This window comes from Moraxella sp. DOX410 (assembly GCF_032248735.1).
Classification (GTDB): domain Bacteria; phylum Pseudomonadota; class Gammaproteobacteria; order Pseudomonadales; family Moraxellaceae; genus Faucicola; species Faucicola tetraodonis.
Genome location: NZ_CP135138.1, coordinates 286,785 through 517,470 on the forward strand (window position 1 = coordinate 286,785; position 230,686 = coordinate 517,470).

General features: G+C 44.0%; 197 protein-coding genes, 6 tRNA genes, 3 rRNA genes, 2 pseudogenes and 1 CRISPR repeat array (2 of these 209 only partly in view). Of the genes and pseudogenes, 132 read left to right on the forward strand and 76 right to left on the reverse strand.

Translation table 11 applies throughout. From position 1 onward, the window contains the following. From RNZ41_RS01320 to RNZ41_RS01330, 3 genes are all read left to right on the forward strand, one after another. Positions 1-283, forward strand: partial view of a potassium channel family protein gene (locus RNZ41_RS01320; RefSeq protein ID WP_312384782.1) — the end only. The gene continues 377 nt to the left of window position 1, outside the view; only the last 283 of its 660 coding nucleotides appear in the window; the start codon falls outside the window, past its left edge; it ends in the stop codon at positions 281-283. A 37-nt stretch (positions 284-320) separates the two neighbouring features. Then, complete coding sequence (locus tag RNZ41_RS01325) at positions 321-1,718, forward strand: TrkH family potassium uptake protein (RefSeq protein ID WP_314027383.1); 1,398 nt, start codon at positions 321-323, stop codon at positions 1,716-1,718. Between the two features lie 199 nt (positions 1,719-1,917). Next, positions 1,918-2,628: an exonuclease domain-containing protein gene (locus RNZ41_RS01330; RefSeq protein ID WP_314027384.1), complete on the forward strand. Its 711-nt coding sequence runs from the start codon at positions 1,918-1,920 to the stop codon at positions 2,626-2,628. Between the two features lie 44 nt (positions 2,629-2,672). Here the strand turns inward: RNZ41_RS01330 and hemJ are convergent, their stop codons facing one another. From hemJ to aciT, 5 genes are all read right to left on the reverse strand, one after another. After that, a complete protein-coding gene (gene hemJ, locus RNZ41_RS01335; protein ID WP_314027385.1) occupies positions 2,673-3,116 on the reverse strand; it encodes a protoporphyrinogen oxidase HemJ in 444 nt (147 codons plus the stop codon). A gap of 91 nt (positions 3,117-3,207) precedes the next feature. Next, positions 3,208-4,359 carry an aminotransferase class I/II-fold pyridoxal phosphate-dependent enzyme gene (locus tag RNZ41_RS01340; protein ID WP_314027386.1) on the reverse strand — a complete coding sequence of 384 codons (1,152 nt, stop codon included), beginning with the start codon at positions 4,357-4,359 and terminating at the stop codon, positions 3,208-3,210. 72 nt (positions 4,360-4,431) lie between these two features. Continuing rightward, on the reverse strand, positions 4,432-5,502 hold the full coding sequence (gene bioB, locus RNZ41_RS01345) for a biotin synthase BioB (protein WP_065253771.1): 1,071 nt from the start codon (positions 5,500-5,502) through the stop codon (positions 4,432-4,434). Between the two features lie 112 nt (positions 5,503-5,614). Continuing rightward, entirely contained in the window at positions 5,615-7,033 is a 1,419-nt protein-coding gene (locus tag RNZ41_RS01350; RefSeq protein WP_314027387.1) for a hypothetical protein, read from the reverse strand. Between the two features lie 343 nt (positions 7,034-7,376). Next, positions 7,377-7,823 carry an AciT family ciprofloxacin tolerance protein gene (aciT, locus tag RNZ41_RS01355; RefSeq protein ID WP_314027388.1) on the reverse strand — a complete coding sequence of 149 codons (447 nt, stop codon included), beginning with the start codon at positions 7,821-7,823 and terminating at the stop codon, positions 7,377-7,379. 571 nt (positions 7,824-8,394) lie between these two features. Here aciT and glyQ point away from each other — a divergent pair. The 5 genes from glyQ (at position 8,395) to RNZ41_RS01380 (ending at position 16,030) form a co-directional block, all read left to right on the forward strand. Continuing rightward, a complete protein-coding gene (gene glyQ / locus RNZ41_RS01360; protein WP_314027800.1) occupies positions 8,395-9,360 on the forward strand; it encodes a glycine--tRNA ligase subunit alpha in 966 nt (321 codons plus the stop codon). A gap of 234 nt (positions 9,361-9,594) precedes the next feature. Further along, positions 9,595-10,464, forward strand: a complete 870-nt coding sequence (locus tag RNZ41_RS01365; protein ID WP_314027389.1) for a sulfite exporter TauE/SafE family protein — start codon at positions 9,595-9,597, stop codon at positions 10,462-10,464. A 122-nt stretch (positions 10,465-10,586) separates the two neighbouring features. Further along, on the forward strand, positions 10,587-12,689 hold the full coding sequence (gene glyS / locus RNZ41_RS01370) for a glycine--tRNA ligase subunit beta (RefSeq protein ID WP_314027390.1): 2,103 nt from the start codon (positions 10,587-10,589) through the stop codon (positions 12,687-12,689). 377 nt (positions 12,690-13,066) lie between these two features. Continuing rightward, positions 13,067-14,512, forward strand: coding sequence for a hypothetical protein (locus RNZ41_RS01375; protein WP_314027391.1), 1,446 nt, complete (start codon positions 13,067-13,069; stop codon positions 14,510-14,512). Positions 14,513-14,743: 231 nt separating this feature from the next. Next, positions 14,744-16,030: an O-acetylhomoserine aminocarboxypropyltransferase/cysteine synthase family protein gene (locus tag RNZ41_RS01380; protein ID WP_314027392.1), complete on the forward strand. Its 1,287-nt coding sequence runs from the start codon at positions 14,744-14,746 to the stop codon at positions 16,028-16,030. 143 nt (positions 16,031-16,173) lie between these two features. On the opposite strand, the gene tsf is transcribed toward RNZ41_RS01380, so the two are convergent. The 3 genes from tsf to msrB all read right to left on the reverse strand — a co-directional run bounded on the left by tsf (position 16,174) and on the right by msrB (position 18,796). Then, entirely contained in the window at positions 16,174-17,052 is an 879-nt protein-coding gene (gene tsf / locus RNZ41_RS01385; RefSeq protein ID WP_050324910.1) for a translation elongation factor Ts, read from the reverse strand. A 228-nt stretch (positions 17,053-17,280) separates the two neighbouring features. Then, entirely contained in the window at positions 17,281-18,054 is a 774-nt protein-coding gene (rpsB, locus tag RNZ41_RS01390; RefSeq protein WP_050324911.1) for a 30S ribosomal protein S2, read from the reverse strand. A 271-nt stretch (positions 18,055-18,325) separates the two neighbouring features. After that, on the reverse strand, positions 18,326-18,796 hold the full coding sequence (msrB, locus tag RNZ41_RS01395; protein ID WP_065253765.1) for a peptide-methionine (R)-S-oxide reductase MsrB: 471 nt from the start codon (positions 18,794-18,796) through the stop codon (positions 18,326-18,328). A gap of 160 nt (positions 18,797-18,956) precedes the next feature. Here msrB and map point away from each other — a divergent pair, with 160 nt between their 5' ends. From map to rrf, 6 genes are all read left to right on the forward strand, one after another. After that, positions 18,957-19,742 carry a type I methionyl aminopeptidase gene (map, locus tag RNZ41_RS01400; RefSeq protein ID WP_062332270.1) on the forward strand — a complete coding sequence of 262 codons (786 nt, stop codon included), beginning with the start codon at positions 18,957-18,959 and terminating at the stop codon, positions 19,740-19,742. A gap of 429 nt (positions 19,743-20,171) precedes the next feature. Continuing rightward, positions 20,172-21,703: ribosomal RNA gene (locus RNZ41_RS01405) — 16S ribosomal RNA — on the forward strand. 136 nt (positions 21,704-21,839) lie between these two features. Then, positions 21,840-21,916, forward strand: a tRNA-Ile gene (locus tag RNZ41_RS01410). A gap of 85 nt (positions 21,917-22,001) precedes the next feature. Then, positions 22,002-22,077: transfer RNA gene (locus tag RNZ41_RS01415), tRNA-Ala, on the forward strand. A gap of 298 nt (positions 22,078-22,375) precedes the next feature. Further along, a 23S ribosomal RNA gene (locus RNZ41_RS01420) occupies positions 22,376-25,234 on the forward strand. A 98-nt stretch (positions 25,235-25,332) separates the two neighbouring features. Then, a 5S ribosomal RNA gene (rrf, locus tag RNZ41_RS01425) occupies positions 25,333-25,446 on the forward strand. Together the 16S, 23S and 5S rRNA genes with 2 tRNA genes alongside form the textbook arrangement of a ribosomal RNA operon. A 151-nt stretch (positions 25,447-25,597) precedes the next feature. On the opposite strand, the gene RNZ41_RS01430 is transcribed toward rrf, so the two are convergent. Then, the gene (locus RNZ41_RS01430; RefSeq protein WP_216635158.1) at positions 25,598-26,383 is read right to left on the reverse strand and encodes a transglutaminase-like domain-containing protein; all 786 of its coding nucleotides are present in this window, start codon (positions 26,381-26,383) and stop codon (positions 25,598-25,600) included. A gap of 262 nt (positions 26,384-26,645) precedes the next feature. On the opposite strand from RNZ41_RS01430, the gene RNZ41_RS01435 reads away from it, so the two are divergent. The 3 genes from RNZ41_RS01435 (at position 26,646) to rapA (ending at position 30,907) form a co-directional block, all read left to right on the forward strand. After that, entirely contained in the window at positions 26,646-27,089 is a 444-nt protein-coding gene (locus tag RNZ41_RS01435) for a diacylglycerol kinase (protein WP_257619734.1), read from the forward strand. 43 nt (positions 27,090-27,132) lie between these two features. Continuing rightward, on the forward strand, positions 27,133-27,945 hold the full coding sequence (locus tag RNZ41_RS01440; protein WP_100285164.1) for a DUF72 domain-containing protein: 813 nt from the start codon (positions 27,133-27,135) through the stop codon (positions 27,943-27,945). A gap of 112 nt (positions 27,946-28,057) precedes the next feature. Then, positions 28,058-30,907, forward strand: coding sequence for an RNA polymerase-associated protein RapA (rapA, locus tag RNZ41_RS01445; protein WP_312176619.1), 2,850 nt, complete (start codon positions 28,058-28,060; stop codon positions 30,905-30,907). 142 nt (positions 30,908-31,049) lie between these two features. Here the strand turns inward: rapA and RNZ41_RS01450 are convergent, their stop codons facing one another. Continuing rightward, positions 31,050-31,256: a hypothetical protein gene (locus tag RNZ41_RS01450; RefSeq protein ID WP_076776500.1), complete on the reverse strand. Its 207-nt coding sequence runs from the start codon at positions 31,254-31,256 to the stop codon at positions 31,050-31,052. A gap of 170 nt (positions 31,257-31,426) precedes the next feature. On the opposite strand from RNZ41_RS01450, the gene RNZ41_RS01455 reads away from it, so the two are divergent. Together RNZ41_RS01455 and RNZ41_RS01460 are read left to right on the forward strand one after the other, a co-directional pair. Then, entirely contained in the window at positions 31,427-33,319 is a 1,893-nt protein-coding gene (locus RNZ41_RS01455) for a putative nucleotidyltransferase substrate binding domain-containing protein (protein WP_314027394.1), read from the forward strand. A 71-nt stretch (positions 33,320-33,390) separates the two neighbouring features. Further along, positions 33,391-34,038, forward strand: a complete 648-nt coding sequence (locus RNZ41_RS01460) for a 3'-5' exonuclease (protein ID WP_314027395.1) — start codon at positions 33,391-33,393, stop codon at positions 34,036-34,038. 75 nt (positions 34,039-34,113) lie between these two features. On the opposite strand, the gene RNZ41_RS01465 is transcribed toward RNZ41_RS01460, so the two are convergent. Continuing rightward, on the reverse strand, positions 34,114-34,872 hold the full coding sequence (locus RNZ41_RS01465; RefSeq protein WP_060994502.1) for a hypothetical protein: 759 nt from the start codon (positions 34,870-34,872) through the stop codon (positions 34,114-34,116). Between the two features lie 400 nt (positions 34,873-35,272). On the opposite strand from RNZ41_RS01465, the gene RNZ41_RS01470 reads away from it, so the two are divergent. Further along, entirely contained in the window at positions 35,273-37,087 is a 1,815-nt protein-coding gene (locus RNZ41_RS01470; protein ID WP_314027396.1) for a D-alanyl-D-alanine carboxypeptidase/D-alanyl-D-alanine-endopeptidase, read from the forward strand. A 19-nt stretch (positions 37,088-37,106) separates the two neighbouring features. Here the strand turns inward: RNZ41_RS01470 and RNZ41_RS01475 are convergent, their stop codons facing one another. Both RNZ41_RS01475 and RNZ41_RS01480 read right to left on the reverse strand, forming a co-directional pair. Next, on the reverse strand, positions 37,107-37,706 hold the full coding sequence (locus RNZ41_RS01475; RefSeq protein WP_314027397.1) for an NUDIX hydrolase: 600 nt from the start codon (positions 37,704-37,706) through the stop codon (positions 37,107-37,109). Between the two features lie 20 nt (positions 37,707-37,726). Continuing rightward, positions 37,727-37,897, reverse strand: coding sequence for a hypothetical protein (locus RNZ41_RS01480; protein ID WP_156652190.1), 171 nt, complete (start codon positions 37,895-37,897; stop codon positions 37,727-37,729). Between the two features lie 168 nt (positions 37,898-38,065). On the opposite strand from RNZ41_RS01480, the gene RNZ41_RS01485 reads away from it, so the two are divergent. Further along, positions 38,066-38,626: an NUDIX hydrolase gene (locus tag RNZ41_RS01485; protein WP_060994505.1), complete on the forward strand. Its 561-nt coding sequence runs from the start codon at positions 38,066-38,068 to the stop codon at positions 38,624-38,626. Between the two features lie 397 nt (positions 38,627-39,023). Next, complete coding sequence (locus RNZ41_RS01490; protein WP_314027398.1) at positions 39,024-40,415, forward strand: patatin-like phospholipase family protein; 1,392 nt, start codon at positions 39,024-39,026, stop codon at positions 40,413-40,415. 90 nt (positions 40,416-40,505) lie between these two features. Here the strand turns inward: RNZ41_RS01490 and dapC are convergent, their stop codons facing one another. The 3 genes from dapC to parC all read right to left on the reverse strand — a co-directional run bounded on the left by dapC (position 40,506) and on the right by parC (position 44,709). Beyond that, positions 40,506-41,714 (reverse strand): succinyldiaminopimelate transaminase, encoded by a 1,209-nt coding sequence (gene dapC, locus RNZ41_RS01495; RefSeq protein WP_314027399.1) that lies wholly within the window; start codon positions 41,712-41,714, stop codon positions 40,506-40,508. A gap of 178 nt (positions 41,715-41,892) precedes the next feature. Beyond that, positions 41,893-42,258, reverse strand: a complete 366-nt coding sequence (locus tag RNZ41_RS01500) for a hypothetical protein (protein ID WP_312385911.1) — start codon at positions 42,256-42,258, stop codon at positions 41,893-41,895. 198 nt (positions 42,259-42,456) lie between these two features. Then, positions 42,457-44,709 carry a DNA topoisomerase IV subunit A gene (parC, locus tag RNZ41_RS01505; RefSeq protein WP_314027400.1) on the reverse strand — a complete coding sequence of 751 codons (2,253 nt, stop codon included), beginning with the start codon at positions 44,707-44,709 and terminating at the stop codon, positions 42,457-42,459. Between the two features lie 507 nt (positions 44,710-45,216). Between parC and RNZ41_RS01510 the strand changes: the two genes are divergently transcribed. The 5 genes from RNZ41_RS01510 (at position 45,217) to RNZ41_RS01530 (ending at position 50,947) form a co-directional block, all read left to right on the forward strand. After that, positions 45,217-46,938 carry an AMP-binding protein gene (locus tag RNZ41_RS01510; RefSeq protein WP_219300027.1) on the forward strand — a complete coding sequence of 574 codons (1,722 nt, stop codon included), beginning with the start codon at positions 45,217-45,219 and terminating at the stop codon, positions 46,936-46,938. Positions 46,939-47,063: 125 nt separating this feature from the next. Further along, positions 47,064-48,800 (forward strand): AMP-binding protein, encoded by a 1,737-nt coding sequence (locus RNZ41_RS01515; protein ID WP_314027401.1) that lies wholly within the window; start codon positions 47,064-47,066, stop codon positions 48,798-48,800. Positions 48,801-48,932: 132 nt separating this feature from the next. Then, on the forward strand, positions 48,933-49,649 hold the full coding sequence (rph, locus tag RNZ41_RS01520; RefSeq protein WP_076776475.1) for a ribonuclease PH: 717 nt from the start codon (positions 48,933-48,935) through the stop codon (positions 49,647-49,649). A 73-nt stretch (positions 49,650-49,722) separates the two neighbouring features. Next, on the forward strand, positions 49,723-50,205 hold the full coding sequence (locus RNZ41_RS01525; RefSeq protein ID WP_309596496.1) for a hypothetical protein: 483 nt from the start codon (positions 49,723-49,725) through the stop codon (positions 50,203-50,205). A 178-nt stretch (positions 50,206-50,383) separates the two neighbouring features. After that, a complete protein-coding gene (locus RNZ41_RS01530; protein ID WP_309596495.1) occupies positions 50,384-50,947 on the forward strand; it encodes a c-type cytochrome in 564 nt (187 codons plus the stop codon). Positions 50,948-51,000: 53 nt separating this feature from the next. Here the strand turns inward: RNZ41_RS01530 and RNZ41_RS01535 are convergent, their stop codons facing one another. Continuing rightward, entirely contained in the window at positions 51,001-51,789 is a 789-nt protein-coding gene (locus RNZ41_RS01535; protein ID WP_314027402.1) for an elongation factor P hydroxylase, read from the reverse strand. A 144-nt stretch (positions 51,790-51,933) separates the two neighbouring features. On the opposite strand from RNZ41_RS01535, the gene RNZ41_RS01540 reads away from it, so the two are divergent. From RNZ41_RS01540 to acpP, 5 genes are all read left to right on the forward strand, one after another. Next, a complete protein-coding gene (locus tag RNZ41_RS01540) occupies positions 51,934-52,566 on the forward strand; it encodes a YceD family protein (RefSeq protein ID WP_314027403.1) in 633 nt (210 codons plus the stop codon). A 246-nt stretch (positions 52,567-52,812) separates the two neighbouring features. Then, the gene (gene rpmF, locus RNZ41_RS01545; protein ID WP_007115626.1) at positions 52,813-52,998 is read left to right on the forward strand and encodes a 50S ribosomal protein L32; all 186 of its coding nucleotides are present in this window, start codon (positions 52,813-52,815) and stop codon (positions 52,996-52,998) included. A gap of 496 nt (positions 52,999-53,494) precedes the next feature. Then, positions 53,495-54,442, forward strand: coding sequence for an ACP S-malonyltransferase (gene fabD / locus RNZ41_RS01550; RefSeq protein WP_062334799.1), 948 nt, complete (start codon positions 53,495-53,497; stop codon positions 54,440-54,442). A gap of 17 nt (positions 54,443-54,459) precedes the next feature. After that, positions 54,460-55,188: a 3-oxoacyl-ACP reductase FabG gene (gene fabG / locus RNZ41_RS01555; protein ID WP_062332205.1), complete on the forward strand. Its 729-nt coding sequence runs from the start codon at positions 54,460-54,462 to the stop codon at positions 55,186-55,188. 183 nt (positions 55,189-55,371) lie between these two features. After that, on the forward strand, positions 55,372-55,614 hold the full coding sequence (gene acpP / locus RNZ41_RS01560; protein ID WP_007115622.1) for an acyl carrier protein: 243 nt from the start codon (positions 55,372-55,374) through the stop codon (positions 55,612-55,614). A gap of 83 nt (positions 55,615-55,697) precedes the next feature. Here the strand turns inward: acpP and RNZ41_RS01565 are convergent, their stop codons facing one another. Further along, entirely contained in the window at positions 55,698-56,495 is a 798-nt protein-coding gene (locus RNZ41_RS01565) for a cytochrome C assembly family protein (protein ID WP_312524125.1), read from the reverse strand. Between the two features lie 165 nt (positions 56,496-56,660). Between RNZ41_RS01565 and ffh the strand changes: the two genes are divergently transcribed. Together ffh and RNZ41_RS01575 are read left to right on the forward strand one after the other, a co-directional pair. Continuing rightward, entirely contained in the window at positions 56,661-58,133 is a 1,473-nt protein-coding gene (gene ffh / locus RNZ41_RS01570; protein WP_314027404.1) for a signal recognition particle protein, read from the forward strand. Positions 58,134-58,313: 180 nt separating this feature from the next. Next, complete coding sequence (locus RNZ41_RS01575; protein ID WP_076776468.1) at positions 58,314-59,402, forward strand: sulfate ABC transporter substrate-binding protein; 1,089 nt, start codon at positions 58,314-58,316, stop codon at positions 59,400-59,402. Between the two features lie 8 nt (positions 59,403-59,410). Here RNZ41_RS01575 and RNZ41_RS01580 read toward each other — a convergent pair whose 3' ends face one another. From RNZ41_RS01580 to RNZ41_RS01595, 4 genes and pseudogenes are all read right to left on the reverse strand, one after another. After that, on the reverse strand, positions 59,411-60,043 hold the full coding sequence (locus RNZ41_RS01580; protein WP_076776466.1) for a regulatory protein RecX: 633 nt from the start codon (positions 60,041-60,043) through the stop codon (positions 59,411-59,413). 105 nt (positions 60,044-60,148) lie between these two features. Then, complete coding sequence (recA, locus tag RNZ41_RS01585; RefSeq protein ID WP_007115617.1) at positions 60,149-61,204, reverse strand: recombinase RecA; 1,056 nt, start codon at positions 61,202-61,204, stop codon at positions 60,149-60,151. Positions 61,205-61,652: 448 nt separating this feature from the next. Further along, positions 61,653-63,284 (reverse strand): annotated as a pseudogene (locus tag RNZ41_RS01590) (acyl-CoA synthetase); the annotation flags it as partial. 157 nt (positions 63,285-63,441) lie between these two features. Beyond that, positions 63,442-64,272 carry a DegV family protein gene (locus RNZ41_RS01595; protein WP_157797033.1) on the reverse strand — a complete coding sequence of 277 codons (831 nt, stop codon included), beginning with the start codon at positions 64,270-64,272 and terminating at the stop codon, positions 63,442-63,444. A gap of 327 nt (positions 64,273-64,599) precedes the next feature. Here RNZ41_RS01595 and RNZ41_RS01600 point away from each other — a divergent pair, with 327 nt between their 5' ends. Then, positions 64,600-66,705, forward strand: a complete 2,106-nt coding sequence (locus tag RNZ41_RS01600; protein WP_100274085.1) for an NADPH-dependent 2,4-dienoyl-CoA reductase — start codon at positions 64,600-64,602, stop codon at positions 66,703-66,705. A 68-nt stretch (positions 66,706-66,773) separates the two neighbouring features. Here the strand turns inward: RNZ41_RS01600 and RNZ41_RS01605 are convergent, their stop codons facing one another. Next, the gene (locus RNZ41_RS01605) at positions 66,774-67,559 is read right to left on the reverse strand and encodes a YbjN domain-containing protein (protein ID WP_314027405.1); all 786 of its coding nucleotides are present in this window, start codon (positions 67,557-67,559) and stop codon (positions 66,774-66,776) included. A gap of 284 nt (positions 67,560-67,843) precedes the next feature. On the opposite strand from RNZ41_RS01605, the gene ccmA reads away from it, so the two are divergent. The 5 genes from ccmA (at position 67,844) to ccmE (ending at position 70,964) form a co-directional block, all read left to right on the forward strand. After that, positions 67,844-68,506 carry a heme ABC exporter ATP-binding protein CcmA gene (ccmA, locus tag RNZ41_RS01610; RefSeq protein WP_096489381.1) on the forward strand — a complete coding sequence of 221 codons (663 nt, stop codon included), beginning with the start codon at positions 67,844-67,846 and terminating at the stop codon, positions 68,504-68,506. Positions 68,507-68,517: 11 nt separating this feature from the next. Continuing rightward, positions 68,518-69,186: a heme exporter protein CcmB gene (locus tag RNZ41_RS01615; RefSeq protein ID WP_100270540.1), complete on the forward strand. Its 669-nt coding sequence runs from the start codon at positions 68,518-68,520 to the stop codon at positions 69,184-69,186. Between the two features lie 105 nt (positions 69,187-69,291). Further along, the gene (locus RNZ41_RS01620) at positions 69,292-70,083 is read left to right on the forward strand and encodes a heme ABC transporter permease (protein WP_007117160.1); all 792 of its coding nucleotides are present in this window, start codon (positions 69,292-69,294) and stop codon (positions 70,081-70,083) included. A gap of 102 nt (positions 70,084-70,185) precedes the next feature. Further along, a complete protein-coding gene (ccmD, locus tag RNZ41_RS01625; protein WP_314027406.1) occupies positions 70,186-70,395 on the forward strand; it encodes a heme exporter protein CcmD in 210 nt (69 codons plus the stop codon). Positions 70,396-70,478: 83 nt separating this feature from the next. Continuing rightward, the gene (gene ccmE / locus RNZ41_RS01630; RefSeq protein ID WP_040404183.1) at positions 70,479-70,964 is read left to right on the forward strand and encodes a cytochrome c maturation protein CcmE; all 486 of its coding nucleotides are present in this window, start codon (positions 70,479-70,481) and stop codon (positions 70,962-70,964) included. A gap of 220 nt (positions 70,965-71,184) precedes the next feature. Here the strand turns inward: ccmE and RNZ41_RS01635 are convergent, their stop codons facing one another. Then, positions 71,185-71,505, reverse strand: a complete 321-nt coding sequence (locus RNZ41_RS01635; RefSeq protein WP_314027407.1) for a hypothetical protein — start codon at positions 71,503-71,505, stop codon at positions 71,185-71,187. A gap of 567 nt (positions 71,506-72,072) precedes the next feature. Here RNZ41_RS01635 and ypfJ point away from each other — a divergent pair. Next, the gene (gene ypfJ / locus RNZ41_RS01640; protein ID WP_060994527.1) at positions 72,073-72,957 is read left to right on the forward strand and encodes a KPN_02809 family neutral zinc metallopeptidase; all 885 of its coding nucleotides are present in this window, start codon (positions 72,073-72,075) and stop codon (positions 72,955-72,957) included. 123 nt (positions 72,958-73,080) lie between these two features. Here ypfJ and rho read toward each other — a convergent pair whose 3' ends face one another. Continuing rightward, complete coding sequence (gene rho / locus RNZ41_RS01645; RefSeq protein ID WP_060994528.1) at positions 73,081-74,349, reverse strand: transcription termination factor Rho; 1,269 nt, start codon at positions 74,347-74,349, stop codon at positions 73,081-73,083. 406 nt (positions 74,350-74,755) lie between these two features. Beyond that, positions 74,756-75,079, reverse strand: coding sequence for a thioredoxin (gene trxA / locus RNZ41_RS01650; RefSeq protein ID WP_036589854.1), 324 nt, complete (start codon positions 75,077-75,079; stop codon positions 74,756-74,758). A gap of 494 nt (positions 75,080-75,573) precedes the next feature. Between trxA and RNZ41_RS01655 the strand changes: the two genes are divergently transcribed. The 5 genes from RNZ41_RS01655 to RNZ41_RS01675 all read left to right on the forward strand — a co-directional run bounded on the left by RNZ41_RS01655 (position 75,574) and on the right by RNZ41_RS01675 (position 81,481). Continuing rightward, positions 75,574-77,097, forward strand: a complete 1,524-nt coding sequence (locus RNZ41_RS01655) for a Ppx/GppA phosphatase family protein (protein ID WP_314027408.1) — start codon at positions 75,574-75,576, stop codon at positions 77,095-77,097. 142 nt (positions 77,098-77,239) lie between these two features. Beyond that, positions 77,240-78,049, forward strand: coding sequence for an acetyl-CoA carboxylase carboxyltransferase subunit alpha (locus RNZ41_RS01660; protein WP_314027409.1), 810 nt, complete (start codon positions 77,240-77,242; stop codon positions 78,047-78,049). A gap of 143 nt (positions 78,050-78,192) precedes the next feature. Beyond that, entirely contained in the window at positions 78,193-79,671 is a 1,479-nt protein-coding gene (gene tilS, locus RNZ41_RS01665; protein ID WP_314027410.1) for a tRNA lysidine(34) synthetase TilS, read from the forward strand. Positions 79,672-79,903: 232 nt separating this feature from the next. After that, positions 79,904-80,743 carry a pyrroline-5-carboxylate reductase gene (proC, locus tag RNZ41_RS01670; protein WP_314027411.1) on the forward strand — a complete coding sequence of 280 codons (840 nt, stop codon included), beginning with the start codon at positions 79,904-79,906 and terminating at the stop codon, positions 80,741-80,743. 105 nt (positions 80,744-80,848) lie between these two features. Next, a complete protein-coding gene (locus RNZ41_RS01675; protein ID WP_100285136.1) occupies positions 80,849-81,481 on the forward strand; it encodes a YggT family protein in 633 nt (210 codons plus the stop codon). Positions 81,482-81,513: 32 nt separating this feature from the next. On the opposite strand, the gene RNZ41_RS01680 is transcribed toward RNZ41_RS01675, so the two are convergent. Both RNZ41_RS01680 and RNZ41_RS01685 read right to left on the reverse strand, forming a co-directional pair. Further along, positions 81,514-83,166 (reverse strand): phospholipase D-like domain-containing protein, encoded by a 1,653-nt coding sequence (locus tag RNZ41_RS01680; protein WP_314027412.1) that lies wholly within the window; start codon positions 83,164-83,166, stop codon positions 81,514-81,516. Position 83,167: 1 nt separating this feature from the next. Beyond that, entirely contained in the window at positions 83,168-83,986 is an 819-nt protein-coding gene (locus RNZ41_RS01685; protein ID WP_314027801.1) for a hydroxymethylpyrimidine/phosphomethylpyrimidine kinase, read from the reverse strand. Between the two features lie 335 nt (positions 83,987-84,321). Between RNZ41_RS01685 and RNZ41_RS01690 the strand changes: the two genes are divergently transcribed. From RNZ41_RS01690 to RNZ41_RS01700, 3 genes are all read left to right on the forward strand, one after another. After that, positions 84,322-84,411 (forward strand) — tRNA-Ser (locus tag RNZ41_RS01690). Between the two features lie 103 nt (positions 84,412-84,514). After that, a tRNA-Arg gene (locus tag RNZ41_RS01695) sits at positions 84,515-84,591 on the forward strand. 321 nt (positions 84,592-84,912) lie between these two features. After that, entirely contained in the window at positions 84,913-85,539 is a 627-nt protein-coding gene (locus RNZ41_RS01700) for an RDD family protein (RefSeq protein WP_314027413.1), read from the forward strand. Here RNZ41_RS01700 and RNZ41_RS01705 read toward each other — a convergent pair whose 3' ends face one another. Next, positions 85,540-86,445, reverse strand: a complete 906-nt coding sequence (locus tag RNZ41_RS01705; protein ID WP_314027414.1) for a polyprenyl synthetase family protein — start codon at positions 86,443-86,445, stop codon at positions 85,540-85,542. It abuts the gene before it with no gap. 101 nt (positions 86,446-86,546) lie between these two features. Next, positions 86,547-88,367, reverse strand: a complete 1,821-nt coding sequence (locus RNZ41_RS01710) for an acyl-CoA dehydrogenase C-terminal domain-containing protein (RefSeq protein ID WP_314027415.1) — start codon at positions 88,365-88,367, stop codon at positions 86,547-86,549. Positions 88,368-88,772: 405 nt separating this feature from the next. Between RNZ41_RS01710 and RNZ41_RS01715 the strand changes: the two genes are divergently transcribed. From RNZ41_RS01715 to RNZ41_RS01730, 4 genes are all read left to right on the forward strand, one after another. Next, on the forward strand, positions 88,773-90,551 hold the full coding sequence (locus tag RNZ41_RS01715; protein ID WP_314027802.1) for an ABC transporter ATP-binding protein: 1,779 nt from the start codon (positions 88,773-88,775) through the stop codon (positions 90,549-90,551). Between the two features lie 142 nt (positions 90,552-90,693). Then, complete coding sequence (locus tag RNZ41_RS01720) at positions 90,694-91,332, forward strand: MarC family protein (RefSeq protein ID WP_314027416.1); 639 nt, start codon at positions 90,694-90,696, stop codon at positions 91,330-91,332. Between the two features lie 338 nt (positions 91,333-91,670). Continuing rightward, positions 91,671-91,976, forward strand: coding sequence for a hypothetical protein (locus tag RNZ41_RS01725; RefSeq protein ID WP_203172351.1), 306 nt, complete (start codon positions 91,671-91,673; stop codon positions 91,974-91,976). A gap of 155 nt (positions 91,977-92,131) precedes the next feature. After that, the gene (locus RNZ41_RS01730; protein WP_201666348.1) at positions 92,132-93,289 is read left to right on the forward strand and encodes a 5-(carboxyamino)imidazole ribonucleotide synthase; all 1,158 of its coding nucleotides are present in this window, start codon (positions 92,132-92,134) and stop codon (positions 93,287-93,289) included. Between the two features lie 79 nt (positions 93,290-93,368). On the opposite strand, the gene RNZ41_RS01735 is transcribed toward RNZ41_RS01730, so the two are convergent. Then, on the reverse strand, positions 93,369-94,598 hold the full coding sequence (locus RNZ41_RS01735) for a toxic anion resistance protein (protein ID WP_314027417.1): 1,230 nt from the start codon (positions 94,596-94,598) through the stop codon (positions 93,369-93,371). A gap of 291 nt (positions 94,599-94,889) precedes the next feature. Further along, entirely contained in the window at positions 94,890-95,462 is a 573-nt protein-coding gene (gene efp, locus RNZ41_RS01740; protein WP_007117135.1) for an elongation factor P, read from the reverse strand. A gap of 155 nt (positions 95,463-95,617) precedes the next feature. Between efp and epmB the strand changes: the two genes are divergently transcribed. The 9 genes from epmB to RNZ41_RS01785 all read left to right on the forward strand — a co-directional run bounded on the left by epmB (position 95,618) and on the right by RNZ41_RS01785 (position 107,411). After that, a complete protein-coding gene (gene epmB, locus RNZ41_RS01745; RefSeq protein ID WP_314027418.1) occupies positions 95,618-96,619 on the forward strand; it encodes an EF-P beta-lysylation protein EpmB in 1,002 nt (333 codons plus the stop codon). 154 nt (positions 96,620-96,773) lie between these two features. Next, positions 96,774-98,537 carry a hypothetical protein gene (locus tag RNZ41_RS01750; RefSeq protein WP_040404136.1) on the forward strand — a complete coding sequence of 588 codons (1,764 nt, stop codon included), beginning with the start codon at positions 96,774-96,776 and terminating at the stop codon, positions 98,535-98,537. Positions 98,538-98,762: 225 nt separating this feature from the next. Then, positions 98,763-100,952 carry an EAL domain-containing response regulator gene (locus tag RNZ41_RS01755; protein ID WP_314027419.1) on the forward strand — a complete coding sequence of 730 codons (2,190 nt, stop codon included), beginning with the start codon at positions 98,763-98,765 and terminating at the stop codon, positions 100,950-100,952. Between the two features lie 42 nt (positions 100,953-100,994). Then, on the forward strand, positions 100,995-101,435 hold the full coding sequence (locus RNZ41_RS01760; protein WP_314027420.1) for a c-type cytochrome: 441 nt from the start codon (positions 100,995-100,997) through the stop codon (positions 101,433-101,435). Positions 101,436-101,519: 84 nt separating this feature from the next. Further along, complete coding sequence (locus tag RNZ41_RS01765) at positions 101,520-102,479, forward strand: AAA family ATPase (RefSeq protein WP_314027421.1); 960 nt, start codon at positions 101,520-101,522, stop codon at positions 102,477-102,479. 95 nt (positions 102,480-102,574) lie between these two features. Further along, positions 102,575-103,591: a DUF58 domain-containing protein gene (locus RNZ41_RS01770; RefSeq protein WP_314027422.1), complete on the forward strand. Its 1,017-nt coding sequence runs from the start codon at positions 102,575-102,577 to the stop codon at positions 103,589-103,591. Beyond that, positions 103,561-105,657, forward strand: a complete 2,097-nt coding sequence (locus RNZ41_RS01775) for a transglutaminase TgpA family protein (protein WP_314027424.1) — start codon at positions 103,561-103,563, stop codon at positions 105,655-105,657. The genes RNZ41_RS01770 and RNZ41_RS01775 overlap by 31 nt, the downstream gene beginning before the upstream one ends. 45 nt (positions 105,658-105,702) lie before the next feature. Further along, entirely contained in the window at positions 105,703-106,212 is a 510-nt protein-coding gene (locus RNZ41_RS01780) for an SIMPL domain-containing protein (RefSeq protein WP_256999112.1), read from the forward strand. A gap of 227 nt (positions 106,213-106,439) precedes the next feature. Next, entirely contained in the window at positions 106,440-107,411 is a 972-nt protein-coding gene (locus RNZ41_RS01785; RefSeq protein ID WP_007117126.1) for an Abi family protein, read from the forward strand. A gap of 133 nt (positions 107,412-107,544) precedes the next feature. Here RNZ41_RS01785 and metH read toward each other — a convergent pair whose 3' ends face one another. Continuing rightward, positions 107,545-111,312 carry a methionine synthase gene (metH, locus tag RNZ41_RS01790; protein ID WP_314027425.1) on the reverse strand — a complete coding sequence of 1,256 codons (3,768 nt, stop codon included), beginning with the start codon at positions 111,310-111,312 and terminating at the stop codon, positions 107,545-107,547. Between the two features lie 270 nt (positions 111,313-111,582). Between metH and RNZ41_RS01795 the strand changes: the two genes are divergently transcribed. Then, positions 111,583-112,824, forward strand: coding sequence for an NnrS family protein (locus RNZ41_RS01795; RefSeq protein ID WP_060994308.1), 1,242 nt, complete (start codon positions 111,583-111,585; stop codon positions 112,822-112,824). Between the two features lies 1 nt (position 112,825). On the opposite strand, the gene RNZ41_RS01800 is transcribed toward RNZ41_RS01795, so the two are convergent. Next, positions 112,826-113,329 carry a hypothetical protein gene (locus RNZ41_RS01800; RefSeq protein ID WP_156652181.1) on the reverse strand — a complete coding sequence of 168 codons (504 nt, stop codon included), beginning with the start codon at positions 113,327-113,329 and terminating at the stop codon, positions 112,826-112,828. A gap of 57 nt (positions 113,330-113,386) precedes the next feature. On the opposite strand from RNZ41_RS01800, the gene ppk2 reads away from it, so the two are divergent. Beyond that, entirely contained in the window at positions 113,387-114,400 is a 1,014-nt protein-coding gene (gene ppk2, locus RNZ41_RS01805) for a polyphosphate kinase 2 (RefSeq protein ID WP_314027426.1), read from the forward strand. A gap of 70 nt (positions 114,401-114,470) precedes the next feature. Here the strand turns inward: ppk2 and RNZ41_RS01810 are convergent, their stop codons facing one another. The 4 genes from RNZ41_RS01810 to RNZ41_RS01825 form a co-directional block, all read right to left on the reverse strand. After that, the gene (locus tag RNZ41_RS01810; protein WP_314027427.1) at positions 114,471-115,913 is read right to left on the reverse strand and encodes an ATP-binding protein; all 1,443 of its coding nucleotides are present in this window, start codon (positions 115,911-115,913) and stop codon (positions 114,471-114,473) included. A gap of 34 nt (positions 115,914-115,947) precedes the next feature. After that, on the reverse strand, positions 115,948-116,625 hold the full coding sequence (locus RNZ41_RS01815) for a response regulator (protein ID WP_312176519.1): 678 nt from the start codon (positions 116,623-116,625) through the stop codon (positions 115,948-115,950). Positions 116,626-116,648: 23 nt separating this feature from the next. Next, positions 116,649-117,209: a cytochrome b/b6 domain-containing protein gene (locus tag RNZ41_RS01820; RefSeq protein ID WP_314027428.1), complete on the reverse strand. Its 561-nt coding sequence runs from the start codon at positions 117,207-117,209 to the stop codon at positions 116,649-116,651. A 112-nt stretch (positions 117,210-117,321) separates the two neighbouring features. Next, entirely contained in the window at positions 117,322-117,597 is a 276-nt protein-coding gene (locus RNZ41_RS01825) for a PepSY domain-containing protein (protein ID WP_076776395.1), read from the reverse strand. A gap of 223 nt (positions 117,598-117,820) precedes the next feature. On the opposite strand from RNZ41_RS01825, the gene RNZ41_RS01830 reads away from it, so the two are divergent. Beyond that, a tRNA-Val gene (locus RNZ41_RS01830) sits at positions 117,821-117,897 on the forward strand. A gap of 251 nt (positions 117,898-118,148) precedes the next feature. After that, positions 118,149-120,758: direct repeats of the CRISPR family, unit length 28 nt; unit sequence TTTCTAAGCCGCCTATGTGGCGGTGAAT. Positions 120,759-120,923: 165 nt separating this feature from the next. Here RNZ41_RS01830 and cas6f read toward each other — a convergent pair. From cas6f to cas1f, 5 genes are all read right to left on the reverse strand, one after another. After that, a complete protein-coding gene (cas6f, locus tag RNZ41_RS01835; protein WP_314027429.1) occupies positions 120,924-121,520 on the reverse strand; it encodes a type I-F CRISPR-associated endoribonuclease Cas6/Csy4 in 597 nt (198 codons plus the stop codon). A gap of 9 nt (positions 121,521-121,529) precedes the next feature. After that, positions 121,530-122,567: a type I-Fv CRISPR-associated protein Cas5fv gene (gene cas5fv, locus RNZ41_RS01840; protein ID WP_314027430.1), complete on the reverse strand. Its 1,038-nt coding sequence runs from the start codon at positions 122,565-122,567 to the stop codon at positions 121,530-121,532. An 11-nt stretch (positions 122,568-122,578) separates the two neighbouring features. Beyond that, entirely contained in the window at positions 122,579-123,574 is a 996-nt protein-coding gene (cas7fv, locus tag RNZ41_RS01845) for a type I-Fv CRISPR-associated protein Cas7fv (RefSeq protein ID WP_314027431.1), read from the reverse strand. 82 nt (positions 123,575-123,656) lie between these two features. Next, positions 123,657-126,731, reverse strand: coding sequence for a CRISPR-associated endonuclease Cas3'' (locus RNZ41_RS01850; protein WP_314027432.1), 3,075 nt, complete (start codon positions 126,729-126,731; stop codon positions 123,657-123,659). Between the two features lie 44 nt (positions 126,732-126,775). Beyond that, the gene (cas1f, locus tag RNZ41_RS01855; RefSeq protein WP_065253433.1) at positions 126,776-127,750 is read right to left on the reverse strand and encodes a type I-F CRISPR-associated endonuclease Cas1f; all 975 of its coding nucleotides are present in this window, start codon (positions 127,748-127,750) and stop codon (positions 126,776-126,778) included. Between the two features lie 275 nt (positions 127,751-128,025). On the opposite strand from cas1f, the pseudogene RNZ41_RS01860 reads away from it, so the two are divergent. Next, positions 128,026-128,319, forward strand: a pseudogene (locus RNZ41_RS01860) (integrase core domain-containing protein); the annotation flags it as partial. Here RNZ41_RS01860 and RNZ41_RS01865 read toward each other — a convergent pair. Beyond that, entirely contained in the window at positions 128,320-128,586 is a 267-nt protein-coding gene (locus tag RNZ41_RS01865) for an ArsR/SmtB family transcription factor (protein ID WP_096489355.1), read from the reverse strand. A 67-nt stretch (positions 128,587-128,653) separates the two neighbouring features. On the opposite strand from RNZ41_RS01865, the gene RNZ41_RS01870 reads away from it, so the two are divergent. Together RNZ41_RS01870 and arsC are read left to right on the forward strand one after the other, a co-directional pair. Then, positions 128,654-129,946: an arsenic transporter gene (locus RNZ41_RS01870; protein WP_096489354.1), complete on the forward strand. Its 1,293-nt coding sequence runs from the start codon at positions 128,654-128,656 to the stop codon at positions 129,944-129,946. Positions 129,947-129,971: 25 nt separating this feature from the next. Then, entirely contained in the window at positions 129,972-130,382 is a 411-nt protein-coding gene (arsC, locus tag RNZ41_RS01875; RefSeq protein WP_314027433.1) for an arsenate reductase (glutaredoxin), read from the forward strand. 351 nt (positions 130,383-130,733) lie between these two features. Here the strand turns inward: arsC and RNZ41_RS01880 are convergent, their stop codons facing one another. From RNZ41_RS01880 to RNZ41_RS01900, 5 genes are all read right to left on the reverse strand, one after another. After that, positions 130,734-132,419 carry an AMP-binding protein gene (locus RNZ41_RS01880; protein ID WP_096489352.1) on the reverse strand — a complete coding sequence of 562 codons (1,686 nt, stop codon included), beginning with the start codon at positions 132,417-132,419 and terminating at the stop codon, positions 130,734-130,736. A gap of 148 nt (positions 132,420-132,567) precedes the next feature. Then, positions 132,568-133,629 (reverse strand): CaiB/BaiF CoA transferase family protein, encoded by a 1,062-nt coding sequence (locus RNZ41_RS01885; protein WP_314027434.1) that lies wholly within the window; start codon positions 133,627-133,629, stop codon positions 132,568-132,570. Further along, a complete protein-coding gene (locus RNZ41_RS01890; RefSeq protein ID WP_314027435.1) occupies positions 133,622-135,790 on the reverse strand; it encodes a 3-hydroxyacyl-CoA dehydrogenase NAD-binding domain-containing protein in 2,169 nt (722 codons plus the stop codon). The genes RNZ41_RS01885 and RNZ41_RS01890 overlap by 8 nt, the downstream gene beginning before the upstream one ends. A gap of 48 nt (positions 135,791-135,838) precedes the next feature. Next, positions 135,839-137,047, reverse strand: a complete 1,209-nt coding sequence (locus tag RNZ41_RS01895; protein ID WP_314027436.1) for an acetyl-CoA C-acetyltransferase — start codon at positions 137,045-137,047, stop codon at positions 135,839-135,841. Positions 137,048-137,159: 112 nt separating this feature from the next. Continuing rightward, positions 137,160-138,308 carry an acyl-CoA dehydrogenase family protein gene (locus RNZ41_RS01900; protein ID WP_314027437.1) on the reverse strand — a complete coding sequence of 383 codons (1,149 nt, stop codon included), beginning with the start codon at positions 138,306-138,308 and terminating at the stop codon, positions 137,160-137,162. 282 nt (positions 138,309-138,590) lie between these two features. Between RNZ41_RS01900 and RNZ41_RS01905 the strand changes: the two genes are divergently transcribed. The 19 genes from RNZ41_RS01905 to RNZ41_RS01995 all read left to right on the forward strand — a co-directional run bounded on the left by RNZ41_RS01905 (position 138,591) and on the right by RNZ41_RS01995 (position 161,081). Continuing rightward, positions 138,591-139,253, forward strand: coding sequence for a TetR/AcrR family transcriptional regulator (locus tag RNZ41_RS01905; protein ID WP_314027438.1), 663 nt, complete (start codon positions 138,591-138,593; stop codon positions 139,251-139,253). Positions 139,254-139,614: 361 nt separating this feature from the next. Beyond that, complete coding sequence (locus RNZ41_RS01910; protein ID WP_314027439.1) at positions 139,615-140,631, forward strand: aliphatic sulfonate ABC transporter substrate-binding protein; 1,017 nt, start codon at positions 139,615-139,617, stop codon at positions 140,629-140,631. A 152-nt stretch (positions 140,632-140,783) separates the two neighbouring features. Beyond that, positions 140,784-141,680: an ABC transporter permease subunit gene (locus tag RNZ41_RS01915; protein WP_253852206.1), complete on the forward strand. Its 897-nt coding sequence runs from the start codon at positions 140,784-140,786 to the stop codon at positions 141,678-141,680. Further along, positions 141,680-142,471 (forward strand): ATP-binding cassette domain-containing protein, encoded by a 792-nt coding sequence (locus RNZ41_RS01920; protein ID WP_198001260.1) that lies wholly within the window; start codon positions 141,680-141,682, stop codon positions 142,469-142,471. Before RNZ41_RS01915 ends, RNZ41_RS01920 begins: the two co-directional genes overlap by 1 nt. A 346-nt stretch (positions 142,472-142,817) precedes the next feature. After that, on the forward strand, positions 142,818-144,116 hold the full coding sequence (locus RNZ41_RS01925) for a YeiH family protein (RefSeq protein WP_314027440.1): 1,299 nt from the start codon (positions 142,818-142,820) through the stop codon (positions 144,114-144,116). Continuing rightward, positions 144,113-144,310: a hypothetical protein gene (locus RNZ41_RS01930; protein ID WP_007117079.1), complete on the forward strand. Its 198-nt coding sequence runs from the start codon at positions 144,113-144,115 to the stop codon at positions 144,308-144,310. Before RNZ41_RS01925 ends, RNZ41_RS01930 begins: the two co-directional genes overlap by 4 nt. Positions 144,311-144,566: 256 nt before the next feature. After that, positions 144,567-145,784 carry an SfnB family sulfur acquisition oxidoreductase gene (locus tag RNZ41_RS01935; protein ID WP_099834429.1) on the forward strand — a complete coding sequence of 406 codons (1,218 nt, stop codon included), beginning with the start codon at positions 144,567-144,569 and terminating at the stop codon, positions 145,782-145,784. A gap of 17 nt (positions 145,785-145,801) precedes the next feature. Then, a complete protein-coding gene (locus tag RNZ41_RS01940) occupies positions 145,802-147,040 on the forward strand; it encodes an SfnB family sulfur acquisition oxidoreductase (RefSeq protein WP_314027441.1) in 1,239 nt (412 codons plus the stop codon). Continuing rightward, positions 147,040-148,419 (forward strand): LLM class flavin-dependent oxidoreductase, encoded by a 1,380-nt coding sequence (locus RNZ41_RS01945; RefSeq protein ID WP_314027442.1) that lies wholly within the window; start codon positions 147,040-147,042, stop codon positions 148,417-148,419. The genes RNZ41_RS01940 and RNZ41_RS01945 overlap by 1 nt, the downstream gene beginning before the upstream one ends. 101 nt (positions 148,420-148,520) lie before the next feature. Beyond that, a complete protein-coding gene (locus RNZ41_RS01950) occupies positions 148,521-149,387 on the forward strand; it encodes a MetQ/NlpA family ABC transporter substrate-binding protein (RefSeq protein ID WP_314027443.1) in 867 nt (288 codons plus the stop codon). A gap of 44 nt (positions 149,388-149,431) precedes the next feature. Beyond that, positions 149,432-150,505, forward strand: a complete 1,074-nt coding sequence (locus RNZ41_RS01955; protein WP_314027444.1) for a methionine ABC transporter ATP-binding protein — start codon at positions 149,432-149,434, stop codon at positions 150,503-150,505. Continuing rightward, positions 150,498-151,145 (forward strand): methionine ABC transporter permease, encoded by a 648-nt coding sequence (locus tag RNZ41_RS01960; protein ID WP_314027445.1) that lies wholly within the window; start codon positions 150,498-150,500, stop codon positions 151,143-151,145. The genes RNZ41_RS01955 and RNZ41_RS01960 overlap by 8 nt, the downstream gene beginning before the upstream one ends. Positions 151,146-151,345: 200 nt before the next feature. Continuing rightward, positions 151,346-152,074, forward strand: coding sequence for an FMN reductase (msuE, locus tag RNZ41_RS01965; RefSeq protein WP_314027803.1), 729 nt, complete (start codon positions 151,346-151,348; stop codon positions 152,072-152,074). 218 nt (positions 152,075-152,292) lie between these two features. Next, positions 152,293-153,219 carry a CysB family HTH-type transcriptional regulator gene (locus RNZ41_RS01970; protein ID WP_314027447.1) on the forward strand — a complete coding sequence of 309 codons (927 nt, stop codon included), beginning with the start codon at positions 152,293-152,295 and terminating at the stop codon, positions 153,217-153,219. 376 nt (positions 153,220-153,595) lie between these two features. Further along, a complete protein-coding gene (gene ssuD, locus RNZ41_RS01975; protein ID WP_314027448.1) occupies positions 153,596-154,804 on the forward strand; it encodes an FMNH2-dependent alkanesulfonate monooxygenase in 1,209 nt (402 codons plus the stop codon). Positions 154,805-155,383: 579 nt separating this feature from the next. Next, the gene (locus RNZ41_RS01980; protein ID WP_309593098.1) at positions 155,384-155,953 is read left to right on the forward strand and encodes a hypothetical protein; all 570 of its coding nucleotides are present in this window, start codon (positions 155,384-155,386) and stop codon (positions 155,951-155,953) included. A 214-nt stretch (positions 155,954-156,167) separates the two neighbouring features. Further along, the gene (locus RNZ41_RS01985) at positions 156,168-157,757 is read left to right on the forward strand and encodes a Dyp-type peroxidase (protein ID WP_314027449.1); all 1,590 of its coding nucleotides are present in this window, start codon (positions 156,168-156,170) and stop codon (positions 157,755-157,757) included. Between the two features lie 82 nt (positions 157,758-157,839). Then, complete coding sequence (locus RNZ41_RS01990) at positions 157,840-158,994, forward strand: catalase family protein (protein WP_314027450.1); 1,155 nt, start codon at positions 157,840-157,842, stop codon at positions 158,992-158,994. 251 nt (positions 158,995-159,245) lie between these two features. Beyond that, entirely contained in the window at positions 159,246-161,081 is a 1,836-nt protein-coding gene (locus RNZ41_RS01995; RefSeq protein ID WP_314027451.1) for a 3-hydroxyacyl-CoA dehydrogenase, read from the forward strand. Between the two features lie 39 nt (positions 161,082-161,120). Here the strand turns inward: RNZ41_RS01995 and RNZ41_RS02000 are convergent, their stop codons facing one another. Together RNZ41_RS02000 and RNZ41_RS02005 are read right to left on the reverse strand one after the other, a co-directional pair. Then, positions 161,121-162,233: an HlyD family secretion protein gene (locus RNZ41_RS02000; protein WP_144918009.1), complete on the reverse strand. Its 1,113-nt coding sequence runs from the start codon at positions 162,231-162,233 to the stop codon at positions 161,121-161,123. Between the two features lie 145 nt (positions 162,234-162,378). Further along, complete coding sequence (locus RNZ41_RS02005) at positions 162,379-164,031, reverse strand: MFS transporter (RefSeq protein WP_201665716.1); 1,653 nt, start codon at positions 164,029-164,031, stop codon at positions 162,379-162,381. Positions 164,032-164,386: 355 nt separating this feature from the next. Here RNZ41_RS02005 and RNZ41_RS02010 point away from each other — a divergent pair, with 355 nt between their 5' ends. Further along, complete coding sequence (locus RNZ41_RS02010; RefSeq protein WP_314027452.1) at positions 164,387-165,631, forward strand: oxygenase MpaB family protein; 1,245 nt, start codon at positions 164,387-164,389, stop codon at positions 165,629-165,631. 111 nt (positions 165,632-165,742) lie between these two features. On the opposite strand, the gene RNZ41_RS02015 is transcribed toward RNZ41_RS02010, so the two are convergent. After that, positions 165,743-167,185 (reverse strand): coniferyl aldehyde dehydrogenase, encoded by a 1,443-nt coding sequence (locus tag RNZ41_RS02015; RefSeq protein WP_314027453.1) that lies wholly within the window; start codon positions 167,183-167,185, stop codon positions 165,743-165,745. Between the two features lie 44 nt (positions 167,186-167,229). Next, complete coding sequence (locus RNZ41_RS02020) at positions 167,230-168,957, reverse strand: GMC oxidoreductase (protein ID WP_314027454.1); 1,728 nt, start codon at positions 168,955-168,957, stop codon at positions 167,230-167,232. A 252-nt stretch (positions 168,958-169,209) separates the two neighbouring features. Between RNZ41_RS02020 and RNZ41_RS02025 the strand changes: the two genes are divergently transcribed. Continuing rightward, entirely contained in the window at positions 169,210-169,869 is a 660-nt protein-coding gene (locus RNZ41_RS02025) for a TetR/AcrR family transcriptional regulator (protein ID WP_099808491.1), read from the forward strand. Here RNZ41_RS02025 and RNZ41_RS02030 read toward each other — a convergent pair. Together RNZ41_RS02030 and RNZ41_RS02035 are read right to left on the reverse strand one after the other, a co-directional pair. Beyond that, complete coding sequence (locus tag RNZ41_RS02030; RefSeq protein ID WP_099808490.1) at positions 169,866-170,294, reverse strand: DUF6691 family protein; 429 nt, start codon at positions 170,292-170,294, stop codon at positions 169,866-169,868. The two genes, RNZ41_RS02025 and RNZ41_RS02030, sit on opposite strands and share 4 nt — an antisense overlap. A gap of 23 nt (positions 170,295-170,317) precedes the next feature. Continuing rightward, positions 170,318-170,752 carry a YeeE/YedE family protein gene (locus RNZ41_RS02035; protein WP_314027455.1) on the reverse strand — a complete coding sequence of 145 codons (435 nt, stop codon included), beginning with the start codon at positions 170,750-170,752 and terminating at the stop codon, positions 170,318-170,320. 211 nt (positions 170,753-170,963) lie between these two features. Here RNZ41_RS02035 and RNZ41_RS02040 point away from each other — a divergent pair, with 211 nt between their 5' ends. The 4 genes from RNZ41_RS02040 (at position 170,964) to RNZ41_RS02055 (ending at position 175,055) form a co-directional block, all read left to right on the forward strand. Further along, positions 170,964-171,275, forward strand: coding sequence for a YqfO family protein (locus tag RNZ41_RS02040; protein WP_099808488.1), 312 nt, complete (start codon positions 170,964-170,966; stop codon positions 171,273-171,275). Positions 171,276-171,383: 108 nt separating this feature from the next. Continuing rightward, a complete protein-coding gene (locus RNZ41_RS02045) occupies positions 171,384-172,490 on the forward strand; it encodes an RNA-guided endonuclease InsQ/TnpB family protein (RefSeq protein WP_138018522.1) in 1,107 nt (368 codons plus the stop codon). Between the two features lie 369 nt (positions 172,491-172,859). After that, positions 172,860-174,176 (forward strand): glutamate-1-semialdehyde 2,1-aminomutase, encoded by a 1,317-nt coding sequence (gene hemL / locus RNZ41_RS02050; RefSeq protein ID WP_314027456.1) that lies wholly within the window; start codon positions 172,860-172,862, stop codon positions 174,174-174,176. 147 nt (positions 174,177-174,323) lie between these two features. Beyond that, positions 174,324-175,055: an RluA family pseudouridine synthase gene (locus RNZ41_RS02055; protein WP_314027457.1), complete on the forward strand. Its 732-nt coding sequence runs from the start codon at positions 174,324-174,326 to the stop codon at positions 175,053-175,055. A gap of 110 nt (positions 175,056-175,165) precedes the next feature. On the opposite strand, the gene RNZ41_RS02060 is transcribed toward RNZ41_RS02055, so the two are convergent. The 4 genes from RNZ41_RS02060 to RNZ41_RS02075 form a co-directional block, all read right to left on the reverse strand. Continuing rightward, positions 175,166-176,065: an alpha/beta hydrolase family protein gene (locus tag RNZ41_RS02060; protein WP_082168260.1), complete on the reverse strand. Its 900-nt coding sequence runs from the start codon at positions 176,063-176,065 to the stop codon at positions 175,166-175,168. Between the two features lie 217 nt (positions 176,066-176,282). Then, positions 176,283-176,693, reverse strand: coding sequence for a hypothetical protein (locus RNZ41_RS02065; protein ID WP_314027458.1), 411 nt, complete (start codon positions 176,691-176,693; stop codon positions 176,283-176,285). Positions 176,694-176,927: 234 nt separating this feature from the next. Beyond that, a complete protein-coding gene (gene mutM, locus RNZ41_RS02070) occupies positions 176,928-177,818 on the reverse strand; it encodes a bifunctional DNA-formamidopyrimidine glycosylase/DNA-(apurinic or apyrimidinic site) lyase (RefSeq protein WP_314027459.1) in 891 nt (296 codons plus the stop codon). 26 nt (positions 177,819-177,844) lie between these two features. Further along, positions 177,845-180,262: a RelA/SpoT family protein gene (locus RNZ41_RS02075; RefSeq protein ID WP_314027460.1), complete on the reverse strand. Its 2,418-nt coding sequence runs from the start codon at positions 180,260-180,262 to the stop codon at positions 177,845-177,847. Between the two features lie 566 nt (positions 180,263-180,828). Between RNZ41_RS02075 and RNZ41_RS02080 the strand changes: the two genes are divergently transcribed. Further along, on the forward strand, positions 180,829-182,013 hold the full coding sequence (locus tag RNZ41_RS02080; protein WP_314027804.1) for a DUF1615 family protein: 1,185 nt from the start codon (positions 180,829-180,831) through the stop codon (positions 182,011-182,013). Here RNZ41_RS02080 and rlmD read toward each other — a convergent pair. After that, entirely contained in the window at positions 182,010-183,521 is a 1,512-nt protein-coding gene (gene rlmD, locus RNZ41_RS02085) for a 23S rRNA (uracil(1939)-C(5))-methyltransferase RlmD (RefSeq protein WP_314027461.1), read from the reverse strand. The genes RNZ41_RS02080 and rlmD overlap by 4 nt on opposite strands. A 144-nt stretch (positions 183,522-183,665) precedes the next feature. Here rlmD and RNZ41_RS02090 point away from each other — a divergent pair, with 144 nt between their 5' ends. From RNZ41_RS02090 to RNZ41_RS02100, 3 genes are all read left to right on the forward strand, one after another. Next, the gene (locus RNZ41_RS02090; RefSeq protein ID WP_314027462.1) at positions 183,666-184,301 is read left to right on the forward strand and encodes a glutathione S-transferase family protein; all 636 of its coding nucleotides are present in this window, start codon (positions 183,666-183,668) and stop codon (positions 184,299-184,301) included. Positions 184,302-184,444: 143 nt separating this feature from the next. Next, complete coding sequence (locus RNZ41_RS02095) at positions 184,445-185,995, forward strand: CYTH and CHAD domain-containing protein (RefSeq protein WP_314027463.1); 1,551 nt, start codon at positions 184,445-184,447, stop codon at positions 185,993-185,995. 128 nt (positions 185,996-186,123) lie between these two features. Then, positions 186,124-186,912: a hypothetical protein gene (locus tag RNZ41_RS02100; RefSeq protein WP_314027464.1), complete on the forward strand. Its 789-nt coding sequence runs from the start codon at positions 186,124-186,126 to the stop codon at positions 186,910-186,912. 107 nt (positions 186,913-187,019) lie between these two features. On the opposite strand, the gene RNZ41_RS02105 is transcribed toward RNZ41_RS02100, so the two are convergent. From RNZ41_RS02105 to gatC, 7 genes are all read right to left on the reverse strand, one after another. Then, positions 187,020-187,628: a nitroreductase family protein gene (locus tag RNZ41_RS02105; protein WP_050324646.1), complete on the reverse strand. Its 609-nt coding sequence runs from the start codon at positions 187,626-187,628 to the stop codon at positions 187,020-187,022. Between the two features lie 189 nt (positions 187,629-187,817). Next, complete coding sequence (locus RNZ41_RS02110) at positions 187,818-188,315, reverse strand: L,D-transpeptidase family protein (RefSeq protein ID WP_314027465.1); 498 nt, start codon at positions 188,313-188,315, stop codon at positions 187,818-187,820. Positions 188,316-188,413: 98 nt separating this feature from the next. Next, positions 188,414-188,689, reverse strand: coding sequence for a hypothetical protein (locus RNZ41_RS02115; protein WP_314027466.1), 276 nt, complete (start codon positions 188,687-188,689; stop codon positions 188,414-188,416). A gap of 176 nt (positions 188,690-188,865) precedes the next feature. After that, positions 188,866-188,942: transfer RNA gene (locus RNZ41_RS02120), tRNA-Pro, on the reverse strand. A 46-nt stretch (positions 188,943-188,988) separates the two neighbouring features. Then, the gene (gene gatB, locus RNZ41_RS02125; RefSeq protein ID WP_312522415.1) at positions 188,989-190,485 is read right to left on the reverse strand and encodes an Asp-tRNA(Asn)/Glu-tRNA(Gln) amidotransferase subunit GatB; all 1,497 of its coding nucleotides are present in this window, start codon (positions 190,483-190,485) and stop codon (positions 188,989-188,991) included. A gap of 11 nt (positions 190,486-190,496) precedes the next feature. Then, positions 190,497-191,993 (reverse strand): Asp-tRNA(Asn)/Glu-tRNA(Gln) amidotransferase subunit GatA, encoded by a 1,497-nt coding sequence (gene gatA / locus RNZ41_RS02130; RefSeq protein WP_314027467.1) that lies wholly within the window; start codon positions 191,991-191,993, stop codon positions 190,497-190,499. A 57-nt stretch (positions 191,994-192,050) separates the two neighbouring features. Continuing rightward, positions 192,051-192,353, reverse strand: coding sequence for an Asp-tRNA(Asn)/Glu-tRNA(Gln) amidotransferase subunit GatC (gene gatC / locus RNZ41_RS02135; protein WP_099834394.1), 303 nt, complete (start codon positions 192,351-192,353; stop codon positions 192,051-192,053). A 622-nt stretch (positions 192,354-192,975) separates the two neighbouring features. Here gatC and RNZ41_RS02140 point away from each other — a divergent pair. The 4 genes from RNZ41_RS02140 (at position 192,976) to RNZ41_RS02155 (ending at position 196,144) form a co-directional block, all read left to right on the forward strand. After that, positions 192,976-194,007 carry a rod shape-determining protein gene (locus tag RNZ41_RS02140; protein WP_065253383.1) on the forward strand — a complete coding sequence of 344 codons (1,032 nt, stop codon included), beginning with the start codon at positions 192,976-192,978 and terminating at the stop codon, positions 194,005-194,007. 164 nt (positions 194,008-194,171) lie between these two features. Beyond that, positions 194,172-194,999: a rod shape-determining protein MreC gene (gene mreC, locus RNZ41_RS02145; RefSeq protein WP_036598406.1), complete on the forward strand. Its 828-nt coding sequence runs from the start codon at positions 194,172-194,174 to the stop codon at positions 194,997-194,999. An 11-nt stretch (positions 195,000-195,010) separates the two neighbouring features. Further along, positions 195,011-195,496 carry a rod shape-determining protein MreD gene (gene mreD / locus RNZ41_RS02150; RefSeq protein ID WP_159676651.1) on the forward strand — a complete coding sequence of 162 codons (486 nt, stop codon included), beginning with the start codon at positions 195,011-195,013 and terminating at the stop codon, positions 195,494-195,496. Positions 195,497-195,514: 18 nt separating this feature from the next. Next, complete coding sequence (locus tag RNZ41_RS02155; RefSeq protein WP_096489319.1) at positions 195,515-196,144, forward strand: Maf family protein; 630 nt, start codon at positions 195,515-195,517, stop codon at positions 196,142-196,144. Between the two features lie 64 nt (positions 196,145-196,208). Here RNZ41_RS02155 and RNZ41_RS02160 read toward each other — a convergent pair whose 3' ends face one another. Both RNZ41_RS02160 and rpsU read right to left on the reverse strand, forming a co-directional pair. After that, positions 196,209-196,655 carry a GatB/YqeY domain-containing protein gene (locus tag RNZ41_RS02160; protein ID WP_065253380.1) on the reverse strand — a complete coding sequence of 149 codons (447 nt, stop codon included), beginning with the start codon at positions 196,653-196,655 and terminating at the stop codon, positions 196,209-196,211. A gap of 131 nt (positions 196,656-196,786) precedes the next feature. Then, positions 196,787-197,002 carry a 30S ribosomal protein S21 gene (gene rpsU, locus RNZ41_RS02165; RefSeq protein WP_007115522.1) on the reverse strand — a complete coding sequence of 72 codons (216 nt, stop codon included), beginning with the start codon at positions 197,000-197,002 and terminating at the stop codon, positions 196,787-196,789. A gap of 538 nt (positions 197,003-197,540) precedes the next feature. Here rpsU and RNZ41_RS02170 point away from each other — a divergent pair. From RNZ41_RS02170 to RNZ41_RS02180, 3 genes are all read left to right on the forward strand, one after another. Beyond that, complete coding sequence (locus RNZ41_RS02170) at positions 197,541-198,041, forward strand: c-type cytochrome (RefSeq protein ID WP_065253379.1); 501 nt, start codon at positions 197,541-197,543, stop codon at positions 198,039-198,041. A gap of 207 nt (positions 198,042-198,248) precedes the next feature. Further along, the gene (gene ybaK, locus RNZ41_RS02175) at positions 198,249-198,719 is read left to right on the forward strand and encodes a Cys-tRNA(Pro) deacylase (RefSeq protein WP_007115525.1); all 471 of its coding nucleotides are present in this window, start codon (positions 198,249-198,251) and stop codon (positions 198,717-198,719) included. A gap of 11 nt (positions 198,720-198,730) precedes the next feature. Further along, a complete protein-coding gene (locus RNZ41_RS02180; RefSeq protein WP_203172258.1) occupies positions 198,731-199,111 on the forward strand; it encodes a 5-carboxymethyl-2-hydroxymuconate Delta-isomerase in 381 nt (126 codons plus the stop codon). Positions 199,112-199,138: 27 nt separating this feature from the next. Here the strand turns inward: RNZ41_RS02180 and RNZ41_RS02185 are convergent, their stop codons facing one another. Continuing rightward, positions 199,139-199,579 carry a hypothetical protein gene (locus RNZ41_RS02185; protein ID WP_144918032.1) on the reverse strand — a complete coding sequence of 147 codons (441 nt, stop codon included), beginning with the start codon at positions 199,577-199,579 and terminating at the stop codon, positions 199,139-199,141. Positions 199,580-199,858: 279 nt separating this feature from the next. On the opposite strand from RNZ41_RS02185, the gene fadB reads away from it, so the two are divergent. The 4 genes from fadB (at position 199,859) to RNZ41_RS02205 (ending at position 205,827) form a co-directional block, all read left to right on the forward strand. Further along, positions 199,859-202,015: a fatty acid oxidation complex subunit alpha FadB gene (gene fadB / locus RNZ41_RS02190; protein WP_314027469.1), complete on the forward strand. Its 2,157-nt coding sequence runs from the start codon at positions 199,859-199,861 to the stop codon at positions 202,013-202,015. Positions 202,016-202,045: 30 nt separating this feature from the next. Next, entirely contained in the window at positions 202,046-203,218 is a 1,173-nt protein-coding gene (fadA, locus tag RNZ41_RS02195; RefSeq protein ID WP_007115528.1) for an acetyl-CoA C-acyltransferase FadA, read from the forward strand. 232 nt (positions 203,219-203,450) lie between these two features. Beyond that, complete coding sequence (paeA, locus tag RNZ41_RS02200; protein ID WP_314027472.1) at positions 203,451-204,773, forward strand: polyamine export protein PaeA; 1,323 nt, start codon at positions 203,451-203,453, stop codon at positions 204,771-204,773. Positions 204,774-204,909: 136 nt separating this feature from the next. Then, entirely contained in the window at positions 204,910-205,827 is a 918-nt protein-coding gene (locus RNZ41_RS02205) for a LysR family transcriptional regulator (RefSeq protein ID WP_007115530.1), read from the forward strand. A 152-nt stretch (positions 205,828-205,979) separates the two neighbouring features. Here RNZ41_RS02205 and RNZ41_RS02210 read toward each other — a convergent pair whose 3' ends face one another. Then, a complete protein-coding gene (locus RNZ41_RS02210; RefSeq protein ID WP_314027474.1) occupies positions 205,980-206,543 on the reverse strand; it encodes a DUF2382 domain-containing protein in 564 nt (187 codons plus the stop codon). Between the two features lie 172 nt (positions 206,544-206,715). Then, on the reverse strand, positions 206,716-207,549 hold the full coding sequence (locus RNZ41_RS02215; protein WP_007115532.1) for a DUF2382 domain-containing protein: 834 nt from the start codon (positions 207,547-207,549) through the stop codon (positions 206,716-206,718). A gap of 497 nt (positions 207,550-208,046) precedes the next feature. Here RNZ41_RS02215 and RNZ41_RS02220 point away from each other — a divergent pair, with 497 nt between their 5' ends. Continuing rightward, positions 208,047-208,688, forward strand: coding sequence for a DUF1294 domain-containing protein (locus tag RNZ41_RS02220; protein ID WP_314027476.1), 642 nt, complete (start codon positions 208,047-208,049; stop codon positions 208,686-208,688). A 69-nt stretch (positions 208,689-208,757) separates the two neighbouring features. Here the strand turns inward: RNZ41_RS02220 and RNZ41_RS02225 are convergent, their stop codons facing one another. The 3 genes from RNZ41_RS02225 to RNZ41_RS02235 all read right to left on the reverse strand — a co-directional run bounded on the left by RNZ41_RS02225 (position 208,758) and on the right by RNZ41_RS02235 (position 212,504). Continuing rightward, entirely contained in the window at positions 208,758-209,936 is a 1,179-nt protein-coding gene (locus tag RNZ41_RS02225) for a thiolase family protein (protein WP_050324664.1), read from the reverse strand. Between the two features lie 214 nt (positions 209,937-210,150). After that, on the reverse strand, positions 210,151-211,488 hold the full coding sequence (locus RNZ41_RS02230; RefSeq protein ID WP_188874912.1) for a homoserine dehydrogenase: 1,338 nt from the start codon (positions 211,486-211,488) through the stop codon (positions 210,151-210,153). Between the two features lie 173 nt (positions 211,489-211,661). Next, positions 211,662-212,504, reverse strand: coding sequence for a DsbC family protein (locus RNZ41_RS02235; protein WP_007115537.1), 843 nt, complete (start codon positions 212,502-212,504; stop codon positions 211,662-211,664). A 416-nt stretch (positions 212,505-212,920) separates the two neighbouring features. On the opposite strand from RNZ41_RS02235, the gene RNZ41_RS02240 reads away from it, so the two are divergent. Then, a complete protein-coding gene (locus RNZ41_RS02240; protein ID WP_284034720.1) occupies positions 212,921-213,838 on the forward strand; it encodes a DUF808 domain-containing protein in 918 nt (305 codons plus the stop codon). Between the two features lie 132 nt (positions 213,839-213,970). Here RNZ41_RS02240 and RNZ41_RS02245 read toward each other — a convergent pair whose 3' ends face one another. Then, positions 213,971-217,762, reverse strand: a complete 3,792-nt coding sequence (locus RNZ41_RS02245; RefSeq protein ID WP_314027479.1) for an Rne/Rng family ribonuclease — start codon at positions 217,760-217,762, stop codon at positions 213,971-213,973. A gap of 839 nt (positions 217,763-218,601) precedes the next feature. On the opposite strand from RNZ41_RS02245, the gene RNZ41_RS02250 reads away from it, so the two are divergent. The 22 genes from RNZ41_RS02250 to rplR form a co-directional block, all read left to right on the forward strand. After that, on the forward strand, positions 218,602-219,699 hold the full coding sequence (locus RNZ41_RS02250; RefSeq protein WP_314027480.1) for an RluA family pseudouridine synthase: 1,098 nt from the start codon (positions 218,602-218,604) through the stop codon (positions 219,697-219,699). Beyond that, positions 219,692-220,102, forward strand: coding sequence for an Imm7 family immunity protein (locus RNZ41_RS02255; protein WP_157797666.1), 411 nt, complete (start codon positions 219,692-219,694; stop codon positions 220,100-220,102). Before RNZ41_RS02250 ends, RNZ41_RS02255 begins: the two co-directional genes overlap by 8 nt. Further along, positions 220,099-220,752: an HAD family hydrolase gene (locus RNZ41_RS02260; RefSeq protein WP_314027482.1), complete on the forward strand. Its 654-nt coding sequence runs from the start codon at positions 220,099-220,101 to the stop codon at positions 220,750-220,752. The genes RNZ41_RS02255 and RNZ41_RS02260 overlap by 4 nt, the downstream gene beginning before the upstream one ends. A 70-nt stretch (positions 220,753-220,822) precedes the next feature. Then, entirely contained in the window at positions 220,823-222,388 is a 1,566-nt protein-coding gene (locus tag RNZ41_RS02265; RefSeq protein WP_050324672.1) for an Rne/Rng family ribonuclease, read from the forward strand. A 334-nt stretch (positions 222,389-222,722) separates the two neighbouring features. Beyond that, positions 222,723-223,034, forward strand: coding sequence for a 30S ribosomal protein S10 (rpsJ, locus tag RNZ41_RS02270; RefSeq protein WP_007115544.1), 312 nt, complete (start codon positions 222,723-222,725; stop codon positions 223,032-223,034). A 68-nt stretch (positions 223,035-223,102) separates the two neighbouring features. Then, on the forward strand, positions 223,103-223,741 hold the full coding sequence (gene rplC, locus RNZ41_RS02275) for a 50S ribosomal protein L3 (RefSeq protein WP_007115545.1): 639 nt from the start codon (positions 223,103-223,105) through the stop codon (positions 223,739-223,741). 14 nt (positions 223,742-223,755) lie between these two features. Beyond that, complete coding sequence (gene rplD / locus RNZ41_RS02280) at positions 223,756-224,358, forward strand: 50S ribosomal protein L4 (RefSeq protein WP_007115546.1); 603 nt, start codon at positions 223,756-223,758, stop codon at positions 224,356-224,358. Then, positions 224,355-224,678, forward strand: coding sequence for a 50S ribosomal protein L23 (rplW, locus tag RNZ41_RS02285; RefSeq protein WP_007115547.1), 324 nt, complete (start codon positions 224,355-224,357; stop codon positions 224,676-224,678). The genes rplD and rplW overlap by 4 nt, the downstream gene beginning before the upstream one ends. A 10-nt stretch (positions 224,679-224,688) precedes the next feature. Then, positions 224,689-225,519, forward strand: coding sequence for a 50S ribosomal protein L2 (gene rplB / locus RNZ41_RS02290; RefSeq protein WP_007115548.1), 831 nt, complete (start codon positions 224,689-224,691; stop codon positions 225,517-225,519). Positions 225,520-225,530: 11 nt separating this feature from the next. Then, positions 225,531-225,806, forward strand: coding sequence for a 30S ribosomal protein S19 (gene rpsS, locus RNZ41_RS02295; RefSeq protein WP_007115549.1), 276 nt, complete (start codon positions 225,531-225,533; stop codon positions 225,804-225,806). 10 nt (positions 225,807-225,816) lie between these two features. Further along, positions 225,817-226,146 carry a 50S ribosomal protein L22 gene (rplV, locus tag RNZ41_RS02300; RefSeq protein ID WP_007115550.1) on the forward strand — a complete coding sequence of 110 codons (330 nt, stop codon included), beginning with the start codon at positions 225,817-225,819 and terminating at the stop codon, positions 226,144-226,146. 1 nt (position 226,147) lies between these two features. Further along, positions 226,148-226,900 (forward strand): 30S ribosomal protein S3, encoded by a 753-nt coding sequence (gene rpsC / locus RNZ41_RS02305; RefSeq protein WP_007115551.1) that lies wholly within the window; start codon positions 226,148-226,150, stop codon positions 226,898-226,900. A 5-nt stretch (positions 226,901-226,905) separates the two neighbouring features. Further along, complete coding sequence (gene rplP, locus RNZ41_RS02310) at positions 226,906-227,319, forward strand: 50S ribosomal protein L16 (protein ID WP_007115552.1); 414 nt, start codon at positions 226,906-226,908, stop codon at positions 227,317-227,319. Continuing rightward, positions 227,319-227,525, forward strand: a complete 207-nt coding sequence (gene rpmC / locus RNZ41_RS02315; RefSeq protein WP_007115553.1) for a 50S ribosomal protein L29 — start codon at positions 227,319-227,321, stop codon at positions 227,523-227,525. Before rplP ends, rpmC begins: the two co-directional genes overlap by 1 nt. A 2-nt stretch (positions 227,526-227,527) precedes the next feature. Further along, the gene (rpsQ, locus tag RNZ41_RS02320) at positions 227,528-227,812 is read left to right on the forward strand and encodes a 30S ribosomal protein S17 (RefSeq protein ID WP_007115554.1); all 285 of its coding nucleotides are present in this window, start codon (positions 227,528-227,530) and stop codon (positions 227,810-227,812) included. Positions 227,813-227,928: 116 nt separating this feature from the next. After that, positions 227,929-228,297, forward strand: a complete 369-nt coding sequence (rplN, locus tag RNZ41_RS02325; RefSeq protein ID WP_007115555.1) for a 50S ribosomal protein L14 — start codon at positions 227,929-227,931, stop codon at positions 228,295-228,297. A gap of 7 nt (positions 228,298-228,304) precedes the next feature. Beyond that, positions 228,305-228,622, forward strand: a complete 318-nt coding sequence (gene rplX, locus RNZ41_RS02330) for a 50S ribosomal protein L24 (protein WP_036593426.1) — start codon at positions 228,305-228,307, stop codon at positions 228,620-228,622. Positions 228,623-228,641: 19 nt separating this feature from the next. Continuing rightward, entirely contained in the window at positions 228,642-229,181 is a 540-nt protein-coding gene (gene rplE, locus RNZ41_RS02335) for a 50S ribosomal protein L5 (RefSeq protein ID WP_007115557.1), read from the forward strand. Positions 229,182-229,199: 18 nt separating this feature from the next. Beyond that, positions 229,200-229,505, forward strand: coding sequence for a 30S ribosomal protein S14 (rpsN, locus tag RNZ41_RS02340; protein ID WP_007115558.1), 306 nt, complete (start codon positions 229,200-229,202; stop codon positions 229,503-229,505). Positions 229,506-229,516: 11 nt separating this feature from the next. Next, on the forward strand, positions 229,517-229,915 hold the full coding sequence (gene rpsH / locus RNZ41_RS02345) for a 30S ribosomal protein S8 (protein WP_282841374.1): 399 nt from the start codon (positions 229,517-229,519) through the stop codon (positions 229,913-229,915). A gap of 73 nt (positions 229,916-229,988) precedes the next feature. Continuing rightward, complete coding sequence (gene rplF / locus RNZ41_RS02350; protein WP_036593421.1) at positions 229,989-230,522, forward strand: 50S ribosomal protein L6; 534 nt, start codon at positions 229,989-229,991, stop codon at positions 230,520-230,522. An 11-nt stretch (positions 230,523-230,533) separates the two neighbouring features. Next, positions 230,534-230,686, forward strand: partial view of a 50S ribosomal protein L18 gene (gene rplR, locus RNZ41_RS02355; RefSeq protein WP_007115561.1) — the 5' portion only. 198 nt of this gene lie beyond the right edge of the window; only the first 153 of its 351 coding nucleotides appear in the window; its start codon is at positions 230,534-230,536; its stop codon lies off the right edge, out of view.

The following is a 230,686-nucleotide window of genomic DNA, read 5'->3' on the forward strand; positions in this document are numbered from 1 at the left end:
TGCCCAAAAAATGAACTATCCGATGGTCAAACAATACATGGCATTGGGTGACGAGCAGTTTTTGGTTCGTCTAGACCCGCCTGAGCAGTGGCGAGGGCACCCGTGGTCGGATGTACAACACAACCATCCTGATATTACTTTTATCATGCTAAAACGCAACCAGCAAATCTTTAACCAATTACCCGATGGCTTTTTCTTTCAAGGTGGGGATAAATTGGTGGTGGGTGGTGATACCCAAGCGCTGCGTCGCCTTGCCAAAGTCATTCGGCAAACGGCTATTTAACCCACCACTCACGCAAAAAAAGTAATTAGGTGTAGATATGCCGTTTCGTGAAGTCAAAAAAGGCGACAAACCAAAGATTATTGATAAATCAAAACCCAGTACTCACGATCTAGAGCCGCCTACCAAACAGGGATTGCAGTTGTCCTCGCCTGCGATTCTGTCCTTGGGGTTTTTAGCGTTAATTGTGATGGGGACGGTTTTACTGTCATTGCCAATCGCAACAATTCAACCGATTAGTCTGTTAGCAGCAGCCTTTACCGCGACGTCTGCGGTGACCGTCACGGGGCTAAATGTCGTAGATACCGCTAACTATACCACGTTTGGACAACTGGTGATTGCCGCGCTGATTCAATTTGGCGGTCTAGGCTTTATGACCTTTGCGATTTTGGTATTGACCAGTCTGCAAGGTAAAATGGGATTATCCGGCTCAATCACGGCGCAAGAAGCGTTGGGTACTCATAGCAACCAAATTGGCAGTACCGCCAAAGCGGTAATCAAAATTGCCTTTATCACCGAGAGCTTGGGTTTTTTAGGGTTAACGCTATTGTTAGCACCGCTAAAAGGGCTAAAAGATGCGATGTATGAAGCATTTTTTCTGTGTATCTCAGCGTTTAACAATGCAGGTTTTGCGCTAAATGGCAACAATATGACTGCCTATGTGCACCAGCCGATGATTAGTTTTATCATAAGTTTGCTTATTATCACGGGTGGTATCGGATTTTTGGTGATTTTAGATATCATCAAACACAAGCGCTGGCAAAAATTTACCCTGCACACCAAGGTCATGGTTTTGGGCACACTGGCACTCAATATCATTGGTTGTATGGGGTATTGGTTACTTGAGCGTCATAACGCCAAAACGATTGGCGGATTGAGCGAAGCTGGGCAGTGGTTTGCGTCTTGGTTTATGGCGGTGACGTCACGTACTGCAGGCTTTAATAATATTGATTATAGCCAAGTGACAGATGCCAGTACGTTATTGACTTTTATATTGATGTTTATTGGCGCAGGCTCAATGTCCACAGGTGGCGGTATCAAAATCGGCACGTTTGTGGTTATCCTAGCATCGACTAGGGCATATTTGCGTCAGCACCCGCAAGTGACGATTTTCCATCGTGCTATCTCTGATCACTTGGTAAAAAAATCGTTTGCGGTGATGAGCACCTCGATTTTGATGATTGCTTTAGCGGCGTTTATTTTAACGATATTTGAGCCAGAAGGGCATTTGACTGATATTTTATTTGAAGTGATATCGGCATCGGCAACGGTCGGTTTATCGCGAAATTTCACCCCGACATTGAGTGAACCTGGGCAATGGGTGATTATGTTTATGATGTATATGGGGCGTCTTGGACCATTAACCTTGGCGTATTTTATCGCCACCCCTAAACCGACCCGTATTCGTTATCCTGAGACCCATACCCTTATTGGTTGAGTTGGCGCCCTTATTGGCTAAGTTGGCTAATTTAACAGGGTTAGCGAAGTGGCAAATACCAAGCAAAACCTTTAGGCAGCGATTGATGTACCCAAGATACTGAGAATAAGATACTTAAAACCTAACGAAGCTATCGCCAAATCGTGTATGATGATTCTCTACAACTGGTGAATTGAGCGATTTAGTAAGTTTTAAGTTTATGAGTAGTTATATTTTAGATACAGAAGCGCATGGATTAGTTGAGCCACATGCGACCGAAATCGCCTACATTGGCGTGGTGTTTAGTCCAGCAGACGAGCTGATACTACAGACCCACAATGCCTTTGAGCAGCGCTTTAACCCACACAAAAAAATTACTTTGGGCAGCCAAGCTATCACAGGGATTTTTGACGACGATGTGGCAGACAAGCCGCCGCATACTGATTTTCAGTTACCAAAAGACTGCGAGTATCTGATTGGGCACAATATCGACTTTGATGCTGACGTGCTGACCAATGCTGACTGTGATTTATCAAACATTAAGCGTATTTGCACTTTGGCACTGGCGCGGCATTTTTTCCCGCAGTTAGATAGCCATAGTTTAGGCGCGCTACTGTGTTTTTTTGAGCCGCAGGTTGCCAAAAAAAATATCAAATTCGCGCATGGTGCCAAATACGATATTTGGTTTACCTTTTTGGTATTAAAAGCTATCTGCTATCAGCATCGCATCACCGATATGGCACAGCTGTATCAAGCCAGTGAACATGCCCGAAAACCCACGGTAATGCGCTTTGGTAAACATAAAGGGGTTGCCATTAAAGACTTGCCGGCTGATTATGTCGATTGGCTGCTCAAACAAGCTGACCTTGACCCGTATTTACACCTTGCGCTCACCGAACATAGCGCAGGCAATCATGGCAACCTTCTATGATTGAACCCTTGCGCTATGATTTGATCCCTGAAGTGCTAAAATGATTACGCGCCAAATTGCGGTTTAACAATCACCAAAATCACCACAGCGACTAAAATAAACACAGGCACCTCATTAAACCACCGCCAAAAAACATGGGTTTTATAACTAGGGTTATCAATCAGTTTTAAGCGAAATCGACCACAAGCTATATGATATACCGTCAACGCAATGACGCAGGCTAGCTTGATATGTAGCCAAACTTGGGTTTTATAACTGTCCCAATTGGGTAGCAGCATACACAAACCAAAAATCCAAGTGGCAATCATCGCAGGTGTCATGATGCCGCGATACAGTTTACGCTCCATCAATGCAAATCGATCTTGACTGATTTTATCGGTACTCATGGCATGATACACAAACAAGCGTGGTAGATAAAAAATCGCGGCAAACCAACACACCAATGAAATCACATGCCAGGCTTTAAACCATAAAAAATATTCTGTCATTGCTTACCCCGATGATGATGCAACTAAATAAGCTTACCCTAAATCAGCTTATTCTAAATAAACTTGCCCTAAAAAAGTCTGCAAATAGCTGTTATTTTAAAGTCTGCATGACAGCAAGTAAATCCGAGATTTGTTGTTCACTATGACGAGCGCTTACGCAAAAGCGTAGCCGTGCTGTGCCTACCGGCACCGTAGGTGGGCGGATTGCCGAGACCCAAAAACCGCGAGATTTTAACGCATTGGCAAGCTGCAGGGTTCTGTCATTATTGCCAATGACCACAGGAATAATGGCGGTGGTCGGTATTTGATTATCAATACCTACTTGCCAATTTCGCTGTAATAGCCCTTGACTGAGCTGTTTGATATTGGCAAGTAATTGATTGCTGCGCAAAGTATCGGTGTGCGACATGGCTATGCTAGTTTTAGTCACGCTGGCAAGCACAGGGGGCATCGCCGTGGTATAAATAAATGAACGGGCAAAATTGGTCACATAGTCGATCAGCTGACTCGAACCTGCGACAAATGCGCCACTGGTACCTATCGCTTTACCAAAGGTACCGATATAGATATCCGCTTGCGGTTGGGCTTTTTTATAAGCCTGATAGGGCAAACCAAAACCGTGGGCATCATCGACCATCAAGGCGCATTCATAGCGAACCGCTAATGCATGCAGCGCAGCCAAATCCGCAAGGGTACCATCCATACTAAAAATATGATCGGTGACAATCAGTTTTTGCTTAGCGCTACTTTGCGAAAGCAGCTGTTCTAATTGGCTATAATTGCGATGCCCAAAACGCATGACTTTGGCACGGCTAAGGATTGCCCCATCGACAATGGAGGCATGATTGAGCTTATCACTGAAAATCACGCTGTCTTTACCACACAACGCTTGAATCACACCGACATTTGCCATATACCCTGTACTAAAAGTTAATGCCCGTTCATAGCCTGTCACTTGGGCAAGGGTGGTATCCAATTGTTCATGCCAAAGCGTATGCCCCGTAATCAAGTGCGCCGCGCCACTACCCACTTGCTGGATGGTTTTTGCAGCGTGGCTAAATGCTTGTATGAGTTGTGGGTCGGTGGCAAGTCCCAAATAATCATTGCTGGCAAAGTTGACGTAGGTTTTGCCATCTATGTCAATGGTGGGCGTGACGCCATGACGAATGGGCGTCAGTTGACGATACAGGTCTTTTTGGCGCTGTTCATCAAGGGCTGATTGAAGGGCAAAATTGGCTAACATACTGTTGAACTCTGTTAAAGCATCGTTAAAGCATCTAAGAAAAAACCGCCACTTCGGCGGTTTCTTGGCATATCAAACGACAGCCAAACTCCCGATGCGACCATTCATCGCATTGGTCACCGGGATTTGTCTAGGCTCGGCTTTTTCAACCGTCAACCCTAAATCGGCAATCAACTGATCATCATGGTTGGTGGTAGCATTATCGGTAGTCAATAAACGATTCCCATAAAAGAAAGAATTGGCACCTGCCATAAACAACATGGCTTGCTCTGCATCGGTTAGGCCTTCACGACCTGCGGCAATACGCACATAGCTGGTTGGGCAAGCAAGGCGCGTAACAGCAATGGTACGAATCCACTCAAGCACAGGCAAGCGCGTGCCTTGCAGCTGATCTGCAATCGGCGTGCCTTCAATGGGTACTAGCATATTGATTGGGACTGATTCAGGGGGTTTTGGCAAATTAGCCAGTTCTGTCAGCAGGTTGATGCGGTCATCACGACTTTCACCCATACCGATGATACCACCTGAGCAAATATTAATGCCTGCTTGACGCACATGGTCAAGGGTAGTTAAACGGTCATCATAACTACGGGTGGAGACGATATGGTTGTAGTACTCGCGTGAGGTATCAAGGTTATGGTTATAGTAATCTAATCCCGCTTCAGCAAGTACTTGCGCTTGGTTACCGGATAACATGCCAAGCGTCATGCAGGTTTCTAAGCCTAATGCTTTGACTTCTTTAATCAGCTCAACCACATAGGGGATATCTTTATCGTTTGGGTGCTTCCATGCTGCACCCATACAAAAACGGCTAGAGCCAGCGGCTTTGGCTTTTTTGGCCTCGATAATCGCTTTTTGTACTTCGATTTTCTTTTCAGGTTGTAAGTCGGTGCTATGGTGTCCTGACTGTGAGCAATAGCCGCAATCTTCAGGACAATTGCCTGTTTTTATTGATAGCAGGGTACTGACTTGTACCGCATTGGGTGGAAAGTGTTCGCGAAGTTTGTTTTGCGCGAGCAACAGTAAATCCATCAAAGGTAGTTCAAACCAAGCTTGGATTTGCTCGCGAGTTGGGCGGCTTTGGGGGGTCAGTGTGGTGCCAATCGGTTGCTCTGATTGTTGAATTGCTAATAAGTCTGCCATGACAGCTATAATCCTAATTAAAACAAAGCTTAAAATAATAAAAGGTGTCTCATCATACCAAAAAAAAACAACCACCTAAAGTGATTGTTTTTTATTATTTAATAACAATGGCTTATTTATCTTGTGAGCTATCACCACGGGTAATGGAAATATTGGTGATAGGTGATTTATCATCACTGACTGCGCTAGTTTTGACATTGTCGGCAATGACCTCATCAGACGCATGCTTTGCCTCAATCTCAGCAGATTTACGCAGCGCAGGCGTTAAGTTGTCATTATCCGCTGATTTGGCAAACACGTTGTCAGGACGGATACTATCATTATCTGCTGTACTATCTTTAGCTGTACTATCTTGAGCGTTAGTAGTATCTTTAGCCGCTTCATACTTCTCTTCGATGGCTTTATTATCAGATACGTCAGAATCACTGGCTGTTTCGTCGGTCAGCGTTTGCTTAGCTTGTTCGACTTTATCTTTTGCCTCACTGATTTTTTCTTTGGCTTCTTCATTTAGCGCATCTAGTTTGTCATCGGCTTGGGTTTTTAACGCGTCAACCTTTGATTTAGCATCGTCTAGTTTTTCACCGGCCAAGCTCTTAACATCGGCTAATTTTTCAGCTGCTTGGTCTTTGACGTCTTCAAGCTTGGTTTTAGCATCCGCAAGTTTATCATCTTTGGCTGCTTTTGCTTCATCAAGCTTTTCAGTGGCAGTTTCTTTAGCGTCATCAATTTTATCAGCCGCTTGCGCTTTAACCTCATCCAACTTTTCTTTGGTTTCGCCAAGTTTTTCGTTAGCGGTGTCTTTAATATCCGCTAATTTTCCGCTCGCATCTTCTTTGAGTGCATCGATTTTTTCTTTGGCTTCGGTTTTTAGCTCATCAAATTTTTCCACCGCATCATCTTTAATTTCAGCCGCTTTCGCCTTAAGGGTGTCTAATTTGCTCGTAGCTTCAGAATCACTGTCAGCATTGACATCTTTGGTGTTGGCTTCATTAAAGTATTTGCTGCTACCAGATGCTTTACCCGCGCTCGCGCCCCCAATCATTGCTAGGGCTTTACTGCAAAGTTCTTTAGCAAAAGGTGTGGCTTTTTCAATTAATGGTTTTGCTTGTTCAACCACAGGTTTAAGTGGCTCAGGTACTTTTGGCACAATAAATTTTGCAACTTGGTTAAACCACATCAGCAGTGAATAATCACCCGACATTTTTAAATCGCCATTTTGGATGCCCGTCATAAATGCTGTCGCTTCACCTTTAGTGAGCAATTTTACACCCGTCATTGAGTCTTTAAAGGTAATCGTCAACGTTGGCTCTTTGGCTGGACCTGCATGTTGGCTAAAAGTACCGTTATTGATTTGGTAGTAACGTGACGTTTGTTCCGCGTCGCTGCCGAGTTGAATAGTAAAATTACGGTTTTCTAATAAGCCTTTAAATTTGTCATCGCCTGTTTTGGCAAGTTGGGTTAAACGCAAACCAACGGCAAACAATAATACGTCAAGGGGATCTGATTTGATTTGGGTTAATTGAGATAACATACGTGTCCTCCAAAATTATAGATTTTATAGATATTGCAATGCGCAAGGTCTTTAAATAAATGACGATACTTAAGTCACTCATTTCAAAGAAATTATAATTCGCTACTACAAACGATTTAATAGCTTTGTTATACAATATATTATAAGGTCATCGATGCCAAGTTACAGTAATGTTTAACATATCAGTATCATTTTTTGTAATCAAAGCGTTTGATTTGTGTATTTAAAGAGCGTTACACAGCGAGTCTTTTAGCTTTTATCAAGCTGAACCCCATAAAAAACCCATCAACATGATGGGTCAAATAACCTGCTACTAATTGGCAATAAGGGGATAGGGTTGTTATTAGTGTTTTGATTCAAACACCGAAGCATGACGAACAAAGTTTTGATGAAAATCGGTATCTTTTTCTAACACCACAGGACGATGACCGGCGCTCATTTGAACACTACTTTTTAACATAGCTTGGTTGGTAGTAGCTTGACTCACTGCTTTGTTAAACTTAGGTTTTGCATTTAACGCTATCACAATCGGAATCATCGATAGACCAATTGCCGCCACATACGCATCTGTACCAGTCAACGATGACAGCGTGACGACTGCCCAATGCAGCCCTTCCACCGAAATCCAGTACACCATACCCAACATAAAATAGCCCAATACGAAACGATAAGGGGTAAACGCAATCGCTAGCATACCGACAGTCACTAGAGCGATTAAAAACAACCAGTTAGAAGTTAACGACGTAGCAGCTAATAATAGACTTGCCGAAATAAGCATGGTTGACCTCATGAAAAGTTATTAAAAACAAATACTTAAGATAAATTAAGTAAAAGCTTGTGTAGGTTATTATGGCGCTAAAAGATGAAAATTAAAAGTCAAAACCCAACTAAAACGACAATGGATGACGTATCAAATTTGGCTGATTTATCTTAAAACAAGCGATTAAAAAGGCTAAAACCGGCTGAAAAAAGGCAATAATCAATCATCGAAATCACTTGTTCAAGGGTAGCAGGAATTTTCGTAAATCTAGTAAAAAAGTGCTAGAATGCGGTAACTGATTTGTCGCGAAATGTATATTGTTTTAATACTTTGTAGTTTTGTTCATCCCTTAGTTTGCGCAATAACCATGGCTATATATCTAGCTAAAAAATTGGATAAGTTTGCTATTTTGGGCGTTTTAAGTAAAAATATCGTTCGGCAATTGTACCGCCTATTTTAAGTGCTATTTGCGACGCAAAAAAATTTAAATTTTTAATGTGACTAATTAAAAAAACTGACGCTTTATCAAAATCACGTGGACAACTATTTTGATAAATACAGTTTGCCTAATCACCGACTATATAGTGGTAATTCTCGTATGATGACGTTTCAACAATTGATTTTAACTTTGCAAAATTATTGGGCAGAAAAAGGCTGTGTGGTGTTACAGCCTTACGATATGGAAATGGGTGCAGGTACGTTTCATACCGCCACTTTCTTACGAGCATTGGGTCCAGAGCGTTGGCATGCCGCCTATGTGCAGCCATCACGCCGTCCCACGGATGGTCGCTATGGCGACAACCCAAATCGTTTACAACATTATTATCAGTTCCAAGTGGTACTTAAACCCAATCCACCGGATATTCAAGAATTGTACTTGGGGTCACTCAAAGCGATTGGCATCGATACCTTAACGCATGATGTCCGCTTTGTAGAAGACAACTGGGAATCACCAACGCTTGGCGCATGGGGGCTTGGTTGGGAAGTTTGGCTCAATGGCATGGAAGTTACCCAGTTTACTTACTTCCAGCAGGTCGGTGGTATTGAGTGTTTCCCAGTGACAGGAGAAATCACCTACGGTCTTGAGCGCCTTGCCATGTATATCCAAGGCGTGGACAGTGTGTATGACTTGGTATGGACGGATGGCGAATTTGGTCGTGTCACTTATGGTGATGTGTTCCACCAAAACGAAGTAGAGCAATCGACCTACAACTTTGAACATGCCGATGTGGCCAAAATGTTTGAATTATTTGATTTTTATGAAAGCCAAGCTGACAAATTGGTCAGTCTTAATCTGCCGCTGCCTGCGTATGAAATGGTGCTCAAAGCGTCACATACCTTTAACTTGTTGGATGCACGTGGGGCAATTTCGGTGACAGAGCGTCAGCGCTTTATCTTGCGTGTGCGTACATTGGCGCGTAAAGTAGCACAAAGCTATGTAGAAACGCGCGCCAAATTGGGCTTCCCATTGGCGGATGACGCACATAAAGCGGATGCGTTAGAAAAATATCTACCGAAAGAAGCTATTTCAAACCAACAGATGAAAGAAGCGGATAAATCACAATAGTTTCATCACATCGACGAAAAAATTTTCTTTGAACGGTCAAATTAAAAAGGGCAATAGATAGATAGTTTCTATTGCCTTTTTTTTGCCTTATTTTATTGTCAACGTTAATAAAAAATATCAAATGATCAGAATATTCTAATCTCGCATATTTATATCAAAAATCGCCACAGGGCAACGACGCGCTATTCTACTACAATAGCCGCAGCAAGTAAGCCATGTAACAAGGGGCGGTGAGTGGAACTTTATTTTATTTTAGCGGGTATTTTTGTCGGATTCTGCGTAGGGGTGACGGGCGTGGGCGGTGGGTCACTGATGACGCCGATTCTGATTTTACTGCTAAAAGTAGAGCCGCATATTGCTGTCGGCACCGATTTGCTATACGCCGCTATTTCCAAGTTTTTTGGTGGTGTGGTACATTTTAAAAAATCAAATGTCGTTTGGCCAATCGTGCTATGGCTAGCGATTGGTAGTATTCCAGCCTCTATTGTCACCAATTATCTCGTCGCTACTTACTTGGGTAATATTAACGCCATCAAACTAATCATGACCTTGATATTGGGCGTGATGTTGACCATTACCGGGATTTCGCTGATTTTTCGCAACCGTATCGAAGCGTTTTTTGACAAATACCGTAAAAATGACCAAACTGACAGTCTCACCTCCCAAATCCCAAAATATAAATTGGTGCTGATGGGTATATTGCTCGGGGTAGTAGTGACCTTATCGTCGGTTGGGGCAGGGGCATTTGGCGTCATGGCGCTGGTGCTAATTTTTCCCCAATTGCCGCTCATTCGTATCATCGGCTCGGATGTGGTACATGCGGTGCTGTTAACCTTGGTCGCAGGTCTCGGACATTTGCTGTCAGGCAGTGTGGATTTTCACATGCTGACCTTTTTGCTCATTGGCGCGATTCCTGCCATTATTGTAGGCACATTATTGAGCAGTAAATTACCTGAGAAAAAATTGCGCCCGATTTTAGGGGTGACGCTGTTGTTGTTAGGCATTAACTTTGTGGTCAATCCTGCCAAAGCCAAACCAAAAGCGGCGGTCAATACGCCAGTCACCACAACCGCTGTAACAACTTCGGCAAGCGCCAGCCGATAAGTTTAATTTTCGTTTTGCGCTGACGGTTTTCTTGATTTGCCCCGCTGATGGGGCATTTTTATGGCTTAAATTTCTGCTATAATCGCCTATATTTACCCTATTTGAATCAACAAGGCTTTAGCATGTCTACTATTTTATTTGAACTTGGCACCGAAGAATTGCCCCCAAAAAATCTAAAAACATTGCGCGATGCACTTAACAACCATGTCACCCAATCGCTAACAGATGCCAATATTCGCTTTGATACCATTAAAAGCTTTGCCGCCCCGCGTCGCCTTGCCTTACAGATTCAAGGAATTAGTGAAAAACAGCCCGATAAAATCGAACAAAAACGCGGTCCTGCAGTCAAAGCTGCCTATGATAAGGACGGTAATCCAACCAAAGCGGCACAAGGGTTTGCCCAAGGCTTGGGTATTGACGTCAAGGATTTGATTACCATCAAAGGTGATAAAGGCGATTATATCGGCTATGAAATGAATGTTATCGGTCAGCCTGTGGCTGAGTTACTGCCGAGTATTTTTCAAAAAGCCTTAGATGAGTTACCGATTGCCAAACGCATGCGCAGTGGCGCAGAGCGTTCTGAGTTTGTTCGCCCTGTCAAATGGTTGGTGCTACTAAAAGACGACCAAGTGCTGCCAGCAACGATTCAAGGGTTAACGTCGGGTGAGACAGGATCGCAGGGCGTTGAACTCGGTCGTTATAGTCTCGGACATCGTTTCCATCATCCTGATAAGGTTAGAATTGACACGGCGGACAGCTATGAGCAAAACCTTGCCGAGGCGCACGTCATCGCTGATTTTGACAAACGCCAGCAGCTTATCAAAGAACAAGTGCAACAGCTTGCCGATGAAGTAGGTGCGACTGCTATCGTACCGCAAGATTTGCTTGATGAAGTCACTGCGCTGGTCGATTATCCAGTAGCACTACGCGCAAGCTTTGAGCCACGATTCTTACAAGTGCCGCAAGAGGCCTTGATTAGCACCATGCAGGCGGATCAAAAATATTTTTGTTTGACTGACAGCCAAGGTAAATTACAGCCTTATTTTATCTTTATCAGTAACATCGACAGTAAAGATAAAGCGCAAGTGATTGCCGGTAACGAAAAAGTGGTACGTCCACGCCTTGCCGATGCTGAATTTTTCTTTTTACAAGACCAAAAACAGCCATTGTTTGCGCTGACTGAAAATCTCAAAACCCGCTTATTCCAAGATAAGTTAGGGACAATTTGGGAAAAATCTGAGCGTATTGCCAAGCTAGCTGCCTTTATTGCTACCCAAATTGGCGAAGACGTTGAGCAAACGGCACGGGCAGGCTTGCTGTCAAAAGCAGACCTTGCCAGTACCTTGGTGGGTGAGTTTCCAGAATTACAAGGCGTGGCAGGGACTTACTATGCGCGTTTAAACCAAGAGCCAGAAGCGGTGGCGGCGGCAATCGAAGAGCAATATCTGCCAAAATTTAGCGGTGATAAATTACCGGCGACCAACATTGGAACGGCACTGGCATTAGCAGACCGTTTGGATACGCTGGTCGGTATTTTTGGCATTGACCAAGCGCCAACGGGTTCAAAAGACCCGTTTAGTCTGCGCCGCGCGGCGATTGGGGTACTGCGTATTTTGATTGAGAAACAACTGCCACTAAATCTAGTAGTATTGCTTGAGCAAGCTTTATTGGGTTATGTAGGCAAAATTGATGACTTACCAAAAACTTTTAAACAAGTGATGGAGTTTATCAATTCACGCTACCGTGCCATGTATGAAGACCAAGGCGTGAGCGTGGATACAATTATGGCGGTACAGGCGCTACAACCGCAAGTGCCAATGGATTTTGACCATCGTATCAAAGCCGTCCAAGCTTTCCGTGATTTGCCACCCGCCAAACAACTTGCCGAGGCCAATAAACGTGTTGCCAATATTTTAGCCAAGGCTGAGGGTGAGATTGCAAGCCAAATACAAACGGCTTATTTACAAGAACCTGCCGAAAAAGCATTGTACCAAGCGGTGCAAACTGCAGCGCAAAGTATTGAGCCGCATCAACACACTGACAACGCCAACTACACCCAGATTTTACAATCGCTAGCCACGCTGCAGCAACCATTGGATGACTTCTTTGAGCAGGTAATGGTGAATAGTGAAGATGCTAACCTCAAAGCCAATCGGTTGGCGCTACTAAAAAAAGTGCGTGGGTTGTTTTTAACGGTTGCAGATATCAGTGAGTTACAGTTATAAGCTAATTTAGATACGAGTCAACGCTTTAATCATATGGCTTTAATCATATGGCTTCGATACTATGGCTTTAATACCCCTGCTTTAATATCATTGGTTAAACCCATACTGACAACGGTCATTATGGGTTTTTTTACAAGCTAAAGATACTTTTACGCTTGTTTTTGCTAAATTAGCAGGCTAGTTTACGCGTATTTGATACTATTGTAAGGATGTTTTTGTCTGAATTGCTCTCTAGGGTTTAGGATGGTATAAACAGTATAACCAATATAACCAAGTTCAAAGCTTTTGGTAAATTGTGTATTTAACGGTGGGGTTTTAGCTATTATTTATTTTTTTTAATTTATCTTTTCTAATTTATCTTGGTCTAGGGTAATTACGTGAAAGTCAGCAATAACGATAGCTTGTTTCGATATATGGTGCATACCAAAAGGTATCGGCTTCTTTTACAAAGCTTAGTGGTGCTGTGTTTGTCTGTGCTAGCGTTTGTGGCTATCAATGTATATATTGCGCGCTTCTTGACCCAGTCTACCCAGCATATGGATATCATCGGCAACATCAGTGATTTGACGCTTCAGATAGCAACCGGTGCGCAGTATCTAACGATAACGCCACACAACGATAGACAACAGATCATTGAAACCTTACAAAAACAGGCGGCTGAGTTAGACGGCTATATGGCACAGTTGTCCCGCTATCCAAAGCAAGAAACGGCGATGGATGAATTTGCCATTATTTGGCAAGACTATCGCCAAAGAATCGCGCAAATCTCTGAGCAAGATGAAAAAGGCAACGTTGAATTGGCTGAGTTCGCTTATCATAACCAAGGCAAAATTTGGTCATTGATGAATATTGGCTACGACACTTATCTCAATGACACCTACCGTACCGCAGATTATTCGCGCTATTTGACCTACTGCAGTTTTTTTGCCTTGATAGCCTATATCATCTTTTTTATCCATTACACCATCAGACAGATGTATCACGAGGATGTGGCGATTGATAAAGCGCAGACCGATATGCGCGATATCATGAACACAGTCAAAAAAGGCTTGTTTCTCATCGATGATAAAATGGTCATTGGTGAGCATTATTCAAAAAAACTAGAGCAGTTATTGGGGCGCAAGCAGTTAGCTGGGCTGACATTACCCCAGCTGTTACAAAATATGGTCAGCGAAAAAGACATCACAGCGACACAGCATTTTATCAATTACCTGTACCAATCCAACGTGGATGAAGAGTTGATTCAAGATATCAACCCACTTAAAACAGTCGAGTTGATTTTTTTAGATGAAACAGGCGTTACCAATAAAAAATACCTGCATTTTGAATTTTTACGGGTGGTTAAGAGCGAGAATAAAAAATCCATTCATCTATTTGTCAGCGTGGTAGATATTACCGAAACGGTGCTTTTAACAAAGCAAATCGATAAGGTAAAAGATGAATACCATAAATTTATCAGCCGTGCCGTCTATCTATTAAGTTTAGATACGCAAACAGTTGATGATTTTATTGCCACCAAAAGAGCCACTGTCGCGGCTATAACCGATATCTTATATGGGCAGGTATTGGACAAAGAACAGTTAGTGACAAAAGCCAAGACCTTGCTAACAATAACACAAACACTAGCAGATGATACCCAAGTTTTACGTCTCAAACAATATGATGATATTGTCAATAGTTTGGTGTATGAGCTAAAATGTTTAACGCGGTTATCCCATATTCAAACCAATGATTTTACTAGCTTTATCCTTAAACTTGATTCCTATCAAGAAATGTTAAATTTAACTGAATATTTAATCAATGAACAAGCCGAGCAAGCCTGATTGGTTACCTAAAAAAAATTAAAACTTTCATTAGTTATATTTTACGACGTACTATCTTATATCTGTGTTAAACACTGGCTTTTAAACGCCAATTCACCACAAATAGATATTCCAAAACACAGCATTAATGTTCCAATAATGCTCTATTGTGAATTTGCAAAACTGATTAATAACTCGTTACAATGCAAAAGAGATTTTTTTTGCTAATTAAACTAAATTAAAGGAATATATATGAGCCCACCGCATCGCCCAGAAACGCTCGCCATTCATGCAGGGTACGAACCAGAACCGACCACCAAAGCTGTCGCTGTCCCTATCTACCACACCAGTTCGTATGCCTTTGATAACACCCAACACGGTGCTGACCTTTTTGATCTTAAAGTTGCCGGCAATATCTACACCCGTATCATGAACCCAACCAATGCGGTGCTTGAAGCGCGTATGGCAGCGTTAGAAGGCGGCATCGGTGCATTGACGGTGGCATCCGGGATGGCGGCGATTACTTATACCATCCAAACCCTATGTGAGGCAGGCGATAACATCGTCTCAGTATCAACTTTGTATGGCGGTACTTACAACTTATTTGCCCATGCGTTGCCACGTCAAGGTATCGAAGTGCGTTTCTTTGATTATACCAAACCTGAGACTTTGGTTGATTTGATTGATGAGCGTACCAAACTGATATTTGGTGAAAGTATTGGTAATCCATTGGGTAACGTGCTGGATATCGCAAAAATTAGCGAACTTGCTCATAGCAAAGGCGTACCTGTAGTGATTGATAACACCGTCGCCACGCCAACATTGTGTCGTCCATTTGAGCATGGGGCTGACATTGTGATTCATTCATTGACCAAATATGTGAGTGGTTCGGGCACTTCGGTGGGTGGTGTGATTATCGATAGTGGTAAATTTGATTGGGGCGCTCACAAAGAACGTTTCGCGATTTTAAATACCCCAGATGCCAGCTATCATGGTGTCAATTTTGTCGAAGCCATGGGTGCTGCGGCGTTTATTGCACGTGCACGCGTTGCGCCCTTACGTAATACCGGTGCGGCACTAAGCCCAATGAATGCTTGGCAAATTATGCTTGGGCTAGAGACGTTAGCCTTGCGTATGGAGCGACATTGCCAAAATGCCCAAGCCGTGGCAGAATTTTTAAACCATCATCCACAAGTGGCTTGGGTCAAGTACGCAGGATTAACCGACCATCCAGAGCATAAGCTTGCGCAAACATACTTTGGTGGTAAGCCATCAGCGATTCTAACCTTTGGGTTAAAAGGCGGCCGTGAAGCAGGGGCGAAATTCATTGATGCGCTACAATTAATTACCCGTCTGGTCAATATTGGTGATGCCAAGTCACTTGCTTGCCATCCCGCCACTACCACGCACCGCCAGTTAAATGCTGAAGAGTTGCAAAAAGCAGGTGTCAGCGAAGACATGATTCGTTTATCCATTGGTATTGAGCATATTGAGGACATCAAAGCTGACCTTGAGCAAGCGTTAGCCGCAGCCAATTAATCGCTTCATCTACAAATAATCGCTTCACATAAAAAAGCGAGCCTTCAACTCGCTTTTTTGAATTTAAAAAAAAATTAGACAAAAAAATACCCCAAATTTATGGGGTATTTTTAATAAGTCTACAACCTAGCGGTTGTCGCTTATTATTTAGCTGCTGCTGCTTGAGCCGCCGCCACTTCTTCAGCGAAGTTTTCTTGTTTTTTCTCGATGCCTTCACCCACTTCTAAGCGTTTGAATGCTTTAACCGTCATACCTTCAGATTTTAATATATCGCCAACTTTTTTCTCGTTGTCGATAACGTAAGGTTGGTTCAACAAAGTCACTTCGTTCAAGTATTTTTGTAGACCACCGGTGATCATTTTTTCAATCACGGCGTCTGGTTTGCCAGATTCTTTTGCTTTCGCTTCGATGATGTCTTTTTCACGCGCTAGCGTATCAGCAGGTACATTCGCTTCATCAACCGCGATTGGGTTGAAGGCCGCAACTTGCATCGCTACGTGTTTTGCGGTGTCTGCATTACCGCCTTCAACAGAAACCACTACACCAATACGAATACCGTGACGGTAAGAGGCTAGGTTGTCACCTTCAATCACTTCTGCACGACGTACTTGGATGTTTTCGCCGATTTTTTGTACGAGCTCAACACGGGCTTCTTCAACCGTTTGACCATCGCCATACGGCAATGCAGAGATAGCCGCTACATCAGTGGTATCGTTAGCAAGCGCCAGTTCAGCTACTTTGTTTGCAAATGCGGTGAAGTTAGCATCTTTTGCCACGAAGTCAGTTTGACAGTTTACTTCAAGTAGTAAGGCTTTGTTACCTTCTTGAGCGATAATGATAGCACCATCAGCAGCAATGTTACCTGCTTTTTTAGCAGCTTTTGCTTGACCTGATTTACGCAGGTTATCGATTGCGGTTTCGATGTCGCCGTCTGCTTCTTGCAGGGCTTTTTTACATTCCATCATACCAAGACCTGTACGGTCACGTAATTCTTTTACCAGTTTTGCACTAATTTCTGCCATGAGATACCTCAATTGATTATCATTATAGATGAGAATTGGGTTGTTTATTGTCTAAACATTTGAAGATTAAAGGACAAAAATGGGTGATTTTTGCCCTTTAATATTACGCTACAAATTCGAATTTTTAGAAGCTAATTTTGTGTTTACTCATCAAAGTTAGTTTATAAAATTTTGATGACAGTATCATAACAACCCAAGCAATGCGCTGCTATGATACTACGGTAACCCTTATTCTGCCGCAGCTTCTGCGGGTGCTTCAGTTACTGCTTCTTCTTGATTTGCTGCTTTGCCGCCTTGAGTTTTAGCGTATTCTTTACCAGCGATAATTGCATCTGCAACCGCTGATACGTATAGCGTTACCGCACGAATCGCATCGTCATTGGCAGGAATGACATAATCTACGTCATCTGGGTTTGAGTTTGTATCAACGATACCAATAACAGGGATACCTAAGTTTTTTGCTTCTTTGATTGCAATCGCTTCATGGTCAACGTCAACCACAAAAATTGCATCAGGTAAACCGTTCATGTTTTTGATACCGCCTAAGGCACGCTCAAGTTTTTCCATTTCACGAGTACGCTCTAACGCTTCACGTTTGGTTAACTTAGCAAACGTACCGTCTTCAGCTTGTTTTTCGTATTCTTTCAAACGCGTAATTGACTGACGGATGGTTTTCCAGTTGGTTAACATACCACCTAACCAGCGATGGTCAACATACGGCATACCAGCGCGAGCGGCTTGTTCGCTAATAACATTGCTTGCTGCACGTTTAGTACCAACAAATAGTACTTTGTTGCCACGTGCTGCTTCACGGTTAACGAAGTTTAGTGCTTCGTTCATCGCTTTAACTGTATGCTCAAGGTTGATGATGTGGATTTTGTTACGTGCACCAAAAATAAATTTGCCCATTTTTGGATTCCAAAAACGAGTTTGGTGACCAAAGTGTGCACCGGCTTCTAAAAGATCACGCATTGAAACTTGGGTAGGATTAGCTGACGCCATGAGATTTCCTTAAGTAAAGTTGGGTTATGCCTCCACATTACCGATTAAGCCGATTTGCAAACACGCATCAAAATCTACAGGATTTTAATTAATCAAATTTGCAAACACCCAGCTTAACTCTTATCAAGCTTGTCAGCTTGAAAATAGCAATGTGTGTGTCATGTTAGTAAATAAAAAAAGCAATTTGCCATTTCAAGATAAAATGACAAACTGCTATTTTAACATATTTTTATATGGTTAAGCTATATGTTTTAGCAAAATCACATGGCGATTATTCAACCAATCCGATTAAGTCACCATAACCTTCTTGTTCCATTTCATTCACAGGAATGAAACGTAGCGACGCGCCATTGATGCAATAGCGCATGCCGCCAAGCTCAGGAAGACCGTCATTAAACACATGGCCTAAATGCGAATCAGCAACACGGCTACGCACTTCAGTACGTCGCATACCGTGACTATCATCAAACAATTCATTGATTACCGCTGTATCAATCGGTTTGCTAAAGGCGGGCCAACCACAACCTGAGTCATACTTATCCGATGAGCTAAAAAGCGGCTCACCGCTGACAATATCCACATAGATACCACGTTCAAATTGGTGATCATATTCATGACTAAAAGGGCGTTCAGTGCCGTTTTGCTGTGTCACATAATATTGCTCATCATTCAAATTTGCCTTGATTTCAGCTTCAGACGGTCTTACATACTTCTGTGTATCGATATTAATTGAATTAGCCATAGACGTTCCTAACCCTTGTTGTCATTGTAGAACATCACAATAGTTACAACCCGTCCAAAATTCAAGTAACAACTGTTTAAACAAATAGTAGTTTTGTGAAAAAGGCGAAAAGGGCTATAATACGTGTTCTTAAATTTTTGCAAAATCAGATAATTATTGTATGAAAACACTATTAAATAACCCTGAAGCCGTTGAAAAAATGCGCGTCGCTGGTAAATTAGCCGCCGACGTTTTAGTGATGTTAGATGAATATGTCAAAGAAGGTGTAACGACAGGGGCATTAGACAAGCTTGCCCATGACTATATTGTCGATGTCCAAAAAGCCATTCCTGCCAATGTCGGCTATCATGGCTACCAGCATACGCTTTGTACTTCAATCAACCATGTAGTTTGTCATGGTATTCCCGATGATAGCCGTATCCTAAAAGATGGCGATATCGTCAATATTGATGTCACAGTGATAAAAGATGGCTATCATGGCGATACTTCAAAAATGTGGATTATTGGTGAAGGCTCAATCATGGCGCAGCGTATCTGCAAAATTGCCCAAGACGCACTATATGCAGGGATGAAAGCCGTTCGCAATGGCGCCTATGTAGGCGATATTGGCGCAGCGATTCAAGCGGTGGCAGAGCCAGAGCGTTTTAGCGTAGTAAGAGAATATTGCGGACATGGGATTAGTGACGTATACCATGATGAACCACAAATTCTGCACTATGGTAAAAAAAATACCGGTCTACAACTGACGACAGGCATGACATTTACCATTGAACCAATGATTAACCAAGGTGTATGGCAAACCAAAACTTTACCCGATAAATGGACGGTAATTACTAAAGACCGTAAATTGTCAGCCCAATGGGAACACACACTGATGGTTACAGAAAACGGCTGTGAAGTGTTTACCAAGCGTCCAGAAGAAGATTTGAGTTTTTTAAACAGTTAAAATACGAATAAAATCATGGGTATAAAAGAAAGTTAGTAATTATTTTAAAATTATTTATATTTTTCTGTTGACACCCATTACAATTCACGTATAATACGCCACCACTGAGCGACGAAGAGTTTACAAATAAGTAAAACAAGTTACGAAGCTTAGAAAGAATTAAAATAAAGCTTGACAGCGTAAAACAAAACGTATTACAATATCAAGCTCACCAGATGATAGACGATATCTTTGGTACATTAAATAACAACGAACACAAGAACAACTTGTGTGGATTTTCACTTAGGGCGATAAAATTAAGACTTTAATTAATTGTATTGTCAGAGTGAAGATACTCGTAAGTTTATTTGAGCAAAGACAGTATAAATAATTGAGTCAACAAATTAAATCTATTGACATCGCATAGCGACGACAATAGATAGAAAGATTAAACTGAAGAGTTTGATCATGGCTCAGATTGAACGCTGGCGGCAGGCTTAACACATGCAAGTCGAACGATGATTATCTAGCTTGCTAGATATGATTAGTGGCGGACGGGTGAGTAACATTTAGGAATCTGCCTAGTAGTGGGGGATAGCTCGGGGAAACTCGAATTAATACCGCATACGACCTACGGGTGAAAGGGGGCGCAAGCTCTTGCTATTAGATGAGCCTAAATCAGATTAGCTAGTTGGTGGGGTAAAGGCCCACCAAGGCGACGATCTGTAACTGGTCTGAGAGGATGATCAGTCACACCGGAACTGAGACACGGTCCGGACTCCTACGGGAGGCAGCAGTGGGGAATATTGGACAATGGGGGCAACCCTGATCCAGCCATGCCGCGTGTGTGAAGAAGGCCTTTTGGTTGTAAAGCACTTTAAGCAGGGAGGAGAGGCTAATGGTTAATACCCATTAGATTAGACGTTACCTGCAGAATAAGCACCGGCTAACTCTGTGCCAGCAGCCGCGGTAATACAGAGGGTGCGAGCGTTAATCGGAATTACTGGGCGTAAAGCGAGTGTAGGTGGCTCATTAAGTCACATGTGAAATCCCCGGGCTTAACCTGGGAACTGCATGTGATACTGGTGGTGCTAGAATATGTGAGAGGGAAGTAGAATTCCAGGTGTAGCGGTGAAATGCGTAGAGATCTGGAGGAATACCGATGGCGAAGGCAGCTTCCTGGCATAATATTGACACTGAGATTCGAAAGCGTGGGTAGCAAACAGGATTAGATACCCTGGTAGTCCACGCCGTAAACGATGTCTACTAGCCGTTGGGGTCCTTGAGACTTTAGTGGCGCAGTTAACGCGATAAGTAGACCGCCTGGGGAGTACGGCCGCAAGGTTAAAACTCAAATGAATTGACGGGGGCCCGCACAAGCGGTGGAGCATGTGGTTTAATTCGATGCAACGCGAAGAACCTTACCTGGTCTTGACATAGTGAGAATCCTGCAGAGATGCGGGAGTGCCTTCGGGAATTCACATACAGGTGCTGCATGGCTGTCGTCAGCTCGTGTCGTGAGATGTTGGGTTAAGTCCCGCAACGAGCGCAACCCTTTTCCTTATTTGCCAGCGGGTTAAGCCGGGAACTTTAAGGATACTGCCAGTGACAAACTGGAGGAAGGCGGGGACGACGTCAAGTCATCATGGCCCTTACGACCAGGGCTACACACGTGCTACAATGGTAGGTACAGAGGGTTGCTACACAGCGATGTGATGCTAATCTCAAAAAGCCTATCGTAGTCCGGATTGGAGTCTGCAACTCGACTCCATGAAGTCGGAATCGCTAGTAATCGCAGATCAGAATGCTGCGGTGAATACGTTCCCGGGCCTTGTACACACCGCCCGTCACACCATGGGAGTCTATTGCACCAGAAGTAGGTAGCCTAACGCAAGAGGGCGCTTACCACGGTGTGGTCGATGACTGGGGTGAAGTCGTAACAAGGTAGCCGTAGGGGAACCTGCGGCTGGATCACCTCCTTAACTAAAGCACTAAGTGAGAATTCACAGCAAGTTGTTCTTGTGTATAAATAAGCTAATTCGAGGGTTACGGCTTCAGAATTTACTTCGTAAATTCTCTTGCACTCGGGCAAAGCGATGCTTTGCTAATCCTCGTTCAGGGTCTATAGCTCAGTTGGTTAGAGCACTGCCTTGATAAGGCAGGGGTCATAAGTTCAAGTCTTATTAGACCCACCATTTAACCAGAGGTTAAATGCTTTAGAATTTACTTCGTAAATTCTCTTGCGCTCGGGCAAAGCGATGCTTTGCTGATCCTTGCTCAGGGGCCATAGCTCAGTTGGTAGAGCGCCTGCCTTGCACGCAGGAGGTCAGGAGTTCGACTCTCCTTGGCTCCACCATAATTAGCTTAACGTTATAAAGCAGACAGAGTAATTTAGTAAGTATTAAGAGATTACTTCAATCTGTTTTATCAGAAATCACGACCTGACGAGGGTCTGATAATTCAATAACAACATAGAGAAATGAGTCTGGGTTAATTATCAAGTTCCAACGAAGATAATTAACCTTAGTAATCAGCCAATCAGACCCAAAGAAATGATTGGAATAACTGATTACTTAAAAGTAAAGAGAACTGAATCAAGCGTAAACATAGGTGAAGATCGTTACCATTACCTATACGACCCTTTAGGGTTGTATAGTCAAGTAATGAAGTGCACATGGTGGATGCCTTGGCAGTCAGAGGCGATGAAAGACGTGACAGCCTGCGAAAAGCGTCGGGGAGGCGGCAATATCCTGTGATCCGGCGATATCTGAATGGGGAAACCCACTTGTCATAAGACAGGTATCGTAAATTTATTTACGAGGCAAACCGGGAGAAGTGAAACATCTCAGTAACCCGAGGAAAAGACATCAATAGAGATTCCCCTAGTAGCGGCGAGCGAACGGGGAGGAGCCGACTGATTATAATTTAGAGGAATGACTTGGAAAGGTCAATCGTAGAGGGTGATAATCCCGTACTCGAAAGGTTATAAGAAGCATATTAAGTAGGGCGGAACACGAGAAATTCTGTCTGAAGATGGGGGGACCATCCTCCAAGGCTAAATACTCCTGACTGACCGATAGTGAACCAGTACCGTGAGGGAAAGGCGAAAAGAACCCCTGTGAGGGGAGTGAAATAGAACCTGAAACCGTGTGCATACAAGCAGTCGGAGCGGACATGTTCCGTGACGGCGTACCTTTTGTATAATGGGTCAGCGACTTATATTCTGTAGCAAGGTTAACCGAATAGGGGAGCCGTAGGGAAACCGAGTCTTAATAGGGCGTCTAGTTGCAGGGTATAGACCCGAAACCGAGTGATCTATCCATGAGCAGGTTGAAAGTGACGTAACAGTTACCGGAGGACCGAACCCACTGTCGTTGAAAAGCCAGGGGATGACTTGTGGATAGGGGTGAAAGGCTAATCAAACTCGGTGATAGCTGGTTCTCCCCGAAAGCTATTTAGGTAGCGCCTCGGACGAACACCATTGGGGGTAGAGCACTGTTTCGGCTAGGGGGTCATCCCGACTTACCAAACCGATGCAAACTCCGAATACCGATGAGTGATATCCGGGAGACAGACGGCGGGTGCTAACGTCCGTCGTCAAGAGGGAAACAACCCAGACCGCCAGCTAAGGCCCCAAATTCCTAGTTAAGTGGGAAACGATGTGGGAAGGCACAGACAGCTAGGAGGTTGGCTTAGAAGCAGCCACCCTTTAAAGAAAGCGTAATAGCTCACTAGTCGAGTCGGCCTGCGCGGAAGATGTAACGGGGCTCAAACTAGGAGCCGAAGCTGCGGATTTAATTGTTTCAATTAAGTGGTAGGGGAGCATTGTGTAAGCCTGTGAAGGTGTGTTGTAAAGCATGCTGGAGGTATCACAAGAGCGAATGCTGACGTGAGTAACGACAAAACGGGTGAAAAGCCCGTTCGCCGGAAGACCAAGGGTTCCAGTCCAACGTTAATCGGGGCTGGGTGAGTCGACCCCTAAGGCGAGGCCGAAAGGCGTAGTCGATGGGAAATCGGTTAATATTCCGATACTTGTTTATGATGCGATGGAGGGACGGAGAAGGTTATGCCAGCTTGGCGATGGTTGTCCAAGTGGAAGGATGTAGTTAGGTTTAGTAGGCAAATCCGCTAGACTATTAATGAGATCTGATAGCAAGCTGTACTTGTACAGCGAAGTGGCAAATACCCTGCTTCCAGGAAAAGCTTCTAAGCGATAGTCATAAAGAAATCGTACCCGAAACCGACACAGGTGGTCAGGTAGAGAATACCAAGGCGCTTGAGAGAACTCTGCTGAAGGAACTAGGCAAAATGGTACCGTAACTTCGGGAGAAGGTACGCTGCCGATGGTGAGTAGACATGCTCTACAAAGCTATTGGCAGTCGCAGATACCAGGCCGCTGCAACTGTTTATTAAAAACACAGCACTCTGCAAACACGAAAGTGGACGTATAGGGTGTGATGCCTGCCCGGTGCTGGAAGGTTAATTGATGGGGTTAGCGTAAGCGAAGCTCTTGATCGAAGCCCCAGTAAACGGCGGCCGTAACTATAACGGTCCTAAGGTAGCGAAATTCCTTGTCGGGTAAGTTCCGACCTGCACGAATGGCATAATGATGGCGGCGCTGTCTCCAGCAGAGACTCAGTGAAATCGAAATCGCAGTGAAGATGCTGTGTACCCGCGGCTAGACGGAAAGACCCCGTGAACCTTTACTACAGCTTTACATTGAACTTTGACCTTACCTGTGTAGGATAGGTGGGAGGCTTTGAAGCAGGCACGCCAGTGTCTGTGGAGCCATCCTTGAAATACCACCCTGGTAATGTTGGGGTTCTAACTCAAGCTTAACAGAGCTGAGGACAATGTATGGTGGGTAGTTTGACTGGGGCGGTCTCCTCCTAAAGAGTAACGGAGGAGTACGAAGGTGCGCTCAGAACGGTCGGAAATCGTTCGAAGAGTATAAAGGCAAAAGCGCGCTTAACTGCGAGACCCACAAGTCGAGCAGATACGAAAGTAGGTCTTAGTGATCCGGTGGTTCTGTATGGAAGGGCCATCGCTCAACGGATAAAAGGTACTCTGGGGATAACAGGCTGATACCGCCCAAGAGTTCATATCGACGGCGGTGTTTGGCACCTCGATGTCGGCTCATCTCATCCTGGGGCTGAAGCAGGTCCCAAGGGTATGGCTGTTCGCCATTTAAAGAGGTACGCGAGCTGGGTTTAGAACGTCGTGAGACAGTTCGGTCCCTATCTACCGTGGGCGTTGGAAATTTGAGAGGATCTGCTCCTAGTACGAGAGGACCAGAGTGGACGAACCTCTGGTGTTTCGGTTGTGACGCCAGTCGCATTGCCGAGTAGCTATGTTCGGATGGGATAACCGCTGAAAGCATCTAAGCGGGAAGCCCACCTTAAGATTAGATTTCCCTAAAGAGCCGTTGTAGACTACGACGTTGATAGGTTGGGTGTGGAAGCATAGTGATATGTGTAGCTAACCAATACTAATTGCTCGTTTGGCTTGACTATACAACGCCTAAATGGCTTTGTAGGTAATAACGATATTCACCTCGCTTGATATAGCTCATACTTTACTTCTAAAACAACTCATTTCTCTATCCCCCTTTGCTGACGATAATAGCTTGGAGGTCCCACCTGATCCCTTCCCGAACTCAGAAGTGAAACTCCAATGCGCCAATGGTAGTGTGGTTCGCCCATGTGAGAGTAGGTCATCGTCAGCTCCCTATTCCAAACCACCCTCTTTATTCGTTTAAAGGGGGTGTTTTTTTGCTTTGTGGGTTTGCAACAATCTAAGTTATGAATATTGGTAATTAAAAAATTGGGATGAAAGCCTTCTAATAAAGGCTTCCATTTCAAACATCTATGCCAAAATTAATCGATTTTTTCTACATTAACTTTCATATCTTTTAATTCAAATGGCGCGAAGAAAGTCGCAAAAGCAACATCCGCAGCATCCCTTCCATAACCTAAAATCACACGACCGCCTTTTGGCGCAGATTGCGTGGCGTCAAATGTGTACCATCGATCGCCAATAAAAACCTCATACCATGCATGTAAGTCCATTGGGTCAAGTTGATATAAGTAGCCAACCACCATGCGAGCGGGCATATCTAATGCCCGTGACAGGCTAATACCCAAATGGGCAAAATCACGACAGACGCCTTTTTTATGTTGCCAAGTGTCTAGTGCTGTGGTCTCTGCTGTACTACTCCCATATTGGTAAGTAAAGTTTTGGTGAATATAGGCGCAAATTGCCGCCGCTTTGTCATAACCTTCGGCAAAATCTTGGGTTATCATTTGGACTTCTTGAAGTAGAAATTCTGGCAGACAATAGCGACTGGGTAACAAATATACCATTGTATCTGAAGGCAGCTGCTCAATCGGTGTTTTTGGCATACCGGGTGCGACATCTATCCATTCGCTAGTATATAGTTCAACTGTTAGGCTAACTTGGTAATCCCCCATCGGAAATAAAACCCTGTCACATAAGTTACCAAAATTGTCGTTATAGCTTGTAACTGGTAAGGGTGGCGTTACTTGCCATTCTTCTTGAGTGATCTGCTGTGCTAAACCTGATTGCGGTCTTAGCAGAAACACTGCAGGGGTTGGCTGGGAAAAGTGATAATCGAGTTGGCAAGTGGCGCGTAATTTCATCATAGATTTTTCATCAAATAAGGTGACAACACTAACTAAAAATTGCAAGGTGGCGTGGTTGCTGCAAAAAATAGCAGAAGTCTTAGAATTTATGCCATTATCAGTAAAATGGCAATCAATATTTATAGATTTTATTTGCCCTTAAATTCGCATGATTCAAAGCTTGTTTATCAAGGGCTATCAATGCTCGCGGCAGTATAGATTGTGAAAATTCTAGGATTAATCTATGGTAGAATGAGGAAATTTTTTAAAACCCATTACCACCATGACATCACCTAGTTCAAATCAGCGCTCTGATAAATTTGCTAGCCATTTAGAAGGGTATGCCGCGCAGACCAAGGGAAAAACGGGTCTCAAACGCATCATTAATGCCGCAGGTTACTCAAAAGATGGTTTAGTTGCGGCATATCAAAATGAAGCGGCTTTTCGACAGGTTGCATGGCTCAATAGCATTTTATTAATTGCGCTGATTTTTTTACCTTTTATGATGCCGATTAAAATGATATTGGTGTTTTCATCGTTTTTTTCTCTGATCGTTGAGTTGTTTAATACCGGTATTGAAGCGTCGATTGACCATACATCGACAGAACGTCATCCGTTGGCAAAGATTGGTAAAGATGTAGGTTCTGCCGCGCAGCTATTAGCCTTGACGATGCTGTTTTTGTTATGGATGATGGCGCTATATACGACTTTTATTAATTTCTATTAATCAATGCTGGGCTAATTTTGCAATTAAGTAGAACCAATTTTCTATGAGCATCTATATCGGAACAGGGGGATACAGTGATACGGATTTTTTGGGAATCCTATATCCCGCTGACACCAAAAAAACCGAATTTTTAACCGAGTATAGTCGTCATTATGCCACTGTTGAAATCAATAGTAGCTTCTATGCGCCTTTAGGTCGAAAAGCGTATGAAGGTATGCTCAAAAAATCCAATGGGCAGCTAAAATTTTCGATTAAGATTCACCAAGATTTTACCCACCGATTAACCGCCACTGCAGAGACCGCGCAAGCTTTTTTGCAGGCGATTGAACCTATCTTGACGGCAGATTGCTTGGCTGCGTTATTGATTCAATTTCCGCATGGTTTTGATAGAACGGTGGCACATCGTCAGTATTTGGCAACCTTGACCAGTTGGTTTGATGGGTTACCATTGGCGATAGAGTTTCGCCACCAAAGCTGGCATATCCCGCAAGTTTACGCCAGTTTTCAGCAGCAAAATTTGATTTGGTGTAGTGTGGACTACCCAAATATTCATGGTTTACCGCCCAGTCGGCTGTTGTTTACTAGCCGCATCGGTTATTTACGCATGCATGGGCAAAACTTAGACTGGTGGGATGCCCATTCGGCGGCCGAGCGGCATGATTATCGCTACAGTAATGTAGAAATGCAAGCTTGGGCAAAGACCATTGCCAATCAACAAGCCAATTTTGATACCTTGTATATTTACTTTGAAAATACGGTAAAAGGTCACGCGGTGTATAATATTGAGATGCTCACACAAGCGCTCATAACCGAAGGTATCACAGTCGTCAGTCCGTTGATAGCGAATGATGAATAACTAAACAGCAGCTATCAACAAAATCATTCACTTGAAAATGTAATTTTTGCTATCATAAACAGTTTTACTTTTCATCATTTAAATTTCTAATTTGGAAGCATGGTTAAGCGGTATGACTGATTTTGCGATTGGACAACGTTATCTGTCGGATACAGAGAATGAATTGGGGCTGGGCGTCGTCGTGCTCGTTGATGAACGCTGCGTGCATATTTTGTTCCCGCAAAGTGAAGAAACGCGTGTGTATGCCAAGACATCGGCGCCTTTGTCGCGTGTGACTTTCAAAGTCGGGGATACCATACATGACCAAGATGGCGCATCGTATGTGGTCAGCGATTTTGAAGAGACCAATGGCGTCTATAAATACTCGGTTGAAGGTCATGACCGTGCGATTATGGAAACGCGCCTTGCGGCTAATATTAATTTGGCAAAACCACTTGAGCGCTTGCTTGCCAGTCGTATCCACCAAAATGATTGGTACGAACTGCGCCAAGAGCTACTGCGTACCCAAGCCTATTTGGCGTCTCATCCACTAAGAGGCTTGATGGGTGCACGTGTCGATATTATTGAGCATCAGCTGTATATCGCCCATGAAGTAGGTAAACGTATCGCGCCGCGCGTGCTGCTTGCCGATGAGGTAGGGCTTGGCAAGACGATTGAAGCGGGTCTCATTATTCACCAGCAACTCATCACCGGCAAATCTGAGCGTATTTTGATTTTGGTACCTGATAGTTTGCAGTACCAATGGATGATTGAAATGCGTCGTCGTTTTAATCTTGAATTTGCTATTTTTGATTTGGTCAGAACCGCAGCGATTGCAGAGCATGACCCTGAGCAAAATCCTTTTACGACTGAGCAGTTGATTATTGCCAGTATCGATTTGCTACTCGACCATGAAGATTTGCATGAAAAAGCCTTGGAAGCGGGGTTTGATTTGCTGGTTGTGGATGAAGCGCACCATCTGCATTGGGACAGTGAGCAAGGGGGCAATGACAAATACGATTTGGTTGAAGATTTGGCTGAACAAACCGCAGGTGTTTTGTTACTCACAGCAACCCCTGAGCAGTTAGGTTTAGAAAGCCATTTTGCGCGGTTACGATTGTTAGATCCCAATCGTTTTAATGATTTAGACGACTTTATCGATGCAGAAGAAAATTTTGCGCAAACCGCAGCAATTGCTGAGGTGTTATTGAGTGACCAATCGCTATCAGATAACCAAAAATCAGCGTTAGCTCAGTTGTTAGGTCACGACATCAGTGATGACGAGCAAGGTCGTGCGCGCGCCATCAATGAATTGTTAGATCGTCATGGTACTGGTCGTGTGCTATTTCGCAACACCCGTGAGAGCGTGTCTGAGCTTATTTCTGGCTTCAAAGGTCGGCGCTCAATGGCGTATCCGCTGCCGCTACCGATAAGTTGGCAAGACAGTTATCACACCCAAGGTAAATTGCGCGAACAATTATGGCCAGAAGAGTTACAGCCCGATGGCAGTTGGCTGGAACAAGACCCGCGAGTGCCTTGGTTGGTTGATTTGCTTAAAAACACCTTAAAACATCAAAAGGTGCTACTGATTGCGCGCAGTGGGGCAACGGTTGAGAGTTTAGAGGCAGTATTACGATTGCATGCGGGCATTAAAACCGCGATTTTTACTGAGCAGATGACCCTACTGGAGCGCGACCAAGCGGCTGCGTATTTTGCCGATATTGAAGGCGCGCAAGTATTGTTGGCGTCTGAAATTGGCTCTGAGGGGCGTAATTTTCAGTTTGCCAGTGATTTGGTGTTGTTTGATTTGCCCGCCAATCCTGATACATTAGAGCAGCGGATTGGCCGCCTTGACCGTATCGGTCAGCAAAACGAGATCACCATTCATGTGCCTTTTGTCGAAGGCACGGCAACTGAGCGTATGTACCGCTGGTATAACGAAGCGCTAAATATTTTTAACCAAATCTCACCCACGGCGCAAACCGTTCAAGAGCAGTTTATTGTGGATTTAAAACCGCTACTTGAAGGGCAAAAAGTCGAAGATGAGGGTCAAGAAATTACTTTAGATCAGTTGATTGAAGAAGGCAACGCCCAGCGCATCGCACTAGAAGCAGCCATGCAAGCAGGGCGTGACAGACTGCTTGAATACAATTCTTGTCGCCCGCGTGTGGCCAGTAAAATCGCTTACACCATGCGTGATTTTGATGATACCCACATGTTGCCACGTTTGTTTGAACGCTTTATGTCGTCCATCAATATGGAATATAGTGGACAGCGTGATGGCTCATTGATGCTGCATCCGAGCGATGAAGTGCAAGTGCAAGGACTGGCCGTACCTGAAGATGGTATGACCTTGACCTTTGAGCGTGACCAAGCGTTACTACGCGAAGACATGGAATTTATGACTTATGAGCATCCTTTGATGCAAAGTATCTTTGAAACGGTCAACGCAGGCACGTTTGGTAATACCACGGTTGCAACTTTGCAAAGTAATGCTATGCCTGAAGGACTGGTATTGGTCGAAGTCAATTTTCGTGTTGAAGCGATTGCGCCAAAGCTACTTAATTTACCCGCATTTTTGCCAAAGCCGCTCATTCGGGTGTTTTTAAGCCAGCAAGGGACTGATTTTAGCGATAAAATTGCGCCTGATATGATTGTGTCGCATATTCATCGTTTGGATAAAACCCGAGCGCGTCAAGTCATCAAAGCGCGTAAAGACATCATCGAAGTGCGCTATGAGCAAGCAGTAACATTGGCAAACCAGCAATTACCTGCGATAAGTGAGCAAGCCAAAGAGGTATTTAATCAGCGCTATGAGCGTGAAGTGGAGCGCCTGCAATATTTGCAATCCATCAATCCGAATGTACGAGACGCAGAAATCAATCAATTAAAACGTTTGCAAGAACAAGGCTTACATGCACTAGGTCATTTATCCTTAATTCCTGATAGTATCCGTGTGCTAGTCGCTGTCAAGCCCGCTTAATTGTTGTTTTGAATTTAGGTTAATTTAGGTTAAAGGTCAGCTTATATTAGGCTGACCTTTGTTATATGTTTGCATTTTTCATTTTGTGGTTAAGACTAGTTGTTAGGTTTAGTTATCATGTCTAGTTAGCAAAGCTAGTTATTTACACCTCAGGATTCACCACACTCATACTAAATTTAAGTCCGATACTAAGCAGTACAATCGCCAGTGGCAACAGCACCATCGCAATGCGTTGGGTTTTATACCTAACAGGCGGCTCCTTACTGACTTTAGATAATAAAAAACATAGCATACCCGCGACCAATGTCAAAATCCCTAGACCTAAACAAAGAAAACCTAAATAATTCATCTGTTTACTCACTACCCATACATATATGTTTGACGGCTGTAAATTACATACCACCACGACCCATCTATATTTGTTGAAACAAGATTGTTGCCTCAGACAACTTTGATTATAATCTAACAAGACTCATAGGACATGGGATTTATTTTTAGCCGCAATACAAGGATGGTGATATGAGTGGCTCAACGCTACAGACTTTGGACATACAACATCTACACCAGCCCCCGTTTGATACACTAAGCGCTCAGCAGCGAACCCATCTGCAGCAGCACAGTAAAATCGTCTATTTGGACAAATTGCAGCCTATACCCACTGGATGGCAAGGGGATTTTTTTATTATCCTTAAAGGCTTTGTTCATCAGTTACAAGGCGATGCGTTGATTTCTACCTTAAATGCAGGCGATTGGTTTGATACCAAGGTCAGGCAAAACAGCGTGTTCAACTTTATCACCCAGCAGCAAAGTCTGATGTACCGTATCGATGGACAAGTACTAAGTGCTATCACTGAGCAAAATCCCACCTTAAAAAACGCCTTGTTTGCCGATGTCGCTGCCCGTCTCAACCATCACCAAGCCCGCCTTGCCCAAAGTGAAAGTCAAAAACTGCTATATCAACCGATTGCCAATTTGGGGCAGCATATCAAACCGCCGCATTTTGTCGATGATACGGCAACGTTATACGATGCCACCATGGCGATGAACCAATTTGACATCAAGCATATTTTGGTTAAGTCACAAGCGCGAATGACCGAAGCAGAGCGTGACAAACTCATCGCACAAGGCGTCGAAAAATCCACCATCGCAGCGTATGTCGAGCGCATCGGTATTTTTACCCAAACCGATGTGTGCCGAGCGATTGGGCAAAAAGTTGATTTTGCCACTACGTCTGTGCTGGACTTTACCAATTTTAAAATCCATACCGTGCATCAATCGCAAGATGTGAGTGAAGCCTTGCTGACCATGTTACAAACTCGTACGCACCGTTTACCCATTATTGATAGTCAAGGTCAAATCATTGGGATTTTGGGACAAACCGAATTACTGAGTTTTTTAACCAACCATTCCAATCTTATTGTTGCTCGTATTGAGCAAGCGCAGAGCCTAGAGGATGTTGCGGTGGCGGTGGAATTGATTGGTAAATTTATCCGTGAGCAGCACGCGAGCGGCATCAAAATCCATGTTATCAGCCGTATGGTGCAAAGCTTGAATTTACAAGTGTTCGCCAAGGTATGGCAGCTGATTGTGCCTGCTATCACCTTCTACAATACCTGTCTGTTTGTGATGGGCTCAGAAGGGCGTGGTGAACAAATCTTGCGTACTGACCAAGACAACGCGCTAATTATCCGCAATGGTTTTAAAGATGACAATCTGCCCAGCTATGCGGCGCAGTTCAATGAGGCATTGGCGAATATGGGTTATCCCTATTGTGATGGCAAGATTATGCTTAGCAACGAGCGTTGGCGAAAAACTTCAACCGCCTTTGAAAAACAAATCACCGCATGGTACGTGAGTGGCAGTAGTGAAGATATGATGTGGATTGCGACCTTAGTCGATGCGCATTTTGTTTGCGGCGATATTAAGCTCTTTGAGCAGCTGCAAAAACATTGGCAAGTCAGCGCGAAAAATGTGGCGACTAGCAACTTTATCAACCGTTTTGCCAAACCAATTTTGCAATTTGGCGATAGCAGTGGTTGGTGGCAAAAATTTGTCGGTGGCAGTGAGACTGATATTGACCTAAAAAAAGCAGGGATATTCCCGATTGTCCATGGCGTGCGAGCATTGTCATTGGAATATCATATCACTGAGACCAATACCAGAAGCCGACTGCAGCAGCTAGCACAGCAAAACGTGCTAGATGACACCATGGCGCAAAATCTGGCAGAAGCACTGGATTTTTTTATGGCAAAACGACTGGATGTGGCATTGACCACCCAGGATAGAACAGCGCGAGCGGTAAATCCCAATCACTTATCAGCACTGGAAAAAGATTTGTTAAAAGAATGTTTGGCGATGGTCAAAGATTTTAAAACCTTTATTACCCATCATTATCGTCTAGATATTTTTTAACTAAATAGATATTTTTTAATTGAAGATATTTTTTGACTAAATAGATAGTGTTAATTGCTTAGAGAAAAGCCATGTTTCATCGCATCAAAAATCTGTTCGACGGTCAAAAACTTGAGCGACAAAAACAGCGGCTCAGCAAGCCGGAGTACGCTTATCTGTTTGATACCCAGCTATCTAAAGTCCCCAATGAGTGGGTGAGCCTAGACCTAGAAATGACCGGGCTTAATGCCAAACAAGATTATATTTTAAGTGTCGGTGCAGTACAGGTACGCAAAGAAAGTAACGGGTTTGTGATTGATACCGGTAGCGCGCTGTCCTTGGTATGCCGTCCGCCTGTGATGCCAACCCATGACACCATTGTGATTCACGGATTAAGACCGATAGATGTCGACAATGGCTTATCGTATGACGAGATGCTCAGCCAATTATTGCCAATGCTTAAAAACCGTCCGATAATTGGGTTTTGTGTGGACATGGACATGGCGTTTTTAAATGCCATTGCCAAACCGTTTTTGGGGGTGGAACTGGCTAATAAACTTGTCGATGTCAGTCGCTTGTATCAACAAAATCAGCATCGACATGACCCCAGCCAAGTTGGGCAGTTACCACACCTCAATCAACTGCTAGAAGAATACCAAATCCCGCGATTACCTGCCCATAATGCCCTCAATGATGCCATCATGACTGCCATGTTATTTACCCATCTAATGAAGTCATAGCAGGCTTATGAAGTCATAAAAGCTAACCGACATAAAAAAACTCTCATCATGAGAGTTTTTTATTTAAAGATGACTTTATTTTTTACTGGGAGCGGCGTCTGCGCCTTTTGGCTTGATGCCTGCTTCTTGGGTTAATTGCATCAACATGGTACGGGCTTCTTCAGCAGATTTTTGCGCTTTTTCCATTGACTTAGCAATTTCTGGATTGGTCTCTGGGGTTGCCGTTGGTTTTTTGATTAAAGCCGCCGTACCGGCACGGCTATTGGTAATACTTTCAACCATTTTATCGCGGGTTTGTGCGACACGGGGGTCATTAAATTTTAATTTGTTAAGCGTGGCTTTTTGCAAATCTAACTGTGCCACCACTTCTTTAAAGAAAGCTTGTTGGTCAGCAGGCGTTTTGGCGTTTTGCATTTTTTTTGCCATTTCTGCTTGTTTGGCTTGGGTATTGCGGTCAAGCTCGTTTAAGGTTTTAAATAGCTGAGTCAAATCTGCTTTTAGGGCAAGATTAGGGGCCGCAGCCGCGGCATTATTGGCGGCAACTGTAGGCGCGCTGCTAACGTTGGCGGTTTTTTCTGCAGTCGCTGGCGTGGTGACAGTTGTCGTGGCTGACGAAGCAGCGGTGGTAACGGCAGCACTAGCAGGCGCGCTAGAGGTGGCTTGGGATGCTACCACAGGTGCGGTAGTCGTAGAGGTTGATGTGGTGGTGGTCGTCGTTGCAGAAGCAGTGGTGGTTGCGGCTTTATCATCTTTTTTTGAGCATGCAGATAACGCTAGCACAAGACTCATAGCGCCTATAGTCATGGCAGAGGTGGCGATAGATTTGTTTAACATAGAGTTTTTTTAACCTAAATAATTTTTTAATCTAAATAGCTTTAATCTAAATAACTTTAATATAAATCACTTGTTAACCTAAATGATTTTAATCTAAATAATTTTTTCACCCAAATCAATGGGGTAAGAATCCTCAACTGAAGTTTGAGTCGGCAATAGCAGTGACTGCAATGTGGCAATTAGGCGACAGTTTAGCAAATATCTAAAAATTGAAATGTAGAGAATTGCAACAGAAGGCTACGGCAGTTTGTCTAAATGCCTTAATTTTAGCCGATTTGCTATGAAATCCAGTGGATTTTTATGGCAAAAAGCGATAAGGTGGCAGCTTATTTTGCCTAATTTATTTTTGCCTAATAAGATTCGATACCTAGTATAGATTCGTCACATTGTTGCTGTTGTTATGAAAAATTCGCGCCAATCCGTGGGTCTGCAAACCTGCGCTACTCAATTATTGTCTTTAAAAACAGGTTTATTGCTATGGATGGCTTGTCTGTCCTTGGTGGGTCATACGTCAGATACCACACAAGTCCAGCCGCCAATACCCACTGACCCAGTGACCGAGCAAAGCCATGCAGTCATGGGGCAGCGCGATCCAGTCAACAAGCTACCTGAAACGATTCAGGCCAAACTTGCCCAAGCCAATATTCCGACCGATAGCCTGAGCATGGTGGTACAACCGCTAACGGACAATGCACAAAATGTAGCATCGACTGCGCCCCAAAAGCCTTTGTTTAGTTATAACGCTGATGTGCCACGTACCCCTGCATCTACGCAAAAACTGATTCCCACTTATGTGGCGCTCGATAGTTTGGGTAAAGATTTTGTTTGGCAAACCAAATTGTATCAGCATGGTTTTGTGTGGAAAGGCACGCTTTATGGTGATGTGATTGTGCAGGGTAGTGGCGACCCAAAACTGGAAAACGAGCGCTTGTACCAACTGCTTGCCATGATCAAAGCACAGGGTATTAAGCAGGTGCAAGGCAATTTAATCATCGATAATCAGCAGTTTGACGGGGTGGATTTTGATGTTAATGCGTTTGATGGTAAAGGGTTACGCCCTTATAATGCCCAGCCCAATGCTTTGTTAACCAATTTTGGTACGGTGGAAGTGGATTTGGTGCCAATAGCAAAACCTAATGCAATAGCAGCTATCAAACCTGCTAAGGCATCCGCTAGTGGTAGCAGTGCTACTACTTCGAACACATCTGACCTTTATAACGAAGCGGCAAATCTTGAGCAAATCCAAAGCAAACCTTCGATTAATCCCAAAGACGTCGCGGCGTATCAGGTCATCCTAAAGCCTGCGCTGGCAAACTTTACTATGCCTACAACACTGCAAGCCAGTCAAGAGCCTTGCAATAGCAGCCAAGATGATTGGATTGGGACATTGACGTCTACAGGATTGAGCTTTCACCAAACCGCGTCCGCCTTTTGTGGTGAGCAAAAGCGCTATCTGACGTTTCCTGATGGGGATGTACTGGTCAAACAACAAATCATCGCTGACTGGCAAAAAATCTTGCCAAACTTTACAGGGAATATTGAATTTGCCAACCCTGCAGTGCCCTATATGCAGCAAGCCAAGGCGATACCGCAAGCACTACCTTGGTATATTCGCTTATACCTAAAATACTTTGGCAAACCCTTGACCCCAAAATTGGTGGGCTATGTCGCCTCCAATCCATTGCACGAACAAATCAAAGACATCAATCAGCACTCCAACAATGTGATGACGGAACAAATCGCCTTGTCGCTACCGCTGTATGCCGACAAGCAGCGTATCAGCACTTATCCAAAAACCTTTGCCTACATCCACCAGTGGTGGCAACAAAAGCTGCCCCAAGCTCAGCCCCCTGTGATGACTAGAGCCTCAGGCTTATGCCGTGATTGCCGCGTGGCGCCCAATAGTATGTTAGCGCTGCTAACTCTCGCCTATCATTCACCCAATTTTACGGTTTATCGTGATTCGTTGGGCGTGGCAGGCGAGTCGGGTACCATCAAAGCGCTCAAACTGCGCCAGCCAAATAACCCTGCCATTGGGCATGCTTGGATCAAAACAGGCACGCTCGATAATGTCACCAGTATGGCAGGGTATGTTCAAGGCAAATCGGGAAAATGGTATGCAGTGGTTGGGATGATTAATGCCGACAATGTCAAAAATAATAGCAATGCCAAAGCCGTGCTCGATGAAATGCTAGCGTGGACAGCGCTGCAGTAATTGGTTTGTGGTTGATTGGCTATTTATCGTGAACATTAAAATACCAATCAATCTGGCGGTCAAATCCCATTTCCAGTAGGCTTGCGGTGATGCGTCCAGTCAAGCCCCATACGGTCTCGCCATCAATGATAAAGCTGGGTGATACCATTACTTGACTCCCCAAATCATATGCATAATCGATAGTCGGCTGGCGAATAAGCGTGGCTAAATCTGCCCAAAATAGCCTTGCAATTTCGCACATCTCGGGCACAAGGTTGACACCGGGTGGTATTACCCCCACAATCGGTTTGACAGGTCTGCCGCTTTTGGCAAATTGTAGTGGCAATTCGCCCAACACAGTCACTTGACTGGGATGAATACCGGTTTCCTCATGCGTTTCTCGTAACGCGGTAGCTTGGTTGCTATCGTCTGTGTCTTCGCGTCTGCCACCTGCAAATGATACTTCGCCGGCATGTTCTCGCATATCTGAAGCGCGCAATGAGTACAAAATTTTTGGCTCAGCCTCATTGGTAATGGCGATGAGTACCGAATACGGCTGCGGCGTGGGGTCGAATGGCAGTTTTGCGATTCGCTCTGCCAGTTGGGTCAGTAAGGGACTTTGAAATCTAGTTGTGGACATATTTTTTAATTCATCAAAATTTAAGGGGCAATTTCGCAATGTTTATAGGGCGCTTTGAGTTGACCGAATTTATCTAAAACTAATTGTCTATTGTCGATATCACTACCAAGCGGTAAAGCTGGCATAGCTGAGACAGGTTTTTGCATATTAGGCTGGGTATGCGGCGCGCTACAACCTGCTAATAATCCCAAACTTAATACCTAGCTAAACATCAAGCTAGATACCAAGTTAAATACTAAGCTAAACTTTCTCATAATCAGCTGCTCAAATCATTTTTATCATGTAAAAACCTGCAATCAATGCTACCATACTTAAAACGACTTTCATCTCACAAAACATAAAAATAATAGGAAAATACCATGCCTTACTGCCTGCAATGCGGTCATCTAGCCGAAACCAAAATCCCGCCGATGGACAGTCTGCCGCGCATTGTATGCCCGTCTTGTGGCTACATCCATTACGAAAACCCCAAAGTCATCAATGGCTGTTTACTCATCCATGAAGATAAAGTTTTGCTCTGTCGCCGCGCGATTGAACCGCGGCACGGTTATTGGACGTTGCCCGCAGGCTTTATGGAGCTTGGCGAGACCATGAAAGATGGGGGCAATCGTGAGTGTTTTGAAGAAGCCGAAGCCATCGGCAGTGGATTAGAGTTATATTGTCTATACGACATACCCGATATCGGACAGATTCATGTGATGTTTATCGGCTCGCTCAAAGATGGCAAATTTGGGGTGGGCATCGAGAGTCTAGAATGCGCGCTGTTTGCCGAAGAAGACATTCCTTGGGAAGACTTGGCGTTCCAAAATGTCATTGAAACACTGCAACATTATTTTGCTGACCGCAAAGCAGGGGCGACGCTCGGTAATTTCCCCATCCATCAGCAAGTGATTGTCAAAGACGTGCATTTGGGCGATTAACTGTCCATTTGAACGGTAAATTTTAAACGGCAAATTGTTAGCTAAAAAGATACGGGCGTAGCGCATAGGCTCTAAATATCTAGGCTCCAGAATTTAGGCTCCAGATATTTAGGCTTCAAATATCTCCGCTCTAAATACCTACGTTCTAAATACAACAATGATTGAGCCGCTTTTTTTACTAGAAGTCAGTTTTTTAAAATTGCACGTATTCACCTTGATACAACATAGATATTTAAGAAACAATGTAGATGTTTAATCGAAGGCTCATGAATGACAAAATCATCAAAAAAGTCACGCATATATCATTTTGTCGCTATAAAATCTTGCTACAATACTTGAGTGATATATCTTCTATACTAGATAAAAAAACAATATATTTATGGATGATGAGATTACTATGTCAACTAGAAAAACTATTTCCACACCTGCGCAACCACCCCAGCCGGTAACTGATACTTCATCACCAATCACGGCGATAGAACCGCCAAACCCAAACCCCAATCAGCCCACACCACAAGGCACGCCACCACTCAAAGAATTGGTCAAACAATACGATAGCGTGTCGTTGCTGCTGCAAGGTGGCGGTGCGCTTGGTGCCTACCAAGCAGGGATTTATGAAGGGCTGCATAAACAAGGCATCAAAATTGACCGTATCTCAGGTATTTCAATTGGGGCGCTCAATACCGCCATTATCGCAGGTAACCGTCCAGAGAACCGCTTAGCGGCGCTACAAGGGTTTTGGAACACCATCACCCATCGTAACTACACCCCTGCAGGGCTGAACATCTACCGTCAAACGGCCAATGAGCTAGATAAACTCAGCAAGATTGACATGGTAAGCCATTTTATGCCTTGGATATTTGAAAATGGCTTTTTAAAGCAGCAGTTGCGGGTGATGGAATCTACCGCTGAGGCTTGGCAAACCATGATTGAAGGACAGCGTGGCTTTTTTAAACCGCGTTATTTTGTGCCGTATGACACCACCCCCAATCACTTAAGCTATTATACCACCGACAAGCTGCGCGAAACCCTGGAGCGTTATTGTGATTTAAAACTGGTCAATGACGTCAATCGGATGAAAGTATCGGTGTCTGCGGTCAATGTGCGTAACGGTAACTTTGCCATTTTTAGCAATGAAAATGAAGAACTGCACTACGATCACTTTATTGCATCGGGTGCACTACCGCCAGGTTTTCCAGCGGTTGAGATTGATGGGGAGTATTATTGGGATGGCGGATTGGTGTCCAACACGCCGCTCAATGAAATCTTAAGCCATGAAGAGCACCTCAAGCAATTGATTTTCCAAGTGGATTTGTGGAATGCCAAGGGCACGGTGCCAGAAAATATGATGGAGATTGACGAGCGCATCAAAGACATTCAATACTCTAGCAAAACCCGCATGGTTACTGACTTTATGGCGCAAAAGCTGCGTTATACGCGCCTTATCAAAGAGTTACTCAAAATCATCGATGACGATGCCAAAATTGATAAAGTTGAAGAACTGTGCGTCAACAAAGCCCGCGAAATGACGGAAGTCGGTGTCAAAAACGTGATTCATCTGATTTATCACAAAAAGACTTATGAGCGCGGCTATAAAGACTACGAGTTTAGTGGCTCAACCATGCAAGAGCACTGGGAAAGTGGCTTACAAGATATTGAGAACACTTTTCGCCACCCAGATTGGTTTATGCTACCTGAAACCGATGACATCTTTGTCAGTCATGATATCCACCAAAAACGCAAACGCTTGGCACAGGTCAGTACCTTGCTAAAAAATCTTGAAGACTAGCAGTCGTTGCAGGCTGAATCTTTACAAGCTGAAGGCTTACAAAAGTCAAAAAAAGTGATGGTAGCTAGCCATCACTTTTTTTATGAAAAATCACACCAAATTTGATAAGTCTAAAGTCAGCAATCGGTCAATCGCCTCGCTGCTTTGTGCGATATCTGCGACCAATGCCATGCGCACATGGTTTTTGCCAGCGTTACCGCTGTTCTTTTGGTATGGGGGCGTATCGCGAGACAGGTAACGCCCTGCGAGCGCATGGATATTTAGCTGTTCATAAATCACTTTGACAAACTGCTCATCATCTTGTACCGGTAACCAAAAATAAAAACCGGCATCAGGACGGCGTAGCGGTAATTTGTCTGACAGCTTGTCCATCCACAAATCAAACTTTTGGCGATATAGTTTGCGGTTTTCATCCACATGGGCTTCATCTTGCCACGCGGTAATCGAAGCGAGCTGATGATGAATCGGCATCGCACAGCCTTGATAAGTGCGGTACTGGGCGTATGGCGCTAGTAGCTTGGCATCACCTGCCACAAATCCTGAGCGCATGCCAGGTAGATTGGAGCGTTTTGACAGCGAATGAAACACAACGCAATTGGCAAAATCATCGCGTCCGAGTTTGGCGCAGACTTCTAGCAGTCCAATCGGCGGTACCTCAAAATATAGCTCACTGTAGCACTCGTCACTGGCTAGGATAAAGCCGTATTTATCCGATAGCTCAACCAGACGTTGCCACTGCGCCATATCCATCACCGAGCCAGTTGGGTTGTTTGGACTACACACAAAGACCAGTTGGGTTTTTTCCCAAACATCGCTTGGCACGCTGTCATAGTCCCCGACAAAGTTATTGTCGGCGGTACAATTGACAAAATACGGCTGTCCACCAGCGAGCAGCGTCGCCCCTTCATAAATCTGATAAAACGGATTTGGCATCACCACGTAAGGTCGTTTGCTATCCTCACGGTCAAACGCTGCCTGCACAAAGCTAAATAGCGCCTCACGTGTACCCATCACAGGTAACACTTGGGTGTCGGCATTTAATTGTTTGACCTGAAAACGGCGCTGTACCCAATCGGCAATCGCTTGGCGCAGCTCGGGCAAACCGTTGGTGGTGGGGTAATTTTGGATTTTAGCCAGATTGTCTTTGATGACGTCTAACACAAACTGTGGCGGCGTGTGCTGCGGCTCACCGATACCCAGTTTAATCGGGGCATAGTCTGGGTTTGGGGTAATGCCTTGTAGCAAGGTTGCCATCTTGGCAAACGGATAAGGGTGCAAAAGCTGTAATTGCGGATTCATAAGGGGTTGGCTGTCCATATATGCGAGAGAGCTAATTTTAAAATACTGTGATTTTAAAAGTACCGGGATTTTAAAAATATTGGGATGTTAAAAATACTGTGAAAAATTAGATTACTTTACCCCGAATCGCTGAGTTTGCCAAGATTGAACCAAAAGTTTGCTAAAAGTTGATAGCCAATTAACGTTTTGAACCATGAGCTTGGGCACTATTTCGCTCAAAGTTTCGCTCAAAAAAATGGGTAAAGGTGAGTATCAAGGTAAAAAGGGTCGGGAAAAAGCAGGTGTTCACTATATCATGCACACTGCCTTGCCAGTACCAGTGCTTGTCGATTATAAGCTGGTCATGTCTGTCTAGCACTTCACCCATGCTGGCAGCAGCAATCACCGTGAATAAGGCAATAAACCAACGGTAGCGGTGATTTTTAAAAAGTAGGCTTATTATAAGAAATACCGCAATACCGACATAAATATGTAGAGCATCTCGCTCTAAGCCTGTGAAGCTAACGATATGGGTTTTGATGTCTTGGAATACGGAGTCGTACATAGGAAGATTAATTTTGATGAGAGGGTTGGCAGAGCATAGCGATTTTCTGCCAACGGTTAAAGGCGGTTTTTGTGTTGAATTATTACGGGACTTTAAGCATAAAAGGTAAGGACAAAAAATGCCTTTAACAAAAGGCATTGATTCAACAACGAAGGAGCTAAAAATAAACTCACTAGAAATAAATCAGCTATAACTCAATTAACTGGCTTTGCTGATAGCACTCACTTTTTGAAACCCTTTTGGCAAGAGGGCGCCGCGTCGACCGCGTGTACCCATAAAATTGGCAATATCCATCGGTTTGAGCGTCAAGGTGCGTTTACCACTATCCAATGCCAAACTATCCCCTTCGCTAAACGTCGTGATGGCGACCACGCTGTCACCGTCTTTTAAATCAATCAGCTTGTTGCCTTTGCCTTTTTTCATCATCGGTAACTCAGTCAATGGGTATACCAGCAAATGCCCTGCCGAGCTGACCACGCCAACTAGCGTATCTTGCTCAGCAATTTGGTGGGTTATTAAACTAAAGGCGTCATCAAAATTAATCACATTTTTGCCCGCTTTTTGGTTGGTATCAAGATCCGCAAAAGTGTTGATAAAGCCATAGCCTTGTGAGCTTGCCATGATAAGCTTACTGTCATCTTGTCCCATCAGCACATTGACAAAACTTGCTCCGCCCGTGGGTTTTAGCAGGCTGGTAAGCGGCTCGCCTTGCCCCCGCGCAGAGGGTAAGGTATGGGCATCGAGGCGATAGCTGCGACCGGTGTTATCCATGAGATAGACTTTTTCATTGGACTTGCCTTGCGCATGGGCAAGGTAGGCATCGCCCGAACGGTAATTCATATTGGCGGCATCGACATCGTGCCCTTTGGCGGAGCGAATCCAGCCTGATTTTGACACGATGACTGTCACAGGCTCGCTTGGGGCTAGGTCAGTTTCTTTAAGCGCGGTGGCTTCCGTACGTTCTACAATCGGCGATTGGCGTTTGTCGCCATGCTCTTTCATATCGGCAGTGAGCTCTTCAATCATTAAGCCAGTCAATTTGTCTGGGTTGTTCAAGTATGCTTCGATTTGGGCTTTTTCTGCTTCTAGGTCACTTTGTTCACGTTTGAGCTCAATTTCTTCAAGGCGTGCCAATTGACGCAGACGAATATCTAAAATCGCATTGGCTTGGCTTTCGGTCAAATCATAGCGCGTCATCAATTCTGCTTTTGGGTCTTCTTCCTCACGGATGATACGGATGACTTCATCAATATGAAGATAGGCAATCAGCAAACCTGCCAAGATATGTAGGCGCTGCTCGATTTTATCCAAGCGGTATTGCAAACGGCGCGTGACGGTATCTCGGCGCACAGAGAGCCATTCGGTGAGAATGGTAAGCAGTGATTTGACTTGGGGTTTGCCATTGGTGCCAATCATGTTGAGATTAACGCGGTAATTACTCTCAAGGTCGGTACTGGCAAACAAATGGCTCATCATCGGCTCGATATCAACACGGTTAGAGCGCAGCTCAAGCACGATACGGCAAGCGTTTTGGTGGTCGGATTCGTCATGGATGTCAGTTACCCAAGGCAGTTTTTTGGCATTGATTAAATTGGCAATTTGCTCAATGATTTTATTACCGGAGATTTGATAGGGTAGCGCATCGATGATGACTAAGTTTTTTTCTTTGTCATCGACATGATAAGTAGCACGCATTTTGTAGCTACCACGACCCGTTTTATATAGCTGTAGCAAATCCTCAGGCGAGGTGATGATTTCTGCTTTGGTCGGCAAATCGGGTGCAGGGATGTACTTTGCCAGCTCTTTTTCTGTCATTGTGGGTTTTTTAAGTAGCGCAATGCAGCCTTTGACCACTTCAGATAAGTTATGTGGCGGGATATCGGTTGCCATACCGACCGCAATGCCCGTTGTGCCGTTGAGCACGATGTTCGGCAGGCGAGCAGGCAAGGTGACGGGTTCTTGCAAGGTGCCGTCAAAGTTGTCTTGCCAATCGACAGTGCCTTGACCCAGCTCGTTTAGCAAGGTATTGGCATAAGCCGATAGCTTGGCTTCGGTGTAGCGCATCGCAGCGAAGGATTTTGGGTCATCAGGCGAGCCGAAATTGCCTTGACCGCTAATGAGTGGATAACGGTAGCTAAACGGCTGACTCATCAACACCATGGCTTCATAACAGGCTGAGTCGCCATGCGGATGGTATTTACCAATGACGTCGCCGATAGTGCGCGCTGATTTTTTGGGTTTGGCAGTATTTTTGAGCCCAAGCTCGCTCATCGCATACACGATACGGCGTTGCACAGGTTTTAACCCGTCGGCGACGTGTGGCAATGCCCGGTCCATGATGACGTACATCGCGTAGTTCAGATACGCGTTTTCGGTAAATTCCGCGACTGAGCGAGTGGGGTTGTTCAAATCGTTTGGTTTGGTAATTTTTGCTACAAGGGTATCAGACATAATGGTTACTTAATCAATGACAAAAAATAAAAGAATAAAAAAAAGTTCAAAAGAGAGATAAGAAGTATGAGGAAATATCATAAAGCTTGAGAGTAGAAAAACAAGTGTTAATCCATGACATGGCAAATTTGCCCAGTTTTACACGTCAAACTGTGTCGCAAAAACGCCTTTTAAAGATAATTGGACACTGTAGCCGCTTTAACGGTTAAATAATGGACAACTATTTCGATGCGAAATCATTTTTATCATCCCATAAGTACAGAGAATAGGCTTGAGAATTGAGTAAATATTTAGTATGTTAATAACACATTTGGCCGCGATTTTTAATATAATTTTTAGTAGTGGGATGGACCTTTTTATAAAAATTCTTTTAATTATCAATATGCTATCCGCTGATAGACCGCATACCTAAGGAAAACATTTCTCATGAATGAATCAACCACCTCAGCTCAAACCCCTGACAACAATACCCAATACAATGCGCCCATCGATACTCCCATCGATACTATGGAAGCGCAGCCACATGCGCCAAAGCTTACCGATCATCATGAGAAACCTTGGTTAAAGACTTACCAGCATTACGGCATGAACTATAACATGCAAATGCCCGGTGACGAAGTTAACCTAATGAATGTTTTTGAAAAGAATTTCGAACAATTCAATGGTAGTGATGCCTTTGTGTGTATGGGTAGTAGCATGACCTATCGTCAGCTAGATACTTATAGCCGCCAAATCGCGGCGTATTTGCAGGGTTTGGGTCTAAAAAAAGGCGATACCGTTGCGGTGATGATGCCAAATATCTTGCAATACCCAGTGTGTATGATTGGTATCATCCGCGCAGGTTTTATCTTGGTCAATGTCAACCCACTATACACCGCTCATGAATTAGCCCATCAGTTAGAAGACTCGCAAGCCAAAGCGTTATTTATCGTTGAAAACTTTGCCAAAACCTATCAAGATATCGGCAAAAAAATGGTTGATCACGTTATCGTCTGTTCAATCGGTGATTTGATGGGTACCTTCAAAGGTATGCTCGTCAATACCGTGGTCAAATATGTCAAAAAAGCCATTCCAGCTTGGCAAATTGACGGGCATGTGACCTTTAAGAGTGTTATTAAGCAAGCGTCTGCCAGTCGCTATCAGCGCCCAGAGGGTATCAAGGGCAGTGATATTGCGGTACTACAGTACACTGGCGGCACCACAGGGGTTGCTAAAGGTGCGATGCTTACCCACAGTAACTTGGTATCCAATATGCTACAGTGCCAAGAGTTCGCCAGACAAGTGTTCCCCAATCAAATGGTGGGTGAGTACGTCGTCATTGCCTTACCGCTCTATCATATTTTCTCATTTACCGCCTGTGCGCTACTATGTATGAACATGGGCTTTACCGGTGTATTGATTCCAAACCCCCGCGACCTGGACAGTTTTGTCAAAGAATTAGCAAAATATAAGCCAGTGTTCTTCCCTGCGGTGAACACATTATTTAATGGCTTGGCGCACCACGCCGGTTTTCGCGCATTAGACCACAGCAAATTGCGTTTGTCGCTAGGCGGTGGTATGTCGGTATTGCCTTCAACCGCTGAAGAGTGGAAACGTATTACAGGTACCAATATCCTAGAAGGCTATGGTTTGTCCGAAACTTCACCCGTTGCCACCCTAAACCCCTTGGCACAAGAGCAATTTAGTGCCAAAATTGGTATCCCGATGCCCAACACCGATATCAAACTGCTCGATGACAACGGCAATGAAGTCGCAGCAGGTGAGCGTGGTGAGATTGCAGTTAAAGGTCCACAAGTGATGAAAGGCTACTGGCAGCGTCCTGAAGCCACTACAGAAGTAATGACAGCAGACGGTTATTTCAAAACCGGTGACATCGCTGTCATTGATGAGCAAGGCTACTTCAAAATCGTTGACCGTAAAAAAGACATGATTTTGGTATCAGGATTTAATGTTTATCCAAACGAAGTTGAAGAGGTGCTAGCGGCGCATCCTAAAGTATTAGAAGTCGGGGTAATTGGGGTGCCGAGCGAAAAAAGCGGTGAAGTACCAAAAGCGTTTGTGGTACGTAAAGACCCAAGCCTCACCGAGGAAGAGTTGCTGCAATATGCACGAAGCGAGTTAACGGGTTATAAGCGTCCGCGTAAAGTTGAATTTGTGGATGAATTGCCAAAATCAAACGTTGGCAAAATCCTGCGTAAAGAACTGCGTAAACTTGAAGAAAAAAAGTAAGCTAACACTTGTTGCCAAAACCCAGCTTTTCTATATCAGATTAGTTGGGTTTTTTATTGCATCGCGCCCAATTAACCTTATAAAATTGGGAATATCAATAGGCTGTTACGAGTAATACTGAGTTTATGGATGACGCTATTTTACCAATCAATGGGCGCCCGATGCATGAGATGTATGAATGGGAAGAAAATCAGCAACCGTGGCTGATTAGCTACGAGCGTTATAACATTTGTAGTACCATCGATATGCCAGATGAACAAACGTCGCTGATTGACATGTTAGAAGCGGGGTTTGCTAAACATGCGCGGCAAGTGGCGTATTATTGCGATGATCAGCAGATTACTTACGAGCAGCTAGATAAACTGAGTCTAAAAGTTGCCACTTATTTACAGCAGTTAGGGCTCAAGGTCGGCGATGCTATTGGCGTGATGTTGCCCAATATTTTGCAATATCCTGTGATTACTCTTGGCGTCATCCGTGCTGGCATGGTGCTGGTGAGTATGAACCCTTCCTACACCAGTCGCGAGCTTGAGCACCAAATGGATGATGCCGATATCAAGGCGTTGTTTATATTAGATAAATTTATTTATACCTATAAAGACATTGCCGATAACCTTAACCGCGATTTACATCATTTAATCATCTGTCGTTTGGGTGATTTAAAAAGTAAGCTCAAAGGTGCATTAATTAATTTGGTCTCAGCGACCACCGATTTGCCGCCCAAAGGTAATTGGATTTATTTTAGTCAGTTATTAGCGGGCGCTAGCAAGGCTTATGAGCGCCCAAATCTCACGTTATCGAATATCGTATTAATTCAATATACCGGTGGTACCACAGGGACAGCAAAAGGCGCGATGCTCAGTCATGGCAATGTGATTGCCAATTTGCTGCAAATCGATGCTTTGATTCGCAGCGCGTATGATGAAGAAGGGCAGGAAGATATTATTTTGGCGTCGTTGCCACTGTATCATGTATTTTCATTCACCATTTGCTGTGTTTTTATTTTATATCGTGGTTTTGCATCAAGGCTGGTGCCCAATCCACGTGATATCAATGAACTGGTCAATACGCTAAGGCGTACACCGCCGCATTTTATTTTGGGGGTCAATACGCTATTTAGCGCCTTGATACAGCATCCTGAATTTCGAAGGCTCGATTTTTCCCAACTCAAAGCCACCATTGGCGGCGGCATGGCAATCCAACCTAGCGTTGCCAAAAAATGGCATACCATCACAGGGTTGCCGATTATCGAAGGGTATGGGCTCTCAGAAACTGCGCCTGTGATTACCTTTAATCCATTAACTATCGCAGAATTTACCAACAAAGTCGGGCTACCAACCCCTGATACTGACATCATCTTATTGGACAACAACGACCAACCTGTGCGCATTGGCGAACGCGGGGAAATCGCCGTCAAAGGCCCGCAAGTGATGGTGGGGTATCGCAATCTACCTGTCGAGACTGCTAATGCGTTTACCGCGACAGGCTATTTACGCACAGGCGATATTGGCATCATTGATGAGCGCGGTTTTATCAAAATCGTTGACCGTAAAAAAGACATGATTGTGGTGTCAGGGTTTAATGTCTACCCAAATGAGATTGAGTCGGTGATGCTCGAGCATGCCGATGTGCTCGAGTGCGTGGCGATTGGGGTGCCGAGCGCGACGCGCGGGGAAGAGCCCAAAATATTTGTGGTCAGAAAACACAACCGCGTCACTGCTGAGCAGCTACTGGCGTTTGGTAAACAGCACTTAAGTGGCTACAAACGCCCACGCTATGTCGAGTTTGTCGATAGTCTGCCCAAGTCCAATGTTGGTAAGATTTTACGTAAAGAGCTACGTAAGCGCGAAGGGCTTGAATAGCAACCTGCGATGTTGCCGACGGAATTGTCTTGCTAAAACTGGGTTGGCAAGGTAGCATAAAACCACTGTAATTTTTGCCCATTGCTTAAAAACTATCTACCAAACCGTCAAGGCGGTCTTTTAGGGAATCTTATGCGTATCGATAATCGTGAAAACAACCAACTTCGCCCAATTAGTTTTGTGCGTAACTTTACCAAACATGCCGAAGGCTCCGTGCTGGTCAGCTATGGCGATACCAAAGTGCTATGTACCGCCAGTATCGAAACCCAAGTACCGCGCTGGCTCAAAGGCACAGGTAAAGGCTGGATTACCGCTGAATACGGTATGTTGCCACGTGCGACCCACGAGCGTACCCAACGCGAAGCCGCTAAAGGTAAACAATCAGGTCGTACCCAAGAGATTCAGCGGTTGATTGGCCGTAGCTTACGAGCGATGGTAGATCTTGAAAAGCTTGGGGAAAATACCATCCATATCGACTGTGACGTGCTGCAAGCCGATGGCGGTACTCGTACTGCCAGTATCACCGGTGCGGCTGTGGCATTGGTCGATGCGTTAGAAAAACTGCAAGCCGCCAAAAAACTCAAAGCCGATCCTTTGGTTGGCTTGGTAGCAGCGGTCTCTGTGGGCATCAAAAATGGTGAAGTACTCTTGGATTTGAACTATAGCGAAGACTCAAGCTGTGACACAGATCTTAACGTCGTGATGACGCAAAAAGGCGAGTTTATTGAGATTCAAGGCACTGCCGAAGAAAAACCTTTTACCCGTGCGCAAGTGGACGAAATGCTAGCGATTGCTGAAGAAGGTATCAAACAGCTGATTGCCGAACAACAAGCAGTGCTAGGTTGGTAAAATAGCCTAACAAAACAAGCTGGGCTAGTAAGGGCGTAGGCGCTACGCCCTTGAAATCGTTATAGAGATGATTATGTTAAAAGTCACCGAGACAGGCGTTACCATTGGTTTGCAAAGTCAAGCGGTGACACCAAACAAGCTGACCCAAATACTCTGGATGGGTATCGCCATTGCCGGGGTAGGGCTATTGATGGCATTTAAAATGCTCTCAGTCGCCATCGGCTCGCTGATGATTTTACTAGCCATCATCGCAGGTGTTGCGTGGCAATCATTCAACCGAAAAAAAGAGGTGGCCACTTTGACAGGGGGTGAACTGCGACTGACCCAACAAGGTTTTAGCCATCACCAAGGTGCTAAAGTCACAAGTTATCAATTATTGCCTAGCGATAGCATTGAGCACACAATCGATGGCATGATCATCTACAATGCTGACGGTCTAACCTTGTATCACATCACAGGTTTTCATGACCCTAAACATATCAAAATCGCCCAAGCCGTCCTACAAGGTAAGCCCATCAAAGCCCAAGGCAAAGCAATCAAACTACAAAGCACTTAATCAAAAAACCACACCCTATCTCACATAGTGGTTAGGCACAGTGGTTAGGCTTAGTTACCAAATCATAATAATTTTTTTGCCAATAATTGTTAAAATCCTTAGAGATGATTAATCCACACTCTGATAATAACATTCATTATTAAACCAATATAAACCAAAAACATGGAAGGAAAGGACGATGTCGACTGCATTAAAATTTGCCACCCCATTTATCGTTGCGATGGCGCTGGTAGGCTGTAATAAAAAAACAGAAACCACCACCACCACTACTGCTTCAGCGCCAGCTACCACAGTTACCGCTAGCGCCAATGGTGCAACGGCAACCGCTACGGTAAGTACCACAACGACGTCGACCACGGCAGTTGACCCTAACATGACGCCAGAAGACCACAAAAAAGCGCGTGAAAGAATCATGAAAGATTGGAAAAAAACCAACCAGACCATTGGTGCGATGGTTAAAGATCCAAGCAAATTTGATGCCGCGCAAGTCAAAGCCGCCGCCGAGAAACTTAACCAAAATCCTTGGGTGCATTATCCAGAGACAGCCAAAGGCGGTGAAGCAAAAGATGAAATTTGGCGCGATGCTGCAGGGTTCCAACAGCAGATTGATAAATTTAAAACCGCTGCCAGTGCCCTTAATGCCGCCGCTGCAACTGCAACCAGTGTCGATGGCATTAAAACCCAATTTGGCGATTTGGGCGCTAGCTGTAAATCCTGTCATGACAAATATAAAGAAGACTAATTTTTTATCCCTAATAAAAAAGGCAGCGTTCAATGACTGCCTTTTTTATTGATTTAATTCGCTTTGATAAAATTGTGAGAGATATCAAACGAGGTCAATGGTAGCGGGCGCAGTTTGATTAACTGGCTTAGCAACACTTTGGCATCGGTTGACAGTTTTTGCCCCGTTTGCCAAAACTTCACCGCTTGGGCTTGTACATCGGCTTCAAAAGTGCTCTGACTGGTATCAAAATCAGCAAACAAATTATCTTTAGACACGCTAAAGGGTTTGTTGCAGGCCAGCGTTAATAAACATTCAATCGCCTGCGGCAGGATTTCCACTTGTTCAAACTGTTGCTGCTGCTGCTGATTACGTCCATCGGGCGCATACCAATAGCCAAAGTCATTGAGCAATCGGCGTTTTTGACCTGCCATACACCAATGGCTAATTTCATGCAAGGCACTGGCAAAAAATCCATGCGCAAACACAATTTTGGCAGGCTCGGTATCAGTCGCGGCAAAATACTCAGGCTCATGCTCGCCTTTGACCAAAATCGTATCACGATGGCAAAACCACCGTTTGAACCAACCTATCAGCCATTGCACTTGTAATGCTTCCACCGATACCCATTGAAAGTCAGTCAAAGGGCGATTTTTTGTCTTTGATATACTGGCGAGTACGGGCAAAAAATTAACCCTTAATGCTAAATTCGCACTTTGTTGGTCAATCACAGTTGTGTCAATATCATTGGCTAACACAGGCGCCACCGCGAATTGACTGACAAAAGGCAGCGTCATAAAGGGAAAAATAGCAAGGGTTGGTGGTGATATTTGTGCGGATAGTGGCGATAGGTGTGTGGACATAGCAAAAGTAGGGTTGATAAAAATTGCTATTATACAATTTAACCGCCCGCATCGACTAGGAAATCACGCCTACAACATGCTACCATGCAATGGACGTCAGTATGCTTTATACTACAACGCAACATAATTAAAAGGAGCGGTGAAATGACGCTACATTCTTTATCAAACGTGCCATCACAATCATCGCAAGATGTACCGACAACTGCCCCATCCAAAACCGCCAATAACACCACCAGTGAGATTGGCGCCAGTGCCAGCTTGGTTAAGTTTATTGACTTGGCACGTTGGGAGCATAACAACGATAACCATTATCACTGGGAAGGCAAGGTGAGTCTCAAGGATTTGCCACGTATCTATGCCTTGGGTGATGAACATCATGACAACGATCAGCCACTGGATGTGATATTAGATATCCAGAAAAAAGGGGACGTGGTATTTTGGCAATTACATACCACGGGCGCGCTTTGGCAAACCTGCCAGCGCTGCCTAGACCCCGTTGCAGTGAGTCTGGATGTCGATAGTGAGCTTGCACTGCTTGAAGATGAAAATCACGTCGCATTGCTTGATGAAGGCACAGAAATCATCCTGATTGATGAGCTAACGGATGACAATAAACTGTGGCTATTACCAATGATTGAAGATGAGTTATTGGTTGATTTGCCATTAGCGCCCAAGCATGATGACTGCGAAATGGCAGTCACTGAGGTAGGCGAGTTGCCAGAGGCAGTGGCAGAAAAAGAAAATCCGTTTGCGGTACTGGCAAGCCTAAAAAGTTAATAACAACCACGCCATTATATACGCCGTCATACATGTAGTAACAAAAACTTGCCACTAAATGTCGGTTAAGGCTTTGCTAAATGGGTTTTTTTACGTATAATATGGCGTTTATAAATTTATCTGATTGTCTGTTCCAATAGTTTGCCTTATATCCATGCCAAATATCGATACCAAGTTGTTTGCATGATGATGTAATGAGGTTAAGGGAACGATGTTTTAATAGCGAGAAGCACAGGAGCTAACCTCATGGCTGTTCAACAAAACCGTAAAAGCCGTTCACGCCGTGATATGCGTCGTTCACACGACCGCATCACAATCAATGCTGTTGCTGTAGATGCAACCACTGGTGAAAAACACATCCGTCACCATGCGACCAAAGACGGTTTTTACCGTGGTCGTCAATTATTCAAAGTAGCAGCCGTTGCTGAATAATTAACGCAAAATGTAGGGCTTTGACATAGCTTAGTATGCATTGGCTAAGCACCAAAAAGGCTGATGATAATTCATCAGCCTTTTTTTATTTGTTTTTGATGTAAAAATACCCGAAAGAAAAAACTAGAATTTTTTTTTCAATATGCCATAATAATCAGAGTACAATTGTACACATAAATTTACTGGCTTACTTTGCCTACTGGCTTGATAGTAAGTTATATTATTGCCAGTTAAGTTTGATAAGCTTATAACGTCAATCTAAGCTACTGACGCCATTTTGATTTTGCTGATAACTTTTGGTAAAGTAATCGACCAAAAAATCGCCTAAGCAAATTTTTTTGACCATGTTTTTTAGCGGTCTAGTAGACGCAATACAACATAAGCGGTACAACATAAGCAGTACAATATAATAAGTTAGGACATTATGGATAACCCAATGCAAAGCCAAACCAGCGCAAATCAACCAGCCACTTCATCCCAAGACAATGCTGCCTCTATGAAATATGCTGTGATTTTCCCAGGACAAGGCTCGCAGAGTGTGGGCATGCTAAACGATTGGGCAGCCCAGTATCCTACTGTCAAAGCAACGTTTGATGAAGCCTCAAAAGCGCTTGGGTTTGACTTGTGGGCGATATGCCAAGGGGCGTCAGGTGCCGCGTCTTTAGATGATACTGCGTATACCCAACCTGCACTATTGACCGCTAGTATGGCAATTTGGCGGGTGCTGCGCGATGAGCTTGATTTACAGCCGGCATATGTTGCCGGGCATTCACTGGGTGAATACAGTGCGCTGTGTGCCGCTGGGGTGTTGAGTTTGGCAGATGCGGTAAAGCTGGTGCATCATCGTGGCCAGTATATGAGCGCCGCCATGCAATCACAAACAGGCAAAATGGCGGCGATTTTAGGTCTCCCTGATGAAGATGTACAACAAATATGTGATGCTGTGGTAGCGGAGCATACGCAGGCAGTGGTCAGTCCAGCCAATTTTAACGCGCCAGGGCAAGTGGTAATTGCAGGCAATGTGGCAGGCGTGGATTTAGCGTCAGAGAAAATTGCTTCACTCGGTAAAAAAAGCATGCCGCTAAAAGTTAGTGTACCATCACATTGCCAGCTGATGACACCTGCCACCGATAAGCTTGCCGCAGAATTGGAAAACGTGACATTTAACCCACCCAGCATTCCGGTGATACAAAATCGCCATGCACGGGTAGAAACCGATGTCACTGCAATCAAACAAGCCTTGATTGAGCAACTCAATATGCCCGTGTTATGGTCGACTATTGAGAATAATTTAGCAGACGCGCAAGTCAGCTTACAAATCGAATGTGGCAGTGGTAGCGTGCTGACAGGACTAGCCAAACGTCAAGCGCAGAAAATTAACACTCTAGCGACCGATACAGTGGCTAAACTAGATAATATAAAACAACAATTATCAGCCCAATAAAAAAACCAAGGAAGTATATGACTCAACGTATTGCATTAGTGACAGGCGCTAGCCGTGGGATTGGTCAAGCAATCGCCAAACGTCTGGCAAATGAAGGCTATCTTGTCATCGGCACTGCTACCAGTGAAGAAGGCGCAGCGGCAGTCAATGATTACCTACAGGAATTGGGTGGTGCAGGTCGCGTGCTCAATGTGCAAGATGCCGAGCAAATCAACCAGTTATTTGATAGCATTGAAAAAGAATTTGGCAATGTACAGGTACTAGTCAACAATGCCGGTATTACCCAAGATGGTCTGCTCATGCGGATGGATGACAATGCCTGGGAGCGCGTGCTCGACGTGAATTTGACCTCGGTGTTTCGCACCAGTAAACGCGCCATAAAAGGCATGATGAAAGCGCGGCAGGGTCGCATTATTAATATCACTTCCGTAGTCGCTGCGATGGGCAATGCCGGACAAACCAACTATACGGCAAGCAAAGCAGGTATTGAAGGGTTTACCCGCTCACTGGCTCGGGAGATTGGATCACGCCAAATCACCGTCAACTGCGTGGCACCAGGCTTTATCGACACCGACATGACTAGCGAGCTTGATGAAGCATTGATTCAATCCATGCTTAATGCCGTTCCGCTAGTCAGACTGGGCAAACCTGAAGACATCGCCGCTGCGGTAAATTTCTTGGCAAGTGAAGAAGCAGGTTATATTACCGGCACTGTGCTTGACGTCAATGGCGGCATGTACATGTAAATGGTTTAGCCTGCCAAACACCAACCTAACGAGCGTTAAAATGCAGTTTTTGAACTTAAAATACAGTTTTTGAAATAGTAACAGGTTGCATTATTTTATTTTGAAATAGGCAATGAGCATGATAATATGCTCTAATATGTAGTTTACTCGATATATCATATACCCCAATGCAAGGAGAGAAGCATGAGTAACGAAATCGAACAAAAAGTAAAAGCCGCAGTAGCTGAGCAATTAGGCGTGAATGCAGAAGACATCAAAAATGAATCTTCATTTATGGATGACCTCGGTGCAGATTCACTTGACCTTGTTGAATTGGTGATGTCTTTTGAAAACGAATTTGGTATTACCATTCCTGACGAAGACAGCGCACAATTGACCACGGTGCAAAGTGCTATCAGCTACGTACAATCAAAATTGGCTAACTAATTGCTAGTTATTTAATTTAGCCGCTTACTTATCACTTAGTTAAGCGGCATTTTACCCCAGTTTTAGCGATAAAATTGGGGTTTTTATTTGTTTAAAATCAGCTCCAACACAAACTTCGTCCCGATAAACGCCAAGCCAAGCAAAATCACACCATATAGCGTCATATTAGCCGCGCGTTGACCTCGCCAGCCAAAGCGCCAATGTCCAACCAATAACGCCCCAAATACCAGCCAAGACAACAGACTAAACACAGTCTTGTGTACCAAATGCTGCGCCAGTAAATTGGTAGTATCGATAAAGCCCAACAACAGCGAAATCGACAATAGGCCAAAACCGACAGTAATCATATCAAACAGCAAGGCTTCCATGCTTTGGAGTGAAGGTAGTTTATCGACCCAGACACGGTGAAAGGTTTGACGTTTGAGTTCGCTGATTTGTAGCCGTAGCATAATCGCGGCAATCGCTGCCATAAATAGTACCGAATAGGCAGCCAAAGACATGATGATATGGGCTTGTAAGATAGGACTGATGGTTGATAGCGGGTGATAGGGTGCATCGCCAAAAAAACCAATCATCATGCCCAAAAATGCCAACGGCGTTGCCAAAATCCCAAGCGGCAAAATTTGGCGGTAAAGACAAAACCCCCAATAAAATAACAGCATAAACAATGTCGTCAACGACACGACATTAAAAATATTAAAGTTTAGCCCGCCTTGGGTAATGATATCAGGATATAACACCACCGCATGACCCAATAACCCAATCAGCAATTGCCCAAGCACCATGCCTTTACGGATGGGCTTTTGTTGCGTAACTGCCCACATCAAATAGACGGTAGTTAAGCCATAACAGACTAACGCAAGTACAAAGATTACAAACACCCTAGCCTCATTAAAAATCATCAAATACGTGCAAAATGCGATGGTTATACTAGCATGACCCATGCAACAAATCGCGATTTTATCGGTATTATATTAGCAGTTTTAGCTAATTTAGCATAAAATAGTAAGATTATAAAATTGATAGCAATAGATTAGAGAAATTATATGTTTGAAACCTTAACCGAACGCCTGTCGACGAGTTTACGTAGTATCTCTGGTACAGGGCAGCTAACTGAAGACAACATCAAAGACACCTTGCGTGAAGTGCGTATGGCACTACTAGAAGCTGATGTCGCCTTGCCAGTGACGCGCGATTTTGTGTCACGGGTAAAAGACAAAGCCCTAGGTCAAGAAGTCCTTAAAGAACTCGCCCCGGGTCAAGCCTTTGTTAAAATCGTCTATGACGAACTGACCGAGATGATGGGCAGTGCTAACCAATCACTTGAAATGACAGGCAAACCACCCGTTGTATATTTGCTAGCGGGCTTGCAAGGAGCGGGCAAAACCACCACAGCCGGTAAACTTGCCAAATATCTGCAAGAGCGCCATAAGAAAAAAGTCATGCTAGTCTCTGCGGACGTCTATCGCCCCGCGGCAATCAAGCAGCTTGAGCAAGTCGCTGAGCAAGTCAAAGCCAGTTTTGTGCCATCAAGTGCTGACCAAAACCCGATTGATATCGCCAAACGCGCCATCGAACAAGCCAAAGTACAGTTTCAAGATATTTTGATTATCGATACCGCAGGTCGTCTGCACATCGACGAAGCCATGATGGACGAAATCAAAGCCTTAACCGCAGCCGTCACTCCGTCAGAAACCTTGTTTGTGGTTGACTCAATGACCGGTCAAGATGCGGCAAATACGGCAAAAGCCTTTAATGATGCGCTACCTTTGACTGGCGTGATTTTGACCAAGACTGACGGTGATGCGCGCGGTGGTGCGGCGTTATCGGTACGTGCCATCACTGGCAAACCGATCAAATTCTTGGGTCGTGGTGAAAAACTTGACGCGCTTGAGCCCTTCCACCCTGAGCGTGTCGCACAGCGTATCTTGGGCATGGGTGACGTGCTGTCACTGGTCGAAGAAGTCGAGCAAAAAATTGACCGCGAAAAAGCCGAAAAAATGGCGAAAAAAATCCAAAAAGGCGGCGAGTTTGACCTTGAGGATTTGCTAACCCAATTCCAACAAATGAAGAATTTGGGCGGCATGGCGGGCTTCTTGGATAAGATGCCAGGCATGAGCGGTGCGGATGTTCAAAAAGCGGTATCAGATGCCAAACCAGAAGAAAAGGTCAAAGAAATGGAAGCACTCATTCATTCCATGACCCCATTTGAACGTAAAAACCCCGATAAAATCAACCCAAGCCGTAAACGCCGTATCGCGGCAGGCGCGGGTAAAGACGTACAGCACGTCAATCAGCTGTTAAAGCAGCACAAGCAAATGGCAAAAATGATGAAAATGTTATCTGACCCATCGGGCATCAGCAAAATGATGAAAGCGGTGCAAGGGTTGACCAAAGGCATGGGCGGTGGCGGTGGCGGTGGTCCATTATTCGGACAAAACAACCAAGCAGGTGCAAATACTACGACAGTTAACGGCCAAGCCAATCCAGTTGCGCCAAAATTCAAAACCCGTTTTTAAAATTTTAATCGCAGAATTGTGCTTTCAAAGCCCGTATGCATTACGGGCTTTTTTATTCATCTAAGGAATAATGAAAGTATTAAATATTCCAAGACAGTATAATTAAAAATCCTTACTATATTTTCAATCATTAAGCCATTGGATGTTTAGCTTGGCACTTTGAAAACTTATGAGGAAAACATGACAAACGCGACCCAAACTCACCCATTCACCACCCGTACTTACTCTAAAGGTAAAATATTTACATTAGCCGGTATTTCAGTGATGGCAGTGGCAAGCTTAACTGCCTGCCAAAAAGCCCCACCTAAAAACGAGAGTGCAGCCAGCGCTTCAGCCGCTAACGGCAATGGTGTATCTTTGCTAAACGTATCTTACGACGTGTCCCGCGAGTTGTATAAAGAATACAACCCGATTTTTACGGGGCAGCAAAAACAAGCCGTCACTATCCAGCAATCGCATGGCGGCTCAAGTAAACAAGCCTTGAGCGTGGCGAATGGGCTTAAAGCGGATGTGGTGACCATGAACCAAACCTCAGATGTAGAACTGCTGGTGAAAAAAGGCTTGGTGGATAAAAACTGGCAACAAGCGTTTCCCAATAACGCGGTACCTTATACCAGCACCATGGTACTATTAGTTCGCAACAACAACCCCAAGCAAATCAAAGACTGGGATGACTTGGCAAAACCCGGTGTCAGTATCGTGATTGCCAATCCAAAAACCAGTGGTACAGCGCGATATGGTTTCTTGGGTGCGTATGGATATGGCTTGCATCACTTCAATAATGACGAAGCCAAAACCAAAACGCTGGTGAAGCAAATTTTGAGCAATGTGGCAGTGTATGACAGTGGCGCAAGGGCAGCGACAACAAGCTTTTTACAACGAGAAATCGGTGATGTGCTGATTACCACAGAGAATGAGGCACAAATCACCAAAAAAGAATTTGCCGATAAAAACTTACAGATTATTTATCCCAGCTATTCGGTCAAGATTAGTAACCCTGTCGCTGTGGTGAATGCCGTTACCGAGCAAAAAGGTACCACTGAATTGGCAAAAGCCTATTTAAAAGGTTTGTGGGATACGCCTGCCCAAGAGATTATGGCGAAGAATTATTTGCGCCCTGTGGATGCGGCGACTTTGGCAAAATACCAAAGCCAATTTCCTGCAATTGCCACGTTTGAGCCAAATCAAGTTTTTGGTAGCTGGGATGAGATTATGAGCAAGTTTTTTAAAGATGGCGCAATTTTTGACCAATTGGCGGTAAAAAAATAACCGTGGCTCTAGCGATTGGCGAGGGTAGTTAAGTCATACTTTAAGGCATCAAAACACACATCGGCAGCAAAGCCCCGATATTGCAAAAATCGCAGTTGACGGGCTTTTTCTTTAGGCTCCGTCGGGATGGCATCACCGTATTTTCGTACCCGTGCTGCCACTGCTTGGGCAAGCCAATCCACTTCATAGGCCTCATCTGGGTCGTCATCCGCCGTGTCTGATTCAATATCATTGAGTAATAAATCTTCAAAAAAATCATTGTGCATCTCAATCCATGCATTAATCGCACTGACCGAACGGACGGTGGTTAAGCCGTGTTTTTTTAACGTTTGAAAAATCCGCTGGGTACCATGCTGCTTGCCGATACCTTCTTTGATTAATGCAGATGTCATACGCTCATCGCTTTGATAGCCTTCTGCTTCAAATTCGGTCAAAAGCGTTTCGATAGCCGCCGCATCACATCCTTTAGCCAGTAGTTTGTCCCGCAGCTCTTTTTTAGATTGCTCACGCCGCCCAAGATAATAAAACGCCAGCCAACGCATGTAGCTCTCAGCTTTAAGCTTGTCATGGTAAGCTTGGCGTTGTTCATCAGTCATTAACTGATTTTCGATATTTTTTAACAAGGATTTAGGATCTGGCATAGCGGTTTTAACCGTGACTAAAAAAAGCTAACAGGCGGGGGAACAAGTTGAGCAGTATAAAAACAAAAACCCCAGTAAAAACTAGGGTTTTGGTTAGCTAGGCAATTATTGCATACCTTCGACAAACTCAGGGGGTTCAACATCATGCGCTTCTTCTGGCACAGGTTCGACATTACCAAGCTTAGCAGCGCGCACTTTGGCTTCAATCTCTTGGGCGATTTGTGGGTTTTCTTCCAAAAATCTAATAGCGTTGGCTTTACCTTGACCAATTTTACTGTCGTTGTAGCTGTACCAAGCGCCCGATTTTTTGACCGCATCAATATCGACGCCCAAGTCCACCACTTCACCTAAATGATTGGTACCTGTCCCATACATAATGTCAAATTCTGCTTGGCGAAACGGCGGCGCCAGTTTATTTTTGATGACTTTAACGCGGGTCTCAGAACCGACGATGTTTTCACCGTCTTTAACCGCACCAATACGACGAATATCCAAGCGCACCGACGCATAGAATTTAAGGGCGTTACCACCGGTTGTGGTTTCTGGCGAGCCAAACATGACACCGATTTTCATACGAATTTGGTTAATGAATACCACCATACAGTTAGAGCGTTTGGCGTTACCGGTGATTTTACGTAGCGCTTGGCTCATCAAGCGCGCTTGCAGACCCATGTGGCTGTCGCCCATCTCGCCTTCAATCTCTGCGCGTGGGGTAAGGGCAGCGACCGAGTCAACAACAATCATATCCACCGCACCTGAGCGCACTAGCATATCAGTGATTTCAAGCGCTTGTTCACCGTTGTCAGGCTGCGTGACAAGTAAAGCGTCGACATCAACGCCCAATTTTTTGGCATAAATAGGGTCTAGTGCATGTTCAGCATCGATAAAAGCACAGGTACCGCCTTGTTTTTGACATTGGGCGATTGCTTGCAAGGTTAAAGTGGTTTTACCCGAACTTTCAGGACCATAAATTTCGACGATACGACCCTTTGGCAAACCACCAATGCCCAGTGCGATATCCAAACCCAATGAGCCTGTGGAGACTACATCCACGTTGATTTTTGCTGACTCATCACCCAAGCGCATGATGGTATTTTTACCAAATTGTTTTTCAATTTGTGATAAAGCGGCAGTTAAAGCTTTGGCTTTATTGTCGTCCATAAGGACTCCTTATTAATAAAAAAGGTTCATGAAAAAGGGAAAAATTTAAAAGCAGAGATAAGTTAAAAAAGAAGTGAATTGATAAGGCTATAATAACAAAATATACGGAAAATTATAGGGTTAAATCACTGATATACGACATATATTGTCGCTTATTATTGTTAAAAATTAATTAAAAATAACATGAGAAAATCTCTAAATAAATGGGTGTTTTTTGGGTGTTTTCAAGGCATATTTTGCAACAAAAATCCCCACTGACCTAGTGAGGATATGCAATGCGAGGCGCTAATATTGAGTACTAGGGCGCTGCATCTTCTGGTGAATCATTGGGTAGTTTTTGGGTGTTGCTAGGTATGGCAGAGCTAGGCATGGCAGTGCTCGGATTTGAATCGGCTGTCGCTGCCAAATAGCTTTGCGGATGATGGTGAGTGATTTTTGCTTCTTCATGCGCCAGTGAGCGTGCCGCTTGACGTAGCTCAAATTTCTGCACTTTACCTGTCGAGGTTTTTGGGATTTGCGCAAAAATAATATGTTTGGGCACTTGGAAACCTGCTAAATATTTACGGCAATGGGCAATGATGTCTTCCCGATCTAGGGTTGAGCCTTCGCGGATTTCGATAAAGGCTACCGGTACTTCACCCCATTTTTCATGGGGAGCAGCAACCACCCCACAGCTTTCCACTTCGGGCATACGATACAGCACGTTTTCTACTTCGATACTTGAGATATTCTCACCGCCCGAGATGATGATGTCTTTGAGCCGATCCATAATTTTGATGTAACCATCTGGGTATTTGACGCCCAAGTCACCGGTCTTAAACCAGCCACCGTTAAAGGCTTCTGCGGTGGCTTTGCGGTTTTTTAGATAGCCTTTCATCACCATATTACCGCGGATAGCAAGCTCACCAATTTCGCTACCATCGGCTGCAACCGGGGTAGTGGTGCCTTGTTTGAATACATCAAACCCCGCTAGCAAATGTGAGTTCATGCCTTGGCGGGATTTTTTTTGCGCGCGTTCACTGACAGTCAAATCGTCCCATTCTGGGCGCTCAACACACAGGGTGACGGGACCATATACTTCTGTCAAACCGTATACATGGGTGATTTTAAAACCCATTTCTTCCATTTTGGCGAGCAAAGACTCAGGCGGTGGTGCACCTGCGACATTACAACGTACTTCATGTTTGATGGCTTTTTTCAGCGCTTCATTACCATTGGCAATCATGTTGTGCACGATAGGCGCTGCGCTATAGTGGGTGACCTTTTCATCGGCAATCAACCGTAAAATCAAATCAGCATCAATTTTGCGCAAGCAGACATTGGTACCCGCGCGCTCGCCAATGCTCCAAGGAAAGCTCCAGCCATTACAGTGAAACAAGGGTAGCGTCCATAAATACACAGGGTGCTTTGGCATATCCCAATCTAAAATATTAGAGACAGCATTTAAGGTCGCACCACGATGGTGATACACCACGCCTTTTGGGATGCCTGTGGTACCTGAGGTGTAGTTGAGCGCGATGGCATCCCATTCATCAGTTGGTTTTTCCCAGTTGTCTAAGTCGGTTCCTGAGGCAATCAATTCTTCATACGTCATATTGCCAAACTGTTCAGTGGGCGTGACGGCAGGGTCGGTGGCATGAATGATAATTAAATTAGGAAATGACTCTTGAACCAGCGCAATATGCTGTTCAAACTCAGTATCGACAATCAATACTTTCGCTTCACTGTGCTGTAGGCAAAACACCAAGGCATTGATGTCCAAACGGGTATTTAAGGTACATAGCACACCACCAGACATCGGTACGCCAAATGCGACTTCAACCATGGGTGGGGTATTGGGCAGTAGCACTGCAACAGTATCGTCTTTATCGATGCCCAGTTTTTTTAGGGCATCCGACATTTTGCGGCAGCGATTATAGGTTTCGCCCCAACTTTGCCGTAGGTCATTGTGCTCATAATCTTTATACACAATCGCCGTTTGATCGGGATAGATGCTAGCAGTACGCTCAATAAAATCAATGGGCGTAAGCGGGGTATAGTTGGCAGGATTTTTTTCCAGCCCTGTATGGAAGTTTGGCATAACGACATCCCTGTAGTTAATAAATAAACGCCTTTATCATAACAAGGATTTTGACCAAATCCTATATATCAGTGTGCTTTTTGATAAAATATAAAAAAATGACCAAAATAGATAAGCCTTGACTGTGTTTTACAAGCTAGCACAACACAGTCAGGGTTTAGTCTTCGACAAATACGCAGCCAAGTGTGAATACACCGATATTTGCTATAGAGACACTGGCGGCAGGAAGAACTTCGGTTTTAGCATAACCGCGTAACGATAAATAGTTGAGTAGGGACTTGGTATGAGGGTTTAAATTGCCGCTAAGCACATACATTGTACCTTTTTTGCCATTGGCGGCGGTGATGATAGCATCGGCGAGTCGCTCAATACATTTTTCAAAACTACGCACCTTTTCAAAGGCGACTATTTGACCTGAGTATTCGACTTTTACAATCGGTTTAATACCGAATAAATTGGCAAAAAAGCCGACTGGGGCTGAAATACGCTTGGTACGAATCATGCCTTTAAGGTTATCAACTGCCAAATAGATATGGATTTTATCGCGCAGGCGGTTGATTTCGGTGATGATTTGAGGGATTTCTGTGCCTTGTTTGAGTAAGCGTGAGGCTTCTTGTACAAGAATCGCTTCGCCATGTGAAATCGTGCGTGAATCATAGATATAAATTTTCATGCGATGACTAAACATGGAGCTGATATTGAGCAAGTTTTTGTAGGTCTGGCTTAAAGAAGAGGACAAACAGATGAATAAAACTTCTTGCACGTCTTCTTTGATGAGCTGATAAAAGAATTCAATGAGCTGATTTTCAGTGGGGGCAGAGGTACTGATGTCGATATTGGGGGTATCGAGTAGAATACGCGATAAACTGTCTAAGCTTAGGTTTTGTCCATCTAGATAATTGGCACCGCCCATATGGATATTCATTGGCAACATTTTGACATTTTCTGGAATGCCAAGGTCGTCAAGACAAGACGTAGACGTGCTCACAATCATTTTCTTCACAGTAATTTCCCTTCGGTTGTACTTTTATCCTAGCTTGATATTAGCATTATCACAAAAATAAGCATGATTTTTTTGTAGACTCATCGGGACAAAATTTGCCTTATGCTTTCAAAGATGACTATTTATAATAGGTTGACCTATTTTTGGTTTGATGTATGCTTAAGGTATGTTGATACAGCTACATCGCGTGACCAAATTGACGAATTCCCACATTAACGAATTGATTATAATAACGAGCTCTTTGACAAAGTGACAAGATTAATTCCTTAATGTGACCAAATAGTGAAAGGAAATTACTGCCAAGGATTATTTATGTCAAATAACAGCCGGATATCTACTCATAACACCCATTATCCGCATATTTTTGAGCCCCTAGATTTAGGATTTACCACGTTAAAAAATCGTATTGTGATGGGCTCGATGCACACAGGGCTTGAAGATCGGTTTTTTAACTATCCAAAGCTAGCCGCTTATTTTGCCGAGCGCGCCAAAGGGGGTGTTGCCATGATGATTACGGGCGGTATCTCGCCCAATCATGAAGGTTGGTTAGTGCCGGCAGGCGGGACGCTCAATCACAAAGGCGATGTGATAAACCATCGTAAAGTCACCAAAGCTGTGCACCAATATGACTGCAAAATCATCTTGCAAATTCTGCACAGCGGTCGCTATGGTTATCATCCATTGGCGGTATCAGCCAGTCCCATCAAGTCGCCTATTTCACCCTTCAAGCCCCGTCAAATGAGTGAAAAAAATATTTTGGCGACTATCAAAGACTATGCCAAAACTGCCAAACTTGCACAAATGGCGGGCTATGATGGTGTTGAAATCATGGGTTCAGAAGGCTATTTACTCAATCAGTTTTTAAGCAATCACGTCAATCAGCGCACCGACCAATGGGGCGGTAGTTTAGAGAACCGTATGCGTTTTGCGCTTGAAGTCATCAAAGCGGTACGCGAGGCGGTGGGAGAAGCGTTTATTATCACCTTCCGTTTGTCGATGATTGACTTGGTGCCCGATGGCAACACCATGGATGAAGTCATTACTATCGCCAAAGCCATCGAAAAAGCCGGTGTGACCATAATAAATACGGGGATTGGCTGGCATGAAGCGCGTGTTCCCACTATCGTCACGTCGGTGCCACGCGCAGCATTTGCCGATGTGATTGCTGAAGTCAAACGCCACGTGACTATCCCTGTGATTGCTGCCAACCGTGTCAATATGCCAGAGACTGCCGAGCAGCTGCTAGCAGATAACCAAGCTGACTTGGTACAAATGGCGCGTCCGTTCTTGGCAGACCCAGATTGGGTAACAAAAGCCAGTTTAGGACAAACTGACTTAATTAATACTTGTATCGGCTGTAACCAAGCGTGTCTAGATCATACATTTGAGAACCAACGCTCAACCTGTCTGGTCAATCCCCAAGCCTGTTATGAAACTGAACTGGTGTATAAACCTGCCAAAAAAGCCAAAAAAATTGCCGTAGTGGGCGCAGGCATGGCAGGCTTATCAGCGGCGACGGTCGCCGCCAAACGCGGTCATCAGGTCACCTTGTTTGAAGCACAGGATAAAATCGGCGGCCAGTTTAACTATGCCAAAGTGATTCCCGGTAAAGAAGAGTTCTTTGAGACCATCCGTTACTTTACCAATTTGGTGGACAGCTTAGGCATTGAGCTTAAGCTCAATCACAAAGTCAGCAAAGAGGAACTAGAGTCGGGTCAGTTTGATGATGTGATTATTGCGACAGGCGTTGTGCCACGGGCGCTTGACTTTGAAGGGGTGGAGTTACCGCAAGTGATGAGCTATGCCGAATTGCTATCGGGTCAAAAAGTTGCAGGTAAGCGAGTCGCGGTGATCGGTGCAGGCGGAATTGGCTTTGATGTCAGCGAATATTTGACCTCCACCCATGTTAAACCGTTTGAAAAAGATGCCCAAGGTAACGTGATTTATCAACCCCATCCGCAAAGCGTAGACTCATGGAAACGTGAGTGGGGGGTGGACACCAACCCACACTATGACAGCGAAGGTGGACTGGTAAAACCAGAGCCCATTACCCCGACCCGTGAAGTGTATTTGATGCAGCGTAAAAAAGGTCGCTTGGGGGCAGGTCTCAATAAAACCTCAGGCTGGGTGCACCGTGCTCATATCAACAAGCATGGCGTCAAACAGGTGAGCGGCATTGGCTATGAGAAAATTACCAATGAAGGGATTTGGATTACTAACCCAGACGGTCATAGCCAATTATTGCGCGTTGATAGTATCGTTATCTGCGCGGGGCAAGAATCGGTCAATGACTTAATGCCGGCCGTGGGTGATGACTTGACAGCCCAATATCACTTGATTGGTGGGGCAAAATTGGCAGGCGAATTGGACGCCAAACGTGCCATTCGCGAAGGCGCGGAAGTCGCTGCCATGTTGTAGCAGCTTTTACTATGTCATAAAAAAGGCGATGAATGAATGTCACCGCCTTTGTTTATATCGACCGCGTGTTATTGAATGGCATCAGATGCTAAGAAAAAATTGCGCGCTTGCTGAGAGTCAATCAGTTTGTCTACAGCACCTTGCAAATCGTGCGTAGTATGCGGCTGCTCAATCATCTCGCGAATGGTGTCATACAGCCGTGAAAACAACGAGAAATTACTCTGTAGCAAATAACTCATAATTAGCTCGCTCACCCCCGTCACCTCTAAATCAAGCGACGTCTTAAAGCGCAGCTCGCCATCCATCACATCCATTTCCAAATTGCCAATCATCAAATCATAATTCAGATAAGCGAGCATGGCGAGCATCTCTGGGCGATTGGCTTCAGCAATCGCAGTAGGATAAACACTGTATACCGCAATCAATTGCTGCTCACTAAAAAAACGAATCATACAACCCCAATGCCGCTCTTTATCCGACACTTGCATCGTATAATGATGAATACTTTGCTCATCTTGTTCGCTGGCAGGGTGATACATAAATTGATAACCCATACTGGCTAAGATATGCTCTATGTCATCGGGGGTAATCGGTTGTATCTCTAATTCGTCATCTGCATCAAGCGACTCACTGGCTAAAATCGGTTCATCTTGTGAATGGCTATGTTCATCAAACGCCGCATTGACCGGGTTTTTAGCAAAAGGCTGATAGCCAGTAGCATCGGTATGCTCGTTTGTCTCAGCACACTGAACAGAAGAGTCAGTTGTCTTATCGGCTACAGGGAGTGACGCTGATTTTTCAGCAGTAAAGAACAGTTTTAGGCGTTGCCATAAACGCTTCGGATTTTTGGACATTGATTTCACTTACCCAAGAAAAAATAGCTAAAAATAGAAAGAAAAACGAAAAGCAGAACAGTTAAAAAACAAAAAATTTAACAAACAGGTTGGCAAAACTTTGATGCTATCACCAAGCTTTATATGGATACTTTATATGGATAATAACAAAGACCTGTCGCAAGTTAGTATATAATAAGCTTTCTACACAACTTTAGCCAATTATCTATACAATGGGTATAGGGCTATAGTTTATCAATTTAATCTGTTATCTATTTAATGACTTGCAAATTTTAACCAATGCTATGCCAAATCCAACACCCACTGCTATACCTATCTCGGCGACCAGTTCGCTGCTAAACTGTCAAAATGTCACCATACAACGTGGCGAATTTCCGCTGTGTGAAGCGGTGAATTTGGTGCTAAACCGTGGCGATATTTGTCATTTGGTGGGTGAAAATGGCACCGGCAAAACCACATTTTTGATGCAGCTTGCAGGGTTGATTCCTGTGTTGACCGGTGATATCAGCTGGCAGGGCAAGGCAGGGTTACCTGTGCAGCCATTTTATGTGGCGCACCAATTGGGTATTCATTTGCAACTCACCGTTGAGCAAAATTTGCGATTTTTGTTAGCCTTGTATGGCATCAAACCAAGCGCAGAGGCGCTTGAGCAAGCACTCGATTGGGTTGGGTTAGCAGGTTATGAGAAAATCAACTGCTATCAACTCTCGGCAGGGCAGACGCGCCGCGTGGGTCTGGCACGTTTGCTGTTTGCGCTGGAGTATGTAGCGCAATTTCCTTGCTGGCTACTTGATGAGCCGCTGACCGCGCTTGATGTCAATATGATTGCCAAAATTGAACACTTGATGCAAACATTCGTTCAGCGCGGTGGGGCAGTGCTCATGACCAGTCACCAAACTGTCGCCGTCGCCAACAAGCAATTAGATTTAACCTTGTACATGGTTTAGGGGCAACTGCAATGATTGATTTTTCTGCCCTGTGGCAACGTGAATGGCAAATCAAGCAGCAAAATAAAGTGCAGTGGTTATATCCACTGGTGTTGTTTTTAATTATCATCACCTTATTTCCACTGGCGATGGGGACGGAGCCAAAATTATTGCAGCAACTAGGCGTGCCTGCGGTATGGATTGCAGCGTTATTGTCGCTGATTATGGGTATGGAAAACTTATTTCGCCCAGCACTTGATAACGGTACACTGGCACAATTGGTTGTCGCTCGTGCCTCGATTCCCACTTGGGTGCTAGTACGGCTCATGGTGCATTGGCTGACCAGTGCGGGAATGGTGTGTCTGCTCGCATTTTTGGCGATGCCGCTTTTTGGCTTGACCAGCCAAGCAGCCATTGCCCTGAGTGCGTCGATTTTGGTGGGCAGTCCGATTTTGTTGTGCTTATCAGCGATTGCCAGCAGCTTGACATTATCGCTAAAAAACGGCGCGGTGTTAGTGCCATTGATTTCGTTACCGATGCAGCTCCCTGTGCTGATTTTTGCCACAGGGGCAGTGGGGCAATTTGCCATGGGGCTTAACGGTTATCCGATTTTAGCCCTATTACTGGCGGGCAGTATTTTGGCAGTCATCGTCACGCCTTTTGTGATTGCATTTTCATTAAAACTGGCTTGGTTAAGCTGATGATTTTTAGATGAAAAAATCCCCAAATACCAGTAAAATAAGCGAACAATTATCTTATTGTTGATGGCTTACATTCATTTTAGAAAAAAAAGCAAGGCGCATTCCATGGCAGAAATTACCCCAAACGTTGGCAAAACTGGCTTTTTTTCTCGCCTTTGGCAAGGGTTTCTTAAAACTGTTGGCACCAAAGAGTTTTATCGTATTTTTGCCCCTTGGGTGAAATATTTAGCTGTCATTGCTGCGCTGCTATTAGCGGTGGGTGCCGTTTGGGGATTAGCGTTTGCACCTCCTGACTATTTGCAAGGCAATAGCTATCGCATTATCTTTATCCATGTCCCCACTGCCAGTCTAGCCATGTCAATTTATCTGGGCATGGCAATCTTGGGGGTGATTTTTTTGGTCTGGAAAATTAAAACCGCCAATTTGGTTGCCCAAGCGATTGCGCCGATTGGCTTTATGCTTTGTGTGTTAAGTTTACTCACAGGCTCGATTTGGGCAAAGCCTACTTGGGGCACATACTGGGTATGGGATGCCCGTCTGACATCCATGCTGATTTTGGCGTTTTTGTACGCAGGCGTGATGGCGCTGTTTGCTGCATTTGAACATACCGCCAGTCGTGGCAAAGCAGCGGCGATTTTATCGATTGTCGGTGCGGTTAATTTGCCGATTATCAAATATTCTGTCAACTGGTGGAATACCCTACACCAAGGCTCGACATTTACCGTAACTGAGCGTCCAAAAATGCCGCCCGATATGTATATTCCGTTGTTACTGATGATGTTAGGCAGCTATTTCTTGGTGGCTGCGCTGACAATCTATCGTACCAATACCTTGATTTTGCAACGTGAAAGCAGCAAACAGTGGGTGATTGATGAATGCAAACGGCTATATCGTTAAATTATTGCTAAGCTTGTCCTAGCTAAAATGTCGCCTTTTAAATCTATAGCCTTTAGCTTTAATCCTATAACTTCAATCTATTAGCCAAACTTGAGGTCGCCAATGAGCCCGTATTTTCATAATTTTGCCGAGTTTATCGCCATGGGTGGGCATGGTAGTTATGTGTGGTCAACTTGGCTACTGACTTTACTAGGCATTGTCGCGCTTGTCTTTTTTAGTCGTAGTCAGCGTAAAGCGACCTACCGAGATATCACTACCCAGCAGGCGCGCCAACAACAGCGTCATCAGCGTACAGCTAAGGGCAGGGGATAATAGTATCTATCGGCCTAATCGGTGTTATAATAGAAAAGTAGCCCCATAGGGTGTGGTTCATCAAAAGTGAGATGAAAAAAGCGATGAATAAAGTACGACAAAAAAAATTAATGTGGGTGATGGCAACCTTATTTGGCGCAATCATTGCCGTCGTTCTTGTGATTTATGCGGTCGGACAACAAACCGACTATTATTTTGACCCCACAGCCATTAGTCAAGGCAAGGCACCTGAAGATACCCGTATCCGAGCAGGGGGCATGGTCGTGCGTGGTAGTGTCGAGCGAGATAGCACAGACCCGCTCAATGTCAAATTTAAAATCACCGATTTTAAATCCACCGTACCGGTATCTTATAAAGGCATCTTGCCAGATTTATTCGCCGAAGGTTCGGGCGTGGTAGCCACAGGTTCACTTGAAGGCAATACCTTTGTAGCAAGCGAGGTACTAGCAAAGCATGATGAGAATTACATGCCGCCAGAAGTAGCAAAATCACTAAAAACCCAGCATCAAGCCAATGGCACGGATGTCAACCAAGCCCAGTTTATGCCAGCTACCCCTGTTAAACAATAAATTCACTTAGCTAAAAAGCCACTTAGGTAAAAAATTAATTAGCTAAAAAATCAGCGGGCTAAGAAAGCCATGTAGCTAAAAAAGTGGGCATTGACCCACTTTTTTAATATCTAAATAATGTGAAAAATTTTATGCCATACAAAATCTTTAACCATAAAATTTTTAAGCATAAAAAAAGGAAACCGCTTGGGTTTCCTTTTTGTTCAGTTTAAAAAACTGATTATTTTGCAGCAGATGCAGAAGCATCAGCAACATTTGCAGCAGCAGCATCAGCAACTTGGTTAGCAGCGTCAGCAACAGCAGAAGCTGGTGCGGCAGCAGATGCAGTGTCTACAACAACAGTAGAAGCGTTAACAGTTGCAGCAGATGCAGTTACTGCAGGTGCAGAAGCTTCAACAGTGGTAGTAGTTGTTGATGAAGCAACTGTAGTTGAGGCAGTTGTAGAGGCAGCAGCTGGTGCAGCTTCTTCTTTTTTGCTACATGCAGTCATAGCTAAAGATGCAGCAACTAAACTTGATACAGCGATTAATTTAACGTTCATTACGTGTTCTCCTAAAGAAAATAACCCCGTATTCACTCGACGATACTCTAAATAAAGCGTTTATTTAGAATTAAAGACACACGGGACATGAAACTGGCAATATTGTAGCGGAAACTTAGTCAAGATAGAATAACTTTCGCATAAAAAAATATAATAAATCTGATAAAAGGTTGTAACAAAATAACACCGCAATCACAAATACAACTTTTTAGATTTATTGATATCGCACGAAAAAGATATCTTTTTTAGCTTTTCGCAGAAAATGACGTATTATACGCATAAAAATATGGCAAAGATATCTTTATTTTTGTAAATTTACAATTTTTTTGTTTTAGCGGTCTATTGGATATAGTTAAAAAATAATTTTTTATGGTGATAATTGCTTAATCTTAATGAGATTTCTAAGGCTTTGATGGGTAGATAAGTTACATTAGTTGCATATTATTAGGGTTTATTTTCAAAAATCTGTATAAAACTACGATTTCACACAGTAATTTTTAGGCAAAATGCTACAATGCCAAAATAAGCATATTATAAAAGCAAGACGAGATTTGAGGAGGTAGTGGTATGAAGTGGGAAGATCGTGGCGGTAGTTCAAATGTACTGGTCAGCGGCGGTAAAGCTGTGGGCGGCGGTATTGGTAGTATTATCATTGGGTTGATTCTGTGGCTAGTGTTTGGTATGAATCCTATGACTGCTATGCAAACAGGTTCTGCAATCACAGGTGGAAATAGTAGCGGTCAACAAACCCTCGACCAGCAAACCGCTGACCGTGACCAAAAATTTGCCTCAGTGGTGTTAAAAGACACGGAAGAAGTTTGGGGTCAAATTTTTAGTGAAAACAATATGCAATACCAACAGCCTAAGTTGGTGTTATTTAATGGCATGGTGCGTTCAGGTTGTGGTAATGCGTCTTCAGCGACAGGGCCTTTTTATTGTCCTGCTGACCAACGCGTCTATCTTGATACCAGTTTTTTCCAAGAAATGCGCCAAAAATTGGGTATTACAGGTGACCAAAATGGCTCAGGTGATGCACAAAACCAAGGTAAAGCAGGTGACTTTGCACAGGCTTATGTGATTGCTCACGAGGTGGGTCATCATGTACAAAATCAGTTAGGTATTAGCCAAAAAGTAGATGAAGCCAGTCGCCGTGCCACTGAAGCACAAGCCAACAACTTATCAGTGCGACAAGAACTACAAGCGGACTGTTTTGCGGGTGTTTGGGCAAACCGTAACCAACAACGTGTTCAATTCTTAGAGCAAGGCGATATTGAAGAAGCGATTAATGCGGCGGAGCAAATCGGTGATGACCGTTTGGCCCAAGCCAGTGGTCGTGCCGCTGTCCCTGATAGCTTTACCCATGGTACCAGTCAACAACGTATGACGTGGTTTTCACGCGGTCTAAAATCGGGTGATATCAACCAATGCGATACTTTTAGTGGTGCAATTTAAGTAGCGTTGCGATTTAAGCCCAAAGGACGCCAATAAAAAAGACACCAACAAAAAGCTCAACACCAGGTTGAGCTTTTTCATTTCTATGAGTCAGCTAATTAACAGGATTAAGCGATAACACGATTAAGATTTATCTTTACGCGTCATTTGCTCAAAGAATTCATCATTGGTTTTTGAGTCTTTAAGTTTTTCTAGCAAAAATTCGGTAGCTTGTAGTTCATCCATTGGGTGTAACAGTTTGCGCAGAATCCATACTTTGCGTAGCATCGCCTCATCCATCAACCGCTCTTCACGGCGAGTGCCCGATTTTTTGATATTGATGGCAGGGAATACCCGTTTTTCGGCAATGTCTCGCTCAAGGGTAATTTCTTGGTTACCTGTCCCCTTAAACTCCTCATAAATCACCTTATCCATGGTACTGCCTGTGTCAATCAAAGCGGTTGAAATAATGGTCAAGCTACCGCCTTCTTCGACATTACGCGCGGCACCAAAAAAGCGTTTTGGGCGTTCTAGTGCATTGGCATCCACCCCACCAGTCAAGACTTTACCCGATGAAGGCAATACAGTATTGTAAGCGCGGGCAAGGCGTGTGATGGAGTCAAGTAAAATCACCACGTCTTGTTTGTGCTCAACCAAGCGTTTGGCTTTTTCAATCACCATTTCGGCGACTTGTACATGACGGGTTGGCGGCTCATCAAAGGTCGATGCGACCACTTCACCACGCACCGTACGCTGCATCTCGGTCACTTCTTCAGGACGCTCGTCAATGAGCAGCACGATGAGATAACATTCTGGGTTGTTTTTGGTGATGGATTGCGCGATAGATTGTAGCAGTACAGTTTTACCCGCTTTTGGTGGGGCGACAATAATTGAGCGTTGACCTTTACCAATCGGGGCAATCAAGTCAATGATACGGCCGGTTAAGTCTTCTGTGGTACCGTTACCCAGTTCTAAGCGAAGCTGCTGGGTGGGGAAAAGTGGGGTTAAATTTTCAAAAATCAGTTTGTGGCGAGAGCGGTCTGGGGTGTCGAAGTTGATTTCGTTAACTTTTAATAGGGCAAAATAACGCTCAGAATCCTTGGGTGGGCGAATCGTCCCTGCGATTGAGTCACCCGTCTTGAGATTGAAACGGCGAATTTGGCTCGGACTCACATAGATATCATCGGGACCCGCTAGGTAAGAGCCTTCCGACGATCGTAAAAAACCAAAGCCATCGGGCAAAATCTCAAGCACGCCATCCCCATAGATAGCTTCACCGTTTCGGGCGTGGGTTTTTAAAATCGCAAAAATGATATCTTGTTTGCGACTACGGGCCATGTTTTCTAGACCCATTTGCTCGCTAATCAACAACAATTCAGCAATCGATTTTTTCTTGAGTTCAGTCAAATTCATAGGTAAATCATCAATAACTAATTTTGAACCACCTCAAAACGTGAGTTGAGCAAAGGCGCTGCATCGTTTTAAGACAGTAGGGTGTGAAGAGAATATAAAGAGAAAAAACTAGAAACGTTTGAAATGATTAACTGAGCGTTGCAAACAGACAATACCAAGTACTAAACCAAATAATAGTAAATGCCTGCTAACGTAACGTTAAGCATATCGATAAGATAGTTATTTTGTGAGACACACTATACGACTTGACATATTCATTTGTCAATGTATGGGCATAAAAAACCGCGATTTTTTTACTCACAAGTATCAAAATCGCGGCGAATCTCACTGGTAATTATCAAAAAAATATACCGTTACCAATATAAAAATTCAATTTAACCTACGCTAGTGATTCTTACCCTAGCGATTATAAGTGTTTGTTGATAAGAGCAGTCAATTGGGCTTTTGGTTGCATACCCATAGTAGCATCCACTTTTTCACCGTTTTTGAACATAAATAAGGTAGGGATACTACGGATACCATATTGTGCAGCTAGGTTTGGATTTTGGTCAACGTCGATTTTAACAATTCGCGCTTTACCCTCATATTCTGAAGAAAGCTCGTCTAATACAGGGGCAATGGCTTTACATGGACCACACCAAGTTGCCCAAAAATCAACCAATACTGGGGTATCTGATTGTAGTACTGCTTTTTCAAAAGTACCTTCATCGGCATGAATAACTGAAGACATAGTAACTCCTACGTGTTGATGTTGTTAACTGTTAGGTTTTGGATTACGGTTAAGTAATGACCCAAACCCTTGTTTTTGCCCAGTGCTTGTTTTTGCCTAATAAAAAAATCTTAATATTGGATACAATCAAACAGTGATAGAAACAATGATAGGATAATGAAATCTATTAAACAGACACCCAAAGGCAAATTAATTTATAGTGATTATTATGATAGGGTCATCTTAGCATAACACAACCCCAAAACAGGGTATGGCTATGGTTAATTGTTTTGATAGTTATGATAAGAAACATTAATGGCATCTAACTAATCGTATCTAAATGATTGTAACGATAGAATTTTTTAGAAAATATTACAGTCAATTCTTTTTACCGATGGACAGGCATGGGAGGAGGCAAAAATGGCAGTTGCAATAAAATGGCTTTTACTCAAGGGTGAAAATGCGTAAAATGGTGTCTAATCGAATTATTGACTTTAACCGACACTAAGTGACATATGCCTGACTTACTTGCTAATAACGAACTTATGGCCGCCATTGATATTGGCTCAAATAGCTTTCATCTTGCCATCGCGCGGTTAGACCATGGGGAAGTACGAAAATTAGCATCAATGTCAGAAAAAGTGCAGCTTGCCGCTGGACTTGATGAAAACAACTATTTGTCGCTTGAGGCACAAAAACGCGGGCTGGATTGTTTGACCCGTTTTGTTGGAAGACTAGACGCTGTTTCCCCACAGCGGTTACGGATTGTGGCTACCAATGCCCTGCGCCAAGCCAAGAATGCGGATGAATTTATTCGACAAGCCAATTTAATTTTACCCAAACCCTTAGAAGTCATTGCTGGGCGAGAAGAAGCGCGTCTAATTTATTTGGGAGTTTCTCATACCAATGCCAGTACCGACAAACGCTTGGTGATTGATATTGGGGGTGGTTCGACGGAGTTTATTATTGGCAAAGGCTTTGACCCGATTTTGACCGAAAGCCTACAGATGGGCTGTGTTGCCTTTACCAAATCCTATTTTACTGACGGCGCTATCACCGAAAAAGCGTTTGAAAAAGCGATTGCTGCGGCGAGAAAAGAAGTGCTTGGTATTAGCCGTTTATACCAAAAAACGGGTTGGGACAGTGTCACGGGCTCAAGCGGCACGATTAAAGCGGTCAATCAAATTTTGCTGCAACTTGGGCTTGCCGATGAAAATGCTCGGGTGACCTACAGCGGTGTCAAAGAAATTCAAAAATTACTGATTAAAGCAAAACATATCGACAATATTGATTTTGCCGATATTAAAGACACTCGTAAAGCAGTGTTGCCGGCTGGTGTCGCCGTGCTGCTCGCAGCGATGAATGTTTTGGGCATTGATACCATCTCTTATTCAGATGGTGCGCTGCGTGAAGGTGTCATGTACGACATGCTCGGGCGTTTTGCCAGTGAAGATGTACGCGATCGCAGTGTACAAGCCTTGATGACGCGTTATTCGGTGGATAGAAAACAAGCAAAACGTGTGGTAGGTACCGCGCAGCAGCTGTTTGACCAAGTGAAAAACCGCTTGGGGCTTGATGAAGAAGACGCGGATTTACTTCGCCGTGGTGCCTATTTATACGAAATTGGTCTTGCCATCAGCCATAGTAGCTATCACAGGCACAGTGCCTATTTGCTGGAAAATTCGGATATTGATGGGTTCTCACAAGTCGATAAAACACGCTTGTCGCAGCTCGTGATGCACCATCGCCGTAAATTAAAACCGGATAGTTATGATGAAGTCAAAATGGTCGGCGGTGACAATCTGGTGTATTTAACCCTGATTTTACGCCTAGCGGTACTGGTGCATCACAGCCGTAGCAAACATGATACGCTACCGATTCAGCTAGCGGCTAAAGATAACCATACTTGGGAAGTTTCGGTAAATTTAGCGGATGATAACGCAAGTCTTGTGCTGTCAGATTTGCAAGATGAAATTGATATTTGGCAAAAGTGGGGCATGAGCTTATCCGTTACTACTTATGAGCCAGCTATTGCGTAAGCAAATGGCTAAGTAAATAGTTAAACAAACAGCTAAGTAAATAGCTAAGCAAATTTTTAAATTTTAAATAAAGTTAAGCGTTTAGATCTGTCATACGATATTGAGATGACAACAGTTGCAGTAAAACAAGGGAATAACGACAATGAGTGTTTGGGAAAAAGTACAGCTTGCACGTCATGTAAAACGACCACTATTTTTGGATTATGCCAATCAGCTGTTCACGGAATTTGATGTGCTGCAAGGGGATCGCGCGTATGCCGATGACAAAGCGATTTTGGGCGGGATGGCGATGTTTAACGACCAGCCTGTCATGCTGATTGGTCAACATCGCGGTCGCAGCACCCGTGAGCGTATTGAATACAATTTTGGTATGGCAAACCCAGAAGGCTACCGCAAAGTGGTTAGACTGGTGCAAATGGCAGAACGGTTTAAATTGCCGGTGTTTACTTTTATTGATACCCAAGGCGCATATCCTGGCGTAGGTGCAGAAGAGCGTGGTCAAGCCCAAGCGATTGCCCAAAGTATTGCGGTATTTTCATCATTGAATGTGCCTGTGATTGCCACGGTAATCGGTGAAGGGGGGTCAGGTGGTGCATTGGCGATCGGCGTCGCTGATCGTATCAATATGCTAGAAAACAGCATTTATTCCGTGATTTCGCCTGAAGGTTGTGCGTCGATTCTATGGAAAACGGCTGAAAAAGCGCCCCAAGCCAGTGAGGCGTTGAAACTCAGTGCGGTAAATTTAAAATCCCTTGGCTTGATTGATGAAGTCATCGCAGAAGGCGAGGGCGCACATATCAACAGCGATGTGGCTATGACCAACCTTAAAGCCACGCTGGAGCAACAGCTAGCGGCGCTTATAAAGCTGGATGAGCAAACGCGTCTGCAACAACGCTATGAAAAACTGATGAGCTTTAATTCTACGCTGTCCTTACCAAAAGCCTCTGCTTAATTGTCAGTGATTTAACCTATTTTAATGACCCATGGGCGTTTATTGAGGCGCCCATTATTTTATCTCATTTGTTTTATCTCACTTGTTTTATTTCCTGGTTTTTCTCTTGCCGCATGAGCTTGAGCACTATGCCGTCTATCCCTATGTCGTCTACCCTTATGTCACCTGTCCCCATGTCACCTGTTATTGAAGCGATTAAACAAAGTTATCAAACTCATATCAACCCGCACCCCAAGTCTACCACTAAAATTTATATTGCGTGCAGTGGCGGGCGAGACTCGATGGCATTACTGTTCGCCTGTCAGCAGCTACAACTACCGATTCATGTGATTCATATCAATCATAAATTGCAAAAAATCAGTGATGACTGGCAACAATTCGTAGAAGCCTATTGCCACAAGCACCACATCGACTATGACAGCGTTTGTATCGATTGGCAATCGCAGCAAGTTTATGCCGCCGATAGTACAATCAGCCAAGAACAACAAGCCAACGAACAACAAATCGGCACACAACAAGCAAATGAACAACAAGCCAGAACCGCCCGCTATCATGCCATCATACAGATTGCAGGCGAAAACGCCATTGTTGCCTTGGCGCATCACGCCAACGATCAGGTGGAAACCTTGTTGATGAACCTATGCCAAGGGACAGGGTTGGCAGGGCTTACAGGTATGACGGCATTTGGGGTGCAACACGAATTTGGCAAACCTATTTGGTTATGGCGTCCGTTGCTTGGGGTAACGCGTGATGAGATTAGCGACTTTATAGCAGCGCACCATCTCCCTCATGTCGATGATCCTACCAATTTTGGCGTAACTAATCAGCGCGCTTTTTTACGTAATCAGATTTTGCCACTCCTTGATGAGCGCTTTCATAAGGTAGTGCAAAATATCACCCGCACCCAGCAAAACCTAACCGAAGCGCATCACATAGTTGATGACCAATATCAACAAGATTTGGCGCTATGTCAGCGCTCAAATGGCTGGACAAGTCATCAGCAATGTTTGCATACCCCCAATCTAAAAGCATTGAGCCAAGCAAGACGCTTTAACCTATTGCATCATTGGGTCAAAGGCTCAGAAAAATTTGCCCCCACTCGGCAATTGATTGTACAAATTGAGCAGTTACTACAATCAGCGCAAACAGACCAGCAAGCGATTTTGCAGTGGCAGGGGATTGAGATTAGAAAATACCGCGATACGTTATACCGTCTTGATGCCGATTATGTGAAGGCGATTTATGGCAAGTCAGATAACAAGGTATTAGCCAATTTGGCTGACGATGTGGAAATATCGGTGGGGCTATCTCTAGAATTGGCGCTTGCTAGCAGAGCCGTGTTGCCCAATGAGTCTTTTCAATTATTGTCACAATCGTTTCACCAATCGTTTAAAAAACTTTGTCAACGATTTGATATTCCTAGCTGGGAGCGACAATTTGCCAAAGTGGTCATCATGAATGACGACGAAGAAAAGGTGCTCACGGCATCTCAAATACCAAAACAGTTCGCTTTATTATTTCCGAATATCAGTGTTTGGCTGGCAGATGCCCGTGAGCTGAATTTGGCTACCCAAGCAGCTTGTCCGTGGCACTTGGTTTGGATAGACAGTCTTGATAGTTAATGTCATTGATTTAAGACTATCATGGACTGAGACTATCATGGATTAAGGTTATCAAACCGCCATGAATCGCTTGAATTTGCGCTATATACACCAATTTACGCTGTAAATTTGTCATCAAAATTTGCAGTAGGTATGATAGACTTATTAGCGAATAATAGCGAGGGCGAACCCTTTAACTGCTTTCTTCTAACTGCTTTCGTCACCCCACAAAAAATGACTAAAAAGGACATCTATGGCAACCACAACTTCTCTTAACATCGCCTTTATTGGTGGCGGTAATATGGCATCGGCACTTATCGCAGGGCTATTAGCAAAAGGTCAGCCAAGTAGCCTACTGCATGTGGTTGAAACCGATGCCGAGAAGTTAGCGGATTTTCAAGCCAAAGGGTTGAATACCTACGATGCGAGCAATGTCGACAACACCAAACACGCCATCGAAAAAGCTGATGTGGTCGTGCTAGCCGTCAAACCGCAGGTCATTAAAGATGTACTACTGCCAGTCAAAGACAGCTGGGGCGAGCAAGTGGTTATTTCAATTGCCGCAGGGATTGCTACCGACAGCTTAGCCCAATGGTTGGGGCCGCAAGTCAAACTAGTGCGAGCGATGCCAAATACCCCTGCGATGATTCAAATGGGTGCCACAGGCCTGTACGCGAAAGCCGGGGTGAGCGAGGCGGAGCAGCAACTCGCGCAGCAAGTGATGTCCGCGGCAGGACTGGTGTTATGGGTAGATGACGAAGAGCTACTGCACGCCGTGACTGCTATCTCAGGGTCAGCGCCTGCGTATTTCTTTTATATGTTAGAAAACATGATTGCCACGGGTGAAAAATTGGGACTGACTCAAACCCAAGCCACGGCTTTGGCAATGCAAACGGCACTAGGCTCAGCGCAAATGGCATTGACCAGTCATGATACGCCAGCTGAGCTGCGTCGCAAAGTGACCTCGCCCAATGGGACTACCCAAGCAGCAATTGAAGTGATGGATGCAAAAAAAATGCATCAAATTATTGCCGATGCCATGCTAGCATGTGAGCAGCGCTCCCGTGAGCTCAGCCAAGCGTTTGGCAAATAACTCGATTTGGCTATAACATTGGCTACAACAGCAAATTTTAATTGACTATCTTAACGGCTTATCGTTAACAAGTGTGTAAGCAGCAAATAAGGATAAAAACAGGGCATGACTAATCTTTTGGCAGGGTTGTTTGATATCGTCGTCGCGGCGGCGATGATACTGGTTTTCTTTCGATTTATGCTGCAGTTTGCTGGCATTACTGCAAAGGATGCGTTTGCCAAACCCATTTATCGTATGACACGCATTGTCGATGTGTTTGGACGTATTTTCCCAACCCTTGGCGATGGCAGAATCAATACCGCAAGTTTGGTGTTGCTGTTTTTGCTGCGGATGATTTTTATTTGGGGCGTGCTTGGCATGATGCGCGTTGATAGCCAAAATATTGGGCTGTTTTATATGCCAGAGGTGAACTTAGCCATGGTTGATTATCTATCGCGGCATTTTTCACCTGTCATGATGTTTTTTGTGGCGGCCGTGACCTTGCTGATTGATTTTTTAAGAATGTGTCAGTACATCATTATTGGCTCGTTTATCGGGGGTTGGGTGATGCTTTTTACCCAAAAAATGCCAGCAATTTTTGGCCTGCTCACCCTGCTTAGTGAGCCAATTATTCAGCCATTTCGCAAAGTCTTACCTGCCACAGGTATGCTTGATTTAGCCCCTATGCTGGGTTTTTTCTTGATTATTTTGCTAGAAACCTTGGTGCAAACTGTAGGTGTTTATTTATTAACCCTATAGTCTTTTCCAAACGACGATTAAATAGTTAAGCTTTAAAGCAGTGGGCTAAACAGGCGAATAGCGTTGTCCAAGAATTTTGCCCCAAAGCTACGCTGCTGCCATCCATCGCGCTGTAATGGCTCACTTTGTTGCAGGTATTCATGCTGGCAAGTGAGCATTTGCTGGGTCATGGTACGATTATAAATCGCCATACTCACCTCCATATTCAGATAAAAACTGCGCATATCCATATTGACGGTACCAAATAAGCAATAATCGTCATCCACGCACAAAATCTTGGCATGTAGCAAGCCTGCATTGAACAAATAAATCTGCACCCCTGCTGACAACAGTGGCTCAAAATAAGCCTGTGAAGCAAACCGCACCAATAGCGAATCTACTTTTTTGGGTACATTTAAAATCACCTTGACCCCACGCTTGGCAGCGGTAGTGATAGCGAGCAGCAGCGCATCATCGGGCACAAAATAAGGCGTGGTAATAACCACTTGTTTTTTGGCGGCAAAAATCGCACACACCAAGGTTTCATAGATGACATGCCCTGTTAATTCTGGCGCCGATGGAATCAGCTGCAAACTGACTTGACTCACCGATGGGTAAGCTTGTAGGTTGCTTTGCAGCGGCAAAATGTTTAACAAGGGCGGCTGAGCGACACGCGTGTTAGCGTTTTGACCTACCCCGCGAGAATTAGTCACGTGTTGTAATTTGCGATGATGCAGCTTTGATGTGCCAATATACAGCGACTCGGTATAGAACGACTTGGTAAAGCGATTAACGATTTTTTTAAGGCCGGAAAAATTGGCGTTGGTTTCTGCGCTGATATCCGTGGTCGTGACAAGTGCCATGGCTTTCACCGAATTGACGTTATCATGACCTTCCACCCGTATCATGACATCAATCCATTTGCCCACATGCTCGTTTTGTTTGAAAAAATCGGGGTCGATTAAATTAAAACTTCCCGTATAGCCATAGCAGTTGTCAAAAATAGCCAGCTTACGATGATTGCGGATATCAATGCGTTTGACAATAGTTTTGAACAAACCCACGGGCAGCGACTCATGCACAAAAACATCAGCGTCTTTGAGTTTTTGCACCCACGAACTGCGAAAAAACGCATGACTGCCAACGCTATCAGCGAGCAAATGCACGGATACGCCGCGCTGGCTAGCCGCCATCAAAGCTTCTAATAACTCAATCACCCGGCCTTGTGGCGACACAATATAAAACTCTAGCAAAATCATCGTGTTTGCCGCACGGATATCGGCTAATAAACTGGCAAAAATATGGTCAGCGTCTGTCATCAGCGTCAGCGTATGATGGTCATACACGCCAAGCCCAGTTTTTAGTAGGGCGATATTGCTCAGTTGCCGTGCTTCGGTGTCTAAATTTTTGGAAATTTCATTAAAATCAATATGCTGAGCGTTGGCAAAGTCACGCAGTAATTTTTGCGCCATCAAACTGCGCTTACGATACTGATGCCCAATATTGATTTCACCAAATAACATATAACCGATGATGCCAACAACAGGTAGGGCAAACAACACCGCAATCCAAGCAATGGCCACGCTTTGGTGGCGCTGCTGTTGAATAACCCGCACCACTAGCCAAAGCGTAATGAGAAAATGGGCAATAACACCTAGCTGCCATAGCAACGTCTTGACAATCGACCACTCCAATAATAACCCCATACTAGCTTGCCTGACCTAGTATTGAGTTGTAATGAAAGCGCTTGGGAATTCTTTGACCATGAGGGTGGACAATGTCAGCGACTTTGAGCACGTGTTGTGTCCAAATATCTGCGCATTGTACCGCTGTCACAAGCTTATCACCTAGTGCCAAGCGACCTGCGATATAACTTGCCAGACTACAGCCCGAGCCATGATATTCACCCGCCAGTCTTGGCAAAATCGCTTGGTATGCCAGTCGGCAGGTTTGGTTGTCATTAATGTATAAATATTGCTCGATACCAGAGGCTTGGCTATCGTGAGACGTCTTGACTAGCACTGCTTTGGCACCTTGCTGGCACAAATCTTTGGCGGCGGCGTGTAGATTGTCGATGCCTGTCAAATCACGCAGTTCAATGCTGTTGGGGGTCATCAGGGTCGCAAAAGGGGTCAACTGGGCAAAGGCAGTCACCAAGGTGTCTTTGTCGCCTAACGCACCGCCACTGTTGGCCACCAGTACTGGGTCAAGCACATACGGCGTACCTGTTGCAATACTGCCATCGGTGAAAAGCTGCGCGAGCATCGCAATATTGTCAGTGGTGCCAAGCATCCCTGACTTGATGGCTTTGACAGGCAAATCATTGAGCACCGCCAGTGCTTGCGCCCTTACCAGCTCACTTGCGCATGCCTCAAATCCAAAAACTTGCTGTGAACTTTGAACGGTCACTGCGGTACACGCACTCGCTGCGTGACTCCCTGCTTGCCCAATCGACTCAATATCCGCTTGCAAGCCTGCACCACCTGAGGGATCTAACCCCGAAAAACACAATACAGTGGGGCGCAGTGTCATGCTGGGTACTAGAATAGGGGCAAGAGTAGCAGGGGTTGACATAAGATTCTCACAGGCTGGTTATCAATCCTTATAAGGATTAGTTAAATGGTTTTTTTAATCATTAATTTCAAACAGATTATCACATAACGACTGAGCCATAAACAGCCACTAGGTCATAGGCAGGCAGGGTGCCACTGCCAAGGTGCTGCAATTATTCTCACATAATTTTTTTAAAAAGTCTTGCAAATTTGGATTGGTTTGTTATAATGCCCACCCACAATACTTGAGGTTAATGGCGACATTGACTAAAATTATTGTGCGGTGTTATAGATAAGTAAGACCAATTCGGTGACGTGGGTGAGTGGCTGAAACCACAGCCCTGCTAAGGCTGCATACGGGAAACTGTATCGAGGGTTCGAATCCCTCCGTCACCGCCATTTATTGAATCAAAATTAGTTTTAAAATTATTTAAAATAAAGTTTGACAAAATAAATATTCTAACTTATAATAGCGCCCACTTCAAACGAAGACATTAGTTAAGCGCTTGTAGCTCAGTTGGATAGAGCATCAGGCTACGAACTTGAGGGTCGGGGGTTCGACTCCCTCCAAGCGCACCACTAATTACTCTGTTAAAATTAATCGCCACTCTTTGAGTTTAGGCGATTTTTTTTATGTCTTATTTTTTTATGCCTCATATTACTCGGCGGGTTATTTTGCCGTTCCGTTTTTTTCACCACTGCCTCACTATTGCCTAAGGCATTTTCATCCCATTTATGTTGATCTGAGTTATGTTTATCCCAGTTATGTTTATCTAAGCCATGCGCTGATGGGTCTCGAGTGTGCGTTTGAGTCATAGCCTTTTGGTTGTATTTAGGCTACAATTTCGCTACCACTACCATCATTAGCTTGCCATACCTATGCCTAAGACCAAAACCCCAATGTTAAAAACAGCTGAGACCAACAACCAGCCGCAATCCTTACCATCAGCGCCATTGCCAGAACAACAACCCGTGATGGCAAGAGCGGCTACTCGGCTGATTGCTATGCTATATGATGGTATGTTGATTTTGGCGATGCTATTTTTTGTGCAGATGCTGCTGATTGTATTGGGGACTAAACTGCTAGGTTTGGCAGGGACGGATATGAAGCAAGCGGCGACATTACCGCTATGGTATCGAAATATTGTGCAAATCCCTGCGTTCGTGATTATCTTGGTCGGGTTTTATGGGGTATTTTGGCGTAAGGCAGGGCAGACGCTTGGCATGCAGACTTGGCGGCTTAAAACCATGAACCGTGATGGCTCATTGCTGAGTTGGCGGCAATCGATGATGCGGATATTAGCCGCGTGTTTATTACCCGTGGTCTGCGGGATGATAGGCTATCTCATCCACCAGTCGGTGGGTGCGCTGTATTTTAGTATGTTTATCGGGCTATTGTTTAATTATTGGTTTGCATGGGTCAATAAGCAAGGCTTGGCGCTGCATGATTTGCTATCAAACACCGTGACCATGAAAATGCCAAAAATTAACCACGAAGGCTTGTTTGCTGGGTTTAGAAAGAAATAATTACTTGTCTCTCGCCCACAACCAGTCCGCTAAATCGAGCAAATAGTTATCATCGCCAAATTCAGCAATCACCGCATTTTTAGCGGCATCAAATAAGCTTTGCGCGTAGGTTTTGGCAGCTTCCACGCCCAGTAGTTTGACATAAGTGGATTTATCCAATTTCTCATCACTACCCGCGGGTTTGCCAAGCTGCTCGGTGTCGGCAGTCACATCCAAAATATCATCTTGTACTTGAAAAGCCAACCCAATCTGCTCGGCAAAGCTACTGAGTGCTTGCCGCTCGCTGTCAGTTGCGTTGGCACAGATGGCACCCATCAATACTGACGCTTCAATGAGCGCGCCTGTTTTGTCACGGTGGATAGCTTCAAGCTCAGTTTGGCTAAGCTGTTGGTGTTCGCCATTTAAATCCAGCATTTGCCCCATGACCATCCGCCGGGCTCGCGGCGCAAACGTGGCAGAAAGCGGAGTAGCAAACTCACTGTTTTCACCAAAATATGTATGGGTCAGGGCTTCAAATGCCAAGGTCTGTAGCACGTCACCGGCAAGCATGGCAGCGGCTTCACCATAGGCGATATGGGTAGTAGGACGACCTCGGCGCAGCGCATCATCATCCATACAAGGCAAGTCATCATGCACTAGCGAATAGCCGTGTAGACACTCCACCGCCATCATGGCACGGCGCACGTCATTAGACAATGGATGGGATGGGTGGGCAAGACTGTTGTTGGTTCTTACTGTGGCAAAAGTTGCTGCAACCAGTAAAGGACGTACCCGTTTGCCGCCATTGGTCATCGCGTATAGGCTTGCTTCATGCAGCGGTGAGGGTAACTTGCAGACTTGGAGGTAGGCTGTGATATCCGATTCTAGTTGGTCAATGACTTGGCGCGAAAAAGCAGTAAATTCCATAATCAATTCTTTTGTATGTGTTAAAATTTTGAGCAATAAAAAAGCTGCCCCCATTAAGGTTGAGCAGCCTTTTTGTAAAATGGCGCAACAAGTTTAACCCATTAGTCTAGGAAATTAAAGCTATCTAAATCCATCGCCATTAACTCGCTTGGTGCCAACATGCTCTCTGAGTGACCTGAGGCGCGTGGCAATAGTTTTTCAAAATAGAACTCAGCGGTTTTGATTTTGGCTTCATAGAATTCTTTGGTTTCGCTGCCGCCATTTTTGAGTTTGTCGTACGCTACTGCTGCCATACGTGCCCAGTGATAGCCCATGATGACATAGCCTGAGTACATTAAGTAATCATCGGATGCCGCTGAGACGATTTCACGGTCTTTACGAGCCGTGAGCATAATACGTGTGGTGAGGGTATTCCACTCTGCACAGTATTTGGTCAATTCCCAAACGAATTTACGCATCCCTTTATCTAATGCATATTCACTACACCATTTCATGATATTGGCGGTGTAATCAAGTAGCACCTTGCCTTTGGATTGGATTAACACTTTACGACCTAGTAGGTCAAGCGCTTGTACGCCTGTGGTGCCTTCATACAAGGTTGAGATACGTGCATCACGGGCGATTTGTTCCATGCCCCATTCTTTGATATAGCCATGACCACCGTAGATTTGCATACCATGTTTGGCACATTCAATGCTTAGTTCAGTTAAGAAGCCTTTGAGTATTGGGGTATAAAAGCCCAATTTATCATCCCATTTGTGGAACTCAGCATCGTCACCGAGCATCGCGCCTTCAAACATTTTATCAGCATAGCGTGATGCGTGATAAATCATTGAGCGCGCCCCTTCTGAGAAGGCTTTTTGGGTGAGTAGCATGCGCGCAACATCGGCATGATGGATAATCGCATCAGCCACTTGGTTTGGCTCTTTGGTACCTGATAGGGTACGCATTGAGCGGCGTTCTTTGGCGTAAGGCAATGAGTTTTGGAAAGCCAATTCCATATGCGCTAAGCCTTCCATGCCTGTGCCTAGGCGAGCAGTATTCATAAAGGTAAACATGGCTTTTAAGCCTTTATTTGGCTCACCGATTAGATAGCCTGTGGCATTATCAAAGTTGAGTACTGCAGTTGCTGAAGCTTTGATACCCATTTTGTGCTCAATTGAGCCACAGTTAACGGGATTGCGCTCACCAATGTCGCCGTTTTCTGTGACCAAGAATTTTGGCACGATAAATAACGAAATACCCTTGGTACCTTCAGGCGCATCGGGTAGGCGTGCTAAAACGATATGCACGATATTTTCTGTCAGGTCATGTTCACCGGATGAAATAAAGATTTTGGTACCACTAATCTTATAAGTACCATCGTCTTGTGGGATGGCTTTGGTTTTAACTTGACCCAAGTCGGTACCACATTGTGGCTCAGTCAAACACATGGTGCCCGACCAACGACCTTCTACCAAGCCTGGCATATAAGTGGCTTTTTGCTCAGGGGTGCCGTATTGCATGATGGTATTCATACAGCCTACCGACAGTCCTGGATACATGGAAAATGCCCAGTTTGCTGTGCCCATCATTTCACTTTTGATGAGGTTGACTGACATTGGCATATTCAAGCCACCAAATTCTTCAGGAAACGGTATGGCTTGGTACCCAGCTTCAACGAACATATCATAAGCTTCTTTAAAGCCTTTTGGCGTGGTGACAACACCCTTGTCAAAATGGCAGCCTTCAGCATCGCCTGATTGGTATAGTGGCATCAACACATTGCTACAATAATCCGCAAAACTGTCAAGCATCATATCCACGGTTTCCGGATCGGCATTTTCACCAGATTTTAAGGTTTTGTAGTGTTCGGGGTAATTAAATACTTCATTGGTTAAAAAGCGAATATCACGCAGGGGGGCTTTATATGATAATGGCATACGCTGAAATCCTTTTAATAGGCTATTAACTAAGATAGAAAATGAAAGGTAAAAATAAGTCTGCTCAGTATAAAGGTATTTGCCACTAAAAGCTTCAAATCATAATAAATATTCATAAATAATACCAATTATCATAAAATTATTTTATGATTTTGTAGTGCAAAGCTTCGCATGGACAAGAATGCAACAATTACCAACTACCTTAAACTTACTCGTTTTATTTAAACTTTACCAAAGATATTAAACCACCAAACGTATTGAAAAATCATTTGTGAGCCACTCTTGCCAAATATTCCCAACCCATCTCCCAACCAATCTCCTAGTCCATCGCTAGCTGATACGTCGACACTGCCAGCCAATCAACCTGCACCGACATCACTCAACAAACGCGAGCGCGGCGCCGTACTGTGGTCAATTATCAAAAAATTATCCGTTTTTGCAAAACCTTATCATTCATTAATCATGGCGACGTTGCTGCTCACGGTGGTTGGTTCATTTGCCGCGCAGGTCAATGCTTTTGTACTGCGTTACACGGTCGATCATTTGACCGAGATTCTCAAACTCAGCGAGCCGTGGCAGGAAGGTGCAAAACTGCTCACGACTATCAGCATCGTGCTACTGCTCAAAGAACTGTTGTACGCGGCAATCAGCTTTGGACAGCGCTATTTTGGTGAAAAAATCCGTATTAATTTGTCCCGGGATTTATCGCAAAAAGTCGTGGCGCGTATTTTAAGTTACCGCATGGGGTTTTATACCCACCCTGATAACGACAGTGGTAAGCTGCAGACGCGCATTGATTTGGGTGTCAGTAGTCTGACCCGCTTGGTGCAAAACTTTTTTATTGATATGTTGCCGTTATTTGCCAATGCGATTGTAGCGCTGGTAGTGATGTTTAGTGCCAATGTGTGGGTGGGGCTGGTAGGGCTGGTGATTGTGCCGATTTATTTTTATATCAGTCAAAAACAAGCCACGCGCTTGCAAGGCTTTCGTCGGCAGATGCGCCACTATCGGGAGAGCAAAAGCGAGCAAATCATTTCGCTCATTAACGCTATTACCGTGATCAAATCCTTTGTCCGCGAACCGATTGAAGCGCAAAAACATTTTGCCATTCAAAAAGAGATGACCGATAACCAACTCAAAACGCGCGGTATTGGCTTTGGCTATGATGCACTCAAAAGCTTTATCGAGCAGATTGGTGTGGTGGCGATTATTATTTTAACCGCGTATTTTGTGCTTGATGGGCAGATGACCATTGGCATGATTATGTTTCATGTGCTGTTATTTCAAAACGTGGCATCGCCGATTCGCCAGTTGCATCGTATCTATGATGAGGTCAATGATGCGCTGACTTATGCCGAAGGGTTTTTTGATATCTTAGAAGATGATAGCCAAATCGAAGTGGTAGGCGGTGTCAATCCTGCGACGGTGCAGGGTGATATCGAACTTCAGCAGGTGGATTTTGTCTATCCCAACGGCAACCAAGCCCTGCAGGATGTCAGCTTTCGCATTCGGCGCAACCGAATTACTGCATTGGTCGGGTTGAGTGGCGCAGGTAAAAGCACCATTATCAATCTGTTGGTAAAATTTTATCAGCCCACGCAGGGGCGAATTTTGCTCGATGGCAAGGATTTGCAAGACTATGATACCCATGAACTACGCCAACAAATCGGTTTGGTGTTGCAAAAAAACCATATTTTTGGCGGGACTATTGAAGAAAATATTCGTTATGGCGATTTAACTGCCAGCCAAGCCCAGATTGAGCAAGCAGCAATACAAGCCTCTATTCATGAACAAATCACCCAGCTGCCCAAAGGCTACCAAAGCGAAGCCAAATCCTTGTCAGGTGGACAGCAGCAGCGTATTGCACTGGCACGTATGTTTCTCAAAAATCCGCCAATTGTCTTTTTGGACGAGCCGACCGCAAGTCTAGATGCCATTGCCAGCCAGCAAATCAAGCGCAGTTTGGATTTAATCAAACAAAACCGCACGGTGATTATCGTGTCGCACAATATCGCGCAGATTATTGACGCTGATGATTTGGTGGTCATCGAGCAAGGGCGCGTGGTGGAGACAGGCACGCATGATGAACTCTATCGCAAGCAAGGCAAATACTATGAGATTTTTAATGCCATGTCCGATAGTTTAAATCTTGATAAAATCACCCAAACGTTAGAGAGCCATTAATTTAGGGCTCATCATGCAGGCTTAGCCTGCGTACTGGTAGTTCTAAGCGGATTAACGCCGTAACCCTGCTGACTTAAATTTATGCTACCATAACTGTTTTGTCATATTTACCCAACTTCACCCAACAAGTTAGTCAATACTCATGGAATCTCAAGTCTTAAAAATATTTTTGGCACTGGTGGTACTGGTCAATCCATTTGCCGCGTTATCGTTATTTATTGATATCACCAAAGACGCCAATCGACAACAAACTCGCAAAGTTGCACTGATTTCAGCCATTACCGTGTTTGTGACCATTGCGATATTTTCGTTGGCAGGCGAGCCTATTTTAAAGTTGCTGGGGATTTCGCTTGGGTCATTTCGTATCGCAGGCGGTATCTTGGTATTGATTATTGCCATTGGCATGATGAATGGTGCTGGCAATGTTGCCAAACCGCATGTCGGCAAATCAGGGGATTTAAATGGCGTGGCGTTTCAAGGGGCGGCATCTGCCGTAGTGCCGTTGACGATTCCGATGGTGATTGGTCCGGGTGGGATTTCTACCGTGATTATTTATGCCGCGAGCGGGCATAGTTATTTTAATATGCTAGCGATTATCACCGCAGGTTTGATTATTAGTATTATTACTTATCTAAGCTTTATGGCAGCGGGGCAGGTGAGTCGTTTTTTAGGTGATACCGGGCTTAATGTGCTCAATCGTATCATGGGGATGCTACTTGCAGCCGTTGCGGTAGAGATTTTTGTTGGCGGCTTAAAAAGTATATTTCCGCAATTGTTGTAAGTTCAATGTTTCAAGCTACATGGTTCGCTAAATAATTTATCACAGCAACCCTCAAGCATTAAGCATTGTAGTGGCTGTGTTAATATCATAAATTATGCTTGATTTTTACCGTGAAAGTCGCCATTTTAATAATCATGCAATATGCCAAAACCTGTTAATAAGCTATCAACAAGCTTTTAAAAAAATGCAAGCGTTAAACCATGCTTACGTTGATTAAAGCGATAAGACAGGTTGACTAACAAGTTGCTTAGCCTAGTTCATAAGCTTAGTTCATAAGATAGCTACTAAGGTAGTAACCAAAGTAGTCACTGGGGCGGATAAAAGATTGAGGAGCGACAATGCAAAAAGATATAAAATCAGATTACCAAAGCCTAATGCAAGCGGCAAAGGATACCAAAGCAGAAGCGATGATGCTAGAGTTTGTCGAGCAAGATGATGGCAAGATGGTACTACGTACCTCGAATGACGAGTCAGAAGACTTGGTAAGCATTGAATTTTCTGACAAAGTGAAAGAGCTGTTGGGGGATGATACCCAGTTGATTGGTCAAAGCATGATTCATGCTGCCATTCAAACCTTAATGCAAAAGCAGCTCTCGCAGTGGCATGCCAATGTGTATGACGAAGAACCCGTGCATTATAGCTAACGCTTAAAACCTATTTATTGATTTGTTGAACCCATAAGACTAAAGACTTATGGGTTTTTTTATGCTTAGATTTTTTATTTGTGGGCAAATCCTTTATAATTAGCCATAATTTTTCTTCTGTGTTTCACTTATCAAAAAGAGCCGCCACCATGCCTATGCAAACCGCCAATTTTTATACCATCAATCATTCTAATTATCCTGTCAAAACCATTGGGGTTTTAGGTGGCGGACAGCTGGGTATGATGTTGGCGCAAGCGGCGTTGCCACTGGGCATTCGCTGCGTGTTTTTGGAAGATAGTGCCAATTGCCCCGCACGCTTACTGGGCAAAGTGTTTAGTAGCGAGCAATTTGAAGATTTTGCCCAAAGCTGCGATATTTTTACCTTAGAATTTGAAAACACCCCGCTCAAACCTGCCCAGTTTTTGGAATCCACCAAAACCTTGTACCCATCGTCATTTGCGCTATCAGTGGCACAAGATCGGTTAAATGAAAAAAACTTGTTTAATCAATTAGATATCGCCACCGTGCCTTTTATGGCAGTGCATAGCAAAGCCGATATCCAAGCCGCTGCCGCCAAATTGGGGCTACCCTTGGTGCTCAAAACCACACGCGGGGGCTATGATGGCAAAGGGCAGTTTGTGGTCAAATCCGCTGACCAAATCGACACCGCGTGGGCAGAGCTTGGTGACGCAACCAAAACAGCGCCGCTCATTGCCGAAGGCTTTATTCACTTTGAGCGCGAAGTATCTATTATTGCAGTGCGCGCCCAAAACGGTGAAATCCGCTATTATCCGCTCGTGCAAAATGAACATAGCAATGGTATTTTAGCCAAATCAACCGCACCTGCGCCCAATGTTGATAACCTCACGGAGCAAGCCCAAAGTAATATCAAAAAATTGCTCGAGCACCTAAACTATGTGGGCGTGTTGACGTTAGAATTATTTGTGACTTCTGAAGGCGGCGCTGAAAAATTGCTAGCCAATGAAATTGCACCTCGCGTGCACAACTCAGGGCACTGGAGTATTGAAGGCGCGGTAACCAGTCAATTTGAGAATCACATGCGTGCGGTGGCAGGGTTGCCATTGGGAGACACAGCCATCGTCAAACCCTCTGTCATGCTGAACGTCATCGGAGAGTACCCAAAACTGGACGAAGTCCTAGCCATCGCTGGCGTGCATGTGCACAATTATGATAAAGAAGAACGCGAAGGTCGAAAAATCGCTCATATCACTGTCATGCCGAGCGATAGCAGTCAACTGGATAACACGGTCGCGCAAGTGGTTGCAAAATTACCCAATAAATTGTCTGACTAAAGCCATGTAACTAAAGCTATGTGTCAGCAAACACACCGCAATCATCCGTGAGGTTGCGCATAGTCAAATCAAACGGGGGTTAAAGTTTGATATTACCCAATTTCTCCTCATCAATTTGCAGCTCGTTGGCAACTTCACTCACCGTTTGGCGATTGGCGCGGTCAAGATAAGTTTGGGCTTTATCGACTTCTTGGGTTAGTACGTTGACTGTTTGTTGCATATTACCCAATGCTTTGACTTTGAAGTCGTCAATCGCGTCCATAGTTTCATAGATATGGTTAAAGGCTTTTTGCAGTTTTTCCATATCTACTGAGCTACTACTGGCTTGCTCGTGTACCTGTGCGGTTTGGCGTTTTAATAGCACTGAGGTTGATTCAATCAAACTACTTGTGGTCGAATTTAACGCATTGATTTGGTCGAGCACCAGTTTTTGACTACTCAGCGCTTGTGACACCATCACCGCAGTACGCAGCGCAGCAACCGTTGTCGTCGTGGCACGGTCAACACCTTTGATAAGCTCTAAGTTGTTTTTGCGAATCATATCAAGCGCCAAATACCCTTGGATGTTCACCGCCAGTTGGGTCAAAAAATCCATGTTTTTTTGGCGGAGATAAAACAGCAATTCTTCTTTGACTACGCGTGCTTTTTCAGGGTCAGTGGCTTCAAGCTCACCGATTTTTTGCTCTAGACGTTCATCAATTTTTTGACCGACATAAATATATTGACGGAGCGACTGCATCAGTGCCCACATATTGACCTTTTCTTGCTCAATGCTGGCATTGTCTTTCATCAGTTCATCTTTGCCGTGATACAGGCTTTCGATGATGGCATTGATATGGTTTTGCGAAGATTGGTATTTACGAAAATAATCTTGTACGGATTTGCCCATTGGGATGATGCCCAAAAATTTGCGTGGACTTGACAGCGAACCTTGTCGGCTTGGATCTAGGTCTTCGACCACGCTGCGTAGCTCAGTCAAGGATTTGGCAATCGGGGAGTTGTCAAATAAGGCTTTATCCATGCTTTTGGCAGGACGATCAAGCATGCGATTTGCAATCTGCGCGGAAGCGCGAATTTCGGCACTACCTAGCTGATGAATGGCTTTGACTTTCTCATCGAATACAGACGTGTTGACAGGGGTTTGTAATACATGCATCACAAAATCGTTCACTTTGGCATCAAGTTCAGGCACTTTGGTTAGGTCAAGTTTGACCAGTTGGTCGGCTTCGTCTTGTGGCACAACGGCAACGGGTTGCGGCGCTTCAAGGGTGATGACAGGGCTGGTTTCTGGCGGGGTGAGTTCTGGCATGATATATCCTTGAGTTGTCTATATTGGTATTTGTATATTAACTTGCCTTTTAGTTTGTCTTGGTATTTTAGCGGTTTGAGCTAACGCTAGTTTGATTATCTTGGTGAATTATTTCATTTGTTGTTCTATTTGGGTAATCATTTTTTCCATGCGCGTTTGACGAATGATTTTTTTATGATGCTACGTCAGTGTGACAGCGTAACAAAAAATTTTTCAATCACATGTTAAAAAATAAAAGCCCAACAGTTAGTTGGGCTTTTATTTTTTCAAAATTCTTGGTAATAGAATATATTATTGTACCCGTGATAGGTATTCGCCAGTGCGGGTATCGACTTTGATTTTTTCGCCTTGTTGGACAAATAATGGCACACGTACTACCGCGCCTGTTTCAAGAGTTGCAGGTTTACCGCCGCCACCTGATGTATCGCCTTTTAGACCTGGGTCAGTTTCGGTAATCACTAACTCAACAAAGTTTGGCGCAGCAACGCTTAAAGGCACGCCATTGAATAGGGTAATGGTACATTCTTCGTTGCTATTTTCTTTTAACCATTTCGCCGCATCGCCCATCGCGTTTTTGTCGGCTTGTAGCTGCTCAAAGCTTTCTGGGTGCATAAAGTGCCAGAATTCACCATCGTTGTATAGGTAGTTCATTTCAGTATCAACAACGTCAGCGCCTTCAAGACTATCGCCAGATTTAAAGGTGTTTTCTAATACTTTACCCGTTTTTAGGTTACGCATTTTGACGCGGTTGAATGCTTGACCTTTACCTGGTTTAACATATTCATTTTCTAAAATTGCAAATGGATTGCCTTCATGCATGACTTTTAAGCCAGCTTTAAATTCATTGGTTGAGTAAGTTGCCATAAAATTTCCTAATAAGGTGTTGCGACTAAAAAATAACCGAGGTAAATCAAATCTTTGTATAATAGCCAATTTGCTAAAAACGCGCTGCCTACGGGGTAACCCTATCAGCGACAGGCGTTATCAGCAAGCGGCATTGACAATTGGATAAACAGTATATGATAAACTATTTGGCGACACAAAAAAACTGGCAAAATGCGTTTTCTGATACCATCACGAGCTTTGCTGAATTGGCGCAAGCGTTAGATTTGCCGATAGATAGTTTTGACAGTCAGGTCGGTCAATTTCCCCTAAGAGTGCCACGTCGCTTTGTGCAAAAAATGGGGAAAGGCGATATCCATGACCCATTGCTTAAGCAAGTGTTGCCGACGTTTCAAGAAACGGTACAAGTCACCGGCTTTGTCACCGACCCACTCGATGAACAACACGCCAATCCGGTCAAAGGCATCATTCATAAATACGCATCACGTGTGCTGATTCCTGTCACCGGGGCTTGCGTGGTCAATTGTCGCTATTGTTTTCGCCAGCACTTTGACTACCACGAGAATCTACCGACCCACAATGATTGGCAAGCCATCAGTGCCTACATCACAGCGCACCCCGCGGTTAATGAGGTGATTTTAAGCGGCGGCGACCCGTTATCGCTGAGCAACCGTCGTTTATTGGAGATTTTCACCACCCTTGAAGCACTACCCCAAGTGCAGACCATTCGTATCCATACCCGCGTACCTGTGATGATTCCTGAACGCTTAGATGAGCCGTTACTTGCGCGATTTTCCAACAGCCGCTGTCACATCGTCATGGTCATTCATGCCAATCACCCCAATGAAATCGACCAAGAAACGCAAATATTTTTGGGTAAGGCAAAAAAAGCGGGTGTTACGTTACTTAACCAAACCGTGCTACTCAAGTCGATTAATGACGATGCAAATACGCTTGCAAGCTTGAATGAAAAATTATGGCAAGCGGGCGTATTACCCTATTATTTACATGTGCTTGATAAAGTTGCCGGGGCGAGCCACTTCTATATTTCAGATGAGCAAGCAGTCGCTCTGTACTGGGAATTACTCGCCAAATGTGCCGGCTACTTGGTGCCAAAGTTGGTACGAGAGTTGCCTAATAAGCCATTTAAAACGCCCGTTGACTTGTATAACCACTAACATATTTTGAAACACAACAACTAAAATAAAAGATTATCTGTTACTTATCTGATAAATAGTACAATTATCTTAAATATCTAGCTAAAACCTGGCTTTTGTGTTACTTATTGTTGTTAAATAAGTCGAAAAATGTTGTGCATTTTGGTGCAAAAAAATGGTTACGGATCTCACACTAGACGATTTCTTACAGCGCATAAACGATATACCGACCAGTCCTATTGAACTCAAAGTTACCCAGGATTCGTTGCAGGATACGACCGATTGGCAGATACAATTTAATCGTATGTCGGCGTGTGAGATGTATGACGAATATAAATTCGTGATAAACCAGTTGATGTTTGCCGATATTGACGATGTCAAACGCTTTGCATTATTTGATGAGGTTAATAAAGCCGTCAGCGTATTACTTGGCAAATTGCGGGTGAATTACCAAACCCAGCCGGGGATTTTGGATGAAGAAAAACAGCAAGGCTTAGATACCGTGCTATCAGTGCTTTATCTAGGCATCATGTTTTACCATGTCATCTGGCAACGGGCAGCGGCTCGACCTGAAGTGGCTGAGAAAAAAGGCATCATTAGCCTATTTCGCCAAACACCTCAATCACTTACCTCCACTCAAGTCATTCAGCGCTCCCTCTACAGTACCATGCTATTACTGCGCCAATCGCTGTTTGAAAAATATATCGGCTATCGTAAAGATACACAGGTGATTTGGCAATATCTGAATGCCTGCTATCGATTTGCGGTCACTAATGATTGGCAGTCTATCTCCTTGCCAATCAAACTGCATTCTGCCAATGAGTATAACAAACAAGGTGCACCGCTATCGATTGAGGAAATATATTTTCATTGCTTGACGGTAGCGGTTACCAATCCGTATGCTTGTCGGCGTGCGGATATTGTAGCCATACAAAAAGTAAGTACCCAGTGGATTGAAGCGCTAATAATTAGCAAAGACTTGCTAGAAAAACCTTACCTGTATATTGATTTAGAAGGTAAGCAGCCGCCCAAACTGCTAGAAATCGATGGTACATTCAATCCCTTTGCAGCAGCCAGCAATTGCCTGTTTGTCATGTTTAGCCGGTTGTTTAAACACTTACATCAAACCATCAGCCAAGGTCAAAACAGTAGCGATGCTGAGATAAAAAACAGCGCGCGTCAGGCCAAATTGGTATTGAATAATATCCAAGATGGGTTAAAACCAGCGGCACACTATCATCAGAACCATTCAAAATGTGAAGTGGTACTTGGATTTAATAATATCCATTACATGCTTGCGAATAAAACCAGTTTGGGCAATCTCATTCATGCCAATGAGTTGCCTGAGCGGTTAAAACCCAAAACTCAACATACTGAGTATCTTAAAAAATCTACCGTTGTGGAGCTGAACAAAGAAAATCCCCAATCCATGTGCCTGTCGCATGTGTTTAGCTATGCCAATCAACTCGTTGACCCATATCCAAGCAGCAGCCGTGGCGATAGCTATCATCCGCTGAGGCAATTGCAAGTCAATTGCTTAATTGCGCTGCGAAAGGTTAATGGCGCAAAAACTTGGCAGCTCGGCTACATCAAAGACAACCGTCAAGGTTTTATCGATACGCCAACCGGTCAACCCACCAACAAGACCTACTTAGAAATTGAGGCACAAGTACAAGTGCATTGTCAAAATGCCATTCCCTGTGGCGTGCGCTTTCAAAATGCGGGTGGCCGTCAGCCACATTTTGTTGCGGCATTTATTATCCCTAGCGATCCAAACAACGCTGATACCCAGCCCCGTTTGCTGATGGCACGCTTTGGCTACCAAGTGGCAGACAAGCTAGTGGTGCGTATTGAGAGCAAGGAAATTAACGTGCGTCTGACTGAGCTACTTGATATGACTGATGATATCGAAGAATACGCTTTTGTAAGAATTCCGTAAACTTCTAACCGCTAAGAAATGGTAACAAAATCTGCCATTTTAACTCTAACCTATTAAAAATAAAAGATTTTCATATCCTTGTAGCCGTTTTGAAAGATTAATCATATAATAAGAAATTGAATCTAATATTATAAATAATTTATCAAACAGTTCGCTTATAATAGCTTGCACATGGCTCTATAAACCAAGCGTTAATGGGCAAGCGTTTAATGGGATAGTGAATCGATGCAAAAACACAACCAACTCAATCTGTTAATCATTGATGATAACCAGCTGTATGCCGAGCAGTTGGTTGGGTTATTAGAAAAACATTATTATAGACAGGTTAATTTAGGATTTTTGGATGCCAAAGATGAGCTGATTAAGTTATTGCGCCAGTCTTGGGACATTGTTTTGGTGGGAAATGCGTATGATTTATCGTTTAAAGACGTCAAAGAGATCTTAAAAGCCCACCATGCTCACATCCCCGTCATTGCGGTGTTGCCTGATGACGCGACTGCTTACCCAGACGCATTAACTGCCAATGAGCAAGCCCAGACGCAGCTTGTTAGCGACAATGATAAAACCCATGTTTTATTACCTTTATATACCTATTGGGGCGCAGCGGATGCTTTGCCCAAAAGTAGGTTATTGCGCATGGCTATTCGTATCTGCCATGAACACGAGCATCATAAACTCGTCCGCGAGCTTGAGCGGCTAAAAATGGTGTTGAGTGATGCCGAACAGCGTGCCAATATTCTTATCACCAACTCCAAGAGTGCAGTGGCTTATATTGAAGATGGTTTACATATTTATGCCAATGAGCCCTATCTTGAAATGTTTGGGTTTAAAACGCTCGATGAACTGATGGGGGTGCCGGTCGTTGACTTGATTGCGAGCAATAATATCCAAGATTTCAAAACGTTTTTAAAAGACTTTGAAAAAGGCAACCGTACAAACGTCGAATTTGAATTTGAAAGTGTTAGAAAAGATAATACCACCTTCGCCGCTAAGCTGCAGTTAGCGGCTGCTACCTATGACGGTCAGCCGTGTCTACAAGTCATTATCCAGCCCAATGAACAAGCCAATAGTGCTGAGCTTGCCAAAAAACTTGAGGCGATGGAACGCATTGACTCAATCACCGGGCTATTTAATCGTCATGGTTTTGAAAGCCTGTTTCACCGACTGCGTGACGCGATTGTTGAGAAAAACCTATCGGTGGGTTTGATGGCGTTACGCGTCGATAATATTGGTAAAATCCATGCCAGTGTGGGGATTGAAGGAATTGATGGGGTGGTGGTGGCCGTTGCCAATATTCTTGAGCAACATCTCACTGAGATTATTGGGGAAAAGCGAGTGAAAAATGGCTATTTGAGCCGCTTTAATGATAGCATGTTTATGCTAATTATCCCTAATATGCGACAACAAGATTTGACAGCATTGGGACAAAAATTGGTTGCCGATATAAATAGCACCATTATTGAAATTGGTCATCGTACGGTTAAGACCACAGTAACCATTGGTGCAACATTAGTCAACGCCAGTGCACCTGACACCAATAGTATTATTAACCGTGTCATCCAAGCCGTCGGCATGGCAGCCAAAGCCAATAAGGAAAGCAACGACGATAAAGATTTATTCTATTTATATGACCCAAGTAGTTTTGCCAGCAGTGATGACAGCGCGCTGTACGAATCGCTGCGTGATGCGCTAGAACACAGCAAATTTAAATTATTATATCAGCCGATTTATGACGTTGAAAACGATGTCAGTAATATGTTTGAGGTATTTTTACGCCTGCCGCTAGCAGATGGCAGCTTAATGGCACCTGATAAATTCTTAGAAGTGGCCACCCGACATCAGTTGATGGATAAAATCGACCGTTGGATGTTGATTCAAGCCTGTAAAGACTTAAAACGTTACCGTCATGAGGTCGATGCCAGTGCCAGATTATTAGTGCATTTAAGCCCGACATCACTAGCCGATGCCACCTTGCCAAGCTTTATGAGTCGATTGATGCAAGCGTTAGAGACCAGCGAGCCGGGGGTGTTGACGTTGCAGTTTAATGAAACCATGGTAATTGATTATCTAGCGGTAGCAGCCAAACAAAGTAATGAGCTTAACCAAATGGGTTGTCACCTAGGTATCTATAATTTTGGCTCGGCGGTCAATGCAATGGAAGTCTTGGAATTTGTCAAACCACAGCTGGTACGACTCGATCGCAGCTATATCAAAGATTTGAGCAATAATGACAATGTCAATACCGTGGCAACGGTAGTGCGCGAAATCACTGAGCGTGGTTCTAGTTGTTTGATGCCCTTTATTGAAGACCCTGCCGCTATGTCAGCGGCGTGGACAGTCGGTGCGCGTTATTTGCAAGGGGCCTATTTGCAAAAAGCGAGTGACACCATGCACATCGAGAATGAAACCAGCTAAATCCAAGCGCTGAATTTATAAAGTAAAAAAGAGTTCGCCAACATGCACCAAACAATCATTCATAAATCAAACCGATTGCCTATGCTAGGATTGGGTCTTTGTATCGTCATTGCGACAGGTTGTCAACATCAGCCACCCGCTCAGCGCCCAGCAGTTACCTTGCCCGTTTATAGCCAAGGGGATGCCGATAACGGTAAAAAGCAATACGAAGAAGCCTGCCTCAAATGCCACAAGCTGCAGCCAGGAAATAACGAGAAAGGCCCACAATTACTGCGTATTTATGGGGCAAAATCCGCCTTATTAACCGATTATCAATATACAGACGCACTAAAAAACAGCAATATGACGTGGACAGCGGAAAATTTGGATAAATATATCGCCCATCCAAAACAAACCATCGCAGGAACGCGTATGCGTTCTGACCCGATCGCTGATGCCAAAGTCCGCCAAGATATTATTGCCTATATTTCGACGCTTCGTTAAATCGCTTTGTGGCTATGCCTTTTAGCGATATTTTTAGCGAACATGATTGATAAACAAAATTTAAACCTTTAAAGGATAGACCACATGGTGATGGGTAACTTAGACAATCAGCCGTTACAACAACGATTGCAAGCCATGCTGGTGAGTATTAATGAGATCGTCTTGGATAAACCTGAGGTGGTGAAGCTGGCGGTCGCTTGTTTGTTAGCCAATGGTCATTTATTGCTTCAAGATTTACCAGGAATGGGTAAAACCACGCTGGCGCACGCAATTGCCAACCATTTGGGGTTATCGTTTAATCGGGTGCAATTTACCAGTGATATGCTACCTGCCGATATTTTAGGAATTTCGCTGTATAAAACTGATACTGGCACGTTTGAATTTAAGCCAGGCCCGATATTTTGCCAGCTGTTACTTGCCGATGAAATTAATCGATCAAGCCCAAAAACCCAATCTGCGCTGTTAGAGGCGATGGAAGAGCGGCAAGTGTCGCAAGATGGGGTAACACGAAAACTCCCTGAACCTTTTTTTGTGATTGCCACCCAAAACCCGACGCAGCAATCGGGTGTGTTTATTTTACCTGAGTCACAGCTGGATCGATTTTTGATGTGTTTATCGCTGGGTTATCCCTCGATTAATGCAGAGCGAGAGTTGCTACTGGGTAAAGATAGACGTCAAATGCTCAGCAAAATTACCCCGATGTTAGATACCCAATCATTGCAGCAGGCACAAGCGCAAGCCAAAGACGTATATATGGCAGATGTTGTGATTGACTACTTGCAGCGATTGGTAGCGAAAACGCGTGAGAGCCGAGACTATCATGGTCTATCTACCCGTGGTGTGCTAGCGCTCAAGCAAGCGGCACAAGCCTTTGCTTATTTGGGTGGCTACCATGAAGTGACGCCAGAAGATATCCAAGCGGTATTTGCTGCCGTCGTCGATCATCGCTTGGGGCAAGCTTTTATCCCATTTAATCATTTGGGCGGTGAGCAGCCCCAATCGATTGCGACCCAGTTGTTACGCCAAGTGCCGGTACTGGTGTAAACCATGATGTATAACGTGTTTTAGCGTTAAAAACTTTCTCATTGCTGTATTTTTATTATCCGATTAAATTATCCAATTAAGAGCCCGCGCCTATCATGTTTGCCATTCGCCAGCGACTTGAAAACTACTTGCAAACATGGTTTAAGCGTCGAGCGCCAATCAGCCGCGACATCACCCTCAACCTGCGCAACGTATATATTTTTTTGAGTAAAGAAGGATTGCTGTACGCTTTTTTACTCATCATTACCTTTGTCGCAGGGATTAATTACGCCAATAATTTGGTGTTGGGTTTGTGCTTTTTGTTGGGTAGTCTACTCGTGGTGACTATCCATTATACCTTTGCACACTTGGCAGGGTTGCAAATCAAACTGGTGGATATCAGCGACACGCAAGTGGGTGACAAAGTGCAAGTGCGACTGCAAATTAGCAGTGAGTCAAGTCAGCCGCATCGGCAAATTCGGTTAAGTTTTGCCAACAACGCCTTTGACTTTAAACAGCCGATACGCCGCAAACCCAATGCACAGTCCGAACCAAATGATTGGCTGTTGCTCAGTCAAATACAAGCGCCGCAACAGGTGAGCTTATGGTTAACAGCCGATAAACGTGGCAAATTTGTGTTACCCAGGCTCACGGTGAGTACCCTATATCCCTTAGGGATTTTGCAAGCTTGGTCGTACGTATTTTTTGAAGGACACGCGTGGGTGTATCCTGCGCCACTGAGCTATGAGATGAAAGCCAGTCAGTTTGTACCATCTGATGATGAGCAAACCGCTGCCTTACACACCCAAGCAGGGCAGGAAGATTTTGACCAGCTGGATAATTATGTCCCAGGGGAATCATTGGCGCGTATTTCGTGGGCGCATGTCGCGCGCGGGCAAGGACTCATGTCAAAACGTTTTGTGGAGAGTGTGGGGCAGCAGCAATTGCTTGATTACTATCAAATGCCTGCGGTGACGCACGAAGAAAAACTCAGCCAGCTGCGCTATGGTGTGGATAGTTTGACCCAAAGCCAAATCGCTTTTCAATTGCGACTGCCTGATGGTGAAGGCGCAATAGGTGAAGGACAAGCATTTCGTCAGCAATGTTTGCTAAGATTGGCAAAAACGCCATGAGTCGCCCCAACCCAAATCCCCCTAGCTTAACCTTATCTCAGCGCCTAAACCAAATCTCGGCGACTCAGTGGATATTGCTATCTCAACTGTTGATTGTGGCTTTTCACGTCAAAAATTTACCCATTTGGCTATCGGTGTATGCCTTTTTTATTATCCTCTTTCAATTGCAACCGCTGCGACGTTGGTTGCCCAACGCTTTGTATCGTCCGCGCTCATTACAGTTGATACAGTACACAGGATTTATTGCAAGCTTGGTGGGGCTGTATTTGACCTATCGTACTGCCTTTGGATTGGATGTCGGTATCGCGTTTTTGCTATTGTGTGCCGTCAGTAAGCTACTAGAATTGCATACCAGGCGTGATGGCTATGTGGTGCTGAGTTTATCACTGTTTGTATTGGCAGGGCTGTTCTTAATCAACCAAGATTTGATTACAACGCTACAAGTGGCGATTGGCACGATGGTCGTGCTGTTTGCCATGATTGCGCAAAATGATGATGGTACAGGACGCTACCGTACGCTTGGCTTATTGGTCGGTCAAGCGATTCCTCTGACCATTATTCTATTTTTATTTTTTCCCCGATTGCCGCCGCTATGGTCGGTGCATTTGAGCGGCGTGCAAGCAAAGACAGGCATGTCAGATAGTATGTCACCGGGCGATTTTGCCAACCTCAGTCAATCGACTGAATTGGCGTTTCGGGTAGAATTTTTAGGCAATCAGCCAAGCCAACAAAATTTATATTGGCGCGGTTTGGTATTTTCTGATTTTGATGGCACCACCTGGCGCGCCAATCCTCGCACCTCGCTTTGGACGCCCAATCAGCCGTTTGCTGATTGGTTGTTGCCGACGTTGAAGCTGAGTAAACGCTTTACCTTAGCCGTTATCCCTGACTATCGGGTGATTTTGGAGCAGACGGGACAAAATTGGTTATTTGGGCTTGATTATCCGATAACCAACCAAAAAGGCATTGGGCTGACGTCGGATTTTACCCTACGGTATTGGGATACTGTCAATCAGCGTTTCACTTATCAAGTGCATTGGTTAGATGATGCGCCTATCAATTTAGCCTTATCCACCCAGCAGCGTCAGGTCAATTTAGCATTGCCAGCAGGCGGTAATCCGCAAAGTCGCCAATTTGCCCAGCGACTCTACCACCAAGCAGGCGATGACCCGATTACCTATACCAACGCCATCGCCCAGTGGATGCGTAGCCAGCAGTTTCGCTACACTTTATCACCCCCTACCTTGGGCAACAATCACATCGATGATTTTTTATTTGCTACCCGTGCAGGGTTTTGTGAGCATTATGCGTCAAGTTTTACTTATCTTATGCGAGCGGCAGGTGTGCCTGCTCGTGTGGTAGCCGGGTATCAAGGTGGGCAGTTAGGGCGTGATGGCAAAAGTTGGGAAGTGCGCCAAATGGATGCCCATGCATGGAGCGAGATTTGGGTGCAAGGGCGTGGCTGGGTGCGTGTAGATCCTACGGGCTTTGTCGCACCCAATCGGGTCGAGCAGGGTATGGACACTGTCACCCAAGACGCTGGGGCAAAAATGTTTGGTGAGGGCGTGGCAGGGCAAATTAGCTATCAGCAGTTTCAAATGCTGCAGCAAGCGCGCCGCTTGTTTGACCAAGCTAGCTACTATTGGCAACGCGATGTGGTCGGCTATGACCAAGACCGCCAGCGGTCATCGCTGTTTAAATGGCTGAATATCCAATCTGTCTATCAGCAAGTGATGGTGATGTTTGTCACCCTTGTGAGCGTCCTTGCGCTATTTGGATTGTGGCTGTGGTGGCGTCGTCGCCGGGTGTGGGATAGACATGATTGGATTATGATACAGTTATCCAATCGCTTGGCAAAAAAAGACAAAACGCTTGCCAGGCAGGATAGTGAAGGGGTGCTGGCTTGGCTTACTCGACTTGAGCCAAAAGTCACCGATAAGGCAGCCATTCAAGCACTTGCCGCGCTATATCGACAAATCCGCTATCAGCAGCCCACGGATAACAAACAACCCATACGGCAATTAGACAATTTGGCGAAAACCATCGCGCTAAAAAAATCCCATTAATATTCAATATTTGTTTGCTATACTCTATAGGATATAAATAAAGCGCTGCAGCAATTTGTGGCAAGTAAAGGTTTTAGCGTATCTAGTCAAAATGTCACGCCCATAAGCGTTGAGCCGTATAATGAAGATTATGTGGATGAGCAGGGACAAACCCGCACCCGCCAAAATGGCTATAAAGCCACGCAAACGCTGTCAATTAGCAGTCAAGAACTCAATAAAATCACCAATATGCTCGCTCAAGTGCAAAATTATCGTATCAGCCATGAATCCGTGACGTTTGAAAAACCGCAATATCTCCTCAATGACCTTGAGAAAATCAAGCATGATTTGATTGCTAAAGCCACCGATGATGCCAACAAACGCGCCGAAGAATTTGCCAAAACCGGTCATGCCAAAGTGGGGGTGATGCGCTCAGCGTCGCAAGGGTCGTTTAATATTTTGGATGCGCATAACCCTGATACCGATGATTCGGATTATGGTGGGACGTATGATAAAGATGGCGTGGATAAATTGGTGCGGCTCGTTGTCACCATTGATTACGCGATTGAGCAGTAATTCAAATTTCCATAAAAGCTTATAACCTGCAATCTTGCAGGTTTTTTTAGGTTAATATTATTTTTAATCTTTGGCGCTTTCAAAGCTACTATTTTATCAAATATGTTAAAATCTTGTAACACACGATATTATCGCCAAAATGATGGATTTGAGGGTGATTAGGATTGCACTATTTTAAGAGATTCAAAATACAACCTCATAACCCCGAAAATCCTGTCGAATTGGCGATGCAGCAAGCAAGTAAACACAAGCAAGAGCGTGGTATCAAAAACAATATGACGAATAACCCACTAAAACCCTGCAAACCTTGGAAATCATATCAACAACAAATCCAACTACTCGAAAGTCGTGGTATGTGCTTTGAAGATAAAAAATCAGCGGAGCACATCATTTCCCAAATCAATTATTATCGACTTAGTGGGTATTGGTATCCATTTCGTCAAACAGACAATGCTGGACAAAGACAAGATAAATTTATTAGAGATACAAATTTTCAAGACGTACTAAACCTATATAATTTTGATAAACACTTACGTCTGCTAGTCTTACAAGCATTAGAAAGCATAGAAATGTCTGTTAGAACACAGATTGCTCATCTCATGGGAAGAACTAGCCCCATTGCTCACCTAGACCCAAAGAGCTTTGATAAAAGCTTTACTCAATACAAAGATAAAAAAGGTAAAACTAGTTATGATAGGTGGAAAGAGAAATTTGACCAACAGATTGAAAGAGCAAAAAAGAATCCTGCTATCATACACCATGCCACAAACTATCAAGCCATTCCTATTTGGGTAGCGATTGATCACTTGGACTTTGGAGCAGTGTCGGTACTTTATACAGGATTACCTAATAAGCAAAGAACCCTAATTGCCCAAAGTTATCAAGTGAGAAATGCCGATGTGTTCGCCAGCTGGCTACGTTCACTCAATTACATTCGTAATATCTGTGCCCATCATAGTCGTCTGTGGAATGTAAATATTGATGTTATTGGAAAAAAAGACCATCAAATTAAGGGATTAAACAATCTTGATAATAAAAGACTATTTTTTTATTTGATTGTTATTGACCATCTATTGAATATAATTAGCAAGGATACATTTTGGCGAGAAAATATCAAAGACTTGCTCTTAAGCTTTCCTAAACCAAAGAATAATGCCGTTAAATTTGAAAATATGGGGTTTATTCAAGGATTTTTTTGATAGGCAATAGAAAACCACTACATATTCTAAACCAATGTTTCCAGAGAGAATAGATAGCGGTAGTGGTGCTGTTACACAGTAGTTTACACAAAATGTTTATATCACTGCAAGCATTTTTACAAAAAGGTAAACATTATAAATTCGGATTTAGCCACTTTTCTGCGGTAGCTTTATCCCAGCCTTTACGCGCTGCATAATCGAGCAGTTGGTCTTCGCTGATTTTGCCCACATTAAAATACTCACTCTCTGGGTGCGAGTAGTAAAATCCACTCACACTAGAGGCAGGGTACATGGCATAGCTTTCCGTTAAATACGTCCCAATAGCATTGGTGGTATCAAGCCAGTCAAACAGCTTGCCTTTTTCGGTGTGGTCAGGGCAGGCAGGATACCCAGGCGCAGGGCGAATACCGACATATTTTTCTTTAATCAGCTCTTCATTGGTGAGATTTTCATCGGATTGGTAGCCCCAATATTGTTTACGAATCAACTCATGCAAATGTTCGGCAAATGCCTCAGCAAAGCGGTCGCAAAGCGCCTGTACCATGATGGCACTATAATCATCGCCTTTGGCTTTATAGTCATTGGCAAGTGCTTCTGCGCCAAACAATGACACCGTAAAACCACCGAGATAATCGGTTTTTTCAGGACTGATAAAATCCGCTAGGCTGTAATTAGGTTTACCACTGGCTTTATCAGACTGCTGGCGTAAATGCTCAAAGGTATGCGTGACATTGCCTTGCTCATCGAGTACCTGCACCGTGTCTGAGCTTGGGCGTTGGGCAGGGCGCAGTCTAAACACCGCTTTAGCTGTGACCAATTTTTCCTTGATTAATTTATCAATCATGGCTTGAGCATTGGCAAATAAGTCTTTGGCTTCCTCCCCGACGATGTTATCATCAAAGATTTTGGGATATTTGCCGACCAATCCCCAAGAGATAAAGAAAGGCGTCCAGTCGATATAGGGCAATAAATTTTGTAACGGATAATCGTCCAAAATGACTTGTCCTAATTGGTTGGGCTTAGGCGGCGTGTAGTTCGCCCAGTCGTATTGGAAACCTTGCTCAATCGATTCCGCATATGATAGCTTGGCCGCTTTGGGTTGGCGATTGGCAAGACGTTCACGGACTTCGCCATATTCTTGACGCAGCTCACTGATAAAATCGACGCGTTTTTCTTTGGATAGTAAAGTCGTCGCTACGCCCACTGCGCGACTGGCATCAGCGACATAGACAACCGCATCGTTTTGATAGTTAGGCTCGATTTTTACCGCGGTATGGGCTTTTGAAGTCGTCGCACCGCCAATCAGTAGGGGCAGATTAAAGCCTTGCTCCTGCATTTGTTTGGCGACATACACCATTTCATCAAGGCTTGGGGTAATCAAGCCTGACAAGCCGATGATATCGACGTTTTCATCTTTGGCGACTTGTAGGATTTTTTCACAAGGCACCATCACGCCTAAGTCGATGATGTCATAGCCATTACAGCCGAGCACCACGCCGACGATGTTTTTGCCGATGTCATGCACATCGCCTTTCACCGTTGCCATGAGCACTTTGCCTTTGGTTTCGCCTGCAACTTTTTCTTTTTCGATATACGGATTAAGCCATGCCACCGCTTGCTTCATCACCCGGGCGGATTTTACCACTTGCGGTAGGAACATTTTGCCTGCCCCAAACAAGTCACCGACCACGTTCATACCGTCCATCAAAGGTCCTTCGATGACGTCTAAGGGACGCGAGAATTTTAGCCGTGCTTCTTCAGTGTCTTCATTGATATAAGTGGTTACCCCTTTAACTAACGCATGTTCAATGCGTTTTTCGACGGGCAATTCACGCCATGACAAATCGACGGTGCTGTCTTTTTTCTTACCGCTCAAATAGTTTTCTGCCACTTGCATCAAATGGTCGGTGGCGTCTTGACCTGACTCGCCTTGGTTGCGGTTCAAAATCACGTCTTCAATAGCATTTCTAGCGTCTGGCTCGATATCGTCATACAGCTCTAGCATGGCGGGGTTGACAATCCCCATGGTCATGCCGTTTTTGATAGCGTGGTACAAGAACACGGCGTGAATGGCTTCACGAATGGGATTGCCACGAAATGAGAACGACACATTCGACACACCGCCTGAGACCATGGCGTTGGGCAAATTATCGGTAATCCATCGGGTGGCATTAATAAAGTCTAAGCCGTAATTGTTATGCTCTTCAATCCCCGTGGCGACGGCAAAAATATTGGGGTCAAAGATGATGTCTTCACTCGGAAAACCGATTTCATCAACCAAAATATCGTATGAGCGTTTGCAGATTTGGATTTTACGCTCAAAGCTGTCTGCCTGTCCGTCTTCATCAAACGCCATGACGATAATCGCTGCCCCATAACGCTGACATAGCTTGGCTTTTTGCACAAACTCTATCTTGCCTTCTTTTAACGAGATCGAATTGACCACAGATTTGCCTTGAGTGCATTTAAGACCCGCTTCGATGATGTCCCATTTTGACGAATCAATCATCAGCGGTACACGGCTGATATCTGGCTCACTGGCAACCAAATTGACAAAGTGAATCATCGCCGCCTTGCTATCTAGCATGGCTTCATCCATGTTGATATCAACGACTTGGGCGCCACCTTCGACTTGGTCACGAGCCACGTCCAGCGCTTCGGTGTATTCTTCGTTTTTGATGAGACGCAAAAATTTCTTTGAGCCTGTGACATTGGTACGTTCACCGACATTGACAAACAGGCTATCACGGGTGATGTTGAATGCTTCGAGTCCCGACAATCGGCAAGCTGGCTTGTAGTCTGGCAGCTGGCGCGGGGCAAAGGGTGACGTCATCTCGACAATTTTGGCGATATGTTTGGGCGTGGTACCACAGCAGCCGCCCACGATATTGACCAAGCCAGATTTGGCATAGTCGGCAACCATGGTGGCAGTTTGCTCAGGCGTTTCGTCATATTCGCCAAACTCGTTGGGCAAGCCTGCATTGGGGTGAGCGGACACAAAAGTTTCGCACACATCCGACAAGGTTTTGATATGCGGCTTTAACGCATCTGCCCCCAGAGCACAGTTAAACCCAATCGAAATCGGCTTGGCGTGGCGGATTGAGTTATAAAACGCTTCGGCAGTTTGCCCCGACAACGTACGTCCCGACGCATCGGTAATGGTGCCCGAAATCATAATCGGCAATTCAAACCCAATGGTCTCGAACACGCCCGTCACCGCAAAAATCGCTGCTTTAGCGTTTAGGGTATCAAACACGGTTTCTATCAAGATGATATCCGCACCGCCTTCAATCAAAGCATAAGTCGCCTCGGTATAGTTATCAACCAGTTCATCAAAGGTGACGTTACGAAACGCTGGGTCATTGACATCGGGTGAAATCGAGCAAGTGCGAGAGGTGGGACCAATCACCCCTGCGACAAACCGAGGTTTGTCTGGGGTTGTCGCAGTGACTTCATCACACACTTGGCGGGCAAGGGCGGCGGCGGATTTGTTAATCTCATAGACGAGATTTTCCATGCCGTAGTCTGCCATCGAAATTTGCGTGCCATTAAAACTGTTGGTTTCAATGATATCTGCGCCTGCCTCAAGATACGAGCGGTGAATATCACGGATAATATGCGGCTGGGTCAGTACCAATAAGTCATTGTTGCCTTTGACGTCACGTCCAAAGCCTGCAAATCGCTCACCACGGTAGTCTGCCTCGATGAGTTTATAGTTTTGGATTTCTGTCCCCATCGCGCCGTCAAGGAACAAAATCCGCTGCTTTAACAGGTCAGCTAAACGCGCTTTATTCGTGGCTTGACGGTCTTGATACGGAAAGCTGGCAGGGGGCGTGAGTTGAAAATTGGCTGGGTCGTGGGGTTTGTGACTGGTAGGTGCGTTACTGGTGCTAATGCTCATCGAAGTGCCTGTCCTAATTCAATTATCAAATTTTTAAATAATGCGATTATAGCATTTTGTAGGCAGTCAATCGTGCAATTTGTGGAATAACCTATTGAATGAAAATTTTAGCTAAAACCTAATTTGTGTATAAAAGCATGAGGCAGAGAGAATGAAAATAGCGTTAATCTTTAATATGTAAGTTAACGGCTATTCTCATTTACACTTTGCTATAATATATATTTTAAATACATGTTAAAACGATGGTTGCCCTAATAAGTGAGCATAGCCATGCAACAAATCAGATTACCTAACAAACCCCCTTATTCTCCCCATCCTGTACTCAATTTAGGCTTTCGCATTTTCTTTTTAGGTGCAGCAGTGTTTGCGATTTTGACGATGCTGAAATGGGCATACATAACGTTTGCCACGCGGTTTGAGTTTGATGGTACGCATCAGATGATGCCGTTTTACTGGCACGGTCATGAGATGTTGTATGGTTACGCACTGGCAGTGATTGCAGGGTTTTTGTTGACCGCCGTGAAAGCTTGGACTCAGCAGTCTATGCCTTATGGTTATAAGTTGTTGGTAATTTTTGTACCTTGGGCGTTGGCTCGAGTGTTATTTTTGGCCAACGGCATAAATATCAACACCGGCACGCTGATAGCGGCTGCGAGTGATACCATATTTTGGTTATTAACCGCCTCTTTTCTTATCTTACCGATTTATCGCGTTCGGCAAAAACGCCAAATCGGTATCGTGGCTAAGTTGCTTTTATTATTCATCGGACAGGTTTGGTTTTATGTTGCGCTATTTACCCAAAACAATAATGGCATGCATATGAGCCTGTTATTTGGGTTGTATTTGATTGTTGGCGTGGTGCTTACCATGGGTAGACGCATGATGCCAATGTTTATTGAACGTGGGATAGCTACGGGTGGGGAAGTACGACAGAAAGTTAAAAATTCTGATTTGCTGGATCGGCTCAGTCTGTTAGGATTTTTTGCCTTTATGCTGAGTGATGTGTTTCTAACGGGCTATCGTTGGGCAGTGTGTGCCAGCGGTACGGCAGCGCTAGTCATTGCGATCAGCAATTTAATACGACTTAAAAACTGGTATTTGCCAGAAATTTGGTCAAAACCACTACTGTGGTCACTTTGGCTAAGCTTTTTTGGTATGGTGATTGGGTTTTTCCTATTTGTATTAGTCCCTTTTGGTATCATTAATCACAGCTTAGCGATGCATGCCGTTGTGATATCAGGTATTGGGCTAATGACACTGGCAATGATGTCGCGGGTATCTTTGGGTCATACCGGACGTAATATCCATCAGCCGCCCAAAACCGTTACTGTCATTTTTATTAGCATGACGATGGCTTGGTTGGCGAGGGTGGTATTGGGTTGGATACTGCCTGATTATTACTTTGCTACGCTGGCAATGGCTCAAGCGTTTTGGATTGTCGCCTTCTTGGTATTTGTAGCGAGTTATGCGCCTATCTTAACTTTGCCAAGAACAGATAAATTATTTGGTTAGTTTATTTAACGGTAAACTGCTCATCAGCTATGCCAACTTTGGGTGGCTCGATATAAGGTAACACAGCGCCACGGCAACTTTCTTTACTATTTTTAGTGGCAGCAAGCGGCTTTAAGCGCGCCAAATACTGGGTTTTTAACGCATTAAAGCTTTGTTTATCCACGCCCGACGTATTTAAGGCAGTTAACTCAGCCGTAGCGACCCAGCGGTCAACAGTATTATAGTGCTCGCGAGAATGGCGCCAACCAAACTCACAAAATTCTGCTTCTGCCCAAATAAGTTTGACTTCACTATCGGCTACCGTTTTGACGAGCGGGGTGAATGCAGGCGTTTGTTTAATGGTCAACAGGCTTGCCCAAAGATCGGGACGCTGTAAACCTGATGTAGGCGGAATGTCTGCTGTCAAAGGCAGTTTGTCAACTTGGTTGGTTTTTAACGCCTCAACAATACTTAATGCTTCAGCCAGCGCAGATAAGCTGATGTTTTTAACCTTTTGTATCATCATACCTTCATAATTTTGTCATATTATCAGCATTTTTAATGCTCATTAGAGAACGTCAATATGCCAAATAATCAGCCCACTGCACATAGCAACCTCACTATCAGCGATCATATTACCGATATGCTTGATGACTTACCCCAATCACATTTTTTAAATGATGAAACCCTCAAAAATAATGACAAACTGCGCCAACAAATGCATGAAGACTTGATTGACAGCTATGATGAAGAGATTGAGTCCGAAATGGACGACTACATCCAAGATTTACGGTATAACGGGCAGCCGTTAACCGACAGCCAAAAAATCGCTCGTCATATTTATTTTAATGAATTGATTCGTCTGCAAAAAGAATTGATCAAATTGCAAGATTGGGTAGTAGCAACCGGTGAGCGCATCGTTGTCATCTTTGAAGGTCGCGACTCAGCGGGTAAAGGCGGCGCTATCAAACGTATCACCCAACGGCTCAATCCGCGCGTCTGCCGTGTGGCAGCGCTGCCTGCACCCAATGACCGAGAAAAGACCCAATGGTATTTTCAGCGCTATGTCGCGCACCTGCCAGCCGCGGGCGAGATTGTGCTATTTGACCGCAGTTGGTACAACCGTGCTGGGGTTGAGCGAGTGATGGGATTTTGTACTGACGCGCAATACGAAGAGTTTTTTGAGTCAGTGCCAGAATTTGAGCGTATGTTGGTGCGCTCGGGGATTCGCTTAATCAAATATTGGTTTTCTATTTCAGATGACGAGCAAGAGTCACGCTTTATGAGCCGTATTTATGACCCGCTCAAACAGTGGAAACTCTCACCGATGGATTTAGAATCGCGTCGCCGCTGGGAAGATTATACCAAAGCCAAGGAAGTGATGTTTGAACGCACCCATATCCCAGAAGCCCGTTGGTGGGTAGTCGAGGGTGATGATAAGAAAAAAGCGCGGCTAAACTGCATCAACCATCTGCTCTCACAAATTCCCTACCAAGAAATACAACGGGATAATGTGGTATTGCCAGAACGCGAGCATCACGACAATTACCAACGTGAGCCAATCGCTGAAGATATGTATGTGCCTAACGTGTATTAATATCAAATTTTCTATTAAAAAAGGATACATATGGACGTATCCTTTTTTATAAATTAAGTATTGAATAAAATTAGCGTTTAAAGATACTTACTTGAAAGCCGCAAATTTGACCATTGTGTTCTAGGTTCTGCATGGTAATTTGCAAACCATGCAGCTCAGCGATACGGCGCACAATCGACAGACCCAAGCCACTACCAATCTCAGCTTGACCTGCAGGGCGAAAAAACCGCTCTGATAGCCGAGCAAGGTCGATAGGTGCAACCCCATTACCATTGTCGATGACTGAAATCACATCGCTATCTAACACTAACCGAATCGTGGTATGGTCAGGGCTATAGCGAATGGCATTGTCCAGTAGGTTACGCAGCAAAATGCCGATTAAAGTGGCGTTACCTGTCAAAGGTAAGATAGCTTTGGCATCCACTAACACGTCACGGCGCAATTGGCTGTTTTTTTCGCGGGCACGACGGTTGACTTCTGAGAGAATGTCATTGGATAGGGCTATCCAATCAATCGGTGCAAAGGTCTGCGGGTCTAGCCCTTGCTGCGGTGCCAGTTTTGCCAAAATCAGCAACTGTTCAACCAGTCGATTGGCGCGCTCATTACTGTGACTGATTCGTCGGCAGTGACTCAGTAATGCATCGGTTTGGCTATCGGTTAAATTGGCTTGCAAGATGGTTTGTTGTAGTACATCGGTCTGTAGCTTGATGGCGGTGAGCGGGCTGCGCAATTCATGAGAGGCATCTGCGGTAAAGCGTTTTTCACGCTCAAGGGTATCCGCGACTTTATCAAATAATCCATTGAGCGCGTTTAGCAAGGGTTGAATTTCTAACGGTGTATCGACCGATAAAGGGGTTTTATCTTCAGGGCTGCGAGTGCTCAACAAGTCACTAATCCGTTTAAGTGGAACAAACCCTCGTCGCACTGACAGCCATGTCAGCATAATCAATAGCAGCACCCCAATCAGCGAGGGAACGAGTTGAATGGTTAATGATTTATAGATAATCTCTTGACGCGAATTAAGGTTTTGCCCGATAGCGATGAGATGGTTGGTAGCGTCGTCATGCGCATAAAACAGGCGCCACGAGTGACTAAAGGGATTGAGCTCTTGATAGGCACTGTTGTTTTCCAAAAAACCGTGTTGTTTGGGCAAAAAAGTAAAATGCTGACCGTCTTTATCAGCCATCAGTAATTTACCGTTTTGATCCCAAATCGCAAAACCCATGTAATCTTCTTCGGCATCCCCTAAATCGCCTGATAGCAAGCCATTTTCAAGATTTAAAATTTTAGGCTCATTGGCAGGGTTGGCGAGATGAAGTTTACCGTCTTGAGAAATACCAATCAGATAGCGGGCTAATTGGGTGATTTGGGTGTCATTGATTTCGTTGATTTCGTGCGAAAGCCGCCATACCGATATGAGGGTAATCGATAGCCAAATAATCGGTAGTCCGATGAGCAGGGAATTGAGCAGCTGCCTTTGGATACTATAGGCTTTTTGGGTGGAAGGCGTCATAAAGGTAACAGCTTAAAGCAGGATAGCGGGGGAATCATTCAGGGCGCTGCAAGGCTGGATTGAGATAATAGCCAATACCACGCCGAGTGAGGATAAAATCATTGCCGAGTTTTTTTCGCAGGTTATGAATATGTACTTCAATCGCATTGCTTTCGATATCTTGCTGCCAACCGTATAGCTTATCCTCAAGGCTGGCACGGCTATGCACCAAATTGGGATAGCTGATAAACTGCTCAAGAACGGTGATTTCTTTGGCAGTCAAATCCACCCATTTGCCTTGATAAAAAACTTGCTGCTGCTGTGGCAAATAGCTGACATCCCCATAGCGGATTTCAGTCTGACTGCGACCTTGGCTACGGCGAATCAAAGCCTGCAAACGGGCAACCACTTCATCTAAAGCAAACGGTTTGACCAAATAATCGTCTGCGCCAGCATTGAGACCTGCCACGCGGTTGGCAATGGCATCGCGCGCCGTAATAATCAAGACAGGCGTGTCAATCTTTTGTTGTCGCCAATTGGCTAAAATGGTCATCCCATCACCACGCGGCAAGGTCAAATCCAATAATACAGCATCAAACACCCCTTCATGAATTGCTATTTCACCGAGTTTGGCATCAGCAAACCAATCCACCATCATGTTTTGTTGGCTCAAGCCTTTGACAATACCATCGGCAATGGTGGCATCATCTTCAATCAGTAAAATTCGGGTCATGAGGGTCTTCCGTGGGTTTTATCTTATTTTTTAGCAAAGGTATTTATTAAACAGTTTTTTTCACCCGTTATCATCGATTTTACCAAGTTTTGCTGTTGTAGTCTTCCCATTATAATCGCGGCTGCCACATGTAAAGGGACTAGCCCCCAAAGACTGTTGGCTAAAAATTCGTGAATCGCTTGGATGGTATCATCCCCCCAAAATTGGTCGGTGGTTTGCAGATAGCCTGTGATACCCAGCGCGATAATAACGCCCCACAGCGCAAACATCATCAGCGCACCCAACGGATTGTGACCCAGATGACCGTGAAACTTATGCTGCTTGATGTCGGTCATATGCTCGCGAATGCGGTTTGGGGTAGGGAAAAAATTACTAAATCTGGCGTATTGGCTACCCACCAATCCCCAAAGCAAACGAGACACTACGAGCGCTACGACGGCATAGCCTATGTACTCATGCACATTACTACCGCCTTCAGTGACGATAAGATTGGCAAAAATACCCGCAGCAACTGCCCAATGAGTGATGCGCACCCAAATATCCCAGACTTTGACGGTTTGTGCAGATTGTGGTTGTGGTAACATTGCTATTTTCCATTGTCTAAAATATCAACACGGCTAAGTTAGCCGTGTCAAGGCATAACATTGGCAAACCTACCTCAAATTACGTTGGTTGGACGGTTTGCTTATCCTATCATTAGTCGATTTCTGATTTAACGATTTTGCCGTCTTTGGTATCAAAGTACATTTCGACTTTTTTGCCACCTTTGCTTTTGCCATACATTTCATAGCAGTTGCCATCAGTTTTGAATTTCTTGATAGTAAAGCCATGTTTTTCTAACGCTTTTTGAAAATCGGCTTGCGGGATTTGTTCGTTTTTTGGGTGCGCTTGGCAGTTGGCTTCGGCAAATGCGCTGCTGGCTGATAACATAGCGAGTGCCAATAAGCCTGAGGTGATTAATGATTTTTTCATAATGCCATCCTAAGTTTTTGATAAAGTTGTCAGGTCACGGGATAAGGTTGATGCTGAGGTACATCCGAGTGGCTGAGTCTATTAAAACAACCTAACCTTAACGAAAACTTAGCTGAAGATGGCGCAATAAAAATTGAAGCGAAGAATTAAAACCACTTGCAAAAGCAAAATTTTTTGGTAAAATGGCACTCCTACTTACGCAAGTAGATTGTTAGACCCTTTTAGGCATATAGCTCAGTTGGTTAGAGCACCACCTTGACATGGTGGGGGTCGTCTGTTCGAGTCAGATTATGCCTACCATATTCCAAAAGCCCCAATCGATTGATTGGGGCTTTTTTATTGCAGTGATATCAAGGGTTTACGTGTTTTTCCGAGGATTGAAATTTTGACCACTTTTGTGATTTTGGGCACCTTTTTTACTACAGGAATTGAATGGTGACCAAAAGGTGACCATTTGGTGACCACGCATTTTTTTAAGAATTTTAATTTCACACCCACTTGTTTTTGGTCACTTTAGTAAAAATAAATAAACTTCACTGTTTTACTAATTAAGACTCAGCCGCCTGTGTGGCGGTGAATTGTTTAATTGTTTCATGTTGTGTTTTCCTATTTTTCTAAGCCGCCTATGTGGCGGTGAATAATTGCTCGGCATACACGGTCGCAACGTCACGTTTCTAAGCCGCCTATGTGGCGGTGAATTTTGTTGATTTTATTGGGGTATACCCCCTATGTTTCTAAGCCGCCTATGTGGCGGTGAATTCGAGTGGATTGGACAAACCTAGAAAGTTATCTTTCTAAGCCGCCTATGTGGCGGTGAATCAGAGACTTTATATTTAATTGCGTTATTCGCATTTCTAAGCCGCCTATGTGGCGGTGAATTCTTTCTGTTTCTTTAGAGATTTTTAAAGACTTTTCTAAGCCGCCTATGTGGCGGTGAATGGTGAAAAAGTAGGTACTAAAGTTGATGCAGTTTTTCTAAGCCGCCTATGTGGCGGTGAATGTGCCATTTGCGTTGTTGGGTCTTGGATAACTTTTCTAAGCCGCCTATGTGGCGGTGAATCTTAGCAGCGCAATCTATTATCAACGTCAGATTTTCTAAGCCGCCTATGTGGCGGTGAATGAAGCAAAACGCCTTGCAAAACTAGCAAAAAATTTCTAAGCCGCCTATGTGGCGGTGAATGTGGTATCGGGATGTATAGCACAGCACTATACTTTCTAAGCCGCCTATGTGGCGGTGAATAAGCGGCTTCTGCAAAAATTACTTCATTAGCATTTCTAAGCCGCCTATGTGGCGGTGAATAGTTGAGTTCGGATAACTCTTTTATCTCAAGCTTTCTAAGCCGCCTATGTGGCGGTGAATCCATCAGTGTATTTATTGGCAAGCTCGCGCAATTTCTAAGCCGCCTATGTGGCGGTGAATTGCCCGATATCGTCAAAGATACCAAAGAGCGCTTTCTAAGCCGCCTATGTGGCGGTGAATGCGAGCAGCTTATCACTGTGGCAAGCAATATTTTTCTAAGCCGCCTATGTGGCGGTGAATCCCATATCGTCGGCACGCGCTTTGATTTCTTTTTTCTAAGCCGCCTATGTGGCGGTGAATCCTTTGTCACAAAGGCGCGCGATGTGCATATTTTTCTAAGCCGCCTATGTGGCGGTGAATAAGGTTGGGTAACGGCCGATAACTATTTGTCTTTTCTAAGCCGCCTATGTGGCGGTGAATTTGCGAAAAATTGGTCATTATCCGCTGTGATTTTTCTAAGCCGCCTATGTGGCGGTGAATGTTGTCGTAGCTAAAAATACTATCAATTAATTTTTCTAAGCCGCCTATGTGGCGGTGAATAACACATAGCTTGAATTATCAGGTGTTTTAATTTTCTAAGCCGCCTATGTGGCGGTGAATAAGCAGCACAGCTGCAACCGCTGGCAGCATTGTTTCTAAGCCGCCTATGTGGCGGTGAATGTCAAACAAAAAAACCAACACCGCAAAGTGTTTTTCTAAGCCGCCTATGTGGCGGTGAATGCTCAAAGATGACAGCAAGTCAAAAGACCATTTTTCTAAGCCGCCTATGTGGCGGTGAATAACAGGCAAATGCTAAAGAGATAGCGGAAACATTTCTAAGCCGCCTATGTGGCGGTGAATAGCAAGTGGCTTTTAAGACCGCAAGCAGAAAATTTCTAAGCCGCCTATGTGGCGGTGAATCTTAAGACAGGCATTTATCTAGGAGTAATCATTTTCTAAGCCGCCTATGTGGCGGTGAATATTGACCGCCAATGTCGCTGAATAACTAGAGTTTTCTAAGCCGCCTATGTGGCGGTGAATCCTAAGCATTATCTAGCAAATCATGACATTGATTTCTAAGCCGCCTATGTGGCGGTGAATAACAAAAATCTATATCGAAGATGCGCGAAAGTTTTCTAAGCCGCCTATGTGGCGGTGAATTGGTCTTTATATCTTGCCATTAGCGTTGTATATTTCTAAGCCGCCTATGTGGCGGTGAATCAAGATTGCGAATAGTACCGTGAACAAATCTATTTCTAAGCCGCCTATGTGGCGGTGAATTGTCGTTGCGGACGGACTGGTTACCGTAAACATTTCTAAGCCGCCTATGTGGCGGTGAATTAACAACTGCGGTTGCTGACTTAACAAAAGAATTTCTAAGCCGCCTATGTGGCGGTGAATCGTACAAGAAGGTAATAAACCAAAGGCGGTAATTTCTAAGCCGCCTATGTGGCGGTGAATTTGAGAGTGACCGAAAACAGAAAAATTAATTTTTTCTAAGCCGCCTATGTGGCGGTGAATTGCTGGCACCAAAGGCAAAAGACAGCTAATGTTTTCTAAGCCGCCTATGTGGCGGTGAATTTACTGCGTTAGAAATAACGCATGGCGCTAATTTTCTAAGCCGCCTATGTGGCGGTGAATCGTTGTTGATAGATAGACAGATTGTCGTAACTTTTCTAAGCCGCCTATGTGGCGGTGAATTGGGTAGAACTCAATGGAAGTAAAAAGTTTCTTTTCTAAGCCGCCTATGTGGCGGTGAATGTGGCGTGGACGTTGGCAAAAATGTTTTAGTCGTTTCTAAGCCGCCTATGTGGCGGTGAATGCATTGGCAGCCGCCTGCTCGGTTGGGGCTAATTTCTAAGCCGCCTATGTGGCGGTGAATTAGGAATTTTATCCCAAAAAAAGCAGTTATAGCAAGGCTTACCAAGTAAAAATACCCTTTTTACCCTACATTTTTTGCCTGGATATAACTGATTGAAATTTATACCTATTTTTATTGAGTCAAAAATAAGGGTTATTCACCCTTATAGTCTGTCGGCAAGGTTGATTACCAGTGGGGAACGGTTACCGCATCTGATTGATTATTCATCCCATAGGTATTCAAGCTGCCACTTTTTTCATCCTTCGCCACTTCTTGCCAAATTGACAGTTTATAGTCATTTTGGGTGGTTTGACTTTTTAGGGTGATAAAAGGGTAGTGTTTGATAGCGCGCTTATGGGCAAGGCAATGCGCCAACGCTTCTTGGTCACTGATGCCCTTAAAGTTGGCAAACTCCGCCACTTTTTTGTCAAAATTCTTGTAGCGGTAACGTCTCACCACTACATGCCCATGCACTTCGGGTACAGGCTGGATACGTTTGATATGTACATAATCTATCAAACGCGCTAGCCATTTATCCAAATTCAGCGTTTGCAACGCCTGCTCACTTGGGGCAAAAATGCGTAATTTGTGTCCTAAAGTGGCGAAGGTTTTCCCCTGTTTTTCGGTATATTGATAATTGGGAAAATTGACCCCAATGGTGTCAATACCGTGACTGTTTTTGACATCGGCAAGTGCGATGTGGAGCTGGGTGAAAATCTTACTCCATAGTTCAAAAAAAGGCATATCATCAGCGATTAGCGTGATTTCTTGATAGTACTTCATGAAATTTCCTTAGCGTAAACGAATATCAGATACATAAGCTAAGCCTTTTTTGCCTAAATAAAAACTAGAAACGCCTGCGTTATCAATCATCTGCTTTAGTTCTTTGGCTTGTTCATCATTAATGTCTAATCGAATTTCTAACTGACCATTGGCTTTGGTTAAAAATTTTCTTACTCTTTCTTGCTTATCCTCAAAAATATAAGGACTACCATATGATTGTTTTTTCCCTTCAGTCACATAAGCATTCATAAAATCTTTAGGTGTAAAACCATTATGCGAAATACCACTAATTCCACCACGCTGTGCTTTTGGCATACTAATATGAAGTTTAGTTTCAATTCTTTGCATTTGTAAATATAAAGCACAACAATATAAAGGCAAAACACCAAATGTTCCATTAGCATTTACTTTAGGTTCGTAGCCAGATTTATCTGTGGGCTTTTTACCAAATAATACTGTCAAAACCTTAGATACTTCTTGAATTTTGTCATCGTAGTCAATAGGCTTGCGACTATTAATATCTTCAAGTTGCCCAAGAATAGAGAGCGGGTCAAGTGGTAATGTTTTTTCTAGTTCAAAATCTTTAATTAACTTATCTCGTAAAATAAACTCACAAAGCTGTTCAATATTTAAAGACAGTACATTCCAAAATTCAAAAGAATACTCAGATTTAAATATGGGATGATTAGCATTAATCATACCCATATAACCTTTTTTGTCATCACTTCCTTCAATATTACGCAGATAAACCACTTCATTTGATTGTATTTTTGGAATATCTTGGAAATGAATTAGATTTTCCATATCCGCAAAGTAGTAATCTTCAGATTGCCTTGATTGATAGAGTTTTCGTTGGTCACCAATCAGTCTATTTAAAATTCCCATCACGGTATTTTGCGTGATTTCTCTCTGATGAAAATTTGTGCTATCTTTTAATTTTGCACTAGATGCCACAAAATTACGTCCTTGTTTTGGTAATTGCTCATCATTACTACCATCTAAAAAAGAATTTCGCCATGATGATTCATATTCAATAATTATTTTCATATCATCACCAATTATTCAGCTTGAAAATACACAGCATAAGGCTCTTGTTTAGTAGGAACGACATCATTTGGGCTTCTTGTTGGCTTAATTCTCATCATTTTACTACTACTGTTATAATCTCTTGAAACTGAATCAACATACATATAACCTTTGGCTTGACGAATAGCCAAGTTCTCAATCATATTTAATGTCGTCTCTACCAAAATATCTATTGCAGTATCATCAAGCAAAATGCCAGCTTCGCCTTGCTTATAAATTGTACCCTTACGCACAAAGTTTGTATGAAAAGTAGCTTTTGGCTCACGGCTTGGGTCTAGGGATTGGATAAACTCTTGAATTTGCTTTGCAAATTTTTCACCATCAGTATCTGTAATAGGCATTGCACAGCGGTCAAAATTAGGGCTTAATGAAATAAATTGGAGTTGTTCAATACTAATTGAGCCGTAAGCTATATATTTTGTATCACCAAAAGTAGTTTTCGTAAAAAATGAATCACTTTTCATTTGACCTTTTTTATTTTCTTCTTTTTCCTTTGAGCCAGCTCGAGACATGACTTCAAAATTACCATTCCCCCATTGTTCCACAAAGTCTTCAATCAATAAGGCACTGGTGCGTTTTGGTTGTACTGGACTTCCTTTAATAGTAACGACATAGCCACGAACTAAGCCTGTCACAGAAGCTAATAACTCTTTAACATCTTCTACCGTTTTAGCAAAATGTAAATCATAGGCTTGTTCACGAAACAAATGATGACGAATACAGTTTTGACTGATATAAAGTGGTGTTTCTTTAAAATCTATATCGGTGGCTTCCTTTTTAAATTTATGACCTTTTTCACTTTCTTCGCCTGTCAAATTAGAATAACCTCTTAACTTGGGCATAGAGTGATTATTGATATCCAAACCATCACTACCTCTTACTGTGGTCGAACCATTCCAATTTACGACACCGTGACCATATGCCACTACTTCAAAATCAACGCTTTTAATACCAGTAATTTTTTCCATGAGATTTTCCTTAAGTAAATTTGTGGAAATTGGATTTTTTGAAGTGTAATCCATTTAACACTATAAAAATCTAAATCTTTGATTAAACTTCTTCATCGGCTAAATCGTTTTCAATACTCTGTGGCTGTTTTAACTTATCAATCGACATCATGCCCACAGGTTGTTTAGATATTTTTACATAATACATAGCATACTTATGACCATCTCGCAAAACAGCTTTCAAATCACTTGGAGTATAACTTAGATAAATTGGAAATTCGGGCGAACGTGCCAATCCCAAAAGCTGTTTTTCATTTCTGATTTTCTGTATTTCAAAGCCTTTGTGTCTCATTATACTTTCATGAATTGACCCCATAAAAACTGTTAAATCTTTATCTTTGTTTCGAGCCATTTCTTTTCCACCTTGAATACGGCTCACTCTTTCGGTCAAGCCTACCGTGATTTTGCTATGGTCGGTATCTTCGGGGTAGGCATACTCATCCACAAAAGTCGGTGTTAATTGGTTATCCACTTTACACACCGCCATTTGCACAAATCGGTTATCGCCACGCAACGACACATTGGCAATTTTGGCGACCCCGTTTTTTTGTTTTTGACGGCTTGGCATACTGATAGGATCAATAATTTTGTCATTAATCAATTTGACACTTTCTTTGAGTGATTTATTCAAGTCTTCTCTAACTTTTTCTTGGCATTTTTCATCGGCATAAAAGGCTTGATAAATTTGGTATAAATCATTAATTTTGACGGTATCGCCCTTGTCTGCAATATAATCTTTGACAAAATTAAGCCATGCCACGCTACTGTGCCAAACATTCATATTTGCCAAGAATTTGGCTTTACTACTCGATTGTTTGCCTGTTTCAGCTGATTTTGGTAATACAGTGGTATAAATATTTAAAGAATTATTGCTGTCAAAACGGTCAAGTCGCCCCAGACGTTGTAGCCAGTTCTCGGGACTGGTCATATCGGTAAACATTCGCTCACAGCTAATATTGAGCGATGCTTGCACAATCGGTCCGCTGCGTAATATTTGGAAGTTGCCGCTGCCATTTTGCTTAAAGCACTTATACACCCTATCAAACCATTCAGCTTTGTCCTGTTTGGTGTATTTTGAATGCAACAAAATAGCATGCTCATCATTTTGATTGAGTAAAAAGCCAAGTTGGGCTTCTTGGGCGGTATTGGTAATGACGAAGGTTACTTTATTATCAGTCACTTTATCGATAATTAAAGGACTGACTTCACCATTTTGATCATCATAATTTTTAAACTCGATTTGATAATCTGCGTTATTGAAACTATCCACTCGGACAATATCGCTCTCATCAAGTTGTAGCACATTTTTGACGTAAAAATCATGGGGTGTTGCTGAGACAAGCAGGGTATTAGCTTGGTGTTTTCTCATTTTTTTGGCTTCGATAAGTTCAGCAAAAAGCAAATTAAATGCAGCCATTGGAATTAATTCATGAAATTCATCGAAAACCACATGAGCCTGCATAAATCTCATCATGCCGTCAATTTTTTGATGGGAAATAATGTTATTCACTACTTGGTCAATCGTGGTAATCACAATATCGCCACTAAAATAATCATCAACAGCCGTTTCTTCGATATCTTCAAAACGCTGTCCATTCGTCAAAATTTTCTTGTATTCGCCTGTGAAAATTTCGATTTTGCTGTTTGGTAAATAGTCTGCTTGGGTTAAATCTTGCAAAATACCCAAACATACTTGCACGCGTGGGCATACCCACACGATTTTTTGGACATTGGTTTTGGCTGCCCATTGAAGGGCGATTTTGGTTTTACCGCAGCCAGCAGGACCTTGTAATACGGCAACATTATCGCGACCATCAAATTCAGCAATTTCTGTCAGTTCAGCCAATTGACTTGAAGCAGTATCTTGGCTTTGATTCCGTTCACTATTGGGATAACTTTGATTAAAGCCTTGAATACAACGGTCAATTTCTATTTTTAAGTTGGTATCTTCTTGCAGAATATTGTTTAAGGCATGCACCAGTGAACCCTCTGCCAGATATTCGGCTAAATCTTCGCTCGGCATTTTTGACACGATTCGGTCAGCATTAATCACTGCCATTCGTACCAAATTGTGTAATGCATTGGGTTTGACATCTTTGACAAATTCCGCCACTTCATCGGATAAGTCATTATAATTCTTATACAATGGCAAATCATTTTTGGTTAATTGGTAAGGATATGACAAGGTTGGCAATAAATTGGCAAAATCAAAATCTTCTGACTGAAAATTTTTAGCAATGACTTTAAAATCTTTGAGAACGGCTACGAGTTGGTTAATTACTTTATCAATATGCGTATTAGTTAATGACTTGATAAAGAGCTTATCAATACCTTCTGCTTTACTGAAGTATTTGTCTTCTTTACGATAAGGGCGCGTGTGATGCCAGTAGATACCGTGATAGATTTGGGCTAGCTGAGTGGTGTTTAAATTTTTTTCATCTTTTAGCAAGGAAGCAGCCAATAACCAAGACAATTCATGATGCCTTGGATGGGTTTCAAAGGTAAATTTTCCCAAGCCTTTTACCGTGCTATCAATATGCACCCCATCATCGGGCAATTTGATATCTTCTGGTTCATCTTCGTTGGCGACTTTAAATTTTGGACTGGCAGATTTTTTGGTTATCCATTGTTGAAATTGTGGGTCAATTTTGCCCAAATCGTGCAAAATGCCAGCGATAAAAGCTGATTTTGCCAAATTTGGACTGTCTATTTTTAGTTTGTTTATAATTTGGTATGCCAAATAACCTACCGCAAATAAATGGTGACTTAGTGGCTGACCATGCGTGTTGGCTAGAATGTTTTTTGTTTCGATTGGCAAATCCATAAATACTTCCTTTGTTGTCCAGTTGACAGGCACAAAGCCTAAGTTGTTGAATGCGTCTTTACGCCCCACCACCCACACCAGTTCACTGCGTTGCCGTGTCCTTACCCGATGGCAACTCACGGCGGTAGATTTGGTTGCCGATTGACGTAGTAACTTTTTGACAGTGTCTAGCCCATCTTCGGTAATGGCGGTTTGCCATACGTTATCGCCAATACGATTGGCAAACGCATCCAAAATACGGCGAGTACGGTTTAACGCCTTTTTTTCACATTGCGAAATAAACGTCACTAGCATAAATTAATTTTTCCAATCCATTGATTTTCATAAGTTTATAATTTTTAAAAGTCCTTTTTTAATGCCAAATCTTTCACCGTATCGAACATCACATCCAACGCTTTATAAGTGGTAAAATAATTCAGACATTCTTGGCGGAATTCCTGCTCACTGGTATTTTCTTTAGCACAAATAAAGGCAAGCGGTAGCACAATTGCATCTTTGACAATATCGGCAATATCAAACACCAATGCCCCGCGCCGTGTCTTACCGTGCATGACCGCAAAACCATGCGGAATGCCAAGCACCCAAGCAGTGGTTGCCCCGAGTCCGTAGGCTAAATAATTGCCGTGATTCAAGAAACCATTGGCTTTATCCATCCCGTCATGCTCACGGCTAAAGCCTGCATGATCGGTATGAATTGACGCTAACTTATACAATTCTTTAGTCATACGGGCTTCAAGCTGTAATAAGTGCATAACTTCAGTTTGCTTAGGAATATCAGCGCGATAGCGTTCAATTAAGTTCGTCACAGCGTCACTTCTACTGTCAAAACCCATTTGCCGAAAATCTTGATCGCGACTCCAAATGTTTTGCAAAAATGCCAATCGCGCAAATTGAATGTGTTTGGCGGCTTGCAAGCGTTTGCCATCCTCCCACCACCACGATAGCCAGCCTTGTACATATTCAGTCGGGCGATATTCTGACTGCGGCGTCATCCATTCGATTTCGGTTCCCATAAACAAAGGCGTACCACCGCCGCCGCAAAACCCGACCAATACCCCCGCTTGCGACAGCATCCGCATGGCAGCTTGGGTAATTGATGTCCCTGTGCCCAATAATATACAAGTGGTGTTGGCAATCGGGATGTTGTAATAAAGATTCTCTTTTTCGGCTTCAGTAAGATACAACACACGCCCGTCTTTTTGCATGACGCGGCAGTATTGTAGGTAGTAGATATTGGCACGTTTGGAGTGCAGGATGGTCTTTAAGTCAGAAGACGTAAAGCTATTGTCGGTATAGGGATTGGCGTTTGACATGATAGAGATGACATAAGTTGATTTTTCTTTAGTCTGTCAAACCATGTTCATGAATGCAATAGGGTATTTATAGTAAAACGACAAATAGTGACGTTTAGAAAAATTTAATCTCATAACTTATATTGAGGTGTTTATTTAGTCAATTGTTAAAATTTGGTTGTTATGGATTTTAATTATCAAAAAAATCTTGATTTAAGAGTTATCAATATTATAAGAGTTATAGATAATTCACTTGTAACTCTCCCTAAAATAAAACAGCTCAGACATAGCCTTATTTAGAAACCGATCGTGGACTTGAATTCTTTGCTGAAAAGGTTCAGAAGAAAATGATTGAGTATGGCATCAAATTTAGACCCAATAAACCAGGGTCGCCACATCTCAATGGTAAAGTTGAGCCTTCTCAAAAGACTGATACAACTGAATTCTATGCAAGCGTAGATATCACGTCCGAAAACCTTCAGGACCAATTGGCTGAATGGCAGCATTACTATAATTGGCTAAGACCACATTCAGCTTTGAAGGGAAAAACACCCATGGAGAGGTATTTTGAATTAAGCGAGGAAACGCCTTTAATTTAATTCCAATGCACCAATTACCGCTTTGCCCCAACTTGGTAACTCTTGACTAATCGAATACCAAATCCAAGTGCCTTTACGCTCACTTTCTAAAATACCGATTTGCTTTAATTGGTTTAAATGCCGTGAGATAGTTGGCTGTGGTTGGTCTAACTCGCTGATGATATCACACACGCATAACGCTTGCTTCTGATTAAGTAGTCGCACAATTTTTAATCTGGTGGGGTCGCTTAACGCCTTGAGAAAGTCTGTTTTATTCATATATTTACATATCCAAATATATAGATTATAGTATAGCTCAATTTTAACAGGTTTCTATAGGCAGTCAATGATTACCGCATTACTCATTTTTCTAGTGACTTTGATATTTGTAATATGGCAACCTAAAGGCTTGAGTATCGGTTGGACGGCCAGTATCGGGGCTGGAATAGCTTTGCTATTAGGGGTAATAACGGTTGCCGATATTCCTGTAGTGTGGAATATTGTTTGGAACGCTACCTTTGCCTTTATTGCCATTATCATTATTAGTCTGTTACTTGATGAAGCAGGCTTTTTCCGCTATATCGCCTTGCACGTTGCAAGATTAGCAAAAGGTAGCGGTAATCGGTTGTTTGCGTTTATTGTGCTACTTGGGGCGGTGGTATCGGCATTGTTTGCCAATGATGGTGTGGCTTTGATATTAACACCCATTGTGATTGTGATTTTAACCACGTTACGCTTTTCCCCTGCGACTACCCTTGCTTTTATTATGACAGCAGGGTTTATCGCTGATACCGCCAGTATTCCGCTCGTGGTGTCTAATTTGGTAAATATTGTGTCGGCTGACTTTTTTAAAATCCCTTTTACCGATTATGCCAAAGTGATGATACCAGTAAACGTGGTAGCGGTTGTCACCTCATTATTGGTATTGTATGGGTTTTATCATAAAGATATTCCTACGGTTTATGCGTTGGATTTAATCGAAAACCCACAATCGGCTATCGTGGATAAAAATACCTTTATCATGGGTTGGGTGGTGTTGGCGTTACTTTTGTTGGGTTTTTTTGTGCTTGAGCCTATAGGTGTACCCATTAGCTTCATTGCAGGGGTTGGAGCGTTGGTGTTGCTTGTGGTAGCGAAAATGGGTAAAAAAATAACGGTGTTGCCGATTGTCAAAAATGCCCCGTGGCAAGTGGTGATATTTTCATTGGGTATGTATTTGGTGGTGTATGGCTTAAAAAATGCAGGGCTGACCGATTATTTAGCTCATGAGTTAAGCCAACTCGCTAATCATGGCATGATGACAGCTACAGTAGGAACAGGGTTATTATCGGCAGGGCTTTCATCTGTAATGAATAATATGCCAACGGTGCTAATTCAAGCTTTAGCGATTGATGAGGCGATTATCCATGACCCCATGATAAAGCAAGCCATGATTTATGCCAATGTAATAGGCTGTGATTTAGGCACGAAAATTACCCCGATTGGCTCACTCGCTACCTTATTATGGTTGCACGTTTTAGCCAGTAAAAATATTACGGTGAGTTGGGGCTATTATATTAGAGTCGGTATTATTTTAACCTTGCCTGTATTGGTGGCTACATTAGTTGCATTGGCAATTTGGTTGCCAATAATTCAATAATTTTAAAACTTAAAAAGGAACAAGTATGCAAAATATCACAATTTACCACAACCCTAACTGTGGCACATCACGTAACACGCTTGCTCTTATCAAACATCAAGGCATTGAGCCTTCAGTTATTCAGTATTTGGATAACCCACCTGATGAAACAACCCTGCGTGATTTAATTACCAAAATGGGTATTACCCCAAGACAATTACTGCGTGTAAATGTGCCGCCTTACGCTGAACATAAACTAGATAACCTTAGTTTGACTGATGATGACCTTATTGAAGCTATGTTAGCTGACCCACTTCTAATCAATCGTCCAATCGTTGTGAGTGATAAAGGCGTTAAGCTGTGCCGTCCTTCCGAAGTTGTACTAGATTTGATTGATACGCCCTTAACCAAAACCTTTATCAAAGAAGATGGGGAAAAGATTGAGCCGACAATTTAGTCAAAACATCTGTTTTTATTGAACTTGTAAGCCGTTACTGGGACTCCCCATTAACGGCTTTCTCATTTCAGCAATAAACTATCGTATTGATTTAAACCATAACTTGTATATTAGGACTTACGCAAAAAATTTTGCTTTTGCGTAAGTCCTATATCTAATGGATTTTGCTAACATACAATTTAAGGTAATTTAACTTAAAGGTTTTCGTCTGTTCGAGTCAGATTATGCCTACCATATTCCAAAAGCCCCAGTCGACTGATTGAGGCTTTTTTATTGTAGTGATATCAAGGGGTTACGTGGTTTTTCGAGGGTTGAAAGGTAAACATCCGACCATTCTTTGGGCTGACACCATTACTTACTATTTTTCTCAAGTAATCGCAGTTCAGTTTTTTGAATTTTGCCAACCGCGGTTTTGGGTAATTGCTCAATAAACGTATATTGACGTGGCCGTTTATACCCGGTTAATTGCTCATGACTAAAGGCTTTAAGCTCATCTATCGTCAAACTGTCATCTGATTTGACAATATAGGCTTTAACCGATTGCCCTTGAAGCGCATCCTCAACGCCAATCACGGCACATTCTTGGACTTTCGGGTGATTTAACAGCACCGCTTCAATTTCGGTTGGATAGACATTAAAGCCACTGACAATCAGCATATCTTTTTTGCGATCCATTAATTTGATATGCCCGTTTTGCATCATCATCCCAATGTCGCCTGTCTTTAAATGGCCTTCAGGTAAGAAATAATCGGTGTTGTCAATGTTATGATAACCTATAGTCACATTATCACCTTTGATACAGATTTCACCCACTTCGCCTAACGCCACTTCATTGCCCACATCATCACAGATTTTGATATCGATACTCGGTAAAGGTAGGCCAATATCGCCAGTGTACTCATGATTGGTGAGGGGGTTACACGTGCCTGCACCGATAGTTTCGGACATGCCCCATCCTTCTATTAAGGGGCAGCCTGTAAGCTCAAGCCAAGCCTTGGCCGTGGCGGGGGTGGCTGCCATACCGCCCGCGATTGATAATTTTAGTTGACGGGTATCGACACTTTTAAAATCGGGGTGGTTAACTAATGCCTGAAACAAGGTATTAACCCCAGGAAGAATGTGAAACGGCTTAGCAGATAATATTTTGATAAAACTGGCAATGTCTTTAGGGTTGGTCACCAAGGTCATGCGCATGCCAGATTTCATGCCTAACATGGAAAAGATAAACGCAAAGATATGATATAGCGGCAACGCTAGGATACTATGGAATACTTGTTCGACATTTTTTTGTTGGTTGAGTACCGGCAAAAACCACTGATAGTATTGTTCAACTGCTGTCAAAATATTTCGATGGGTCAGCAAGATGCCTTTGGGTCTGCCAGTGGTGCCGCCGGTGTATTGGATAAAGGCAACATCATCAAGTGATTTGGATGGCTGTTGGTAAGGCATGGATTTAGCGATTTTCATCACTTGACCCAATCGTAATGGCTGATACTTTTGGTCAATTTGGTAAGGCTCTACCATTTTCTTGACATATTTTACAGCGATATCGACTATTTTACCCTTTAATCCTAACAAGTCCCCTAAACGGATAATCACGACTTTTTTCACTGGGGTTTTATCAATGATTTTTTGTAAAGTGTGAGCAAAATTTTCTAAAATAAAAATAACTTCGGTATTGGCATCAATCAACTGAAACTCTAATTCACGAGCTGTATGTAGCGGATTAATCGGCGTCAAAACATACCCTGAGCGAATCGCACCTATCATGACCGGTAAATACGCTTGTACGTTAGGCAGCATGATAGCGACACTGGCATTTGGGCCCAAGGATTGGGATTGTAGCCAGCGGCTGACAAGGCGTGCGACGTTATCCACTTCTTTGTAGCTGATCGCTCGCTCTATATTGCTGGTGAATTCTCGTGAGGCAAAGGCCGTTAAACGATCATCAAAAAATTCTATTAACGATTGATCTGTTAAAGCGGGAATGTGTGCGGCGGTGGCAGGGTCATAAAATTTTGTCCAAAAATTTTCCATGTTGTTATCCTTTTTCTGTCCTTAGAAAATAGGCTAATAGGCCCTTGAAAGGTTTTTTTCATGGGCCTATTAGGGTGCGCGTATTGCCGCGCTTTTTGATTGCTATCAATTACTGTGCCTTGAGTTGATAGTGACGCAAATGAATAGCCTAGTTGCAATCATTATCACACCAAGGCTTAACATTACCATACTCATCTTGATTAGCAAATAGTTCATGACAGGCGGCTTCTGCCAAGGTTAAAATAGGCGTCACGCACACATCAAATTGGGTAAAGTAGTGCTGCCAGTGGCTAAGTGGCTGCGAGGCAAATTTTTGGGCAATCGCTTGGGCAGCGGCTTGGCTCTGCGGATGAGTAGGCAGTACGCCCATTTGCCAATGGCTAGCCGCATGTTCATTAACATCTAACGCTTGACACAAGCCTTGCCAAAACTTTAGCTCAAGCGAGCCGACTGCCATATAACGACCGTCTTGTGTCTGATATAGCCGGTAACATGGCAGCACGCCGCCTAAAAAATCCTGCTCAGGCGTCGGTGTTACCTGTGTTAATGCTTTGACAAATTTCCCCGTCGCTTTTGGCATCACCAAATGGTTGTATAAACTATGGGTCATGCTGATGATGATATGGCGACCTTTGCCAGTTAGCTTGGCATTGACAACGGCCGCTAATAAAGCGATAACCGCCGTGTCACTCCCGCCAGCCAAGTCGGCAAATTGCACATTGGGCATGGCTTGTTCACCCGATGCGGTTTTGAGTTGGTCAAGTACGCCACTCATTGCCATAAAGTTGATATCGTGCCCGGCTTTATCCGCCCAGTTGGGCGTCGTGCCGTAACCGGTGATGGAAACAATCACCAGCTTTGGGTTGTCCGCAAGCAGTGCCTGTGGCGAAAGTCCCATGCCTTCTAATACGTTGGGGCGGAAACTATCAATCATCACATCAGCAGTGGCAATGTCGCTTTTAAGCTTAGCAATATCATCGGGGTTTTTAAAGTCCATTTTGTGACAAGCTTTGCCATGATTTAAAGCATCAAATAAATTGCCTAACGCCCGGGCAGGGTCACCTGACTTGGGTTCATACTTGATCACATCTGCCCCCAAATCAGCGAGCAGTCGTGTGGCAAATGGACCCGGCAAGTTGCGTGATAAGTCAATAACTTTTAGCCCTGTTAAGCAGTCAGCTATACCCAGTGCGGCTATGGCGTCATTCATTAACAAACTCCTTATGCGCTTTTGCCATAGCTACTAAAACTTGGGCAGGGGCAAAGCGCTCACCATAACGCTCGGCAAGTTGTTGACTGCGTGCGACAAAATTATCAACGCCATAGGCATTAATAAACTGCAAGGTACCCCCATGATGCGGGGCAAATCCCCAGCCAAAGATAGAGCCGATATTGGCATCTGCGATTGAATTAATCACGTTTTCTTCATAACAACGGGCGGTTTCATTGGCTTGGATAAACATAAAACGGTCAATAAGCTCTTGCTGAGTAGGCTGCTTGTCTGCGACAGGGAATAAGTTTGATAGCCCGGGCCACAGTTGTTTTTCACCTCCCTCTGGGTAGTCATAAAACCCTTTGCCGAATTTTTTACCCAAACGCCCGTGGGTTTTGCCCATCAGCTCGACCACGCTATCGGCGGGGTGATGCGGCATTTCTTTGCCTTCTTTTTGTAAGTCTTTTTTGGTTTGCTCATTAATATGCAGCATCAGACCTAAAGACACCTCGTCTTGCAGTGCCAACGGTCCGACAGGCATACCTGATTTGATACCAGCTACCTCAATCAGACGGGGATGGACGCCCTCAGAGAGCATAGCAGAGCCTTCGGTGATATAGGTGGCAAACACACGAGACGTATAAAAACCACGGCTATCATTGACCACAATCGGCGTTTTGCCAATTTGTAATACATAGTCAAAGGCTTTGGCTAACGTAGTTTCATCGGTTTGCTCGCCCATAATGATTTCCACAAGCGGCATTTTATCGACAGGTGAGAAAAAGTGTAAGCCGATAAATTGCTTAGGACGGCCACTCGCTTTGGCTAAACCGGTAATTGGCAAGGTTGAGGTATTTGACGCAAAAATCGCATCGCTAGCGGTGACTGCTTCTGTTTGCTGGGTACACTTGGCTTTAATATCACGGTCTTCAAACACCGCTTCAATCACCAAGTCACAATCCGCTAAATCTGCATAATCCGTGGTGGTTTGAATTTTGTCCAGCAAGGATTGTTTTTTGCTATCATTGCTTCTGCCTTTGGCAATCGCTTTATCCAGCAAATTTTCTGAATACATTTTGCCTTTATCCGCATTTTCCATCGTGGTATCGAGCAATACCACGTCAATGCCTGCCTTAGCAGAGACATAGGCAATACCTGCACCCATCATCCCTGCACCCAACACACCGACTTTTTTGGTTTGGTATGGCGGGATAGATTTTGGACGAGATTGGCCCTTGTTGATGCTGTTGAGTTGGTGCCAAAGCGTGCCAATCATATTTTTTGACACTTGTGACATGGCACAGGCGACAAAATAGCGGGACTCAAGCGCCAGACCAGTATCGATGTCCACTAAGCTACCTTCAAACACACAGGATAAAATGTGGGTAATGGCAGGGTAGTTGCCATGCGATTTTTGATTTGCCATCGCAGGGGCAATGCTCAGCATTTGGGCATTTTGCGGGGTTAAGGCGTTACCTTGAGGGATTTTAAAGCCTTTGGCATCCCAAGGCTGCTGAGCGGTTGGATGCTCATGAATCCACTGTTTGGCTTGTTCAATCAGTGATGTTTTATCAGTAACTACCGCATCGATAATGCCAAGCTGATGAGCGGCTTGGGTGGTAAGCTTAGTGCCTTGGGTCATCAACTCTAACGCTTTTTGCATACCGACAAGACGCATTAAACGCTGCGTACCACCGCCCCCAGGTAATAAGCCCAATTTGACTTCAGGCAGGCCATATTTGGCATTCGGTTGGTCAACGGCAATGCGATAATGACAGCCCAACGCTACTTCAAGCCCGCCACCTAAGGCAGTGCCGGTTAATGCAGCGACGACAGGTTTACCGCAGGTTTCAAGGCTGCGTAACACCTTTTTGAAATGTTCCACAAAATCAAAAGCTTGCTTGGGGGATTGGATATTGGCAAATTGGTCGATATCGGCACCCACGATAAAGCTATCTTTATCGCTGGTGATGATAAGCCCTTTGCTGTCTTTGTCTTGAATAAAACTTTGAGCGATTTTTTCTAAATCATTGCTAAAATGCTCATCAAGCACATTCATTTTGCGAGATTGTTGAATGGTCAAAATGACAATATTATCGTCGTCAGTGGCAGAAAAATTGGCCAATTGATTCGCCGCTTGGCTGGTAAGACTGGTCATAGAAACATCCTTTTTTCTTCAGTTTTTTAATTCAATTAAATAGGCGACTTAAACACGTTCAATAATCGTGGCAATACCCATACCGCCACCGACACATAAGGTCGCAAGTCCAGTGGTCAAATCTCGGCGCTCCAATTCATCTAACAAGGTGTTAATCAAAATTGCCCCTGTTGCGCCTAATGGATGTCCCATAGCAATCGCACCACCGTTGACATTCACGATATCCATATTAAGCCCTAGGTCTTTTGCCGTTTTCATTGGCACCGCTGCAAACGCTTCGTTAATTTCCCATAGGTCAATATCAGACACCTGCATATTCGCCCGGGCTAAGGCTTTTCTTGCGGCCAGTGTCGGACCTGTTAGCATTATCGTCGGTTCTGACCCCACCACTGCCGCCATCGTGACTTTGGCACGGGGTTTTAAATTCGCCGCTTGTCCCGCTGATTGACTACCAAGCAGACATAACGCGGCCCCGTCAACGATACCTGATGAGTTACCGGCATGGTGCACATGGTTAATTTTTTCAATCGTGGCATATTTATCTAAGACCACTTTATCAAAGCCCATTTTTCCTGGCATGGCAAACGAGGGCTTTAATTCTGCCAAGCGTTCAACGCTGGTATCAGCGCGAATGGTTTCGTCATGGTCTAAAATCATCAGACCATTGATATCTTTAACAGGAATAATCGATTTAGCAAAATACCCTTGCTCAGAAGCCTGCTGGGCTCTGCGATGAGACTCGGTGGCATAGGCATCAACATCACTGCGACTAAACCCTTCTAATGTCGCAATCGTATCAGCGCCGATGCCTTGTGGGGCAAAGCCGGTGGCGGTATTGACGCGTGGGTCCATGTACCAAGCACCGCCGTCTAACCCCATTTTGACACGGCTCATAGACTCCACGCCACCTGCCACCACCATATCTTCCATGCCCGACATGATTTTGCTTGCGGCTAAATTAATCGACTCTAACCCTGATGCACAAAACCGTGATAGGGTAACGCCTGCCACTGATTTTGCCCAACCGGCATCAATTACCGCAATTCGGGCGATATCAGAGCCTTGCTCACCAACAGGGGTGACACAACCTAGTACCACATCATCCACCAACTGCGTGTCCAACTGATTGCGCGACTGTAAATTTGTCAGCAGTTCTCTGATTAACCAAATTGGAGCGACTTGGTGCAAGCTGCCATCGGATTTGCCTTTGCCACGCGGGGTGCGGATAGCATCATAAATATAAGCGGTATTACTCATTTGATTTTCCTTAATCATGATTAAAATTTGTCAATTGCTAATGGCTAATCCTAATATCTGATACTAATATCTAGGCTAGCTAAAAAGTGGCGCAGCCATATAAAACGATGAGTTACATAAAACGAGACGCCAACTCTTTCATGATTTCATTGGTACCGCCATAGATTTTTTGCACTCGGGCATCAGCATATAATCGGGCAATCGGATACTCCAGCATATAACCATAGCCACCAAATAGCTGTAAGCATTCATCCGTGACTTTGGCTTGTTTATCCGTGGTAAAGGCTTTTAATAGAGCGGCATGTTGTACGGTCAGTTTTTTGTTAAGATGGGCCTCGAGTGCCGCATCACACATCGCCCTGACGGCAAGGTAGTCCGCATTACATTCGGCAAGTTTAAATCGGGTATTTTGAAATGACCACACAGGCTTGTTAAAGGCGTGGCGTTCTTTGGTATATTCGATGGTAAGTTCAATTGATTTCTTAATCGCCCCCGCCGCCGCCAAAGCAATGATTAAGCGTTCTTGTGGCAACTCTTGCATCAACTGAATAAAACCCATGCCCTCCACACTGCCCAATAAGTTTTTTTGTGGGACACGCACATTATTGAAGAACAACTCTGAGGTATCTTGTGATGACAGACCGATTTTCTCTAAGTTGCGACCCCGCTCAAAGCCTGCTAAACCATCGGTTTCTAACACCAAGAGAGATACCCCTTGAGCCCCTTTTTCACGGTCGGTTTTACAAGCGACGATAATTAGGTTGGCTAACTGGCCATTGGTGATAAAGGTTTTGGAACCATTTAAAATGTAGTCATCACCGTCTTTAATGGCATAGGTTTTGATAGCTTGTAAATCTGACCCTGTACCTGGCTCGGTCATCGCAATCGCACCAACCAATTCGCCCGTTGCCATTTTTGGTAACCAACGCTGTTTTTGCTGTTCACTGCCATGATGCAAGATATAAGGTGCCACAATACCTGAATGCAAAAAGCCACCAAATCCGCTCAAGGCCGCATCGGCTTGGGCATAAATCAAAGCCGCTTCATGACGAAAGTCGCCACCGGCACCGCCATACTCTTCAGGCATCGACGCACATAAAAAGCCCATCGAGCCTGCTTCAAGCCATGCTTCTTTATCCATCATGCCGTTTTTTCGCCACTCGATGTCTTCGTCAATCCAAGTTTGAAAAAACTTCTTGGCAGTATCTTCTAGCATGGCGACTTCTTCGTTCATCCAGCTTGATTCAAAATGGTTGATCATCCTTGATTCCTCGTTCGTTATTGAGAGATTAATTAAACCGTTATAATAGTAATATTAATTACTACCTTAAAAAATTGCTCGGCTATTTATAGTTATTTATCCTTAAATTATATTATGAAGGTAATTTATATTACCAATGTAATACTAAATAAAAATCCTAAGATTATGATTAAATAGCCAAATAATGCCGCCATCATAACAAAGATAAAAAATGAGAACAATATTGTCTGTGGATATAGTAATATATATTACTATTTTTTAAATATCTAAATAGAGAATATTATGACTGCGTTGAAAAAGCCAATGACGCTTGGACGTCCTAGTAATGCAATGGGTGATTTAACCTTACTTGCGCAGATACGACCTGCAACCTTAGATAAAATCGAAAAAAGTGTGATTACGCTGTATGCCAGTGATGAGAGTGAGGTCGCTGCGGATAGTGTGACTATGCAGTCAATTGCAAAACACGCGAACGTGTCACTGCAGACCTTGTATAAATATTTTGGCGATAAAAACACGCTGATTTATGTGATTTTAGATCGAGTGCTTAGTCGCCTAGCCGCTCGAATGATTGACCATTTGAGCGGTATTGATAGTGTCAAAGACCGGCTGCGTAAGACGCTATGGGTGATGTTTGATTTTGTTGACCACAATCCTGATGCGGTATTGTTTTTTTCTACAGCGATTCCTGTCTCCCACTATCAACATATTGCCATTTATGAAAACAAGGATTTGATGGAAGCTTTTTTGCAAGTGTTGTCGGATGGGCAGCAGCGTGGGGAGCTTAATCAAAATGTCTCGCTTAAAACCTTATTAGATGTGTTTATGGGGTTTATCACCCGATTGGGGCTGATGCACGTGTTAAGACACGCTGCCAAACCGATGACGGCTGACTTTGATCCTTTGTTTGATATCCTATGGCAAGCTATTTCACGGCATGACTAAGAGAATAACGCATTTTACAAATACACGAACAACAATCTAGGAATGTTTGTCCGCTATTATTACCCTGAATAAATGAATGGTCCAGCACTGGCTGTAGCGATTGCGCCCTATGTTTTTCTCTACGCAGAATAGCATTTATCTGTCCACACACCCTTCCGCTATCAATAAACAATAAATTAAAGCGGTTAGCAAATTCTTCTATATTCTTATCAATTATAATTATTAAGCTTTGTTATTATTCTGTGGAATAATAGCGCCATTCGATGATGTTTGATAGCGCTTTATAGCATTTCATCTCGAAAAAAATGAAAAATTTTGAGGATAAGGACAAATTGTCCTAAATATTGCATAAGGTATTGTAATGAAAAAAGTTTCTGCTCTACTTATTTCGGGGTTTAGTATTAGCTTGCTATTAGCAGGTTGCCAGCAAAATACCACCAAATCTGCCAATGCGGCAACCACCAATGAAGCACAGACCAATGACAGTAAGAGCGGTGATTCAAAACCACTTGAAGAAGTGCGTATCGGATTACAAAGTTCAGGGGCGTTGGTGTATTTGCGTGAAAGTAAGCTGCTTGAAAAGTCGCTCGAAAAATCGGGCATCAAAGTCAATTGGGTGCAGTTTCAATCGGGACCGCCGCTGCTAGAAGCGCTAAATACCAACAATATTGACTTTGGCACCGCAGGGGACACGCCACCTATTTTTGCCCAAGCCGCGGGTAGTAATCTGGTGTATGTTGCCTATGAAAAACCTTCACCACAATCTGAAGCCGTCATTGTCCCCGCCAATTCAACCTTAAAGTCAGTGGCTGAATTAAAAGGTAAATCTGTGGCGGTGACTAAAGGCTCTAGTGCTAATTATACGTTACTAAAAGCATTGGAACGTGACAAATTGAGTTTTGCTGACATAGATGTCAAGTATTTACAGCCATCTGATGCCCGTGCTGCCTTTGAATCGGGGAAATTGGATGCTTGGACCGTTTGGGAGCCTTATCTATCGAGTGCCAAAATTGAGCTAAAAGCGCGAGTTTTGACCGACGCTACAGGTCTTAAGCCCAATAATACATCGTTTTATTTGGCATCAACGGATTTTGCTCAAAAACACCCCAATGTGATTAAAGACATTGTCAAAGCCATTGATGAAGCGGATAAAGCGATTACCGCTGACCCGGTAACTTTTAGCAAAATGATCCAAAAAGTCACCAATCTAAAACCTGACGTGGCGTTAGCCTCGGTGAAATCAAGAAATTACGGTGTCAACTATATCACCGATGACATCATTCAAGCCCAGCAGCAAGAAGCGGATACTTTTTATAAAAATAAATTGCTGCCAAAACAAATACAGGTAAAAGATATTGTCTGGTATCCACCCAAGTAAAACTATGGCTAGTAAAAAGCTAGTAAAAAAAGAATAGGTAATCTTTATGACGCTAGCTTGCGCTTACTACTTTGAAGCGATACAGCCGACAGTTAAGCTTTTAACAGTCATTAATAAAGTTGCATTGATAAATTTGCAGTGAGAGGTTGTTTATGAAAACGTCAAGTTTTGTTGCGGATAATTCAGTGGTAGCGGCATCAAAGCCGCTACCGACGAAACCGATAAGGGTGAATGCGCCAGTCAAGACATTGTCAACCCGCAAGGTTGTTAAAACCCTATTTGGGCGTACAGGGGGTTGGTGGTTGCCGTTACTCATGTTGGCGGGTTGGCAACTGGTAGCAAGTTTTCAATTACTGCCTGAGGCTTACCTTAAAAATATTTCGTCACCCAATGCCGTTGTTCAAGCGGGCTATGAACTCATAAAAAGTGGTGAGCTTTGGCAGCATCTCGGTATTAGTGCGCTGCGAGCGTTTGCGGGGTTGTTGATTGGCGGGTTGTTTGGGTTAGGGTTTGGGCTGTTGACCAGCACTTTGCCTGTATTTCGCACGTTATTGGATACCACCTTTCAAATGCTGAGAAACATCCCACATTTGGCATTAATTCCCTTGGTCATCGTGTGGTTTGGGATTGATGAAGCGGCAAAGGTTTTTTTGGTGGCAGTTGGCACATTTTTTCCGATTTATTTGAATACCTATCATGGTGTGCGTAATGTGGATAAACATCTGGTCGAGATGGCAAAAAGCTATGATTTAACAGGTTGGGCATTGTTTAAAGAAGTGATTTTACCTGGGGCATTACCGAGTATTTTGGTGGGGGTGCGTTTTTCATTGGGCATTATGTGGCTGACGCTGATTGTGGCGGAAACCATTTCGGCCACCACAGGCATTGGGTATTTAGCCATGCACGCTCGCGAGTTTTTTCAGATTGATATCATTATGTTTTCAATCTTGGTTTATGCATTATTAGGGTTTTTAGCCGATTTTATTGCCAAAAAGCTTGAATTTGTTTGGCTCAAATGGCACCCCGCTTACCAACAAGGAGCACACTAATGTCAACGCCATTGTCAGCACCATTGTCAGCGTCATCCAGAACGCCATTAAAAACCTCAGCAGGATTGGCTTTAAGCTTAACAAATGTGGTCAAAAAATTTGACAATCGAGAAGTCATTAAAAACCTAGATTTGCACATTCAAAGTGGGGATTTTATTGCTATTGTCGGGCACAGTGGCTGTGGTAAATCAACATTGCTGCGTTTACTTGCGCAGTTAGAAACAGCGAGTAGCGGGGAGTTGACAGCCATGTCAATTGCCAACCAAGCCATGTCACCTCAGGCATGGCGACAATCTACGCGGCTGATGTTCCAAGATGACCGATTGTTGCCTTGGAAAACGGTACTGGAAAATGTGGGGCTTGGGCTAAAAACGCCAGACTGGAAAGCGCAAGCGTTGAAAGCGTTAGCGGAAGTCGGCTTGGCAGAGCGGGCTGATGATTGGCCATCGGCATTGTCAGGGGGACAAAAGCAGCGAGTGGCTTTGGCTAGAGCGATTATTCATCGTCCGCAGCTGTTGCTACTTGATGAGCCATTGGGGGCACTCGATGCATTAACCCGTCTTGATATGCAGCAACTATTGGTCAAATTATGGCAAGAACATCGATTTACGGTCATTTTAGTGACCCATGATGTCAGTGAAGCGGTCATCACGGCTGATAGGGTGATTTTAATTGAACAAGGCAAAATTGGACTGGATTTGCCAATCTTATTGCCACATCCCCGTAATAACATGACTAAAACTGCGCCATTTGAGCAAATTGTACTTGATAAGATTTTAGCGGTGCATTGAGTCTGTCAATCGTTCAATGACAAGCAACTGACACCTTTTGGCACTCTTTGCCACCCTTTATTGAGCAAAAGCCCATTAAAAAATTAATGGGCTTTTTTAATGATAAAATTAATCGATTTGATTTTTCTGTCTGGGCTAGCCGAAGCTTTGCTCAGTGCTTTTATTGGTGCTAAGTCAGTAAGTAAAATCCACCTAAACATTATGCGCTCACAGTACCGCCTGTTAGCAGAATTTATTATATTCATATCAGTTATGGTTACTAAGTGTAATCAATAATTTATGGAATAATGCCTTTTTCATTTGATACAAGTGCTATATCAATACTGGGAGAAAGGAGCGTGAGGTCATGAAATTTTTAAAAAATGAGGATAATTGGTCGGTTGTACTGGGACTATTTATTGTGGTAGTGATTTGCACCTTGTATATATCGCAAATACCTATCGCCAACTTAAATGTCAAAATAAAACCTTGGTCAGACTTTAGTGAGTTATTTAACCTAGTTAGCCATTCAATCCTAGGACTGCTAAGCTTAGGAATTGGTTTCGGGTTATTGCTATTTTTGGGTGCCAAATCCGCGCAACCTGAAATAAAGTTACCCCCATTTTTAGCCAAATTTGTCCTATTGTTTTTGATGGCGGCGGGCATTTTGATTTTAAGCAGTAATAAGACTGTCAAAGCATGGCAACTAGAAAGTCCTTTGGTAGCCTTGTTCATAGGTCTGTTAATTGGCAATTTTACCTCAATTGCTGATAAATTAAAGGAAGTGCTGAGAACCGAATACTATGTCAAAATTGGTATTGTTTTAATGGGGGCAACCTTACCCTTCACTACGATTTTAAAAGCGGGTCCGGCGGCCATCGTACAAGCCTTAATTGTTTCGGTTGTGACTTTTTCTACCATTTATTTCGTAGCAACAAAAGTGTTTAAGCTTGATAACCGATTTGCAGCGACCCTTGGGGCAGGTGGCTCGGTGTGTGGGGTGTCAGCGTCGATTGCCATTGGCGGTGCCTGTAGAGCCAAGCATGAGCATGTGGCGGCGTCAATTTCGTTGGTGATTGTGTGGGCAGTAATTATGATTTTTGCGCTGCCATTTGCTTGTAAGTTGTTGGATTTGCCACCTGCGATTGCCGGTGCCTGGATTGGAACGTCTGAATTTGCAGATGCTGCTGGTTTTGCAGCGGTTGAAGCGATTGGTAATGAGTCTGCTACCCAAGCCTTTACATTAATGAAAGTGGTAGGCCGAGATATGTTTGTTGGATTATGGGCATTTTTGGCAGCTTATTTATCGGTCACTGTCTGGGAGCGTGCTTCAACGAACGAGCGAATTGATAAATCAGAGATTTGGCGTCGATTTCCTAAGTTTATTATCGGTTTTTTTATTGCCTCAATCATCACTACCTTATTTGTACTCATTGCACCCAACGCTGAAGCTTTTAATAAACAAGCATTAGGTCTTATCAAAGACTATCGCGGTTGGTTTTTTACCTTAACGTTTTTATTCATTGGTATGACAACGCGATTTAAAGCATTGGCAAGCGTGGGCATTAAACCTGTACTTGCGTTTACAGCGGGTGTTTTGGTCAATCTGCCGCTGGGCTATTGGCTCTCTAACCATGTGTTTGCAAACTATTGGATAAATTTATGATTACCCAATCAACCACTATCAAAAGTCAAATCCCATTACCAAAGACGGTGTTAGCACAATTTGGCTTTAGCAATCATTGCTCCCAAGCCGTCTTTGATACGTGGGAGTTAAAAAAAGCCCTCAAAGCAGCGGGTATTGATGAAAATCAATATCAGCTGACAGTAAATTATCACCGACAGTGGGGATATTTTTGATGGTTTGAAAAAACCTATCCCTACAAATTAGCTTTGTTATTGGTTAGAAATTTATCCAAAAATTTACCTGTTGGTCTAAGCCCTGATATAAGCCCATTAAAAAATTAATGGGCTTTTTTTATGTTCACCCAATCAATCAAATGACATGCTGTTCATCACATTTCTTGCTATAGATAGCAAAATATCTTGGTTATCTTTGCGAAAAAAAATCTTTACCATGATGCCTTATTCAAGCATTTAGCGGTAAGGAATTAGCATGACGGATTTTAATCAGCCACTTGATAAATATGCCAAAGCGCAACGCATTGTCACTGATGAGCAAGCCATTCAAGCTGCCAAGCAAGTGGCGGCTTTTGCCCTCATCAAGCGCGACGAGCGCGACCAACAGCGACAATTGCCTTTTGCAGTGATGGATCTATTTAGCCAAACCGGGCTTGGCGGCATACGTATTCCCAAACAATATGGCGGCGCCGAAGTGTCAAATCGCACCTTGGCAGAGGTCTTTCGTATTTTGAGCAAAGCCGATGCCAATATTGGATTGATTCCACAAAATCAAATCAGCCTACTCAATATCATCAATATCATCGGCAATGACAGTCAAAAACGTTTTATTTTTGGCGAGATTTTGTCAGGCAGTCGCTTAGCCAATGGCGGGCCAGAACGTGACACCAAAGACAGCAAAACCTTGGCAACGACATTGACCATTGCCAACAATGGTTACTATCTTAACGGGGAAAAATTCTATTCAACAGGCAGCAGTTTTGCCGATTACTTGGCGATTAAAGCCTTACACCCTGAGGGTCATGTGGTACTCACCCTTATTGATAAAACCGCAACGGGCGTTGAGGTAGTAGATGATTGGGATGGTTTTGGACTGCGTACCACCTCAAGCGGCACGGTCAAACTCAACCAAGTCAAAGTCCTACCTGAGCTAATTTTTGATGAGCGCTTGCTTAGCGATGCACCGACGTATCGTGGGGCTTATTCTCAGCTGATACAAGCGGCGATTGATGTCGGAATTGCAGAAGGGGCGTTTGAAGATACCTTAGCTGTGGCAAAAAAAGCCCGTCCCATTGTCGATGCCAAAGTCGAAGCTGCGCGCTTTGAGCCGTATTTGCTACAAGTAGTGGGAAAGTTAAAAGTACGCTTGGATGCGGCTACCCTATTACTGCAAGAAGCGGCTGATTATTTGGATGCGCTGGATAGATTGGATTTTGTCACCGCAGAAGAGGCAGCACTCGCGTCTATCAAAGTGGCAGAAGCCAAAGTATATGCCAATGACGCCGCTCTCACGATTTCTGAAAAACTGTTTGAAATTGGCGGTAGTCGTTCATCACTTAGTGAGCATGGCTTGGATCAGCATTGGCGAAATGCTCGCGTGCATACTTTGCATGACCCAGTGCGCTGGAAGTTACACGCATTGGGCGATTATTACTTAAATCACAAATTGCCCAACCGTCATGCTTGGATTTAGAAAGTAAGGAAAACACCATGTCAGATACCATCACCCGTCCAGTAACGGACGCTCAAGCCTCGTTAATCAAACCTACGCCCGTCGCCCATATCATCAAGTCGGACAACGAAGCATTAGAAATCGCCTATCAGCTTGCCCAATCGTTTAAACAAGCGCGTATAAAACGAGACCGCGAACGGCTATTACCCTTTGCAGAAATTGAAAGCTTGAGCCAATCAGGGTTATGGGCAATCACCGTGCCAAAACGCTTTGGCGGCGCTGATGTATCAAGTTGGACCGTCGCTCAAATCATTGCGCTGTTGAGTGGTGCAGATGGGGCGATTGGGCAAATTCCGCAAAATCATTACTATGCGTTAGAAGTATTAAAAAACACGGGGACAGAAGCCCAGCAGCAACGCATTTTTGCTGAAGTATTACAAGGGGCGCGGCTAGGCAATGCGCTGGCTGAGTTTAAGCCCAAAAATGCCGTTGATAAAACCACCAAACTCACCTCAACGCCAGGCGGTTATCTAATCAATGGCGAAAAATTTTACTGCACAGGCAGTCTGTTTGCACACCGTATTCCGACTTTGGTAAAAGATGACAACGACCGCGAATTTTTGGCATTTGTGCAGCGAGACGCCAAAGGTCTCACGCTGATTGATGATTGGCAAAGTTTTGGTCAACGTACCACAGGCTCAGGCACGGTCTTATTTGACCAAGTTTTTGTAGATAAAGACGATGTCATTGCTTTGGATACAGCCTATCAAATTCCCACGGTTTGCGGGCCATTCGCCCAGCTGTTGCACGCCGCCATTGAGACAGGTATTGCACGTGGGGCGTTTGATGAAACCTTGGTACAAGTGCGGCAAGCTCGTCCTTGGATTGATTCGGGCGTGGATAAAGCCACCGATGACCCACTCACGCTATTGCAAATTGGGCGCAGTGCGGCAGATGTGCGAGCGGTGGAGGTGTTACTCAAACACGCTGCCCAAACCATCGATGCCGCTCGTCCAACGCCCAATGAGCAAAATATTGCCCAAGCGTCATTGGCGGTCGCGGCAGTGCGCGCATTAAGCACCGAAGTGGCACTAAAAACCTCCTCACAGCTCATTGAGCTGGCAGGCAGTCGCGGTAGCCAACGTGACAAAGGGCTAGACCTGTATTGGCGAAACGCACGGGTGCATACCTTGCACGATGCGGCACGGTGGAAATACTACTTTATTGCCAACTATGCACTCAATGGGGTATTGCCGCCACGGCGAGGGACGTTGTGATGGGTGAGACGGTGAAACAAGAAAATAACCTGCCAAAGCCGATTATTCTTAACGCCTTTGATATGAATTGCGCTGGGCATATCAATCATGGTTTGTGGACGCACCCAAGGGATGAATCTTATCGATTCAATGAGCTTAGCTATTGGACAGGCTTGGCAAAAACCTTGGAGCAAGGGTTATTTGATGGGTTGTTTTTGGCGGATATCACAGGCTGTTATGACGTTTATCAACATAACATTGATGTGACCCTTAAAGAGTCGGTGCAATTGCCAAGCCATGACCCGACCACCTTGGTGTCTGCCATGGCGTCTGTCACCGAGCATTTGGGCTTTGGTATCACTGTGAATCTAAGTTATGAAACGCCTTATCAATTTGCTAGACGTATGGCGAGTCTAGATCACTTAACCCAAGGTCGTTTGGGATGGAATATCGTGACAGGGTATTTGGACAGCGCTGAGCGGTTGATTGGTAATCAAGGGCTTAAGGCGCATGATTTACGCTATGAGCAAGCGGACGAGTTTTTACAGTTGTGCTACCAGTTTTGGGAAGGCTCATGGCAAAACGATGCAGTCAAAATAGACAAACAGGCGCGCATTTTCACTGATCCTGCCAAGGTAAAAGCGATTCACCATCAAGGGCGTTTTTACCAAAGTGACGGCGTTTTTCAAGTGATGCCGTCTATTCAGCGCACGCCGGTGTTATTTCAAGCAGGGGCATCAGCCAAAGGTTTGGCATTTGCTACCCAGCACGCGGAGGCGATTTTTATTGGGGGTGGTGAAAAATCAGCGATTAAACGGCAGGTGGAGACGATTCGCCAGTTGGCAAAAGCACAGGGTCGCAATCCCAATGACATCAAAATACTGATGGGAATCACAGTAGTGACTGACAAGCATCACGACCTTGCCCAAGCAAAACTGGCAGAATATGAAGGCTATGCCAGTAGCGAGGCAGGATTGGCACATTACTCAAGTTCGGTGGGGATTGATTTATCACAGTATGCCGATGATGAGGTGATTGCCTACCAACAAACCAATAGCATTGCGTCGGTAAACCAGCGCTTTCAGCAGCAGCAGGTTACCAAAGCGCAGCTGATAGCAGAGCATCGGTTAGGGGGACGCTATCCGCTAATCGTGGGCGATGGGCGCGAGGTGGCTGAGGCGTTGATAACCTGGGTGGACGAGACAGGAATTGACGGTTTTAACGTTACTCGCACGGTCACGCCTGAGTCTTACGAGGACTTTATCCAGTATGTCATTCCTGAGCTACAACGTCGTGGACGCTTTAAAACCGAATACAAACAAGGCAGTCTACGCCATAAGCTCATTGGCAAAGGTGAGCGATTACCCAGTTCACACCCAGTGCAAAGCTTTCGATGTTAAGGGCTTGTTTAGAGGACATTTTTTAGTGCTATCAGTTTTTTATGTTTTAAGCAGCTATTTCTAAGCAGCTATTTTTAAACCATCATTTTTAAGGAGCTATTATGGCAATCGCAGCAAAACATCGTGCTACTGTTTTAGGGGTAACTATCATTGCTGTCTTGGTGTTACTGAGCGGCTGGGCATTTTACAATAAAAGCCAAGCATCAAACGTCACCAAAGACAATCCGTTAACCATCGGTATTAGCCCGCCTTTTGCCAATCCACTTAAAGAAGCAGTCGCGGCGGCAAAACAGCAAGGTATCAACGTCAAATTAGTCGAGTTTACGGATTGGAATACCCCAAATGTAACACTTAACAGTGGCGACATCGATGCCAATTATTTTCAACATCAGCCGTTTTTAACCAATGCACTCAAACAGCATCCAGAGTATAAGCTATCGGCTTTGGGGAAAGGGGTTGCCACCCATGTCGGTTTGTATTCTAAAAAATACCAAAGCCTAGCAGCATTGCCGACGCGTGCCCGTGTGGTGGTGCCAAACAACCCTGTTAATCAAGGGCGAGCGCTACTACTGCTGCAACAGGCAAAATTAATTGGGCTAAAAGACCCAAATAATTTTCTGTCTAACTTAAACGATATCAGCAGCAATCCAAAACAATTGCAGTTTATTGAAGTCGAAGGCCCGCAGACCGCACGAGCGGTTGATGATGCTGATTTGGTGTTTAGCTACCCGCATTATTTGCGCTTAGCCAAAACCATTGACCCCAATCAAGCTTTAGTCTTTGATGATACCACCAATAACCGCTATGCGATTTTATTTGTCACTCGGGATGATTTTGCCCAAAAAAATCCTGAGCGCGCCGAACAGCTGAAAAAATTTATTCACATTTATCAAACTTCCCCTAACGTAAAACAAGTGCTAAATAAAGAAATCGGGGGGAAACTTTGGTTTCCAGGTTGGACCTCGTAATGCGTTAACAAGTTTTAGCCATAACAATTACAAAGGATCATGCTATGCAGTCGTTTACTCATATTACCCAAGATGACAGTCATTCATCACCTCCCTATATCCGAATCGATAAGGTCAATAAGTTTTATCAAGGACAAGCGCAAGCGATTCATGCACTAAAAGATATCTCACTTGAGGTGCCAACAGGCAAAATTCTGGGTATTATCGGTAAAAGCGGGGCGGGCAAATCATCGTTGTTACGCATTATCAACGGCTTGGAGTCGATTAGTGATGGTCATGTTTATATCGATGATAACAATGTGGCAGCACTGAGCCAAGCACAGCTGCGACAGCTGCGACAAGGCATTGGTATGATTTTTCAGCATTTTAATCTGCTGTCGAGTAAAACGGTACAAGACAACGTCGCCTTGCCCCTAAAAGTCGCCAAAGTAAGTCAGGCTGATATCAATAAACGTGTGGCGCAAGTGCTAGAGATGGTGGGTCTCAGTGATAAAGCATTGATGTATCCTTCCCAGCTATCAGGCGGTCAAAAACAGCGGGTGGGCATTGCGCGGGCGCTCGTGAATGAACCCAAAATTTTATTGTGTGATGAAGCCACATCAGCACTAGACCCAGAAAGTACCCAGTTAATTTTGCAGTTACTCAAGCAAATTAATAAAAAACTTGGCATTACCATTGTGCTCATTACCCATGAAATGCAAGTCATTCGAGATATTTGCGACCAAGTGATTGTCATTAACCAAGGGCAAATCGTTGAAACAGGACCAGTGTGGAAAGTATTTGCCTCACCCATGCACACCATGACCCAAGAATTACTAGGCTATAATCAGTCATCCATTGATTTGGGTGAGGATAAACTCACCGACAAACACAGTGCCACTCATACTTTGCTCAACCTAAGATACGTTACCCCAAGAAAATCTGCCCCTGATTTAAAGGCAATTTTTGCGCAATTTGAAGCGCCCGTCTCTTTGTATCAAAGTCAAGTGGATACCATTCAAGGCTACTTGGTAGGCAATATCGTCGTTGGCGTCGCAACCACGGGTTTAGATGTCGCGCAATTGACCCAGCGCTTGGGACATCAAGTTTTGCATGTGGAGGTAATTGGTTATGCTTGAATTATTACTGACGGGGTTGATTGATACCCTGATTATGGTTGGCGTATCAGCGATTTTAGCATTTTTATTGGGGTTACCGATCGCATTGGTATTGGTCAATTCAAGCGAGCAAGGTATTGCCCCATCATTTTTGACCAATCTAAGTTTGGGTTGGTCTGTGAACATTGTGCGTGCCATTCCTTTTTTGATATTGATGGTGGCTATTATTCCAGCCACTCGAATGATTGTCGGTACAAGCTATGGTGTGTGGGCAGCCGTGGTACCGTTAACCTTAGCAGCGACGCCTTTTTTTGCCCGAATTGCCGAAGTGAGTCTGCGTGAAGTTGACCCAGGGCTCATAGAAGCGGCACAAGCGATTGGCTGTAACCGTACACAGATTATTCAGCATGTGTTATTGCCCGAAGCATTGCCTGGCATTATTGCCGGGTTTACTGTGACGCTTGTTACCATGATTAATTCGTCTGCGATTGCTGGCGCGATTGGGGCGGGGGGCTTGGGCGATATTGCCTATCGTTATGGCTATCAGCGCTTTGATGTGCAAATGATGGTATCAGTCATTGTGGTTTTGGTGACATTGGTGATGTTGGTGCAAGCCACAGGCGATAGTTTGGCTCAATGGGTCGATAAACGCCAATTGTAGCTCTGCAGATTTACCACTTTGATATGGCAAATTTGATATAGCAAAAAATCAGCTAAATAATGCAGATATTGTTGTTTCACAAGCGGCTTAATTTTTTGTTTAATGAGGTTATCGACATGTCATCGATTCATCTGATTACACTAAATTAAGGAACAAAGATGTCTATCACTCAAAATTTCACAAATCAACCAAATCCAGCCATGCCACTCAATATCGTTGCGGTATCGGGTGGGCTCAACACACCATCAAAAACCGAAAGTCTGGTGCAAAATATTGTAGATGAGTTGGCACAAGCCACGCCCATCAACGTGCATTTTATCAAGCTGAGTGAAATCGGGCCTTTACTCAGTGGGGCGATTTATCGTAACCAACTGCCAGAGCGAGTACAAAACGACTTGGCAGCGATTGAGGCGGCGGACGCCTTGATTGTAGGAACGCCGGTGTATCGCGCGTCTTTTACCGGATTGTTTAAACACTTATTTGACTTTGTAGAGCAAACCGCGCTCGTGGATGTGCCGGTATTATTGGCAGCGTCGGGCGGTAGCGAGCGTCATGCACTGGTACTAGAGCACCAACTTCGCCCATTGTTTAGTTTTTTCCAAGCCCAGACATTGCCAATTGGCGTGTACGCGACGGATAAAGACTTTACCCTAGAATACACCGTCTCAAGCCAACAGTTGCGTGACCGTATTGTGTTAGCGGTGGCGCGCGCGTTGCCGATACTTGAGTGGGCACCTGCCAAAGGCCGACGCGCCCAAGCCATTAAAGAAAAATCAGCGCAAGCCAATCAGCAGCTAGGCATTAATAAACAAGTCGAACAAGCCGAAATATTACCCTCTGTGGCAGTGCCAGATTTATCGAGCGCCGAAGCCAGATTACACCCGCAAACTGTTCAATCACAGCCTAAAACCCATCCATTCGTTGCTTGATGGGAGAGTGCCTTAGTGATTATTAGCTGAGCTGACAAGGGCAGTTATCGTCAATATCACCTGAGCAATCAAAAGCTTAGTTTTATTCGAAATATTTTATTTTTAACATTGTTATATGTAATTTTGGAATATTAATTTGTTTGATGGGTGTTTGTTGTCCTAGTCTACTCGGCTTACACTAATTTGATTGATTATCGGATTATTTGGGCCAACAGACTATGAATTTTCAACAACTTCGTATTATTCGAGAAACGGTACGCTGTGACTATAACTTGACCGAAGTGGGCAACGCATTATTTACCTCGCAATCGGGTGTGTCCAAACATATCAAAGACTTAGAAGATGAGCTTGGGGTAGGGCTGTTTGTGCGTAAGGGCAAACGGCTATTAGGTTTGACCGAGCCGGGTAAAGATTTGTTGGTGATTGTAGAGCGGATGCTACATGATGCCAACAATATCAAAACCTTGGCTGAACAATATACCAGCCAAGATAAAGGCGAATTGACCATCGCAGCCACCCATACCCAGTCTCGTTATATTTTGCCGCCCGTTGTGCAAGCGTTTAAACAGCTTTTTCCTAAAGTGCATTTGCGATTGCTACAAGCCGCACCGCCAGAAATTGCGGCAATGCTACTTGATGGACGAGCGGATATTGGCATTGCTACCGAAGCCTTGTCAAGCTATAGCGAGCTTGTGACTTTTTCTTATTATCACTGGTATCATGCGATTGTGGTGCCGCCAAACCATCCGCTAACCCAGCTTGAACAGGTAACGCTTGCCGACATAGCCCATTATCCGATTATCACTTACATTAGTGGTCATACCGGGCGAACGATGATTGATGAAGCGTTCGCCAAAGCAGAATTACAGCCTGATATCGTGATGACCGCATTGGATTCTGATGTGATAAAAACCTATGTGGAATTTGGTATGGGCATTGGTATCATCGCTGATATGGCGTTCAATCCCAATAAAGACACACAGTTAACATTACTCAGTTGTGAGCCACTATTTCATCAAAATACCACCTTGCTCGCAGTGCGACAAGGGCATTTTTTACGAGGATTTGGCTACCAGTTTTTAGCCTTGTGTAACCCCACATTAACCCAAACAACAATGCATGATGCCATACAACCTAGCAGCTAACGCAAAATCCTGATAAGCAAGTTGGCAAAACTTAGCGTCTGTTACATCCGATGTAATACGCGTCAAATTCGCTTGCTATCTCGCTTGTTGTGCTATTTTTAAGATTTGGGTTTGTTTATCTGCTGTTAATATGACTTCATTTGACGATAAAACGCTTTATGGTGAAAACTGTAAAGCTTTTTTTATGTCACTGCTTTAGCGATTAAATTGATAGGGTTAGCAGCAAAATTATTAAGTATTTTTTGTGCTAACCAAAGCAGTTTTTGTTATTTTTTATTGCGCGATATTTGCTTTAAGCTTATGGCTACCGATAAACCGCCCATGACAAAAGGCGAGTTATCTTAATCAATTTTTGAGCTTACAAGCAGGGGTTACGATGAAAATTTTTTGGTTTATACCGACACATGGCGACAGTCGTTATTTAGGTACAAGTAAAGGGGCAAGAACCGTTGACCATACTTATATGAAGCAAATTGCAGTGGCAGCCGATAACCTTGGCTATGAAGGCGTGTTGATTCCGACAGGTCGCTCATGTGAAGACCCTTGGTTGGTCGCTGCTAGTCTCATTGATGCGACCACTCGCTTAAAGTTTTTGGTGGCATTACGCCCTGGGGTGACGACACCCGCGCTTGCCGCTCGTATGACAGGCACCTTTGATCGATTATCAAATGGTCGATTACTGCTTAATCTGGTGACAGGCGGTGATGAACAAGAGCTTAAAGGCGATGGCATCTTTGAAGACCACGCGACGCGTTATCAGACAGCCAGTGAATACACCACGATTTGGCGAGAGATTTTGACTCGCTCGCACACAGGCGAATCCTTTACTTTTAACGGTGAACGCTTGCAAGTCGAGGATGCCAAATTGCTATATCCCCCTTTACAACAGCCGTATCCGCCCTTGTGGTTTGGCGGTTCATCTGAGGCGGCGCAAACACTGGCTGCCGAACAAGTTGACAGTTATTTGACTTGGGGTGAGCCGCCTGCCGCTGTCAAAGAGAAGATTGAGCAGCTTAAAACCAAAGCCGCTGCCAAAGGTCGCACATTAAGCTATGGGATTCGTCTGCACGTGATTGTGCGTGAAACCAATGAAGCCGCTTGGCAAGCCGCTGATGAATTATTAAGTCATGTCACTGACGACACTATTGCCGCCGCCCAAGCCAAATTTGCCCAAATGGACTCGGTGGGACAACAACGTATGGCAGCCTTGCATGGCGGTCGCCGTGATAACTTAGAAATTTCGCCCAACTTATGGGCAGGAATTGGACTGGTGCGTGGCGGCGCAGGCACGGCACTGGTGGGCGACCCACAAACCGTTGCTGCGCGTATTCAAGAGTATGCGGATTTGGGCATTGATAACTTTATTTTTTCAGGCTATCCACACTTAGAAGAGGCGTATCGGTTTGCTGAATTGGTTTTCCCATTATTACCGATAGACACCCAAAACACCTTGGTCAAGCCAAATTTGACAGGACCGTTTGGTGAGATTGTCGCTAATAACTATGCACCACCGCAACAAACCAGCGACACTGCAACCCCAAAAACACCCGCTACTGCCATACCCAAACACGCTATTGCCTCTTAAATTTATTTTAAAGACATATTAAAGGCGTCTTAAATGCTTGTGATAAAACGTGCTAACTAAGGCACGTTTTGCGTCTCGTCTATACCTATCTATATCTATTATCCGACAGAGTACGCGGAATCCACCCTAGCCATGATAAGCATCTTTTAACTGATAGACCTTTTAACTGATAAACACTTTTTTTAAAAGTGGTAGCCAGTTATAGGGTGAGATTAGACCAGCAAGCTACTTTGCTAAAGTTAATCATCAAAGTCCAAGGTCCCAAATTTTTTGAGGTCCCACATAGCAGGAAAAGTGATTTTTCTACACAGATTTTATATTTAAAAGTTAAATAATCTATTGATTGTAATGAGAATTTTTTAAATTAATGCTTCGGTTTTATGGTTTCTAGTATGTCATTTTTTAATCAATAGTTTAGTTTTGTAATTTTATGGGTGATAAAAGTTAATTTAGCGCTTTTTACTTTTTACGGCTTATATAATGAAAAAGATTTAAATCTTAAATAATAAAACAATGGGATAAATAAATTTAAATCAAGCACTTTACTTAATGATCAACTAACTATAAGGGCAATAAAACATGACAACTGAAAACAACGAAAAACTTTCTTTATTAGACGATGTGGCATTGAAAGCACAAATGCTCATGGCAAACTTCAAAGAGGGCGGTGATGATGGCTATGACCATTCTGTCACCAGTGCCGGTGAAAAGGGCTTAAAATCAGGCAAAGTGTCTGAACTCACCGCCATCGCTCCCTTAACCAAAGATGGGGCAGCTCGTATCAAGCGAATTTTAGAAATCACCAAAGGCAATCTTGCAGGGGCGACCAATGTAGGCACCTTGCATGATTTGCGGTTGGTGTTTTTAGACAATGACACCAAGCTACTGTTTTGTACCGCCTATGATGGCGATTGGGATGCTTACATTAATGACTTTGCTACCAAAATTCCAGAACTCATGGACTTGATTTTTGGCAATGTAGAGGGTTGGCCTGGGATTAAAAGCCCGACGGTTAAGCAATTCATCCTTGACCATCAGATTACCGCTACCGGTTGGTATGTGGGTGTGCCTCATCTGACGGTTCGTGATATTGCGCGTAATGACAAAATCGTGCGTGGCATCAATAAAGCCATTGAACAAGCCCAATAAGCTGACTTAGAACTTGTATTCACCATATCACGTTTGTCAGCGTACTATTATAAGGGTACTATTCTAAGCATACTCTGAATGGGCAAGCTTTAGGTTAAAATTTCGATACAAAAGCCATTTGTTGCGTGATTTTTACCATAAACGATATTTAGCGTGGTGTATGGTGAGCAGGTTCTTAGCATCAAATTTTTGAAATTCTCTGCTAGGAACGACCATGAATAACGACAACCCAGCGAATGAAAGCCTACTTGGCAAATTAAAAACCCATCTACAAGATGGTATCGAGCATGGCATAGAGGCCATTAAAGACAAATTTGAACACAGCGATACACCCGCTGAAGAAGGCAGTGTCAAAGAACGGGTACATGAAGCGAAACAAAAAATCAGCACGCAGCTGCACAGCGTCACCACACGGGCAACGAACGCTATCTATCCTAATATCGCCACGATGGAACTTGACGATATTCAAGCCATCATTTTGCATGACCGCCCTGCGCCTTACTATGGCACGCTTGTCGCGCTAAAAGTCAATGACAGCAACGCAGGTCGTGAATTACTAAAAGCGGTATTACCAAACGTCACAGGCTCAAAAAATTTCCGAAAAGATATGGATGCCAATTTGACCATTGTGATGACGTATGAGGGGCTAAAAGCTTTAGGCTTACCGCAAAGCTCGCTTGATTCTTTCCCAGAAAATTTCAAAACAGGGATGGCAGGTCGCTCCGATATCTTGGGTGACAAAGGCGATAATGACCCTAGTAACTGGCTTGCGCCATTTGGTGATAAAGGCGATATTCATATTTGCGGCGCGGTGATTGCCGATAGCCAAGAAAAATGGCAAGCCAAACTTGCCGAACTTAAACAGGCGTTTGCCCCTTATCTAGATACTAACCGTAACGCTATCGAAATCTTGGTGGAACATGATTTTGGCGTAAAAGGTGAGGTCAAAAACGTGTTTGGTTATCGCGATGGGATCAGTAACCCAGAAGTTGATGGCAGTGGTATCAGCCTTGAAAATAACACCGAACGCCCAATTGCGGCGGGTGAATTTGTGTTAGGTTATAAAGGTGAAGCGGGCGTGGTACCCCCCATGCCACAGCCTGAAGTATTGGGAAAAAATGGCTCGTTTATGGTACTGCGAAAATACCGCAGTAATGTGGCTGACTTTCACCGCTATTGTCTTGAACAAAGCGACGATGACCCAGCTAAAGCCGATAAACTGGGTGCAAAAATGTTCGGTCGCTGGCGTTCGGGTGCCCCTATTACCCTAAGCCCAGATCACGATGATGAAGCCCTCGGTAAAGATAATGTAGCAAACAATAAATTTGACTACACGGATGATCCCTATGGCAAAGGCTGCCCATTTGGTGCCCATGCTCGCCGTATGAACCCACGCAATACCAAAGACTTTATTCTAAGCGATGTGCGTCTTCACCGTATCATCCGCCGTAGCGTTTCGTATGGCGATATCGTGCCGCCCAACGTGACCCAAGACGATGGTCAAGAGCGGGGGTTATTTTTTATTGGTATCAACGCGCATGCCATGGACACGCTGGAGTTTTTGCAAAGCCAATGGATTAATGACGGTAACTTTATGAACCTTGGGGAAGAACGTGACCCACTGCTAGGCGTACACGCAGGTAGTGACGCTGATAGCGATGTGTTTACCGTACCCGATGAGCCAATTCGTAAGCGTCATACCAATATTTTGCAATTTAATACCCTACAAGGCGGTGAATATCTTTTTGTACCGAGCTTGTCGGCACTTAAATGGATTAGTGAGCTTAACGAAAATTCATATTAGCGTAAAACTAAATAAAAAAAGGTTAGGCTGTTGTAGTCCACCTAACCTTATAAAATAATGAAAATAACAAAGGACAATCATCATGTTAAATAAATTATTCGGTCGTCGTTATGCCAAGTTTGACCCAGCCATCGACCAGCTTACGAGTGACGATGAAAAAGCCATCGACCAAATCACCGCAGATATTCGTGACTATATCGGTAAATCAGACACCGTTAGCAAAATCAACTATCACACCCGAGATGCCCATGCCAAAGGCTACTGTGCGTTAAAAGCCAACTTTGAGATTTTACCAAAACTGCCCAAAGAATATGCCCAAGGTATCTATGCCAAACCCGCTCGCCATGAAGCGGTGATTCGTTTTTCTAACGGCTCATCTCGTGTGGCTGCCGACAACAAGCTGGGGCTTTCTCAAGGGTTGGCGATTAAAGTCTTTGGTGTCAAAGGCGACAAATTACTGCCAGATGAGCCAGATAGCCCAAACTTTGACTATAATCTGATTAATTTTCCTATTTTCTTTTGTAATACTATCCAAGACTATAGTTATATTTCACGGCTATTTTTACAATTAAATGATTATTTTGCCAAAGGCGCAAAAGGTCAAGCCAAATTTGCCTTTGACTGGATTACCCAATATGGCAAAAAACTGCCATCCAAAGAATCCCTCAAGACTTTTAGGGCTTTTAGTAAATTTAAAACCATCAAACCGCAAAATACTTTGTTATACAGTTTTTATTCACAAGGGGCGGTGCGTCATGGCGACTATATGGCAAAAATCCGTGTCGCCCCGACCAAAGCGTCACAAGCCAAAATCAAACGCCGTGACCTAGATGTCAATGCCACCAGCGAGGCGATTCGTCCTTTGATTTTACAAGAAATCCGTGAGCATGATTATGAGTTTGATGTGCAAATCCAGCTGTGCCGTAACTTAAAAGACCAACCCATCAATGATTTGACCAAAGAATGGGATGAAAAAGATGCGCCTTTTGTGACAGTGGCAAAACTCACCATCCCTTGCCAAGATGTGCCGGATGACGGCAACTTTGACATTATGGAACATTTGTCATTTACCCCGTTTCGCTGTATTGAAGCCAACCGTCCGATTGGTAACTTACAACACGCGCGACTGCGTGCCTATCAAACCGCCTCGACCACGCGCCATCGTTTAAATCATAAAAAACGTGCCGAACCAACCAATTTAAAACAGGCATTTGATAAAGATTTTTATAACCTTTAAATTTGGCAAAAAACCAGTAGCGGGGCGGTTATGGGGGCATTGTTTGGGGTAAAATTTCACCCATTGAGTGAAAAACTACATCGCCCTCAATCATTCAACAACCGTTAACCTGTGACTGGGCTAACGGTTTTTTACCTTTTTACGCCATTAAACTTATTTCATTAAACTTAAGCTATTAAACATAGTGATTAGCAAATACGATAATACCAAAAATAAAGTTGCGTATTTGCCAATCAATCTAGGAGTATTGTATGTCAGAGTCGAATCCTCTTGTTAATTTTACCCATATCACAGTCGCAGGCAGTGGTGTTTTGGGCTATCAAATCGCGGTACAAGCGGCGTTTCATGGTTTTAAAGTCGTTGTGTATGATATCAATGACGAGGTGCTCAATAAAGCCAAAACCAAATTTGCCGATATCGCCAAACGTCATCAGGATGATTTGGGCGAAACAAGCGAACAGGCCAAACAGGCTGAGCAAAACTTGCGTTATAGCTCAGACTTAAGCGCCGCCTTAAAAGACGCAGATTTGTTGATTGAGGCGGTGCCCGAAGATGTCGCCATCAAAAAAGATTTTTATAGCAAAGCCTCAGCAGCCGCACCCGAGAAAACCGTATTTGTCAGTAACTCATCTACCATGTTGCCCAGTGATTTGGTCAAATTTACCGACCGTCCTGCTAAGTTTTTAATGATGCACTTTGCCAATGAGATTTGGAAGCGCAATCTTGCCGAAATTATGTCGCATGCCGATACTGACCCTAATGTATTTGATGCGGTGACTGCGTTTGCCAAACAAATCGGTATGTTGCCTATTATCGTCAACAAAGAAACCTCGGGCTATGTACTAAATTCACTACTCAATCCTTGGTTAAATGCAGGGATGCAGCTGTATATCCAAGGTATTGCTGACATTCAAACCATCGACAAAACTTGGATGCTTGGCACAGGCTCGCCGATGGGACCATTTGCTTTTTATGATATGCTGGGGCTGACTACCCCTTACAATATTTACAAGCTTGCTGTAGCTAAGGGCAAACAACAGGACCAAGCGGTCGTCGATATGCTTAAAAAAGAGTATATCGAGCAACATAAACTGGGTGTGCCAACGGGCGAAGGATTTTATCAATACCCCAATCCCGCCTTTAAAAATCCTGACTTTTTAAAACCACCTAAAGCGGATTTATCCAAAGTACCCTATAAAAATATTACCGTGGCAGGTAGTGGCGTATTGGGCAACCAAATTGCGGTGCAATGTGCGTTTCATGGGTTTAACGTGACTATTTATGACATTAACGATGACGCGATTGCTAAGGCGAAAGCTCGCTTTACCGACCTTGCCAATCAGCATCAGCATGACCTAGGTGAAACCGATGCCCAAGTGACAGCAGCTAGCAAAAATTTGGCTTACACCACGGACTTGCATGAGGCGTTAAAAGATGCAGACCTATTGATTGAAGCGGTGCCAGAAAGCTTAGACATCAAACAAGATTTTTATAGCAAAGCCTCAGCCGCCGCCCCTGCCAAAACCGTGTTTGCCAGTAACTCATCGACGCTATTGCCAAGCGTGTTATCGACCTTTACTAACCGTCCAGAAAAATTCTTGATGCTGCATTTTGCCAATCACATCCATATCCGTAATACGGTGGAGTTGATGGCGGCAGCAAGCTGCGACCCACAAGTCTATGCTGACGTCATCGAATTTGCCAAAGCCATTGCCATGTTACCGATAGCGGTAAAAAAAGAACAATCAGGCTATGTGCTGGATAGCTTATTGATTCCGTTATTGGTAGCGGGGTTAAAACTGTGGGCAAACGGCGTTGCCGATGCCGCAACCATTGATAAAACGTGGATGATAGCCACGGGTTCACCCTTTGGACCGATGGCGATTTTGGATAAAAATGGCATGAAAACCAACTACAACATCTTTAATGAACTGGCAAAAATGGACCCCTCTTTGCAGCAGCCCGCTGAAAAGCTCAAAGCAGAACTGGTCGATACTAACAAACTGGGTGAAGCCACGGGTGAGGGGTTCTATCAATATCCTAACCCAGCTTATTTAGCGAAAGATTTTTTAAGCCTATCTGACTAAATTGCGTTTGGTAGAGGAGAATAAAAAAGGGTTAATTTGCTAACTTGACGTATCTACTGTTGCCACTACCGACATGCCTGGCATCAATTCATTCAGACGACTTTGGTTGCCATCGATGTCGATGCGTACAGAAATGCGCTGTACCACTTTGGTAAAATTCCCGGTGGCATTGTCGGTTTTAATGACACTAAATTCTGACCCTGTTGCGGGGGAGATGCTTTTGACTACCCCCGTAAATTTTTGTTTGCCTAGGGCATCGACAGTAAACCACGCTTTTTGCCCGATTTTCATTTTATCAATTTGGGTTTCTTTAAAATTGGCAATGACCCACATCGATTTTGGAATGAGGTAAACCAACTGTGTGCCTTGCGTCACCAGCTGACCGGTACGGATATTGATTTGCCCTAATTTACCTGAGGTCGGGGCGGTGATTAAGCCATACTCTTGGTTGGTATTGGCTTGATTTAGCTGTGCATTGGCGCTTTTAATCTGTGCCACCAAACCAATTTTTGCCACTTCCGCGGTCTTTTGACCTTCGCGGGCGACATCGACACTGGCTATTGCTTGGCTCATCAGTGCTTCATTGTTTTTAACCGCCGCTTTGGCAGTATCGACTTCATTTTGTGACACGGCGCCAACGCCGACCAAGGATTCTAGTCGTTTTAGCTGTTGGATAGACAATTCTAGCTGGGTTTTAACTTGTGCTACTTTTGCCTGCGCGGCTTTGACATCGGCTTTGCGCTGCTCGATGATTTGTTGCTGGTTGGCTAAATTAGTCGTCGCTTGTTCCAACCCTGATTGCGCTTGTACCACTTGCTGTGAGTAGTTAGCACTGCTGACTTTAACCAACGGCTGACCTTGTTTGACGTCCTCAAAATCAGTGACGTAAACTTTTTCGATATAACCATTAATTTGTGCCGACAATAGGGTGATATTGCCTTTAACATAACTGTTTTCGGTTTGTTGCAGTGGCGTATTAAACGGACCCAAATGCCATGCCCATAAAATCACCCCAACACCGAGCAAAAAAACCACCAACATGATAATTAAGGTAATCGGTCTAGGGTTGATAATCTTTTCAGGCGCCTGTGTGGGTTTATTATCGCTGTCATCAGCTGGCGCATCATTTTGGGTTGTTGCTTCACTACTCATGAGTTGGGTTTTCCGTAAGCATTTTATTGATGATTAAATTTTATTGGTCATTCAATTTATCATTAAACTGTTATCTGAAAAAACAGTTATTTAAAAACAGTTATCTAATTGGGTCGCCTTGTTATACCCATCTAGCTTATCAAGTCTAAGTTTGCTTAATTGCTACTTTTTGCCGATTTTCAATGTATTTTTTGCGGGCGATATTAATCATACCCCAAGCAAATAAAAACGTGGCAATGTAACTGTTCACAGTAATGATATCGCCATACGCTTTAATCTGCGCTTCTCGCGTGACAATTTGGTTGAGGGATTGTTGGGCTTGTTGCTGCGACAAATTGCTGTCGGTGATGACGGGTTTAAACCCTGCTTGGTATTGTTGAAGGCGCTGGGTTACCGTGGCATCTGTCGATTGCATTTGCTGTAAAATACTTTGTTTATGATACTGGGTGCGCTGCTGTTGCAGGGTGCTATAAAAAGCCGAGCCTACCAACCCACCAAAGTTTTGGGTCGCCCCAAACAAGATGATAAAGGTGATGACATGATTGACGCTTTGTCGCAGCGTCAGCCCAAATCCCATCAATACCAATGGACCCATAAACAGTGAGCCTGCAAACGCGACTGCAAATTGACTGAGATAAAAATTTTGGGGTCGTACGTCACTGGTGAGCATATTGGCATCATACACACTGGCAATCGCTACGAGCAAAGTCGCCACCACCATTGGCGGAATCAAATGATCCCGTGAAAAGGTCAGTGCGCTGACTATCAAACCTGCCAACATACCAAAAAATATGACCGTATAAAAACCCACAAACTGGTCGGACGTTAGACCTTGGGATTTTAAAAAATTCACCACTGCGTAACTTTGCTCAGACATAATCAAACGCAGTAAAAAAGCACCGACCACAAAGCGCCATAACGCAAAACTCCCGAGCCAGCGGGTCATAATCAAAGGATTTTTGCGGTAATGCTCAAAGAAAAAGCCTGACATCAACAGCGCCAACGCGCCAATGAGCATATACGCCAATAAGGGTGAGTTTTTCCACCACAAAATCGACCCTTGTACTAGCACACCACACAGTAAACCAAAACCGGGCGCCAATAACAAAAAGGTGAGAATGTCTTTCTTTTCATACACTTCAATACGTAAACTTCGTGGCAACTTGACGGCGACCACCATCGCAAAACAACACAGCGCCAAACCAAACTCAAAGGTATAAAGCCGAGTCCAGTCGTTCACATTGACCAAATAAGGGGACATTATCCAAGCTAACGGAATCGCCAGCGCACTGACCCCAAAGCCAATATACAAACCTTGCAGGCGATACTGACTACTAAAGGCTTGCATCACATAATAAAGCCCGAGTGAGGATAACGGCGCCGCGACAAAGCCTCCCATCGCCCTGACCAGTAAAGCCATCGGGTAGTTTTGCACAAATATATGAATAAACATCACTAGCATAAACATCAGCAGCGATATTTCAGAAAACCAGCGTAACCCAAATTGTTGACGCGCTTTAAACAGTAGCAGGTTGGCGCTGACATTTGCCATCACATACACAGCAGGTATCCAAACCACTTGTGAGGGTGTCAGCGCATATTCGCCTTGGATTTGCGGTAAATTGGCGGTAATAATGCCATTGCCCAAGCCACCACAAATTGCAATAAAAACGCCGATGACAAAGTACACAATGCTTTTTGATCGAGAGTGAGCAATACTCGGCGGGGAACCGGGTAACGCGGGTTTTTCATCCTCGGTCCAATTGGGTGGCGTTTCTAAGATTCTAGGTGATTTCAAAGGGTAGCTCGATTTTGATACTGTTAAGACAAGAGAGGTTGGCTATAGTGTAATCAAAAATAGGCTTAGCGTCAGCGACAAAATAGTTCTATAAATGTGACATGATACATGTAAAATGGACTAGCGCTATGCTAGTCATCATTACCCAACTCTTCGTTATCCAACCAATCATTATTCCACAGGTCATTAAAACCCATCAGACAAGCTATGGTCAAATCCATCCAGTAAATATACCCAATCGATTAAGGGCGAACATCTTCAAACAAAAAAAATCAATTTTTTTGCTGCATAGATGTTTTTTAGTTGCCAAAATACGCTAGGCTATCTATTCATTCATTACTGATTTATCACTGCTATGAACCCGCTTTATCAAACCGATTTGCCGACACTGGGGCGCAATACTGACATTGACCACCATGCTGATTTACAAGTGTTGCAGCGTATCAAACGATTTTTATTGCCCCGTGATTTTGAGGTGTCAAAGGATTTATTGCAACAGATGCAGCAGGGGTACGGTATCGCAGATCAGCCTGTCGATACGCTGTTATCCAGCGGTATCAAATTTGCCAAACCTCTGCAGCAATTGATTTTGCATGAGCAAGGGATAGCGCAAACGAGTAACGTATCGGCAGCCAAAGCGTTATTGCAACAGCCAGCGTTTGAGACGCTTTATCAGCAGTTTTGCCAATATCCAAGTTGGTATGATGCCAAGCTTGCCGAGATTGGTGCAATTGCCTATCGGCGCTATCCGTTGATGCTGATTTGGTTACTGCGTAATGTCGCGCTAATGGCAGGGTATAGTATCCCTGCGCTGTCATTGCCACTCATCAAAACAGGGGCGTTAGTGCATGATGCACTGCCAAGGCTCATGCGAACCTATGCATATATTTTGGCAGTGTCTGAGTACCCAGCGATTAGCCGCAACCAGCAATCCACATTGGCAATCGGCACAGAAGGCTGGCGACAAAGTCTGCAAGTGCGTCAGATACACGGTCTGGTAAGACAACAATTATGCCGCCATGATTGGGACAGTGGCTACTGGGGGTTGCCCATTAACCAAACCGATATGGTGGCAACCCACTTGCAGTTTTCACTACTCATTATGCGCGGACTAAAATTACTGGGGGCAAGAATCAGCGCCGAAGAGTCCCAAGGCATTATGCACTTATGGCAACTGGCAAGTTGGTGGATGGGGATTGAGCTGGCGCGCATTCCTGAAGATGAAACCGAGGCGTGGGCATGGCTTTATAGCTATTTGGCAACCCAGCAATTAGATTTTGAATTTGGTAAACCTCTCGCCAAAGCGCTGCATGATTTACCCTCGCAAATTATGGGTGAAAACAACAGACGTGGACAGCTGGTTGAGCGGGTCAATGCCAGTGTCACACGGACTTTAGTGGGTGATGATATTGGTGATGGCTTGGGACTGCCTAGCCCAAAATGGCGCTATGGCGTGCTTGTCAGTGTGCCGATTCTGTTTGGGCTTGATACCGCACGAGCGCACAATGCGGCTATTGCCAAAAGATTGGCGCAATTTCGCGCCAAACGCCAAGATAACATGAACTGGTGGCTCAAAAAGCACGACAACTATTATCAATGAGCTAGCACGTACCAATGAGCTAGCTCATATGATGTTACCAATTTACAAGAGTGACAGTAACGGTTATCTAGGCAAGATTATCAATACAAGCTTCTCTAAGCATTGCAATCACTAGGCTTTTAATATCACCTTCATCATGTTCCAAAAGGTCTTGCCATACGGTGGTTGAAGCAAATGCGCGAAGTTAAGGTGACTTTGTTTAAACACCGCTTTTGGATGAGAGAAGGTGTCAAAGCTATATTTGCCGTGGTAACGCCCCATCCCCGATGCCCCGACACCGCCAAACGGCAGATTTTGCTGGGCAATGTGAAAAATCGTTTCGTTAATACAGGCGCCGCCACTCACCGTATGGGCGAGCACGTAGTCGGTGTCGGTTTTGTCCTCGCCAAACACATACAGCGCCAGTGGGCGGTCACGCTCATTCACATACGCCACCGCTTGCGCCAAGTCTTGGTAGGATACCAGTGGCAATACAGGGGCAAAAATCTCCTCTGTCAGCAACTTAGCATCGCTTGGTAAATCGGTGACAATTATCGGTGGGAAAAATCCAATCTCGATATTCACTTCATAATCGGTCAGTGGAATGATGGTGGCACCGCGCTGTTTGGCGTCATCAAGATAACCTTGCACGCGGCTGGCTTGTTTGGGGTTGATGATAAAGCTGTAGTCAGGGTTGTCTGCAAGATTGGGGTAGTGGGCGTCAAGCCATGCGGTTGATTGTTCGATAAAGGCGTGTTTTTTATCCGCCTGTATTAACACATAATCAGGCGCAATACAGGTTTGCCCTGCGTTCATGGTTTTGCCTGTCCATACGCGGTTGACAGTTTTTGCCACATCAGCGCTTGGCGTCACCACGACAGGGGACTTGCCGCCCAGCTCAAGGGTGACAGGGGTCAAATTGTGTGCAGCGGCTTTCATGATATGTTTGCCCACTGCGGTAGAGCCAGTAAAAAATAAATGGTCAAACGGTAAGCGGCTAAAGGCTTGCGCGACTTCGATATCCCCTGTAATCAAGGTCACTTCGTCTGCGGCAAAATACTTGGGTAACGCATCAGCCAGCCACTGCTCAAAGTTCGGTGACGCTTCTGAGACTTTGAGCATCGCACGATTGCCTGCGACCAATGCGGCAGCTAGCGGTGCAATCACCAAATACAACGGATAGTTCCAAGGTGCAATAATGCCTACGAGTCCTAATGGCTGCGGCTGGATATAGCTACGAGCGGGCAAAAACCAAATCCCAGTTTTGACGGGCTGTTTGGCAGACCAAGCCTTGCCATGCTTTTGTGTATAACGAATTGCTTCAAGCGTTGGGAATAGTTCAAGCATGGTGGTTTCAGCCGCTGGGCGCTGTCCAAAGTCGGCATGAATAGCGGTGATAATCTCGCTTTGGTTGTCCATCACCAGCTGTTCTAATTTTTTTAGCCGCGCACTACGAATTGACCAATCGACATATTGGTCTTGGCGGCTAGCCGTTCGCATGATGTCAAACTGCTGCTGCATGGCATTGATAGTTGCATCCGAATTAGTTGCATCTGAGTTGTCTTGAGGTGTCATGTATTATCCCAATCATTTAGTTAAATTTTAACTCAACATAGCAGTTAAGCCGGTATCTTGCTAGCATCTTTTTGAACCAGCGTCACGTTTTGCCTCGTGGTATCCGCACCATGCAGTAACTGGGTTGCTTTGTGTGGAATATGGCTCATGGCATGCTCTGTCAATGCTGTTATGGTGAGGCTTGGGTTGACGCCTAAGTTGGTCGAGATATTGCCGCCATCGCAGACATAAAACCCTTGATAATTAAACAATCGGTGGTACTTATCGACCACGCCATCTGCTGCAGAATTGCCCAGCGAAATCCCACCCATACAATGTGCGGTGGTCGGGATATTCAAAAATACTTCCGACAACACGCCATAACCAATTCCTCCCATTTGGGTTGCCATCTGCTCGGCAAACGCGCTGGCTTTTGGAATAAAGGCGGGGATGGCAGGTCCATGGGTTTGCATCTGGTAGCGACCACCCAACCAAGCCCGCCACCACGGGCTTTTTTGATAGCGCATTTCAAGCGCATAGGGCGTGCTTTGCATACATAGCAAGATAAGGCTTTGTTTTGCCATATTATGCGGTCGAAATGCACGCCACGCCTGACGGGGCTTGAGGATAAACTGCGCTATAAAACACCATAACCAAGCCAGTAGCGACATTTTTTTGCCGTTCTTATAATTGCTTAACGTCGCCAAAAATGACGCAATATTAAAACCTTCAGGATAGCGCGTCGCCTCAATGTGTGTGCCATCGCCCAAATAAATCCCAGAGCCGATAGCCACGCCATCACTCATGGCGCCATGTTGGTCATCCAAAAATCGCACCCCTAGCAAGGACTCAGCATTGGTATAGATACGCTTGCCAAGATAAGGGGAAATATGGGGCATATTGCCCTTATGGCGCTGCTCAAACAGCAGTTTTTGGCTACCGAGGCTGGACGCTGACAGTACAATCTGTTGGGTGGTGATTTGATACTCCCCTTTATCCGTCGATTGTAGCGTCACCCGATAGCCTTGCGAGCCGTTTTGATAGGCAGGGTCGCCAGGCGATTTGCTAGCATCAGCTATCGGTACTATATCCGTGACTTTGGTTTCAGCGAGCAGGGTAGCGCCATTTTTTTGGGCAAAATACAGATAGTTTTTATCTAGGGTATTTTTGGCACCATAACGGCAGCCCACCATACAGCCACCACAGCCTATACAGGGACTGCGCTTAGGACCTGCGCCGCCAAAATACGGGTCGCCATTGACAGGCGGATGAGCATACTTGTCATGGTCACTAAAGTAGGCGCCCACATCGGTAAGATAAAAACTATCGCCCACGCCACTTAAGTTTGCCATTTTTTGTAGCATCAAATCGGCGTTGCCGACTTTTTTGTTTTGGCTCACGCCTAGCATGCGTTTGGCGGTCTCATAATGTTGTGGCATCACCGCTTGCCAATCGTGAAGCCCTGCCCAGCTACCTTGTTGCCAAATTTTGTCTTCTGGCTGTAATAAGGTGTTGGCATAAGTGATTGAGCCACCGCCCACCGCGTTACCATGCAGCACCATGACATGCTTAAATAGCTGAAGCGAAAAAAAACCTTTGTACTTGAGCGCAGGCAACCACAAAAACTGCTTGATATCGCGCACGGTTTTGGGCATGGTCTCGGGCGATATATGCTTGCCTTGCTCCGCGATAATCACGCGATAGCCTTTTTCGGTCAGTCGCATCGCCGAGACGCTACCGCCAAAGCCTGAGCCTATAACCAAAAAATCCGTATCAAATGATTGACCTTTCATGTATCGCTTTCCCCTTATTTTCCTTAATAGTTGTCCTTATAGCTGACCTGCCGCGTGCTACTTTGTAGTGACTTTTTGGCTGTATCTGTTTTTGTATAACAGCGGTTTACTGCTGAACAGTTCAACCCGCTACCTGATTAGGGTATACTAATTTTTCAGCAGGCTGCTGCAACTGTGACATTTGGGTTCGTTTTGTTTTGATAAATTAAGTAAAGGCTTGAGTTGAAAGGATTAAGTTGAAAGGATTAACGTGTGCCAAAGCCAACCTTCACACCGCTTCCATCGCCCACAGGTACGAGTATTGAGTCGAGTTTGAGTGATTTTGGACAGCAGGCGCATATCATGGGTAATGCCAACACCGTGGTCAGACGTTCGCTCGCTATAGCGCTGCTAAAATTTATGGAATCCACCCCATTTGCCGATATCAGCGTCACCGAGCTGACCCAAAAGGCGGGCGTGAGTCGCATGGGGTATTACCGCAATTACGATAGTAAGCTTGCGCTACTCAAAGACTATTTGGCGCAGATTGAGCATGATTTTCCTTTTATCGACTTGGCGGCGGCAAGCGAGTCCGAGTTTTATGCGTTTTTGGTACGCGTGTTTGACTATCTGAGCAAGTTTGAGTTATCAACCAAGATTTTGCTCAATCAAGGCTTTGAAGGGCTTATTTTAGACACCCTCCTTAACAGCAAAATTTTTATCGAATATCGCAAAAAGCAGGCATTGACTTGCCAAGCTATGACCGCGACACAGGATAAAAGCGGGGAGTACAATCTGGTATTTGCCTCAGGGATGCTGTATCACACCTATATTCATTGGGTACGGCAAGGGCAAACAGAAACGCCACAGCAACTAGCAAGCTGGCTCATGGCGGGTGGGTTTTATCGGTTATTTCACCCTGCTGATGACTAATCTGATTGGGTTTTATCAAACGCTATCACCATCCCCATACCCACTAGCATCGCGACAAAAAACACCACCCCTTGCCAAATGCCCATGCCCATGAGTACCACCGCAGGGGCAGGGCAGATACCAGCGATGCCCCAACCAACCCCAAATATCATCGACCCAATCGCCAAGCGCTTGTCAATACCGCGGCGAATCGGTGGAAACGGTGCACCCGATAGACTGGTCTTTTTTAAGCGACTTAAGTTAAAACCGATGGTCGCGACAATGAGCGCGCCAACCATCACAAACATCAACGCAGGATTCCAATCGCCTGCTAGGTCAAGAAAGCTTTGCACGGTTTTTGGGTTTGCCATATCACTGACAATCAAACCCGTACCAAAAACCAACCCACAGATAGCACTAATCAATAACACAATTTCTTTTCGCATGATATATGCCCCTAACGTCTCAATTAAATCAATGACAACAAATGACGACCGATAAACACCGTCACAAACCCTGCGGACATAAAGACAATGGTTGCCAGCAGTGAGCGCGGTGAAAAACGTGCATTGCCACAAATACCATGACCGCTGGTACACCCTGAGCCCATCCGCGTACCCACACCGACCAATAACCCTGCGATGACATACAGCCAAGGCGATGATGATACCGTGATGGTTGGCAAGCTACAGAACATAGCAAACACCCAAGGCGATACCAACAAGCCCACAAAAAACGCCAATTGCCAAGCAAAATCGGGTGAGTTTGGCTGCCAGAGACTGGCAACAATGCCACTGATGCCAGCAATCTTGGCAATACTCCACCAAAGCATAACCGCAGAGAGCCCAATCAACATACCACCCAGCAATGGATGACTATAATCTGCAATAGAAAATAACAACATACGCCACCTAAGCATTTCACAATAATATATATTATACAATATTGTATAATATATAGCGCGTTTAAGGGTGAATTTTTTTAAAACGGGAGAATAATCAACGAAAAACCGACAACCAACGCGCTTTTTGCAAAAAAACTATGTTAGATTAAAGCTAGATTAAAATAAATACAAAACCATGATGATAGGGTTTAACAGTTTAATAAGGTAACCCATGTATAAACTTACCACATATATACCGACCGATTATCTAGAGGCTGTAAAGCAAGCCTTGTTTGACGCAGGGGCAGGGCAGATTGGCAATTATCAGTATTGCTGTTGGCAGGTGTTGGGCACAGGACAGTTTATGCCATTGGCAGGCAATCAAGCCTTTATTGGTACGACCAATCAATTACAAACAATCGAAGAATGGCGAGTCGAGATGGTGGTTGTAGATGAGCGCATCAAAGCGGTTGTGCAAGCCTTAAAACAGGCACACCCGTATGAAACGCCCGCTTATGATGTGCTAAAGCTTGAAGATATTTAGTCATCCAGTTTATCATCCGTTGCCGTAAAACCACCGACTTTAGGCGGTGGATATAAGGCAACTTGTACACTATAACGCTTGCATAAATTTTGCTAAAATAAAATTTGCATGAAAACACTCAAGTTACGCATACGAGACAAACATACTGATAAACTCAACCGCCTAAGCGGTTCGGTCAATTTCGTATGGAACTATGTCAATGCGTTAAGCTACGAGCATCTTAAGCGTACTGGCAAATTCTTTAGTGCGTATGATTTAAACGAATACACCAAAGGTAGCGGTGAATTACTGGGGTTACACTCGCAAACCATTCAAGCCATCAACGAAACCCACGCCAAAGCTAGAAAACAATTCAAAAAAGCTAAATTATCATGGCGAACCAACAACCCAAATTCAAAACGTAAATCATTAGGCTGGCTACCATTTAAACAATCCGCCATCAAACACATCGCCACACACCAAACAGGTAAAAAGGGCTTAAAATCCACCTTGCAACTAAGCCTAGCCAAAGGACAAAAGCTGGTCATCGACCTATGGGACAGCTACAACCTATCGCTATATCAAATTAACACACTAGAAATCGTCCAAGACAGCCGTAACCGTTGGTATGCCTGTATCACAGTTAAAGACTATCCCAAACAATCATGCGGTACAGGTAGTGTAGGTATTGACTTAGGGCTTAAAGACAGTGCCACCGCCTCAAACGGTGACAAGCTAACCATTAAGCAAACGCTAAAATATGCAAAACAATTAGCTATAGCCCAACGCTCAAACAACAAAAAACGTATCAAGGCTATCCATGCCAAAATCAAAAACACAAGGCAAGACCTGATACACAAATTCACCACCCAATTAGTCAAAGATAATGCGCTAATCGTGGTGGGTGATATTCAGAGTAATCAATTTAATAGTAAAAAAGGCAAACTCGCCAAATCGGTTTACGATGCAGGCTGGTTTGAACTGAAACGACAACTGACCTACAAATGCGAGAACGCAGGTTGCCGTTTTGAAATCGTGAATGAGAGATACACGACCCAGCGATGTTCGTGTTGCGGTGAAATCACCGCCAATAGTCCGAAAGGTAGAAAATCGCTTGGAATAAGAGAATGGATATGTGCTTCGTGTGGCACATGGCATGATAGAGATATCAATGCCAGTCGGAACATTCTTGCGGTCGGGCTTGACCGTCTTGTAGAAGGAATCCCCTTGCTTTAGCAAGGGGAGGAAGTCAAATGAAAAAGGCGAATATAACGAATTGGCAGTACCCAATATCTCGTTTAAAGCCCACAAATAATTGCCCAGTAAAATAATGGGTCAAAAACCGCAAAACAACAACCCCAGTGCACGGCATTGGGGTTTTTTAGCGTTAAAAATAGTGCTCACTTGGTCACTACCATTGAGGCAAAAAAGTAGGGACATATCAAAAAAGCCAAAACCACATTTTTTATCAACGAGCCCTATTTTTCGTCAGCCAAAGTCAAGCCAGCCAAATTCAAGCCAGCTAAATTCAAGATAGACGGCAAGCGTATTCAATACCCCCGAATTTTGTTAAAATAGGCAAAAATTTATCCAGCTGAGAGCCCCATGAATTCAAATAACTCAAACAACTCGACAACCAACCAATTACTGTTTAGACAAGCCAAAGCCCATATCCCTGGCGGTGTAAATTCACCTGTGCGGGCGTTTGCAGGCGTGGGGGGGACGCCTGTCTTTATTAGCCGTGCCCGTGGCAGCAAAATGTATGATACCGAAGGCAAACCCTATATAGATTATGTCGGCTCATGGGGACCAATGATTTTGGGTCATGCGCACCCCCATATTATCGAAGCGGTCAAAAATGCGGCAGATGACGGGTTAAGCTTTGGCGCTCCCACCACGTTTGAGACCACAGTGGCTGACAAAATCTGCGAATTGATTCCCAGTGTTGAATTAATTCGTATGACCAGCTCAGGTACTGAAGCCACCATGTCCGCGATTCGTCTAGCACGTGGCTATACAGGGCGCGACAAAATTGTCAAATTTGAAGGCTGTTATCACGGTCATAGCGACAGTCTACTGGTCAAAGCAGGTTCGGGCATGCTAGATATCGGTGAACCCAGCTCAAAAGGGGTTCCTGCTGATTTTGCCAAACACACCCTCACGATTCGTTACAACGACCCGCAAGCCATCAAAGACTGCTTTGCGCAATTTGGCAATGACATCGCTTGTGTGATTGTCGAGCCTATCGCCGGCAACATGAACATGATTGTACCCACGCAAGAATTTCATGATATCTTGCGTGCTGAGTGTACCGCGCATGGCGCTGTGCTAATTTTTGATGAAGTGATGACTGGGTTTAGGGTTGGCTTACAGTCAGCGCAAGCCTATTTTGGCATCACACCTGACTTAACTACGTTTGGTAAAATTATCGGTGCAGGTCTGCCAGTTGGGGCGTTTGGTGGTAAACGTAAGATTATGGAATGTATCGCGCCGTTAGGCGGTGTGTATCAAGCAGGCACCTTATCGGGCAATCCACTGGCAATGCGTGCCGGTATTGCCATGTTTGATTTGCTCACGGCTGAAGGTTTTTATGAAGCATTAAGCGAAAAAGTCGTTTACTTGACTGATAATCTTGAACAGTTGGCGAAGGAGGCGGGTATTGGCTTTAAAACCACGCGCTGTGGCGGTATGTTTGGGATGTTTTTTACTGATAGCGATACATTGCCACAAAACTTTGAAGAGGTGTGCCAATGCGATGCGCAAAAATTTGCGACCTTCTTCCACGGTATGCTCGATCGCGGTGTGTATCTTGCGCCATCCGCCTTTGAGGCAGCCTTTATGAGTAGTGAGCATTCACAAGAAGATTTGGATGCGACCTTGCAAGCGGCAAAAGAAGTCTTTGCGATAATGGCGAAAGCGTAACGGTTGTACATAAAAAATCTGCCAAAGGATTTTTAATTGCGTTTGGACGGTTGCCTTTGGTGAAGTTTGCCAAAGGTCAGAGCGCAAATAGTGATTTAAAGACTATCAATTTTCAATCAAATAGATTTTAGAGAATAAAAACCACCCATGCGACAACTCCCCCAAGCGTTAACCCCAGAATCTATTGCACAGCGTAATCTTGAAGAAAGTCAGCAGCCGCAACACTTTTTTGATGAGTTTGCCAAATCTGTTACCCTCTATCGTGATGACGACATTTGGGTCATCGACAAACCGCACGGGCTGTTATCAGTCGATGGTAAAGAATTAAAAGTCAGCCTACAATCGCGCCTGCTAAAAGCCGACCCCAACGTCAAACTTATTCACAGACTTGATATGGACACCTCAGGGATTATCATTTTTGCGCGTCATAGCGAGGCGCAAAGCCATATCAGCAAACAATTTATCGACCGTATTCCGAGCAAAGAATACCAAGCGCTGGTCTGGGGAACGCCACCGCAGCAAGGCGAAATCGATGTGCCCGTACGCTACGATCCACCTCAAAAACCCAAGCATATTGTCGATATGAATTGGGATAAACGCGCCTATACGAAATATGAAACCTTGCACCACGAACTGCGTGAGGGTAAGGCAGTTAGCCGTGTCGCCTTGTATCCTGTCACAGGGCGCAGTCATCAACTACGCGTTCATATGCTGCATATCGGGCATGTAATGCTTGGCGACCCCATCTACGCGCAAGATGTATTGGACGGTCAAGCGTTTGATTTATCGCCTAGGCTTTGCTTACATGCACGCAAATTGCGTTTAAAGCATCCCAATACGGGTGTATGGATGGAATGGGAAAGCCCCGTGCCGTTTTAACCGCGTGGGTTATTAGCAATCTATCTTTGAAAATGATAGGGTTTAAAGTGCTGTTTTCATCCGACTGTTAGCAGCAAACAAGGGGCATAATCACCATGCCCCTTGTTTAATTACCCATGTTGGTGCAACCAATCCAGGGTTTGCTGCCAGAGCAGTTGGTTTTGTCGGCTAAAGAACTTCATATGACCGATATGCTGTAAGCCATAATCTTTGGGTTTTAGCGTTCGGGTGGTGGCTTGCATGTTGGGAAACACCCGAATCATATCGGCGACATTCTTATCATTGGCGATATCATCATCGGGCGCATTCACCCACATAGCAGGCAAGTTAACCTCATTGTAATAGTGGGTTTTCACTGTTTTACCAAAAGCGGTTTTGATATAGCCTGCGCCATTGCACCAATCTCGACACTGTTTGGCGACATTTTTGGGCAAATCTTCGCCCATGCCAATTTTGCTTGATTGGGTATAGCCAAACAACACATTGGACACGGGAATAAATACATCCATAAACCACATGGCTTTGGCACGATACGGCATCGCCATATTGCGGATTTGCCCAGACGAACAGGCAACGTTAAACACGGATGTGAACTTGTGATGATTGGGCATCAAACCAAATAATAGACCGCCCGCGCTATGACCGACCAGATGATAGGTGGTATTGGGAAACTCTTGAATCAGCCTATCAAGCACCGCAGTCATATCGTAGCGCCCCCAACTAATCAGTGACGCATTAGAGTGCTTGAGGTCGCCTTGCATCGACTCGCCAATATCTTCATTGTCATAGCTGATGACGCCATAGCCATGCTCCATCAAATACTGCGCAAAATTTTGATAAAACTGCCGTTTGATGCCTGTTGCCGGCGCAATCATCACTGCTGCTTTAACCGTATCAGGACGAAACACCGTCGCCGCCAGTGTGGCAGGGTGTTTGGTGGCTATTTGAATGGTTTGCTGCGTAGGGTGTGAGGCTAAGGCTGACGGTGTTTTTAGCGTTAGATTTGACATGACGGTTATCTTCCTTGGTAATCAACTTTTTATACAAGCTTATACGAGCGCTTTTTATACGAGCAGTAAGCCAAATTTTGACAAATGATGAGCAGACTCGTTTAAAAGCGACTATAGCAAACAATTTATGGGTGCAAAAAAGTTATCATGAACATAACAGTCATAAAAAAAGCAATCAGCGGCGGCCAATTGCTTGCTTAAATCGTTGACGAAAAAACTAAGGGGTTTTAACGACAACTTTTTGGTTGGTGTCGATTAAAATCTCAGAAGGTCCATCAACGGTGACGCGCACTTGGTTATTATTAGGGCGCTGTGAGCGAAAATATTGGTCTTCAGCAGGGGTACAGCCCAAGCAGCGGTCGAGCGCCGCGAGTGGCTCAAGAATCAGCTTGCGTTCTACCTGATCGATTTCATCGTTATAGATGGTAAATGGCATACTGGCAATTGCTGTCACCACGCCGCCCACCACTGCCAATGCGCCCAATGGCTTACCCACAATGGTATCAGCGACCATAGAGCCATAGGTTGGACCAAAATCTTCTTCATCAATTTCGGTAGCGGCAAAGCTGCAAGTCATCGTTGCAACCATCAAGGCTACGGCTGACGCAATTGTATTTAATAGTTTCATAGCAGGTTCCTAACTGGCAGCAAGCCCCCATTAACGAGGTAACTAGCTAACTAACTAAATGAATAAATAATTAGGCAACTAGATAACCAAATAACTGGGGTCGACTGACAGGTTGTACCTAACAAGTTTTGCTAGGTTGTTGCTGAATAGTTCATGAACATTACATCAATTTTGCCAAGAATTATCAAGTAAAATTGTCTTTGCCGCAGGTTTTTTTACGTTAATGGAGAGCGGTTATTTCTTAAGCAGTTTTTTGAGGGGGTTTTTCACTGTTTTTTTGTGGGTTATCAGCGGCTGGCAAGTGGGACAGAACGTGCTCGCCCGCTGATTGATTTTGACATTTTCGATGGTAGTGCCACAGCTCGGACAATCACCGCCTTTATGCCCATACACCAGTAACGTCTGCTGAAAATACCCCGTTTGTCCATCGGCTACGGTAAAATCTTTTAACGTTGAGCCGCCTTTTTCAATCGATGTTTGTAGGACTTGTCGAATATGGGCTACTAAGGTGGTCAGCTGTTCATGGCTGATGAGATGGGCAGGGGTCAACGGATGAATTTTTGATAAAAATAGGCTTTCGGTTGCATAGATATTACCCACACCGACCACAATCTCTTGCGCCATAATCACCGATTTGATGGGGCGTTCTATCAGTTTTTTGCGATTGTGGATATGGTGATATAGATAGTCAGCGCTAAAGTCTTCTGACAATGGCTCTACACCCAAATGAGTAATCAGCTTGTCTTCATAGTCCTCTAACCACAGTAACATACCAAACCGCCGTGGGTCATGATAATGCAGTTGGGTGAGTTTTTTGCCCTTATTAAACGTCAAAATCACATGATCGTGTTTACGCTTGTCAAACCCCACAGGATGCTGCTGTAAGCTACCCGACATCCCCAAGTGGATGAGCAGTTTTTTTTGCGCCGCGCCGCCTTTAAAGGTGAGAATCAGATATTTGGCTCGGCGCTCAATGTCGATAAGTTGATAATCTATCAAACTTACCAAGTCATCAGGCACCGCCCAGCGCAATTTGGGTTGAAAGACGCTAACTTTTTCAACGGTTTGATTGAGCAAAGGTTGCAGACTCGTCGCGGTCGTCTGCACTTCGGGCAATTCTGGCATGTGCCGTGTGACTCCTATTTAAAGTATTAAGACTTGTTGTTATTGACGATACGACGCGCCAAGATAATACCATGTTGCTGCTCTAGTTTTGCCAAAAGCTTGGACAACTGACTTAGCCCCGTCACTTCTATGGTAAAATTTAACCGCGCGATATCATCATCCCCGCTTAGGGTGTCGACTTGGCGGATATTGACATTTTCTTGGTCGATGATTTGGGTCAGGTCTTTGAGTAAGCCCCGCCTGTCATACGATTCAAGGTATATTTGTACCAATTGGCTTTTGCCTTTATTGCCATACCAAGCAGCACTAATGGCGCGTTCAGGCTCACGCTCCACTAGTCGCTCATATTCGACGCAATCACTGCGGTGGACGGATACGCCATTGGACTGGGTAATGTACCCTGCAATTGGCTCACCTTGCACGGGCGAGCAGCAATTTGCCAAGTGAATAGCAATGTTATCCAAGCCATCGACTTCGATTTTATATGCATCCAGCTTGCCTGTGGCTTTGGGGTGAATACTGGGGATAAGCTCAGTCTCAGTGACTTCGGGTTCTAAATCTAGATGACGACTGATATGACCGGTCAAATTATGCAATTCAACGTTGCCATTGACTAGCCCTACCAAAATATCATCACTGTTTTTGGCATTGAAAAATTTGACGTAGTCATTTAAATCGATACTGTTAGGGTGTACCGACATGCGCGCCAATTCTTTGGTTAATATGTGCTTACCTGTTTCGATATTTTTATCACGGTCTTGCTTATTAAACCATTGGCGCAGTTTGCTGCGAGCGCGACTGGTATTGATATAACCTAAGGATGCCACGAGCCAATCACGGTTTGGCTCGCGTGATTGCTTGGTAATAATCTCAACTTGCTCGCCTGTTTTGAGCTGATAGGTGAGCGGTACATAGCGTTTATTGACGCGAGCGGCTTGGGCGCGATTGCCGACATGGGTATGCACATGATAAGCAAAATCAAGTACGGTTGAGCCTTTGGGCAATTCGATGATATCGCCATCACGACTAAACACATAAATCCGCTCAAATTCACCAAAATCAACGACTTGTTCTTCTTCATCGAGCTCGCCTTGCTCATGCTCAACATGTTTATCTAATACAAATTTTAACGGGTCATGATTGTCAGCATTTTCTTGATTGAGTAATAACTGACGCAGTGAGCTAATTTTTTTGGTCAGATAGTCGTCTTTTTTGTTTTTGGTGCCTTCTTTGTAGTTGACGTGTGCACACATGCCAAGTTCAGCTTCATAGTGCATGTCAAAGGTACGAATCTGTACTTCCAGCGATTTGTTCTCAGCAATCACCGCGGTATGTAGCGAGCGATAGCCATTGGTTTTTGGGTTGGTGATATAGTCATCAAACTGTTCGGGGATATAACGCCACAAACCATGCACCAGCCCCAGTACGTGATAACAATCGGCATTGTTATGCACCAGTACCCGCAGTGCGCGGATGTCATATAACTGGTCAAACGACAGTGATTTGAGTTTCATCTTACGATAAATCGAGTAGATGTGTTTGACACGACCGGTGATTTCCCCGTCAATCCCTTGGGCAGCTAACGCCTCGCGCAGTTGTTGGGCAACCCGGTCAATATAGGTTTCGCGCTCGCTACGTTTTTCGGAGAGTAATTTGGCGATTTCTTTGTAGCGGTCAGGCGCAAGATAACGAAATGATAAGTCCTCAAGCTCCCATTTAAGCTGGGCAATACCCATACGATGCGCTAGCGGCGCGTAGATTGTCATGACCTCACGGGCGACCCGTTGCTGACGCTCAGGACTAGCATACGACAGCTCTCGCATCGCAAAAGTACGCTCAGCCAATTTGATTAACACCACGCGCACATCGTTGGTCATTGAGATGAGCATGTTATAAATGCCCGATAACTGCTCGCGCTGGTTGTTGTTAAAGTGGTCTTCTAAGCGCTTGTTGTTCTCTATCAAATCGGACAGTCGCCCCAGCGCTAGGGTTTCTTTAACCAGCTCTGCGACTTCATCGCCAAAGGTGGCTTGGATTTGTTTGGGGGTAAAAATTTGGATACGCGCAGCACGGTATAACATCGCAGCAACGAGTGTATCTTCATCTTGGTACAGATAACCCAAAATATCCGCAATCCCAATCCCAGTCAAAAACGCATTAGAGCGGTTGCTTTCGGTACTTAAATCTTGATTTTTGAGTAGTTGACAGGCTTTGGTCAGCTCAGGCAGCTCAGTGAGATGAGCGCGTTTTGCCATCGATGCCAGCCAAGCTTCGGTATCAATGGTATGCTCATCGATGATGTGGCTGGCAGGCTCAGAGACAATGGGCAAGTCAGTATGGGTGAAATGACGCTGGCTGGCAGTGATACTCGCAATCATCGTGGTACTATCATGATCAACGTCTTTTCCATCCAATAGCGGCAAACTTTCTCGTATTTTTACCATGTCAATTCTACACCTTACTTACCAGATTTCCTCAAAGAGCAAAAAAACTAACCTTGTTCGTTTAAAATTATCAACTCACTTTCCCTGTGAATTTTTGTGTGATTAAGTTTGATTCGATACTGCGCTAGCAATAATAAAATATGACAGAGTAGTCGCTATAGCAGCGCGTTTTAGCTATGATAGTGCGTTGGTTTTGGGCGTGTTAGGCCTTAAAATAAATGTTAAACGTTAAAATAAAGTAAATGCCATAGTCACTTTATATATCTTAACCGTTTTATATATTTTAACCGTTTTGGGGTGCCCGTGTTTAGCCATTTAACACTAACTTTATTACGCTTACTCATGTGTTAATTTTTTAAGATGTGTCTATTAGCAAACAATTGCAAGTCAATACGTCGATAAAATTTTTGTATCACTCAAATGAGTGTTAGGCAACGACCCAATCAGCGATTTGAGCGAATCTCAATCCAAATTAAGATAAACTATCTTGTTCAGTATAGGTGAGTTTAATGAAATTACCATCTCATTTTGTTACAAATGCGACTACTATAGCGTCAGATTTTACCATGACCCGCTCAAAAAGCCTTGCGAACTTTGGTAAAACCCTGTCAATGTTGGCGATAACGCTGACTTTATCGCTTGGATTGACAGGGTGTGAGTATTTTCAAACGCAAACCGAGGCTAACTCGCCCATTGGTGCCAAACAAATTGCCAAACTGATTCCCAAACGTGGACAAGATAGCAAAAGCTGGGCACAAGACATCAACCAAATTTTTGATACCTTAAAAATAGAAAAAAATGCGCAAAATATTTGTACCGCTGTCGCCATTATCGACCAAGAGTCTAATTTTAAAGCCAATCCGCCCGTCGCGAATTTAGGGCAATCAAGCCTAAAAGCGATGAATGAGGAGTTGGAAGAAAAATTGGGCTCAACGCTAGCCCCATATTTTCGCACCATGCTAAAAACTGAGCCAACGCCTGACAACAGCTTTGAAAAACAAATCGCTAAAGTCAAAACCGAAGAAGAACTTGACGACATTTATCATCAGATGTTTGCGTATTTTTCAAGCAAATATTATGCCAGCAAGCTGAACAGCGTCACCAAACTGGTAGGTGGGGATATCGAAGAAAAATTAGACCCGATTACCACCTTAGGCTCAATGCAGGTGCAAGTGAGTTATGCGCGTGACCATCGCCGTATGAGTGGCAATAACCTTGAACTGCGTAAAGACCTATATAGCCAATATGGCGGATTGTACTATGGTATCCATCGCTTACTACTGTATAAAGCCAATTATCAAGACTCGATTTATCGCTTCGCTGACTACAACTCAGGGATGTATTCAAGCCGTAATGCCGCTTTCCAAAAAATGCTAAAAGAGTTATCCAAAGCCGAAATAGACTATGATGGTGATTTATTGATTTATGAAAAAGGCAATAAAATCAGTGCTAACATCAGCCAAAGTGAGCAGGCGCTGATATCGATGATACAACAAGGCATGATTAGCCTGACGGAGCGACAAGTGCGTATGGACTTGGCAAAAGAAAAAAGCCAAGATTTTGAAAATACCGAAACCTATCGCACCATTGGTAGTCTTTATAAAATGAAAACTGGCAAAAATGCCCTTGCCGCCATCATGCCACAGGTGGTCATCTCTGGGGCAAAACTCAGCCGCGATTACAATACCAAATGGTACGCTGATAAAGTCAACGTACGCTATATGAATTGTATGAATAAAGCCAAATTTTAGCGTTTCTCAAATCTTGCAATGCTTTCCACATGCCCTGTGTGACAGAACATATCCATCACCCCCGCATGGGTGAGCTTGTAGCCTTTGTCAAGTAGCACGGCGGTATCGCGGGCAAGCGTTATCGGATTGCACGACACATAGACGATGCGTTTGGCATTGAATTTATCCAGATACTGCATCACTTCTAAAGCGCCTGAGCGGGGTGGGTCAATCAGCAGCGCATCGACTTGCCCAACCCAAGGCTCACTCGAGAAATCTTTGGTCAAATCTTGGGCAAAAAAGTCGGTATGGTGCAAGCCGTTGGCGGTGGCATTCATTTTGGCGCGCTGTGTCATCTCACTGCTGCCTTCCACCCCAATCACAAAGCCCGTATCACCCACTTGACGCGCCAGTGGCAGACTAAAATTGCCCAAGCCGCAAAACAAATCAAGCACTCGCTCGCCTGGCTGCAACGCTAATAAATCAATTGCCAGCTTGGTCATTTTACGATTGACTGACAAATTGACTTGGGTAAAATCCAGTGGCGAGAATTCAAACGTCACATCAAACTCGGGTAATCTATAAAACAAACCGCCCGTCGGTGGCACAGTCAGGCTTGATGGGCGCGCATGGGCAGTATTTTCATACAATGGGTCAATACGATGTACCGTGTCGCTACCTTTGGGCTGTAACAATAACTGCCAGTTACGCTCGGCAAAAAAAGCTTGCAGTTTTGCGATATCATCCTCACCCAAATCCACCATGTGACGGACAATAACGGCAATGGATTTTTTGCTATCGATAACATCCTCAAGCGTTTCACCCATCGCTAACTCAAGCTGTGGAATATGGTCACGGGCGTCAAGCGAACTGATGAGCGCTTTTAAGTTCTCAATTTCAAAGCCGACACGCGGGTCAAGCACATGGCATTCATTTAAATTTGCCAAAAAATTGCTAGCGCGCTCACGAAAACCGACCAACGCCGTGCCTTTTTTCTCGACATAGCGCACGCCCATCCGTGCCTTGGTGCGGTAGCCCAAACGGTCAGCAACCAATGGGGGAAGCCAGTGTTCAGGCTGGATATGGGCTTGGTGCTCGAGCAGCTCTGCCAGTACCGATTGTTTAAATTGAATCTGCCCATCGGGTTGCCAGTGCTGTAAGCTACAGCCACCACACACCCCAAAATGCGGGCAAGGTGGGGTCGTGCGTTCAGGGTTTGGGTTTGCCAGTACGAGAGCCGCGTCCCCTTCTTCCATGCTTTTACGTGAGCCTGTGATTTTGACGCTCACGGTCTCGTTGGGCAGCGCAAAGCTAACGAATACTTTTTTGCCATGTTTATCGAGGTGATGGTCGGGCTGGTCACCGTAACTTGCCACGCCACGTCCATCATGAGCAAGGTTGGTCACTGTTAGGGTAACGGGTGGGGCGTCTTGCAAACGTTTACGCACCCGCGCGGTGGGTTTGATTTTTTTGCTTGGGTTTTTGGTGAGTTGGTTAGACTGGGTTTGGTCAGCGGTAGCGTTTGGCATTTATTAAAAAACCTATTTAATCGAGGGTCAGTGTAAATATTTATTACAAAATTCATCAAAATTTTGTGGTTATGATAGCTTAAAATGGATTTTTTTTATATCAATACCTGACTTTACTTTACTAGCAAACCCAAAGAGAAAATCATGCAAAAATTAAAATTATACGGATTTAAAGGCGCCTGTTCATTTGTACCGCATACGGCGCTTAACCTGACAGGGGTGGATTATGACTTACAACTTATCAGCCATGCAGATGCAAAAAAGCCAGATTATCTTGCCAAAAATCCACAAGGCACAGTGCCACTGCTAGCAATAGAAGCGGACGATTTTTATTTGGCGCAAAACGTGGCGATTTTACACTACCTTGACGAAAAATTCCCCCAAGTCCATATTTTTGGTAAAGGCAGTGATAAACAAAAAGCCAAAGCTCACCAATGGCTCAGCTACGCCAATGCGGATGTGCATAAAGCCTTTTTGCCTTTATTCGACGCTGGGGCATTTATCGATGATAAAGACTTGCAGCCTAAAGTCGCTGAAAAAGCGCAACAACGGGTCATTGAAATTTTTAAAATCGCCAATGATAACTTGGCTGATAAAGACTATATGTCAGGTGAGTTTACTATTGCTGACGTGTATCTGTATGTCACCTTGCGCTGGGCGCATTTGCTAAAATTGGATTTATCTGGGTATCGGAATTTGGCAAAACTGATTAACAACGTGGAGTCACAACCTGCGGTACAAAAATCGCTCAGAGAAGAAGGTTTGGATGTAATCTCATAACTTGTCAACCCTTATCATAGGGCATTCTTTAAATGCTTTAAAATTTTACCATTAACAAATGAGCCAAGTGGTTATTTTTAAAAAGCAAAGTTGTGCTATGATGGTGTTTTATCCGTTAGCTATATAGGTTAATCGACACCATCATGCACGAACTAGAACTCAAGTTTGCTGTCCCAAGCTATCAACAAGGCGTCTTAAGAAAAAACATCGACACCAAAACTGCGCGGCAACAGCGGCTATCGGCGTATTATTTTGATACCCCCAATCAACATCTTGCCAAACAAGGCATCGCCCTGCGTATTCGTTTTGAAGACAATCAATGGGTACAAACCCTCAAAACAGCGGGTGATGGCGTTGCCAAACGCGTTGAGCTCAATACCGTGCTGAGCCTGACGGGTACGCCAGATACCCTTGATGTTAGTAGCCTTGTGCCCGATGTTTCACTGATTACACAGCCAACAGTCGTAGCGCAGCTGACTAGCATCATGCCACTGGACCAGCTTGCTCAAGCCTTAACCGTGCAATATTTCACCGATGTGCAGCGCACTTCTCGTCAAATTAAGAAAAATAACAGCCGCATCGAAATCGCTTATGATATCGGCAAGGTTGGCATAGGTCGCCTAAACTCACAAAAACCCGCCAATAATCATGGGTTAACCCAATCGGATATTCATGAAATTGAATTTGAACTCCTTGAGGGTGACCCAAGGGATTTGATTGACATTGCAAAAACTTGGTGCAAAAAATACAAATTATATTTATCAACCGTTACCAAAGCCCAGCGGGGTAGTTTGCTACTCGCGAATAAGCAATATGCCCAGCCTGTCAAAGCGGATTTGGCTGTGCTGCAATTACACAAAGGTATCAGCCAATTTGCGTTTTTGCAGGCAGTGGTCAATAACTGCCTCGTGCAGATTTTGCCCAACGCCTCTGCAATTGCTGAAGGCAGTCCTGATGGTAACTTAGTACATCAACTGCGTGTCGGTATTCGGCGTTTACGTACTGCTCTCAAACATTTCAAATTTGCCCAAGATTATATCGACCCAAATTGGCTGATGGTACTCAAACAAACCTTTAGCCTGCTAGGGGAGTATCGTGATAAAGAAATCTTGCAAATAAAAACCCAGCCCCTGCTAGAGTCAGTCGGTGCACCGCATGTCGAGTGGTCAACGGCAGTCGATATCATGCCGATTGATGCCGTCAGAGCCAATGATTTTCAAATTCTGTTGTTAGAGCTGATTGGTTTTACCCATTTAGCCGTACCTGCGGACAACCCAAAAGCCAAAGCCACTGTTGCCAAAAAGTTGGAAAAACTATTTACCGCGATTGCTGTAGCAAGTGATAAATTTGCCAGTCTCGATACAGAAAGCCAGCATGGTGTCCGTAAAGACCTAAAAAGCCTGCGTTATGTCAGTGAGTTTGCTGCGCCGCTTTTTGCCAGCCAAACCAATGGCAAAAAAGGGAAAAAAGCAGCTGAGCTCAATGCTTTCTTGCAATACTTAGAGCCTGCACAAGACGTACTCGGTGAATACAATGACAATGTGGTCGGTCATGCCAATTATTTGGAAAAAGCCAAAACCGACCCAAATGCACTATTTGCGGTGGGTTGGTTTAGCGGGCGTGAGCAAGCGAGTGCCGAGCAATGCGCGGTGAGTCTAAAAACGGTGAAAAATGCGCCAAAGTTTTGGTCATAGTTTGACTTGATTGTATGTAAATAACAGAGAATAAAATAAAAGTGTCTGTAAAAGTGGCTGATGCCTGTAAAAGTGCCTGAGTAGAAAGCATCAGTCAGTCAATCATTGTATTACTAGTTGGGTCAGTCATGGACGACATCATTCAACCGCTAATCTCGATACCGACTACAGAAACCACGATGTATATTGTCGGTTTTGTGGAATTTTTATTGAGCTTTGCTTTTGCCTTATTATGGTTTATCTGTTTTTCAAATTATGATAAGCAGTCTCGCATTGCCAAGAAAGCCATCATTGCCCATGCAGTAGGCTGGCTTGTATTAATTTCTGTAGGTCTGTTGTTGATTCCTCCCGAGCGTAATGGTAGCTACTTGGATGTTTATGCCAACCTTGCTTTAGCCAATATCGGATTTATGATGGTGTTGGCGGGTGTATGTGCTATGCTCATCGCAAGTGTTCCCAAGATAGGCATTGCCTTCACGTTATTTTTTGCCGTCGTATTTTCTGCGATTGGAGGTAAAGGCATTGGCGATTTTTTATCGCCCATACCTATCCACGCCAAAATCGATTGGATGAGTTTTGATGACACGGATTCCAAATTAAGTAGCCTGCATGTCGGCATTGAACATAGTGATTTGCAACAAGCGCCTTCTACCCAATTGGCTAAAACACTGCAAGAAAATGGCTGGCTTGATAACATCACCTTTGCAAACCAAGAGAATTTAACGACGCCCATTGCCATGGATTTGGTACAAGCGCCGTATTCTGGGTATTTATACCTGCCTGAAGAATATGGATTTACGCGTTATGGTAAAATGCTGTTTGGCGTTTTATCGGCAAGTTGGCTGATTATTTTGCTCTCTGCCCTGATGTTACTGCTCAAAGCTAACAAACAGCTACCGAAAAAGCAGCTTGATTGACCCAGTTTTTTAGTGATTGGCAATCAAATTTATATAAAAAAGCCAATACCGTCAGATATTGGCTTTTTGCTTTTATTGTAACGCCTATCAAAACGCGTATTGGAAAATTATTTTCCGTAAACTTTTAAGCGTTTTTCAATAGGTTCAAAGGTTTTTTCACCTGCTGGGGCGGCGATACCACCAAATACCATCTGCGCAATGAGTTTCCAGTTGCTATCGATGTTCCATGTTTCTGCCACTTTTTCATCAATCACGCCATTGTAATGCTGTAAGTTTGCACCGATGTTGAGCGCGGCTAAGGCGTTCCAAATCGCATATTGGTGCATGGCACTGGTGTGTTCTGCCCATACTGGGAAATTATGCGCATACAGCGGGAATTGTTCTTGTAAGCCTTTGACCACTGATTGGTCTTCAAAATACAAGATAGTCCCTGCACCGGCTTTAAACATGGCCATTTTATCGGCAGTTGATTTGAATTTTTCATCATCATTCACCATCGCACGTAGCAAATCTTCGGTGATTTGCCAAAGTTTTTGATGGTCTTCACCAAACAATACCACCAAGCGGCTTGATTGTGAGTTGAATGAAGAGGGGGTATGTAACACGGCATGTTCAACCAGTTTAACTACCTCATCTTTTGAGACAGGTAATTGGTCATTGAGCATATAGATAGAACGGCGAGTTTCTGCAATATTGTGTAATGTTTCGACTGACATAATCAGCTCCTTTTCATTGTTATTTGATAATCAATCTACCTTATTAATTAAAGTTAAAGCCGATTGATGTGACACGGCTATTATATGCCTAAAATACTAATAAATAAAAACTATTTTGTAATTTTTTTTAACCATTAATTGTATTTATTAATTTTATCTAATATATTATTAAGGTTAATTTTGATAAATTTACGGCAAAATTTCGACCGCTGTACCAATATCCACTTGGTCATACAGTGTGATAATGTCTTGATTGCGCATGCGGATACAGCCATGAGAAAGCGGAATGCCCATCGGCTCGGTATTGGGCGTCCCATGAATGTAAATGTAACGCGCCTTGGTATCACACACCCCTTGCTCATTGGCGCCTTTATTAAAGCCCGTTTCATTTCCCTCTAACCACAAAATCCGTGTCAAAATCCAGTCTCGATTGGGGAATGTAGTTGCCAAATGATCGTCATAAATTTCGCCGGTAAATTGACGTGCCACAAAAACACTGTTGATAGGTAAATTATCACCAAATTTTTCGCTAATCAGGTGCGCACCGAGCGGTGTACAGCCAGTATCCTGTAGTTGTCCAATACCATTTTTGGCAGTAGAGACGGGGTAAGTTTGTGATTGGGTGGGGCTAAGACATAGAGTAAGTTGTTGTTTTTTTATTGAAATAATGATTCTTGGGTAACACATAATCGACTCGTTTAACATTAAGCTTAGACTATCATAACAAAAAAGCCCATCATATTCATGACAGGCTTTTTAAGAAAAATTTGAAAACATACAACCAGTTATTTGATGTCAGCAGTGGATACCCACAAGGTAGAATCGGCAATGTTCACAAAGCCATTTTTGGCTAATACCCAGCTAAACTTGACGCCTTTGGGCAGGGTCTGCACCACGGGGCATAGACGATTGGGACAAGAACGTACAATCGCATCTTTGTTGGTTTGTGCTTGATGACCGCTATCGGCTTGCGCGGGGAGGGGTAAAACAGCGCATACCAAAGCCGCAGCCAAATTTGTCAGTTTATACTTAGCAAGGAATAATTTAATGCTCGAGCTCATGATTTTTCAAAAAATACAGTCAAATAAATACGGCCAAATAGTGAGAAAATTTTATCAAAAAATTATCTATCAAAACAAAAAAACTACTGTCATATTCACGTAAAAATACTGTGACAATAGGTAAAAAAAAAGCTCAAAAAAGAAAAAGGCCTACGAAAACGTAAGCCTTTTTAATTTGGTCGGAACGGCGGGATTCGAACTCGCGACCCCTTGCACCCCATGCAAGTGCGCTACCAGACTGCGCTACGCCCCGAAAGGTGTACTATTCTACCAAAAATGACAGAATTTGCAATACCAACTTATCCAATTAGTTCTTTTAACAGCTGATTAACTTGAGCCGGGTTGGCTTTGCCTTTGGAGGCTTTCATCACTTGACCGACAAGACCGTTAAAGGCTTTTTCCTTGCCTGACTTGTACTCATCGACCATCGCTTGGTTGTTTTTCAACACGTCTTCGACAATCGCTTTAATCGCGCCTGTATCGGTTTCTTGTTTTAAACCTTTATCTGCAATGATTTTATCCACGGCTGTGTCATCGTCACCGCCTTCGCCAGCGAATAGGGCGATAAAGGCTTGCTTAGCCAGTTTGCCTGATAGCGTATTGTCTTTGATGCGTTCTAACAGTTTGGCAAATTGGCTCACTGAAATCGGGCTTTGCTCAATGGTTTTTTCATCTTTATTTAGCGCACCGAGCAGGTCACCCATTATCCAGTTAGCAGCCAGTTTGGCGTTATCATGACCGACTTTTGCCACTACTTGCTCAAAGTAATCAGCGAGCGAACGGCTAGCGGTTAAAATACGGCTATCATATTCAGGTAAGCCAAGCGCCGATTGAAAACGCTCACGACGTGCCACTGGCAACTCTGGCATGGCGTTTTTGATTTGTTCAAAAGTTGCGGTATCAATATGCACAGGTAAAAGGTCTGGGTCTGGGAAGTAGCGGTAGTCATTGGCTTCTTCCTTGGTACGCATTGAGCGCGTTTCGTCTTTATCGGGATCATATAGGCGAGTGGCTTGTATGACTTTGCCGCCGTCTTCAATCAAGTCAATTTGACGCTCGATTTCCACCGTGATGGCACGCTCAATAAAGCGAAACGAGTTAAGGTTCTTAATCTCACAGCGAGTACCCAAGTCGGCACCGGGTTTTCGCACGGAGACGTTACAGTCGGCACGGAATGAGCCTTCCGCCATAATGGCATCAGAAATACCGAGCCAAGTGACCAACTGGTGAATGGCTTTGACATAGGCAACCGCCTCAGCAGCTGAGCGCATATCAGGCTCCGAGACGATTTCAATCAGCGGCGTACCGGCGCGGTTTAAATCCACGCCTGTCATTTGTGGCACCGCATCATGCACCGATTTGCCGGCATCTTCTTCTAAGTGAGCACGGGTAATGTGAATACGTTTGGGATATTCGTTTTTTTCACCTTCATTGACCACGATGTCGATATAGCCTGTACCGACAATCGGGTGCGCCATTTGGCTGATTTGGTAGCCTTTTGGCAAGTCGGGATAAAAATAATTTTTACGGTCAAAGGCGTTCATCATGCCAATTTCAGCATTGACGCCAAGCCCAAACATCACCGCTTTTTCTACCACATCTTTGTTGAGTACAGGCAGCGCACCTGGCATGGCTAGGTCAACAATATTGGCTTGGGTGTTGGGTTCTTGCCCAAATAGGGTGGAAGCCGATGAGAAAATTTTGGTGTTGGTGTTGAGTTGGCAGTGGATTTCAATACCGATAACCACTTCATAGCCATCCACTAAAGGCGCTTGCGGTTTATTTTCGTTTGTCATAACAAGGCTCCTTAGGCTTTGGCGATGGGTGATAGTTGTTGGTGAAAATCAGTGACTTGCTGATACGCATCGGCAGTTTGCAGTAGCGTCTCTTCATCCCATGCCTTTGCAATCAGCTGTAAGCCGACAGGCAGATTGTCACCATCAAAACCCACCGGATGGCTTAATGAAGGTAAACCGGCTAAATTCACGCCAATGGTATAAACATCCCCCATATAAATTTCGGCAGGGCTAAGGCTTGCACCGATTTTATAAGCCGTCGTTGGCGCAGTTGGGGTGGCAATGACATCACAGCTTTCAAAGGCTTTGGTAAAATCTTGGCTGATGAGGCGGCGCACTTTTTGCGCTTTGACATAGTAGGCATCAAAATAACCCGCTGATAGCGCATAGGTACCCATCAAAATACGGCGCTGTACTTCGGCACCAAAGCCTTCAGAACGTGAGCGGGTGTATAAATCTTCCAAGTTTTTTGGGCTATCACAGCGGTAGCCATAACGCACCCCATCATAACGCGATAAGTTAGATGAAGCTTCGGCTGGGGCGAGCAAATAATAAGTGGCAAGGGTGATTTCAGGTTTGGTCAAATTCACATCTACCAAGCTTGCACCCAAGGCTTGGTATTGTTTTAATGCCGCTTCTACACTGGCTTTAACCTCGCTATTTAAGCCATCGGCAAAGTATTCGGTTGGGATACCGATGCGTAACCCTTGAAGCGGTTTATCATGGCTGGCATTGGCTTGGCGTTTGCTGGTCAAACTAGTGAAAAAATCCGGCACGTCTTTGTTGGCAGATGTTGAGTCTTTGCTGTCATGACCTGATAACACGTTGAGCAAATAAGCACAATCTTCTGCGGTTTTACCAAAGCTGCCAGCTTGGTCAAAACTTGACGCATACGCCACCATGCCATAACGTGAGACACGTCCGTAAGTTGGCTTAATCCCTGTCAAGCCACAAAATGACGCAGGTTGGCGAATCGAGCCGCCGGTATCCGAGCCTGTGGCAAAGGGCGCAAAACCTGCCGCAACCGCAGCTGCGCTCCCGCCCGATGAGCCGCCTGGTACACGGCTGATATCCCAAGGGTTGTGCACGGCGCCAAAGTATGATGACTCATTGTCCGAGCCCATCGCGAACTCATCCATGCTGGTTTTGCCAAGCATAACTAAGCCTGCATTTTGGCAGTTTTCAACGATGGTGGCGTTGTAAGGCGCCACAAAGTTTTCTAGCATTTTTGAGCCACAAGTGGTTAAAACGCCTTGGGTACAAAAAATGTCTTTATGAGCCAGTGGCACGCCCGTCAAGTCTGCGCCTTTGCCTTCTGCCAATAATTTATCGGCGGCGGCAGCTTGCGCTAATGCTTGTTCAGGCGTGACTGTGATAAAGCTATTAATGGCTTTATCATGCTGGGTAATCCGATTAAGAAAATGTTGGGTAAGTTCGGTACTGCTAAAGTCTTTATTTTTTAGACCTGCTGCCAATTGGGCAACCGAAAACGTATGTAGTTCAGACATAATTTTCACTTATAATTAATTAACAAAAATTTGACAAGTTATTCGATGAGCTGTGGTTTATTCAATGACCTGTGGTACAAGGTATAGACCATCAGCGACACTTGGCGCAATGGACTGATTTAGCTCACGATTGACTTCGACCCCATTACCGCCAATAACATCTTCACGCAGTGGCTGGGTCATATCATGGACATTGGTAAGCGGTGCGATATTGTCAGTATTGACCTCTGCCAAAATATCCATCATCGATAGAATTTTGCTTAGGTCATTGGCATAACTATCTGCCTGCTCAGTAGTCACGCCAAGTCGAGCAAGTTTGGCGATGTTCATAATTTCATCAGTTGAAAGCGTCTGCGACATGATGAGTTCCTTAAGTACAAACAAAAATAAAAAACGGACAAACAAGGCAAATGTTTGATGCGATTTTACACCAGCCAATTATAGCAACAGGCTATAATAAAGCGTGATAAAACTTGATAAAAAACAGTTGCATAAGTTTAGTTGCTTTTAATAACAAATTTGAAAAAATAGGGTGATGTGACCTAAATAATTTGTCACAAAAAATTCGTGAATAAAGATAGAATGTGATTAAATCACTATATTTTGCGATATTTTACCGCTATAATCTAGCACTATTCTTACTAAACGCAAATTAATCGCATTAAAGTCACTATCGCCTAAACTTCTTTAAAATCATCGTCACTTTTTTTTATGTAAAAAGATAGCCTTTTAACTATTAATCGTTAAGAGTTTCTTGCTATTTTTTATGTAAAATACAGCAGCGGTAAGCAGCTTGCTTCAGATTTTTTTGTTAGTGGGCACAATAGGGTGGTTTTGAAACACGGGCATTAGAAACATCGGCATTAAAAGCTTTTAAATAAATGCTTTTAAAAAATGCGTCCTTGACTCGATGTGCGATTAGACACCCCGCTAATTTCTGCTTTGCTTGCAGTGTAGTTTTGTTATCACTGGGAAATGATACATGAGCCTTTTCGGATTTTTATCAAGTAATATCGCCATCGACCTTGGCACTGCCAACACGTTAATTTTCACCCCAGGTAAAGGTGTGGTCCTCAATGAACCAACGGTTGTTGCGCTTCGTAGTAACCGTACCCAAAATCCTACCGTTGCGGCCGTCGGTCTTGATGCCAAACAAATGCTAGGTCGTACCCCAGATAATATCACTGCGATTCGTCCACTCAAAGACGGTGTGATTGCCGATTTTGAAGTGACCCAAAAAATGCTCAAGCATTTTATCAACAAAGTGAAAGTGAAACGCTTTTTGGCCAATCCAAACGTGATTGTTTGTGTGCCTTGTAAATCAACCTTGGTAGAACGTCGTGCGATTCGTGAAGCGGTTGAATCAGCAGGCGCAAACAAAGCTTTATTGCTTGAAGAGCCTATGGCAGCTGCGATTGGTGCAGGATTACCCGTGCATGAAGCCAGCGGTTCGATGGTGGTGGATATCGGGGGTGGTACCACAGAGATTGCGGTGATTGCGCTATCAGGCTGTGTGTATGCCGACTCCATCCGTATCGGCGGTGATGTGTTTGATGAAGCGATTATTACTCATGTCCGCCGTACCCACGGCTGTGTGATTGGTGAAACCACGGCTGAACGTATCAAAACCGAAGTAGGAACGGCAATTGAAGATCCCGAAAACCCCTTGGAAGTGGAAGTGCGTGGTCGTAGTATGGCAGAAGGGGTGCCTAAATCATTTGTGGTGACATCCGCCGAAATCCAAAAAGCCTTAAGCGATCCTATTGCTGGTATTATCTCAGGTGTCAAAGCGGCGCTTGAGCAAACGCCGCCTGAATTATCAGCCGATATCGCAGAGCGTGGTATTGTATTAACCGGTGGTGGCGCACTATTACGCAATCTTGATGAGCTGATTTCACGCGAGACAGGCTTGCCTGTCACGGTAGCTGAAGACCCCTTGACTTGTGTCAGCCGTGGTGGTGGTAAAGCGCTAGAGTTTATCAATAACAAAGCATTGAATATGATTTTTGTCTGATGTTAACTGATGTGTTACCGTTAACCGCTATTTTTTAATAGCGGTTTTATTGCTTTATTGACAAGATGATTTTACGATAGCTTTTTTTAAAAGATTTTTGTTACCCTTATCTGTGTTATGCCGCTTGCTGTATTGACTGTCACGATTTTACTTGGATGTTACTTATGTCACTTACCATTTTTACCCAACAACCACTCGCCATTCGCAAGACCCTTATTGTGGTGTTTGCGGCGATTGTGCTGATGTTATTGGATAGTAAAAATAGCAGTTGGTTTCAGCCAGTACGTACCGTGACCCATGCCGCCATGCAGCCCATCTATCAAGTATCGGCTTACCCAAGTTTTTTTGCAGGCTGGCTTGATAGTACTATGACCGAAAAAGAAGCGTTACGCCGTGAGAATGTCCAGTTAAAAGCTGAGCTGGTGCATGCCAAAGCGCAGTTGCAGCAGCAAGATTATCTTGTTGCGCAAAATGCCCGACTGCAAGGGATTTTATCTGCCACCACACCAGACCAGTTTAATTTGCTGTTGTCGCACGTGATTGGTACCGATAGCAATCCACTGCGGCAAATGGTGGTCATCAATAAAGGCAGCAAAGACGGAGTGATTGTCGGGCAAACGGTGATTGATGAAAACGGCATTCTTGGACAAGTCGTCAATGTTTATCCCGATACCTGCCGTGTGGTGTTAATCAGTGATGACCAACAATCCGTTGCAGTGACTATCAAACGTACCGGGCAAAAAGCCATCGTATCGGGCAAAGGTAATCCGCAGTATTTGGTGCTAGATTATATCTTTAAGGCATCGGATGTACGCATTGGTGATGAGCTTATTTCATCAGGGCTTGGCGGTCGTATTCCTGCCGGATTTCCTGTTGGGCGCGTGGCAAAAGTAGAAGCCGAGCAAGCGGGGGGCTATGCCAAGATTATGGTGAAACCCGCTGCCAATTTTATCAATACGTCTTATGTTTTACTGCTTCAGCAAAAGGTTTAAAATCACTGATTATGGTCGTCGTTCAGCGCAAAAAAACCAAACAGCATTTATATATTGTGATGGCAATCAGTTTTATCATCGCATCGGTACTCAGTGTGTATCCGCTGTCGGCAGAGATTGCGCTATTTCGTCCGATGTGGATGATCATGATGCTGATTTTTTGGCTGATATTTCAACCGACTTTGATTGGTATGGGATTGGCGTTTGTGGTTGGTTTGTTTGCTGATTTACTCACAGATAGCCGAATCGGTCAGCAAGCCTTATGTGCAGTGCTGGTGGCGTTTTTTATTAAGTTTGTTAGTGGTTATTTACGTCAATTGTCCTCAAACTTGGTATGGTTGCTTGCGGGCGCCTGTTTGCTGATTTATCAACTTGCGTTAATTTTTCTGCATTTATTTACCCAAGGGGTGTTCGCACCCCAATTACTTTATACCGTTGCCGTCAGCACCTTAATTTGGCCACTATTAGTCGCTGTCATGCTGCGTTATACGCGATAAGCGTATTGAGAAGTTACTATGTATCAGTTTAATGCCACTATACCGATTATCTTGGCGTCCACATCACCGAGGCGGCGTGAGTTGTTAGATCAAGTTGCGGTGCCACATACTTGCGCGGCAGTTAGCATTGATGAATCACCGCTAGCAGAGGAATCGGCGATTGACTATATTGGGCGTATGGTGAGTCAAAAAGCGCAAGCCGCTTTACAAGTTTTGCCAAACGCTATGACCGAGTGTGTGGTGATTACCGCCGATACCATTGGCGTATTGCCGGATGGGGCAGTGCTGCAAAAACCTAACGATTTTGCCGATGCCTGTGCGATGTGGCGGCAAATGAGCAATGCCTCGCACCAAGTATGGACCGCGGTACAAGTGAGCCGAATGGCGCAGCGTAGCGGTCAATGGCAGATGGATTATGCTGACCGCACTGTGGTGAGAACCGATGTCAAATTTATCGCACTTACTGACAGCATGATGGCGCATTATTGGCATACAGGCGAACCACAAGACAAAGCAGGCGGTTATGCCATTCAAGGGCTGGGTGCTGCGTGGGTCAAAGCGATTGACGGTAGTTATAGCAATGTGGTTGGACTGCCACTGGTAGAAACTTTAGACTTGCTTTCTCAGGTGATGCAAACCCATCAGTAACAATTTACCCAATAAAAAAGCCATAAGTACAAATCTTATGGCTTTTTTATCATGTTTTAAAGGGTTAACCCAATGTCGCTTTGACCAACTTTGAAATCAAAGCGGGGTCAGCGCGACCTGCGGTTTTGACTTTCAGCGAATTCATCACAGCGCCCATTTGCTGCATTGAAGTGGCGCCTTGCTCAGCAATTTCAGCAGCTACCAGATTGGCAATTTCTGCTTCACTCATGGGTTGTGGCAAGAATTGACTAATCACATCAATCTCGAATTGTTCTTTTTGTGCCAAGTCTTCCCGACCATTGGCGGCAAAAATCGCGAGCGACTCTTGGCGCTGCTTGGTTTGCTTTTGTAAGATGTCTAGTACACCTGCATCATCGAGCGTTATTTGGCGGTCAATTTCAATTTGTTTTATCACCGCTTGTACGCTGCGTAGCACTTTAACTTTTTCAAGCTCACGCGCTTTCATGGCGGTTTTGACCACATCGGTCAGGGTGTCTTTTATGGTACTCATGGTTTTAACGCTCCCTCATGTTAGCTAATGGCGTTTTTAAAATTGTGGCTAGCAACATAGCATAAAAAAATCCACTTAACAAAGTGGATTTTATCATTTACTGGTATTGGGTTGTCTGTCGACAAATTACCTTAGTAAAGACGAGTCGTGCGTACTGATTCACGTGACATTTTCTTTTTGTAACGTTTTACCGCAGCTGCTTTTTTGCGTTTACGTTCTTGAGTTGGTTTTTCATAGAACTCATGTTTACGTACATCTGCTAAAATACCGGCTTTCTCACAAGCACGTTTAAAGCGGCGAATTGCGATATCTACAGGTTCGTTCTCTTTTACCTTTACTGCTGGCATGTAGACTCCTTAAGTCTAGGCTGAGTGATAGACAGTTAACGTGCTATCAACAAAGCGGGGTTAGTGGGTCAGGAACATTAATCCGGCTGTATAGGTGATTATTAGCCAACCTACCCATGGTTTGGCATCAGCTCAGATTAGGATAAAAATAGGTGCGAATTTTAACTAAATATTGCATGTAAGTCAATGTAAATTTTAGCTTTTTCATAACCTGTTAAATTAAAAAATCCTCCTCCTAGCCAATTGCCCTATTTTATCTAGCCAGTAAAAAAATTTTGCCTGTCATCGTAACAAAATACACAATGATAGTAATGATTTAGCAAGGTGGCTTTAAAATGTTATTTTATTCATACCGCAGTAATGCTAATATAGTCACTAATTCTCATGTGATAACAACATACCGCTAAATGTCGTACTAGCCATTTGCCAGTCGGCATTACCACGCAAAACATTACCATGCAAAAACAGTTTGTAGGGCTATTAAAAATTTATACATTGATGTGAAATTAGATTTCACCTTATTTGAAAGGAAAAGGTTATGCTACCGATATCAACACGCAATGCCACGCTAGCCAGTCTTATGATTGCCTTGGGTCTTACCATGAGCGCATGTAGTAAGCATGAGTCAGCCGAAAGCAAACCAACCGAAGAAATTGCTGCACAGCAAGGTGAAATCGCTCGTGCAAACCATCCCATGCCAGTGGCTTCACAGCCTGCTTCATTTGTGCCACCGACAGCCGCTTCAGCCGCTGCCACCACGACGACAGCAACCGCTACCCCAGTTTCTGCTGATGCTGGCGAAAAATTGTTTGGTAGTGTATGTACCACTTGTCACACAGCAGGCTTAATGGGTGCACCAAAACTTGCTGATAAAGCCGCTTGGGCACCCCGCATTGCGCAAGGTAAAGAGACGCTGTATAAACACGCCATCGGCGGCTATCAAGGAAAATCTGGTGTAATGCCAGCCAAAGGCGGTAGTCAAGCCTCTGATGATGAAGTAAAAGCTGCCGTTGATTATATGGTCTCAAAAGCAAGCTAATAGGTAGTGCGCCATTTATAAAATCAAGGCTATACATTCAAGCCTAGGCAACAACTAGTATCTAGCACTTCACTAAATCCAGTCACTAGCAAAATAGTTGGCTGGTTTTTTTATACGTTTTTTATACCCAATGTGCTTTGTTTTAACCCGCAGTTTAGTTATGATGAATGACTATGTTCAATCACCAAACCCTGTTAAGAAACCGCTATGACACCTGCCGTTAATCTTGCCAAAAAACTAAAAATCAACTTCCAATTACATGAATACCATCATGACGCGCATAGTGAAAGCTATGGGCTTGAAGCGGCAGAAAAACTACAAGTTGAGCCGAAACGGGTATTTAAAACCTTGGTAGTGCAAGACGACAATGACAAACTCGCTGTTGCGATATTGCCTGTTGAGCATTTACTAAACCTAAAAAAAATCGCCAAAGCCATCGGTAGTAAAAAAGCACAAATGGCAGATCCCAAATTGGTAGAACGTACCACAGGCTATGTGCTAGGTGGGGTAAGCCCGCTCGGTCAAAAAAAACGCCTGCCCACGGTCATCGATCAGTCGGCACAACACTTTGCAACCATTTATTGTAGTGGCGGTAGACGCGGCTTGGAAATTGAGTTGTCGCCGTCAGATTTAGCAGGCGCAGTAAACGCCAAATTTGCAGATTTAATTCAAGAGTAAAGGATAACACCATGCCCAATGTCATTATTGAAGTGAGTCACGACCATCTTATTAGTCAGCCTGATAACCTATTAGCACGGGTCAATGATACGTTATGGCAGTCTGGCAGTTTTAAGCTACAAAGTGATATCAAATCACGTATCTACTACCCAAACCACGTATTGGTGGGACTGACCGATAGCGGAGATGAAGCCTTTGTTATGGCGCATTTTTATCTGATGCCAGGGCGTGATGACGCTACCATTCAATCATTGGCGCAGCGGATTGCCGACGCTATCAAAGCGCATCTGCAGGAATTCGAAAGTGAGGTGCCTGTTGGCAGTTTACAGATTTGTGTCAATTCCACCACGCTAAGCGCCAATTATGTCAAGCAGTATGTCGAATTCAAATAGAGGATTTAGGGATAAAAATTGGCTACTTTAAGGACATTTTTGCTGACTTTTGCCAACTGGTAAGATAGTAAGTTTGGCAACAAAACCTGCAGCGGCGCCGTTGCTAGCCATCAAATTGCGTGCGATGCGGATGGTGTAGTTGCCTGATTGTGGCAAGCAGCCTTGATAAACAATACCGCCTTTGCCCCCATCAACGTTTCCCGTAGGGGATATAATAACACCGACATTGGCAAATTCAGCATAGCCCCTACGAGGCATCAATACTAAGGTTGCGTATTGATTTTTGCTAGCGTTGAATTGATAAAGTAGGCTGTCTTGCTTGGGCGATAATTGACCAACCCACATTTTACTGGTTTGGTTTTTGCCAAAATGGATAACGGTCTGTACGGGTGTAGCATTGAGCGGGTGGGTCATCGCCAATAAAGATAAGATAGTGACCAACTGATAAGGTTTTAAAAATTTTGCCATGTTTTTCGCTTACTATGAAAAATCTGTAAGATACAAATAAGGATACACAAGGGTAAAGATACACAAGGGCTAGCCAATGACTAAACAGTCATTTGCGTTATTCTCAACTTATCGCAAACATAGTAAACTAGTCAAGATTTTGTTTTGTCTGCGGTATGTAAAAATTTTAATAAGCATCTTTTAACAAGCATCTTTTAAAGACATCATATAAAGACATCGTGCAAAACATCATTTTTTCGGTTTTCCCCGTTGATTTCAACATAACTCAAGGAGTTAGCAATGATTTATCAAGGAAATAGCATCTCGGTATCGCTACTCGAAGACGGTATTGCTAAATTAAACTACGATAATCAAACTGAGAGCGTTAATAAATTTGACCAAACCACCATCAAAGAATTTGGCGAAGCAGTCACGGCATTAGAACAATCTTCAGACGTTAAAGGTCTAATCGTTACTTCAGGAAAAAAAGTTTTCATCGCTGGTGCGGACATCACTGAATTTGTTGGTAACTTCAAAAAACCAGAAGGCGAGATTGCTTCTTGGGTACTTGACATCAACAAAACATTCAACCGTTTTGAAGACCTGCCTTTCCCAAAAGTTGCGGCAATCAATGGCGCATCAATGGGCGGTGGTACAGAGATGACGTTGGTGTGTGACTACCGTGTCATGAGTGACAAAGCGAGCATCGGTTTACCCGAAGTTAAATTGGGCATCTTCCCAGGCTTTGGTGGTTCAGTGCGTTTGCCACGTATCATCGGTATCGATAACGCGCTTGAAATCATTGCAACTGGCGAAGCACAAAAACCAGCCGCTGCATTAAAAGTCGGTATGGTGGATGCGGTTGTTGCCGCTGACCAGTTAGAGGCTTCAGCGATTGATTTAGTCAAAAAATGTATCGCAGGCGATCTAGATTGGAAAGCACGCCATGACGAAAAAATCAATCCAGTCAAATTAAACGCCTTAGAACAAGCGATGGCATTTAATTCAGCCAAAGGTGCACTGTTCTCAAAAGCCAATCCAGCGCAGTACCCAGCGCCAAAAATCGCGTTAGAGTCTATCGAAAAACACGTGAACCTACCACGTGACAAAGCGTTAGAAATTGAATCTGCAGGTTTTGCAAAAGCAGCAAAAACCCCACAAGCAGAAAGCCTAGTCGGTCTATTCTTAAACGACCAAGCCGTTCGCAAACTCGCTAAAACTCACAGCGCCAAAGCGCATGATATTAAAGAAGCTGCTGTATTGGGCGCAGGTATCATGGGTGGCGGTATCGCTTACCAAGCTGCCTCAAAAGGCTTGCCAATCATCATGAAAGACATCAAGTCAGAGCAACTTGACTTAGGTATGCGCGAGGCCAGCAAACACCTATCAAGCGGTATGGCACGCGGTAAAGTAACCCCAGCACAAATGGGCGAAACCTTAAGCCGTATCCGTCCTACGCTAAACTACGGTGATTTTGGTGAGACTGACATCGTGATTGAAGCGGTTGTTGAAAATCCAAAAGTTAAACACGCGGTATTAAAAGAAGTTGAAGGTTTGGTGAAAAAAGATGCAATCTTGGCATCTAACACTTCTACCATTTCAATTACTTATCTTGCATCGGTACTTGAGCGCCCAGAAAACTTCGTCGGTATGCACTTCTTTAACCCAGTCCATCGTATGCCCCTAGTTGAAGTAATTCGTGGTGAAAAATCAAGCGAAGAAGCGGTAGCGACTACGGTCGCGTTAGCAGAAAAAATGGGTAAAGTGCCCGTGGTGGTAAATGACTGCCCAGGTTTCTTAGTAAACCGCGTATTATTCCCTTATTTCGGTGCGTTTGACTTATTGATCAAACAAGGTGCTGATTTTGTTCAAATCGATAAAGTCATGGAAAAATTTGGCTGGCCAATGGGTCCTGCTTACTTGATGGACGTTGTGGGTATCGACACAGGGGTTCACGGGGCAGAAGTGATGGCGGAAGGCTTCCCAGACCGTATGAAACCAGACTACAAAGTGAGCGGTCAGATATTGTTTGAAGCCAATCGCTTAGGTCAAAAAAATGGCGTTGGTTTCTACAAATACGAAACGGATAAAAAAGGCAAGCCAGTTAAAACTGCCGATCCACAAACCGTTGAATTATTAAAACCATTTATCGATGCGCCAAAACAGTTTGAAGACCAGGAAATCATCGATCGTTTGATGATTGCATTATGTAATGAAACGGTTCGCTGTTTAGAGGACAACATCGTATCGACGCCTGCAGAGGCAGACATGGCGATGATTATGGGTATTGGTTTCCCGCCATTCCGTGGTGGCCCATGTCGTTACATCGACCAAATCGGTCTACAAAATTACCTAGCCCTTTGCGACAAATACGCAAGCTTAGGTAAAGCCTATGAAGCGCCACAAATGATTCGTGATATGGCGGCAAATGGTAAAACTTTTTACCCACAAGCGTAATCGACGATTATAAATTTTAAGGAGAATAAAATGACTACATTAAGTCCAAAAGATGTCGTGATTGTCGATGGCGTTCGTACCGCAATGGGCAAATCAAAAAATGGTATGTTCCGCAATGTACGCGCTGACAGCATGTCTGCGGAGCTTGTTAAAGCTTTGGTAGCACGTAACCCGTTTGATACCAAACTTGTAGAAGATGTCATCTGGGGCTGTGTCAACCAAACCCTAGAGCAAGGTATGAACATCGGTCGTAACATCGGTTTATTGGCTGAATTACCACGTACTACGGCAGGTCAAACGGTCAACCGTTTATGCGGTTCATCCATGCAAGCGCTTCACACCGCAGCGGCACAAATCATGACCGGTCAAGGTGATGTGTTTATTATTGGCGGTGTTGAGCATATGGGTCACGTGGGCATGATGCACGGTATTGACATCAACCCAGAGGCTTCAAAATACTATGCAAAAGCCTCTAACATGATGGGTTTAACCGCTGAAATGCTTGGACGTATGAATAACATCAGCCGTCAAGAACAAGATGCGTTTGGTGTAGAATCACATCGCCGTGCGTGGGAAGCGACACAGCAAGGTCGTTTCAAGAACGAAATCATCGGCATTGAAGGTCATGACGAAAACGGTAACCTACAACTTTGCACTATCGATGAAGTCATTCGTCCCGATGCCAACATGCAATCATTTGCGGCATTACGCCCCGTATTTGATCCTAAAGGCGGTACCGTAACAGCTGCCACGTCATCAGCCTTATCTGATGGTGCATCTGCGATGCTTATCATGTCTGCACAAAAAGCCAAAGATTTAGGTCTAACACCGCGTGCCCGTATTCGCGGTATGGCAGTTGCAGGCTGTGATGCGGCTATCATGGGTTATGGGCCAGTGCCTGCCACCAAAAAAGCCTTAAAACGCGCTGGCATGAGCATTGACGATATGCAAACCATCGAGCTTAACGAAGCATTTGCCGCACAAGGCTTATCGGTTCTTAAGGGCTTAAACCTACAAGACAAACTAGACATCGTTAACCTAAATGGTGGTGCTATTGCGTTAGGTCACCCACTAGGCTGTTCTGGTGCGCGTATCACCACCACACTTCTAAATGTGATGGAGCAACAAGACACCCAACTCGGTCTTGCCACCATGTGTATTGGTCTGGGTCAAGGGATTGCCACCATTATTGAACGTGTATAAGCAGTTTGTTCTAACAAAAACCCTTGATTTCAATCAAGGGTTTTTTTACGCATGAAGTTTTTTACCCATTTTTTTACCAATGTTTTCTCATCCCTTTTTATTTATCATATTTCTTTATTACCGTTTCTTTATCACTGTTTATTTACTATTATTGCTTTACTATAAAGTCTAAGAAATTTTTTACCAAATCTGTTATGTTGTCTAGATAAAAATAGATAAATATAGGTGTATTGTGAGTTTATTCCAAAATCTACTAATTATTTGTATATTAGTGTTGATTTCCAGTTTTTTCTCCATTTCCGAAATTGCCCTGGCAGGTGCTAGACGCATCAAGCTAAAGTTGTTGGCAGAATCGGGTGACAATCGCGCCAATAAAATTCTACATTTACAAGAAAATTCTGCCGAATTTTTTGCTACCTCACAAATTGGGCTAAATGCCGTGGCAATTTTGGGCGGTATTGTCGGTGAGTCTGCGCTTCGTCCCTACTTTATTGACCTTATTTCGCCATTTTATCAAGGCAAAATGCTCGATAATATCGGTTTTATGATGTCATTTTTGCTAGTCACTTTGTTGTTTATTTTGTTTGCTGATTTGATTCCCAAGCGCATTGGCATGATTAACCCAGAACGCGTGGCGTTAGCGGTGATTGAACCTGTCTTGTTGTCAATCAAAGTATTTAAGCCGCTGGCATGGATTATCAACGGGCTGGCAAATCTGATTTTTAGAATTTTCAAAATCAACATGGTAAGAGAAGAAAATATCACCTTTGATGATGTTTCTGCCGTGGTGGATGCAGGAGCGCAAGCGGGGGTATTGCTCAAGCAAGAACATCACTTTATCGAAAACGTTTTTGAGCTTGAAGAACGTAATGTGCCCTCTAGCATGACCACCCGTGAGGATGTGGTGTATTTCACCCTTGGCGAGTCTGAGCAAAGTATCCGCCAAAAAATCGCCAATTACCCGTATTCAAAATTTTTGGTATGTAAAGACCATATTGATGAAGTGATTGGCTATGTCGATACCAAGGATATCTTAGTAAAACTTCTTAGTAACCAGTCGCAAATTTTGCTCAATGAAACTACGATTCGTAATGTATTAATCATCCCCGATACCTTAACTTTATCCGAGCTGCTAGACCGTTTTCGTTCCAGTAAAGAAAAATTTGCCGTGGTGATGAATGAGTATGCGCTCATTGTCGGTGTCATTACGCTATCTGATATCATGATGACAGTGATGGGGGATTGGGTCGCACCGATTGAAGATGAGCAGCAGATTATCCAGCGTGATGAATTCTCATGGCTGATTGAAGGTACCACACCGATTGAAAATGTCAAACATGCGCTCGGTATCGAAGATTTTCCCGATTGGGACAATTATGAAACTTTAGCAGGTTTTATGATGTACAAACTGCGCAAAATTCCTCGCCCTGCGGATTTTGTTGAATATCAAGGTTATAAATTTGAAGTAGTCGATATTGATCATCATAAAATTGACCAGTTACTTGTGACGCGTAATTTCAAAGATGAAGAAGAGCACATTATCAGTGATAGTTAGTCAAAGTGATTGAGTAATACGGCCGCTTTGACTTGAAATTGATTAACTTTTTTCACGTTTCTTGTTAAAGTAGTTCATGGTTTCACCAAATCGTGAACTTTTTTCTTTTGGGCTTGGCAAACGGTAAAATTATTTTATGCTTGAAATCCGCCACCTTCAATTATTGACCGCACTACGTGAGCAAGGCTCGCTTGCTGCCGCGGCTGAGGACTTGTATGTCACGGCATCAGCGGTGTCCCATCAGCTCAAAGAAATCGAAAATTATTATGGTGTTAGCCTTGTCAATCGCCGCTCAAGACCGCTAAGCTTTACCCCAGCAGGCAAAGAAGTACTCAAACTTGCGGACAGTGTGCTACCGCAATTTAATCGTACCACCGCCAACCTTAAAAGACTGGGTCGTGGTCAAACGGGACAATTGCGTTTGGCCTCGGAATGTCATAGCTGTTTTGATTGGTTGATGCCTATCCTTAATCGTTATCGCAGGGAATGGCAAGATGTTGAGCTGGACTTTAGCTCAGGCTTTGAACCTGAGCCTCACCAAATGCTACTCGATGAAGAAATTGATGTGCTTATCACAGCCAGTCGCTTACCCTTGGAGGGAATCAGCTATCTGCCGTTATTCCAATATGAAAGTCGCTTGGTGTTGTCACCGACGCACCCATTGGTCGATAAAAAATCGCCGATTTTGCCAGAAGATTTGATTGATGAAACGCTCATCGTCTATCCTGTGGAGGCCAAGCGGCTCGATATCATCGCGCATTTTTTTGCCCCTGCAGGACTTGCGCCCAAGAAACTAAGAACCACAGAATTGACCGCGATGTTAATTCAGCTGGTTGCGAGTGAACGAGGGGTTGCCTCGTTACCGAATTGGGTGGTCAATGAATACGAAAAAAAAGGCTGGGTCATATCAAGGGCATTGGGGGAAGGCGTGTTTTGCCAGCTTTATGCGGCGACCCGTACCACAAGTAAAGAGGTGGCTTATATCCAAGGGTTTTTGGATTTACTGCCAGAGATTAGCCATAAATCAACATTACCCGCCCATCATCGAGCCTAATTGATTAAACCTAATCAATTAAAAATGCTGGGTGTGACATTTTGACCTTACTTTTATGTTGATGTATGCCACACCCAAATTACATACCAACACACGCCAACAAAAGACACACCAACAGAAGCCAAAGCGAGCTCACCCAAAGTAGAATGGGATTACTTTGAAACTAGGTTAACCTCTTCAGGGGCGATATGCGTTGTCGCTAATACCGTAGGCTCATCATGTTCAACTTTTTCAGTCACCAATTCTTCATGACGCAATGTCACAGGAATTTGCGTTTCATGACTGACATTTTGGGTCATTAACTGTACTTTTTCCGCCACAATGGTTTCAATATTCACTTTCGCTGTTTGTTGAAGTAGAGGAATCTCAATCGGGGTATCGCCTAAAGTAATCGCTTGCCCATTCACCATCAACTGTGGCACATTGACGTTATTAGTAACCACGCTAACTAAATTATCATGAGAGGTGCTAGGCTGGGCAAATACATGTTCAATCACTAAGACTTCTTGATTGAGTGTCACAGGAACGTTGACCGTTTGGCTAATAATTTTTTTTGATAATTTAATATTGTCTTTGATAAATCGCTCAATTTGCACTAGGGGGCGTTCAGCTAATAGCTCTAAGGTGTTAGTGGTATCTTCACGAAGATCGACGGTTTTAACAATGTTATCGTGAGTATGGGTATCATTAGTGTCTAGTTCGGTAGTATTTGTCATCGGGTTTTTCATAAAGTGTTTTCCATTGCAAAGTTATTGTTCCAAAATCCTGTAATAATATATAACAACCACAAAAAAGGCAGATGAAATCATCTGCCTTTTTCAAGCCAATGGCAACACCGTTGGCAGAAGTTAAAATCTATAGTAATCAATTATCTAATGATATTAATTATTAAAGTTTACGGGGCGCATTTGGATCAATTGCAGGTGATACATTACCATCGACGGTATCAACACCCGTTACACGCTCAACGCCATCTTTTTGTACATCTAACTCTTCACGGCGAACGGTTTCATTAAAGGTCTCAGTGCGAGTTTGTGCCACTTTATCTACGTTAACTTCTTCAGTAACATAAGTTTGTTTGTTAACATTTGCACGTTCTGCTTCAAGTTCAACCTCAATAGTAGCATTGTCATTATCACCAATGCTGCGATCAGTAGGTTTATTAACTGGTGTACGCTGGATATGCGCTTGTTCTTCAGTTAATTCAACGTTGACAGTGCGTGGCTCAGACACAACATGTTTACCAACTTTTAGTAAACCCGCTACGATTTTGTCTTTATTGACTGAAATGCGTTCTTCAAGTAACTGTAATGTATTAGGTGATTGGTAATCGTTATCAGTAAGCTTAACAGGTGTGGCAGCACGGTCAAATACGTGACGGTCACGAACCGTTTGTTCTTCAATACTGTAGTTGTAGTCAGGATCGTAGCTATCCATTGTTTCAACAGTATCTCGGCTGAGCGAATCAAAGTATACATTGTCATCTTGAATACGAGCTAGACCCGCTGGTACTAAAACTTCTTTCGAGCTAAACCAGCCACCTACATCAACAATGAAGTAGCGAATACGGCCTGTGCTCTCATCAACTAAAGCACCTTGAATACTACCCACTTTGTCGCCATTGGCGCCATAAGCGTTTTTACCAGTTGGATCAAAATAATCGTTACCTAAAAGGTCAACGTGGGTGTCTTGGATATCGCGTAAACGTATTAAACTTGCCATGGAAAAATCTCCTTTAGATATCTTATTATTTATTTTTTATTAAGGTAGTTAAGTTAAAAACTAAATAAATATAAGATAGTTTTTTATAGTTAAATGAAAATTGTTATAATAAAATTTTTAAAATTCAACAAATTAGATGTTTCACAGCTACTTGGTTGTTGAAACAGATGCTTGATTGTTGAAATCGCCGATGATAAAAACGATGAAAAATGCTATACGCTTAATCGTTCGACTTGCAAACAAGATTACTGAAAAAAGCTCCCATTAAGTAGTAGGATTTGATAAATTTTTGTTTAGAGGGTGTAATTGGCAGTTGTCTTAAGTAACTTTTGCAACCAAGCGTAAAAAAAATTGGCTTTTAGCAATAAATTAAAAACATATAAAAAAAGTTGGGTAGAGCACTTAGCGCGAAACACCATTGCCCACCCAATAAGGCGTTATAAAAGATAAGTAATAAAAAATAATGAGTTATCAACATATATATTAGGTGATTTTCAATGACAAAATATCAGGGCAAAATAATCCGCTGGCAAGATGACAAAGGCTTTGGGTTTATTGAGCAAACCGATAACAATTGGCAAGACCCAGCCATTTTTTTTCATATCAGTGAATACCGAGCGAACCAGCGTCCTGTGATTGATGAAGCGGTAGTTTTTGAAATAGGGCAAGGTAGAGATGGCAAACCCTGTGCTATCAACGTGCAGCAACAGACGTTTGTTAGACAAAAAATTGTCCAACAAAATGCCCGCCAAGTTCGTCAAGCTCAAAACGACCTTAAAAATCAAACATTACTCATGTGGGTGGCTATTGGGGTGCTGTTTTTTGTGTTACTGACCGCTGTTGTGCTCGTTAAGCACTTACCCTTATGGATTATAGGTTGGTATTTTGCGATAAGTTTGGCGACCTATCTGCTGTACGCGCATGATAAAAAAGCTGCGCAAAATGGTGATTGGCGCGTGCAAGAAGCGTCACTCCATAAATTAGCTTTTGCTGGGGGTTGGGTAGGGGCGGTGTTTGCCCATTGGTTATTGCGCCATAAATCAACCAAGCCAGAATTTCGTAGGGCTTTTTACTTGACAGTGATAGGGAATCTTTTAGCTTTGGCAATCATAAGTTATATCAACATGAAAATCAGATGATTGCTTGATTGATTGATTCGCAAAAAAAATCCCTAATACAGCTTAGGGATTTTTTTTTGCATAAGACAATTAGATTAACTCAATGGCTAAGGCAACCGCTTCACCGCCACCGATACATAGGCTAGCAATGCCTTTTTTACCGCCTGTGCGTTTGAGTGAGTTGATGAGTGTGACTACGATACGCGCACCCGATGCCCCCACGGGATGACCCAATGCACAAGCACCGCCTTCGATATTAACCTTAGCATGATCAAGGTCATTTTCTTGCATAGCAAGCATGGTTACCATAGCGAATGCTTCATTGATTTCCCAAAGATCAACGTCTTCTTTGCTCCAGCCAGCTTTTGCTAAAACTTTTTTCACACACTCGATGGGCGCGATGGTAAATTCGCTTGGGTGTTGTGAGTGGGTGGCTTGGGCAACGATACGGGCAAGTGGTTTTAAGCCTTTTTCCTTAGCTTTGTCTTCTGACATCAATACAACGGCGGCTGCCCCATCAGAGATTGAGCTTGAGTTAGCGGCAGTGACTGTACCATCTTTTGAGAACGCGGGTTTTAAGGTTGGGATTTTGTCTACATTGGCTTTACCGGGTTGTTCGTCCGTGTCAATGACTACATCGCCTTTACGAGTTTTGACAGTAACCGGAACGATTTCGTTTTTGAAGTGACCTTCATTGATGGCGGTGTTGGCGCGTTTTAGCGATTCGATAGCAAATGCATCCATCGCCTCACGTGTGATACCCCGTTTATCTGCCATTTCTTGCGCAAATGCACCCATTAACTTGCCGGTATCAGCATCTTTAAGACCATCTAAGAACATGGTGTCTTTGATCTCGCCATCTCCCATGCGATAACCACCACGTGCCTTTGGTAGCACATAAGGGGCGTTGGTCATTGATTCCATACCACCTGCTACCACGATATCAAACTCACCACTACGAATTGAGTTGGCACCTAGCATAATGGCTTTCATACCAGAACCACAAAGTTTGTTGACATTGACTGCGCCTGTGGCATCTGGGATACCTGCTTTACGCATCGCTTGACGCGCTGGGCTTTGACCTGCACCTGCGGTTAAGATACAACCCATGATAACTTCGTCAATCTCTTCTGGTTTTACGCCAGCACGGTTGACGGCTTCTTTAATGACGGTTGCACCAAGCTCTGGCATTGATACTTCGTTCAAATCACCTTGGAATCCACCCATTGGGGTGCGAACGCCATCTACGATTACGACTGAATTTTCCATATTAAATTTCCTTTGAGTTAGGGTTTCTGTTGTCACAAGCAAACTACGACCTAAATCACTAGGGTCTATAAACAGGGTTGTAAACGGCAACCATGCCAATCACAATAGATGTTTTAAGTTTTGCTAATGCGATACATTTCATATTATCATAGTTAAAATGTAAATTAAACTACTGAAAATACTGTAAAATATCTCAGTCAAGTCTACCCAAATTTTACTGCATTAACTCATCCAACCGAATGCGCACCACCTTATCGGTCACGGTATCTAACGCTTCGATTTTAGCAATCGCTTCATTCATATTGCGCTCAACAACGGGGTCAACCATAATAATGACTGGCAAATCAGTGCTAGTATCATCATGCGCTGGCTGTTGCAAAATTGCATCAATACTAATTTTAGACTCACTTAAAATGCGGGTAACTTCTGCTAGTACACCCAAATCATCTTTGACTTGTAGGCGCAGATAGTAGCCTGTGATCATTTCATCGCTCGATAAAATGCGTGTGTTATTTAATGTCTCAGGCTGGAACGCTAGATGCGGCACCAAATTGGCAGTTGAATCATTGGTCTCTGCAAGGGCGCGTACCATGTCCACCACATCTGCCATCACAGCGGATGCGGTTGCGCCTGCCCCGGCACCCGAACCGTAATACAAGGTTTGTCCAACAGGCTCTGCGTCAACCATGATGGCATTTTTTACCCCATTCACATTGGCAAGTAATACCTGTTTTGGAATCAAAGTCGGATGTACACGTAATTCAATACCTTCTTCGCCACTGTCTAAAATACGACGTTTGGCAAACCCTAAATGCTTGATACGATAGCCAAGCTCGTTGGCATAACGCACATCTTGCTTGGTGATTTTGGTAATGCCTTCACAGTAAACTTTGTCAAATTGTAGTGGAATACCAAACGCGATTGATGCAAGCAGCGTCAATTTATGCGCAGCATCAATCCCTTCGACGTCAAATGTCGGATCGGCTTCGGCATACCCCAACGCTTGGGCTTCAGCGAGGACATCTGCAAAGTCCCGCTTTTTATCGCGCATTTCAGTCATGATAAAGTTGCCTGTACCATTGATGATACCTGCAAGCCAATCGATTTTGTTGGCAGCTAAGCCTTCACGTAAGATTTTGATAATCGGAATACCGCCTGCAACCGCGGCTTCATACGCCACTTTGACGCCCTTGGCCTCCGCTTTGGCAAAAATCTCATTGCCATGTTCTGCTAGTAAGGCTTTGTTGGCAGTCACAATATGTTTGCCATGCTCGATTGCCGCTAAAATCACCTCTTTAGCCGTGGTGGTACCGCCCATCAATTCCACCACAATATCCACATCATCTTGCTGAACGATATCAAGCAAATCGGCAGATTGTTTGATGTCTGTTGGAATATCGGTACGGTTGCGACGCGTGCCTACGTGGGTAATTTTAATCTCACGTCCTGTGCGACGCGTCATTTCGTCAAGATTGTTTTGTAGTAGTTCAACCACCCCAGTACCCACAGTACCAAGCCCTAAAATCGCTAATTGAATAGGTCGATTATTCATAAAAAAAATTCTCAAATGTCAAAAATATAAAAATAAAAGTTCAAAAGTTGGCTAGCTAAATATACCATGCTAACTTGTGATTGGTAAGGTATAAAATCCAATTGCCCAAAAAAATTAAAATAAAAAAACCAGCTAATGAGCACTAGCTGGTTTTTATCCCATCAGGGGTGAACTTATTTGAGGTTGAGCGCCTGTGCCAATTCAGCAGGTGGCACATAACCGCCAAGTTGATGACCTTCTGTGTCAAACACGGCTGGGGTGCCATTGATACCCAAATTTGCGCCTAACTCATAAATTTTACGTACGGGGTTACTGCAAGTCGGTGCATTGATAGGCAGGCCCAATTTGGCATCGGTTAAAGCTTTTTTGCGGTCACTGCTGCACCAGATTTTTTCCATGATAGGCATGGTTTGTTCACTACGTGGCCAAGGTAGATAACGCACTTCGATACCCAGTGCATTTACTTCATCAATTTCACTGTGGAATTTACGGCAATAACCACAATCTGCATCGGTAAACACATAGATTGCCGCTTTCGTCTGCCCCTTAGCAGGGAAGATAATCATGTCTTTTTTATCAATAGTGGCAAGACTGGCTTTCGCATCTTGCGCTTGCAAGTTCGCTGAGATATGCTCAGGTTTGGCACCACCGACTTTGATGATATCCCCTTGTACCACATATTGACCTGTCGCATCGGTGAAAAACGCCGGTAAACCTTCGGCTTTAACCCAATAGATATTTGGCATACTGGTCGCTGTCACCGAGGTAATCTTTGCGGTGATACCTGATTCGGCTAAATTTGCCGCCAGCATTTGCTGTAGCTGTGATTCATTTTTTGTCACGGTGGCTGAGCTGCTACTCGCTTCGTGTTTCTGACTTTCAGAATTGACGGGTGTGCGCGATTGGGCATTATCACAACCTGCCAAACCAACAATGCCAGCCACGGTGATGACACTGGTAATTAAACGGGTAGCTAATGAGGTTTTAGAACGATAAGTTGCAAAACGAATGAGCATGAGAAAACCCACAGAACGTTAATATAGGTTTTTATTTTACCATATTGTTATGGCGTATGAGCGCTACCCCTGTCAACTTATTGTTAATAATCTATCAGGTCTACTAGGTCGGGGCTCACATTTTTGCCCGTTCCAATCTTTCTGCTCGTCTCAATCTTTCCGCTTGTTTCAATCTTTTGGTGCGCTAAAAGCAACCGGCTCAAAGCCAAGTTCTATTAATGGATTAAAAGGTTGTTTAACAAAGTTTGCTTAACTAGGTTTTTTAAAAAAATTCAGCGTTTAAGCAAATAACTTTTGATAAGTTGCAATACAATTTAAACATTGTGTTTGAATGACAAATTTGTAAACTAATAAATCGTCAGCTAGTTATAACTATTATTATTTTTTCATCTTTTACTATTTTTTAGGAATTTATCATGGCAATTGCTAGTTTGTTAACCTTACTCGACGATATTAGCGTCATCCTAGATGATGTATCGGTGATGACAAAAGTCGCTGCCAAAAAAACGGCGGGCGTGTTGGGCGATGATTTGGCACTTAACGCCAATCAAGTGTCAGGGGTAAAAGCCGATCGCGAGTTACCTGTGGTGTGGAGTGTCGCCAAAGGCTCCTTAGTCAATAAAGCGATTTTGGTGCCACTGGCTTTGATTATTAGTGCGATTTCGCAAGCCTTAGTGACCGGGTTATTGATGATTGGTGGTTTATATCTGTGTTATGAAGGGGCAGAAAAAGTGGTGCACAAATTTTGGCCCCACGCTGGCAGCAATGACCCCGAGCAAGCCGAACGGGTAGCAGCCAATGCCAATGAAAGCATAGATTTGGTGGCGCATGAAAAAGAGAAAATCAAAGGGGCAGTGCGGACGGACTTTATTTTATCGGCTGAAATCATTGTGATTTCCCTCGGTACCATTGCGGCAACGGTGCCTTTACTGGATAAGGCAGTAACACTGGTAGTAATTTCACTCATCATGACAGTGGGTGTGTATGGCTTTGTTGCCATGATTGTCAAGATAGATGATTTGGGGTTGCACTTACAACAAAAGTCGTCATCAGCGGCACAAAATATAGGTAAAGCCTTATTAGCCTTTGCGCCTATTTTGATGAAAGTGCTATCAATCGCCGGTACTTTGGCGATGTTCTTGGTCGGTGGTGGTATTTTGGCGCATGGCTTTGGTGCGTTACATCATGGGATTGAGCATTTAGGTGACTTGTCAGGGGCGTTTTCAGGCTTAACCACCAACTTATTAAATGCACTGGTTGGTTTGGTAGCAGGTTTAGTGGTAGTTGCGATCATGACAGTCATTTCAAAACTTCGTAATAAGCCTGCCCATTAAACGAGTCCGCCCATTCACTGTATCTAAAATTTGTATCTAAAATTTGTAGCTAAAATTTTTAGCTAAAATAAAAAAGCAGTTCATGTCGAACTGCTTTTTTTATTGCTATACAGGCACGCAAACAAGATTGATTTACTGATTGTGCTGCGGCGTTACCGACTCATCGTGAGAGGGCGCTACGTCAGTTTGGGGAGTGGTGGTGGATTTTTTAGTGACAACCACGGCATTTTCCACCTTTTTACTGGTACGCGTTTTGGGTTTGGCTGCTGGTTTTTCGCTCGCCTTAGCTTTACGCGTCCGGGTTTTGGGTGCTTTTGGGGTTGCCAAGGTCAGCATACCAACGGTTGCCGGTTTCATTTGCTCTGCCACACTTTCAATCATGTTCTTATAACTTACCGGTGTGGTTTTACGTTTTTGCGCCGCTGCTTCTGCGCTATCTTCTACGTCCGTTGCTTCAACACCTTCGCTGTCAGTATTAAAGGCTACTGCGGATTCATCAGCTGTTGGCACTAAGTCAACGTCCTGATTGGCTGTAGCGTCATCTGCTATTGTTGTCACAGAGACCGGCTCGGTTGGTCGGTTAGCGACTGGCGCATTGTGTGCTTGCAAGTAAGCTTCGACCAATTTACCTTGCCCAATCAAAGCATGACCTTGCTCGCCCAAACGCGCCACAATCCATGCGCCTACGGTACCTGCTTGATAGGACAGATGGTTTTGGTTAGGCGACGCTGATTGAGTTGAGGCTGCTTCTACTTGACCTTTGCCACTGTCAGTTTCATTCGAGATAGGCTCAGCAACTGACGGGTTTGAGTCAGTCGGCGCTTGAGTGACAGCAGTATTAACCAAAGAACCGCGTGGGTCATTGATGGCGCGTTTAGTTACCGCTGGTAGTGCAGCGTCAGTTTTGCCTGCTTGGCGTTGGAACTGATTGGCTGGCAAAATGGCCGTATGATAATCATCCAAATTTTGCGCGGATAGACTGGCATAGCCATAATTTCTAAAGTACTGCCCAAAACGCTGTTGTTCAGCCACTACGACATTATCTTTTGCGGGGGTAGTGGTAGTAGCAGCTTGATGATTAAAAGCATCGATGGCTTGGATAAAGCAGCTAACCACGCTGTCGCTTGCCATTTTTTCAGCGGCATTATCTAAGTACTGGTTAATAAACTGACTCACCGTACCTGAAATTTTTGTCACCGAAGTGCTCACTACAGAGGCAACTGGGCTAAATTGCGCTTGATAAGCCTTATAGACTTCGCGTGGGTCATTTTTGGCACGACCTTGGCTCGGTGTCACTGCCAGCTGTGCAGTGACTGGCTCAGCTGATGGCGCAGATGGTGTCGATGCTTTAGCAAGCTCTGCTACCTCGTCATTGGACACTGTAACGTTGCTAGGGTTAACTGGCGTCTGAATTGCCTGTTCGGGCATCGAAGCTGATGCTATTGGCTGCGCCTCAGGTTTTGCAATTTCCCCTTTGCTATCATCTAGCGAGAGATGCGTTGTTTCAACCGCAGCTATAGGTTGTTGTTGTTCAGTTTTAAATACTTGAACTTGCACACTGTTGGGGTCACGTTGTTTGGTGCCTTTCGGTTTTTCTGCTCTGGATTGGTTGTTTTTTCTACCATCGACAGGGGCAACAGCGGTATCAGTCGCTGTCACATCATTGACTACAGCCGCGTTACTATCTTCATTCGCTAGTGTTGGACGACGTTCTTTGACCCCGCGGCTGTCACGGCGACTATTCGGCTCGCGTTTTGGCAGCTCACTAGTTTTGGCAGTTTTTGACGCATCATTTGACTTGTCTTTATTGCTGTCAGTGTCCTGTGATGAAACTTCTGCTTCACTCGTTTCAGATTGATAACGGTTTGGTTTTTTAGCTTTTGGCTTGCGGTTACCACGTTTACGGCGCTCGGCATCTTTATCGCTTGATTCAGCCGTGGCTGAAGGTTGTTGAGACGCTTCTTGATAAGGATTGGCGCTGGTTTCACTGGTGTTTGCGCTCACCGCAGGGATACTTGCCGTCAATGCGGCGTGATTGATTTGACCTTGCACCCCCAAGCTTTGTGCGCCGGTATTGACGAGACTTTCAATCGCCGAAGCGGCATCTTGACCACTAAAGTGTGGGGTGACTTGTGCTTGCTGGGTAGGGGCAAACAAGTTCGATAACCAAGCGACTGCAGAAGTTGCAGGCACAGTGGCAGCTGGCTGAACGGGCTGGGGCGCGGCAGCTTTGGCGGCAGTCGTATTGTTGGCAGTTTGCTGAGATTTGTTGGATGGCGTTGCAGGGCTAGGCGTGGTGTTGGTGGCGTTGCTAGCATTGCTCCAGGCACTATGATTACCTGTCGGTGCTACACGGCTGATTTCATTGTCATCGGTGTGCCAGTTGCTAGTATCGTAGCCACGGTCTTTATATTCTTGTTGTTGGCTTTCGGCGACACGCTCATAGCTCGATGGCGCAAACCCGTCACTGTTATAAGTGATATTAAACTCGGGGGATTCAAGATGGGCATGCGGCAAGATAGTAATGCGCGTGCCACTTTCTTGCTCAAGACAAACGAGCGTTTCACGTTTTTCGTTGAGTAAAAATGCCGCGATATCGGTTGGCACTTCGGCTTGTATTTCGCCATGACGCTCTTGTAGCGCCCGTTGTTCGATTTGACGCATGATTGATAAGGCAAGTGAACGCAAGTCACGAATCATACCGGTACCGTGACAACGGGGACAGAGGTAACCTGTCGCTTCTTCAAGTGACGGACGCAAGCGTTGACGACTCATTTCAAGTAGTCCAAAACGTGAAATTTCAGCGAATTGGATACGCGCGCGGTCGTTTTTGGTGGCTTCTTTGAGACGATTTTCCACTTGTTTTTGGTGGTCATCAGTTGCCATGTCAATGAAGTCAATAACAATCAAACCACCCATATCACGCAGGCGTAATTGACGAGCGATTTCATCTGCTGCTTCCAAATTGGTATTAAACGCCGTTTCTGAGACATCCGCGCCTTTGGTGGCTTTTGATGAGTTAATATCAATCGATACCAAGGCTTCAGTTTGGTCAATCACAATCGAACCGCCGCTTGGCAAACGTACTTCACGTTGGTAGGCGGTTTCGATTTGTTTTTCAATCCCAAAACGGGCAAACATCGGCTCATAGTCAGTGTATTTGCGCAGTTTATTCGCTTGCTGCGGCATCACCGCTTCAATAAAATTCGCCGCTTCATTATAGGCGTATTCATTGTCGACCCAAATTTCCGTGATATCATCACGCAAGTAGTCGCGTACGGCACGGGTGACTACGCCAGCTTCTTGGTGCAACAGGCGAGGTGAGGGAAATTTTTGGCTTTGTTGTTGTATGCCTTTCCAAATGTTTAATAAATGGTCAAGGTCTTGTTGTAATTCATCCGTGGTTTTACCAATCCCTGCGGTACGGATGATAACGCTCATGCCTTTGGGTAGTCTTAGATCACTTAACGCTTGCTTCATCTCATCGCGCAACTTACCAGAGATTTGGCGAGAGATACCGCCGCCACGCGCATTGTTGGGCATCAATACCAAATAACGACCCGCCAATGAAATCAAAGTAGATAACGCCGCGCCTTTATTACCGCGTTCTTCTTTTTCCACTTGCACGATGAGCTCATCGCCTTCTTTAATCAGTTGTTTGATGTTAGTGGTAGAGCGAGGGTCGCCTGCTAGATACTCTGGGGCGATTTCACGAATCGGTAAAAAACCTTGACGTTGTGAACCGTATTCCACAAATACCGCTTCAAGCGATGGCTCGACACGGGTCACATGACCTTTATAAATATTGGCTTTTTTTTGCTCGCGGGTACGGTTTTCTAAATCGAAATCATATAAGTGATTGCCATTGCACAGGGCAACACGGATTTCTTCGGCGTGGGTAGCATTGATGAGGATGCGTTTCATGTGTTTTCTCCTAAACACACAAAACATACGAGCGTAGATAAATGTTGCTATCAAACATTTGATGAAACAACGTCAAACAGTCTTGATTAGACTCGCTGATACCAAGCTTAAGCGGCTTGATAACAAGGTTTGTTGTTCATCAAAAATTGCATGATTAAGTTGGATTATTGCCATAGCGAGGTTGTAAGCCTGCTAGGTAAACGCTACCGTCATGCTGGATTGGGGTTGTTGACCAAAACAATGTCTGTTTTAGGACAAATGAATGAACCCTGTTTCTCTATTGGTCAAAAAGTGTTAGCGTTAGTTTTCGCTTTAAATGGCAAGCCTGATAAGTTAGGTTTTACAAAGGCGTGGGCAATTTAAAATGGTAAATCGTCCAAAACCGTCAACCTTTATCTCAAAATCGCAACTACTGAGTTCATTTACCTAGGCGCATAATACGCTAATCGTTACCAGCAGTTTTGTGGTTGTAAGGCACAAAACCCACCATTTATCTGTTATCTCTATATATCACTAATCTTTACAAACTATTTGAACATGTTTTCAAATGACAATTATCTTCGTTACTCGTATGTCGTGTGCTGATATTGATTAAAATCAGTCTTAAAATCTATAAATTAAATATTGGCAGTTTAGTGCGCCCTATCGTGAGTCATACGGCCGTGAATAAATTTCGGCTGTATGGGCGACAGCAAAAGCGACAGTTTAATTATCCCGCATACACTACGTTGTAAGGAAGCTTAACAGGGTTTAAGTCGAATTGATGGCGCGAATTCATAGCGGCACAGGCACTAAACTGCTAAACTATAGCAAATTTTTATGTAAACGGCTATCAAAATATGACAGAGCACTCGCAGTCTCCCAAACCTCCTGCCCATCCTAGCAAAAAACGCGACACCCCATCGCAGCAATCGGCTCATCAAACCCCAAAACGCACGCCTAGCAAACAACCGCCTAGCAAACAGCCCCAGTCTGCAGATGACGATATTTTAGATTTTGCTAAAGTCAATTACCTGACCGTCACGCGCCAGCAGCATGACCAACGTGTTGATAACTTTTTGTTGGGTCGTCTTAAAGGACTGCCGCGCTCACATGTCTATAACATGATTCGTTCTGACGAAATCCGTGTCAATGGCAAACGCTGTAAACCCCACGATAAACTGCAGCGTAATGACGTGGTGCGCATTGCACCCATCAAGCTTGCCACGCGTGAAAAACCCGTGATTAGTCCTGACTTTGCCCAGAGCTTGCTAGAGCGCATTGTGTATGAAGATGAGGGTTTAATCGTGCTCAATAAACCATCGGGTATGGCGGTGCATGGCGGCAGTGGCGAGAGTTTTGGCGTGATTGAAGCGATGCGAGAAGCAACGGGTAAAAAATACCTTGAGTTGGTACACCGCATTGACAAAGATACCTCTGGCTTGCTAATGATTGCCAAAAAACGCTCAACCCTTAAAACTTTACAAGAGCATTTGCGAGAAAAAACCTTGCAAAAAACCTATCTGTGTTTGGTGGTAGGTTGGATAAGTAGCGAAACACAAACCATTGATAAACCGCTACTAAAATACACGTTGCCTGCCACACAAGAAGGCAAAAGCGGTGAACGCCGTGTCAAAGTAGATGTAAAATCCGAAGACAGTAAGCCAAGCCAAACCCAAATTAACGTGTTGCAAAAATTTGAGTTAAATGGTCAAAAAGTCAGCTTAATTGAAGCCAAACCGCTCACAGGGCGTACCCACCAAATTCGGGTTCATTTGGCGAGTATCGGGCATCCATTATTGGGTGATGATAAATACAATCCGAATGTAGCTAAAGGCGATAAAAGCGTGCGCCGTTTGTGCTTGCATGCTTATCAGCTTGCTATTCCAGAATATGAAACAATTACAGCCGAATTGCCAGAGGATATGCAAAGTTTAATTGGTAATGAAAATGATTGAATATTATGGTTGGGTGTGTGTCCGAGAAGGTTTTAATGAAGCCAACGAATCTGAAGAGATGATGGGTAAAATTTGGCAAGAATTTCTTTCTAAAATAGATATGACCTTTAAAAATTTAGAAAATCCACAGATTAAAACGGGTATTCTAAATGGCAACTATCAATTTATGATTTTTGGGTTTCATAATCATAAATCGCAAGAATTTTTTGACGTTTTAGAAATTTATCAGTGGCTTGCTAAAAATGCTGTTGGTTCATATGGGTTGCTTCATTATTTTGACGATGAAGATAAAGCAGGATTCGACAATCAATTTCAAGTGTATAGTTTAAAAAAAGGTAAGTTTGAATGTCAGCAAGACAAATTATTATCTCCCTATTTTAATGAAATTGAAGATAGAAAATGACAACAAATAATTTCAAAAACAAATCCCTAATCATTTTCGATTGGGATGGCACGCTGATGGATTCGGTTGGCTTAATCGTCGATGCCATGCGCTATGCTGCTAAAAAGCACGGTTTAACCGTCACCGATGAAGCGACAAAATCTATTATCGGCATTGCGTTAGTCGATGCGTTTCCAATTTTGTTTCCTAATGACAGCGATAAATATGATGAACTTTTAGCGACTTACTCAGAATATTATGTCAAGCATTGCGACAACGACAAACTGTTTGATGGTATTAAAGAATTGATTCAAGATTTACACGCACAAGGCAAAACCTTAGCCATTGCAACAGGCAAGAAACGTAAAGGTCTGGAGCGAGTATTGCCAAACTCTGGAATTGAAGCCTTTTTCACAACTACCAAAACCGCTGACGAAACCGCTGGTAAGCCCAATCCGCTCATGCTGCAAGCAATTTTGAGCGAAAACAATAAAAGTATTGAAGAGGCTATATTCATCGGTGATAGTATTCATGACATCCGTATGGCAAATGCAATACAGATGGATAGCATTGCTGTAAGTTACGGCTGTGAAAAAGCCGATGTTTTAGCAAAAGAACATCCAACCAGGCTTGTGACCACAATCAATGAACTAAAACAACAGCTAATTTAGTTTAGCTTTGTGCAGATAACTAACTTCGAGTAGAATAACGGCAACTAAAAATTTTAAAAAGCTGTTTACAATGACCGAAGAACTACTCATTAACATCAGCCCATCTGAGAGCCGAGTTGCGGTGCTCGAAGATGGGATACTCAACGAAATCTTTATCGAACGCCATAGCAAACTTGGCTCAGTGGGCAATATCTACCTTGGCACAGTGGTGCGCGTACTGCCAGGCATGCAGGCGGCGTTTATCGACATTGGGCAATCGCGTACCGCATTTTTGCACGTCAATGATATGCAGACCCTGCGTCCTAAGCTCTCAGCCATTGAACCGCCCAAACCGCAAAACCCCGCAATTGACAACACCTTAGACCCTGACACCACCACGCTTGCGATGACCACAACCACCTATCAGCCACCGCCTAGCGAGTTGATAGAAAACCGCTTGTATGAAGGACAGCGTATCTTGGTACAAGTGATTAAAGACCAATTAGGCAGTAAAGGCGCACGACTGACGACGGATGTGTCATTGCCTTCGCGTTATTTGGTGTACTTGCCGTATGGTGAACATATCGGGATTTCACAGCGGATTGATGGCGATGAGCGAGAGCGGTTAAAAACACAGCTTGGCGAGCTGATGCACCAAGTCAATCTACAAGGCGGATTGATTGCCCGTACCGCTGCCGAAAATATCCCGCAATCCAAACTTGAAGAAGATATTTATTATCTACTGCAGCTTTGGCGTATGGTACAAGCCCGCCGTGAGCAAACGCCGACCCATCGCCGTTTTGAGCTGATTTATCAAGATTTGTCGCTACCTTTGCGCGCGATTCGAGATTTGATTGGTGAGCAGACTGAAAGAGTGACGGTCGATAACGCCCGAGTGTTTGACGCTATTCGTCATTTTGCCAAAGAATTTGTCCCACTGATTTATCCACGTATTCAATTGTATGAAGGCGAGCAGGCGTTATTTGATGTTCACCGCGTTGAAGAGGATTTAAAAGACGCGCTCAATCGCCGTGTCAATCTCAAATCAGGCGGTTATCTTATCATCGACCAAACCGAAGCCATGACCACCATTGATGTCAACACCGGTTCATTTGTTGGAGGGCGCTCTCTTGAAGATACGGTGTATAAAACCAATTTAGAGGCCACCCACGCTATCGCCCGTCAGCTGCGACTGCGTAATTTGGGCGGGATTATCATTCTTGACTTTATCGATATGCAAGAGCAACAACACCGCGATGAAGTGCTAGCAAGCCTGCAAGAACAGCTCAAACGCGATTATGCCAAAACCAACATCAGCGAAGTCTCAGCGCTTGGGCTGATAGAGATGACTCGCAAACGCACGCGTGAGAGCTTACAACAACAGCTTTGTGAGCCGTGTCCAACCTGTGGCGGTAAAGGCTTTGTCAAAAGTGCCGAAACCGTGTGTCTGGAGATTTTCCGCGAATTGATGCGCTGCGCCAGAACCTATAATGCCCCCAAGAAATTTACTGTGGTCGCAAATAGCGGGGTGATTGATTTGCTTGAAACCATTGAAGCGGATACGGTGGCAGAGATGGAATATTTGCTGGGTCGTCCGATTAACTTGGAGAGTGATAACCGTTTTAATCAAGAACAATATGATATTTTGCTAGATTAGCCTATTGCTTTTACCCAAAAAATCGGTATAATACAGCCCACTTAACTTATTGCAGGGCGACGAAGATGATTCGTCAATTCATAAAAGAATAAGCCCTTTAATACAGTCGCTCCATTGATTGCGACACGAAATTAAAGAATACAGTTTCACCGACTATTAATCATGCTATCTATGTATTGCAAGTTAATAGTTTGAGTGGGACTGAAATTTTTTTATTTTCAAAAAGTGCCTGTCAAAAACAGGTAAAAAATACAAGTTAGGTGTTTACTCAATAACAGCTTAACACCCAACGCAAATTAACCCATATCAAACTTTATATTAGGAGCTTACTGGCATGGCTAACCAGAAAATCCGTATCAGACTTAAATCTTTTGACCATCGTCTGATTGACCAATCAGCTCAAGAGATTGTTGATACCGCAAAACGCACAGGTGCACAAGTTCGTGGTCCAGTACCGCTACCAACTCGCATTGAACGCTTTAACATCTTAACCTCACCACACGTGAACAAAGATGCCCGTGACCAATACGAAATCCGCACATTCAAACGTATGGTAGATATCGTTCAGCCTACTGACAAAACAGTCGATGCACTGATGAAGTTAGATTTGGCGGCGGGTGTTGATGTACAAATCGCATTAGGCTAACCCCTTAGGTTTCATCCTTAGGACTCAGACCTATATTGAATAACAGTAAAAATTAAGAGGTTAACAACATGGCGATCGGTTTAGTCGGAAAAAAATGCGGCATGACTCGTATCTTCACAGAAGCAGGTGTTTCAATTCCTGTAACTGTTGTTGAAGTTACTGCCAACCGTATCTCTCAAATCAAAACACAAGACACAGACGGCTATCAAGCTATCCAAGTAACAACTGGCGAACGTCGTGATTCTCGTGTTAATGCAGCTCAAAAAGGTCACTTTGCAAAAGCTGGCGTTGCTGCAGGTCGTGGCACTTGGGAATTTCGCGTCGAAGACAGCGAACTTGAAGGCCGCGAAGCAGGTAGTGAAATCGCTGCTGACTTGTTCCAAGTAGGTCAAATCGTTGACGTAATTGGTACCAGCAAAGGTAAAGGTTTCCAAGGTGGTATCAAACGCCACAACTTCCGTTCACAAGATTGGACACATGGTAACTCAGTATCTCACCGCGTTGTGGGTTCTACAGGTCAAAACCAAACACCGGGTCGTGTATTTAAAGGCAAAAAAATGCCAGGTCAAATGGGTAACAAACGTGTGACCGTACAAGGCTTAGAAGTGATTTCAGTTGATGCTGAAAAAGGTATCCTAGTTATCAAGGGTGCAATTCCTGGTGCCAACGGTGGCGACGTTATCGTACGTCCATCAGTTAAAGCTTAATCAAGGGGATTAACGTGAATCTAAATACAGTAACAGGTTCGGCGGTTGAGCTATCAGACGTAGCATTTGGTCGTGAATTCAACGAAGCACTTGTACACCAAGTAGTTACCGCTTATTTAGCGGGTGGTCGTCAAGGTAGCCGTGCTCAAAAAACGCGTGGTGAAGTATCTGGCGGTGGTAAAAAACCATGGCGTCAAAAAGGTACTGGCCGTGCACGTGCAGGTTCCATCCGTAGCCCAATTTGGGTCGGTGGTGGTCGCGCATTTGCAGCCAAACCACAAGATTGGTCACAAAAAGTGAACCGTAAAATGTACCGTGGTGCCATGCAATGCATTCTTGCTGAATTGATTCGTCAAGACCGTTTAGTATTGGTTGATGACATCAGCATCTCAGCACCAAAAACTAAAGAGCTTATCGCTAAACTTAAAGACTTAAATGCCCCTAAAGCATTAATCGTTACCAATGAAGTTGACGAAAATCTTTACTTAGCTGCTCGCAATATTCCATACGTCAGCGTACTAGGTAGCACTGAAGTTGATCCAGTTAGCCTAATTGCGTTTGACAAAGTCATCATGTCTGTCGCAGCCGCCAAAGAAATTGAGGGAGTGTTAGCATGAATAACGCAAGACTATATCAGGTACTAAAAGCACCTGTATTTTCAGAAAAATCTCAAATCTTGGGCGATACTTTAGGTGTGCAAGTGTTCAAAGTTGACACCAACGCGACAAAAAAAGAGATTAAAAAAGCCGTAGAATTAATGTTTGAAGGTGTTGAAGTAGTTAAAGTTAACACTTTGAATGTTAAAGGTAAGACAAAGCGATTTGGTCGCACGGTAGGTCGTCGTCAAGACTTCAAAAAAGCCTATGTGACCTTAAAAGCTGGTCAAGATGTTCAAGTAGCCGACGTAGCAGAACAACCTGCTGCTGACAACGAATAAGGATTACACAATGCCTATCGTAAAAGCCAAACCGACATCACCAGGTCGCCGATTTGTCGAGAAAGTGGTGCATCCACACCTTCATAAAGGTCGTCCTTATGCAGCATTAGTAGAGTCAAAAGGCAAAACTGGTGGTCGTAACAACAACGGTCGCATCACTACCCGTCATATCGGTGGTGGTCATAAACAGCATTACCGTGTTGTTGACTTCAAACGTAACAAAGACAATATTCCTGCTGTTGTAGAGCGTATTGAGTACGATCCAAACCGTACTGCACACATCGCATTACTTAAATATGCAGACGGTGAGCGTCGTTACATTATCGCACCAAAAAAATTGCAACAAGGCGATACCGTTATTTCTGGTGAAACTGCGCCAATTCGCCCAGGTAACTGCTTACCACTACGTAGCATTCCAGTGGGTACAGTGATTCACAATATCGAACTTAAAATCGGTAAAGGTGCACAGATCGCTCGTTCAGCAGGTGCTGCGGTTCAATTATTGGGTCGTGATGGTATCTATGCAATCGTTCGTTTACGTTCAGGGGAAACTCGTCGTATCCACGTAAATTGTCGTGCGGTTATCGGTGAAGTATCAAACACTGAAAATAACCTTAAATCATTGGGTAAAGCAGGTGCAAACCGCTGGCGTGGCGTTCGTCCTACCGTTCGTGGTACTGCAATGAACCCAGTTGACCATCCACACGGTGGTGGTGAAGGTCGTAACTTCGGTAAACACCCAACCAGCCCATGGGGTCAAAAGGCTAAAGGCCTTAAAACACGTTCTAACAAACGTACTGACCACATGATTATCCGCCGTCGTCGCGTCAATAAGAAATAAGGAATAATTTCATGCCTCGTTCATTGAAAAAAGGTCCATTCATCGATGCGCACTTGTTTGCCAAAGTTGAGAATGCGTTAGAAACTAACTCACGCAAACCAATCAAAACTTGGTCACGTCGCTCAATGATTTTGCCACAAATGGTCGGCTTAACTATTTCTGTTCATAACGGTCGTACACATGTACCTGTTATCGTAAACGAGCAAATGGTTGGTCATAAACTTGGTGAATTCGCCCCAACCCGTACATATCGTGGTCATGGCGTTGACAAGAAATCTAAGAAATAAGGTGCTCATCATGGAAGTAACTGCAAAATTACGCGGTGCCGCCATTTCGGCACAAAAAGTACGCTTAGTTGCTGACGAAGTTCGCGGCAAATCAATCGAGCGTGCATTAGATATCTTAACCTTTAGCAACAAAAAAGCCGCTAAATTGGTTAAAAAATGCTTAGAATCTGCGATTGCTAACGCTGAGCATAACAATGGTTTAGACATCGATACATTGCGTGTTTCTACCATTTATGTGGATGAAGGTATTACGTTAAAACGTGTTTTACCACGTGCCAAAGGTCGTGCTGACCGTATTAGCAAACGTACTTGCCACATCACAGTTAAGGTAGGAGCATAATATGGGACAGAAAGTTCATCCAATCGGCATCCGTCTTGGCGTAATCCGTAAATCAAACGCTAATTGGTATGCAGATCCAAAAAAATACTCTGAATACTTAATCAACGACTTACAAGTTCGTAAATATTTAGAGAAAAAGCTTAAAGCAGCGATGATCAGCGGTATTAGCATCGAACGTCCTACGGGCGCAGCTAAAATCACTATCGCTACGGCACGTCCTGGTATCATCATTGGTAAAAAAGGCGAAGATATTGAAAGCCTACAAAAAGAACTTACCAAATTAATGGGTGTACCGGCACAAGTTAGCATTGAAGAAATCACCCAACCAGACTTAGACGCACGTCTAGTAGCTGACGGTATTGCTTCACAACTTGAACGTCGTGTCATGTTCCGCCGTGCTATGAAACGTGCTGTTCAAAACAGTATGAAAGCTGGCGCACAAGGTATCAAAGTTGAGCTATCAGGTCGTCTTGGCGGCGCTGAGATTGCTCGCTCAGAGTGGTATCGTGAAGGTCGTGTACCTTTGCATACATTACGTGCAGACATTGATTACTCAAATGTACGCGCAGAAACCACTTACGGTACTATCGGTGTAAAAGTTTGGATTTTCCGTGGTGAAGTGCTTGACGGCATGAACCGTGTATATAATCCAGTCAAAGAAGAAAAACAAGCACGTGCACCTCAAAAACGTCGTGCTCGTAATGATCGTAGCGACCGCCCACGTAGTGAGCGCCCAGCTAAAGACAGAGGTTAATCGATATGTTACAACCAAAACGTACCAAGTTTCGTAAAGTACAAAAAGGACGTAATACGGGGTTAGCTCACCGTGGTAGTAGCGTATCTTTTGGTACAATCGGACTTAAATCAGTAGAACGTGGTCGTATGACTGCACGTCAAATCGAAGCTGCTCGTCGTACGATTTCACGTCGTATCAAGCGCGGTGGTAAAATTTGGATTCGTGTATTCCCAGACAAACCAATTACCGAAAAACCACTAGAAGTTCGTATGGGTAAAGGTAAAGGCCCAGTAGAATACTGGGTATGCGAAATCAAACCAGGCAAAATGCTTTATGAAATCGAAGGGGTTTCTGACGAGCTAGCAACTGAAGCGTTCACGCTTGCAGCTGCCAAGTTGCCTTTCAAAACCACCATTGTTAAACGGACGATAATGTAATGAAGATCAGTGAACTTAAAGACAAATCAGTCGAAGAGCTGACCCAATTACTAGACGAAAAACAATTAGAAACATTTCGTCTTCGTATGGCAAAAGCCACTGGTCAGTTAGGCAACACCCATGAGATTAAAGCAAATCGTCGTACGATTGCTCAAATCAAGACTCTTATCTCTGAAAAACAGAACACCGAAAACCAAGGGGCTTAATCATGAGTGAGCAAAATACCAACCAAGCTAACGCTACTGAACAAAGTACAGTCACTGGTAAAGTTGTCAGTGACAAAATGGATAAAACCATTACGGTACTTGTTGAGCGTCGTATTCGTCATGCCAAGTATGGCAAAATGATTCGTCGTTCTACCAAACTACATGCTCATGATGAAAACAATGAGTGTGGCGTTGGTGATACAGTTCGTATCAAATCAACACGTCCACTATCAAAAACCAAATCTTGGGTGTTAGTAGACGTTGTAGAAAAAGCAGTTAATATTTAATTTAACTTAAATAGATAGTTATAATTGCAAAGCAAGTCAGTAACTGCTACAATACGCCACCTTAAAAATGGCTTATTCTGGCAAAGACTTGTTTTGCCAATTTATGGAGTAACGCGATGATTCAGACTGAAACAATGCTGGAAGTTGCAGACAACAGTGGTGCAAAACGAGTTATGTGCATTAAAGTGCTAGGTGGCTCACATCGTCGTTATGCATCAGTAGGCGACATCATTAAAGTGACTGTGAAAGAAGCAATTCCACGCGGTCGTGTCAAGAAAGGTGATGTAATGAACGCGGTAGTCGTACGCACGAAGTTTGGTGTACGCCGTCCTGACGGTTCAGTACTACGTTTTGATGATAATGCAGCTGTGTTGTTGAACAACAATAAAGCACCAATTGCAACACGTATTTTTGGACCAGTAACCCGCGAACTACGTGGCGAACAATTTATGAAAATTGTTTCATTAGCCCCAGAAGTATTGTGAGGAAAACATGGCAAAATTACGTAAAGGCGACCAAGTGATTGTAATTGCTGGCAAAGATAAAGGCAAGCAAGGTACAGTACTAGCAGTAAAAGAAGACCGTGTAAAAGTTGAAGGCATCAACATCGTTAAAAAACACCAAAAGCCAAACCAACAGACTGGCGTTGAAGGTGGTATTATCGAGAAAGAAGCATTTTTACACATTTCAAATGTTGCAATTTATAATGCAGCAACCCAAAAGGCAGATCGTATTTCTTACCAATTGAATGATGAAGGCAAAAAACAACGCGTTTATCGTTCATCTGGTGAAGTTGTGGCGACTGCATAACCATCTAAGGGTATCAGTAATGGCAAGACTTAAAACACAATATAACGAACAGCTTAAGCAAAAAATTCAGCAAGAGCTTGGTTTAGCCAACGTTATGGAAATCCCTAAAATCACCAAAATCACCCTAAACATGGGTGTGGGTGATGCGGCTCAAGACAAAAAAGTGCTTGAAGGTGCATTAGCGGATATGACGGCAATTGCCGGTCAAAAACCTGTAGTAACCAAAGCTCGCAAATCAGTTGCCGGCTTTAAAATCCGTGAAGAATGGCCAATCGGCTGTAAAGTAACGTTACGTGGCGAACAGATGTACGAGTTTTTAGATCGTTTAATCTCAATCGCTATTCCACGTATCCGTGACTTCCGCGGTTTTACAGATAAAGCATTTGATGGCCGTGGTAACTATTCACTAGGTATCAAAGAGCAAATCGTTTTCCCTGAAGTTGACTTTGACAAAATCGACCGTATTCGTGGTTTAGATATTACCATTACGACTACCGCAAAAACTGATGATCAAGGTCGTGCATTGCTTAAAGCATTCGGCTTCCCATTTAAGGGCTAACAGCAAGGATAAGGCAATATGGCAAAGAAAAGTATGATTAATCGCGAATTTAAACGCGAAGCGACTGTTGCTAAATATGCTGAGAAGCGTGCAAAGCTTAAGGCAATTATCAGCGACATCAACGCAACTGATGAAGAACGTATGGACGCCATGCTGGCATTACAAGCACTGCCACGTGATGCTTCACCAGTACGTTTACGTAATCGTTGTGCATTGACAGGTCGTCCACACGGTTATTTCCGTAAATTTGGTCTTTCACGTAACATGATTCGTGAAAAAGTAATGCAAGGTGATGTACCTGGCGTTCATAAAGCAAGCTGGTAAGGGGAAACAATATGAGTATGCAAGATACCGTTGCTGATATGTTGACTCGTATCCGTAATGCACAAATGGCTCAAAAAGCGTCTGTGACTATGCCAAGCTCAAAACTACGTAAATCAATTGCTGATTTGCTAGTGAAAGAAGGTTATGTTGCGACCGCAGAAACTGAAGAAGTTGGTACAGGTAAAACTGAATTAACCTTAGAGTTAAAATATTTTGAAGGTAAACCAGTTATTGAGACGATTAAACGTTATAGTCGTCCAGGTTTACGTCAATACCGTGGTAAAGATGCACTACCAAGCGTCCAAAAAGGTCTAGGTGTAGCAATCATCTCTACCAGTAAAGGCATCATGAGTGACCGTGAAGCTCGTGCAGCTGGATTAGGCGGCGAAATTATTGCGTTCGTGGCTTAATTAACATTAAGAAGGACAGGCATAGTTTGTTGTGCCTGTTCGTTTTTTTATCACTTTTATAGGAATTACCCGTATGTCTCGTGTGGCTAAAGCCCCTGTAGCACTACCAAATGGTACAAGTGTTACTTTGAACGGTCAGCAGGTTGAAGTTAAAGGTAGCAAAGGTACGCTAACTTTACGCCTGCATGATTTGGTCGAGCTAAAACAGGAAGATAATCAACTTATTCTTTCACCAAAATCTGACACTAAAGACGGTTGGATGCACACTGGTACAGTTCGTGCATTATTAAGCAACATGGTTAAAGGTGTTACTGAAGGCTTCGAACGTCGTCTACAATTGATTGGTGTTGGTTATAAAGCCGCTGTTGCTGGCAATAAAGTTAACCTAAACTTAGGCTACTCACACCCAATCGAATATGTACTACCTGAAGGTGTTACTGCTGAAACCCCAACTGCGACTGAAATCGTGTTAAAATCTAGCGACAAACAAAAGCTAGGTCAAGCAGCAGCAAACATTCGTGGCTATCGCCCACCTGAGCCTTACAAAGGCAAAGGCGTTCGTTATAGCGATGAGTATGTCGCTCGTAAAGAAGCTAAGAAAAAATAAGGTGAAATGACATGTTTGATAAAAAAGCTGCTCGCCTTCGCAGAGCGAAAAAAACCCGTGCACATATCCGTGGTTTAGGCGTAAATCGTCTATCTGTTAATCGTACTAACACCCACATTTATGCACAAGTTATCTCACCAACGGGTGGTGAAGTGTTAGCCCAA

Excerpts from the sequence above, each read along its gene's own strand:
- ccmA (WP_096489381.1), top strand. The coding sequence starts at position 67,844 with ATGCCAAATCCAACACCCACTGCTATACCTATCTCGGCGACCAGTTCG.
- proC (WP_314027411.1), top strand. The coding sequence starts at position 79,904 with ATGGCAACCACAACTTCTCTTAACATCGCCTTTATTGGTGGCGGTAAT.
- rpsJ (WP_007115544.1), top strand. The coding sequence starts at position 222,723 with ATGGCTAACCAGAAAATCCGTATCAGACTTAAATCTTTTGACCATCGT.
- RNZ41_RS01955 (WP_314027444.1), top strand. The coding sequence starts at position 149,432 with ATGCAGTCGTTTACTCATATTACCCAAGATGACAGTCATTCATCACCT.
- RNZ41_RS01795 (WP_060994308.1), top strand. The coding sequence starts at position 111,583 with ATGCAACAAATCAGATTACCTAACAAACCCCCTTATTCTCCCCATCCT.
- bioB (WP_065253771.1), bottom strand. The coding sequence starts at position 5,502 with ATGGCAGACTTATTAGCAATTCAACAATCAGAGCAACCGATTGGCACC.
- RNZ41_RS01900 (WP_314027437.1), bottom strand. The coding sequence starts at position 138,308 with ATGATCAACCATTTTGAATCAAGCTGGATGAACGAAGAAGTCGCCATG.
- ccmD (WP_314027406.1), top strand. The coding sequence starts at position 70,186 with ATGAGCCCGTATTTTCATAATTTTGCCGAGTTTATCGCCATGGGTGGG.
- RNZ41_RS02075 (WP_314027460.1), bottom strand. The coding sequence starts at position 180,262 with ATGGTAAAAATACGAGAAAGTTTGCCGCTATTGGATGGAAAAGACGTT.
- RNZ41_RS01490 (WP_314027398.1), top strand. The coding sequence starts at position 39,024 with ATGTCAACTAGAAAAACTATTTCCACACCTGCGCAACCACCCCAGCCG.
- RNZ41_RS01605 (WP_314027405.1), bottom strand. The coding sequence starts at position 67,559 with ATGTCCAAAAATCCGAAGCGTTTATGGCAACGCCTAAAACTGTTCTTT.
- rplF (WP_036593421.1), top strand. The coding sequence starts at position 229,989 with ATGTCTCGTGTGGCTAAAGCCCCTGTAGCACTACCAAATGGTACAAGT.
- ffh (WP_314027404.1), top strand. The coding sequence starts at position 56,661 with ATGTTTGAAACCTTAACCGAACGCCTGTCGACGAGTTTACGTAGTATC.
- RNZ41_RS01735 (WP_314027417.1), bottom strand. The coding sequence starts at position 94,598 with ATGCCAGAACTCACCCCGCCAGAAACCAGCCCTGTCATCACCCTTGAA.
- arsC (WP_314027433.1), top strand. The coding sequence starts at position 129,972 with ATGCAAAATATCACAATTTACCACAACCCTAACTGTGGCACATCACGT.
- RNZ41_RS01470 (WP_314027396.1), top strand. The coding sequence starts at position 35,273 with ATGAAAAATTCGCGCCAATCCGTGGGTCTGCAAACCTGCGCTACTCAA.
- RNZ41_RS02250 (WP_314027480.1), top strand. The coding sequence starts at position 218,602 with ATGACAGAGCACTCGCAGTCTCCCAAACCTCCTGCCCATCCTAGCAAA.
- RNZ41_RS02015 (WP_314027453.1), bottom strand. The coding sequence starts at position 167,185 with ATGACACCTCAAGACAACTCAGATGCAACTAATTCGGATGCAACTATC.
- rplV (WP_007115550.1), top strand. The coding sequence starts at position 225,817 with ATGGAAGTAACTGCAAAATTACGCGGTGCCGCCATTTCGGCACAAAAA.
- RNZ41_RS01475 (WP_314027397.1), bottom strand. The coding sequence starts at position 37,706 with ATGTCCACAACTAGATTTCAAAGTCCCTTACTGACCCAACTGGCAGAG.
- rpsS (WP_007115549.1), top strand. The coding sequence starts at position 225,531 with ATGCCTCGTTCATTGAAAAAAGGTCCATTCATCGATGCGCACTTGTTT.
- rpsU (WP_007115522.1), bottom strand. The coding sequence starts at position 197,002 with ATGCCAGCAGTAAAGGTAAAAGAGAACGAACCTGTAGATATCGCAATT.
- RNZ41_RS02060 (WP_082168260.1), bottom strand. The coding sequence starts at position 176,065 with ATGTCAAATCTAACGCTAAAAACACCGTCAGCCTTAGCCTCACACCCT.
- RNZ41_RS01580 (WP_076776466.1), bottom strand. The coding sequence starts at position 60,043 with ATGCCAGATCCTAAATCCTTGTTAAAAAATATCGAAAATCAGTTAATG.
- rplX (WP_036593426.1), top strand. The coding sequence starts at position 228,305 with ATGGCAAAATTACGTAAAGGCGACCAAGTGATTGTAATTGCTGGCAAA.
- RNZ41_RS01910 (WP_314027439.1), top strand. The coding sequence starts at position 139,615 with ATGAAAAAAGTTTCTGCTCTACTTATTTCGGGGTTTAGTATTAGCTTG.
- RNZ41_RS01815 (WP_312176519.1), bottom strand. The coding sequence starts at position 116,625 with ATGACCCGAATTTTACTGATTGAAGATGATGCCACCATTGCCGATGGT.
- hemJ (WP_314027385.1), bottom strand. The coding sequence starts at position 3,116 with ATGACAGAATATTTTTTATGGTTTAAAGCCTGGCATGTGATTTCATTG.
- RNZ41_RS01655 (WP_314027408.1), top strand. The coding sequence starts at position 75,574 with ATGCCTGACTTACTTGCTAATAACGAACTTATGGCCGCCATTGATATT.
- RNZ41_RS02255 (WP_157797666.1), top strand. The coding sequence starts at position 219,692 with ATGATTGAATATTATGGTTGGGTGTGTGTCCGAGAAGGTTTTAATGAA.
- RNZ41_RS02205 (WP_007115530.1), top strand. The coding sequence starts at position 204,910 with ATGCTTGAAATCCGCCACCTTCAATTATTGACCGCACTACGTGAGCAA.
- RNZ41_RS01675 (WP_100285136.1), top strand. The coding sequence starts at position 80,849 with ATGACTAATCTTTTGGCAGGGTTGTTTGATATCGTCGTCGCGGCGGCG.
- RNZ41_RS01995 (WP_314027451.1), top strand. The coding sequence starts at position 159,246 with ATGTCAGAGTCGAATCCTCTTGTTAATTTTACCCATATCACAGTCGCA.
- RNZ41_RS01710 (WP_314027415.1), bottom strand. The coding sequence starts at position 88,367 with ATGCCATTATCATATAAAGCCCCCCTGCGTGATATTCGCTTTTTAACC.
- rpmF (WP_007115626.1), top strand. The coding sequence starts at position 52,813 with ATGGCTGTTCAACAAAACCGTAAAAGCCGTTCACGCCGTGATATGCGT.
- RNZ41_RS01730 (WP_201666348.1), top strand. The coding sequence starts at position 92,132 with ATGCAAACCGCCAATTTTTATACCATCAATCATTCTAATTATCCTGTC.
- glyS (WP_314027390.1), top strand. The coding sequence starts at position 10,587 with ATGTCTACTATTTTATTTGAACTTGGCACCGAAGAATTGCCCCCAAAA.
- RNZ41_RS02115 (WP_314027466.1), bottom strand. The coding sequence starts at position 188,689 with ATGAGCTCGAGCATTAAATTATTCCTTGCTAAGTATAAACTGACAAAT.
- RNZ41_RS01775 (WP_314027424.1), top strand. The coding sequence starts at position 103,561 with ATGTTTGCTAAGATTGGCAAAAACGCCATGAGTCGCCCCAACCCAAAT.
- RNZ41_RS02240 (WP_284034720.1), top strand. The coding sequence starts at position 212,921 with ATGGCAATTGCTAGTTTGTTAACCTTACTCGACGATATTAGCGTCATC.
- RNZ41_RS02035 (WP_314027455.1), bottom strand. The coding sequence starts at position 170,752 with ATGTTGTTATTTTCTATTGCAGATTATAGTCATCCATTGCTGGGTGGT.
- cas1f (WP_065253433.1), bottom strand. The coding sequence starts at position 127,750 with ATGTCAAACGCCAATCCCTATACCGACAATAGCTTTACGTCTTCTGAC.
- rplP (WP_007115552.1), top strand. The coding sequence starts at position 226,906 with ATGTTACAACCAAAACGTACCAAGTTTCGTAAAGTACAAAAAGGACGT.
- cas5fv (WP_314027430.1), bottom strand. The coding sequence starts at position 122,567 with ATGAAAATAATTATTGAATATGAATCATCATGGCGAAATTCTTTTTTA.
- RNZ41_RS01660 (WP_314027409.1), top strand. The coding sequence starts at position 77,240 with ATGAGTGTTTGGGAAAAAGTACAGCTTGCACGTCATGTAAAACGACCA.
- epmB (WP_314027418.1), top strand. The coding sequence starts at position 95,618 with ATGATAAACTATTTGGCGACACAAAAAAACTGGCAAAATGCGTTTTCT.
- RNZ41_RS01765 (WP_314027421.1), top strand. The coding sequence starts at position 101,520 with ATGGTGATGGGTAACTTAGACAATCAGCCGTTACAACAACGATTGCAA.
- RNZ41_RS02000 (WP_144918009.1), bottom strand. The coding sequence starts at position 162,233 with ATGAGTAGTGAAGCAACAACCCAAAATGATGCGCCAGCTGATGACAGC.
- rpsQ (WP_007115554.1), top strand. The coding sequence starts at position 227,528 with ATGAGTGAGCAAAATACCAACCAAGCTAACGCTACTGAACAAAGTACA.
- RNZ41_RS02055 (WP_314027457.1), top strand. The coding sequence starts at position 174,324 with ATGCGACAACTCCCCCAAGCGTTAACCCCAGAATCTATTGCACAGCGT.
- RNZ41_RS02245 (WP_314027479.1), bottom strand. The coding sequence starts at position 217,762 with ATGAAACGCATCCTCATCAATGCTACCCACGCCGAAGAAATCCGTGTT.
- cas6f (WP_314027429.1), bottom strand. The coding sequence starts at position 121,520 with ATGAAGTACTATCAAGAAATCACGCTAATCGCTGATGATATGCCTTTT.
- RNZ41_RS01945 (WP_314027442.1), top strand. The coding sequence starts at position 147,040 with ATGGGTGAGACGGTGAAACAAGAAAATAACCTGCCAAAGCCGATTATT.
- RNZ41_RS01615 (WP_100270540.1), top strand. The coding sequence starts at position 68,518 with ATGATTGATTTTTCTGCCCTGTGGCAACGTGAATGGCAAATCAAGCAG.
- RNZ41_RS02105 (WP_050324646.1), bottom strand. The coding sequence starts at position 187,628 with ATGTCAGTCGAAACATTACACAATATTGCAGAAACTCGCCGTTCTATC.
- fabG (WP_062332205.1), top strand. The coding sequence starts at position 54,460 with ATGACTCAACGTATTGCATTAGTGACAGGCGCTAGCCGTGGGATTGGT.
- RNZ41_RS01895 (WP_314027436.1), bottom strand. The coding sequence starts at position 137,047 with ATGAGTAATACCGCTTATATTTATGATGCTATCCGCACCCCGCGTGGC.
- msrB (WP_065253765.1), bottom strand. The coding sequence starts at position 18,796 with ATGGCTAATTCAATTAATATCGATACACAGAAGTATGTAAGACCGTCT.
- rpsC (WP_007115551.1), top strand. The coding sequence starts at position 226,148 with ATGGGACAGAAAGTTCATCCAATCGGCATCCGTCTTGGCGTAATCCGT.
- RNZ41_RS01680 (WP_314027412.1), bottom strand. The coding sequence starts at position 83,166 with ATGGGGTTATTATTGGAGTGGTCGATTGTCAAGACGTTGCTATGGCAG.
- RNZ41_RS02020 (WP_314027454.1), bottom strand. The coding sequence starts at position 168,957 with ATGAAAGGTCAATCATTTGATACGGATTTTTTGGTTATAGGCTCAGGC.
- rph (WP_076776475.1), top strand. The coding sequence starts at position 48,933 with ATGCGTATCGATAATCGTGAAAACAACCAACTTCGCCCAATTAGTTTT.
- RNZ41_RS01725 (WP_203172351.1), top strand. The coding sequence starts at position 91,671 with ATGCAAAAAGATATAAAATCAGATTACCAAAGCCTAATGCAAGCGGCA.
- RNZ41_RS02185 (WP_144918032.1), bottom strand. The coding sequence starts at position 199,579 with ATGGCAAAATTTTTAAAACCTTATCAGTTGGTCACTATCTTATCTTTA.
- RNZ41_RS01485 (WP_060994505.1), top strand. The coding sequence starts at position 38,066 with ATGCCTTACTGCCTGCAATGCGGTCATCTAGCCGAAACCAAAATCCCG.
- parC (WP_314027400.1), bottom strand. The coding sequence starts at position 44,709 with ATGTCTGATACCCTTGTAGCAAAAATTACCAAACCAAACGATTTGAAC.
- fabD (WP_062334799.1), top strand. The coding sequence starts at position 53,495 with ATGAAATATGCTGTGATTTTCCCAGGACAAGGCTCGCAGAGTGTGGGC.
- mreD (WP_159676651.1), top strand. The coding sequence starts at position 195,011 with ATGGTCGTCGTTCAGCGCAAAAAAACCAAACAGCATTTATATATTGTG.
- msuE (WP_314027803.1), top strand. The coding sequence starts at position 151,346 with ATGCCACTCAATATCGTTGCGGTATCGGGTGGGCTCAACACACCATCA.
- RNZ41_RS02170 (WP_065253379.1), top strand. The coding sequence starts at position 197,541 with ATGCTACCGATATCAACACGCAATGCCACGCTAGCCAGTCTTATGATT.
- RNZ41_RS01620 (WP_007117160.1), top strand. The coding sequence starts at position 69,292 with ATGGCAGAAATTACCCCAAACGTTGGCAAAACTGGCTTTTTTTCTCGC.
- RNZ41_RS01535 (WP_314027402.1), bottom strand. The coding sequence starts at position 51,789 with ATGTCCACACACCTATCGCCACTATCCGCACAAATATCACCACCAACC.
- map (WP_062332270.1), top strand. The coding sequence starts at position 18,957 with ATGAAAACACTATTAAATAACCCTGAAGCCGTTGAAAAAATGCGCGTC.
- RNZ41_RS02045 (WP_138018522.1), top strand. The coding sequence starts at position 171,384 with ATGAAAACACTCAAGTTACGCATACGAGACAAACATACTGATAAACTC.
- metH (WP_314027425.1), bottom strand. The coding sequence starts at position 111,312 with ATGAGCATTAGCACCAGTAACGCACCTACCAGTCACAAACCCCACGAC.
- RNZ41_RS01940 (WP_314027441.1), top strand. The coding sequence starts at position 145,802 with ATGTCAGATACCATCACCCGTCCAGTAACGGACGCTCAAGCCTCGTTA.
- rplC (WP_007115545.1), top strand. The coding sequence starts at position 223,103 with ATGGCGATCGGTTTAGTCGGAAAAAAATGCGGCATGACTCGTATCTTC.
- RNZ41_RS01500 (WP_312385911.1), bottom strand. The coding sequence starts at position 42,258 with ATGTACGACTCCGTATTCCAAGACATCAAAACCCATATCGTTAGCTTC.
- mreC (WP_036598406.1), top strand. The coding sequence starts at position 194,172 with ATGTCACTTACCATTTTTACCCAACAACCACTCGCCATTCGCAAGACC.
- RNZ41_RS01575 (WP_076776468.1), top strand. The coding sequence starts at position 58,314 with ATGACAAACGCGACCCAAACTCACCCATTCACCACCCGTACTTACTCT.
- RNZ41_RS02215 (WP_007115532.1), bottom strand. The coding sequence starts at position 207,549 with ATGGCAAGTTTAATACGTTTACGCGATATCCAAGACACCCACGTTGAC.
- rpmC (WP_007115553.1), top strand. The coding sequence starts at position 227,319 with ATGAAGATCAGTGAACTTAAAGACAAATCAGTCGAAGAGCTGACCCAA.
- RNZ41_RS01890 (WP_314027435.1), bottom strand. The coding sequence starts at position 135,790 with ATGACCAGTCTTACCAGCCAAGCGGCGAATCAATTGGCCAATTTTTCT.
- RNZ41_RS01870 (WP_096489354.1), top strand. The coding sequence starts at position 128,654 with ATGATTACCGCATTACTCATTTTTCTAGTGACTTTGATATTTGTAATA.
- tilS (WP_314027410.1), top strand. The coding sequence starts at position 78,193 with ATGTCGTCTACCCTTATGTCACCTGTCCCCATGTCACCTGTTATTGAA.
- trxA (WP_036589854.1), bottom strand. The coding sequence starts at position 75,079 with ATGTCTTCAGTTATTCATGCCGATGAAGGTACTTTTGAAAAAGCAGTA.
- RNZ41_RS01465 (WP_060994502.1), bottom strand. The coding sequence starts at position 34,872 with ATGTTAAACAAATCTATCGCCACCTCTGCCATGACTATAGGCGCTATG.
- RNZ41_RS02230 (WP_188874912.1), bottom strand. The coding sequence starts at position 211,488 with ATGAATAATCGACCTATTCAATTAGCGATTTTAGGGCTTGGTACTGTG.
- RNZ41_RS01705 (WP_314027414.1), bottom strand. The coding sequence starts at position 86,445 with ATGGAATTTACTGCTTTTTCGCGCCAAGTCATTGACCAACTAGAATCG.
- RNZ41_RS01350 (WP_314027387.1), bottom strand. The coding sequence starts at position 7,033 with ATGTTATCTCAATTAACCCAAATCAAATCAGATCCCCTTGACGTATTA.
- aciT (WP_314027388.1), bottom strand. The coding sequence starts at position 7,823 with ATGAGGTCAACCATGCTTATTTCGGCAAGTCTATTATTAGCTGCTACG.
- RNZ41_RS01885 (WP_314027434.1), bottom strand. The coding sequence starts at position 133,629 with ATGAATGACGCCATAGCCGCACTGGGTATAGCTGACTGCTTAACAGGG.
- rplW (WP_007115547.1), top strand. The coding sequence starts at position 224,355 with ATGAATAACGCAAGACTATATCAGGTACTAAAAGCACCTGTATTTTCA.
- tsf (WP_050324910.1), bottom strand. The coding sequence starts at position 17,052 with ATGGCAGAAATTAGTGCAAAACTGGTAAAAGAATTACGTGACCGTACA.
- glyQ (WP_314027800.1), top strand. The coding sequence starts at position 8,395 with ATGACGTTTCAACAATTGATTTTAACTTTGCAAAATTATTGGGCAGAA.
- RNZ41_RS02040 (WP_099808488.1), top strand. The coding sequence starts at position 170,964 with ATGTATAAACTTACCACATATATACCGACCGATTATCTAGAGGCTGTA.
- rplN (WP_007115555.1), top strand. The coding sequence starts at position 227,929 with ATGATTCAGACTGAAACAATGCTGGAAGTTGCAGACAACAGTGGTGCA.
- rplE (WP_007115557.1), top strand. The coding sequence starts at position 228,642 with ATGGCAAGACTTAAAACACAATATAACGAACAGCTTAAGCAAAAAATT.
- RNZ41_RS01850 (WP_314027432.1), bottom strand. The coding sequence starts at position 126,731 with ATGCTAGTGACGTTTATTTCGCAATGTGAAAAAAAGGCGTTAAACCGT.
- fadA (WP_007115528.1), top strand. The coding sequence starts at position 202,046 with ATGACTACATTAAGTCCAAAAGATGTCGTGATTGTCGATGGCGTTCGT.
- RNZ41_RS01510 (WP_219300027.1), top strand. The coding sequence starts at position 45,217 with ATGGAAGCGCAGCCACATGCGCCAAAGCTTACCGATCATCATGAGAAA.
- rplB (WP_007115548.1), top strand. The coding sequence starts at position 224,689 with ATGCCTATCGTAAAAGCCAAACCGACATCACCAGGTCGCCGATTTGTC.
- RNZ41_RS01530 (WP_309596495.1), top strand. The coding sequence starts at position 50,384 with ATGTCGACTGCATTAAAATTTGCCACCCCATTTATCGTTGCGATGGCG.
- RNZ41_RS01325 (WP_314027383.1), top strand. The coding sequence starts at position 321 with ATGCCGTTTCGTGAAGTCAAAAAAGGCGACAAACCAAAGATTATTGAT.
- RNZ41_RS01865 (WP_096489355.1), bottom strand. The coding sequence starts at position 128,586 with ATGAATAAAACAGACTTTCTCAAGGCGTTAAGCGACCCCACCAGATTA.
- RNZ41_RS01460 (WP_314027395.1), top strand. The coding sequence starts at position 33,391 with ATGTTTCATCGCATCAAAAATCTGTTCGACGGTCAAAAACTTGAGCGA.
- gatA (WP_314027467.1), bottom strand. The coding sequence starts at position 191,993 with ATGTCTGAACTACATACGTTTTCGGTTGCCCAATTGGCAGCAGGTCTA.
- RNZ41_RS01635 (WP_314027407.1), bottom strand. The coding sequence starts at position 71,505 with ATGAACGTTAAATTAATCGCTGTATCAAGTTTAGTTGCTGCATCTTTA.
- RNZ41_RS01755 (WP_314027419.1), top strand. The coding sequence starts at position 98,763 with ATGCAAAAACACAACCAACTCAATCTGTTAATCATTGATGATAACCAG.
- RNZ41_RS02010 (WP_314027452.1), top strand. The coding sequence starts at position 164,387 with ATGAACCCGCTTTATCAAACCGATTTGCCGACACTGGGGCGCAATACT.
- RNZ41_RS01935 (WP_099834429.1), top strand. The coding sequence starts at position 144,567 with ATGACGGATTTTAATCAGCCACTTGATAAATATGCCAAAGCGCAACGC.
- RNZ41_RS02260 (WP_314027482.1), top strand. The coding sequence starts at position 220,099 with ATGACAACAAATAATTTCAAAAACAAATCCCTAATCATTTTCGATTGG.
- RNZ41_RS01810 (WP_314027427.1), bottom strand. The coding sequence starts at position 115,913 with ATGACGCCTTCCACCCAAAAAGCCTATAGTATCCAAAGGCAGCTGCTC.
- RNZ41_RS02110 (WP_314027465.1), bottom strand. The coding sequence starts at position 188,315 with ATGTGTTACCCAAGAATCATTATTTCAATAAAAAAACAACAACTTACT.
- rpsN (WP_007115558.1), top strand. The coding sequence starts at position 229,200 with ATGGCAAAGAAAAGTATGATTAATCGCGAATTTAAACGCGAAGCGACT.
- RNZ41_RS01380 (WP_314027392.1), top strand. The coding sequence starts at position 14,744 with ATGAGCCCACCGCATCGCCCAGAAACGCTCGCCATTCATGCAGGGTAC.
- gatC (WP_099834394.1), bottom strand. The coding sequence starts at position 192,353 with ATGTCGCAGACGCTTTCAACTGATGAAATTATGAACATCGCCAAACTT.
- RNZ41_RS02090 (WP_314027462.1), top strand. The coding sequence starts at position 183,666 with ATGCAAAAATTAAAATTATACGGATTTAAAGGCGCCTGTTCATTTGTA.
- RNZ41_RS02225 (WP_050324664.1), bottom strand. The coding sequence starts at position 209,936 with ATGGAAAATTCAGTCGTAATCGTAGATGGCGTTCGCACCCCAATGGGT.
- RNZ41_RS01720 (WP_314027416.1), top strand. The coding sequence starts at position 90,694 with ATGGAATCTCAAGTCTTAAAAATATTTTTGGCACTGGTGGTACTGGTC.
- RNZ41_RS02220 (WP_314027476.1), top strand. The coding sequence starts at position 208,047 with ATGACAAAATATCAGGGCAAAATAATCCGCTGGCAAGATGACAAAGGC.
- RNZ41_RS01990 (WP_314027450.1), top strand. The coding sequence starts at position 157,840 with ATGTTAAATAAATTATTCGGTCGTCGTTATGCCAAGTTTGACCCAGCC.
- dapC (WP_314027399.1), bottom strand. The coding sequence starts at position 41,714 with ATGAATCCGCAATTACAGCTTTTGCACCCTTATCCGTTTGCCAAGATG.
- RNZ41_RS01925 (WP_314027440.1), top strand. The coding sequence starts at position 142,818 with ATGAAATTTTTAAAAAATGAGGATAATTGGTCGGTTGTACTGGGACTA.
- RNZ41_RS01905 (WP_314027438.1), top strand. The coding sequence starts at position 138,591 with ATGACTGCGTTGAAAAAGCCAATGACGCTTGGACGTCCTAGTAATGCA.
- RNZ41_RS01430 (WP_216635158.1), bottom strand. The coding sequence starts at position 26,383 with ATGATGAAATTACGCGCCACTTGCCAACTCGATTATCACTTTTCCCAG.
- ppk2 (WP_314027426.1), top strand. The coding sequence starts at position 113,387 with ATGCCAAATAATCAGCCCACTGCACATAGCAACCTCACTATCAGCGAT.
- RNZ41_RS02080 (WP_314027804.1), top strand. The coding sequence starts at position 180,829 with ATGACCCGCTCAAAAAGCCTTGCGAACTTTGGTAAAACCCTGTCAATG.
- efp (WP_007117135.1), bottom strand. The coding sequence starts at position 95,462 with ATGGCAACTTACTCAACCAATGAATTTAAAGCTGGCTTAAAAGTCATG.
- RNZ41_RS01980 (WP_309593098.1), top strand. The coding sequence starts at position 155,384 with ATGACAACTGAAAACAACGAAAAACTTTCTTTATTAGACGATGTGGCA.
- RNZ41_RS02265 (WP_050324672.1), top strand. The coding sequence starts at position 220,823 with ATGACCGAAGAACTACTCATTAACATCAGCCCATCTGAGAGCCGAGTT.
- RNZ41_RS01800 (WP_156652181.1), bottom strand. The coding sequence starts at position 113,329 with ATGATGATACAAAAGGTTAAAAACATCAGCTTATCTGCGCTGGCTGAA.
- acpP (WP_007115622.1), top strand. The coding sequence starts at position 55,372 with ATGAGTAACGAAATCGAACAAAAAGTAAAAGCCGCAGTAGCTGAGCAA.
- ssuD (WP_314027448.1), top strand. The coding sequence starts at position 153,596 with ATGAAAATTTTTTGGTTTATACCGACACATGGCGACAGTCGTTATTTA.
- RNZ41_RS01915 (WP_253852206.1), top strand. The coding sequence starts at position 140,784 with ATGAAAACGTCAAGTTTTGTTGCGGATAATTCAGTGGTAGCGGCATCA.
- RNZ41_RS01515 (WP_314027401.1), top strand. The coding sequence starts at position 47,064 with ATGGATGACGCTATTTTACCAATCAATGGGCGCCCGATGCATGAGATG.
- RNZ41_RS01540 (WP_314027403.1), top strand. The coding sequence starts at position 51,934 with ATGACGCTACATTCTTTATCAAACGTGCCATCACAATCATCGCAAGAT.
- cas7fv (WP_314027431.1), bottom strand. The coding sequence starts at position 123,574 with ATGGAAAAAATTACTGGTATTAAAAGCGTTGATTTTGAAGTAGTGGCA.
- RNZ41_RS02210 (WP_314027474.1), bottom strand. The coding sequence starts at position 206,543 with ATGACAAATACTACCGAACTAGACACTAATGATACCCATACTCACGAT.
- RNZ41_RS02160 (WP_065253380.1), bottom strand. The coding sequence starts at position 196,655 with ATGAGTACCATAAAAGACACCCTGACCGATGTGGTCAAAACCGCCATG.
- RNZ41_RS01330 (WP_314027384.1), top strand. The coding sequence starts at position 1,918 with ATGAGTAGTTATATTTTAGATACAGAAGCGCATGGATTAGTTGAGCCA.
- rapA (WP_312176619.1), top strand. The coding sequence starts at position 28,058 with ATGACTGATTTTGCGATTGGACAACGTTATCTGTCGGATACAGAGAAT.
- RNZ41_RS01525 (WP_309596496.1), top strand. The coding sequence starts at position 49,723 with ATGTTAAAAGTCACCGAGACAGGCGTTACCATTGGTTTGCAAAGTCAA.
- RNZ41_RS01450 (WP_076776500.1), bottom strand. The coding sequence starts at position 31,256 with ATGAATTATTTAGGTTTTCTTTGTTTAGGTCTAGGGATTTTGACATTG.
- RNZ41_RS01600 (WP_100274085.1), top strand. The coding sequence starts at position 64,600 with ATGTCAAATAACAGCCGGATATCTACTCATAACACCCATTATCCGCAT.
- rpsB (WP_050324911.1), bottom strand. The coding sequence starts at position 18,054 with ATGGCGTCAGCTAATCCTACCCAAGTTTCAATGCGTGATCTTTTAGAA.
- RNZ41_RS01950 (WP_314027443.1), top strand. The coding sequence starts at position 148,521 with ATGGCAATCGCAGCAAAACATCGTGCTACTGTTTTAGGGGTAACTATC.
- RNZ41_RS01970 (WP_314027447.1), top strand. The coding sequence starts at position 152,293 with ATGAATTTTCAACAACTTCGTATTATTCGAGAAACGGTACGCTGTGAC.
- RNZ41_RS01700 (WP_314027413.1), top strand. The coding sequence starts at position 84,913 with ATGTTAAAAACAGCTGAGACCAACAACCAGCCGCAATCCTTACCATCA.
- RNZ41_RS01770 (WP_314027422.1), top strand. The coding sequence starts at position 102,575 with ATGTTTGCCATTCGCCAGCGACTTGAAAACTACTTGCAAACATGGTTT.
- ybaK (WP_007115525.1), top strand. The coding sequence starts at position 198,249 with ATGACACCTGCCGTTAATCTTGCCAAAAAACTAAAAATCAACTTCCAA.
- ccmE (WP_040404183.1), top strand. The coding sequence starts at position 70,479 with ATGAATAAAGTACGACAAAAAAAATTAATGTGGGTGATGGCAACCTTA.
- RNZ41_RS01340 (WP_314027386.1), bottom strand. The coding sequence starts at position 4,359 with ATGTTAGCCAATTTTGCCCTTCAATCAGCCCTTGATGAACAGCGCCAA.
- RNZ41_RS01930 (WP_007117079.1), top strand. The coding sequence starts at position 144,113 with ATGATTACCCAATCAACCACTATCAAAAGTCAAATCCCATTACCAAAG.
- rpsH (WP_282841374.1), top strand. The coding sequence starts at position 229,517 with ATGAGTATGCAAGATACCGTTGCTGATATGTTGACTCGTATCCGTAAT.
- RNZ41_RS01750 (WP_040404136.1), top strand. The coding sequence starts at position 96,774 with ATGGTTACGGATCTCACACTAGACGATTTCTTACAGCGCATAAACGAT.
- ypfJ (WP_060994527.1), top strand. The coding sequence starts at position 72,073 with ATGAAGTGGGAAGATCGTGGCGGTAGTTCAAATGTACTGGTCAGCGGC.
- RNZ41_RS01820 (WP_314027428.1), bottom strand. The coding sequence starts at position 117,209 with ATGTTACCACAACCACAATCTGCACAAACCGTCAAAGTCTGGGATATT.
- RNZ41_RS01985 (WP_314027449.1), top strand. The coding sequence starts at position 156,168 with ATGAATAACGACAACCCAGCGAATGAAAGCCTACTTGGCAAATTAAAA.
- gatB (WP_312522415.1), bottom strand. The coding sequence starts at position 190,485 with ATGACAAACGAAAATAAACCGCAAGCGCCTTTAGTGGATGGCTATGAA.
- RNZ41_RS02235 (WP_007115537.1), bottom strand. The coding sequence starts at position 212,504 with ATGCTCATTCGTTTTGCAACTTATCGTTCTAAAACCTCATTAGCTACC.
- RNZ41_RS02030 (WP_099808490.1), bottom strand. The coding sequence starts at position 170,294 with ATGCGAAAAGAAATTGTGTTATTGATTAGTGCTATCTGTGGGTTGGTT.
- RNZ41_RS02100 (WP_314027464.1), top strand. The coding sequence starts at position 186,124 with ATGGACGACATCATTCAACCGCTAATCTCGATACCGACTACAGAAACC.
- RNZ41_RS01825 (WP_076776395.1), bottom strand. The coding sequence starts at position 117,597 with ATGAAAAAATCATTAATCACCTCAGGCTTATTGGCACTCGCTATGTTA.
- hemL (WP_314027456.1), top strand. The coding sequence starts at position 172,860 with ATGAATTCAAATAACTCAAACAACTCGACAACCAACCAATTACTGTTT.
- rlmD (WP_314027461.1), bottom strand. The coding sequence starts at position 183,521 with ATGCCAAACGCTACCGCTGACCAAACCCAGTCTAACCAACTCACCAAA.
- RNZ41_RS01455 (WP_314027394.1), top strand. The coding sequence starts at position 31,427 with ATGAGTGGCTCAACGCTACAGACTTTGGACATACAACATCTACACCAG.
- RNZ41_RS02095 (WP_314027463.1), top strand. The coding sequence starts at position 184,445 with ATGCACGAACTAGAACTCAAGTTTGCTGTCCCAAGCTATCAACAAGGC.
- RNZ41_RS02180 (WP_203172258.1), top strand. The coding sequence starts at position 198,731 with ATGCCCAATGTCATTATTGAAGTGAGTCACGACCATCTTATTAGTCAG.
- RNZ41_RS01440 (WP_100285164.1), top strand. The coding sequence starts at position 27,133 with ATGAGCATCTATATCGGAACAGGGGGATACAGTGATACGGATTTTTTG.
- RNZ41_RS02140 (WP_065253383.1), top strand. The coding sequence starts at position 192,976 with ATGAGCCTTTTCGGATTTTTATCAAGTAATATCGCCATCGACCTTGGC.
- RNZ41_RS01785 (WP_007117126.1), top strand. The coding sequence starts at position 106,440 with ATGCAGCAAGCAAGTAAACACAAGCAAGAGCGTGGTATCAAAAACAAT.
- RNZ41_RS01880 (WP_096489352.1), bottom strand. The coding sequence starts at position 132,419 with ATGGAAAATTTTTGGACAAAATTTTATGACCCTGCCACCGCCGCACAC.
- RNZ41_RS02065 (WP_314027458.1), bottom strand. The coding sequence starts at position 176,693 with ATGAAACTATTAAATACAATTGCGTCAGCCGTAGCCTTGATGGTTGCA.
- recA (WP_007115617.1), bottom strand. The coding sequence starts at position 61,204 with ATGGACGACAATAAAGCCAAAGCTTTAACTGCCGCTTTATCACAAATT.
- RNZ41_RS01960 (WP_314027445.1), top strand. The coding sequence starts at position 150,498 with ATGCTTGAATTATTACTGACGGGGTTGATTGATACCCTGATTATGGTT.
- RNZ41_RS01920 (WP_198001260.1), top strand. The coding sequence starts at position 141,680 with ATGTCAACGCCATTGTCAGCACCATTGTCAGCGTCATCCAGAACGCCA.
- RNZ41_RS01760 (WP_314027420.1), top strand. The coding sequence starts at position 100,995 with ATGCACCAAACAATCATTCATAAATCAAACCGATTGCCTATGCTAGGA.
- RNZ41_RS02155 (WP_096489319.1), top strand. The coding sequence starts at position 195,515 with ATGTATCAGTTTAATGCCACTATACCGATTATCTTGGCGTCCACATCA.
- mutM (WP_314027459.1), bottom strand. The coding sequence starts at position 177,818 with ATGCCAGAATTGCCCGAAGTGCAGACGACCGCGACGAGTCTGCAACCT.
- fadB (WP_314027469.1), top strand. The coding sequence starts at position 199,859 with ATGATTTATCAAGGAAATAGCATCTCGGTATCGCTACTCGAAGACGGT.
- RNZ41_RS01435 (WP_257619734.1), top strand. The coding sequence starts at position 26,646 with ATGACATCACCTAGTTCAAATCAGCGCTCTGATAAATTTGCTAGCCAT.
- rho (WP_060994528.1), bottom strand. The coding sequence starts at position 74,349 with ATGAATTTGACTGAACTCAAGAAAAAATCGATTGCTGAATTGTTGTTG.